Origin of the sequence: Burkholderia humptydooensis (genome assembly GCF_001513745.1) — a bacterium.
Lineage (GTDB): Bacteria > Pseudomonadota > Gammaproteobacteria > Burkholderiales > Burkholderiaceae > Burkholderia > Burkholderia humptydooensis.
Map to the genome: position 1 here is coordinate 56,402 of NZ_CP013382.1, position 230,686 is coordinate 287,087.

General features: G+C 66.9%; 176 protein-coding genes and 13 pseudogenes (2 of these 189 cut by a window edge). 90 read left to right on the forward strand and 99 right to left on the reverse strand.

Annotated features, from left to right (window positions below):
* Positions 1–407: the 3' end of an MFS transporter gene (locus AQ610_RS19760; protein ID WP_009914086.1), read on the forward strand. 949 nt of this gene lie to the left of the window's left edge; 407 of the gene's 1,356 nt are visible here — the last part of the coding sequence; its start codon lies off the left edge, out of view; its stop codon occupies positions 405–407.
* A 58-nt stretch (positions 408–465) separates the two neighbouring features.
* Here the strand turns inward: AQ610_RS19760 and AQ610_RS19765 are convergent, their stop codons facing one another.
* The 5 genes and pseudogenes from AQ610_RS19765 to AQ610_RS19790 all read right to left on the reverse strand — a co-directional run bounded on the left by AQ610_RS19765 (position 466) and on the right by AQ610_RS19790 (position 4,705).
* Entirely contained in the window at positions 466–714 is a 249-nt protein-coding gene (locus AQ610_RS19765) for a hypothetical protein (protein ID WP_006028410.1), read from the reverse strand.
* A gap of 100 nt (positions 715–814) precedes the next feature.
* On the reverse strand, positions 815–1,432 hold the full coding sequence (locus tag AQ610_RS19770) for a LysE family translocator (protein ID WP_006028411.1): 618 nt from the start codon (positions 1,430–1,432) through the stop codon (positions 815–817).
* Between the two features lie 188 nt (positions 1,433–1,620).
* Complete coding sequence (locus tag AQ610_RS19775) at positions 1,621–2,694, reverse strand: TIGR03118 family protein (protein ID WP_006028412.1); 1,074 nt, start codon at positions 2,692–2,694, stop codon at positions 1,621–1,623.
* A gap of 470 nt (positions 2,695–3,164) precedes the next feature.
* Positions 3,165–3,922: pseudogene (locus AQ610_RS34215) on the reverse strand (IS5 family transposase).
* A gap of 177 nt (positions 3,923–4,099) precedes the next feature.
* The gene (locus tag AQ610_RS19790; RefSeq protein ID WP_043283032.1) at positions 4,100–4,705 is read right to left on the reverse strand and encodes a TetR/AcrR family transcriptional regulator; all 606 of its coding nucleotides are present in this window, start codon (positions 4,703–4,705) and stop codon (positions 4,100–4,102) included.
* A 112-nt stretch (positions 4,706–4,817) separates the two neighbouring features.
* Between AQ610_RS19790 and AQ610_RS19795 the strand changes: the two genes are divergently transcribed.
* The 5 genes and pseudogenes from AQ610_RS19795 to AQ610_RS19810 form a co-directional block, all read left to right on the forward strand.
* Entirely contained in the window at positions 4,818–5,873 is a 1,056-nt protein-coding gene (locus AQ610_RS19795) for a sugar phosphate isomerase/epimerase family protein (RefSeq protein ID WP_009914090.1), read from the forward strand.
* A 31-nt stretch (positions 5,874–5,904) separates the two neighbouring features.
* The gene (locus AQ610_RS19800) at positions 5,905–6,789 is read left to right on the forward strand and encodes an alpha/beta fold hydrolase (protein WP_043282963.1); all 885 of its coding nucleotides are present in this window, start codon (positions 5,905–5,907) and stop codon (positions 6,787–6,789) included.
* Positions 6,713–7,501 carry an alpha/beta hydrolase fold domain-containing protein gene (locus AQ610_RS37495; RefSeq protein ID WP_009914092.1) on the forward strand — a complete coding sequence of 263 codons (789 nt, stop codon included), beginning with the start codon at positions 6,713–6,715 and terminating at the stop codon, positions 7,499–7,501. Before AQ610_RS19800 ends, AQ610_RS37495 begins: the two co-directional genes overlap by 77 nt.
* Positions 7,483–13,383 carry an excinuclease ABC subunit UvrA gene (uvrA, locus tag AQ610_RS19805; protein WP_006028418.1) on the forward strand — a complete coding sequence of 1,967 codons (5,901 nt, stop codon included), beginning with the start codon at positions 7,483–7,485 and terminating at the stop codon, positions 13,381–13,383. The genes AQ610_RS37495 and uvrA overlap by 19 nt, the downstream gene beginning before the upstream one ends.
* 11 nt (positions 13,384–13,394) lie before the next feature.
* Positions 13,395–13,916 (forward strand): annotated as a pseudogene (locus AQ610_RS19810) (porin); the annotation flags it as partial.
* A 43-nt stretch (positions 13,917–13,959) separates the two neighbouring features.
* On the opposite strand, the gene AQ610_RS19815 reads toward AQ610_RS19810, so the two are convergent.
* The 10 genes from AQ610_RS19815 to AQ610_RS19860 all read right to left on the reverse strand — a co-directional run bounded on the left by AQ610_RS19815 (position 13,960) and on the right by AQ610_RS19860 (position 25,444).
* Complete coding sequence (locus AQ610_RS19815) at positions 13,960–15,228, reverse strand: MFS transporter (RefSeq protein ID WP_006028419.1); 1,269 nt, start codon at positions 15,226–15,228, stop codon at positions 13,960–13,962.
* Positions 15,229–15,284: 56 nt separating this feature from the next.
* Complete coding sequence (locus AQ610_RS19820) at positions 15,285–16,151, reverse strand: alpha/beta fold hydrolase (RefSeq protein WP_006028420.1); 867 nt, start codon at positions 16,149–16,151, stop codon at positions 15,285–15,287.
* 225 nt (positions 16,152–16,376) lie between these two features.
* Positions 16,377–17,861 carry a catalase gene (locus AQ610_RS19825; protein ID WP_009914096.1) on the reverse strand — a complete coding sequence of 495 codons (1,485 nt, stop codon included), beginning with the start codon at positions 17,859–17,861 and terminating at the stop codon, positions 16,377–16,379.
* 94 nt (positions 17,862–17,955) lie between these two features.
* On the reverse strand, positions 17,956–19,350 hold the full coding sequence (locus tag AQ610_RS19830; RefSeq protein WP_006028422.1) for a pyridoxal phosphate-dependent decarboxylase family protein: 1,395 nt from the start codon (positions 19,348–19,350) through the stop codon (positions 17,956–17,958).
* A gap of 67 nt (positions 19,351–19,417) precedes the next feature.
* A complete protein-coding gene (locus AQ610_RS19835) occupies positions 19,418–20,317 on the reverse strand; it encodes an iron-containing redox enzyme family protein (RefSeq protein WP_006028423.1) in 900 nt (299 codons plus the stop codon).
* Positions 20,318–20,363: 46 nt separating this feature from the next.
* Positions 20,364–21,608: an ATP-grasp domain-containing protein gene (locus AQ610_RS19840; protein WP_006028424.1), complete on the reverse strand. Its 1,245-nt coding sequence runs from the start codon at positions 21,606–21,608 to the stop codon at positions 20,364–20,366.
* A gap of 14 nt (positions 21,609–21,622) precedes the next feature.
* On the reverse strand, positions 21,623–22,966 hold the full coding sequence (locus tag AQ610_RS19845) for an ATP-grasp domain-containing protein (RefSeq protein ID WP_009914098.1): 1,344 nt from the start codon (positions 22,964–22,966) through the stop codon (positions 21,623–21,625).
* A gap of 3 nt (positions 22,967–22,969) precedes the next feature.
* Positions 22,970–24,313: an ATP-grasp domain-containing protein gene (locus AQ610_RS19850; protein WP_043282964.1), complete on the reverse strand. Its 1,344-nt coding sequence runs from the start codon at positions 24,311–24,313 to the stop codon at positions 22,970–22,972.
* A gap of 17 nt (positions 24,314–24,330) precedes the next feature.
* Positions 24,331–25,083 (reverse strand): heme oxygenase-like domain-containing protein, encoded by a 753-nt coding sequence (locus AQ610_RS19855; protein ID WP_043282966.1) that lies wholly within the window; start codon positions 25,081–25,083, stop codon positions 24,331–24,333.
* A 61-nt stretch (positions 25,084–25,144) separates the two neighbouring features.
* Positions 25,145–25,444 carry a 2Fe-2S iron-sulfur cluster-binding protein gene (locus tag AQ610_RS19860; RefSeq protein ID WP_006028428.1) on the reverse strand — a complete coding sequence of 100 codons (300 nt, stop codon included), beginning with the start codon at positions 25,442–25,444 and terminating at the stop codon, positions 25,145–25,147.
* A gap of 508 nt (positions 25,445–25,952) precedes the next feature.
* Here AQ610_RS19860 and AQ610_RS19865 point away from each other — a divergent pair.
* Positions 25,953–26,411: a winged helix-turn-helix transcriptional regulator gene (locus AQ610_RS19865; RefSeq protein WP_009914101.1), complete on the forward strand. Its 459-nt coding sequence runs from the start codon at positions 25,953–25,955 to the stop codon at positions 26,409–26,411.
* A 134-nt stretch (positions 26,412–26,545) separates the two neighbouring features.
* Here AQ610_RS19865 and AQ610_RS19870 read toward each other — a convergent pair whose 3' ends face one another.
* The 3 genes from AQ610_RS19870 to AQ610_RS19880 all read right to left on the reverse strand — a co-directional run bounded on the left by AQ610_RS19870 (position 26,546) and on the right by AQ610_RS19880 (position 28,961).
* Entirely contained in the window at positions 26,546–27,286 is a 741-nt protein-coding gene (locus AQ610_RS19870; protein WP_043282967.1) for an SDR family NAD(P)-dependent oxidoreductase, read from the reverse strand.
* Between the two features lie 85 nt (positions 27,287–27,371).
* Positions 27,372–27,977 (reverse strand): glutathione S-transferase family protein, encoded by a 606-nt coding sequence (locus AQ610_RS19875; protein ID WP_009914102.1) that lies wholly within the window; start codon positions 27,975–27,977, stop codon positions 27,372–27,374.
* Between the two features lie 486 nt (positions 27,978–28,463).
* The gene (locus AQ610_RS19880) at positions 28,464–28,961 is read right to left on the reverse strand and encodes a winged helix-turn-helix transcriptional regulator (protein WP_006028432.1); all 498 of its coding nucleotides are present in this window, start codon (positions 28,959–28,961) and stop codon (positions 28,464–28,466) included.
* Between the two features lie 143 nt (positions 28,962–29,104).
* On the opposite strand from AQ610_RS19880, the gene AQ610_RS19885 reads away from it, so the two are divergent.
* Together AQ610_RS19885 and AQ610_RS19890 are read left to right on the forward strand one after the other, a co-directional pair.
* Positions 29,105–29,269 carry a hypothetical protein gene (locus AQ610_RS19885; protein ID WP_198405063.1) on the forward strand — a complete coding sequence of 55 codons (165 nt, stop codon included), beginning with the start codon at positions 29,105–29,107 and terminating at the stop codon, positions 29,267–29,269.
* Positions 29,270–29,367: 98 nt separating this feature from the next.
* A complete protein-coding gene (locus AQ610_RS19890; RefSeq protein ID WP_043283033.1) occupies positions 29,368–29,829 on the forward strand; it encodes an SRPBCC domain-containing protein in 462 nt (153 codons plus the stop codon).
* A 62-nt stretch (positions 29,830–29,891) separates the two neighbouring features.
* Here AQ610_RS19890 and AQ610_RS19895 read toward each other — a convergent pair whose 3' ends face one another.
* Entirely contained in the window at positions 29,892–30,413 is a 522-nt protein-coding gene (locus tag AQ610_RS19895) for a hypothetical protein (RefSeq protein ID WP_009914105.1), read from the reverse strand.
* 147 nt (positions 30,414–30,560) lie between these two features.
* On the opposite strand from AQ610_RS19895, the gene AQ610_RS19900 reads away from it, so the two are divergent.
* Complete coding sequence (locus tag AQ610_RS19900) at positions 30,561–32,495, forward strand: SMP-30/gluconolactonase/LRE family protein (RefSeq protein ID WP_043282969.1); 1,935 nt, start codon at positions 30,561–30,563, stop codon at positions 32,493–32,495.
* 243 nt (positions 32,496–32,738) lie between these two features.
* Positions 32,739–33,815 (forward strand): hypothetical protein, encoded by a 1,077-nt coding sequence (locus AQ610_RS19905; protein ID WP_006028436.1) that lies wholly within the window; start codon positions 32,739–32,741, stop codon positions 33,813–33,815.
* Here AQ610_RS19905 and AQ610_RS19910 read toward each other — a convergent pair.
* Positions 33,793–34,779: a ribose-phosphate diphosphokinase gene (locus tag AQ610_RS19910; RefSeq protein ID WP_006028437.1), complete on the reverse strand. Its 987-nt coding sequence runs from the start codon at positions 34,777–34,779 to the stop codon at positions 33,793–33,795. The two genes, AQ610_RS19905 and AQ610_RS19910, sit on opposite strands and share 23 nt — an antisense overlap.
* A gap of 90 nt (positions 34,780–34,869) precedes the next feature.
* A complete protein-coding gene (locus AQ610_RS19915) occupies positions 34,870–37,002 on the reverse strand; it encodes an NAD(+) synthase (RefSeq protein WP_009914109.1) in 2,133 nt (710 codons plus the stop codon).
* Positions 37,003–37,371: 369 nt separating this feature from the next.
* Here AQ610_RS19915 and AQ610_RS19920 point away from each other — a divergent pair, with 369 nt between their 5' ends.
* The 3 genes from AQ610_RS19920 (at position 37,372) to AQ610_RS19930 (ending at position 39,600) form a co-directional block, all read left to right on the forward strand.
* Positions 37,372–37,821, forward strand: a complete 450-nt coding sequence (locus tag AQ610_RS19920) for a CBS domain-containing protein (RefSeq protein WP_006028440.1) — start codon at positions 37,372–37,374, stop codon at positions 37,819–37,821.
* A gap of 124 nt (positions 37,822–37,945) precedes the next feature.
* A complete protein-coding gene (ald, locus tag AQ610_RS19925; protein WP_006028441.1) occupies positions 37,946–39,061 on the forward strand; it encodes an alanine dehydrogenase in 1,116 nt (371 codons plus the stop codon).
* Between the two features lie 191 nt (positions 39,062–39,252).
* Positions 39,253–39,600: a hypothetical protein gene (locus AQ610_RS19930; RefSeq protein WP_015602628.1), complete on the forward strand. Its 348-nt coding sequence runs from the start codon at positions 39,253–39,255 to the stop codon at positions 39,598–39,600.
* A 204-nt stretch (positions 39,601–39,804) separates the two neighbouring features.
* Here the strand turns inward: AQ610_RS19930 and AQ610_RS19935 are convergent, their stop codons facing one another.
* The 4 genes from AQ610_RS19935 to AQ610_RS19950 form a co-directional block, all read right to left on the reverse strand.
* Positions 39,805–40,344 carry an Hsp20/alpha crystallin family protein gene (locus AQ610_RS19935; RefSeq protein WP_006028443.1) on the reverse strand — a complete coding sequence of 180 codons (540 nt, stop codon included), beginning with the start codon at positions 40,342–40,344 and terminating at the stop codon, positions 39,805–39,807.
* Positions 40,345–40,630: 286 nt separating this feature from the next.
* Entirely contained in the window at positions 40,631–41,650 is a 1,020-nt protein-coding gene (locus AQ610_RS19940) for an IS110 family RNA-guided transposase (RefSeq protein WP_043283430.1), read from the reverse strand.
* Positions 41,651–41,912: 262 nt separating this feature from the next.
* Positions 41,913–44,294, reverse strand: coding sequence for a serine hydrolase (locus tag AQ610_RS19945; RefSeq protein ID WP_043282974.1), 2,382 nt, complete (start codon positions 44,292–44,294; stop codon positions 41,913–41,915).
* Positions 44,249–45,511: a putative glycoside hydrolase gene (locus tag AQ610_RS19950; protein WP_006028446.1), complete on the reverse strand. Its 1,263-nt coding sequence runs from the start codon at positions 45,509–45,511 to the stop codon at positions 44,249–44,251. Before AQ610_RS19950 ends, AQ610_RS19945 begins: the two co-directional genes overlap by 46 nt.
* A gap of 361 nt (positions 45,512–45,872) precedes the next feature.
* On the opposite strand from AQ610_RS19950, the gene AQ610_RS19955 reads away from it, so the two are divergent.
* Positions 45,873–48,068, forward strand: a complete 2,196-nt coding sequence (locus AQ610_RS19955) for a phosphocholine-specific phospholipase C (protein WP_006028447.1) — start codon at positions 45,873–45,875, stop codon at positions 48,066–48,068.
* A 327-nt stretch (positions 48,069–48,395) separates the two neighbouring features.
* On the opposite strand, the gene AQ610_RS19960 is transcribed toward AQ610_RS19955, so the two are convergent.
* Both AQ610_RS19960 and AQ610_RS19965 read right to left on the reverse strand, forming a co-directional pair.
* The gene (locus AQ610_RS19960) at positions 48,396–48,815 is read right to left on the reverse strand and encodes a secondary thiamine-phosphate synthase enzyme YjbQ (RefSeq protein ID WP_006028448.1); all 420 of its coding nucleotides are present in this window, start codon (positions 48,813–48,815) and stop codon (positions 48,396–48,398) included.
* 33 nt (positions 48,816–48,848) lie between these two features.
* Positions 48,849–49,175: a thioredoxin family protein gene (locus tag AQ610_RS19965; RefSeq protein ID WP_009917547.1), complete on the reverse strand. Its 327-nt coding sequence runs from the start codon at positions 49,173–49,175 to the stop codon at positions 48,849–48,851.
* A 389-nt stretch (positions 49,176–49,564) separates the two neighbouring features.
* Here AQ610_RS19965 and AQ610_RS37500 point away from each other — a divergent pair, with 389 nt between their 5' ends.
* On the forward strand, positions 49,565–50,257 hold the full coding sequence (locus AQ610_RS37500) for a hypothetical protein (RefSeq protein WP_006028450.1): 693 nt from the start codon (positions 49,565–49,567) through the stop codon (positions 50,255–50,257).
* Here AQ610_RS37500 and AQ610_RS37505 read toward each other — a convergent pair.
* The 3 genes and pseudogenes from AQ610_RS37505 to AQ610_RS19985 form a co-directional block, all read right to left on the reverse strand.
* Positions 50,244–50,648 (reverse strand): annotated as a pseudogene (locus AQ610_RS37505) (DUF2244 domain-containing protein); the annotation flags it as partial. The gene AQ610_RS37500 and the pseudogene AQ610_RS37505 sit on opposite strands and share 14 nt — an antisense overlap.
* 111 nt (positions 50,649–50,759) lie before the next feature.
* Positions 50,760–51,059, reverse strand: a pseudogene (locus tag AQ610_RS34225) (cbb3-type cytochrome c oxidase subunit I); the annotation flags it as partial.
* A gap of 192 nt (positions 51,060–51,251) precedes the next feature.
* Positions 51,252–53,645 carry a DNA polymerase II gene (locus AQ610_RS19985; RefSeq protein ID WP_006028452.1) on the reverse strand — a complete coding sequence of 798 codons (2,394 nt, stop codon included), beginning with the start codon at positions 53,643–53,645 and terminating at the stop codon, positions 51,252–51,254.
* A 261-nt stretch (positions 53,646–53,906) separates the two neighbouring features.
* Between AQ610_RS19985 and AQ610_RS19990 the strand changes: the two genes are divergently transcribed.
* The 4 genes from AQ610_RS19990 (at position 53,907) to AQ610_RS20005 (ending at position 59,348) form a co-directional block, all read left to right on the forward strand.
* Positions 53,907–55,232 carry an MFS transporter gene (locus tag AQ610_RS19990; protein ID WP_006028453.1) on the forward strand — a complete coding sequence of 442 codons (1,326 nt, stop codon included), beginning with the start codon at positions 53,907–53,909 and terminating at the stop codon, positions 55,230–55,232.
* Between the two features lie 81 nt (positions 55,233–55,313).
* On the forward strand, positions 55,314–56,480 hold the full coding sequence (locus tag AQ610_RS19995; protein WP_043282976.1) for a glycerate kinase family protein: 1,167 nt from the start codon (positions 55,314–55,316) through the stop codon (positions 56,478–56,480).
* 92 nt (positions 56,481–56,572) lie between these two features.
* A complete protein-coding gene (pyk, locus tag AQ610_RS20000; RefSeq protein ID WP_006028455.1) occupies positions 56,573–58,027 on the forward strand; it encodes a pyruvate kinase in 1,455 nt (484 codons plus the stop codon).
* 112 nt (positions 58,028–58,139) lie between these two features.
* Positions 58,140–59,348 carry a sugar diacid recognition domain-containing protein gene (locus AQ610_RS20005; protein WP_006028456.1) on the forward strand — a complete coding sequence of 403 codons (1,209 nt, stop codon included), beginning with the start codon at positions 58,140–58,142 and terminating at the stop codon, positions 59,346–59,348.
* Between the two features lie 541 nt (positions 59,349–59,889).
* On the opposite strand, the gene AQ610_RS37510 is transcribed toward AQ610_RS20005, so the two are convergent.
* Positions 59,890–60,162 (reverse strand): hypothetical protein, encoded by a 273-nt coding sequence (locus AQ610_RS37510; protein ID WP_156436732.1) that lies wholly within the window; start codon positions 60,160–60,162, stop codon positions 59,890–59,892.
* Positions 60,163–60,176: 14 nt separating this feature from the next.
* Between AQ610_RS37510 and AQ610_RS20015 the strand changes: the two genes are divergently transcribed.
* The 4 genes from AQ610_RS20015 (at position 60,177) to AQ610_RS20030 (ending at position 65,547) form a co-directional block, all read left to right on the forward strand.
* Entirely contained in the window at positions 60,177–62,984 is a 2,808-nt protein-coding gene (locus AQ610_RS20015) for a non-ribosomal peptide synthetase (protein WP_043282978.1), read from the forward strand.
* A gap of 39 nt (positions 62,985–63,023) precedes the next feature.
* On the forward strand, positions 63,024–64,001 hold the full coding sequence (locus AQ610_RS20020; RefSeq protein ID WP_015603421.1) for an NAD-dependent epimerase/dehydratase family protein: 978 nt from the start codon (positions 63,024–63,026) through the stop codon (positions 63,999–64,001).
* A 24-nt stretch (positions 64,002–64,025) separates the two neighbouring features.
* Positions 64,026–64,421 (forward strand): nuclear transport factor 2 family protein, encoded by a 396-nt coding sequence (locus tag AQ610_RS20025; protein ID WP_006028459.1) that lies wholly within the window; start codon positions 64,026–64,028, stop codon positions 64,419–64,421.
* Positions 64,422–64,521: 100 nt separating this feature from the next.
* Entirely contained in the window at positions 64,522–65,547 is a 1,026-nt protein-coding gene (locus AQ610_RS20030) for a methyltransferase (RefSeq protein WP_009914120.1), read from the forward strand.
* Positions 65,548–65,661: 114 nt separating this feature from the next.
* Here AQ610_RS20030 and AQ610_RS20035 read toward each other — a convergent pair whose 3' ends face one another.
* Entirely contained in the window at positions 65,662–67,050 is a 1,389-nt protein-coding gene (locus tag AQ610_RS20035) for a GGDEF domain-containing protein (RefSeq protein ID WP_006028461.1), read from the reverse strand.
* Positions 67,051–67,435: 385 nt separating this feature from the next.
* Between AQ610_RS20035 and AQ610_RS20040 the strand changes: the two genes are divergently transcribed.
* Positions 67,436–68,815, forward strand: a complete 1,380-nt coding sequence (locus tag AQ610_RS20040) for an FAD-containing oxidoreductase (RefSeq protein ID WP_006028462.1) — start codon at positions 67,436–67,438, stop codon at positions 68,813–68,815.
* A 100-nt stretch (positions 68,816–68,915) separates the two neighbouring features.
* Here AQ610_RS20040 and AQ610_RS20045 read toward each other — a convergent pair whose 3' ends face one another.
* From AQ610_RS20045 to AQ610_RS20105, 14 genes and pseudogenes are all read right to left on the reverse strand, one after another.
* The gene (locus AQ610_RS20045; RefSeq protein ID WP_009914122.1) at positions 68,916–69,863 is read right to left on the reverse strand and encodes an ABC transporter substrate-binding protein; all 948 of its coding nucleotides are present in this window, start codon (positions 69,861–69,863) and stop codon (positions 68,916–68,918) included.
* A gap of 76 nt (positions 69,864–69,939) precedes the next feature.
* The gene (locus AQ610_RS20050) at positions 69,940–70,974 is read right to left on the reverse strand and encodes an ABC transporter permease subunit (protein ID WP_015603444.1); all 1,035 of its coding nucleotides are present in this window, start codon (positions 70,972–70,974) and stop codon (positions 69,940–69,942) included.
* A gap of 42 nt (positions 70,975–71,016) precedes the next feature.
* Positions 71,017–72,570, reverse strand: a complete 1,554-nt coding sequence (locus AQ610_RS20055; RefSeq protein ID WP_009914123.1) for a sugar ABC transporter ATP-binding protein — start codon at positions 72,568–72,570, stop codon at positions 71,017–71,019.
* A complete protein-coding gene (locus AQ610_RS20060; protein ID WP_006028466.1) occupies positions 72,557–73,807 on the reverse strand; it encodes an ROK family protein in 1,251 nt (416 codons plus the stop codon). The genes AQ610_RS20055 and AQ610_RS20060 overlap by 14 nt, the downstream gene beginning before the upstream one ends.
* 403 nt (positions 73,808–74,210) lie before the next feature.
* On the reverse strand, positions 74,211–74,564 hold the full coding sequence (locus tag AQ610_RS20065; protein WP_043282980.1) for a hypothetical protein: 354 nt from the start codon (positions 74,562–74,564) through the stop codon (positions 74,211–74,213).
* Positions 74,564–77,209, reverse strand: a complete 2,646-nt coding sequence (locus AQ610_RS20070) for a glycoside hydrolase family 15 protein (RefSeq protein ID WP_009914130.1) — start codon at positions 77,207–77,209, stop codon at positions 74,564–74,566. Before AQ610_RS20070 ends, AQ610_RS20065 begins: the two co-directional genes overlap by 1 nt.
* A 266-nt stretch (positions 77,210–77,475) precedes the next feature.
* A complete protein-coding gene (locus AQ610_RS20075; protein WP_009914131.1) occupies positions 77,476–77,709 on the reverse strand; it encodes a DUF4148 domain-containing protein in 234 nt (77 codons plus the stop codon).
* Between the two features lie 166 nt (positions 77,710–77,875).
* Positions 77,876–79,024 carry a porin gene (locus AQ610_RS20080; RefSeq protein WP_006028470.1) on the reverse strand — a complete coding sequence of 383 codons (1,149 nt, stop codon included), beginning with the start codon at positions 79,022–79,024 and terminating at the stop codon, positions 77,876–77,878.
* Positions 79,025–79,161: 137 nt separating this feature from the next.
* Positions 79,162–80,484: an IS5-like element ISButh4 family transposase gene (locus AQ610_RS20085; RefSeq protein WP_006028471.1), complete on the reverse strand. Its 1,323-nt coding sequence runs from the start codon at positions 80,482–80,484 to the stop codon at positions 79,162–79,164.
* A 237-nt stretch (positions 80,485–80,721) separates the two neighbouring features.
* Positions 80,722–81,453 (reverse strand): annotated as a pseudogene (locus AQ610_RS20090) (MFS transporter); the annotation flags it as partial.
* 375 nt (positions 81,454–81,828) lie between these two features.
* Positions 81,829–82,116: a PAAR domain-containing protein gene (locus AQ610_RS34230; protein ID WP_080595167.1), complete on the reverse strand. Its 288-nt coding sequence runs from the start codon at positions 82,114–82,116 to the stop codon at positions 81,829–81,831.
* A gap of 11 nt (positions 82,117–82,127) precedes the next feature.
* A complete protein-coding gene (locus AQ610_RS20095; RefSeq protein ID WP_231749034.1) occupies positions 82,128–83,171 on the reverse strand; it encodes a T6SS immunity protein Tli4 family protein in 1,044 nt (347 codons plus the stop codon).
* Positions 83,165–85,117: a Tle4 family T6SS lipase effector gene (locus AQ610_RS20100; RefSeq protein ID WP_045554709.1), complete on the reverse strand. Its 1,953-nt coding sequence runs from the start codon at positions 85,115–85,117 to the stop codon at positions 83,165–83,167. Before AQ610_RS20100 ends, AQ610_RS20095 begins: the two co-directional genes overlap by 7 nt.
* Before the next feature lie 37 nt (positions 85,118–85,154).
* Complete coding sequence (locus AQ610_RS20105) at positions 85,155–87,935, reverse strand: type VI secretion system Vgr family protein (protein WP_043283418.1); 2,781 nt, start codon at positions 87,933–87,935, stop codon at positions 85,155–85,157.
* 301 nt (positions 87,936–88,236) lie between these two features.
* Here AQ610_RS20105 and AQ610_RS20110 point away from each other — a divergent pair, with 301 nt between their 5' ends.
* Entirely contained in the window at positions 88,237–89,124 is an 888-nt protein-coding gene (locus tag AQ610_RS20110) for a LysR substrate-binding domain-containing protein (RefSeq protein WP_043283394.1), read from the forward strand.
* Positions 89,125–89,229: 105 nt separating this feature from the next.
* Here AQ610_RS20110 and AQ610_RS20115 read toward each other — a convergent pair whose 3' ends face one another.
* Positions 89,230–90,066 (reverse strand): phosphate/phosphite/phosphonate ABC transporter substrate-binding protein, encoded by an 837-nt coding sequence (locus AQ610_RS20115; protein WP_043283391.1) that lies wholly within the window; start codon positions 90,064–90,066, stop codon positions 89,230–89,232.
* 241 nt (positions 90,067–90,307) lie between these two features.
* Between AQ610_RS20115 and AQ610_RS20120 the strand changes: the two genes are divergently transcribed.
* Positions 90,308–91,381: a fatty acid desaturase gene (locus tag AQ610_RS20120; RefSeq protein WP_009914133.1), complete on the forward strand. Its 1,074-nt coding sequence runs from the start codon at positions 90,308–90,310 to the stop codon at positions 91,379–91,381.
* Between the two features lie 221 nt (positions 91,382–91,602).
* Entirely contained in the window at positions 91,603–92,043 is a 441-nt protein-coding gene (locus AQ610_RS20125) for a hypothetical protein (protein WP_006029742.1), read from the forward strand.
* A gap of 59 nt (positions 92,044–92,102) precedes the next feature.
* Here the strand turns inward: AQ610_RS20125 and AQ610_RS20130 are convergent, their stop codons facing one another.
* The 4 genes from AQ610_RS20130 to AQ610_RS20145 form a co-directional block, all read right to left on the reverse strand.
* Positions 92,103–93,002 (reverse strand): glutamate/aspartate ABC transporter substrate-binding protein, encoded by a 900-nt coding sequence (locus tag AQ610_RS20130; protein ID WP_009914138.1) that lies wholly within the window; start codon positions 93,000–93,002, stop codon positions 92,103–92,105.
* A 63-nt stretch (positions 93,003–93,065) separates the two neighbouring features.
* The gene (locus AQ610_RS20135) at positions 93,066–94,313 is read right to left on the reverse strand and encodes a D-amino acid dehydrogenase (RefSeq protein ID WP_006029740.1); all 1,248 of its coding nucleotides are present in this window, start codon (positions 94,311–94,313) and stop codon (positions 93,066–93,068) included.
* A gap of 98 nt (positions 94,314–94,411) precedes the next feature.
* Positions 94,412–95,299, reverse strand: coding sequence for a LysR family transcriptional regulator (locus AQ610_RS20140; RefSeq protein ID WP_006029739.1), 888 nt, complete (start codon positions 95,297–95,299; stop codon positions 94,412–94,414).
* A 93-nt stretch (positions 95,300–95,392) separates the two neighbouring features.
* Positions 95,393–96,133: an SDR family oxidoreductase gene (locus AQ610_RS20145; RefSeq protein WP_043283392.1), complete on the reverse strand. Its 741-nt coding sequence runs from the start codon at positions 96,131–96,133 to the stop codon at positions 95,393–95,395.
* Between the two features lie 637 nt (positions 96,134–96,770).
* Here AQ610_RS20145 and AQ610_RS20150 point away from each other — a divergent pair.
* Entirely contained in the window at positions 96,771–98,687 is a 1,917-nt protein-coding gene (locus AQ610_RS20150) for an SMP-30/gluconolactonase/LRE family protein (RefSeq protein WP_006029736.1), read from the forward strand.
* A 391-nt stretch (positions 98,688–99,078) separates the two neighbouring features.
* Positions 99,079–99,357, forward strand: coding sequence for a hypothetical protein (locus AQ610_RS20155; RefSeq protein ID WP_006029735.1), 279 nt, complete (start codon positions 99,079–99,081; stop codon positions 99,355–99,357).
* Positions 99,358–99,466: 109 nt separating this feature from the next.
* Here AQ610_RS20155 and tssM read toward each other — a convergent pair.
* The 9 genes and pseudogenes from tssM to AQ610_RS34265 form a co-directional block, all read right to left on the reverse strand.
* Positions 99,467–103,532: pseudogene (tssM, locus tag AQ610_RS36250) on the reverse strand (type VI secretion system membrane subunit TssM).
* Between the two features lie 29 nt (positions 103,533–103,561).
* Entirely contained in the window at positions 103,562–104,872 is a 1,311-nt protein-coding gene (gene tssL, locus AQ610_RS20165; RefSeq protein ID WP_006029732.1) for a type VI secretion system protein TssL, long form, read from the reverse strand.
* A gap of 88 nt (positions 104,873–104,960) precedes the next feature.
* On the reverse strand, positions 104,961–106,307 hold the full coding sequence (gene tssK / locus AQ610_RS20170) for a type VI secretion system baseplate subunit TssK (protein WP_006029731.1): 1,347 nt from the start codon (positions 106,305–106,307) through the stop codon (positions 104,961–104,963).
* Between the two features lie 21 nt (positions 106,308–106,328).
* A complete protein-coding gene (gene tssJ, locus AQ610_RS20175) occupies positions 106,329–106,832 on the reverse strand; it encodes a type VI secretion system lipoprotein TssJ (protein WP_043283389.1) in 504 nt (167 codons plus the stop codon).
* Between the two features lie 95 nt (positions 106,833–106,927).
* Positions 106,928–107,413, reverse strand: a complete 486-nt coding sequence (locus tag AQ610_RS20180) for an Hcp family type VI secretion system effector (RefSeq protein ID WP_006029729.1) — start codon at positions 107,411–107,413, stop codon at positions 106,928–106,930.
* Between the two features lie 116 nt (positions 107,414–107,529).
* Positions 107,530–109,029, reverse strand: coding sequence for a type VI secretion system contractile sheath large subunit (tssC, locus tag AQ610_RS20185; RefSeq protein WP_006029728.1), 1,500 nt, complete (start codon positions 109,027–109,029; stop codon positions 107,530–107,532).
* Between the two features lie 33 nt (positions 109,030–109,062).
* Positions 109,063–109,644 carry a type VI secretion system contractile sheath small subunit gene (tssB, locus tag AQ610_RS20190; protein ID WP_006029727.1) on the reverse strand — a complete coding sequence of 194 codons (582 nt, stop codon included), beginning with the start codon at positions 109,642–109,644 and terminating at the stop codon, positions 109,063–109,065.
* 33 nt (positions 109,645–109,677) lie between these two features.
* Complete coding sequence (gene tssH / locus AQ610_RS20195; RefSeq protein WP_006029726.1) at positions 109,678–112,389, reverse strand: type VI secretion system ATPase TssH; 2,712 nt, start codon at positions 112,387–112,389, stop codon at positions 109,678–109,680.
* 171 nt (positions 112,390–112,560) lie between these two features.
* Positions 112,561–112,923: a hypothetical protein gene (locus tag AQ610_RS34265; RefSeq protein WP_231749036.1), complete on the reverse strand. Its 363-nt coding sequence runs from the start codon at positions 112,921–112,923 to the stop codon at positions 112,561–112,563.
* On the opposite strand from AQ610_RS34265, the gene AQ610_RS20200 reads away from it, so the two are divergent.
* From AQ610_RS20200 to AQ610_RS20265, 14 genes and pseudogenes are all read left to right on the forward strand, one after another.
* A complete protein-coding gene (locus tag AQ610_RS20200; protein ID WP_006029725.1) occupies positions 112,922–113,515 on the forward strand; it encodes a TagK domain-containing protein in 594 nt (197 codons plus the stop codon). The two genes, AQ610_RS34265 and AQ610_RS20200, sit on opposite strands and share 2 nt — an antisense overlap.
* 32 nt (positions 113,516–113,547) lie before the next feature.
* Positions 113,548–113,745, forward strand: a pseudogene (locus AQ610_RS38410) (type VI secretion system accessory protein TagJ); the annotation flags it as partial.
* Between the two features lie 103 nt (positions 113,746–113,848).
* Positions 113,849–114,430, forward strand: a complete 582-nt coding sequence (gene tssE, locus AQ610_RS20210) for a type VI secretion system baseplate subunit TssE (RefSeq protein ID WP_009914154.1) — start codon at positions 113,849–113,851, stop codon at positions 114,428–114,430.
* A gap of 29 nt (positions 114,431–114,459) precedes the next feature.
* Positions 114,460–116,349, forward strand: coding sequence for a type VI secretion system baseplate subunit TssF (gene tssF, locus AQ610_RS20215; protein WP_006029722.1), 1,890 nt, complete (start codon positions 114,460–114,462; stop codon positions 116,347–116,349).
* Positions 116,349–117,440 carry a type VI secretion system baseplate subunit TssG gene (tssG, locus tag AQ610_RS20220; protein WP_009914155.1) on the forward strand — a complete coding sequence of 364 codons (1,092 nt, stop codon included), beginning with the start codon at positions 116,349–116,351 and terminating at the stop codon, positions 117,438–117,440. Before tssF ends, tssG begins: the two co-directional genes overlap by 1 nt.
* Complete coding sequence (tssA, locus tag AQ610_RS20225; RefSeq protein ID WP_006029720.1) at positions 117,437–118,537, forward strand: type VI secretion system protein TssA; 1,101 nt, start codon at positions 117,437–117,439, stop codon at positions 118,535–118,537. Before tssG ends, tssA begins: the two co-directional genes overlap by 4 nt.
* Before the next feature lie 70 nt (positions 118,538–118,607).
* Entirely contained in the window at positions 118,608–120,896 is a 2,289-nt protein-coding gene (locus AQ610_RS20230; RefSeq protein WP_006029719.1) for a type VI secretion system Vgr family protein, read from the forward strand.
* A 31-nt stretch (positions 120,897–120,927) separates the two neighbouring features.
* Positions 120,928–123,405: a DUF2169 family type VI secretion system accessory protein gene (locus AQ610_RS20235; RefSeq protein ID WP_009914160.1), complete on the forward strand. Its 2,478-nt coding sequence runs from the start codon at positions 120,928–120,930 to the stop codon at positions 123,403–123,405.
* Entirely contained in the window at positions 123,402–124,484 is a 1,083-nt protein-coding gene (locus AQ610_RS20240) for a pentapeptide repeat-containing protein (RefSeq protein ID WP_006029718.1), read from the forward strand. The genes AQ610_RS20235 and AQ610_RS20240 overlap by 4 nt, the downstream gene beginning before the upstream one ends.
* A 71-nt stretch (positions 124,485–124,555) precedes the next feature.
* Positions 124,556–125,215 carry a DUF3540 domain-containing protein gene (locus AQ610_RS20245; protein WP_006029717.1) on the forward strand — a complete coding sequence of 220 codons (660 nt, stop codon included), beginning with the start codon at positions 124,556–124,558 and terminating at the stop codon, positions 125,213–125,215.
* Between the two features lie 13 nt (positions 125,216–125,228).
* Positions 125,229–125,609, forward strand: a complete 381-nt coding sequence (locus AQ610_RS20250) for a PAAR-like domain-containing protein (RefSeq protein WP_043283388.1) — start codon at positions 125,229–125,231, stop codon at positions 125,607–125,609.
* Between the two features lie 543 nt (positions 125,610–126,152).
* Positions 126,153–127,241 (forward strand): pyruvate dehydrogenase (acetyl-transferring) E1 component subunit alpha, encoded by a 1,089-nt coding sequence (gene pdhA, locus AQ610_RS20255; RefSeq protein WP_009914162.1) that lies wholly within the window; start codon positions 126,153–126,155, stop codon positions 127,239–127,241.
* Positions 127,234–128,214 carry an alpha-ketoacid dehydrogenase subunit beta gene (locus AQ610_RS20260; protein WP_009914163.1) on the forward strand — a complete coding sequence of 327 codons (981 nt, stop codon included), beginning with the start codon at positions 127,234–127,236 and terminating at the stop codon, positions 128,212–128,214. The genes pdhA and AQ610_RS20260 overlap by 8 nt, the downstream gene beginning before the upstream one ends.
* Before the next feature lie 4 nt (positions 128,215–128,218).
* Positions 128,219–129,337 (forward strand): dihydrolipoamide acetyltransferase family protein, encoded by a 1,119-nt coding sequence (locus AQ610_RS20265; RefSeq protein ID WP_006029713.1) that lies wholly within the window; start codon positions 128,219–128,221, stop codon positions 129,335–129,337.
* A 35-nt stretch (positions 129,338–129,372) separates the two neighbouring features.
* Here AQ610_RS20265 and AQ610_RS20270 read toward each other — a convergent pair whose 3' ends face one another.
* Positions 129,373–130,266, reverse strand: a complete 894-nt coding sequence (locus AQ610_RS20270; protein ID WP_015603287.1) for a LysR family transcriptional regulator — start codon at positions 130,264–130,266, stop codon at positions 129,373–129,375.
* Between the two features lie 91 nt (positions 130,267–130,357).
* On the opposite strand from AQ610_RS20270, the gene AQ610_RS20275 reads away from it, so the two are divergent.
* The gene (locus tag AQ610_RS20275) at positions 130,358–131,134 is read left to right on the forward strand and encodes an NAD(P)H-dependent oxidoreductase (RefSeq protein WP_006029711.1); all 777 of its coding nucleotides are present in this window, start codon (positions 130,358–130,360) and stop codon (positions 131,132–131,134) included.
* A gap of 97 nt (positions 131,135–131,231) precedes the next feature.
* On the opposite strand, the gene AQ610_RS20280 is transcribed toward AQ610_RS20275, so the two are convergent.
* From AQ610_RS20280 to AQ610_RS20290, 3 genes are all read right to left on the reverse strand, one after another.
* The gene (locus AQ610_RS20280) at positions 131,232–132,377 is read right to left on the reverse strand and encodes an alpha-hydroxy acid oxidase (protein ID WP_006029710.1); all 1,146 of its coding nucleotides are present in this window, start codon (positions 132,375–132,377) and stop codon (positions 131,232–131,234) included.
* A gap of 63 nt (positions 132,378–132,440) precedes the next feature.
* The gene (locus tag AQ610_RS20285; RefSeq protein WP_006029709.1) at positions 132,441–133,364 is read right to left on the reverse strand and encodes a LysR substrate-binding domain-containing protein; all 924 of its coding nucleotides are present in this window, start codon (positions 133,362–133,364) and stop codon (positions 132,441–132,443) included.
* A 246-nt stretch (positions 133,365–133,610) separates the two neighbouring features.
* On the reverse strand, positions 133,611–134,936 hold the full coding sequence (locus tag AQ610_RS20290; RefSeq protein ID WP_043283387.1) for an MFS transporter: 1,326 nt from the start codon (positions 134,934–134,936) through the stop codon (positions 133,611–133,613).
* A 309-nt stretch (positions 134,937–135,245) separates the two neighbouring features.
* Between AQ610_RS20290 and AQ610_RS20295 the strand changes: the two genes are divergently transcribed.
* Positions 135,246–135,668, forward strand: a complete 423-nt coding sequence (locus AQ610_RS20295; RefSeq protein ID WP_009916470.1) for a VOC family protein — start codon at positions 135,246–135,248, stop codon at positions 135,666–135,668.
* Between the two features lie 148 nt (positions 135,669–135,816).
* On the opposite strand, the pseudogene AQ610_RS20300 reads toward AQ610_RS20295, so the two are convergent.
* From AQ610_RS20300 to AQ610_RS20305, 3 genes and pseudogenes are all read right to left on the reverse strand, one after another.
* A pseudogene (locus tag AQ610_RS20300) lies at positions 135,817–136,573 on the reverse strand (IS110 family transposase).
* A 343-nt stretch (positions 136,574–136,916) separates the two neighbouring features.
* Positions 136,917–137,936 (reverse strand): AraC family transcriptional regulator, encoded by a 1,020-nt coding sequence (locus AQ610_RS31915; protein ID WP_009917451.1) that lies wholly within the window; start codon positions 137,934–137,936, stop codon positions 136,917–136,919.
* 18 nt (positions 137,937–137,954) lie between these two features.
* Positions 137,955–138,407, reverse strand: coding sequence for a GNAT family N-acetyltransferase (locus AQ610_RS20305; protein WP_009917450.1), 453 nt, complete (start codon positions 138,405–138,407; stop codon positions 137,955–137,957).
* A gap of 516 nt (positions 138,408–138,923) precedes the next feature.
* Between AQ610_RS20305 and AQ610_RS20310 the strand changes: the two genes are divergently transcribed.
* The 10 genes from AQ610_RS20310 (at position 138,924) to AQ610_RS31925 (ending at position 150,028) form a co-directional block, all read left to right on the forward strand.
* Complete coding sequence (locus AQ610_RS20310) at positions 138,924–139,823, forward strand: ABC transporter permease (protein ID WP_045554706.1); 900 nt, start codon at positions 138,924–138,926, stop codon at positions 139,821–139,823.
* Positions 139,810–140,661 (forward strand): ABC transporter permease, encoded by an 852-nt coding sequence (locus AQ610_RS20315; protein ID WP_043283386.1) that lies wholly within the window; start codon positions 139,810–139,812, stop codon positions 140,659–140,661. The genes AQ610_RS20310 and AQ610_RS20315 overlap by 14 nt, the downstream gene beginning before the upstream one ends.
* Entirely contained in the window at positions 140,658–141,689 is a 1,032-nt protein-coding gene (locus tag AQ610_RS20320) for an extracellular solute-binding protein (RefSeq protein ID WP_041861984.1), read from the forward strand. The genes AQ610_RS20315 and AQ610_RS20320 overlap by 4 nt, the downstream gene beginning before the upstream one ends.
* 663 nt (positions 141,690–142,352) lie before the next feature.
* Positions 142,353–142,658, forward strand: a complete 306-nt coding sequence (locus AQ610_RS31920; protein ID WP_009917446.1) for an H-NS histone family protein — start codon at positions 142,353–142,355, stop codon at positions 142,656–142,658.
* Between the two features lie 581 nt (positions 142,659–143,239).
* A complete protein-coding gene (locus AQ610_RS20325) occupies positions 143,240–145,228 on the forward strand; it encodes a sensor domain-containing diguanylate cyclase (RefSeq protein WP_231749038.1) in 1,989 nt (662 codons plus the stop codon).
* A complete protein-coding gene (locus AQ610_RS20330; RefSeq protein WP_009917443.1) occupies positions 145,218–146,237 on the forward strand; it encodes a helix-turn-helix transcriptional regulator in 1,020 nt (339 codons plus the stop codon). The genes AQ610_RS20325 and AQ610_RS20330 overlap by 11 nt, the downstream gene beginning before the upstream one ends.
* Positions 146,238–146,346: 109 nt before the next feature.
* Positions 146,347–147,405, forward strand: a complete 1,059-nt coding sequence (dctP, locus tag AQ610_RS34275; RefSeq protein ID WP_006029699.1) for a TRAP transporter substrate-binding protein DctP — start codon at positions 146,347–146,349, stop codon at positions 147,403–147,405.
* Complete coding sequence (locus AQ610_RS36255) at positions 147,402–147,638, forward strand: hypothetical protein (RefSeq protein ID WP_144411856.1); 237 nt, start codon at positions 147,402–147,404, stop codon at positions 147,636–147,638. The genes dctP and AQ610_RS36255 overlap by 4 nt, the downstream gene beginning before the upstream one ends.
* Positions 147,625–148,398, forward strand: coding sequence for a 5-oxoprolinase subunit PxpA (pxpA, locus tag AQ610_RS20335; protein WP_006029698.1), 774 nt, complete (start codon positions 147,625–147,627; stop codon positions 148,396–148,398). The genes AQ610_RS36255 and pxpA overlap by 14 nt, the downstream gene beginning before the upstream one ends.
* A 1,324-nt stretch (positions 148,399–149,722) precedes the next feature.
* On the forward strand, positions 149,723–150,028 hold the full coding sequence (locus tag AQ610_RS31925) for an H-NS histone family protein (protein WP_009917439.1): 306 nt from the start codon (positions 149,723–149,725) through the stop codon (positions 150,026–150,028).
* 96 nt (positions 150,029–150,124) lie between these two features.
* Here the strand turns inward: AQ610_RS31925 and AQ610_RS34280 are convergent.
* Positions 150,125–150,723: pseudogene (locus AQ610_RS34280) on the reverse strand (LysR family transcriptional regulator); the annotation flags it as partial.
* A 160-nt stretch (positions 150,724–150,883) separates the two neighbouring features.
* On the opposite strand from AQ610_RS34280, the gene AQ610_RS20345 reads away from it, so the two are divergent.
* Entirely contained in the window at positions 150,884–152,401 is a 1,518-nt protein-coding gene (locus tag AQ610_RS20345) for a M81 family metallopeptidase (RefSeq protein WP_009917437.1), read from the forward strand.
* Between the two features lie 6 nt (positions 152,402–152,407).
* Here the strand turns inward: AQ610_RS20345 and AQ610_RS38415 are convergent, their stop codons facing one another.
* A complete protein-coding gene (locus tag AQ610_RS38415; RefSeq protein ID WP_162486730.1) occupies positions 152,408–152,695 on the reverse strand; it encodes a hypothetical protein in 288 nt (95 codons plus the stop codon).
* Between the two features lie 261 nt (positions 152,696–152,956).
* On the opposite strand from AQ610_RS38415, the gene AQ610_RS20350 reads away from it, so the two are divergent.
* Together AQ610_RS20350 and AQ610_RS20355 are read left to right on the forward strand one after the other, a co-directional pair.
* A complete protein-coding gene (locus tag AQ610_RS20350) occupies positions 152,957–155,035 on the forward strand; it encodes a carbon starvation CstA family protein (RefSeq protein WP_009917436.1) in 2,079 nt (692 codons plus the stop codon).
* 11 nt (positions 155,036–155,046) lie between these two features.
* Positions 155,047–155,253, forward strand: coding sequence for a YbdD/YjiX family protein (locus AQ610_RS20355; RefSeq protein ID WP_006029694.1), 207 nt, complete (start codon positions 155,047–155,049; stop codon positions 155,251–155,253).
* A 96-nt stretch (positions 155,254–155,349) separates the two neighbouring features.
* Here the strand turns inward: AQ610_RS20355 and AQ610_RS20360 are convergent, their stop codons facing one another.
* The 6 genes from AQ610_RS20360 to ispH all read right to left on the reverse strand — a co-directional run bounded on the left by AQ610_RS20360 (position 155,350) and on the right by ispH (position 161,331).
* The gene (locus AQ610_RS20360; RefSeq protein ID WP_006029693.1) at positions 155,350–155,775 is read right to left on the reverse strand and encodes a transcriptional regulator; all 426 of its coding nucleotides are present in this window, start codon (positions 155,773–155,775) and stop codon (positions 155,350–155,352) included.
* Between the two features lie 176 nt (positions 155,776–155,951).
* Positions 155,952–157,349 carry an aspartate aminotransferase family protein gene (locus AQ610_RS20365; RefSeq protein WP_006029692.1) on the reverse strand — a complete coding sequence of 466 codons (1,398 nt, stop codon included), beginning with the start codon at positions 157,347–157,349 and terminating at the stop codon, positions 155,952–155,954.
* A 140-nt stretch (positions 157,350–157,489) separates the two neighbouring features.
* Positions 157,490–158,413, reverse strand: coding sequence for a LysR family transcriptional regulator (locus AQ610_RS20370; protein ID WP_006029691.1), 924 nt, complete (start codon positions 158,411–158,413; stop codon positions 157,490–157,492).
* 178 nt (positions 158,414–158,591) lie between these two features.
* A complete protein-coding gene (locus tag AQ610_RS20375; protein WP_009917434.1) occupies positions 158,592–158,945 on the reverse strand; it encodes a DOPA 4,5-dioxygenase family protein in 354 nt (117 codons plus the stop codon).
* A 271-nt stretch (positions 158,946–159,216) separates the two neighbouring features.
* Positions 159,217–160,377, reverse strand: coding sequence for an adenosyl-hopene transferase HpnH (hpnH, locus tag AQ610_RS20380; protein WP_009917432.1), 1,161 nt, complete (start codon positions 160,375–160,377; stop codon positions 159,217–159,219).
* A gap of 12 nt (positions 160,378–160,389) precedes the next feature.
* On the reverse strand, positions 160,390–161,331 hold the full coding sequence (gene ispH, locus AQ610_RS20385; protein ID WP_009917431.1) for a 4-hydroxy-3-methylbut-2-enyl diphosphate reductase: 942 nt from the start codon (positions 161,329–161,331) through the stop codon (positions 160,390–160,392).
* Between the two features lie 384 nt (positions 161,332–161,715).
* On the opposite strand from ispH, the gene AQ610_RS20390 reads away from it, so the two are divergent.
* Positions 161,716–162,906 (forward strand): glycosyltransferase, encoded by a 1,191-nt coding sequence (locus AQ610_RS20390; RefSeq protein ID WP_006029686.1) that lies wholly within the window; start codon positions 161,716–161,718, stop codon positions 162,904–162,906.
* Between the two features lie 177 nt (positions 162,907–163,083).
* Here AQ610_RS20390 and AQ610_RS20395 read toward each other — a convergent pair whose 3' ends face one another.
* Together AQ610_RS20395 and hpnA are read right to left on the reverse strand one after the other, a co-directional pair.
* Positions 163,084–164,379 carry a hypothetical protein gene (locus tag AQ610_RS20395; RefSeq protein WP_006029685.1) on the reverse strand — a complete coding sequence of 432 codons (1,296 nt, stop codon included), beginning with the start codon at positions 164,377–164,379 and terminating at the stop codon, positions 163,084–163,086.
* A gap of 171 nt (positions 164,380–164,550) precedes the next feature.
* Positions 164,551–165,558 carry a hopanoid-associated sugar epimerase gene (gene hpnA, locus AQ610_RS20400; protein WP_009916003.1) on the reverse strand — a complete coding sequence of 336 codons (1,008 nt, stop codon included), beginning with the start codon at positions 165,556–165,558 and terminating at the stop codon, positions 164,551–164,553.
* Positions 165,559–165,718: 160 nt separating this feature from the next.
* Here hpnA and AQ610_RS20405 point away from each other — a divergent pair, with 160 nt between their 5' ends.
* The 3 genes from AQ610_RS20405 to AQ610_RS20415 all read left to right on the forward strand — a co-directional run bounded on the left by AQ610_RS20405 (position 165,719) and on the right by AQ610_RS20415 (position 168,406).
* A complete protein-coding gene (locus tag AQ610_RS20405; RefSeq protein ID WP_006029683.1) occupies positions 165,719–166,015 on the forward strand; it encodes an acylphosphatase in 297 nt (98 codons plus the stop codon).
* Positions 166,012–166,905, forward strand: coding sequence for an EamA family transporter RarD (rarD, locus tag AQ610_RS20410; protein ID WP_006029682.1), 894 nt, complete (start codon positions 166,012–166,014; stop codon positions 166,903–166,905). The genes AQ610_RS20405 and rarD overlap by 4 nt, the downstream gene beginning before the upstream one ends.
* Before the next feature lie 385 nt (positions 166,906–167,290).
* The gene (locus AQ610_RS20415) at positions 167,291–168,406 is read left to right on the forward strand and encodes an OpgC domain-containing protein (RefSeq protein ID WP_009915998.1); all 1,116 of its coding nucleotides are present in this window, start codon (positions 167,291–167,293) and stop codon (positions 168,404–168,406) included.
* A gap of 67 nt (positions 168,407–168,473) precedes the next feature.
* Here the strand turns inward: AQ610_RS20415 and AQ610_RS20420 are convergent, their stop codons facing one another.
* From AQ610_RS20420 to AQ610_RS20430, 3 genes are all read right to left on the reverse strand, one after another.
* Positions 168,474–169,934, reverse strand: coding sequence for an MmgE/PrpD family protein (locus AQ610_RS20420; RefSeq protein ID WP_006029680.1), 1,461 nt, complete (start codon positions 169,932–169,934; stop codon positions 168,474–168,476).
* Positions 169,935–169,975: 41 nt separating this feature from the next.
* Complete coding sequence (locus AQ610_RS20425) at positions 169,976–171,055, reverse strand: porin (protein WP_006029679.1); 1,080 nt, start codon at positions 171,053–171,055, stop codon at positions 169,976–169,978.
* Positions 171,056–171,334: 279 nt separating this feature from the next.
* Entirely contained in the window at positions 171,335–172,240 is a 906-nt protein-coding gene (locus AQ610_RS20430) for an HpcH/HpaI aldolase/citrate lyase family protein (RefSeq protein ID WP_006029678.1), read from the reverse strand.
* Positions 172,241–172,461: 221 nt separating this feature from the next.
* Here AQ610_RS20430 and AQ610_RS20435 point away from each other — a divergent pair, with 221 nt between their 5' ends.
* The 4 genes from AQ610_RS20435 (at position 172,462) to AQ610_RS20450 (ending at position 177,172) form a co-directional block, all read left to right on the forward strand.
* On the forward strand, positions 172,462–173,211 hold the full coding sequence (locus AQ610_RS20435; RefSeq protein ID WP_006029677.1) for an IclR family transcriptional regulator: 750 nt from the start codon (positions 172,462–172,464) through the stop codon (positions 173,209–173,211).
* 73 nt (positions 173,212–173,284) lie between these two features.
* On the forward strand, positions 173,285–174,562 hold the full coding sequence (locus AQ610_RS20440) for a CaiB/BaiF CoA transferase family protein (RefSeq protein ID WP_006029676.1): 1,278 nt from the start codon (positions 173,285–173,287) through the stop codon (positions 174,560–174,562).
* A 63-nt stretch (positions 174,563–174,625) separates the two neighbouring features.
* Positions 174,626–175,633, forward strand: coding sequence for a cyclase family protein (locus AQ610_RS20445; RefSeq protein ID WP_045554704.1), 1,008 nt, complete (start codon positions 174,626–174,628; stop codon positions 175,631–175,633).
* 90 nt (positions 175,634–175,723) lie between these two features.
* Positions 175,724–177,172 carry an MFS transporter gene (locus AQ610_RS20450; RefSeq protein WP_006029852.1) on the forward strand — a complete coding sequence of 483 codons (1,449 nt, stop codon included), beginning with the start codon at positions 175,724–175,726 and terminating at the stop codon, positions 177,170–177,172.
* A 168-nt stretch (positions 177,173–177,340) separates the two neighbouring features.
* On the opposite strand, the gene AQ610_RS36265 is transcribed toward AQ610_RS20450, so the two are convergent.
* A complete protein-coding gene (locus AQ610_RS36265) occupies positions 177,341–177,673 on the reverse strand; it encodes a hypothetical protein (protein ID WP_162486725.1) in 333 nt (110 codons plus the stop codon).
* A 44-nt stretch (positions 177,674–177,717) separates the two neighbouring features.
* Between AQ610_RS36265 and AQ610_RS20455 the strand changes: the two genes are divergently transcribed.
* From AQ610_RS20455 to AQ610_RS20495, 9 genes and pseudogenes are all read left to right on the forward strand, one after another.
* Complete coding sequence (locus AQ610_RS20455; protein ID WP_006029850.1) at positions 177,718–179,166, forward strand: MFS transporter; 1,449 nt, start codon at positions 177,718–177,720, stop codon at positions 179,164–179,166.
* An 11-nt stretch (positions 179,167–179,177) separates the two neighbouring features.
* A complete protein-coding gene (locus tag AQ610_RS20460; RefSeq protein WP_009915991.1) occupies positions 179,178–179,765 on the forward strand; it encodes an isochorismatase family protein in 588 nt (195 codons plus the stop codon).
* A gap of 58 nt (positions 179,766–179,823) precedes the next feature.
* Entirely contained in the window at positions 179,824–180,987 is a 1,164-nt protein-coding gene (locus tag AQ610_RS20465) for a zinc-binding dehydrogenase (RefSeq protein WP_006029848.1), read from the forward strand.
* Positions 180,988–181,095: 108 nt separating this feature from the next.
* Positions 181,096–182,334, forward strand: coding sequence for a CaiB/BaiF CoA transferase family protein (locus AQ610_RS20470; RefSeq protein ID WP_045554772.1), 1,239 nt, complete (start codon positions 181,096–181,098; stop codon positions 182,332–182,334).
* Complete coding sequence (locus tag AQ610_RS20475; protein ID WP_006029846.1) at positions 182,331–183,203, forward strand: HpcH/HpaI aldolase/citrate lyase family protein; 873 nt, start codon at positions 182,331–182,333, stop codon at positions 183,201–183,203. The genes AQ610_RS20470 and AQ610_RS20475 overlap by 4 nt, the downstream gene beginning before the upstream one ends.
* Entirely contained in the window at positions 183,200–184,711 is a 1,512-nt protein-coding gene (locus AQ610_RS20480) for an MmgE/PrpD family protein (RefSeq protein ID WP_043283415.1), read from the forward strand. Before AQ610_RS20475 ends, AQ610_RS20480 begins: the two co-directional genes overlap by 4 nt.
* Positions 184,704–185,714 carry a cyclase family protein gene (locus AQ610_RS20485; protein WP_045554703.1) on the forward strand — a complete coding sequence of 337 codons (1,011 nt, stop codon included), beginning with the start codon at positions 184,704–184,706 and terminating at the stop codon, positions 185,712–185,714. The genes AQ610_RS20480 and AQ610_RS20485 overlap by 8 nt, the downstream gene beginning before the upstream one ends.
* A gap of 270 nt (positions 185,715–185,984) precedes the next feature.
* Entirely contained in the window at positions 185,985–186,926 is a 942-nt protein-coding gene (locus AQ610_RS20490; RefSeq protein WP_006029136.1) for a LysR family transcriptional regulator, read from the forward strand.
* Between the two features lie 2 nt (positions 186,927–186,928).
* Positions 186,929–187,780 (forward strand): annotated as a pseudogene (locus AQ610_RS20495) (phosphodiester glycosidase family protein); the annotation flags it as partial.
* A gap of 45 nt (positions 187,781–187,825) precedes the next feature.
* Here the strand turns inward: AQ610_RS20495 and AQ610_RS20500 are convergent.
* The 3 genes and pseudogenes from AQ610_RS20500 to AQ610_RS38180 form a co-directional block, all read right to left on the reverse strand.
* The gene (locus tag AQ610_RS20500; RefSeq protein ID WP_006029134.1) at positions 187,826–188,029 is read right to left on the reverse strand and encodes a hypothetical protein; all 204 of its coding nucleotides are present in this window, start codon (positions 188,027–188,029) and stop codon (positions 187,826–187,828) included.
* Positions 188,030–188,141: 112 nt separating this feature from the next.
* Complete coding sequence (locus AQ610_RS20505) at positions 188,142–189,644, reverse strand: peptide MFS transporter (RefSeq protein ID WP_043283214.1); 1,503 nt, start codon at positions 189,642–189,644, stop codon at positions 188,142–188,144.
* Positions 189,645–189,831: 187 nt separating this feature from the next.
* Positions 189,832–190,084 (reverse strand): annotated as a pseudogene (locus AQ610_RS38180) (hypothetical protein).
* On the opposite strand from AQ610_RS38180, the pseudogene AQ610_RS38185 reads away from it, so the two are divergent.
* The 8 genes and pseudogenes from AQ610_RS38185 (at position 190,052) to AQ610_RS20540 (ending at position 198,260) form a co-directional block, all read left to right on the forward strand.
* Positions 190,052–190,297: pseudogene (locus tag AQ610_RS38185) on the forward strand (hypothetical protein). The pseudogenes AQ610_RS38180 and AQ610_RS38185 overlap by 33 nt on opposite strands.
* Positions 190,281–190,862 carry a cupin domain-containing protein gene (locus AQ610_RS20510; RefSeq protein ID WP_015602757.1) on the forward strand — a complete coding sequence of 194 codons (582 nt, stop codon included), beginning with the start codon at positions 190,281–190,283 and terminating at the stop codon, positions 190,860–190,862. The pseudogene AQ610_RS38185 and the gene AQ610_RS20510 overlap by 17 nt, the downstream one beginning before the upstream one ends.
* Before the next feature lie 183 nt (positions 190,863–191,045).
* Positions 191,046–192,665, forward strand: coding sequence for a peptide ABC transporter substrate-binding protein (locus AQ610_RS20515; protein ID WP_006029131.1), 1,620 nt, complete (start codon positions 191,046–191,048; stop codon positions 192,663–192,665).
* 17 nt (positions 192,666–192,682) lie between these two features.
* Positions 192,683–193,621, forward strand: coding sequence for an ABC transporter permease subunit (locus tag AQ610_RS20520; protein ID WP_006029130.1), 939 nt, complete (start codon positions 192,683–192,685; stop codon positions 193,619–193,621).
* Between the two features lie 12 nt (positions 193,622–193,633).
* Positions 193,634–194,536 (forward strand): ABC transporter permease, encoded by a 903-nt coding sequence (locus AQ610_RS20525; RefSeq protein ID WP_006029129.1) that lies wholly within the window; start codon positions 193,634–193,636, stop codon positions 194,534–194,536.
* Position 194,537: 1 nt separating this feature from the next.
* Positions 194,538–195,527, forward strand: a complete 990-nt coding sequence (locus AQ610_RS20530) for an ABC transporter ATP-binding protein (RefSeq protein ID WP_006029128.1) — start codon at positions 194,538–194,540, stop codon at positions 195,525–195,527.
* A complete protein-coding gene (locus AQ610_RS20535) occupies positions 195,524–196,642 on the forward strand; it encodes an ABC transporter ATP-binding protein (protein WP_006029127.1) in 1,119 nt (372 codons plus the stop codon). The genes AQ610_RS20530 and AQ610_RS20535 overlap by 4 nt, the downstream gene beginning before the upstream one ends.
* A 157-nt stretch (positions 196,643–196,799) precedes the next feature.
* Positions 196,800–198,260 (forward strand): OprD family porin, encoded by a 1,461-nt coding sequence (locus AQ610_RS20540; protein WP_043283212.1) that lies wholly within the window; start codon positions 196,800–196,802, stop codon positions 198,258–198,260.
* Positions 198,261–198,380: 120 nt separating this feature from the next.
* Here the strand turns inward: AQ610_RS20540 and AQ610_RS20545 are convergent, their stop codons facing one another.
* The 4 genes and pseudogenes from AQ610_RS20545 to AQ610_RS20555 all read right to left on the reverse strand — a co-directional run bounded on the left by AQ610_RS20545 (position 198,381) and on the right by AQ610_RS20555 (position 201,472).
* Positions 198,381–199,373, reverse strand: a complete 993-nt coding sequence (locus AQ610_RS20545) for a DedA family protein/thiosulfate sulfurtransferase GlpE (RefSeq protein WP_006029125.1) — start codon at positions 199,371–199,373, stop codon at positions 198,381–198,383.
* A 154-nt stretch (positions 199,374–199,527) separates the two neighbouring features.
* Positions 199,528–199,800, reverse strand: a complete 273-nt coding sequence (locus AQ610_RS20550; protein WP_009915974.1) for a hypothetical protein — start codon at positions 199,798–199,800, stop codon at positions 199,528–199,530.
* Positions 199,770–200,001, reverse strand: a pseudogene (locus tag AQ610_RS38190) (hypothetical protein). Before AQ610_RS38190 ends, AQ610_RS20550 begins: the two are co-directional and overlap by 31 nt.
* Before the next feature lie 67 nt (positions 200,002–200,068).
* Positions 200,069–201,472, reverse strand: a complete 1,404-nt coding sequence (locus tag AQ610_RS20555) for a GntP family permease (RefSeq protein WP_009915973.1) — start codon at positions 201,470–201,472, stop codon at positions 200,069–200,071.
* A 286-nt stretch (positions 201,473–201,758) separates the two neighbouring features.
* Here AQ610_RS20555 and AQ610_RS20560 point away from each other — a divergent pair, with 286 nt between their 5' ends.
* From AQ610_RS20560 to AQ610_RS20570, 4 genes are all read left to right on the forward strand, one after another.
* Positions 201,759–203,312 carry a sigma-54 interaction domain-containing protein gene (locus AQ610_RS20560; RefSeq protein ID WP_006029122.1) on the forward strand — a complete coding sequence of 518 codons (1,554 nt, stop codon included), beginning with the start codon at positions 201,759–201,761 and terminating at the stop codon, positions 203,310–203,312.
* Positions 203,313–203,390: 78 nt separating this feature from the next.
* Positions 203,391–203,975: a BON domain-containing protein gene (locus tag AQ610_RS20565; protein WP_231749040.1), complete on the forward strand. Its 585-nt coding sequence runs from the start codon at positions 203,391–203,393 to the stop codon at positions 203,973–203,975.
* A gap of 55 nt (positions 203,976–204,030) precedes the next feature.
* On the forward strand, positions 204,031–204,330 hold the full coding sequence (locus AQ610_RS37520) for a hypothetical protein (protein ID WP_231749088.1): 300 nt from the start codon (positions 204,031–204,033) through the stop codon (positions 204,328–204,330).
* Positions 204,331–204,432: 102 nt separating this feature from the next.
* On the forward strand, positions 204,433–204,723 hold the full coding sequence (locus AQ610_RS20570; protein ID WP_006029119.1) for an H-NS histone family protein: 291 nt from the start codon (positions 204,433–204,435) through the stop codon (positions 204,721–204,723).
* Between the two features lie 347 nt (positions 204,724–205,070).
* Here the strand turns inward: AQ610_RS20570 and AQ610_RS36270 are convergent, their stop codons facing one another.
* Entirely contained in the window at positions 205,071–205,742 is a 672-nt protein-coding gene (locus AQ610_RS36270; protein ID WP_156436733.1) for a hypothetical protein, read from the reverse strand.
* Positions 205,743–205,995: 253 nt separating this feature from the next.
* Here AQ610_RS36270 and AQ610_RS20575 point away from each other — a divergent pair, with 253 nt between their 5' ends.
* A complete protein-coding gene (locus AQ610_RS20575) occupies positions 205,996–208,359 on the forward strand; it encodes a bifunctional acetate--CoA ligase family protein/GNAT family N-acetyltransferase (protein WP_006029118.1) in 2,364 nt (787 codons plus the stop codon).
* Between the two features lie 443 nt (positions 208,360–208,802).
* Here AQ610_RS20575 and AQ610_RS20580 read toward each other — a convergent pair whose 3' ends face one another.
* The 3 genes from AQ610_RS20580 to AQ610_RS20590 all read right to left on the reverse strand — a co-directional run bounded on the left by AQ610_RS20580 (position 208,803) and on the right by AQ610_RS20590 (position 211,783).
* Complete coding sequence (locus AQ610_RS20580) at positions 208,803–209,354, reverse strand: hypothetical protein (protein WP_041861977.1); 552 nt, start codon at positions 209,352–209,354, stop codon at positions 208,803–208,805.
* Positions 209,355–209,485: 131 nt separating this feature from the next.
* Entirely contained in the window at positions 209,486–210,889 is a 1,404-nt protein-coding gene (gene iaaH / locus AQ610_RS20585) for an indoleacetamide hydrolase (protein WP_006029116.1), read from the reverse strand.
* A 69-nt stretch (positions 210,890–210,958) separates the two neighbouring features.
* Complete coding sequence (locus AQ610_RS20590) at positions 210,959–211,783, reverse strand: IclR family transcriptional regulator (protein WP_006029115.1); 825 nt, start codon at positions 211,781–211,783, stop codon at positions 210,959–210,961.
* A gap of 557 nt (positions 211,784–212,340) precedes the next feature.
* Between AQ610_RS20590 and AQ610_RS20595 the strand changes: the two genes are divergently transcribed.
* Positions 212,341–213,189 (forward strand): ureidoglycolate lyase, encoded by an 849-nt coding sequence (locus AQ610_RS20595; protein ID WP_009915970.1) that lies wholly within the window; start codon positions 212,341–212,343, stop codon positions 213,187–213,189.
* A gap of 178 nt (positions 213,190–213,367) precedes the next feature.
* Here the strand turns inward: AQ610_RS20595 and AQ610_RS20600 are convergent, their stop codons facing one another.
* The 7 genes from AQ610_RS20600 to AQ610_RS20630 all read right to left on the reverse strand — a co-directional run.
* Positions 213,368–214,663, reverse strand: a complete 1,296-nt coding sequence (locus AQ610_RS20600) for an O-acetylhomoserine aminocarboxypropyltransferase/cysteine synthase family protein (RefSeq protein ID WP_006029113.1) — start codon at positions 214,661–214,663, stop codon at positions 213,368–213,370.
* 148 nt (positions 214,664–214,811) lie between these two features.
* On the reverse strand, positions 214,812–215,204 hold the full coding sequence (locus AQ610_RS20605; protein ID WP_006029112.1) for a VOC family protein: 393 nt from the start codon (positions 215,202–215,204) through the stop codon (positions 214,812–214,814).
* 150 nt (positions 215,205–215,354) lie between these two features.
* A complete protein-coding gene (locus AQ610_RS20610; RefSeq protein WP_006029111.1) occupies positions 215,355–218,318 on the reverse strand; it encodes a salicylate synthase in 2,964 nt (987 codons plus the stop codon).
* A gap of 15 nt (positions 218,319–218,333) precedes the next feature.
* Positions 218,334–219,101: a thioesterase II family protein gene (locus AQ610_RS20615; protein ID WP_006029110.1), complete on the reverse strand. Its 768-nt coding sequence runs from the start codon at positions 219,099–219,101 to the stop codon at positions 218,334–218,336.
* Positions 219,098–220,216, reverse strand: a complete 1,119-nt coding sequence (locus tag AQ610_RS20620; protein ID WP_006029109.1) for a thiazolinyl imide reductase — start codon at positions 220,214–220,216, stop codon at positions 219,098–219,100. Before AQ610_RS20620 ends, AQ610_RS20615 begins: the two co-directional genes overlap by 4 nt.
* Positions 220,213–229,947: a type I polyketide synthase gene (locus tag AQ610_RS20625; RefSeq protein WP_006029108.1), complete on the reverse strand. Its 9,735-nt coding sequence runs from the start codon at positions 229,945–229,947 to the stop codon at positions 220,213–220,215. Before AQ610_RS20625 ends, AQ610_RS20620 begins: the two co-directional genes overlap by 4 nt.
* Positions 229,940–230,686, reverse strand: partial view of an MFS transporter gene (locus AQ610_RS20630; protein WP_006029107.1) — the 3' portion only. 486 nt of this gene lie beyond the right edge of the window; only the last 747 of its 1,233 coding nucleotides appear in the window; the start codon falls outside the window, past its right edge; the stop codon is at positions 229,940–229,942. Before AQ610_RS20630 ends, AQ610_RS20625 begins: the two co-directional genes overlap by 8 nt.

The window sequence follows — 230,686 nt, forward strand, 5'->3', positions numbered from 1 at the left end:
TGGACCGCTTCGAGCCGCATCGAGTGATTGCGGTCACGTATGCGCTGACGGCGTTGTTCGTGTGGATGATCGGATTGCAGGCCGGGCACCTCGCGCTGCTCGCGGCTGTCGTGTTCGTCGCGGGCGTTTGCATGAATGGTGCGCAATCGTCGCTGCCGGCGCTTGCGGCGGCGTTCTATCCGACGAGCGGGCGCGCGACGGGCGTCGCGTGGATGCTCGGCGTCGGGCGCTTTGGCGGAATTCTGGGAGCGTTTTCGGGAGGCTTGCTGCTGCAGGCGCAACTCGGATTCGACACGATTTTTTCGATGCTCGCGGTGCCGGCGCTGATTGCGGCGGGTGCGCTGATGGTCAAGCGCGCGGCTGTGCTGCGCGACGGGGAGCCGAGCGCGCCAACGCGAGCGGCATGATTGGCATGATGGGGGCGAGCCATTGCGACGATCGACGGGGCGACGCGTTCGCGCCCCGTCATTCCTCGGCGTCGTGGACCTTCGCGAAGTGGCGCAGATACGCGCGCAATGCGGCTTCTCGGCCGCGGTGATCGGCAGGCGTCGACGCGCCCATCTCCTCCTCGTCGCCGAACAGCGCGGACGGTGCGCCGTAAGTGCCCACTTCGGCACGCTCGCGCAGCACGCGAATCAGATGTGCGCGATGGCGGTACTCGGCAACCCAATGCAGGCCTTCGATCCGATCGCCTGCTTTCAGCAGTGGCTTCATCTGCGTTCTCCCGGCCGGGACGGGTCCGCGATGCGGCGAACCGATGTCCGGAAGGAAAGCGTACGCTTTACCGGATCGGATCACAACGGGGCGAAGCGTTTCAGTGGCCGGCGACCTTCGCGAACAGCGGATAAAGCGACAGAACGAGCAACGCGGCCATCGTGATATTGAACGCGCGCAGCCATCGCGGATTGGACAGAAAACCGCGCAGCCCCTGACCGAACGCCGCCCAGACACTGATGCACGGCAGGCCGACGAAGACGAACACAAGCGCCATCCAGACGGCGTTGCGGCCGTAGTCGGCGGAGAGCTGGATCGTCGTTGCGGCGGTCAGCACCATCATCCACGCTTTCGGATTGACCCATTGGAATGCGATCGCTTCGACGAACGTCATCGGACGCGATTTGCCGTTGTGAGCGCGCACTTCGCCCGACGTGCCGATGCGCCACGCGAGATACAGCAGATAAACGACGCTTGCGGTTTCGAGCAGCGTGTAAAGAATCGGGATCCGCTTGAACGCTTCGCCGAGGCCGAAGCCGACCGACAGCATCAGGATCGCGACGCCCGAACTGATGCCGAACATGTGCGGCAGCGTGCGACGAAAGCCGAAGTTGACGCCGGACGCGAGCAGCATCGTGTTGTTCGGGCCGGGCGTGATCGAGGTGACGAGCGCGAACAGCATGCCGGCGGGCAGCGCGCTGACGGTGAAATAGTCCATGGTGATGCTCTCTTCGTCTGCGGAATCAATGCAAGGATGACGAAGCAAGTGTAGTGGACCGAATCGGTACAGTACCGATACAGTTTGTGGGATGGTTGCCGGTACGGGATAGGGCGGCGGCGGACGGTTTGGCGGGTTCTTGTCGAGCGTCGGTATTACGTCACACCATGCCGTCCCGGCGATTGCGATCACGGTTCCACGTCGATGCGGCCATAAAGGCCGTCGGCTTCGTCATTGGGTCCGGCGGCGAAGAACAGTGTATCGGTGGGTTGGCTGTTGAGCCCGTTGCCGAATGCGATGCCCCACAGCCCCGGCTCGACGATCGCACTGCCATCGGCGTGCTGCAGGGTCCCAAGTAACATTCCAGAAGCCGCCTCGAACGCGTGGATCATGCCGTCGCCGAAGTTGCCGACCAGAATGGCATTGCCGAAGCGACCAAAATTCGCAGGCGCCCGCGCCATGCCCCACGGCGCGTTCAGCGGCCCGCCGGTGGTGAAGCGCTGAATGAATTGGCCCGACGGGCTGAACACGTCGATCAAGCCGAAGCCTGCGCCAGCAACGTCATCATGCGCTGCCGCGTCCTGCTTCGCGTAAGCGACGAAAAGTTTCGAGCCGATCGCCTGGATTCCGAACGGCGCGAATCCTGCTGGCAACGAGGGGTCTTGAAACGCGCCGGCCGGCGTGACCTTCGTGAAGGTCCGATCGAATACGTCGATCCGGTTATTGTGGAAATCCGTCGCGTACAGGAAATTCGCCCCATTATTGCTGGCCATCGCCAGCCCCTTGTAGACGGCGGCGCCACGGCTGTCGAACACCGTGACCGCCGATGTCGGATTGACTGCGGGCGACCATGCGGCTATGGTCCCGCCCTCTCCCACGAAAATGAAGGCTGCGGGTCCCGACTTGGCGCCCTGGGTCACCATGAAGTCGGTCGTGCCATTGAACACAATGCCGGTCGGATCGGGGTCGCCGCTGGCGCCGGGGGGAATGGCCACAACGAGAGACTGCGGCACGCCGTTGCCATCATAGAGGGTCGCATGCTGCGAGCCGTTATCCGCAACCCATACAAAGCCCTTGGGATTGAAGGCAATGCCCCAAGGATTCTTCAGGTTGACATCCACGTGAGCAGCCGGAAGCGCACCGTCGGAGACCAGGGCGCTGACCTGGTATTGCCTGGCGTGTGTGGAACCGCCGCACGCCACGACGCTCGCCAGCACGATAGCCGCCAATGCAGCGCCGAGCGCCGCATGAACCTGTTTCATGATTGCGCTCCGAACGCGGAAGAGCCGTTAGTAAACGGACAGGCCATCGTGTTTATTCCGACCGCCCCAGATCGCTCACCGTGCGACGCGGGAATCGGAAGGCAGGGAATAGGCTCTCTTGCGCGCGGTATCGGGTATGGGTACTTTGGGTGCCAACTGCGGTTGCAGTGTGGCCGATCCAGGAATCGGCTTGCAGCAAAGCTCGGCAGCTTTGGCTGCTTTCAACGATCTTCAGATCGAAATGGTGCTGATCGGCACGAACTTACCGAGCATAACTATCAATTTAGGTCGCAGCCGCGACGGTTACGCACGCGCCCGTCGGCGGCGCCGGATCGCTTGTGACGGCTTGGCGAGTGAATGCCTGGGATAGGGGGAAAGCTTGGCAATCCTTGCTGATTCGTCCGTTTGCCGCATGGGCAGAAGACTTGTGACGTCAACCGGATGGATGGCCGAATTGAGCTAGGTCCTGTTCACATTCTCACCAGCGGCCCAAAGGCGCAGGCAAGCACCGCGAAGGCGAGATAGTTGCCGGTGAGCTTGTCGTAACGAGTGGAGACGCGACGAAAATGTTTGATTCGATTGAAGAAGCGTTCGACGATGTTCCGAGTTCGATACAGCGCGCGGCTGTACCGACGCTTGGTCTTTCGGTTCGAGCGCGGCGGGATAACGGCCTTCGCACGCGTAGCGCGGATGGTGTTCACGAAATCATCCGAGTCGTAGCCTTTGTCAGCAATCACGGCCCCCGTGCGCAGATGCTCGACCAATTCGTGCGCACACGAAATGTCCGAGACCTGTCCTTCAGTGACGATCATCCGCAGAGCTCGTCCGGCTTCGTCGACGGCCAGATGCAGCTTGGTCGTCAGTCCTCCACGCGAGCGGCCGAGTGCTTGCGGGCCGCTTTTTTTCGAGCGCCGGCCGAATGCTGGTGCGCACGCACGATGGTTGAGTCGATCAGCACACGTTTGATTTCCGTCTCGTCCGATACGGCGTGCGCCACGCGTTCCCACACGCCTTTGCGACGCCACCGGGAGAAGCGCATGTACACCGTATGCCATCGGCCGAACTCCTTCGGCAAATCGCGCCACGGGCAACCGGTTCGGCCGATCCAGAGTACCGCTTCGACAAACCAACGATTGTCGCTCGCCGTGCGCCCTGGATCGCCTTCCTTGCCCGGCAAGACGGATTCGATTCGTACCCATACCTCATCGCTCAATAACGTTCGAAGCATCTTGACCCGCTCGTGCAAAAGACAAGATGTAAACACATTTCATCGAATGTAAACAGACCCTAGAGCGCTGGCATTTCCGATATCGTTTGCCGACACGCGATGCCGATGCGACCCATGTGGGAACCGTTCATTGAATGTCCTGCCCGGCGTTTCATTGCGGCCGTTCGGCATGATAGGTCACGCCATGTCACGCAAAGCCATCGCGAGCGGCATCATGGCCGGACCGATGGACGCCAGCAGGCGCTCCTTCGATACCCCATCGCGGGACTGAACGGAGATGCCATGCAACTGGGTCGCATAGAAATCGGCCAACGCCTTGATGTCGGTTCCCGGCGCGAGCTGCCCTTGTTCGGTTGCGAGCCGCAGGCGCTCGGCGATCGATTGCGTGCGTGCACGCCGATGTGCCGCCAGCCATTCCACGACACCTTCGTTTTCGGCCGCGCAGTTGGTGGCGGCGGATACCACCATGCAGCCGTGGGGATGGCCGCGCTTGGTATAGGTGGCTATGGCGTCGCGCAGCATCCGTTCGATGGCCGCGCGGACATCGGTTTCCTCGCTGAGGGCGCGGTCGGCGAAACCGCCGTCGCCTTGCTCGTAGAGCGTCACGGCTTCGTGGAACAGCGCCTCCTTGCTGCCAAAGGCGGCATAGATGCGTGCTGACGCGATGCCCATGACTTCGACCAGGTCAGACATCGACGTGCCTTCATAGCCGCGTCGCCAGAACGCGAGCATGGCCCGTTTCAGGGCCATGTCGCGATCAAATTCTCTCGGTCGTCCCGCCATCGCCTCTCTCATCCGTCGATACATCGTTGCGTCGATTTTATCGCGCGTTGTGTTGACATGCGATGTTCCCTCATTCTATTCTTTGTCAATCAACAAACAATTGGAGCTTCGCATGCGTACCCTCAAGGGCCCCAGCCTTCATCTCGCGCAGTTCGCCGACGATGCCACCCCGTTCGACAGCTTGCCGAACATCGCGCAATGGGCCGCCGGCGTTGGCTTCAAGGCGTTGCAGATTCCCGCCTGGGACGGGCGTCTGTTCGACGTGGAGACCGCTGCGGACAGTCAGGATTATTGCGACGAAGTGAAGGGCTCCCTGGCCGAGCATGGCCTGGAGATCAGCGAGTTGACCACGCACATCTTCGGGCAACTGGTTGCGGTGCATCCGGCGTACGACGCGATGTGCGACAACTTCGCCCCCGAGGCCGTGCGCGGCAATCCGATCGCGCGCACGGCATGGGCCCTGGACCGACTCAAGCTGGCGGCACGGGCCTCACGCCGCCTGGGGCTGACCGACATGGGCACCTTCTCGGGCTCGTTTGCGTGGCCCTACCTGTTTCCCTTTCCCCAGCGGCCCGCGGGCCTGATCGAGACGGCCTTCGACGAGCTGGCGCGGCGCTGGCGGCCGATTCTCGATGTCTGCGATGAAAACGGCGTCAACCTCTGTTACGAGATCCACCCGAGCGAGGACCTGCATGACGGCATCACCTTCGAACGCTTCCATGCGCTGGTCGGCCAGCACGCGCGCTGCAAGATCCTGTTCGATCCCAGTCATTTCGTGTTGCAGCAGTTGGACTATCTGGCCTACATCGACATCTACCGCGAGCACATCCGCATGTTCCATGTGAAGGATGCCGAATTTCTTCCCTCGGGCCGGCAAGGCATCTACGGCGGCTACAGTTCATGGCTGGAGCGTGCCGGCCGTTTCCGCTCGCTCGGCGACGGTCAGGTCGACTTCAAGGCGATCTTCTCCAAGTTCGCGCAATACGACTACACGGGCTGGGCCACCCTGGAGTGGGAATGCTGTCTCAAGGACCAGGAGGACGGCGCGCGCGAAGGCGTCGCGTTCATCAATGACCACATCATCCGCGTGACGGAGCGCATCTTCGACGACTTCGCCGGCGCCGCGGTCAATCCACGACAAATCCACGCCATGCTCGGCATGGCGTGAGCCGCTTCCCGCATTGCTACGGAAAATCGATATGTCCGCTCAACTTCCGCCGCCATCGGCCAACTCCCAAGGCTTCACCCACCAATATGTGCGCATCGATGGTCAGCGCGTGCATTGTGTGATCGCCGGCGCCGGTACCCCTGTCCTGCTGATTCCAGGGTGGCCGCAGACCTGGTACGCGTGGCGCCATGTCATGCAGGCGCTCGCAGCGCATGGCTTCATGGCTGTTGCTGTCGATCCGCCAGGCACCGGCTATTCCGACCGGCCGCATGTCGGCTATGACACCGGACACACGGCCGCCACCTTGCATCGCGTGATGACGCTGCTCGGCTTCGACGTCTACCAGGTGGCGGGTCACGACGTCGGCATGTGGGTGGCCTATGCGTTGGCCAGCGATCGACCCGAGGCGGTGACGGCGCTCGCGCTCACCGAGGCGGTGATTCCCGGGCTGGCCCCCGCGCCGCCGATCTTCGTCCCGCCGGAAGAAAACATCTTCCTCTGGCATTTCATGTTCAATCAGCTCGCCGACTTGCCCGAGACGCTGATTGCCGGGCGTGAACGCGCCTATCTGGAGTTCATGTTCAACCGCTGGTCGTTCCGGCGCGATTGTGTGGCTGTCGATGTTTATGTCGACGCCTATGCGGCTCCGGGTGGTTTGCGCGGCGGTTTTTCCTATTACCGCGCCATTCCGGAGACGGTCCGCCAGAATCGGGAGCGTGCGAAGCGCAAGCTGACGATGCCGGTGCTCGCCATCGGCGCCGAACATGCCACCTGCGACGCGCCGCTGGTCACCATGCGCGATAACGCCGCGGATTTGCAGGGCGCGGTCGTACCCGATTGTGGTCACTTCATCATGGAAGAGGCGCCCGACGCCTTTATCGGGCATCTGTTGCCCTTCCTGGAACGGCGCCGCTGAACATGCGCCGATCGACGCCAACATTGCCACGCTGCTGGGGCTCGACCCTGCGCGCATCGACGTCGGCGGCGACAGCGCGGGAGGGAACCTCGCGGCGGCGGCCTGCCTGGTCGCCCGGGAGCAGGGCGGTCCGCCGATCGCGCATCAGTTGTTGCTGTACCCGCTGCTGGATGCGTCGATGAACACGGAGTCCTATCGGACTTATGGGCAAGGCTACTACCTCGCGCAGGAGGTCATGCGGTATTGCTTCGATATGTACCTGGCCGATCAGGCCGAGGGCGGCTCGCCTTGCGTGTCGCCGCTACGGGCGGCTTCGCGCGAGGGGTTGCCGCCAGTCACGTTGCCGGCGTGCGAATACGATCCGGTGCGCGACGAAGCGCCAAGCGTATGCGCAGCGATTGCGGCAAGCCGGCGTGCCGGTCGATCTCGCCGTGCTGCCCGGGATGGTCCATGCCTGCATTCATATGTGCGTCGTGCGCCCGTTGCCGCCAGGCGCCGCCCCAAGGCGGCCGCCCGTTCCGCACGGCATCGGTCTGAGATAGTCATGGAAAGCTGTATAAATATCCAGTATAGTACTCGTCGAAATCGAGCCGCACCGGTGCCCGCGCAGCAATGCGTGCGCCGGGCCTGCGAGCCTCCCGCAGCCTTTCGGCGCCGCGAACTCTGGCTAACTCATTCAGACGGGCAGACAAATTGTCATCCAGCAATCTGATCCGCATTCGCGGAGCACGTCAGCACAATCTCAAGCATATCGATCTCGATCTGCGCACCGGCGAAATGACGGTCGTCACCGGCCCGTCGGGCTCCGGCAAGTCGAGTCTCGTGTTCGACACCCTGTACGCGGAGGGCCAGCGGCGCTACGTCGAGACGTTCAGCGCGTATGCGCGGCAGTTTCTCGACCGGATGGACCGGCCGCAGGTGGACCGCGTCGAAGGCGTGCCGCCCGCGATCGCGATCGACCAGACCAATCCGGTCCGCAGTTCGCGCTCGACCGTCGGCACGATGACCGAGCTCAACGATCACCTGAAGCTCCTGTACGCGCGCGCGGCGGAACTGTTCGACCGCAAGACCGCGCGGCCGGTGCGGCACGACACGCCTGAGACGATCTATGCGGACCTCTTCGCGCGCACGGCGGATCACGATCCGCGGCTCGTGGTCACGTTCGCCGTCGAGTTGCCGGAAACCGCGAGCGACGAGGAAGTCGAGCAGTGGCTGTCGGCGAGCGGCTATACGCGGGTGCAGGCGCGGCGCGAAATCGCGTCGCCCACCGGGCCGCGCAAGGTGCTCGACGTGGTGGCCGACCGCTTCCGTCTGCGTCAGGTCGACAAGGCGCGCGCGATCGAGGCGATCGAAGCGTCGTTGAAGCGCGGCGGCGGGCGGGTGAGCGTCTACGTGCTCGCGCAGGTGCCGGAGAACGCGAACGACACGGCCGCACAGTCTCAGGTATGGCGATACTCCACCGGGCTCCATGACCCCGACAGCGATCTGCGCTACGCGGATCCGCAGGCGGCGCTGTTCTCCTTCAACTCGGCGTACGGCGCGTGCGAAACCTGCCGCGGCTTTGGCCGCGTGATCGGCGTCGATCTCGGCCTCGTGATTCCCGACGCGCGCAAGACGCTGCGCGGCGGCGCGATCAAGCCGATGCAGACGCCCGCCTGGAAGGAATGCCAGGACGACCTGATGCGCCATGCGGCGAAGGCGGGCATTCGGCGCGATACGCCGTGGGCCGAGCTGTCGGACGAAGAGCGGGACTGGGTCGTCAACGGCTCGCCGGACTGGAACGGCAAGTGGCAGAGCCAGTGGTACGGCGTGAAGCGCTTCTTCGGCTACCTCGAATCGAAAGCGTACAAGATGCATATCCGCGTGCTGCTGTCGAAATACCGCAGCTACACGCCTTGCGAGGTGTGCGGCGGCGCGCGCCTGAAGACGGAAGCGCTGCTGTGGCGGCTCGGCACGAAGGCGAACGCCGACGCGGTGCTCGCGAGCGCCGATCGCTTCATGCCGCGCGGCGTCGACTGGACCCGCGCGCAGCTCGAAGCGCTGCCGGGCCTGACGGTGCACGACCTGATGCTGCTGCCGATCGAGCGCATTCGCCGCTTCTTCGACGACATCAGCCTGCCGAGCGCGCTGCTCGACGATGCGCTGAAGCTGCTGCTCGCCGAGGTGCGCACGCGGCTGAAGTATCTGTGCGACGTGGGGCTCGGCTATCTGACGCTCGACCGGCAGAGCCGCACGCTGTCGGGCGGCGAGGTGCAGCGGATCAACCTGACGACGGCGCTCGGCACGTCGCTCACGAAGACGCTCTTCGTGCTCGACGAGCCGAGCATCGGGCTGCATCCGCGCGACCTGAACCGGATCGTCGAGGCGATGCAGCGCCTGCGCGACGCGGGCAATACGCTCGTCGTCGTCGAACACGATCCGTCGGTGATGCTCGCGGCCGACCGGCTGATCGACATGGGCCCCGGCCCGGGTGAGCGCGGCGGCACGATCGTCTACGACGGCACGCCCGGCGACATCCGCTCGGCCCAGACGCTGACGGGCGAGTATCTCGGCGGCCGCAAGCACGTCGCGCACGCGTCGCACTGGTCGCGCCGGCCCGTGGACGCGCACACGCCGCGCATCGTGCTCGAGGGCGCGAGCGAGCATAATCTGCGCGACGTGACGGTCGAGATTCCGTTGCGGCGGCTCGTTTGCGTGACCGGCGTGTCGGGTTCCGGCAAATCTACGCTGTTGCAGGACGTGCTCTATCCGGCGATGGCGCGGCACTTCGGCAAGGCCACCGAGTCGCCGGGCGCGTACCGCCGCCTCGCGGGCGCGGAGCAGGTGAGCGATGTCGTGTTCGTCGACCAGTCGCCGATCGGCAAGACCACGCGCTCGAATCCGGCGAGCTATGTCGGCGCGTTCGACGAGATCCGCAAGCTGTTCGCGAAGGCGCCGCTCGCGCTGCAACGCGGCTACGGCGCGGGCACGTTCAGCTTCAACTCGGGCGACGGCCGCTGCCCGACGTGCGGCGGCTCCGGCTTCGAGCACATCGAGATGCAGTTCCTGAGCGACGTCTACCTGCGCTGCCCGGACTGCGACGGCCGGCGCTACCGAGCCGAGATTCTCGAAGTTCGGATCGAGCGCGGCGGCCGCGCGCTCAGCGTTGCCGACGTGCTCGATCTGACCGTCAGCGAGGCCGCGGCGTGCTTCGCCGCCGACGCCGAGGTGTTGCGCGTGCTGCAGCCGATCGTCGACGTCGGGCTCGAATACGTGAAGCTCGGCCAGCCGGTGCCGACGCTGTCGGGTGGCGAAGCGCAGCGCCTGAAACTGGCGGGCTTTCTCGCCGAATCCGCGAAAACCGGCGGCGTGCGCCGGACCGACGCGAGACAGGCGCGCACCGCGCGTCTTTTCATGTTCGACGAGCCGACCACGGGGCTGCACTTCGACGACATCGCGAAGCTGATGCAGGCGTTCGGCAAGCTGCTCGCGGCAGGCCATTCGCTGATCGTGATCGAGCACAATCTCGACGTGATCCGCGCGGCCGACTGGCTGATCGACCTCGGCCCTGAAGGCGGCGACGGCGGCGGCCTCGTGCTGTGCGCGGGCACGCCCGACGAAGTGAAAGCCTGCGCCGGCTCGCATACCGGCGCGGCGCTGTTGCACTACGACCGCGCAATGGGCGCCGAAGCCGAGTCCGCCGACCAGGGCATACCGTTGCAGACTGCGCTGAACGCGGCGCGTGCGCGGCGCTCGGTCGAAGGCGAGGACGTCGTGCGGATCGTCAACGCGCGCGAGCACAACCTGAAGGCGCTCGACGTCGACATTCCGCACGGCAAGTTCAACGTGGTGACTGGCGTGTCCGGCTCCGGCAAGTCGACGCTCGCATTCGACATCCTCTTTCACGAAGGCCAGCGCCGCTACCTCGAATCGCTGAACGCGTACGCGCGCTCGATCGTGCAGCCGGCGGGGCGACCGGAAGTCGATGCGGTGTACGGCATTCCGCCGACGGTGGCGATCGAGCAGCGGCTGTCGCGCGGCGGCCGCAAGAGCACGGTCGCGACGACGTCCGAAGTGTGGCACTTCCTGCGGCTGCTGTACGTGAAGCTCGGCCTTCAGCATTGCATCCATGACGGCACGCCGGTGACGTCGCAAACCGTCGAATCGATCGCCGCGCAATTGCTGCGCGATCACCGCGGCGAGCACGTCGGGCTGCTCGCGCCGCTCGTCGTCAACCGCAAGGGCGTGTACACGGATCTCGCGAAGTGGGCGAAGGCGCGCGGCAACACGCATCTGCGCGTCGACGGCGAATTCGTGACGGTGGTCCCGTGGCCGAAGCTCGACCGCTTCCGCGAGCATACGATCGAGCTGCCGGTGGCCGACCTCGTCGTGTCGCCGGACAACGAGGCCGAGCTGAGACAGCGTCTGAACGAGGCGCTCGAGCTCGGCAAGGGCGTGATGCATCTGCTCGCGCCGCTCGACGGCCTGCATCACGCGATGGCCAACCGTCTTTCCACCGCTCGCGTCGGCGCGGTCAAGGTGCTGTCGGTGAAGCGCGCGTGCCCGGTGTGCGGCACGAGCTACCCGGAGCTGGACCCGCGGATGTTCTCGTACAACAGCAAGCATGGCTGGTGCACGGCCTGCGTGGGCACCGGCCTCGCGCTCACGCGCGAGCAGCGCGCGGCGTACGACGACACGGTGCTTGCCGAAGACGGCCGCGGCCGCGAGCAGACGCTGCCCTCCGACGAGCAGGAACCGGAGGGCGTCGGCGACGCGCCGTGCCCGGATTGCGGCGGCACGCGTCTGAATCCGTCCGCGCGCGGGGTGACCTTCGACGGCCATTCGATCGTCGACGTCGCGCAATGGACCGTATCGGATACGCGCCGCTGGATCGACGGCCTGCGGCTCGCGGGGCGGGACGCGCAGATCGCGCGCGACATCGTCGGCGAAATCGGCAGCCGCCTCGCGTTTCTCGAGGAAGTCGGGCTCGGCTACCTGAGCCTCGATCGCGCGGCGCCGAGCCTGTCGGGCGGCGAAGCGCAACGCATCCGGCTTGCGGCGCAACTGGGCAGCAACCTGCAGGGTGTCTGCTACGTGCTCGACGAGCCGACGATCGGCCTGCATCCGCGCGATAACCAGATCCTGCTGAACGCGCTGCGCAAGCTCGGCGACAAGGGCAATACGCTCGTCGTCGTCGAGCACGACGAAGACACGATTCGCCGCGCCGATCACATCATCGACATCGGCCCGGGCGCCGGCAAGCGCGGCGGCACGCTGGTCGCGCAGGGCGGGGTGGCGGATCTGTCCGCGCAGTCCGAGTCGGTGACGGGGCGCCTGCTCGCCCAACCGATGACGCATCCGCTGCAGACGCGCCGCGGCGTGAATCCGCCTGGCAAGAAGAACGGGCCGGCGGTGCCGCAGACCTGGCTGACGGTGCACGGCGCAAGGCTGCATAACCTGCGCGACGTCACGGTCGGCATTCCGCTCGCGCGGCTCGTCGCGGTGACGGGCGTGAGCGGCTCGGGCAAATCGACGCTCGCGCGCGATGTGCTGATGACCAACCTGCTCGACGCGGTGGGCCGCTCGGTGCTGTCGTCGCCCGCGACGCGGCGCGCGCGCAAGGCCGCGCAGCAGGAAGCGCCGCAGGCGGGGAATCGCCGCACGAGCGTGCTGGCGCGCAGCGCGCCACGGCCGTCGCTGAACGTCACGCATGCGTGGCAGGGCTGCGAATCGATCAGCGGCTGGGAGCATATCGACCGCGTGCTCGAAGTCGATCAGACGCCGATCGGCAAGACGCCGCGCTCATGCCCGGCGACCTACATCGGCGTGTGGGACACGATCCGCAAGCTGTTCGCGGACACGCTGGAGGCCCGTGCGCGCGGCTACACGGCGTCGCGTTTCTCGTTCAACACCGGCGAAGGGCGTTGCCCTGCGTGCGAAGGGCAAGGCGTGCGCACGATCGGCATGAGCTTCCTGCCCGACGTGAAGGTGCCGTGCGACGTGTGCCACGGGCAACGCTTCAACCCGGAGACGCTCGCGGTGACGTGGCGCGGCCGGAACATCGGCGACGTGCTGACGATGGAGATCGACGAAGCGGTGGAGTTCTTCGCGCCGATCTCGAACATCGCGCACCCGCTGCAACTGATGAAGGACGTCGGCCTCGGCTATCTGACGCTCGGCCAGCCGTCGCCGACCTTGTCCGGCGGCGAGGCGCAGCGCATCAAGCTCGTCACCGAGCTCAGCAAGGTGCGCGACGACATCACGCGGCGCGGCCAGAAAGCGCCGCACACGCTATACGTGCTCGACGAACCGACCGTGGGCCTGCACATGGCGGATGTCGCGAAGCTGATCCGCGTGCTGCACCGGCTCGTGGACGCGGGGCACAGTGTCGTCGTGATCGAGCACGACCTCGACGTGATCGCTGAAGCGGACTGGATCATCGACCTCGGCCCGGAGGGCGGCGCGGGCGGCGGCGCGATCGTGGCGGCCGCGCATCCGGAAGGGCTCGCGCAGGTGAGCGCGAGCCATACGGGGCGCGCGCTCGAACCGGTGCTGGCGCGAACGGGCGCGGACCGGGGCGAGCCTGTGCGAAGCGGTGAGGCGGGAGTCGGTTGAGCAAGGCGCTTCTGATCGGGATGACGGTCGGTCCGCAAACGCACAGCCGATGGGGCCTGCGCGGCAGCGAAGATCTGGGCGGCGGCCTGTCGGCGATCTTCCGCCTCGAGAACGGCTTCGAACTCGGCGACGGGAAACTGCACGTGCAGAACACGCTGTTCAGCCGCCAAGCGTATGTCGGCCTGTCGAGCAACCGGTATGGCTCGCTGACCTTCGGCAACCAATACGCGCCGCTGTACGACACCCTGGGCGACATCTTCGATCCGATGACCGTCGGCGACTACTGGCAGGATAGCTGGATGTACAACGGCATCGGCAACTTCCTGACCGTGCGGAACTCGGTGAAGTACACGTTCTCGTATAACGGCCTCGGCATCGACGCGATCTACGGCTTCGGCAATCACGCCGGCGCAATGGGGCTCGACAGCACGTATGGCGTGGCACTGACTTATGCGCAAGGGCCCGCGTCGGTCGACGCGGGCTTCCAGCAGACCTCGGTATCGTCGTTGAACGGCAGTGCGGTGAACGGCGCGAGTTCTAAGCGCCGGATTGGACGGCCGCGCCGGCCGTCGCGAATCATCCGGCTTCCGGCCGCGTTTCCGGCGTCAGATGCCGGGTCGCCGCCCAGAAGACGAGTGCCGCCGCGCTGATGAGCGCGCCCGCGGTGCACACGCCCAGCCATCCGTATCGCGCGTAGACGAGCGTCGAGCCGATGGAGCCGCTCGCGCAGCCGATCGAATAGCAGATCATGTAGCCGGCGGTCAGGCGGCTGCGCGCGTCCGGCCGAACCCGGTAGATCAGGCTCTGATTTGCGACGTGTACGGATTGCAGCGCGAAGTCGATCGTCACCACGCCGACGACGAGTGCCCACAGTGAACGGTCGAGCAGCGCAACGGGAAGCCACGAAACGAGCATCAGCAGCAGCGCGTAGCCCGTCGTGCGCTGCGCGAAACCTCGATCCGCCAGTCGACCCGCGCGGGCGGCGCCCAATGCGCCGACGGCGCCCGCCAGTCCGAACAGGCCGACTTGCGTATGCGACAGCGAAAACGGCGGCGCGCTGAGCGGCAGCACCATCGGCGTCCAGAGCACCGTGATCGCCGAGAACACGAGCAGCGCGATCGTCGCGCGCACGCGCAGCACGGGCTCTTCGACGAACAGCGTGAACACCGAGCCGATCAGGCGCGGGTAGGGCACGTGCGAGCGGGCCTCGTGCCGGTCCGGCAGCGCGCGGTACAGCAACGCGGCGATCGCGAGCGTCGCGGCGGCCGACACGAAATAGACGGACCGCCAGCCGAACAGGTCGGACAGCGTGCCCGACACCGTTCGCGCGAGCAGGATGCCGATGATGATGCCGCTCGTCACCACGCCGACGATTTGCCCTTGCTCGCTCGGGCGCGCGAGAAACGCGGCGTACGCGACGAGCACCTGCGTGACGACGGCGAGCAGGCCGACGGCGGCCATGCCGATCAACAGGATGGCGCTCGTCGGCGCCACGCCGACCGCGACCAGCGCGAGGACCGACAGCAGCGACTGTCCGACGATCAGCCGCCTTCGATTGAGCAGATCGCCGAGCGGCACGATGAGCAGCAGGCCGAAACCGTAGCCGATCTGCGTGACGGTGACGACGAGGCCGATGGTCGCGGGGCTGATGCCGAACTCGTGCGCCATCGTGTCGAGCAGCGGCTGAGAGTAATAGACGTTGGCGACCGCGAGGCCGCAGGCGAGTGCGAACAGCAGCGCGACGGCGCGGGAGAGCGTGGGCGCGTCGAAGGTCGTCTGGCTCGCGGCGTAGCCGGCGTCGAACTCGCCGGGGGAAGCGCGTAGGGTATCGGTGTCGGGGGGCATCGGTGGCTCCGTTCGAAAAAGGGGGCGTGCAAGCGCGATGCGCGCGCGCATCGGCTTCATGCGGATACGGCGTTTTCCGCAAACCGCTTGATGTGCGCGGCGATTTCCGCGGATTGATCTTCGAGCGCGAAGTGGCCGGTTTCCAGCAGATGGAAGTCGAGCTGCTTCAGATGCCGACGATACGGATGGGCGCCGCTTTCCGGGAACACCACGTCGTGCTTGCCCCATACGATGAGCGTCGGCGGCTGATGGGCCTCGAAGTACGCATGCCATTCCGGATAGCGATCGAGATTGGTCCGGTAGTCGTACAGCAGCGCGAGCATGATCTCCTTGTTGCCCGGCCGCGCGAGCAGCGCGCGCTGCAGCACCCAGTTGTCCGGATTCACGCGCTCGACGTCGGCGACGCCGTGGGTGTAGTTCCATTCGAGCGCCTCGTCGGAGATCGCCGCGTTGCGGATCTTGTCGAAGTTCTCGGGCGAAGGATCGTTCCAGAGCGCGCGCGCGGGCGCCCAGAAATCGTCGTGCAGCCCTTCCTCATACGCATTCGCGTTCTGAATGACGAGAAACGTGACTTTGTCCGGATGCCGGCTTGCGAGACGGAAGCCCACGGGGCCGCCGAAATCCTGCAGATACAGCCCGTAGCGCTCGATGCCGAGCTGAGCCGTGAATGCGTCGATCACGTCGGCGAGGCGGTCGAACGTGTACGTGAACGCCCCGACGGACGGCGCGTCGCTGTATCCGAAGCCAGGATAGTCCGGGGCGATCAGATGAAAGCGGTCCTTCAACTGTTCGATGAGATCGCGGTACATGAACGAAGAGGCGGGGAAACCGTGCAGGAGCAGAAGCGTCGGATTCTTTCTGTCGCCTGCTTCGCGGTAGAAGATCTTGATGCCGTCGACGATCTGGGTGCGGTAGTACGTCACGAACTTCTCCTATGAACGAATGGCATGCCGGAAGACACGCATGGTTTTAAATTGAAACTACGTGCTTTGTAGCATGTATGGTTTTTATGTGCAACCATAAGGGCATGAGGGAATCTCGGCGTCGAAGCCTCGGAGTTGTCGAAGGCGGCGTGAGAAAGAGGGGGCGGCGAGTGACGCGGCGCGCCGAGGCGCGAGGCCGCCGCGTTTACGCCGACATGGCGGCGCTCAGTCTTCGAGATGCGCGGCTTCGGCCTTCACGCGGGCCGCGTCGTCGCCGAGCGCCTGGGCGACAGACGTGCCGTAGGCCGGATCGGCTCGATAGAGAAAGCTCAGGATCGTATAGCGATTGCGCTCGTTCGTGACCTGGCGCAAGTCGCCTGACAGATTCCTGACGAGATGGGCCTTGTCCGTATCGGACAGCGATCGATAGAAGTCGCCCGCCTGCTGGAAGTCCTGTCGCTTGCGGATCGGTTCTTGCTGCGTCGTTCCCGTCAGCGGCAATTGGCTGTAGCGATACTGCGGATCGGCATGCACGTCGCTGAAGTGACTCGGCTCGTAATTGACTTCTCCGCTGCGCGCGCCGTAATCGCCGGCGCCGTTCTGGTTGTAATTGACGACCGGCGCGATCGGCCGGTTGACCGGAAACTGCGAATGATTCGCGCCGAGCCGATAGAGTTGCGTGTCCGAATACGCGAAGATGCGCCCTTGCAGCAGCCGGTCCTCCGACGGCTCGATGCCGGGCACGAGGTTCGCGGGCGACAGCGCGACCTGTTCCGTCGCCTCGAAGAAATTGTCGGGAACGCGGTCCAGCGTGAGTGTGCCGATCTTCTGTTCGGGCACGTCGGGCCAGATCTTCGTCGCGTCGAGCGGATCGAAATAGAAGCGGTTCAGCTCGCTGGGCTGCAGCACCTGGATGTACAGATCCCATTGGGGGAACTCGCCCGCGGCAATCGCCCGGTACAGATCGTTGGTCAGATTGTTGAAATCCTTGCCCTGGATGTCGGCCGCTTGATCGATGTCGAGCGTCGCGACGCCTTGCAGGCTCTTCCAGCGAAACTTGACGTAAGCATAGCGTCCCTGCGCATCGACGAACTTGTATGCGTGCACGCTGTAGCCGTCCATTTTCCGGTAGCTCGCCGGAATGCCGAGATCCGTGTACAGGCGGGTCAGGATGTGCGTCACCTCGGGAACGTGCGACAGGAAGTCGAATATGCGTTCGGGATCCTGAACGTTGCGAACGGGCGACGGCTTGAAGCTGTGAACGATGTCCGGAAACTTGATCGCGTCGCGAATGAAGAACACCGGCAGATTCAGCCCCACCAGATCCCAGTTCCCCTCGTCCGTGTAGAACTTGGTCGCGAAACCGCGAGGATCGCGCAGCGTTTCGGGCGAGCCGGCCGGATGGATCACCGTGGAGAAGCGCACGAACGCCGGCGTGCGCTTGCCGGGAGCAAACACGGCGGCGCGCGTCAGGTGCGAGATGTCGGCCGTCGCGACGAAATGGCCGTGGACGCCGGTGCCGCGCGCATGCACGACGCGCTCCGGAATCCGTTCGCGATTGAAGCGCTGCAGCTTCTGAACGAGCTGCACGTCCTGCAGCGTATCGGGTCCGGTCGGTCCGGCCGTCTGCGAGTTTCGGTTGTCGCCGACTGGCGCGGCATTGTCGCGGGTCAGCACGGTTTGCCCGGCGCTCAGGGGTTCATTCGACATGTTCGATTCCTTTTGTAAGACGTGTGTGGTGGGGGGTACGGTTGCCCGGCCGAACGGTCACGACGGCCGTTCGGCCGCTCGGGGCGGGAAATGGTCAGTGCAGCGCGTTCAGCGCGTCGCGTAACGACGAAGCGATGCGTTCGATGTCGTCGTCGACGGTGCGCCAGTTCGTGAAGGCGACGCGCAAGCCCCACGTGCCGTCGTAGACGGTGCTCGTGACGAACACATCGCCGAGATCCCGTATTGCGCGCACGTACGCGTTCACGCGCGCCTCGTCGGGCCGCTCGGCCAGCGTGAAGCACACGACGTTGACGCGCGTTGGCGCGAGGAGCCGCAGGCCCGGCGTCTGCGCGAGCCGTTCGCCGAGCGCCTGAGCGAGCCGGATGTTGCGCGCGACGATTTCCGCATGCCCCGCGCGCCCGTAAGCGGCGAGCGCGAACCATGTCGCCAGCGCGCGCAGCCGGCGCGAGTTCTCCGGCGTCAGATGGACGAAGTCGGGGTTGTCGGTCGGCACGCCGAGATAAGCCGAGCTGTTCTGGAATATGCGTACCTGCAGGTCGCGGCGCCGGGTGAACTGGACGGCCGCGTCGTACGGCACGTTGAGCCACTTGTGCAGATCGATGCAGATCGAATCGGCGGCATCGAGCCCGTCGACGAGCGCGGCATACTCAGGCACGAGCGCGACGAATGCGCCGAACGCGGCGTCGACGTGCAGCCAGAACGGATAACGCGCCTTCAGCGCGTGGATTGCGCGCAGGTCGTCGAAATCGACGGTGTTGACCGTGCCCGCGCTGGCGACGACGATCGCCGGCTCGCCGTTCAGCGCGGCGAGCGCGGCTTCGAGCGCGGCGACGTCGACCGATTCGCGCCCGGGTTGCGTCGCGATCTTCCGTACCGCGCGGCGCCCGATGCCGAGCACCGACAGCGCCTTGTAGATGCTCGAATGGGGCACGGCCGACAGCACGCGCACGTCGCCGAGCGCGGCGAGCCCTTGTTCGGAGACGTTGACGCGCTTGCGCTCGCCGAGCCATTCGCGGCCCAGTGCGAGGCCGACGAGATTCGACATCGTTGCGCCCGTCACGAAAACGCCTTGCTGCGCGTCGCTCAACCCGAAGAGCTCGCGCAACTGGCCGACAGTCTCGCGCTCCAGATCCGGCGCGGCGCTGTCGATGCCGGCGGTCGGATTCTGGTCGTAGACGCTCGTGAGCCAATCGCCCGCGAGCGACGCGGGCGTTGCTCCGCCCGTGACGAAGCCGAGATAGCGCGGCCCCGGGCTGCCCGAGAAGCCGGGCACCCAGCGTTTCGCGAACTCCGCGAGCGCGCCGTCGAGCCCGATGCCGTCGTCGCGCAGCGGCTGCGGATTGGCGGGGGGCGGCGCGAGCGCGGCGGGACGCGTGTCGAGCGCGGCGAGCGCCGACGTCGCGTGGCGCAGCGTGCGTTCGAGATGTGAATCGATGTCGGCGAGATCGGAGGCGAGAGTTGGATGCATGATGAAGTCGAAGGTTGGAATGGCGTCGTCGTTGGTGACGGGACGAACCGGTTGCGCGTCGGAACGCTCAGTGCAGGCGGCGATCCATCACGTCGCGTGCGCCCGCGTAATACTCCTGCTCGATCTGGAAGCGGACCAGGCAGCCTTCGCAGAGATCGCGAATGACGCGCGGGCTCTTGCGGGCGAGTGGCAGCAGCACCCGCGAGACCAACTGCTTGCCGTGGTTCGCGTCGACGGGCACGTGCAGATCGTGGTAGTAGCGAAACTCTTTCGGCACGTTGTGGCGGTGCATGCCTTTCAGCATCCGCGTGAAGCGGTACGGGACCGTTTGCTCGAGCAGCGTCAGCGCGCCGAGCAGGCGCCCGACGTGCTGGCGGCGCAGCGCATACATCAGCAGCAGATTGCCGTTCTTGAGCGCCGCGACGGGGATGTCCCGGTCGAGATCGAGCGCGCCGAGCTGCGCCTTGAAGAACGGCGCGGCGCGCGTGAACACGCGCGTGTGCATCTCGTCGAGATCGCCGAGACCCATCTCGTCCCAGTAGTTCTCGGCGAGCGCGAGTTTCATGTCGCCGTCCATGCCGAGCTGCGAGAGCGCGATGATGTCGTCGAAGCGGCCGTCCACCTGCGCTTCGAGGCTGACGAACAGCGATAGCTGCGGCAGCGACGCCTGTTCGGCGAGAAAATCGAAGAACGGCGCGACCGCCTTGCGATGCGCGTTGCGCAGCTCGACGTACCATTCCTCGAACTGCTCCGCGTCGGCCGGCACGTCGCCGAGTTCGATTCGGGATGCTTCATAGTTGCTCCATGCCGTTTCGAGCCCCAGGATGCGGGCGTAGTCTTCCGGCAGCGGAACCGTTTCGGGCGCGCTCGGCGGCGCGAGCTCCCTCAGATAGAACGAATTGAGCGCCTGCTGGCCGGCGAGCGTGTTGCAATCGAGCGTGTCAGGGATGATCTGTTGTGTGGTCACGATGAATTCCTGATGGTTGAGATGGAGGCGGGCCTTCGCGATCCGGCTACGCGGCGCGCGCCAGTTGCTCGGCGTTGCGGGCGGCGGCGAAGAGCGCGTCGATCCAGTCCCGCGTGCCCTGCCAGTCCGGTTTGGCGACGATGCCAGCGAGCGGTGCCTCATGGGCCGAGTACGTGATCCGGCGAGGCAGCGGCGTGCCGGGCGCGAGCTCCGCCCAGCGAACGAGCGAAGGATCGTCGCGAAACGCGTCGATTCCGGCGATGCCGCGATGCGTGTCGGCCTCGCGCTTGTGACCCGGGAAGACGAACCACCCGTGCCAGTGCGGATGGGTTTGCGTCGGCGGCAGCGGGCGCGACGGCCGGCCGTCCAGCATCACACGCAGCTCCTCCGACGGCAGGTGGACGCCCGTTGCATGCTCGAATGTCGCGACGACGTCCGCGCCGCCGACGCGATTGCCGACTTCGAGGAAGACCGTCTCCGCGCGATTTTCGATCGCCTCCAGATGGAAGCTGCCTTGGCGGATGCCGACGGCGGCGAGCGTGGCGCGCACCCACGCGGCCGCGTCGTCCGACACCGGGAAGTGGTATGAGCCGAGCGGCTCGCCCTGCGCGAAGCCGAGGCAGGTGCCGATGTAGCGGCTCGCGGTCAGCGTCAGCACGTCGCCGTTCGCGACGAGGCCGTCGAAGTGCACGATCGCGCCTTCGACGAATTCTTCGAGCTCGTAGGCGTCGATCGCCTGGACTTCGCCGTCGAGCCGCGCGACGCCCGAGCGGCGGTCCGCGATCGCCTGGGCGATATCGGCGGGCGAATCGAAGATGACGACGTCCTCGCTCGACGCGCCGCTGATCGGCTTGAGCACGGTGCGGCCGCGCCACGGCAACGCGGCGGGCGCGCGCAGGAGCTCGGCGACCGAAGCGAAGCGCGGCACGCGCAGGCCGGCGCGCCGTACCGCCTCCTTCATTTCGACCTTGTCTCGCACGAGCGTGACGTCGCCGACGGTCGCGCCCGGCACGCCGAGCCATTCGCGCAGGCGCGCCGCATCGAGCAGGTCGTATTCGGACATCGCGATGATCCGGTCGAAGCGACGGTCTTCGCGCTGCAGCCACGCGCGCGCTTCGTCGAACGTGCCGGCGTGGCCGGGGCGCTCCACGACTTCGTGGCGCAGGCCGGGCGGCAGCGTGTCGAGCAGCGCGCGCGTGCCGAAGTACGTGACGAAGTGGGCGTCATGATCGATGCCGCGCGCATATTCGATGCGCGGATAGGGCACGCGATGCAGGATGAGCAGATTCATGGTTCGGGCTCCGTTCAGGCCGCGAGAGCGGCGCCGCGCCGCGCTGCCGCTTCGCCGGCGCCGATCGGCGCCCGCGCGAGTTTCGCGAGCCACGCATCGCGCACGGCGGCGACGAGCGCGCGCATGTCGGCCGCATCGTCGTCGGTCGCGAAGCATGCCTGCGCGACGAAGTCCGCGTTGTCGCGCGGCACGGCCGGGATGGCGCGCGACCGTTCGGAAAGCCAATCGAACGCCAGCCGCCGCAGCGCTCCCGTGTTGGTTTTGCGCGCCGCGCTGTCGAGCGCCTGCTCGAACCATGCGATGCCGGTTTCGATGTCGGGCGGCGTGAAGACGCGGTCGGCCGGCGCGCCGAGCATCACGGTCGCCGCTTGCCGGCCGGACGTCGCCAGGCTCGGCTCGCGCGGCACGCCGAACGCGGCGTCGACCCAAAGCGCGTAGAAGTCGACGCCGTAGACTTCCGCGGCGATCGTCCATATCTTCATGCCGGCCGGGCGGCGGTTCGGTTCGACGACGGCGGCGAGCCGGCCGTCGTCGTCGAGCTTGATCTCGTTGTGGAACGGGCCGTCGCGTTGCCCGACCAGCACGTTCGCGAGCCGTCCGGTCCGCGTGAGCGTGCGGCGCTCGGCGGGCGTGAGCGCGGCGGGCAATATCTGCGCGATTTCGACCGGATAGCGGCCTTCGGCGCTGATCTTCTCCGTGATGAATTCCGTTGCGCCCACGCCGTCGAACGAGAATTCCCGGGCGAACGGAATCAGGGTCTCGCAAATCGCGCCGCGAGAAAGATAGGGCGCGACGGCCGCGAACGCGGCATCCAGATCGTCACCCGGCTTGACCACCACGACGCCGCGATTGTTGCCTTCGCACGACGGCTTGACGACGAAGCCCTCCGGATGCGATGCGGCGAATTCGCGCAGATCGGCGACGTCTTTCACATCGGCGCTGTCAGGAACGAACAGATGCTGGGCTTCGAGCAGTTCGCGCGCGCGGGCCTCGGCGACGCGATAGGCGCGCTTGCTGAACGCACTCGCGGCGAGCGGCGCGGAATCGACCGGCAGGCCGAGCCGCTCGAGCAGCGCGGCGCCGCTTTGCACCGCGTTGTCGGAGAACACCATGCCGGCCCGCAGCCGCGCGCGCCACGGCGCCAGGCGTTGCAGCGCGGTGTCGACGAAATCTTCGGCGAGCGGGTCGAGATCGAGCACGTAGTCACAGATCCGCGCGTCGCGTTCGGTCGGCTGCGCGCGGATCAGCAGCGTTTGCGCGCCGTGGCGCAGGCGTGCGTAAGCGGCGATGTGCTCGACGTCGGATATCCGCGAGAGGTTGTAATCGACGATCAGCAGCAACGACGATTGGGCATTCACGATTTATGCCTCCAATGCGATGGATGATGAGTGGTAGTGCACATCGATCGCGTTGGCCGACTCGGCAAGGAGCGTGGGCAGCTCGGCTTTCTGCGCATCCCGCGTCATGTGCCACAGCAGTTGGCCGAGAAACACTTCCCTTGACGCTTGCTCGACGACGTCGCCTGCCTTCAGCAGAATGTGCGTGAGCGCGGGCGGCCGGCTGAGCGGCCGGATTTCGATGCGGTCGATGTGGCCGGGTGCGGCGAAATACACCCGGAAAAACGTCGCGTTCGCCGTGGGGGGCGTGCCGTTCGCTGTATAGGCGAGGCGCGCGAGCGTGTCGCGGAACGATGGATGCGCGCGTTCCTTCGTCTGCGCGAGCAGCAGATCGAGCCATAGTTCGAGCAGGTTCGCCTCTTCGTTCAGCGCGCCGACGCTCGGTGAAATCAGGCTGCCGCCGATCCGCGGATTGATCTCGATGAGATCCCACCGGTCGCCGTCGAAGCGGGCTTCGACGTGAAAGCAACCCCAGTCGAGCGAGAAGTGGGCGAGCACGGCGCGCAGCCAGTCGATTCCCGCGGCGATGCCGGCCGCGGAAATCGAGACGGGCGGACTCGTGCAACTGTCTTCGAGTACGGTGCCGTTCGCCTCGGTCAACTGGCATTTCTCGTGGATCGCCACGACGAACGTTTCGCCGTTCACGGTCAGCGCCTCGAAGCTGAACTCGATGCCGGCGACGTAATCCTCGGCGATGAACGCGATGTCGTCGCCGAGCGCGGATGCATAGACCGTGTCGTCGCGCGCGCGCGTCGCGATGTCGGCGAGCGTCGACCACGTCGTATCGGCGGTCAGCCGGAACGCGCCGTAGGACGCGATGCCGCGTGCGGGCTTCACGAAGTACGCCCGTCCGTCGCGTTTCAGCACGTCGAGCGATTCGGGTGTCAGCAGGCGCGCGCCGCTGCGGGACAGTTCCGCCCGTTGCAGTGCGTTGCGCACGAAATGCTTGTCGCGCAGCGCAGCGATGCGTTTGGCCGGCACGTCGCTCACGTCGAGGCTCGCGTTCGCGAGCGCCATGAGAGCGCGATAGCCTTCCCACACGCTGACGCATGCGATGACGGCGGCATTCGATTCGCGCAGGGCGGCGATGGCATGCAGGACGTCGTTTTCCGCGAGCACGTGCGAATCGGCCGACAGCACCGCTTCCGCCTTGTCCCGCAACGCCTGCAGACGCGCGTCGCCGTGTTCCGGCAGGGGCTTGGAGCTCAGGACGTACGCTTGCAGTCCGCGTGCGTGGATTGCGGCGATCAGATCCTCCGCGAACGAGAAGCCGCAGTGGCTCAAGATCAGGACACCTGTGGATGCCATCGCCTGTCCTCCCGTCGTCAGGCGGCCGCTTTCAGCGGCGCCTGGATCTTGTCTTCGTAAAGCTCCTTGAAGTACAGCGCGAGCACGGACTGATGCTCACCCAAGTAGCGCTTGAACGCATCGATGTCGTCATCGCTGCGCAGCAGGTGGCGGATCGCCTGCCACACTTCGCCCGGATGGTCGTCGTTGATGTCGGTGTGCGAGTGCGCGACCTGGCCGGTAATGTTGGTTTCGCCGACGGATTCCTTCAGCGCCTTGATCTTGCGCGGCTCGAGCTTCACGTTCACGTATTCGACGAGGTACGAATAGGCGACCACGCCGAGCGGACCTTCGTGGTCGAGCAGGTACGAGAAGTAGCCCGTCAGCAGCTTCGTCGACAGATACGGCTCGGTCGCGAGAAACTGATCGCGGCTCACGCCCGCTCGCGCGAGATCCTGAATGAACAGCTCGTCGTGCAACATCTCTTCGCGCTCGTAGTTCGCCCAGATCTGCGCGGCTTCCGGGCTTTGCTTCGCGATTTCCGCCAGCGCCTTCGATTCGGACACGCGCAGCAAGCGGATTCTCCATGCGGTCTCGATCAAATGGCGCTTGTAGTATTCGGAATCGACCTTCTTGCCTTCCAGATGCGCGGCATACGGAACCGTTTCATACCAGTTCTCGATTTGCGTATCGATGAGCGCGTCGATTTGCTTGCGCAATTCGTCAGAATCATGGGAGCTCAAGAAAGGAACCCGATTTCCGAGTCCGGTATTTTTTACGCGGTTAACCATGATGATTTCCTTGTTTGGTTGAGGAAAATACGAGGTGAATTCGGTGCGGCGATTCGCGGTATCAGGTGTGAGGCGCTGCGACGCGAATCGCGACCGCTCCGTTGACGCGACATTGACACGCCAATCTGAATGCGTCGCCCGCATAGCCCAAGGTGTCGAGAAAGGCGCTTTCGCCCGTCGAGCGCTTGCCGAGCTGATCGCGCCCTTCCAGAACCTCTATGACGCACGCGCCGCATGCGCCCGCACGGCAGCCGAACGGGATCGACTCCTGCCCGTGCAGCTCGAACTCCAGCTCGGTCAGCGAGCTTCCGGACGGCAGTTGAACCTCGATGTTTTGCGGAAGAAGTTTGACGGTAGGCATGATCGAACTTTGACGCGATGTGAGGTCAGGTTAATTTGAATGCCTGAATTCAAAATATGAAGACAATGAAATTTCAGATTGATGAGGCTGGTGATCCGATCGAATAAAAATGGAGATCGAAATAAGGACTGAATCAGAAAATTCTTATTGGTTATGGTTGATTGCGTCTGTGAGACCGGATTATTTTTCTTAAAGTTGCAGATTGCAACTTATATTTTGAGAATAATTTATGAGCGAATATTGGTTGCCGGTTTGTTTGGGGGTTCTCGCACAAAGGCGCGTTTGCGCTGGGAATTGGGCGGGCTGATTCGCCCAATGAGGCGCCTCGTTCGGTTGCCCGGCGAGTCGACGTCACGCCGGCCAGTCGCGCGTATGGACAAGCGGATTTGGAAGCATTAATTTGATCGTGAAAGTCCGGGTAATGTGACGAATTCGGACCGGCCGATGCATCGGCGCGCATGCCGAGCACCTTCCGGGAAAGGCTCGATACCGAACAAGGGAGATTCCAATGATCAAGCGAAACTGCGTGGAAATTCAGGCGATTTGCCCCGTCGCGCGCGCGGTGGACGTGATAGGCGATCGCTGGTCGCTATTGATCGTTCGCGCGGTGCTCGAAGGCGTCCGGCGGTTCGGTGCATTGCAACGTCATCTCGGCATTGCAAGCAACATCCTGAATGACCGGTTGCGGACGTTGATGGCAAAAGGCGTGCTGGAGGCGAAGCAGGCGTCGGACGGGTCGGCTCATCTCGAGTACGCGCCGACGAAGCTCGGTGAAGGGCTGTTTCCGGTCATCGTCACGCTGCATCAGTGGGCGGAGACTTATTTGTATGCGGAAGGCGAGCGCTACGCGATGCTGATCGAACGAGGCAGCGAGCGGCCGATTCGCCGGCTGGAGTTGCTGCGGCACGATGGCGGCCCGCTGAGTGCGACGAACACGGTCGTCTATTTGCCCGCCGCCGGCGATTGAACGCGCGGTTGCGGCGATGCGGCTTCTTCCGGGCGTGATCGCGCAATGCAGCGGCGCGCGCCTCGCGAGCGGCCGTTCTCGTGGCAACGCGTGTGCGTTCCGTATGGAAACAGACCCTGGTCGAGGGCCCGCGTTCACCACTTCTCTGCGAACGGGCGAATCACGTGATCGAACGACCAGGTCGACGGGTGTTGATGCGCGATGTGAAAGACCTCGTCGGCAATCGCGTCGGGGTGCGCGAAGTACTCGTCGCGCGCGAATGGCCAGCCTTTCGGCGGTTCGACCCACGCCGGCCGCGTGCGGCCGTCTTCACCGAGCCAGGGCGCGTCGATCGCCGCGTCGATGATCACATAACCGACATGCACGCGTTGCGGGCCGAGTTCGCGCGCGAGCGCTTCGGCGAGAATCCGCTGCGCGGCCTTGGTGGGCGCGAACAGCGCATAGTTCGGCTTGCCGCGCAGCGAAGCCGTGTTGCCCGTCACGATGATCGCGCCGCCTCCCGCTTCGATCATGCCCGGCGCGCACGCGCGGGCAAGATGCAGCAGCGCCGTCGTGTTCACGCGAAAGTTGCGCTCGAGCCGTGCGGGGTCCGCTTCGAGGAACGTCGCGAACGTTTCGGACACGGCGTTATGAACGACGACCGACGGCCGGCCGAACTCGTTGCGCACGGCTTCGACTGTCGTTGCAAGTGCGTCGAGATCGCCGACGTCGCAGACGAATGCGCGACTGCCTTCGATCGTGCGCTCGAAGTCGAGCAGGCGTTCGCGGTTGCGCGCGAGCATCGCGACCCGGTAGCCGTCGCGGGCGAACCGGCGGGCGATCGACGAGCCGGTCGCGCTGCCCACTCCGGTGATCAAGCAGATTCGGTCAGTCATGGTGTGGTGTCCTGTCGAAATGCGGCGATATGGCGGCGATCGCTTTTGCGCGGCGTCGACGTTTTTTCATTTCGATCGTGGCGTTCTACGGGCGAGTGCGGGCGAATGCGGGATGGTCCGCGACGGATGCGGCGACGGCGGAGAGCGCACGCGCATGCGAGCCCAAATCGAGATCCGGATGGGTTGCCTGCGCATAGTCGTACGCGACAACGGCGGTGATCGTCGCCAGATTCAGCGCGGTCGAGCGGATCGGGCCGCCCGAACGAACGACTTCGTCGAGCGCGGTGAAGCCGTTGAGCGTTTGCGTGCGATAGCGGTCGATCAGATCGGCCTGCGTACCGTTGTCCGCCCGGTGCTCTTCCGCGTAGCGCGCGGTGGTTTTCTCGTAAATCGTCGTCGCGATTGCCGCGAGTTGAAGCATCGCTTGACGCGGCGCGCCGAAGCGCGGGGCGAGTGCGCGCTCGGGGCCGACTCGCTCGTCGAGAAAGTCGAGAATCGCGCCGCTGTCGATCAGGCGGGTGCCGTCGTCGAGTTCGAGCACCGGCACTTTGCCGACCGGATTCAGCAAGTCGGCTCGCGCGGCCTCGGTATAGCCGTTCAACGGATCGTGCTCGAAACCGATGTCGAGAACGTTGAGCGCAACGCCGACACGACGTGCGAACGGCGAGAAGTAGGTGCCGATCAATTTCATGGCGATGATATTGAGGAATGCATCGATTTGACGAAGGCAAGACGCGAACGCCCGGCCGCATCGGCTCGGATTGCCTGATTCAGGTGCGCAGCCTTGCTTGTGGCGGCGGCGAGCCCGGTCGGCTGTGCGTCGCGCCGTAGGCGCATGTCGTTCCACGTTGCGATTGCATCGTATGTTCCTTTTTCCCGAACCGATGAGGCCGACAATGCCGCTTTATAGCATTCGTGGTTTCATATTGCAACCTACTGGGCGATTGACCGCGAGCCGCCCAAAAAAGAGCGCATGGAGGATTCGTGTGCGAGCGCGCGGCGCGGTGTTTTCGTGCGGCAGGGCAGCCGCGCTCGGCGTTCGGCCGAATGCGGCCCGCTGAGGCGGGCGACGGGAGCGGGATGAAGCGACGCCAATTTGCCGGCGTTGCGAGATCGTGAGCGCCGCTTCGGCGGAGCGGGCGCAGGCGGTTACGGCCGCCAAGTCGCGAGTTTCGGCTTAACGGGAACCCGTCGTTTTCGACTTGGTTGCCGCGCGAGTTGCCGCGCGAGGTTTGACGACACGCACGACGGTGTCCTCAGGCTGCAACAGGTTGCCGTCCTGAGCGTACACTTCGACGCGCTTGACCGGCCGGCCCGTTTGCCGATCGACGAGGCGCACGCGCGCGGCACTTCCGGGGAAGCAATAGTCTTCACCCCATTGCCTCAGCGCGACGAGCAAGGGAAACAGCGCGCGCCCCTTTTCGGTCAGCTCGTATTCATGATGGACGCTGCCGTCCGACGCCGGCACGGTGATGAAGATGCCGTGCTCGACGAGGCTGCGCAGCCGGGCCGCGAGGATGTTCTTCGCGAGCCCGAGGCTTTCCTGAAACTCGCCGAACCGCCGCAGGCCGTCGAATGCGTCGCGCACGATCAGTAACGACCAGTTGTCGCCGATCGCGTCGAGCGGACGCGCGACGCCGCAGCCGCTTTCCTTGTGACTAGTTCGCTTGCCCATTTGATTCCCAAAAAGCAGACGGCCGCGCACGTCGAGTCCGTGATGGCGCGGGATCGGTCGTTGCGCCCCCGGTGATGGGCGGACGCAGGATTGTTGCAAAATCGCATTGGCATTCCAGCATGCCATGGTTGCATTATAAAACGATGCCGGCATGGATCTGCCGTTTCCGGGGCCGGCCTTTGCCGGCGCTCGTGGATGTGGCAGTCATCGAGTTGGACCAGGCGCCGGACGGATATGCGGAATTCGATGCTGGCGTGCCGAAGAAATTCGTGATCGATCCGCACGGGAGCCTGGCGGCAGCCGCATGACCGGATCGGTCCGATCGTGTTGCCGAGCGCGGACGGGGCGGCTCATGATCGAATCCGATCCGGCCGTACAGGCCGGCGCAAAAGGATGGAGCAGAACCATGACCCGTTTGACAGGCCGCCGCGACACGGCGGCAAGGCTGATCAAGGCGTCGCGCCAAACGATCTATGATGCGTTCGTGAGGCGCGACGCCGTGTCGGCATGGTTGCCGCCGCAGGGCGCGACCGCGCAGGTCCAGGCTTTCGAGCCGTGGACGGGCGGGCGATTTCAGATGACGCTTGCCTTCGCTACGGCTTCCGGCAAATCGACCGCGAATACTGACGTCGTGGCGGGTCGATTTGTCGACCTCGTGCCGCAGGAACGTATCGTTCAGGCTTTCGAGTTCGCCGCCGCCGATCCGGCCTTTGCCGCAACGATGACGATGACATGGAATCTGAGGGCGGCGGAAGGCGGCACGATCGTTACCGTGACGGCCGAGAACGTTCCGCCCGGCATCGATCGAGCGGATCATGAAACCGGCATGAACTCATCGCTGGCCAATCTCGCGGCGTATGTCGAATGAACGCGGGCGCAGCCGTGCATTCGTCGCCCTGACAGCACGGACGCTCGATCGGATTGCGGCGCTTACTGTTCGCACCGCACGTCGCGCTTCAGCACCGAGATGATCGCCGGATACGTGCCGTGATCGAGGTCGATGCGCGCGACGACGTCCAGCATCGTGTCGTCGCCATCGTCGTATACGCTGACGCGCTCGCGGCGCAGATACGCGAGGCCGGCGCAGCCGGATGCGCGGCCGTCTTCGGACACGCGGCAGTCGAGCGGATGGTCCGCGAGATAGCGGTAGCGATCGCGCTCGCGCGCGGCGAGATATTCGCGCAGGTTCGGCGCGGCGCCGCCGACGCCCGTGACGATCGCGATTGCACATGCCGGGGCGGCCGCGGGCGTGTCGTCGACTGTCTGCGCATGCGCGGCCGCGCAGATGGCCGCGGCCAGCGCGGTGAGGATCGAGATTCGAAGGAAGGGCATGGTGCGGGACGCTGTCGTCGGAACGAATGTCGGATTGTAGTGCGATTCCGGATGAGGGCGCGCCGCGCCGATGCCGGTGCCAATGCCGCCCCCCGGCAGCAACGCGTTCGTCGCGCGCACGTTGACGGTACGCCGGACGCAATACAGACTGCAGGCTGCGCCAGCGATACCGAGGAAGATTTCATCAATCACCGATCACGGATGTCGAGAAATCCGGCTGGCCGACCATTCACGTGAATGATCGCCACATTCAGGAGGGCATCAGTCATGGTCGAAACAAGACGAATGCATGCTGCGCTCGTCGCGGCAGCGATCGCCGCGATTGCACCGGCCTGCCACGCGCAAAACACCACCGACTGGCTGGCGAACACCTACGGCACCCTCGCGGCCCACGTGGGCAACACCGCGCGTTCGATGTGGGTCGCGCCCGAAGGCGTCATCTACACGTCCTCGATGTGGGACGAATACGAGGGCGGCGTCGCGATCTATCAGAACGGCAAGAGCCTCGGCTCGATCGGCTCGCACGCCGAGTTTCAGGGCGGCGCGATCACGGGCAACGCGACGTCGATCTTCGTCGCGCTTCAGTACGACAAGTCGCATGGAAGCGGCGCGGTCGGGCGCTACAACCGCGCCACCCGGGCTCGCGATCTTTTCATTCAGGTCAGCGCGTCGAACAACCAGCCTCGGGTCGACGTCGTCACCGGGCTCGCCACCGCGGGCTCGCTCCTCTATGCGAGCGACTTCTACGGCAATCGCGTCCGGATCTTCACGACGGGCGGCGTCTGGCAGCGGGACATCGGCGTCTCGGGCCCGGGCGCGCTCGCCGTGGATCGCGCAGGCAACGTCTGGGTCGCACGCAAGAGTGCGGGCGCGATCGTCGAGTTCAGTCCGGCCGGCGCGTTGCTGAACACCATCCGGATGCCCGTCGGATCGCAGCCGTCCGCGCTCGATTTCGATGCGTCGTCGGGGCAACTGATGGTCGGGGACGAGGGCCCGGACATGAACATCAAGCGCTACGACGTCTCGGGCACGCCGGCGCTCGCCGGCACGTTCGGCATTCGGGGCGGCTATCTCGACGCCACGACGGGCATCAAGGGCCAGGTGGGCGCGAAGCGCTTCACCCGCGTCGCCGGCATCGGCAAGGACACCGCCGGCAATCTCTATGTGCTCAACAACCCGTGGGGCGGCAGTTGGGACCTCGGCCGCAACGGCGGCACCGACATTCATGCGTACGACAGCGCCGGCAACCTGCAGTGGACGCTTCAGTCCCTCAACTTCGAGGGCGTCGCCGCGCCGGACCCGGCCACGGACGGCGCGCTGTTCTATGGCGGCACCAACATCCATGCCGGCAGCGCCGGCGGCGCCTTCGTCGCGAACACCGTCGATCCGTTCTCCTACCCGTCGGACCCGCGCATCGACATGAACGATACGCAGCGCGACGAGCATTTCGGGCAACTCGTCGCCGTTGGCGCGAACCGGATTCTCGTGGCGTCTGGCCAGAATCCGCCGATCTTCTACTTTTTCCATTTCGACAACGCGAATGGCTACGTCGCCATTCCGGACGCATCGATTCCCGGCCCCGCGTTCAATACGACCCAGCGGGTCACGGGCGGATTCTGCATCGACAGCAAGGGCGGCGTGTGGGCAGGGCTGGACAAGACCGGCTCGATCTACCATTACCCGCTGACCGGTTTCGACGCGAGTGGCAAGCCGGCATGGGGAGCCGGCATTCCGGTCCGCATTCCCGCGAGCGTCCAGCCGCTGACGCGCATCGTCTACCTCGCGGACAGCGACACCATGATTCTCGCGCAGGGCATCGCGGGGAGCGCGGACTGGACGTCGATCGGCACGCGGATCGAGGTGTATCACGGCTGGCGCGCGGGCAACACCACCACGCCCGATCCGGTGATCAATCTCGCCAGCGCGGGCGCCAAGTCGATCGATGCGGCCGGCGATCACCTGTTCGTCGGCTACTGGTTCAGCAGCGGCGGGCCGGCGAGGCCGGACATCGACGCCTTCAACCTCGCCACGGGCAAGCTCGACGCCACGCTGGTCAACACCAGCACCGCCACCGTCGACGCCAGCAGCGCCGTCGATTCGATGTACGGCGTCAGGGCATACCTCCGATCGACGGGCGAATACGTGGTCACGAAGAACAACGTCAAGGGCAACAGCATCACCGTTTATCGCTGGAAGCCCTGATCGTGCGTTGCGTCCGCGAAAGCGGCGGCCGAGCGCCGCGGCAACGCGCCCGCGCTTGATCTCGCGCAACATTGCCGCCGCGCCGAAATCTATGCTGGCCGTGTCGATGGCGGCGCATCGGCATCGAAACGTCGCACGGCGAGCCGGTGCGCGGCCGTCGGGGACGCGTGCGCCTCGCCGCGCCACCCACGCTCAATGCGCGATCTGAGCGGTGCGAATCGCGTACTCGGATCAGAGGCTTGCATGATCGATGCGGATCGTGGGCGGTCGCCCGTCGCCTCGCTGATGGAGAAAGTCGCCCGGCTGCGGGAGCCCGCTACCTGGCCGGACGGCGCGCATGCGGTGACGGCGATCGAAACGCACATGTCCTGGGTATTCCTCACCGATCGCCATGCGTGGAAACTCAAAAAGCCGGTGCGGGCGTCGCAGCTCGATTTTCGCTCGCTCGCCGCGCGCGCGCGTTTCTGCCACGAGGAAGTCCGATTGAATCGCCGGCTTGCGGCGGACGTCTATCTCGATGCGGTGCCGCTCACGATCGATTCGGACGGCCGCTTGAGGCCGAATGGCGCGGGCGAGATCGTCGACTGGCTCGTCGAGATGAAGCGCTTGCCTGCTGAACGGATGCTCGACCGGGCGCTGCTGCACGGGACCGCGACGCGGGCAGACGCGCGTCGCGTCGCGGAGCGATTGAGCGCGTTCTACCGCTCGCTTGCCCCCGCGCGAGGCGGCGCCGATCTGTACCGCGACGGCTTGCGCCGAACGATCGACTGCAACGAACGTGCGTTGCGCCGGCCGATGTTCGAGCAGCCTGTCGAGGTCGTTCGGGCGGTTTGCGTATTGCAGCGTGCGCTGCTGGACGCCGAGGCCGCCCGCTTCGACGCGCGCGTCCGGCAGGGGCGCATCGTGGAAGGGCATGGCGATCTGCGGCCCGAGCACGTCTGCATCGACGCGCAGATCGCGATCATCGATTGCCTGGAATTCTCCAGGCGGCTGCGCACGCAGGACATGGCCGACGAGATCGGCTTTCTCGCACTCGAATGCGAGCGACTCGGCGCGCCCGACTTCGCGCGCGCGCTATTGGACGAATATCGCGCGGCGAGCGGCGACGCCGTCGACGACGCGCTCGTGCATTTCTATCAGAGCTGCCGCGCGATGACGCGCGCGCGACTGGCCGCCTGGCATCTGCGCGAGAAGGCGTTCCGGGCGACCCCGGTCTGGCGCGATCGCGCGCGCGCATACGTCGCGCTCGCGCAGCGGCACGCCGGTTGCTGTGAGCGCCTGTGGACGGCGGCGAGCATCAGCGCCGCAGCAGGTCCGTGAGCGAGCCGCCGCGATGGATGCGCGCGATCGCCTCCGCGAACAGCGGGGCGCTGTCGAGCACGGTGAGCTTGTCTCTGAGCACGCCGGGCGGCACGCGCCACGGCGGCACCGAGTCGGTGACGGCAAGCGCGGTGAGCGCGTCGCCGCCGAGCAGTTCGGCGGCGCGGTCGAAGAACATCCCGTGCGTCGCGACCGCATAGACAGACTGCGCGCCCAATGCCCGGCAGTCGGCGGCGGTGTGGGCGAGCGTCGTGCCGGAGCCGATCAGATCGTCGACGATGACCGCGCAGCGGCCCGCGACGTCGCCGACGAGCGGCTTGGCGGTCACGACGCCGCTGCTGCGCAGCTTGCCCGCGAAGGCCGCGTCGACGGGGCGGCCGAGCCGCGTGGCGAGCCTCGCCCGAAAATCTTCCGCGCGGCGCACGCCGCCGGCATCCGGTGACACGACCACGATGGGCAGCTCGCCCGCCTGCCCGGCGAACCAGTCGACCAGCAGCCCGTTGGCTTCGAGGTGTTCGGTCGGGCAGCGAAACGCATTCTGGTACGCGGCGACGTTGTGCACGTCGATCGTGACGATGCGATCGACGCCGACGGCTTCGAGCATGGCCGCCACGTAGCGCGTGGAGACCGGATCGCGCGGCTGCGATCGTCGGTCCTTGCGGGAGTAGCACAGGTACGGCACGACCGCGCAGACGCGCGCGGCGGAGGCGTCCTTGAGCGCGCCGATGAACAGGAGCAGCCGGCACAGCTTGTCGTTGACGGAGCTTCCCGCTTCTCCGTACAGCGACTGCACGACATAGACGTCGTGTCCGCGCACGCTGACGAGCGGGCGCGTCTTGTGTTCGCCGTCCTCGAACGCGCGCTCTTCGTGCGCCGTGAGCGTGACGCCGAGATGGGCCGCGAGCCGCTCGCCGAACGAGCGGCTCGTCGCGAAGGCAAAGAGGCTGAAGGGGCTGTATGGCATGGTGGGAGATCCTCGATTCAGGAGCCGCCGCCGCGGCGGCGACGGGCAAGACACGCCGGCGCGGTCATGGCGGAGGCGGCGGCGTCCGCTTCAGCGCGACGCGGGGGCGGAGCGGTCGTCATCGATGGTCTCCGGCACCGTCGCGAGGTCGGCGAGCCAGGCGCGCGCACTCGCGTCGCTCGGCGCGCGGTAGTCGCCGCGCGGCGACAGCGAACCGCCGGAGCCGACCTTCGGGCCGTTCGGCAGGCAACTGCGCTTGAACTGCATGTCCTCGAAGAAGCGCGTGACGAAGATTTCGAGCCAGTGCTTGATCTCGCCGATCGAATAGGCATGCCGCTGGCCGTCCGGCACGTCGGGCCAGCGGCCGTGCGTTGCGTCATGCCATGCATGCCAGGCGAGATACGCGACTTTCGACGGCCGATAGCCCAGCCGCAGCAGGTAATAGAGATTGAAGTCCTGCAACTCGAACGGACCGACGGCGGTTTCCGATTGCTGCGCCGGTTCGGCATGGGCGTCGCCCGGAATCAGTTCGGGGCTGATCGCCGTCGCGAGCACGTCGTGCAGCACCGGGCTTGCTGCGCCCGCGAACGGGCCCTGCTCGGCCGCCCAGCGCACGAGGTAGCGAACGAGCGTTTTCGGAATGCTCGCGTTGACGGCGTAATGGGACATCTGGTCGCCGACGCCATACGTGCACCAGCCGAGCGCGAGCTCGCTCAGATCGCCCGTGCCGACGACGAGCGCCCCATGCCGGTTCGCGAGGCGGAACAGGTAATCGGTGCGCATGCCGGCCTGCACGTTTTCGAAGGTCACGTCGTAGCACGCCTCGCCGCGCGAGAACGGGTGGTCGAGATCGCGGAGCATTCGCGTGCAGGCGGGCCGGATGTCGATGCCGATGTGCCGGCAGCCGAGCGCGGCGATCAGGCGGGCGGCCTGCCCCGCCGTGCGCGCGCTCGTCGCGAAGCCCGGCAGCGTGCACGCAAGCACGTGATCCCGCGGCAGACGAAGCGCATCCGCCGCGCGCACGCACGTGAGCAGCGCAAGAGTCGAATCGAGCCCGCCCGATACGCCGATCACCAGACGCTCGACGCCGGCCGCCTTCATCCGCGTCACGAGCCCCTGCACCTGAATCGCGCTGATTTCCTCGCAGCGTTCGTGGCGCAGGGCCGGATCGGACGGGACATAGGGAAATCGCTCGCATACCCTCGCGAGCGGCAACACGCCATCGGAATCGACGGCGACGTCGATCGGAATCGTCCGGAATGCCGCGCACGCGCTCTGGTGCCGCAGCGCGGCGTGCGCGAAGCTCGTCTGCCGCATCCGTTCGCTGGCGAGACGCTCGACGTCGACATCGGCGAACAGGAGCTGCGGCGTCGGCGCGAAGCGGCGCGCCTGCGCAAGCAGCACGCCGTTCTCGAACAGCATGCCGTGGCCGTCCCATGCGAGATCGGTCGTCGATTCGCCCGCGCCCGCGCAACTGTATGCGTACGCGGCCAGGCAACGGGCCGACTGGTTGCCGACGAGGGCGCGCCGGTATTGCGCCTTCGCGATGGTGGCGTTCGAGGCGGACAGGTTGAACAGCACCGTTGCGCCGGCGAGGGCGGCATACGACGACGGCGGAATCGGCACCCACAAATCCTCGCAGATCTCGACATGGAACGTCAGCAGCGGCTGCGCGCGGGCCTGGAACAGCAGGCGGCTTCCGCATGGAATCCCGGCTTGCATCGGCAGATCGACGGTTTCCTGCGCGAGCGCGTCCCCCGACGCGAATTGCCGCGCCTCGTAGAACTCGCGGTAGTTCGCGAGATAGGTCTTCGGCACGATTCCGCAGATTCGCCCCCGATGGACGACCGCCGCGCAGTTGTAGAGCGTGGCGCCGATTCGCAGCGGCACGCCGACGATGGCGACCGCCGCGAGATCGTTCGACGCGGCGACCACGTCGTCCAGCGCCGCAAGGCCGGCGTCGAGCAGCGCCTGCTGCTGGAAGAGGTCGTCGCAGGTATAGGCGGACAGGCCGAGTTCCGGACAGACGACGACCAGTGCGCGTTCGCGCGCCGCGTCGCGCATCGCGTCGATCGTGCGCGCCGCATTGAAGGCCGGGTCCGCGACGCGCACGGGCGGTATGGCGATGGCGATCCGGACGAAGCCGTGCCGGTACGGATTGAGGAAGCGTTGCGCGGGTGCGTCGCCGGTCGCCGGGCGGCGAGGGCGGGCGGGGGTCGTCATTGCTTGCTCCGGATGGCGCGCCGCGGGCCGACACATGCGTCGGGGCGGAACGCTCGCCGAGTGGGCTGCGCGCGGCCAGGCGGGCGAGCCGCGGCGCGCCCGACGTGCCGCACAGCGCCTGACGTTTCGAATCTAGGAACAAAGCCGCGAGGATGATTTGACGGACATCAAGTCCGCGCGGAAGCGCCGACGCGGGCCAAGGCAGCGGCATTCGGCTCGCAGCGCGTCGCGTCGATTGCGCCCGCGTTCGCCGCGCGCGATGCGTTGACGTACGTCAATCCCCGCCGAGTGGCGGCTCCTAACCTGATCGCACGATACGTCGCGCGACGCGCTTCGCCGTGCGCGGCCATTGGCACAGGAGAGACAACCATGCATATCGGAAGAATCAGCACCCAGCCCGTCGAATTCTGCACGGTCGATTGCAGCGCGCTCGAATTGGCAGAGCGCATGCGCCACGTCCATGTCGGTGATATCGTCGTGATCGAATACCGCGATGGCGACGCCGTGCCGATCGGCCTTGTCACCGACCGGGATCTCGTCATCGAAGTGATGGCGCGCGGCGAAGATCCGGGCCATGTGACTGCCGGCCAGATCATGTCGCGGGGTCTGATCGTCGTATCGGAGACCGACGAAATTGCCGTCGCACTCGAGGAGATGCGTCGTTCAGGCATTCGCAGGCTGCCGGTCGTCGACGACGCAGGCCGGCTGACCGGAATCGTCACGCTCGACGACATCGTCGAGTATCTTGCGGCGCTGTTCGGCGGAATTGCGGAAGTCAGCAAGCTGCAGCAGGTCGAGGAGCAACGCTTCCGCGCGTAGCCGATCACGTGCGTCACGCTTCGGACGCCGGCAGGGGGAGGGAGCAAGCGCATCGCGGCCGCCCGGTTGGGTGGAGCGGCGAGCATGCGAGTAGACTCTGCACCAAAACCCGAGGAGACAAATCATGCTGATTGGCGTGCCGAAGGAGATCAAGGTCTACGAATATCGCGTCGGCCTGACGCCGGCGGGTGCGCGCGAACTTGCACTGCACGGCCATCAGGTGCTGGTGCAGCGCAGCGCGGGCGCGGCGATCGGCCTGCGGGACGAGGATTACGCGGCGGCCGGCGCGACGCTCGCCGACGACCCGGCCGACGTGTACGCGCGCGCCGACATGATCATCAAGGTCAAGGAGCCGCAGCCGGCCGAATGCGCGATGCTGCGGCGCGGGCAGATCCTGTTCACGTACCTGCATCTCGCGCCCGATCCCGAGCAGGCGGCGGCGCTCGTCAAGTCGCGCGCGGTCTGCATCGCCTACGAAACCGTCACCGCTCCCGGCGGCGGCCTGCCGCTGCTCGCGCCGATGAGCGAGGTGGCCGGCCGCATGTCGATTCAGGTCGCCGCAGCGCATCTCGAAAGTCCCGGTGGCGGAATGGGCCTCCTGATGGCGGGCGTGCCCGGCGTGCCGGCCGCGCACGTCGTCGTGCTCGGCGCGGGCGTCGTCGGCACCTGCGCGCTGCAGATGGCGGTCGGCCTCGGCGCGCGCGTGACCGTGCTCGACACCAGCGTCGATCGCCTGCGCCAGCTCGACCTGATCTTCGGCAACCGGATCGCGACGCTCCATTCGAACGCGCATGCGATCGACGACGCGGTGCGCAACGCGGACGTGGTGATCGGCGCGGTGCTCGTACCGGGCGCGTCCGCGCCGCGGCTCGTCACGCGCGAGATGGTGTCGAAGATGCGCGCCGGCGCGGTCGTCGTCGACGTCGCGATCGATCAGGGCGGCTGCTTCGAGACGTCGCATCCTACGACGCACGCGCAGCCGACCTACGTCGTCGACGGCGTGGTTCACTACTGCGTCGCGAACATGCCAGGCGCGGTCGCGCGCACGTCGACGTTCGCGCTCGGCAATGCGACGATCCGCCATGCGATCGCGCTCGCGAACAAGGGCTGGAAGCGCGCGCTCGCCGACGATCCGTATCTGCGCTCGGGGCTGAACGTCTGCGACGGCCGAGTCACGCACGAAGCGGTCGCGCGCGCGCTCGGTCTCGCCTACATGCACGCGGACGAGATGCTGGACTGAATCGTTGCGCAGCAGCCTGAACGAACGCGGATCGGCCGGCGAGCCGCGCGGCAAACCTGCCCGATGCGCGCCGCGCATGCCCGGCCGTGACGGCGGATTGACGCACATCAATCGCCGGCGTGTTCGAATGCATACGCTGAAATCGTGAGCGGCATCGGCGCGATGCGCGCATGCACGGATCGGAGGCTATTGTGCGGACCGGACATCACTTCTTTCCCGAACTCCGGCATGCAACGGTGCCGACTTACTTCGTCTCCTATCTGTTCCCGCTGCTTCTCGCGGGCTACGAAGCGTACCGCGTCGGATACTGGGTCAGCCGGCACGGCTGGCATTTCAACGAACTGTCCCAGGCGGGCTACGAATTCACGCTGATGCTGATCGTGTTCGCGCTGCAAGTCGTGCTCGACGGGCTGTTCTTCATCACCGCGTGGGTCGGCCGGCATCCGGACGTCGAGCACCGGCTCTCGAACCTGACGTTCGGCATCATCTGCTCGGCGCTCGTGCTCGCATTCGACGTCGTGCTGCAGGTTGTGTTCTGAGCCGCCGCCGCCCGGCCGCAGGCGCTGCGCGCTGCGCGGCGTCGCGGGCCGCCCGCGGCGAAGCATTTCGCATCGACCGGGAGTCACGGTCTGCATCCCAAAATATCGTCGAGCGACCTCGAACGATGCCGGGGTCGCCGACGCGCGCCAATGTTCACGGCCGCGCCGCGGCGCGTGCGGTGGCCGCCGGGCAGCGGCGGAGCGTCAGCCGGCCTTGATCTCGATCTTTTTCTCGGCCCTGGACGCTTCGGGCGTCTTCGGCAGCGTGACCTTCAGCACGCCCTTGTCGAACGACGCGTCGATCCTGTCGCGGTCGACGCCGTCCGGCACTCGGAAGTACCGCTCGAAAGCGCCGAAGCGACGCTCGTGAACGTAATAGCCCTTGCGCTTTTCTTCTTTCTCTTCGTGTTTTTCGCCGTGAATCGACAGGCCGCCGTTCGAGAGCTTGACCTCGATATCCTTCTCGCTCAGCCCCGGTAATTCCGCGGTGATTTCGTAGGACGTGTCGGTTTCGACGAAGTCGACGGCGGGCTCGGCCGCCCACTCTCGTTCGCGGCGCCAGAACGGCTCGATGTCGAAGATCGCCCGTCGCATCGACGACACGCGCACGCCGTGATCGAAATCGTCGAGCAGGCGATCGATCTCGCGCCGCAGCGTCTCGATCGGGTGCCAGAACGGCGCGGTCAACGAACGCTCCGTGCTTTCCCGCGGCTTCTTGACCGGCAGCTTGGTGGTTTCGCTCATGTCGCACCTATATGAACGCGTCCCGTTTGCAACAGTTCTCGTGTGTTCCGACAGACAGGATGGGCTGCAGCTCTATATTCGGCCTTGATGCAGTCGATATTGCCGCTGCGGGCCCCTATGAAATCCGCTGGCCCGCGCCTCACTCTCCTAACGAGCTCAAAGCTCTTGGTGACATTCAGGCTTGGCGGGCCCAGGTCCTACCTGGCTCGTCATCACACTCGATTGCTGCGCAACCTTTCGACGTTCACCCTGTGTAAATGTTGATCTTCTACCTCGCAGGAACCGATTAGACTGGTTTCACGCTGATGTAGTCCTTTCGATACGCTCGCTCATGAGCGAGTACCGCCCAGATCGTTCGCGCCGTCTTGTTGGCCAGTGCGACGATCACGACATTCGTCGGCCGTCGCTTCTTGATCTGCTCAACCCACGGCCCAGGCTCCTTCGCGTGCGTCAGTACGCTTCGTGCGCCGTGAATCAGCAACGTCCGCAGATACGTGTCGCCTCTCTTGCTGATTCCATGCAGATTCACCTTGCCGCCAGAACCTGTCTGCTTGGGCACCAAACCCGCCCACGCCGCAAATTCCCGCCCCGATCTGAACGCTTTCGGATCGCCCATCATGGCCACTGCAGCGGTCGCCGTCAGCAACCCCACGCCAGGAATCTCGCTGATCGCCTGCACCGCCCGGTCTTCCTTCTTCCATTCGCGCATCCGACGCTCGATCTCGGCAACCTGCTCGTCCAGTCTCGCCAACCCGCTCCACTGCTCGCGCAGCGTTTCGATCAGTGCCGCTGGCAGACGCTCCGCGATCCGGCTAAGCGCCGCCGGTATCTCCTTGTCCAGTGCCGCCCGGCCCTTGCTCATCACTTCGCCGTATTCCGTCAGCAATCCACGCAGCCCGTTGATCTGCATCGTGCGGAACTTCACCAACTGCTCGCGCATCCGATGCAGCGCCAACATCGCCTGCTGCATTTCCGTCTTCACCGCTATCGGCTTGCCCGGCTGCTGCACTGCCAGCCATATCGCTCTCGCGTCTGCCGCATCGTTCTTGTTACGGATGTTGAACGCCTTCACGAACTCCGCCGGCATCAGCCTGACCTCATGACCCATCTGCTTTAGCGCTCGGGCCCAGTGGTGCGCACCGCCACACGCCTCCATCCCAATTACGCACCGATCACGATTCACGAAGTGCTCCAGGAACTTCGCTCGCTTGATCGCCTTGTTCACAATCTCGCCGCTTGCCTGATCAACGTAATGCACCTGGAATACGTTCTTGGCGATATCGACGCCCACTGCCATACTGTTCATCGTGGATCCTCCGGTTGCCGGGAAATGCGTGCATTTTCCACCTGGGCACATCGATGCCGTTGGCCCGTGAGGATCCACCCCTCTCTTGCTCTCACGTGCGCGGATGGGACGCGTTCATTTCATTCTCCTTCTCGTCAATGGAGCGTTCATTCTCGGCCGGCACCGGTTGCGATTCTTGACGAAGGTCAACGCTCAAAATGGGGCGGCGAATCGGCTCCGCACGCACGCGCCGCTGCGCGGCCCTCCGCCGTGAACGCGCGCGTCAATACAGCAGATACGCGGCCCGCTCATGCGCGAACGCCGCGTTCTGCGCGTCGACGACCTGCTCGATCTCGTCGAGCGGACGCCCGTCGGCCAACATGTCGGCCACCTTGCGCGAGCCGACCGACGCACGGATCGCATCGATCCGGAACCGGTCCGGATAGCGCCGATGCAGTGCGAGCGCGAGCGCAAGCCCCACGCTGCCGGGCCGCACCGTTCCCGGCAGCCGCTCGATCCGCACGCCTTCGCAGAGCGCGCCGCGGTACGGCCCTTCCGTCGGCACGAACCGGGCCGGCGCGAACGTCGCGTTCAAATGCATCGCGCCGAGGTCGTCCGCGAGCGCGCGGCCATCGATCCACGGCGCGCCGACCACGCGGAACGGCGTCGCGGTGCCCCGTCCGACGCTGATGTCCGCGCCTTCGACGATGCCGACGTCCGGATACAGAGACAGCGCGGCGGCATCGCGCAGATTCGGCGACGGCGGCACCCAGCCGAGCCCGGTATCGCCGTAGCGCATCGTGCGCCGGTAATTTTCCATCGGCACCACGACGAGATCGGCACCGATGCGAAGCCGATCGTCGAACAGCTTCGCGAGCTCGCCGATCGTCATCCCTGGCGCGAGCGGCAACGGGTAATAGTTCGTGAACGATCCGGTGTCGGCGTCCGACACCGGCCCCCCGGCGACGTCGGCGCCAAGCGGGTCCGGCCGGTCGAGCACGACCACGGGAACGTGCGTGGCCGCCGCCGCCTCGAGCACGTAACCCAGCGTCGCGAGATACGTGAAGAAGCGCACGCCGGCGTCCTGGATGTCGAACACGAGCACGTCGACGTTCGACATCGTCGCGGGCGCGATTCGTCGCCGGTTGCCATACAGGCTGTGGACGACGACGTGCGTATCCGCGTCGGTCGCATCGCCGAACGGCGAGTCGACGTCGGTCCCGAGTCCGTGCTCGGGCGCGAAGATCGCGACGAGCCGGGCGCCGGGCGCGTGCGCGAGCAGATCGATCGTGCGCCGGCCGAGCCGGTCGAATCCGCTGCGGTTCGTCACGAGTCCGATTCGCTTGCCGGCCACGGCTGCAAAGCCGTTCGACTCGAGCACGTCGATGCCGGCCAGCACGGGCCCGGCCGAGGCCGGCGCTCGCGCCGCCCGCGCGAGCGCCGCCGCCATCGCGGGCGCTTCCTCGGCGATCCGTTCGGCGGATACGGGTGGCGAGCGGCTCGCGACGATGCCGAGCACCTGTTCGCGCAGCGGTGCCGCGTTGCCGCGTTCGTCCGGATAGAGGCGGCTCGTCAGGACGATCACGAAGCGATGCGTGACGAGATCGATCCAGAGACCGGTGCCCGTATAGCCGAGGTGCCGCAGCAGACCGACCGGCGGCAGCCGATAGCGATTCGCGGCGAGCGGCGGCTGCAGTTCCCAGCCGGCCGTGCGCGCATCGCCTTCGGCGTCGAGCGTGGCCGGCGTCTCGAGCGCGGCCACGCTCGCGCGGCTCAGCACGCGCGCCGCGCCGATCGCGCCGCCGTTCAGCAGCATCCGTGCGAAGCGTGCGAGATCGTCGGCGCTGGCGAACAGGCCGGCATTGCCGGCGACGCCCGTCATTGCCGCGGCGATCGGGTCGTGCACGCGGCCCCTGAGCAGGCGGCCGTCGCGAACGGCGGTCGGCGCGACGCGCGAGATCGCCGCGGCGCGGGGCCGGAACGTCGCGGTCGCCATGCGAAGCGGCGCGAAGACATGCTTCGCGCACCATGCATCGAGCGGCCGACCGGTCACGCGCTCGACGATCTCGCCAAGCGCCACGTAGTTGACGTCGCTGTAGATCACGCGCGTTCCCGGCGGCGCCACGGGCGACATTCGCGCGACATCGGCGAGCACCGCCGCCCGGCTGCGCAGCGCCCGCGTCGACGTCACGCCGGCGGGCAAGCCGGACGTGTGCGCGAGCAACTGCCGGACCGTCACGCCGGCCTTGCCCTGCGCGGCGAAAGCGGGCCAGTAGCGTGCGGCCGGCGCATCCAGCGCGAGCCGGCCTTGCTCCGCAAGCTGCATGACCGCCGTGGCGGTCGCGACGACTTTCGTGAGCGAGGCGAGATCGAACACGGTGTCGGCCGTCATCGCTTCGGCGGCCGGCCCCGTCATGCGCCAGCCGCGAGCCACGCGCTCGCGCACGCCGCCGGCGTCGCCCGTCACGACGACCGCGCCCGTAATGTGGCCGTCGGCGATCTCCGCGTCGATCGCGGCGCCGATCGCGACGGCCGCCGATTGCGGCGCGGGGTGGCGGCCCGCGTCGGCATGCGCGCCCGGCGGCGCCGACACCGGCGACGCCAGCATCAGCGCGCCGCTCAATGCGGCAACGCAGCGGAATCGTAGCGATTGTGCGGATTCCATACCATCCATCCGTCCGTGCCCGCCGCTTCGGCGGCGTCGATTTGCACGCGAATCTCGTCGGCGCCGAATGTGCGGCGATCGAACGCGTAGTCGCGAAAAGCCTGTAGCCACGGCCGGAAGCGCACGCCGGCAAGCCCGGTGCGGCGCATGGCTTTCGCCAGCGAGCGGCGGACGATCTCGCCGGGCCGCTCGGTCGGCTTCCCGACGCCCGGCACGCCCAACGCGAAGCCGGACGGATACAGCATCGGCGAAATGTAGTCGACCGTGCGCCCGAGCGTCTCGAGCCGCTGGCCGATGCGCGTATCGTTTGAATTCCAGCAGACATAGCCGAAGATGTCGACCGACAGATAGACGTTGTACGGCCGCAGTCGCGCCCGCGCACCCATCAGAAAGCCGGTGATCGCCGCGACGCGGTTCGATTCGGTGTTGGGCTCGCCGAACCGCAGGCCGTTCGCGTCCGGGAAGCGCAAGTAGTCGAACTGGATTTCGTCGAAGCCCATGCGGGCCGCTTCTTCCGCGAGATCGTAGTGGTGCTCCCAGGCTCCGCGCACGGTCGGATCGATCCAGCGCTGGCGCTCCCGATCGCGCCAGACCGCGCCGGCGGCATCGCGCACCGCCCAATCCGGGTGCGCGGCCGCGAGCGGATCGTCCTTGAACACGACGATCCGTGCGATCAGATAAAGGCCGCGCGCGTGCAGCGCGCGCACCAGCGCAGATAGATCGATCGCGCGCGGCGCGGCGTCGCGCCGAACGGCTGCCGCGCCGATCGATTCGCGCGCCGCGCTGCGATACGGCGTCGCTCCGTCATCTCCTTTCACGTCGATCACGAGCGCATTGATCGCGGTCTTGCCGGGCAGCGCGAGGACGGCGTCGCGCAGCGCCCGGTTCGCAACGCCGAACGCGGACAGATAAACCGCCTTGGGACGCAGCGGCATCATGCGCACGATGCGCGCCGCGTCCCCGTCGCGCAATGTGGCTTCCGCGCGCGCGTAGCCGGGCGCCGTCACGCTCATCGTCGTGGCGGCTCCGCCGGCCGCGGCCGGCACGGCGAGCTTGCCGTCCGCCGCGGTGATTCGGGCCGTGCCCGATGCGTAGGCGGTCGCGCCCGCAAGCGGGCGACCGCTCGCGGCATCGACGACGGTAATCGCGACCGTCGCCGCGTGGCCCGGCAGCCAGACCAGCAGGCACAGGATCGCAATGGCGGCGCGGCTAGCCATGACCGCCTCCCGCGGCGCGCGACGCGCCGCGCGGATCAAGAGGAAAGACTCTCATGGGAGCCTCGCCAGACGTTTTTCAGCCAGTTTCATTGTTGGTCGTTCTGGCGCACTGAGGCAGATCAATCATCCGGTCGGCAGGGTTTTCCGCGACGGCGCGCGCGACGGCCCGAATTCCGATACCCGCCATCGTCATCTCCGCATCACGCTGACGTCACGCTCGAACCTTACAGTCCGCTTGGGAATTCCCATGCCGAGGAGGGGCTCGATGTCCGGCGTCACCGGCGCGCGTCGCACGCGCGTCCGGCTCGCGCGTGCATCGCCGGTTCATCGCTCGGTCAATTCAGAACAAGGACTCCGGAACATGAACTCTCGCCGCAGATTTCTGCAAGGCGCCGCATCCACCGGCATCGCGGCCGCCACGCTGGCCGCGTTCCCGCCCAGCATTCGCCGCGCGCTCGCCATTCCCGCCAACAACCGGACCGGCACCATTCGGGATGTCGAGCACATCGTCATCCTGATGCAGGAAAATCGCTCGTTCGACAACTACTTCGGCACGCTGCGCGGCGTGCGCGGCTTCGGCGACCGCTTCGGCATTCCGCTGCCCAACGCGCCGACGGTCTGGCAGCAGCGCAACGCGGCGGGCGCGCCGGTATTGCCGTACCACCTGGACGGCAGCAAGGGCAATGCGCAGCGCGTGAGCGGCACGCCGCACTCGTGGGACGACGGCCAGAATGCGTGGGACGGCGGGCGCATGTACCAGTGGCCGCGCTACAAGAACACGGCATCGATGGGTTACTTCCGGGAGAGCGAGCTGCCGTTCCAGTTCGCGCTCGCGAATGCGTTCACGATCTGCGACGCCTACCACTGCTCGATGCACGCGGGCACCAACTCCAACCGCCTGTTCATGTGGACCGGCACCAACGGCCCGACCGGCGCGGGCGTGGCCTCGGTGGTGAACGAATGGGACGACATCGGTCCTTCCACGCTCGGCTACGAGTGGAAGACCTATCCCGAGCGCCTGCAGGAAGCCGGCGTGAGCTGGAAGGTCTACCAGAACATGCCCGACAACTTCACCGACAACTCGCTCGCCGGCTTCAAGCAATACCGGCGCGCGAACGAGGCGTCGGGCAAGCCGGTGAGCAACAGCGACAAGGTGGTTTCGCCCGCGTATGATCCGGCGAGCGACGACGTGCGCAACCCGCTGTACAAGGGCATCGCCAACACGATGCCCGACGGCGGTTTTCTCGGCGCTTTCAAGGAAGACGTCCGCAACGGCAAGCTGCCGCAGGTGTCGTGGGTGGTGGCGCCGGCCGCGTATTCCGAGCACCCCGGCCCGTCGAGCCCGGTGCAGGGCGCGTGGTACATCCAGGAGACGCTCGATGCGCTCACCGCGATGCCCGACGTCTGGAGCAAGACCGTGCTGCTCGTGAACTTCGACGAGAACGACGGCTACTTCGACCACGTGCCTTCGCCGTCGGCGCCTTCGCTGAACCCGGACGGCACGCCGGCCGGCAAGACCACGCTGTCCGACGCCGACATCGCGTTCGAGCGCTTCACCCACCCGAAGCCGCCGGGCACCAAGAGCCAGCCGCAGCCCGACGCTCGCGTGTATGGCCCCGGCGTGCGCGTGCCGATGTACGTGATCTCGCCGTGGAGCCGCGGCGGCTGGGTCAACTCGCAGGTATTCGACCACACGTCGACCCTGCGCTTCATCGAGGCGCGCTTCGGCGTGCGCGAGCCCAACATCTCCGCGTTCCGCCGAGCGGTATGCGGCGATCTGACGAGCGCCTTCAACTTCGTGCAACCGAACGACGAGCCGCTGCCCACGCTCGCCGGCCGCAAGACCCAGGCCCAGGCCGATGCGCTGCGCGCCGCGCAGCAGCAGATGCCGCAGATCGTGCCGCCCGCGAACGGCCAGTTGCCGCGCCAGGCGGCGGGCACGCGGCCTTCGCGCGCATTGCCGTACGAGCTGCACGTCAATGCCGTCGCCGGGACGCTCGACGGCACGCTGCGCCTCGTATTCGCCAACACGGGTCAGGCCGCGGCCGTGTTCCACGTCTACGACAAGCTGAATCTGGGCCGCCTGCCGCGCCGCTACACGGTCGAGGCCGGCAGGCAGCTCGACGACGTGTGGGCCGCCATGACCGACAACGCCGGCAAGTACGACCTGTGGGTGCTCGGGCCCAACGGCTTTCACCGCCACTTCACCGGCGACCTGAACCGCTTGCGCGCGGGCGGCGCTCCCGCGCCCGAAGTGCGGGTGGAGTACGACAGGAAGCACGGCAACGTGCAATTGCTGTTGCGCAACGAAGGGGCGCGCGAGTGTGTGTTTACCGTGCGCGCGAAGGCGTACCGCAACGATGGCCCGTGGACCTTCAAGGTCAAGGGCGGCGCCGGGCGCAAGCACCACTGGAAGCTGGACGACAGCGGCAACTGGTACGACTTCGTCGTGACCTGCGACGCCGACGCCGGCTACGCGCGCCGCTTTGCCGGCCGGGTGGAAACCGGCGAGCATTCCGTCAGCGATCCGGCGATGGGAATGGGCGACCGGTTCTGAGTGGACACCGCGGCGGCTCGGGCAGACGCGCTGTCTGTCGATTGCGTCTGCCCGGCGCGCCGGGGGAGTGCGCGTCCGTCGATTCGCGGACGAGACGCCGATTCGGTATGGATCGACGGCGCATCGTTCACCGCCCCGGGCGATCGCCAGTCCGGCGTCGGCCAACACGTGCCGCATCGCGCGGGGGCGACGGTCAATGCGCCATTGCGATATCGCGACGCGACGTCCCGATCCGCGTTCGCCCCGTGCCGTATCCGGCCGCGCATTGTCAGCGCTCGCGGCATGACAACCGCGTGCGACACCGTGCGCAACGGACACGCCGCACGTTCACTCGCCGATCAGATGCAGCACCACATCACGCCGATGCGGCGCGCGCCGATGCTCGAACAGATAGATGCCCTGCCACGCGCCGAGCACCATGCGCCCATGCTCGACGGGAATCGATAGCTGCACCTGCGTGAGCGCCGTGCGCAGATGCGCCGGCATGTCGTCGGCGCCTTCGGTGTCGTGCTCGTAGCGCGTATCGTCCTCGGGCGCGAGGGCCGCGAAATATCGCTCGAGGTCGCGCTGCACCGATGGGTCCGCGTTCTCCTGGATCAGCAGCGAAGCGGACGTGTGCCGGCAGAACACGGTGAGCAGGCCCGTGCTGATCGACTGCAATTCGACGAACGCGCGCACTTGCGGCGTGAACTCGACGAGACCGCATCCGCGCGCCTCGACGGTGATGTGTTGAATCGACTGTTGCATGGCGATGGGCGTAGAGGGTTCATACCAGCGGGTTCATACCAGCGCGGCGAAGCCGATGGATTCGATCTGCTCGGCATCGGTCGGGCGGACGACGCGCGCCACTTCGGCGCCGTCGCGCAGGAACACCAGCGTCGGCCAGAGCTTGATCCCGAACGAGCGGCCGAGCGGCCGGCCGGGGCCGTCTTCGATTTTCAGGTGTCGAACCTCGGCGTGCGCGGAAAACGCGTCGCGAATTGCGGGCTGGGCGCCCGCGCAGATGCCGCACCAGTTGGCGCCGAATTCGATGACGGTCGCGCCGGCGAGCGCATCGACTTCCGCGCGCGTGGGCGCGTCGGCGGCATAGGCTTGTGGAGGGGTCATCATGGCTCCGTGGGCTTGGCAAAGGCATGGTTGCGTCGTGTCGTGGCCGTCGTCGAGGCCAGCGGTTTTACTGTAGTCGAAAAAGGGCGCGATTACACGGGGCGTTGCCCGGCTCGCCGCCGCGACGCGTGACGTATCCGTCGATCTTGCAAGAAGCGAACCCGGACCGGGCGATGGGACGGGCGTTTCTTCAACGTCGGCAAGCGGCGGGCCGGGAATCTTGTCGACGGAATGCAAATCCGTCGCGTTGGCGCGAGAGCAAACTACGATCACGACTTGGGGGCGGTGCGGCGAGCGTTTTCTCGATGCGGAGCCTAGAATGGGCTGTAGCGTCTGCACCTTGGTGCGAAACCAGCCGATTTTTCCTCCTGCTAGCGACCGAAGCGGACATGAATATTCACAACGCACACTTCATTCGCCCGGCGCTGGGCGCACTTTGCATCGCTTCGCTGGCGTCGCTTCATGGGTGCGGCGGCGAGGCATGCTTCGGTTTCGACGGTTGCTTCAACGATGGCGGCGTGCAGACCGTCACGCTGTCCGGCACCGCCGCCACCGGCCGGGCGCTCGCCAGCGCGACGGTCAACGTCGACTGCGCACAGGGCTCGGCCGCGACGCTGTCCGACGGCGGCGGCCACTATGGCGTCACGTTCGACGCCACACTCCCCTGTGTCATCACCGTGACCTCCGGCGGCGCGAGCCTGCATTCGCTGGCATACGCCGGCGGCACGTTCAATACGACGCCCGAGACCGAGCTGATGCTCGTCTACCTCGCTGCGCAGCTTGGCACGAGCGCGGCCCGCTTGGTCGGCGATCTGCCGAACAATTCGCGCTTCCAGCAGACGCTGGAGAATCAGACCGATGTGCTGGCCGCGCAAACGGCCGTCGTCGCGAACCTCCAGCAGCGCTATGCGGTCACGTTCGCGACGCCGGCGTTTTTGACGACGCCGTTTTTTGTCGGACAGCCGGGTGTCGACGGCGACCTCGGCGCGCTCGCGAACGCGGGCGCGATCGACGCCAACGGCATGCCCGATGCCGCCGCCGTGTCGCTGCTGCAACAGGCGGGCGCCGCGCATCCGCTGTGAGCGCCCGATTCGCCTCCGTGGCGACATACCGCCGTTGCGCCAGCGTGACATGCCGCCCGATGGACGCCGCATCGCCGCCATGCCGTATCCGTATCCCGGGATTGCGTCCGCTCTCGAACGCCACCGTCGCCCAGCGCGGATTCCAGTCGTATCGCCGGAGCTTCGCGCCGTCGCATCGAGTCACTTCGAGGCGCCGCCCGGTCAGCACGACGCAGTCGTAATCGACGGCGCGCCGCGCATACATCAAGAAGCACCCGCCGATGGCGACGGCTTCGCCGATCGCGAACGGCGTCGCGATCGCCGGCGTGAGCGCGGCCAGCAGGCCCATCGACAGCAACGACTGGCGCGGCGACAACGCGCAATTTCGCCGCAGCATCCACACCTGGCGATTCGCGTTCGCACGCGCATACCGCCGCGTCTTGCCCATGTACGTCGTCGGCAGCGCGACCCGGAACAGGAAGTACGCCTGCATCAGTCCGAACGCGAATGCGCCGATCGTCGCGATCTGATCCATGATCGACGACGCGCCGGCGATGTGAATCGCGAAGATCGACAGAGGTCCATGCCTGGGCCCATCTGCGTCGAGAGCGGCGCGTACATCGTCCAGCCGGCGGCCGGCGCGCCGCCCGGCACGAAGAACGAGCCGATCAGCAGCGCGCTCGACACCGGCAGCAGCCAGAAGCTGGAGTTGTTCATCCGCGCGAATCATCAGCGCCATCACGCCGCCGATCATCAGATTGATGACCGAGAACAGCAGATACAGCGTGCCGATGTCCTTGTGATTCGTCGCGAACAGCCAGCGGCATCAGCCGGTCGGTATGGGATGCGCGACGGCGTCGAGGTCCGCCGCGCCGGTCGTCGTTTCGCTCATCGTGTGCTTGCCTCGTTCTCGTGATTCCGGAGCGCGGATTCGCGCGCCGCGCGCATCGCCGGCATCCGCTGCGCGCGATGCGGGCGCGGCCCGATGTGCGATCCGTATGTAAATAGACAGACCCTAGAACAACTGCCCCTGCCCGGAGATCACCGACTCGAAATCGTCGCGCACGAACGGAAGAATCGCGTCGGCGACGGGCTGAAGCTGCCGGCTCACGTAGAACGCGTAATCGATCGGCATGCGAAGCGTCTCGAGCGGCTCGGGGCCGGCCGTCGTCATCACGTAGCTGATCCATCCGCCGCGCTGGTACTGGAGCGGGCGCCCCTGTTCGCGGTTGAACGCGTCGGCGACGCGCGCGGCGCGCACGTGCGGCGGCACGTTGCGCTCGTAATCGCGAAGCGGCCGGCGCAGCCGCTTGCGGTAGACGAGCTGCCCGTCGAATTCGCCGGCGAGCGTGCGGCGCACGTATTCACGGATGAAAGCGCGATACGGCTCGCGCTTGAAGACGAGCCGGTACAGCTCCCGCTGGAACTGCTGCGCGAGCGGCGTCCAGTCGGTCCGCACGGTTTCGAGGCCCTTGAACACGACGTCCTCGCCGCCATCCGCCGCGATGACGAGGCCCGCGTAGCGTTTCTTGCTGCCTTCCTCCGCGCCGCGCACGGTCGGCATCAGGAAGCGATGGTAGTGCCGCTCGTACTGGAGCTCAAGCGCGCTGTCGAGCCCGAAGCGCTCCGCCAGGTGCGCGCGCCACCAGCCGTTGACGTGCCCGACGAGCGCGCGGCCGATGCGGTCCGCTTCGTCGCCGGCGTGCGCGCGCTTGAGCCAGACGAACGTCGAATCGGTGTCGCCGTAGATCACGTCGTAGCCTTGCGCCTCGATCAGCTCGCGCGTCTTGTGCATGATCTCGTGGCCGCGCATCGTGATCGACGACGCGAGCCGCGGATCGAAGAACCGGCATCCGGACGAGCCGAGCACGCCGTAGAACGCGTTCATGATGATCTTCAGCGCCTGCGACAGCGGCTGATTGCGCTGGCGCTTCGCGAGCTCGCGGCCTTCCCAGACGCGGCGCACGATGTCCGGCAGGCAATGGCGGCTGCGCGAGAAGCGCGCGCCGAGAAAGCCGGGCACCGATTCGGCGTCTTCGGGATGGGCGGCGCCTTCGATGAGCCCGACGGGATCGATCAGGAAGCTGCGGATGATCGACGGATACAGGCTCTTGTAATCGAGCACGAGCACCGAATCGTAGAGGCCGGGCCGCGAATCCATCACGAAGCCGCCGGGACTCGTGTCGCCGGTCACGTCGCCGAGGTTCGGCGCGACGTAGCCGAGCCGGTGCATCCTCGGCATGTACAGATGCGTGAACGCGGCGACCGAGCCGCCGATGCGGTCGGCCGGCAGCCCGGTGACGGCCGCGCGCTCGAGCATGAACGGCAGCAGGTCCGCCTTCTCGAAAATGCGTGTGACGAGCTCGCAGTCCTTCAGGTTGTAGCGCGCGAGCGCGGGCTTGTCGCAATCGAAACGGCGCTGGATTTCGTCCATGCGCTGGTACGGATTGTCGATCGCCTTGCCTTCGCCGAGCAGCGCCTGCGCGACGTATTCGAGGCTGAACGACGGAAAGGTCCACGTCGCGGATTTCAGCGCGTCGATGCCGTCGATCACGAGCCGCCCGGCCGCCGCCGCGAAGAAATGGTCGGGCTGCTGGCCGTGCGCGCGCCAGTCGAGCACGCCGCCGCCGCGGCCGAGCCGCAACGGCACGCGGTACTGCACGGCGTGCGCCTGCAGTACGCGCAAGTCGAACTGCACGAGGTTCCAGCCGATGATCGCGTCCGGATCGTGCCGCGCGAGCCAGTCGTTCAGCCGCTCGATCAGCGCCGGCCGGCTGTCGCAGTAGTCGAGCCGGAAATCGACGTCGCGCGCGTCGCCGTTCGCCGGCCCGAGCATGAAGACCTGCCGCTCGCCGCATCCCTCGAGCGCGATCGAATAGAGCTCGCCCTGCGCGCTCGTCTCGATGTCGAGCGACACGCAGCGCAGCGCCGGACGATAGTCGCCGCCGGGTTTCAGTTCGCCGTCGCGCAGCGCGCCATTGTCATCGCCATTGCCGTCGCCGTCGGGCGCGCCGCGAAACCGGACGGGCGCGGTGATGAAGCGCTCCATCATGTAGCGCTCCGGCGGCAGGACGTCAGCTTCGTAGACGTCGACGCCCGACTGGCTCAGGCGCTTCTTCAGCGCGGCGAGGCGGCGGTATCGGCGGCAATAGAGTCCGACGACCGGGCGTCGGCGGAAATCGCGCAGCGCAAGCGGGCGCAGCACGGCGTCCGGGGCGCCCTGAACGCCCTGAAGCGCGCGCTCGGCCTGCTCCTGCTGCTCGGCGGGGATGAACGCGACCGATTCCTGCGCGCGCAGGCGGACCCGGCGCGCACCGCGCGCGGTCGCCAGCCAGAACTCGACCTCGGTGCCCTGCGCCGTGTCCCGCCAGTGGCGGGTGAGAATGAAGCCCTCTTCGAATTCCGTCAAAACGGGTTCTCTATCTGCTCTATCTGTCGACATGCCGCTGCGGGATTGTAGCGCCGGGGGGCGCACGTGCGGCGTGCGGCCGCCGATTCGGTCGGCGAGCGCGGTCGCCGTGGTTCAGCCGCTCGGGAACGTTCGCCGGATTGGGCGTTTGCCTAATATATAACGTCAGGCATGCTTCGCAGTCATGCATTCGCCCGATGAATCCCTGGGGCGACGTGCCTACCATACGCATCACACGATACAAACGATTCGGAGACACGCATGAACCCTCTCTCGTCCGTTGCGGCACGGCCCGCATCGGAACCGCTGAACGACGGCTATCGCAAGGTCACGTTGCGGCTGATCCCGTTGATCTTCGTCTGCTACCTGTTCAACTACCTCGACCGCGTGAACGTCGGCTTCGCGAAGCTGCAGATGCTGGGCGACCTGAACATGAGCGAGACCGTCTACGGTCTCGGCGCGGGCATCTTCTTCGTCGGCTACGTGCTCGCGGGCGTGCCGAGCAATCTGGTGTTGCGGCGCGTCGGCGCGCGCGCGTGGATCGCGATCATCATGATCGTGTGGGGCGCGCTGTCGTCGGCGCTGCTGCTCGTGAAGACGCCGGCGTCGTTCTATACGCTGCGCTTCTTCACCGGCATCGCGGAAGCCGGGTTCTTCCCGGGCATGGTGCTGTATCTGACGCAATGGTTCAGCGCCGAGCACCGCGGCCGCGCGATCGCGCTCTTCATGTCGGCGATCCCGATCTCCGGCGTGATCGGCGGCCCGCTGTCGGGCTGGATGCTCGATCGCTTCTCGGCGGGCCAAGGCGGGCTCGCCGGCTGGCAGTGGCTGTTCCTGTTGCAGGGCGCGCCGACGATCGTGCTCGGCGCCGCGGTGTTCGTGTTTCTCGAGGACCGGATCGACGACGCGCGCTGGCTGTCGGGCGACGAGAAGGCCGCGCTCACCCGCGCGATCGCGACGACGGCCGCCGACGCCGCCCTCGCATCGTCCGGCCGGCCGCACACGTTGCGCGACATCCTGCTGAACGCCTCCGTGTGGAAATTCGGCGTCGTCTATTTCAGCATCCAGATGGGCGTGTACGCGATCAACTTCTGGCTGCCGTCGATCATCCGCTCGCTCGGCGTCGGCGGTAGCGGCGCGATCGGCTGGCTGAGCGCGATCCCGTACCTGTTCGCGTGCGTCGCGATGATCGCCGTCGGCAAATCGGCCGATGCGCGGCAGGAGCGCCGCTGGCATCTGAGCGTGCCGATGGCGGTCGGCGTCGCGGGGCTGCTGATGGCCGCGCAATCGGGCAACGCGATCGTGCCCGCGATGATCGGCCTCGTGCTCGCGACGGCCGGCGCGCTCACCGCGCTCGCGATGTTCTGGCCGCTGCCGACGCTCGTGCTGACGGGTACGGCCGCGGCGGGCGGCGTCGCGCTGATCAACTCGCTCGGGCAGGTTGCCGGCTTCGTGAGCCCCTACATCGTCGGCTGGATCAAGGACGCGACGCAGCGCACCGATCTCGCGCTCTACATCCTGTCGAGCACGATGGTCGTCGGCATCGTGCTCGTGATGCGCACGCACGCGCGGCGCGCCGGCCGCTGACGCGGGCCACGTCGCGCGTTTCGTCTTTGCATGCTGAGCGCGCGAGCCGCGCGCGTCACCCGTCACCGAAGAGGTTCGCTGATGAAGATCGTGATTGCTCCCGATTCGTTCAAGGAAAGCCTGACCGCGGTCGAAACGGCGCGGCAGATCGAGGCCGGATTCCGCGAGGTGTTCGCCGACGCCGATTACCGGTGCCTGCCGATCGCCGACGGCGGCGAAGGCACGGTCGACGCGCTCGTCGCGGCCGCGGGCGGCGAGCGCCGCAGCGCGAGCGTCGCCGATCCGCTCGGCCGGCCGACGCACGCCGCGTTCGGGGTCCTGCCCGACGGCACCGCCGTGATCGAGATGGCCGAGGCGAGCGGCCTGCATCTCGTGTCGCCCGAATCGCGCGATCCGCGCGTCACGTCGAGCCGGGGCACGGGCGAGCTGATCCGCGCGGCGCTCGACGCGGGCGCGCGGCGCTTCATCGTCGGCCTCGGCGGCAGCGCGACGAACGACGGCGGCGCGGGCATGCTGCAGGCGCTCGGCGCGCACCTCGCGGACGCCGGCGGCCGGCCGCTCGGCCCGGGCGGCGCATCGCTCGCGCGGCTCGCGCGCATCGACGCGGCGGGCCTCGACGGCCGGCTTGCCGATTGCACGTTCGAAGTCGCGTGCGACGTCGACAATCCGCTCGTCGGGCCGAACGGCGCGTCCGCGGTGTTCGGCCCGCAGAAGGGCGCGACGCCGGAAATGGTCGCGGATCTCGACCGGCATCTCGCGCATTTCGCGGCAATCGTCGCGCGCGACGTGGGCCCGGACGTCGCGCGGCTGCCGGGCGGCGGCGCGGCGGGCGGCCTCGGCGCGGCGATGTCCGCGTTCCTGAACGCGACGCTGCGCCCGGGCGTCGAGATCGTCACCGACGCGCTGCGGCTGCGCGACGCGATTCGCGGCGCGAGCCTCGTCGTGACGGGCGAAGGCTGCATCGACGGCCAGACGCTGCGCGGCAAGGCTCCCATCGGCGTTGCGCGGATCGCGGCCGAATGCGGGGTGCCCGTCGTCGCGATCGGCGGCGCGGTGACGAATCAGGCCGACGCGCTGTACGCGCACGGCTTCGACGCGGTCTTCGCGTCCGTCCGGCGCGCGTGTACGATCGACGAGGCGCTGCGCGACGCGGCAACGAACGTGCGCTTCGCGGCGCGCAACGTCGCGGCGGCGATTCGCATCGGCCGGGAGCTCGGCTGTCACGCGTCGCCGCCGCGCGTCGCGTAGCGCACTCGCCACGCATTCATCCCGGGCCGCCCGGAAGCGGGCGGCACGATCCACCCGAACCATCCGACTCATTTCCTGCACTGGAACCGGACATGCGAAACGAAAGCCACACCGGCCGCGAGCGCCGCCGTTCGACGAAGATCGTCGCGACGCTCGGCCCGTCGAGCTCGACGGAAACCACGATCGAAGCGCTCGCGCGCGCGGGCGCCGACGTGTTCCGCCTGAACTTCAGCCACGGCGCGCACGCCGATCACGCGGCGCGCCACGCGGCCGTGCGCGCGGTCGAGGCGCGCATCGGGCACCCGATCGGCATCCTGCTCGATCTGCAGGGCCCGAAGCTGCGGGTCGGGCAGTTCGCGGGCGGACGTGCGCAGATCGCGAAGGGCCAGCCGTTCGTGTTCGACCTGGACCCCGCGCCCGGCGACGCGCGGCGCGTGTCGCTGCCGCATCCGGAGATCTTCGCCGCCGCGCGCCCCGGCCATCTGCTGCTCGTCGACGACGGCAAGCTGCGGTTTCGCGTCGACGCGGTGTCGGCGGCGCGCATCGAGACGACCGCGCTGCTCGACGGGATCGTGTCCGACCGCAAGGGCGTGAGCGTGCCCGACGCGCCGCTCGCGATTCCGGCGCTGTCCGGGAAGGATCGCGACGATCTGGAATTCGGGCTGTCGCTCGGCGTCGACTGGGTCGCGCTGTCGTTCGTGCAGACCGCGCAGGACGTGCGCGACGCGCGCGCGCTGATCGGCGCGCGCGCGGCGATCGTCGCGAAGATCGAGAAGCCGCAGGCGGTGGCGAACATCGTCGACATCGTCGACGCCGCCGATGCGGTGATGGTCGCGCGCGGCGATCTCGGCGTGGAGATGTCGCTCGAGGACGTGCCGAGCGTGCAGAAGCAGATCATTAGGCTCGCGCGCGCGGCGGGCAAGCCGGTGATCGTCGCGACGCAGATGCTCGAATCGATGACGCTCGCGCCCACGCCGACGCGCGCGGAGGCGTCCGACGTCGCCGCGGCCGTCTACGACGGCGCCGACGCGGTGATGCTGTCCGCGGAATCGGCGTCGGGCCAGTATCCGGTCGAGGCGGTCGACTTCATGCGCAAGATCATCGCGACGACCGAGGCGGACCCGATCCAGCCACAACTGATGAAGGCGATCGTCACCGCGCACGCGCCGAACGCGACCGACGCGATCGGCGCGGCGATCGAAGTGGTTTCGGATACGCTGCGGCTCGGCGTCGCGGTCACGTACACGGCGTCGGGCGCCACGGCGATACGCCTGTCGCGCCTGCGGCCGCGCACGGCGATCCTGAGCCTCACGCCGCGCGCGGACATCGCGCGGCGGCTCACGCTCGCATGGGGCGTGCGCTCGCGCGTGGCGGTCGAGGCGGCCGGCATCGAGAACATCGTCGAGATCGCGATCGAAGCCGCGCACGCGGAAGGATTCGCCACCGACGAACGCCCGATCGTCGTCGCCGCAGGCGTGCCGTTCGGCCATCCCGGCTCGACGAACCTGATGCGCATCGTCTGGCCGACCGAAATGACGCGACAATAGGCGTCGGGCCGCACGATGGCCCGCGGCCTGCTTCGCCGCCTGCCTTGCAGCCTGCTTTACGGCCTGCTCGACGGCCCGCTCGCCGCCGTTCCTGCCATTCGACCCGACCGCCATGATGATCGATGCCCGTCTCGCGACTGAAATCGTCGCACGCACTGTCGAAGTGATGCCGTTCGACGTGAACGTGATGGACGCGCACGGCCTGATCCTCGCGAGCAGCGACGCGGCGCGCGTCGGCGAGATCCACGCGGGCGCGCAGCTCGCGCTCGCCCGGGCGCGCGCGGTCGAGATCGACGACGCGATGGCCGCGAACCTGAGCGGCGCGCGGCCCGGCATCAACCTGCCGCTGAGCGTGCGCGGCAAGGTGTGCGGCGTGATCGGCGTCACCGGCGAGCCGGACGCGGTGCGCGGCTTCGGCGAGCTGCTGCGCGTCACAGCGGAATTGATCCTCGAGCGCGAGCAGTTGACCGTCGAATTGCGCCGCAACGCGCGCCATCGGGAAGAGTTCGTGCTTCAGCTTCTGAGGCGCACGGCCGCGGCCGCCGAGCTGGAAGCGTGGGCCGACCGGCTCGGCATCGACGTGCGGCTCGCGCATGCGGCGATCGTGTGCCGCCTGAGCGGCGTCGACGCGGACCCGGAAGCGGGCGTCGGCCAGATCGAGGCGATGCGGTCGCAACTGGCTGACGAGTGGCCGCAGTTGCTGAGCGCGCAGACGTCGTATCGGGAGCTCGTGATGTTCGATGCGATCGACGCGCGCGCGGTGCGCGACAGCGTGCTCGCGACGCACGCCGGCAAGCGGCTCGCCGCGCTGGAGGGCACGTTGCGCAAGGTCGCGACGCAGCCGTTCTCGCTCGCGCTCGGCATCGCGCTCGACGGCATCGACGGCTTCGAGCGCTCGTATCAGTGCGCGCTCGCGACGCTTCGCGTCGGCGCGGCGCGCACGCCGCAAAAGGCTGCCTATTCATACTACGACTTCGTGCTGCCCGTTCTGCTGTCGGCGCTGTCGCAAGGCTGGCAGGCACGGCAGTTGCGGCTGCCGCTCACGCGCCTGCTCGCGCGCGAGCGGCGCTCCGGCGCGCTGCTCGACACGCTGAAGGCCTGGTACGCGAACGACGGCCACCCGAGCGCGACGGCGCAAGCGCTCGGCATTCACCGCAACACGCTCGACTACCGGCTGCAGCAGATCCGCGACGCGACGGGTCTCGATCTCGGCGCGATCGACGATCGGCTCTGGCTCTATATCGCGCTGCAGACGATGGCGGGCAGCCGCGACGGCGGCGAGGACGACGCCGACGCTGACGGCCGACGTTCGGCGAGCTGATCGCCGCCCCGCCCGATCGATTTTGGAAATGTACGTAAGAAATACGGATATCCAGTTCGAAATGCCAGGCTCGATAAATGTCGATAATATGTCGTTCGATCGGGATATAAGTCGCCAAATAAAATCGCATGATTTCGATGACGTGAATGGCGGGGTGAATTGATTTGCCCGGAATTATATTTAATAAAAATGCCGCGCTTTTGTACGAATACATTCTTGCGAATCGCGTTTAAACTTCACGCGTTTTGTCGTAGACTGCGTTTCGTTTCAATCATCCCGACTGGTACAGGGATATCGCCGCCGCAACTCGCGGCGTTTCATTGAAACGCCGACCGTTTCCCGTTTCGCTTCAATGCTTGTCGCTCGAACCGGTACCGGCGGGCCGCTGGCGCCGGAACGCCGTTGATCGGCCGATTTCCGTGCGGCGTCCCGTCGGTCGCCGGGGCCAAGTCGTTTGCATGCGGCCGATGAATCGCATCGATCATTGGCGCACGGAAAACAATCGAATCATTCGGCGTTTTTCATCCATGCAGCCGGCGGATTATTTCGAAATCCCGTTCATCGCCGTGTGCGATTCGGGATGAAATCGGGCATTTCGGATCGCATCGGCGCCCGTTGTCGGGATTCGATCGAACAATTCCGCTATTTGCCGGGCAAGCGGCCGGTTCGTCTCACGCAGTCGAGTGTCAATCGGCTGCCGGTCCGTCTTTGCGAGGATCGGCGGCCAGTCAGGTAGGGATTCACCCGCAATCGTCAATCGACGCGTCCGCGCGGACGCGCCCGGACGTTCGTTCACCACTTGCACCACCAGCATGGAGTACCTGCACCATGACGACATCCACTCTCGATTTGCCGCGCGTTTCCGAACACGAATCGCGCGCCACTTCGCCGCACAACATCGTCGACCTGCTGTTGCGGGCCGCACGGCTGCATCCGCATACGGGCGTGCGTTTCATCGCCGCGCAATCCGAGGAAAAGGGCGCTTTCGTCACGTATCCCGAACTGCTCGACGAGGCGCGCCGCATCCTGGGCGGCCTGCGCTCGCGCGGCTACCGGTCCGGCATGAAGGTCGCGCTGCTGCTCGAGCACGCGAACGATTTCATCCCGGCGTTCTGGGCGTGCGCGCTCGGCGGATTCGTGCCGTGTCCGCTCGTGCCGATCCGCAACGATCCCGAGCGTTGGGCAAAGCATCTCGCGCACGTCGACACGCTGCTCGACCATCCGCTGCTCGTCACCACCGAAGCGCTGAAGAGCGATCTGCCGGGCGGCGCGTTCGCCGTCAACCTGAACGCGCTGCGCGCCGGCGCGCCCGACGAATCGGTTCATGCCGCGCAACCGTCGGACCCGGCCGTCTTCGTGCTCACGTCGGGCTCCACCGGCAATTCGAAGGCGGTCGTGCTCACGCACGGCAACCTGCTCGCGTCGATGGCGGGCAAGAACGACCGGCAGCAACTCGCCGGCGCGGACGTCACGCTCAACTGGATCTCGTTCGATCATGTCGCCGCGCTGCTCGAAGCCCACCTGCTGCCGCTCTGCGTGGGCGCCGTGCAGCTCCATGTCGAATCCGCGGCGATCCTGACCGATCCGCTGCGCTTCCTGCGGCTCATCAGCCGCTATCGCGTCACGATGACCTTCTCGCCGAACTTCCTGTTCGGGCAACTGAACGCCGCGCTCGAAGCGATGGGCGACGAGGCGCTCGCGGCGTGGCGCCGCTCGGTGGATCTCTCGTCGCTGCGGCACGCCGTGTCGGGCGGCGAGGCGATCGTCGTCGCGACCGGGCAGCGCTTCCTCGATCTTCTCGCGCCGTGCGGCCTCGCGCGCGACGCGCTGTGGCCCGCGTTCGGGATGACCGAGACGTGCGCGGGCTCCGTGTATTCGCGCGAATTTCCGCACGGCGACGCGGGCCGCGAGTTCGCGTCGCTCGGCCTGCCGGTGGCCGGGCTGCAGATGCGCATCGCGGACGACCGCAACAACGTGCTGCCGGACGGCGAAGCGGGCGAGTTCCAGGTGCGCGGCCCGATGATCTTCCAGTGCTATTACAACAACGCCGAGGCGACGCGCGCGGCGTTCACGAGCGACGGCTGGTTTCGCACGGGCGATCTCGGGCGCATCGAGCGCGGCCGGCTGTGGCTCGTCGGCCGCAGCAAGGACAGCATCATCGTCAACGGCGTCAACTACTTCAGCCACGAGCTGGAGACGACGCTCGAAGCGCTCGACGGCGTCAAGCGCTCGTTCGTCGCGGCGTTCCCGACGCGCAGCGCCGGCGACGAATCCGAGCAGCTCGTCGTGACGTTCACGCCGTCGTTCCCGCTCGACGACGAGGACGCGCTGTATCGCGTCATCATCGCGATCCGCAACAGCACGATCCTGCTGTGGGGCTTCCGGCCCGCGTTGATCCTGCCGTTGCCGGAAGACGAGTTTCCGAAGACGAGCCTCGGCAAGACCCAGCGCACGATCATGCGCAAGCGGCTCGAAGCGGGCGGCTACGACGGCTGCAAGGCATTGGTCGCCGATCTCGCGAACCGGCAGATGGGCGGCTACGCCGCGCCCGAGGGCGACACCGAGGCCGCGGTCGCCGCGATCTTCGCGGAGATGTTCCAGGTCGCGCCCGACGCGATCAGCGCGACCGCGAGCTTCTTCGATCTCGGCGGCACGTCGCTCGACATCCTGAAGCTCAAGCGCCACGTCGAGCAGCGGCTCGGCGTCGTCGACCTGCCGATCGTGACGATTCTCCAGAATCCGACCGTGCGCGCGCTGGCCGCGCGCCTCGCGTCGGGCGAGCGCGTGACGGCGGGCGATTACGACCCCGTCGTGCCGCTGCAGCTCACGGGCGGCAAGACGCCGCTCTTCTGCGTGCACCCCGGCGTCGGCGAGGTGCTCGTGTTCGTCAATCTCGCGAAGTATTTCGTCAACGAGCGCCCGTTCTACGCGCTGCGCGCGCGCGGCTTCAACGAAGGGGAGACGTATTTCTCCAGCTTCGACGAGATGGTGAACACGTATGTCGACGCGATCCGCAAGCGGCAGCCGCACGGACCTTACGCGGTGGCCGGCTATTCGTACGGCGGCGCGGTCGCGTTCGAGATCGCGAAGGTGCTCGAATCGCAGGGCGAGCGCGTGGATTTCGTCGGCAGCTTCAATCTGCCGCCGCACATCAAGTACCGGATGGACGAGCTCGACGAGGTGGAAGGCGCGGTCAACCTCGCGTTCTTCCTGTCGCTGATCGACAAGCAGCAGTCGCTGACGCTGCCGCCGCAGTTGCGCGCCGCGATGCCGGAGCAGGACCCGCTCGCGTACCTGATCGACCACGCGCCGCCCGGGCGGCTCGCCGAGCTCGATCTCGATCTGCCGAAATTCCGCGCATGGGCGGGGCTCGCGCAATCGCTGCTGACGCTCGGGCGTTCGTACGTGCCGTCGGGCAGCGTGCAGGCGATGTCGATTTTCTACGCGATCCCGCTGCGCGGCACGAAGGACGACTGGCTGAACAACGAACTGCGCCGGTGGGACGAGTTCACGCGCGCGCCGAATCGCTACATCGACGTGGCGGGCGAGCACTACACGCTGATGGGGCCCGCGCACGTCGCGACGTTCCAGGCGGTGCTGCGGGCCGAGCTCGATCGCGCGCTCGGCGGCAAATGACCGATGTCCGGCATCACGATGAACAAGGAGAAGAGGCTCATGGCAGTGTCTGTCAACGAAGCGCGCGGTGACGCGAAACGGCGGCACGCGAAGCGCAAGGTTCTGATCACGGGCGCGACCGGCCAGGTGGCGCGGCCCGTCGCCGAAGCGCTGGCGGCGCGGGACGAGGTGTGGGCGATCGGCCGGTTCGGCGATGCGAGCGTGGAGGACGCGTTGCGCGCGAAGGGCGTGAACACGTGGCGGTGGGACATGGAGCGCGACACGCTCGACGGCCTGCCCGACGACTTCACGCACGTGCTGCACGCGGCGGTGAGGCGCGGCGAGGACGGCGATTTCGACAAGGCGATCGAGATCAACACGGTCGCCACCGGGCGCCTGATGACGCATTGCCGCCACGCGGAATCGTTCATCTATGTATCGAGCGGCAGCCTGTACGCGCGGCAGGCGCTCGATCATCCGTATGCGGAGACGGACCCACTGAACGGCGTCGCGCACTGGCTGCCCGCCTATCCGATCGTGAAGATCTCGTGCGAGGGCGTCGTGCGCGCGTTCTCGGCCACGCTCGGCCTGCCGACCGTGATCGCACGCCTGAACGTCGCGTACGGCCCATACGGCCACGGCGGCGTGCCGGTGCTGCTGTACCGGCAACTGCTCGCCGGCAAGCCGGTGCCGGTGCCGCGCGAAGGCCAGAACTGGGCGTCGCTGATCCACACCGACGATCTCGTCCGCCAGGTGCCGCTGCTGTGGGAGGCGGCGAGCTCGCCCGCGCTCGTGCTGAACTGGGGCGGCGACGAGGCCGTCGGCATTCAGGATTGCCTGCAATACGTGGCGGACATCACGGGCGTCGATGCGCGTTTCGAGCGCAGCGACGTGACGCGCGAAACCTATGCGTTCGACAACACGAAGCGGCGCGCGCTGATCGGCGATTGCACGGTGCACTGGAAGGAAGGCGTGCGCCGGACCATCGAAGCTCACTTCCCCGGCGCGGTGAAGACGCTGCCGGCCGAGCAGCGCTGACGCGCGAGACAGGAGCTATTTGCAATGTCGATCAACATGCAGACCGTGCGCGAGTCATACGAGGCCTTCCACCGTCGCGACCTGCCCGGCGTGCTCGCGGCGCTCGCGCCGGACGTGCGCTGGACCCATCCGGACGGCATGAGCCCATACGGGCTCGGCGGAACGAAGCGCGGCCACGACGAAGTGATCGCGTTCATCAGGCACGTGCCGACGCACATCGCCGAGATGCGGATCGAGCCTGAGGAGTTCATCGAGTCCGGCGAGCGGATCGTCGTGCTCGGCTCGCGCCGCGTCACCGCGGCCAACGGGCGCAGCGCGACGCTGAGGTTCGTGCACGTGTGGCGGTTCGAGAACGGCCGGGCGGTCACGTTCGAGGATCACTTCGACACGGCCGAGATGATCAAGCTGATCGCGGCCTGACCGTACCGGCTCGCGCGGCGCGGGCCGCCGCCGACATGCCGCATTCATACGCGCTCTTGCGCATTCGCATTTCGATCGATCACTTGAAAGGAGAAAACTCATGACGGAAGTGCAGGCGGGACAGCCGCCGCATATCGCGATACTGCAGATGGTCACCGGCAAGTGGCACGCGCAGGCGCTCTATGTCGCCGCCGAGCTCGGCATTGCCGACCTGCTGGCGGAGCGGGAACGCACGGCGGACGAACTGGCCGCCGCGACGGACACCCATCCCGAGGCGCTTTATCGCATGCTGCGCGCGCTCGGCAGTCTCGGCGTGTTCGTCGAGGAAGAGGGCCGGCGGTTTCGCAACAGCCCGCTCGGCGACGCGCTGCGGCGCGACGCGCCGGGCTCGATGCGCGGCTTCGTGCGGCTCGCGGGGATGGACGCGGGATGGCGGGCATGGGGGCAACTGATGTACAGCGTCAAGACCGGACGCAGCGCGTTCGAGCATGTCGTGGGCGGGCCGGGCTTCGCGTACATCGATGCGCATCCGGAGATCGCGACGATCGTCAACGACGCGATGACGAGCATCAGCGAGCTGGAATCGCCGGCGGTGGCGCGCGCCTATGATTTTTCGCAAGCGCGCACGATCGTCGACGTGGGCGGCGGCCACGGCTTTCTGCTCGCGACGCTGCTGCACGCGAACCCGAATGCGAACGGCGTGCTCTTCGAGCTGCCGCACGCGTGCGAAGGCGCGCGGCAGCTTTTCGCGAAACACGGGCTGACCGGGCGGGTGAAGGTCGTCGCGGGCGACGCGAGCAAATCGATCGACGCGCACGGCGACGTTTTCGTGATGAAGCACGTGATCTGCGACTGGGACGACGAGCAGGCGACGCGGATCATGGCGAACTGCGCGGAGGCGATGCGCCCGGGCGGCAAGCTCCTGCTCGTCGAAGCGGTGCTCACGCCGCCGGGCGAGCCGCATTTCGCGAAGCTGCACGATCTCGAAATGCTGATCATGAGTTCCGGCGGGCACGGGCGCACGGCCGAAGGGTACGGGCGGCTCTATGCGGCGGCCGGGCTGTCGATGACGGCCGTTCATCCGACGCAAGGCGCGCTGAGCGTGATCGAGGGCGTCAAGCCGTGACGGCGTGACCGCGATTCGGTGGCGAAGCCGCCCGCGCGGCTTCGCCGAATGCGTCGCGGCCGGCGCACGGCGGTTTTGCGTCGTAAGGTAGGGGGGCGGCCCGCGTCCCGAGCCTCAGTCGCGCATCGCCGCATTCTGCATGTCGAGATGAGGCGCCGCGCTGACGTTGCGCCCCAGCATCTTCGCGCGATACAGCCCCGCGTCGGCGGCCGCGACCAGCGCGCCGGGCGTTTCGAACGGATTGCCGCTGCTCGCCGCGTAGCCGGCGCTCACCGTCACGTAGCCGGGCGTCGTATCGGCCGCGATGCGCAGCCGCTCGACGGACTGCCGCGCCTGTTCGGCGATCGCCGCCGCGCCGCGTTCGTCCGTCCCGGGCAGCACGACGGCGAATTCCTCGCCGCCGTAGCGCGCGACGAAATCGGTCGCGCGGCTCGCCACGCTGGACAGCGCGGCCGCGACGGCGGCGAGGCACGTGTCCCCTTGCAGGTGGCCGAACGTGTCGTTGTACTGCTTGAAATGATCGACGTCGACCATCACGAGTGCGATCGGCAAGTGGTGCCGGCGCGCGTAGTGAAAGGCGTGTTCGAACTGCTCGTTGAAATAGCGGCGGTTGTACACCATCGTCAGCGCGTCGTGCGAGGCGGTTCGCACGAGCGACGTATGCGCGTCGAAGAGCCGCCGGTACAGCATCGTCACTTCCCAGACGAGCACGCATACGAGGATGCCCGGCGTGAACATGCTGAACAGACGCGCGACGTACCAGCCGGCGCTGAAGCGCGTCGTGCTCAGCAGATTCAGGCTGGTATCGGCGAAAGAGGCGAGCAGGACGACAATGAGCCAGACGTCGAGCATCGTCCTCATTCGGCCGACGAGCAGCGCGGCCGCGAACGCGCCGAGATTGATCGTCGAGACGACGATCGCAGCCGGATTGGCGGCGAGCAACGCGTTGTCGAGCGACGGGTCGAACGGCTCGGGCAGATCGACGGACAGTGCGACGAACCCGAGCACGATGCCGGTTGCGACCGGCACGCCCGCCAATGCCGCCAGCCAGAGGCCGACGTGACGGGTGTCGTCGAGCCGCTTCGCGAGCCGGTATCGCGTCAGCATCGCGAGCACGACGAACAGCGGGAAGCCGCCGTGCCAGAACATCCATATCCATGCCGCGCTGTAACGCCGGGCGCCGATCAGGCCGGTCGGCGCAAAAACGCCCGGAAACGCGAGCAGTTGCAGCGCGACCGTGGTCGCGATGAACGCATACGCGCCGGCCAGCGTGCCGAGAACCGGGCGACGCATGACGGTGAACTGCGCGCCGAGCAGGAAGGCCGCGATGATCGACATGCTGAACACGGTCAACGCGCACATCGGCAGGAACGGCTCGATCGTCGGCAGCCTCAGATTCGCGTTCGGCGCGGTGGCGACGAGCGCGCCCAGCGTCAGCAGCGCGAATGCTCCGGCCCCAAGCGTCTGCAGACGAGACGGGCGCTGAATGAGAAAACCATCCATTGGACCTCCCGAACGCGAAAGCCGACGCCGCCCTCCGGTGGGCGGCGAATCGTAGCGTGGAAAGCGGACCCGTGACGCGTCCCGTGCGAATGGATCGCGTATCGATACGCGCCCCTTCGCGACGTTGATTCACTTTAGTTCATTCCGGGATGCGCCGTCATGCGCGCGGAGCCGGCGCGACGGCGGCGGGGCGCGAAACGAATTGTTCCGATGGTTGCGTCCGTTCGCGCCAGCACGTTCGCGGCGACAGGGGCGCGTAATGTTGTCAATTCGTTCCGTGCCGGCCGCGCGTACCATACCCATTGCCGTTCCGGAATGCGTAGCCGAAGGCACGCGGATTGCCGGCCAAATGCATTTTCACGCCGCCGCAACGAAGGAGAGCGCCATGACTCGACGTTTCGATGCGATCATCATCGGCACCGGTCAATCCGGTCCCCCGCTCGCGGCCCGGCTGTCCGCCGCGGGCATGAAAGTGGCCGTCGTCGAGCGCGCGCGCTTCGGCGGCACCTGCGTGAACACGGGCTGCATTCCGACGAAGACGTTGATCGCGAGCGCCTACGCCGCGCATCTCGCGCGGCGGGCCGGCGAATACGGCGTGACGCTCGGCGGGCCGGTCACGGTCGACATGAAGAAGGTGAAGGCGCGCAAGGATCAGGTTGCCGGGCGCTCGAACCACGGCGTCGAGCAGTGGGTCCGCGGCCTCGAGAACGGCACGGTCTACCACGGGCACGCGCGCTTCGAGAGCGCGCGCACGGTGCGCGTCGGCGACGCGTTGCTCGAAGCCGGGCGGATCTTCATCGACGTCGGCGGCCGCGCGCTGATTCCGCCGATCCCGGGCCTCGATCAGGTGCCGTACCTGACCAACTCGACGATGATGGACGTCGATTTCCTGCCCGGGCATCTGATCATTCTCGGCGGCAGCTACGTGGGGCTCGAGTTCGGCCAGATGTACCGGCGCTTCGGCTCGCGCGTGACGATCGTCGAGAAAGGCCCGCGGCTGATCGGGCGCGAGGACGAGGACGTGTCGCGGGCGGTGCGCGAGATTCTGGAAGGCGAGGGCGTCGACGTTCGGCTCGACGCCGATTGCCTGAGCGTGCGGCGCGACGGCGGCGGGTTGACCGTCGGCCTCGATTGCGCGGCCGGCGCGCGTGAGGTGACGGGCTCGCACCTGCTGCTCGCCGTCGGGCGCGTGCCGAATACCGACGATCTCGGGCTGGAGAAGGCGGGCGTCGAAACCGATGCGCGCGGCTATATCCGGGTGGACGAGCAGTTGCGCACGAACGTGGCGGGCATCTGGGCAATGGGCGACTGCAACGGCCGCGGCGCGTTCACGCATACGTCGTACAACGATTACGAGATCGTCGCGGCGAACCTGCTCGACAACGATCCGCGCAAGGTCTCGGACCGCATTCCGGCCTACGCGATGTTCATCGATCCGCCGCTCGCGCGCATCGGGCTCACGCAGGCCGAGGCCGCGCGCTCGGGGCGCAGGCTGCTGGTCGGCACGCGCCCGATGACGCGCGTCGGGCGCGCGGTGGAGAAAGGCGAGAGCCTGGGCTTCATGAAGGTGATCGTCGATGCGGACAGCCGCGCGATTCTCGGCGCGTCGATCCTCGGCGTGACGGGCGACGAAGTCGTGCATTCGCTGCTCGACGTGATGTACGCGAAGGCGCCGTACACGACGATCAGCCGCGCGATGCACATTCATCCGACCGTGTCGGAGCTGGTGCCGACGCTGCTTCAGGATTTGCATCCGCCCGCATAGGGCGGCGGCGAACGCGCGCGCCCGTAATCGCAGCGTCGGCGCGCCGTTCAGGCATGCGCGGTCGGCGCGCGCGTCGCCCCGCGCGAGCGGCCGCCGCGCGTCAATGCGAGCTCCAGCCCTTGTAGCTCTTCACGTTGTCGCGCGTGACGAGCGTCGGCTCGAGCAGGATCATCGCGTTCCCAGGCTTGTGCCCGTTCATGATTTCGTAGCCGACCGACACAGCCTTCTTCGCCATCGCGAACGGGTCCTGGCTCGACGATGCCTGCACCTGCGTATCGCTCTTCAGCGCGATCTCGATGTCGGGCGCGCCGTCGACCGACGTGATCACGATGCCGGTGCGATGCAACTGCTTCGCGGCGAGGTCGCTGCCGATCGCCTGCGGATCGTTGATCGCGAAGAGCCCGTCGACCTTCGGGAAGCGCGTCAGGTAGCCCTGCATCGCGTTCATCCCGCCTTCGCGCGAGCCCTTGCCGTCCTGGTCGCCCGACAGCAGCTTGAGGCCCGGATTCTTCGCGAGCACCGCCTTGCAGCCGTTCACGCGATCGAGGACGGCCGACACCTGCGGGCCGTTCTCGATGATCACGTTGCCCTTGCCGTTGAGCTTCTTCGCGAGGTAGTCGCACGCAAGCTCGCCCGCCTTCACGTTGTTCGTCTGCACGGTGGCGTCCGCGCCGGAAGCCGCGACGTCGACCGCGATCACCGCGATGCCCGCCGCCTGCGCCTTGCGCACGGCGGGCTCGATCGCCTTCGGATCGGCGGCGTTCAGCAGGATCATGTCGACGTGAGCCGAGATGAAGTTGTCGATCTGCGTGAACTGCTTGTTCAGGTCGTAATCGGCGGAAACCGCGGTGACTTTCGCGTTCGGATTGATTTCCTTCGCCTGCGCTTGCGCGCCTTTCACGACGGTCACGAAGTACGGATTGCCGAGCGAGCCGACGGTGATGCCGATCGACTTGAGCGGCTTGTCGGCCGCATGCGCCGCGCATGCGGCGAACGTGAGCGCGCACGCGGCGGCGGTCTGAACGAGCTTGTGCTTGATCTCCAACATGTCGTTGTCTCCGTATGGTCCGGGATGGAGGGCGCGCGCGAGGACCTGCGCGCGCGCCGCATGGCGGCTGATGATGTCAGGTGCGGGCCGATTCGTGCTGGCGGTAGCGGTCGAGCGCGACCGCGCCGATGATCACGAGCCCCTTGATGATGTATTGCCAGATGTCGGACACGCCGAGCAGCACGAGCCCGTTCGACAGCACCGCGATGATCAGCGCGCCGATCAGCGTGCCGACGATCGAGCCGACGCCGCCGACGAAGCTTGTGCCGCCGAGAATCACCGCGGCGATCGCGTCGAGCTCGTACGACTGGCCGAGCTGCAGTCCGTTCGCCGCATACAGCCGCGCGGCGGACATCAGCGCGCCGAGGCCGGCGAGCAGGCCCGACGTTGCGTAGACGAACAGCTCGATGCCGCGCACGTTGATGCCGGACAGCCGTGCGGCCTCCGGGTTGCCGCCGACCGAATAGATCCGCATGCCGAGCACCGTGCGGCGCAGGATGAACCACGAGAGCGCGACGACGGCGAGCGCGATCACGACGAGCCACGGCACGCCGAGGATCGAGCCGTTGCCGATGAACGCGAATGGCAGTTGCGGGTTGAAGATCGTGGTGTCGTTGCCCATCAGGCGCGCGATGCCGCGCACGGCGGTCAGCGCGCCGAGCGTGACGATGAAGGGCGGCAGGCGCAGGAACGAGATCAGCCCGCCGTTGACGACGCCGAACACGAGCCCGACCGCGAGCGCGGCCGGGATGCCGAGCCAGCCCCAGCCGGGAATGTTCGACGCGAGCAGCGACGCGACCGCGGCGGCCGCGAGCACCGAGCCCACCGACAGATCGATGCCGCCCGTCAGGATCACGAACGTCATGCCGGCGGCGAGCACGATGTTGATCGACGCCTGCTGCGTGACGATCGACAGGTTCTGCAGCGTGAAGAAACCGTCGGTCATGAAGCCGAAGCCGACGCACAAAAGCACGAGAACGGGCAGCATGCCGGCCGTGCGCATCAGCGCCTGCATCCGTGCGCGGCGGTCGGCGGCGCGCGGTGTCGCGCGGTGTTGCGCCGCGCCCGGCGGCGCGGAAGCGATCTCGCTTTGCTTCATCTGTTGGTTCATGGCGATAACCCGAAGGTGAAATGACAGGACGGCGGCGGCCGCTCAGTGCGCGGCCGCGGCCTCGGCGCGGGAGCCGGTGGCGAGCGCGATGATCGCTTCCTGCGTGATCGGCTCGCCCGTGTGTCCGCCGAGCTCGCCGGCGATCCGGCCTTCGCGCATCACGAGCACGCGGTCGGCCACGCCGATGATCTCCGGCAGCTCGCTCGAGATCACGATCACGCCGACGCCGGCGCGCGCGAGATCGTTGATGATCCGGTAGATCTCGGATTTCGCGCCGATGTCGACGCCGCGCGTCGGCTCGTCGAGGATCAGCACGCGTGGCTTCGTCTCGAGCAGGCGCGACAGCAGCACCTTCTGCTGGTTGCCGCCCGACAGCGCGCCGACGTGAACGTTTGCGTGCGGCACGCGAATCGACAGCGCGGCGATCGCGTCGCGCGCGCGCTGCGCGCCGCGTGCGAGATCGAGCGCGCCGAGCCGCGCGTCGCGCCCGCACACGGAGATGTTGATGTTGTCGCGCACGCTCATGTCGAGGAACAGGCCCTGGCGCTTGCGGTCCTCGGTCAGATACACGAGCCCGGCGTCGATCGCGTCGCGCGGCGAATGCGCATCGAACGCCTTGCCGCCGAGCGTCACTTCGCCGCGCACGCGCGGCTCGGCGCCGAAGATGAGCCGCGCGAGCTCGGTGCGGCCCGCGCCGACGAGGCCCGCGATGCCGAGCACTTCGCCCGCGTGCAGATCGAGGCTGCAGCCGCGCACGCGGCGGCCGTCCGCGACGTCGCGCACCGACAGCAGCAGGTTGCCCGGATCGTACGGCGCGTGCGCTTTCTTGTAGAAGCCCGAAATATCGCGGCCGACCATCATGCCGACGAGCCGCTCGGCCGACAGCGAATCGCGATCGAGCGTGCCGACGTACGCGCCGTCGCGCAGCACCGACACGCGGTCGGACAGCTCATAGATCTCCGCCATCCGATGGCTGATGTAGATGATCGCGAGCCCCTCGGCGCGCAACTGCCGGATCAGCCGGAACAGGTTCTCGGTCTCGCGCGACGAAAGCGGCGTCGTCGGCTCGTCCATCACGAGGATGCGCGCCTTCGTGTGGACGGCGCGCGCGATCTCGACGAGCTGCTGCTCGGCGATCGACAGCGTGCCGACGAGCGTGTTCGGCCCGAAATCCGCGCCGAGCCGCTCGAGCACGTCCTGACAGCCGCGCGCCATCGCGGCGCGGTCGATCGTGCTCCAGCGGCCGTTGCCGCGGCGCAGCTCGCGGCCGACGTAGATGTTCTCCGCGACGGTCAGGTTCGGCGCGAGGCACAGCTCCTGATAGATCACCGCGATGCCGGCGTCGCGCGCGGCGAGCGGGCCGTCGATCGCGACGGGCGCGCCGTCGATCCGGATCTCGCCGCCGGGATCGGCCTGATACGCGCCCGACAGGATCTTGATGAGCGTCGACTTGCCGGCGCCGTTCTCGCCCATCAGCGAATGGATTTCGCCCGGATGGGCGGTGAGGCTCACGCCGGCGAGCGCGCGCACGGCCGGGAACGTCTTGCTGATGCCGCGCATTTCGAGCAGCGGCCGTGACGGATCAGAACGCGGCATATCTGACCTCCTGAGAATCCACGCCGGCGCCGCGGAGAATGCCGGCGCGCGGCGAGAAGTTGAAGAACATCGGCAGCGTCGCGGCGCCGATCGCGCCGGCGTCCGGGCCGAACGAGCCGCGCACGAGCACGGGCGTGCCGCGCGCTTCGGGCGCGAGCGCCGCGAGCGCGGCGTGCAGGCGCGCGATCAGCGTGTCGATGAGGCCCGCGTCGGTGTCGGCGTCGAGCACGACGACGGGCGAATCGAGCACGGCGAGCGTCGCGCGCAGCGCGGGCGCGAGCGCGTCGACGCAATCGTCGATCCATTCGCCGACGGCCTTCGCGCCGCGCGCGACGCACGCTTCGAGATCCGCGCGGGTCTCGACTGTTTCGCCGCAGTGGCGCAGATGCCGGACGAGCCCGTTCAGCGATGCGCGCGTGATCAGGATGTCCCATGCGCCGCGCGGCTTCGGCGCCGAAGGCAGGCGGCTCGGCGGCACCGGCATCATCGCGAAGTCGCCCGCGTTGCCGGTGACGCCGCGCAGGCAGTCGCCGTCCACCGCGATGCCGCCGCCGATCGCGGGCCCGAGGAACAGGTAGACGAAATCGTCGCGCTGCCGGCCGCAGCCGTAGAACAGCTCGGCGATCGCGGCGGCGTTGCCGTCGTTTTCGCTGAAGACGGGCAGCTCGATCGCGCGATCGAGCTCGCGCGCGAAATCGACTTCGGCCCATGTGCCGAACGCGTCGGCGGGCAGGTCGATCTCGCGCAGCCAACTGCCGAGGTTGTACGGCTGCGCGACGCCGACGCCCGTGAGCCGCGCGCGCTCGTGCGCGGGAAGCAGCCGCTGCATCGCGGCGACGTCTTCCCGGACGATGTCGAGCACGACGGCGGGCGGCGGCAGCAGCGTGTCGTGCGAGCGGCGGCCGATCACGTCGCCGGCGAAGTTGACGAGCGCCGTCTCGATGCGCATCCGGTCGAGCCGCACGCCGATGCCGAACGCGCCGCGCGGGTCGAGCCGGATCAGCGAAGCGGGCTGGCCGCGCTGGCCCTCGGCGCGGCGGCCGGCGAATTCGATGAGCTTCGCTTCGGCGAGCGACGCGATGATGCTGCCGACCGCGGTGCCCGTCAGATTGGCGAGCCGCGCGAGATCGGCCTTCGACGCACTGCCCGCGCGCCTGAGCGTCTTCAGCAGAAGGCGCTCGTTGTAGCGGCGCACGTTGGCCGAGTTGCTGCCCTGGCCGATGTGCGGACTCCTCATGATGTCTCCTCCTCCAGTCGGCATGGGGCGCCGGAGGTTAAATAAATCAAGTTGATTTATTTAACTGCGCGACGCGCGATGTGTCTGCCTAGGGGATTCCCGAGGAACGACGGCTTGATGTAAGGAAATGGCGGCGGGCGAATGACAAATAGCTTTCAGTGGTGCATGCGTTGCCGAAGATGTTCGCGCTGTATGCGGCCGTCGAGCGATCCGGCGGCGCTTGGCTTGCGCGAACGGGCGTCATGCCGGCGGTGCGCCGGCTGCTTCGTCATCCGAAACGGAAGAGCGCGGAGGGCATCGAGCGGAGTCGTGGCCGAGCACGGGAAGCCACGATCCTTGTTCGTGTGCCGAAGGGCGTGTGCGGCACGCGTGAGAACGGGAGCGAGCGCGTTGCCTCCGGCATTCACGGCGAAGCCGACGGCGGCGGCCGCAGCGGCTGCGCGCCGGCGATGTCGGGGCCGCCGCGCTGCGCTTCGACAGGCGGGGGCTTCGCCGCCGGTTCCGGATTCCAGCTCGTTCCGCCCGGCTTGACCTTCATGGGCGGCAGCGCCTTGACGAGCGGCCGGCTCGGCGGCGCGGGCGTGGGCGGTGCCGTCCGCGCGCGATCGGCCGCGGGCGCGGCGGGCGCAGGCACGGGCGCCGGCGTTGCGGCGGGCGGCGGATGCCGGTTCGACAGCAGTCCTGCGCGCCAGCCCGCCGCCGCCACGCCCAGCAGCGCGCCCGAAACGAGCACGATCCGGCGCGTGCGCGACGTCATCACCAGTTCACCTGATCGTTCAGCGTCAACGTGCCGCTCGCGGGCGTCTGAAGCGCTCGGTTGCCCGACCAGGTTTCCCACGTCACGCTGCCGTCCGCGTTTTTCCGATAGTACTTGTACTGGATCGCCTGACCGGCCGGCATGTTGACGGTGTTGCTCCACACCGGGTAACGGGCCGGGTCGACCGGAATGCCGAGATCGGTGTTCCAGTTGCCGAGCGCGGCGACGTTGCCCGTCACGTACATCTGCTGGCCGAGCTGCGTGCTCGCGTTCACGTTGACCGCCACCGACACCTGCCCGCTCTGCAGCGGCGCGACGCAGTTGCTGTAGCGCGCGCAGACCACCGACGGCACGTCGGCGATGCGCCCCGCCTGGATCGACGCGAGCAGGCTGATGTACTCGCCCATCGCCCAGTTGAGCGGCGCCATCGATTTGGTCGGCTGCCCCGGCGCGTAGCCGGCGGGCGTCGTCACTGCCCAGCCGTCGGGCAGCGTCGTCGAATTCGACCATACCTGCTCCGGCACGAAGCCCTCGGGCGTCGTCAGTTGCTTGAGCGTCGAGAAGTACGCGCTGCCCGCGTTGCCGCTGCCCTGGCGCGCGATCTCCACCATCCCGCGCTCGGCGGTGAAGATCGGCCACAGTCGGCCGGCGCCGGTGCCGTCGAAGTCGCTGCCGTCGTTGTGCTCGCCGTAGCCGTCGAAGTTGTAGCGGAACCACGCGTTCGGCGACAGCGCCGGCGCGTTCGCGATGCTCAGCGTCTGGCCGAGCACGCTGTCGTAGACCGAGATCGTGTTGACGATCGTCGGATCGGTCGCGCGCTTGACGCCCATCCGGACGAGCTCGAAGAAGCCGCCGTCGACGACGCGCCGCGCATCGTGGTTGCCGCCGCCGTTCTTCACGGTCAGCGTCTGCGGCGTGTCCGGGCCTGCGGTGGGCGCGAAGCTCGCGCGATCGGTGCCGGCGCCCGCGCGGCCCGCCGGATTGATCCGGATGTAGTAGCTGCCGTTGCCGAACGTGCCGCTCGACGTGTACGTCCACGCCGCGACGTTCTCCTGCCAGTAGTCGGCCGCGGCGAGGTAGCGCGCGGCGCTCGCCGTGTCGCCGTTTTGCGCGGCGATGTCGGCTGCCGTGACGAGGCCCGCGATCTCGGCGGCGATCGTCGACGGCGAATAGCCGGCGTTCTCTTCCCAGCGCTCCTGGTACGTCCAAGGGCCGGTGTTGACGATGTAGTCGGCGGTGAGCTTGATCTTCGGCCACAACGGATTGAACACGCTCGGGCCGAGGCGCCACGCGAGGATGATCGGCATCGCCTGCTCGTCCATCTGCGTGCCTTGCCAGTACGGCCAGCCGTTCACCCACGCGTTCTGCGGGAAGCGCCCGATGCGGCTGTAGCCCTGCGCGCAGCCGGATGCGTTGTATTCGGCGGTGCCGCAGTCCGTCGTTTGCTGCAGCGTGTTGAACAGATAGTTGACGACGCTCGTCGCGCTCGACGTGTCGCCGGCCGTCGTCAGCGCGTTCGCGAACTTGAACAGGTCGCGCGGCCATACGAGGTGATAGCCGCCCGCGTTCGAATCGCCCTGCGTTTCGCCCCACGGCGTGCCGATGCCGGCGATCATCGCGCCGTTGCTCTTGTCCTGCATCGTCTTGAGCGTCATCGCGGCCAGATAGTAGCCGTCGTCCGCCGCGCCGTTCTGCGACGACAGGCCCGCCGCGTAGGTGTGCCACGCGGTGTCGTACTGCTGCTGCTCGCCGGCGAGATCGCTGCCGAGCACCGTGTTCGCGTCGCCGAGCGCCTGATCCTGCGTGCCGCCGAAGCCGAGCACGACGTCGAACGACACGCTCGTCGCGCCCGGATCGCCGAGATCGATCCAGCCCATCTGCGCGACGTTGCCGTTGGTCGCGGACGAGAACGTCCAGTCCATCGTCTTGTCGGCGGTGCCGCCGAGCAGGTCGGTCCAGCCGTCGCTCTGCCCGACGAAGCCGTTCGACGTCATGCCGGCGCCGTTGACCACTTTCCACGGGCGGCTCGCGACGAGCGCCGAATAGCGGCTGTTGTGATTCGCGACGAGCGCGGTGCCGCCGCTGCCGGACACCGTTTGCGCTGTGTTGTTGCCGCCGGCGTTGTCGAGGTACGGCTTCGACAGCATGTAGAGATTGAAGTCGCCGACATTGTGGCCGTTGAGCGCGGTGAACGTGACGCGCTGCACGATCGCGTTGTAGTTCGGATCGGCGAAGACGATCTTGCGGATTTGCCAGTTATGCGAACTGTTGCTGGTCGTCACCTGCCAGCTCATCGTGCGCGCGTCCGTTTGCGCGGCCGAGTAGGCCTGCAGCTTTTCTTCGTCGACGAAGGTCTTGCCGGCATCGCCGACGAGGAACTGCAGGTCGACGGACTCCGGCGTGTCGAGAACCGGATAGTAGACCTCGGACAGAATGCCGCGATAGCCGGTGAAGTAGACCCGCGACGCGCCGCCGACCGCCGTGCCGAGGAACGACTTGGCCGAGGGGCCGCGCACGGGCGTCGCGCCGGGCGAGCCAAATGCTTCGGCAGCCGAAGCATTCGCCGGCGGGAGCGCCGCGCCCGCGAGCGCGGCCAGACTGCCAACCAGCATCGCCTGTTTGAATCCGAAGTGCTTTGCCGACATTTTTTCGTCTCCGTTATGAGTGTGTTCGTTATCGTTCTTGTAGCAAAACAACACCCGCTGTATCTCACGCGAAGTCGAAAGAGTCAATATTTTCAATGTTTTGTAGTCGACTATGTATTGATACTACATCCGCGAGAGCAGGTGCGAGGCGGATCGGCGGGAGCGGGCGATGTGTCACGCATCGCGCCGTCTTGCGCGATGCGGATGTCTCGCGGATGTTGTCGGGAAGGATGCCGAACGAATCGCCGTGTGAACGCGAGCGACCCTCAACGCTGAAGCGTCGGTGGCGCGCTCGTTACGCGGGGCGCGCAGGCAATGTGCGCGCCGAGGTCAATGATGCGCGTAGGTCGCGCGGTCGATGACCGCCGGCGCGCCGAGCGCGCCCGATCCTGCCGCACTTGCTCGCGCGTCAGCGGTTGCCCGGCGGCCTGCCCGTGAGCCGCGACGCTTGCGCCGAACAGCACGCTCGCAATGGCCAAACGAATCGTCGTCTTGTTCATCTTTTTCTCCGGGTATCGATCGTCCGACGAAAAATCCCGATGTCGGATATGCACTTTTTTCGCAGGCGCAAGATGGCGGCATCGAGTGCACGACGCCGCATGACGCCACACGACGCCGCATGAAACTGCGCGAAGGGGCGACGCCACACGTTCGCGGCCACGCCCGTCAGAACTGATGCAGCAGCGCGAGCCGCACGGCGTACTGGTTCGGCCCCGACGCGATGTCGGCCGCGCCCGGGATGTACGCATAGTCGAAATCGGTGCCCGTGTGCGCGTTCATCGCGTGCTGGTAGACGCCTTCGACGAACACCGACGAGCGCTTCGACAGATCGTAGTTGAGCTTCATGCTGAGCTGATGCCACTTCGGATCGAACGCGCCGACCGTCGAATCGACGCGCGCCTGCGCATACGTGTACGCAGCGCCGACGTAGAACGCGGGCGTCACATGATAGAGGCCGTTGATCTCGAAGTTGTCGAACTTCCACGATTTCCAGCGCCCGCCCGCGGGTTGCGTCGTGCCGGTGAAATACGCGTTCGCGGTCGGATCGTAGACGTCGACGTGCGAATATGCGAAGCCGATCAGCGCCTTCGAGAATTCGTAGGTCGCGCCGATGCCGATGTTCTGCTGCGACGACGCGTCGAACGTGTTGTCGCCCGTGACGGCGCCCGCCGAATCCGCACTGCGCGCGTTGTTCATCTTCACGTACGACGCGCCGACTGTCAGGCCGCCGTGCTGGTATTGCAGCGCCGCGCTGTAGAGGCGATTGTTCGCGAAGCCGCCCGCCTGATTGCTGAACGCGTACATGCCTTCGGCGGTGAAGCCGTACCACGTCGGCGAGACGTACTTGACCGCGTTGTTCACGCGGAACGAGTAATCGGTGTTGTCGTTGTCGTACGGGTGCGCGAACAGGTAGCCCGTCCAGTTGCCGTTCGCGGTGAGCGGCGAGAACATGTCGACGCTCGGATCGTATTGGCGGCCGAACGTCAGCGTGCCGTGGCGCTCGGACGCGATGCCGACGAACGCCTGCCGGCCGAATTCGCGATTGCCCTGGCCCAGCCTGCCGTTGTTGACGTCGAAGCCGTTCTCGAACTGGAAGATCGCCTTGTATCCGCCGCCCAGATCCTCGGTGCCCTTCAGCCCCCAGCGGCTGCCGTAGTCGTAGCCGCTTTGCAATTGCACCGTGCCGTGGCCGCGCGCGTTGCTCGTGTAGTTGATGCCGTCCTCGATCTTGCCGTACAGCATCACGCTGCTCTGTGCGTGCGCGGCCGCGGCCAGCACGACGGCCGGCGCGACGATCCCCCAGCGCTTGTTCATGTCGATCTCCCGAATCTTCCCATTGCCGATCAGATGCGCGCGCTGGAGGCCCGGGTTGCGCCCGGCGTCTGCGGCGACGCGACGGGCGCAGTGTAATTAGTCGGCCCTGAACAATTCGTTTTGTCGCCCCCATGAAGCTATGCCGCCGACGGCGCAGCGGTTTTGGCGTTGAGCAAAGCGACGAGAATCAGGGCGTAAAAAAGCCGCAGCTTGCACAGGATCATCCGCAGATTGTGGCCGGCGCCGCACAGTACCGCATGAATTGCATCGCCCAACGAGCCCTTGAGCCAATTCCGATCGAGCTTGCCATCGGCCTTCATGTGTCCGATGGCCGGCTCGATCGCGCTGCGACGCCGGATCATTGCTCGCAGGCCGCGCGTGATGCCGCGTCGCAAGCCGGGATGATAGATCTTCACGCCGTCGACGGCGACACCCTTGTAGCCGCGGTCGACGACGGCAATCTCCGCTTGTACGTCGCTCAGGATCGCCGCTTGCTCCAACGCTTCGGCCAGCGTGTGCCCGTCGTACGGATTGCCCGGCATCGAACGAGCTCCGACGACCAAACCTTCCTTGTGCGTCGTCGTGATCGACACCTTTACGCCGAATTCGTACGGCTTGCGCGCTTTGCCTTTCGCCAGGCACTCGACTTCCGGCGCATGTAGCGCATACAGCTTGTTTTTGTCCTTCTGCTTCTGCGTGAGAATCCGCTTCGTGCGGCCAATTAGCTCTTCCAGCGCCGCCCGACCTTGCTGAGCGACGCCGTCCAGTTGGCGCTCGACGTCGCGCATCACGCGCCCCACTCGCGAACGCAAAGTGCGCAGCGCTTTCTTCATCCGCTTGTACTGCTTGGCATGCGCGTAGCGCCCGATCTGGCCCGCCAGACGCGGCGCTTCACGGTTGTAGTTCTGTCGCAGCTTCAGTCCCTGCTCGGCAGCAGCCTTCACCAGATGTTCCCGGCAACGCTCGAGCAGGCGCGAATCGGTGGGATGTGCAATCGCTTTTTCCATCACCGTCGTATCGACGATCACCCGCTTCAGGCTCGAAGTCTTGATGACGTTTGCGCGTTTGGCCGCTTCGATCGTCTCGGCCAGCAGCTCTTCGACGCCGGCCTCGCCAAGCCGCTTGCGCCAGCGCGTCAGGCTCGACGGATCAATCGGCGGCTTCGTCTGCAAGTACGTCTCGCCGGTGAACACCTGCCAATACGGGTTCTCAAGCCATTGCCAGACCACGTCCTCGTCCGACAAGTCGAAGGCATGTTGCAAATACAGCAGCCCTGCGATCAAACGCGGCGACGTTGCCGGGCGGCCGCGATGAGACATGAAGCTCGCACTCATCGCCGCGTTCAACCGTTCCCAGTCGATCAGATCGGCAAGGCGAACCAATGGATGCTTCAAGTTGATCTGCTCACGCAGCGGTTGGCGGAAGAAATCTCCTTCTGGCACCGGCGTCTTCGGACCCATCCACACCTCGTCAGGATTTGCAGGATTCGCGCATCAATATGCCTGCTTCCTGCAAATCCAACAACACCGTTTCGTCATCACAGCCTTACTGCGCATGCCTCGCAGGATTGTTCAGATCCGACTAATTAGCCGTATTTGTTGCGTGAGTCGCCTGTGATGGAAGAGTGCGTTCCGGATTGGCCGATGTTTGCCGATGGGGGAAACGGTTACGATGGACGCGCGCGAAGGCTCGCGACGTCAGTCGAGCGGCTTGCCCGCCTTGTCGTTCATCGAGCCCAGCGCGATCAGCGTCAGCGCGCCGCAGCCGATCGCGTACCACGCGGGCGCGTTCGCGTTGCCCGTTGCGGCGATCAGCCATGTGACGAAGAATTGCGCGAACCCGCCGAAGATCGCGACGCCGACGCTGTAGACGAGCGCGCCGCCCGTCGCGCGCACCGCACGCGGGAACAGTTCGCCGAGCATCGCGCCCGTCGCGCCGATGTTGATCGCATGCACGGTCGCGAGCGCCGCGATGATCGACAGCAGCGAGGCCGCGCCGGGCCAGTGGTTCAGCGCGATGAACGCCGGATAGATCGCGAGCATCAGTGCGATGCGCGTCCACCAGACGATCCGGTTGCGACCGTAGCGATCCGACAGATGGCCGCCGATCGGCGTGACGACCGCGAGGATCGCGCCGGCGAGGCAACCTGCCGACATCGATAGCCAGCCCGGCAGATGCAGCACCTGTACGCCGTAGATCGCCATGTAGAACACGATGATGTAGTGAATCGACGTGCCGCCGATCGTGATGCCGAGGCCGGCGAACACGGCCCGGCCGTGATGGCGCAGCACGTCGGCGAGCGGCAGCGGCGCAGCGTCCCCTTGCGATGTGGACGCGGCCGCCGGCGCTTCGTCGATCGTGCGCCGCAGCCAATAGCCGAGCGGCACGAACAGCGTGCCGATGATGAACGGCACGCGCCAGCCCGTACTGATCTTTGTGTTATCGGGAAAAATATCGAAAAATCAGGTGCTTATGGGGTGTTCGGCGTAGCACTGCTCGTCACGCGCAAAAAAGTAACCAACATGTAACCAAATCCGAAGCAATGCGCAAGCCAAAGGCTCATGACGACATGCACCTCAAGCCATCGGTACGAGCCCACGTTGCCTCGTGTCGCCTCTCCTAACGCCTTCGCCCGAAGACTGCGCACATCGAAAGTCGCAGGCCATCGCACCTAATTTTGCCGATGCGGCGCGTTACATAACTCCATTCAATATTCCGCGCGAAGCACATCCCGACACGCTCACTGTTAACATCAGAAGTGCAATCCCACTCACCATGTATCGGATCATCTTGTTTTCCATCATTCAGACCTCGATATACGATGTCGACTGAGACGCCACCAGTTTCGGTGGCGGCGAACACAAGCAGATACAAAGATCGTCGCTTAATGCCGCCTGTCGCCCATCCGGCCCCGTGCTCGAAATTCGGGGACCATCACACGCAATCTTGCCGATTGTTTTACACGCCGGGCACAGCACAGGATCGTGCTCATATGCTTGTTCGCGGCCATTCAGCAGATCGCCGCCATCGCCGCCTTGCACGATGCCGCCGACTGTCGTCAGGTCGCCTTTCACAATGTCATGTCGCCGCATATCGTTCTCGCTCAGACCGCGCCGGGACGCAACCGCAAGCTATTCAGCAGCGTGTCCCATGTTTGCAGTGCGCCAGCCTCGTCCACGGGCGACGTCGCCTGATCCGGCGGCAGGTCGGGGGAGGGAGCACCAAGCAACAATTGGATTGCCGTATGCGGCTTCGCGAGCGTGCTCGGGTCGCCCGGAGCCAGCAGGTAGAAACGATACGACGTAATCGGGCCGTCCTTTAGTTCGAATAACACTTCTTCGCTGTCCATTCCGCCCACCGTGCGTTTGCCTTGACGCAGAATACGATAGCTCCCACTGCCTGCGACTCGATCCATCTGCGCACGCAGGTCGGGCAATGTCTTGGTTAGTGGCTTCCCTTGATCCTGACTGATGGACTCCCGCATCTGGATCACCAACAGCGCCGGACGTCCCGGCATCAACGCAATGGACTGGCTCAATTCTTCCGGGTACGTAGACGAACCTGTCACGATTCCACCGTCGAAACAGAAACCCGATTCTGTCGGCACTGTCCAATTGTCGCGTGCCTTAATGCGGCGATAAGTATCACCATAGATTTCTTCCGCTCGGTCTAAGGCGGTGGCGCCAATCATTCCTTTCGTGCCAAAAATTTTCTCGTTGGAAAAAATATATCCCTCTGTTTCGAAGGGGAGCCTTGCGGTTTTTGCTACTGAATCCTCGAATATGAAAATCCGAGAATTCTTCACCGGAGAAAAAACTTTCTCTAGCCAAGAAAGCCCTGTCTTCTCCTTCAAATCAACAGGGTTCACGCGTTGCTTTACACGCAATTCTCTTTCACGTGCCTCCACTTTGGCTGTATAAGCACTTAATTGGACGTTATATTTTGTCTCTAATTTTTCACCCCGATACTCATATCGTTGATTGGAAATTTCACTCGTCGCGGGGCGATCGAACACAAAGCGGCCGACACACCACGGACGCGGCTTGGACAACAAAGGATTGGTCATCGTCGGTTCCCCGGAGTAGGTTATCGAGCTGGCGCACACGCCCACCACCACAATCAGAATTCGTGAAATACGAGTCAGCATGACGGCTCCGGCGCTTCTTGCGCAATTTGTACAATGCTATAGAGCAACGCCCATCGGGTCCACGGATGGTTGTAGCTGAACTGATGTTCGTAGCCGCCTTGATCGAACACCATCTGTACACCCGGAGCCGCACCGCCACTTGCACTGCTTGCGGGGGCTTCCGCCGACCATACGGGCACCGTGCCGTCACCCGGAACGATGCCGTTTTTACTCGGGTCCGGCGTGTCGCTACCGGGCGGCAACTTCGCCACTTTCTGTACTTCGAATTCGACGGTCAACTTGCGTGACTCCAGATAGATGCGCAGGTTCCCCTTGCCCGAATCAGAATTGGGATCGACATGCAAGAAGGTTGCTGAACGCAATTCTTCTTCCGTCACATCGGCCGGCAAATTTCCCGTCCATATTACTGTGCCCCATCCTAATAGATCTTCAAGTTTCTCGCCCGGCTCTATAGTTGGTTTGCCTTTTTCGTCACTCGTTGCAGATTGCCATTTGGGCTTAAATCCCCCATCGCTGTACGTAACATATGTTTTTTCATGGTACGTATCTCTGATTTTGCTTTGCTTTGTTACAACGCCCTTCATTAAAAATTGAAATTGTTGAAGGACCGTTACGCCGTTATTTAGGTCTTTAAGTTTTTTTTCAACAATCCCGGCCGGGTCGAGTAGCGACGGATCGGGAACCAGTCCATACCACTTCGGGTTGATGTAAATGTCGTTATATGCATCACCACCTTTCGGCAACTGCATTACCGGTTGGCCATTGATCCGCGCAAATATCCACCACGGCTCACCCTTGTGATAGTCCGGCATCGGTAATAGCTCCAGCGGCCCCGGTGCGTTCGCTGCAACCGCCGTGAACTCCGCCGCGTTGTTCCCGACCAGGCTGCCGTTGATGAAGCCCTTCAACGCGCCCTCGTTACCGGCTCCGGTCCTGAACCGCTTCGCCGCAACCGGGGCGCCGGTTGCGGGCTGCACGCTATGAAACACCCCATACATCAGGTTCCCCGCGCCGTGCATCGCAATCGCCATCCGTGCGACCAGTCCACCCATCGAATGCGTCAGAATGATCGCCTTGTCGGTATGGTTCTCTGCGATGATTTCCTTGATGCCCATCAGGCGCGTTATCTTCTTGGTCTTCGGGTCTTTGTAATCCGAGCCGTTTATTACATCGAGTCCGGATTTTTCGTTCGATTGCAGCCAGTTATAGCCAATCGCATAGACCCGATATCGAAACTTCGCGAAGTGATTGAATGCAGTCGATTTCTCGTCAATCGCTTGACCCTTGCCCTGCGTCCCCGCGTCGGTCGCCCCATAGTCGGCAGGTTCGGTTCCAAGCAGCGGCTTGAGCGCCCACTTCTCACCCGTTGAATCGGGCGTCACCCACACCCCATGCGGCTTACCCATAAACTTAGGGCGATTGAGTTGTTCTTCCAGCCAAGCCAAAACCGGGTGATAGCTGGTCCGGTGTATCGACCCCCACCCCCGGCGGCGTGCTTCCGCCTCGTCCACGTACTGCTCCGGGCTATCGTTCTCGCCATGTTTGCCGACATTGATCGGCCCATGTGGCGTCACCGCCGCCTTGGTCGGATCGAACTGCGTTTCGCGCGTGGACGCGCCCTTGAACCACAATCCAAGCAGCGCGGGAAGTCCGCCCAGGTTCCCCAGCATCCCGTCCGTGTTTGGTGCGAAGAACATCTCGTCGCCGGTATCGGTGTTCGTCAAGAGCGAGCCCATGACGCCCGGCAGAAAGATCACCGGAATGATGGGCCGCACGTCGCACAACAATTCCTTGCTGCGCGTGTCGCTCGCTGGCGTCAACGTAAAGTGGCCGTACGACGATCCATCCGGGGCAGTGCGCCCCATCACCTGCACGACCTCTTGCTCGGCCGCATCGCCATCGGACGGCGCAACGCCGCCCGGATTGTCAGTCGGGTTATCGCTCATCGTGGATTGCTCTAATCATCTTATTTGAATTGGGATGTCATGCCGACGTGTCGCCCGTGCTCGGAGTAGGGCGCAAAGCGTGGAGTTTCAGCGACTCGACATCCTCGTTCTTCTGCTCGGCAATGTGTCCCAATTCGTTCGTCATGCCTTTGATGCGCGTGCCGTCGCCGCGCACAATCTCGTACGGATGGTTTTTCATTACTTCGCCCGTGATTTGATTTCGCAGTACGTACGGGTCATTGAATTTCGCCTGCGGCAAGCTGTTCAGGTGCTGCGCGACGGAACTCGGCCCCTGACGGCTGAAGGATGCAGACTTGACCGTGCGCGGGCCTTGCGTGCCATCCTCGATGCCGCCAGCCGTCCACCGGGTGTACGAACCACCGGCCTTGATCCAGATTTCATCGGCATCGAGCACGATGCGCTTGGCCTTCATCGTCACGTCTTTGCCCGCGTTGATGCTCACGTTGTCGGTGTTGGCCGACATTTTGATGGGGCCTTTCGCCGTGACAAAGAACGCGCCAAGTTTCTGCGCGAAGAAACTGACCTTTTCCGCTGCCGCCACGATCATCGCTTTGCCCGTCGCAACATGGGTATTGCCGTTGCTGACGATATTCGCCTCGCCCTCGGCAACGATATGGGCCGATCGATCCGCTACGAGCGCAAGGTCTTTCGGCGTCGATACCAGAATGTTGGGCTGCGCAAATCCGTTCGCGCTGCCCGTGCCGCCGCCCGCCGTCACGCCGCCTGACGTTGAGCCTGATACCGCGTGCTGAATCTCCTTCGATAACCCCTTGAGCGCGTCCTGGCCCGCTTGCAGGGTTTCCGCCTGCGCGGTCGTGCTTGCGCTCGATAGGGACTCGACCAACATGCCCGCCTGCTGCAACTGGGTTCGCGCCTCGTCCACGCTCATCTGCTCGTCGTCGTAGCCCTTCGGATGCGTACTGATCGACAAGCCCTTGCTCGCGCGAACCGAACCGAACTCGTCGGCGTGCAGGGCGAAACCCGAACCCAGATATCGGCCGCGCGTGTTGCCGTCCTGCTGAATCAGATAGCCCTGCATCAGGGCGGCATAGCTCTTGCCCGTGTAGCTGATGATCCGCGTGCCGCTTTGATGCGTGGCATCGTCGTGGACAAATGCGTTGTATGCGCCCGTGCCGCCAAACCCTTGCGACTGGAATCCCGACAGCAGCACATTCGAATGCCATTGCGAAGGGGTCGTGCCGCCGTTGACGCGCCCCAAAATGAATGGCTTGTCGCAATCGTTTCCCCAATAAGCGACGAGTACCCATTCTCCGGCTCTGGGCACATGAACCGAACCATAGCGGTTACCCGTGTCGGCCTGCATGGTCGACAGCAGCGGCGACGATCCGAACGCATCGTCTGGATTCTTCCGGTCCCACGCGAAATGCACGCGGACCTGATTGCGTTCATTCGTCCACGCCTCCATCCCTTTCTGTGTGACGACGATGGCGTGCTCAATCGTCATCTGCGGCTTCCGATGCACAAGCGGGCTACGATATTCGACGCTCGCCTCCTGTGCCTCGACTTCCATCACGAAGAATCCCGCCGTTCCATCCACGACGTGCCCCGGTGTCGAAAAGCGCGTCCCGTGTGCCGCCTGCTGCTCGGCCAGCGTCGCACGCAGACTGCGCGGATATTCGGTCACCTGCTGACCAATCGGTACGTTGTTTTCGATAAACCAGCGCGCCTCGATCACGAGGAATTCCCGCTTCGCCGGGTCACTGTCCGCATGGCGCGGGTGGTTGTTCAAGGTGAACCGCAATCCCGCATCGAGCCACCGTAGACCAGCGACGCCGAAATACCGGCGCGCGCGTGATTCCCAGACTTGCACGTGGCGATGCGCACGCGTCTCGCCGCTGTCCATGTCGGCATAACCGTAGGCCGTCGGCTCGTAGATCGTCATCGGCGCGCGCGGAATGCCATGTGTGTACCGGTGTCGTCCATCGTCTTCGACATAGGTCGTCGATTGCAGCGCACTGCTCGCCTCAAAATGTGAGGTTGGCCGTTTGTAATCGAACGAGCGGGACATGAATTGCAGGCTCTGCATCGTCTGCATGATCGCCCATTGCGTGAACCCGTCGGCCTCGTGATCGGTGTTGCCTCGATAGTATTCAGCGGGTTTCGCTGCCGGCAATGTCGACACGCGATCCAGAACGATAAGGGTCGTTTTTGGCGATTCGCCGTCGCGTGTTGGCTCATGCACCCAATAGAAGTACCAACCTTCCTCTTCGAGAAGGCGGTGGACGAAATGCAGGTCGGACTCGCTTTGCCGACACCACGAGCGCACAACCGGCTCGTTCGTCAGATCGAAGCGGAACCGCCCCCGAAGCTGCGGATACCGATTGAGTATTTCTGAAATGATTTCGCGCGCATCTTTTTCGAGCCATCCTTCGTCGTTGCGGGAATGGCTCAGGAAAATCAGGGCGGAGGAAAATTCGAGCTGGTACGTTGACAGACCGCCGTCCCCGCCCAGATAGCCGACCTGATGCACAAAGCCGTGCACCGGACGATAAACCGGATCGGCATACAGCACAGTCCGCTGCTGAATCCAAAGGGTAACGGGCTGGTGCATCAACGAAAGCAACGCGGTGTCGTCGTTCAGCGACGCCACATCGACCGTCCAGTGGTAGTCGCCGCCGATGCCGGACGATCCGCGCGCCCGCAATGGCGTCAATGCGTTTTTGCCGAGCGGGGTGTCCAGCATCAACAGCCGGTCACGCTGAAGCATTCCCCGGTGGACGGCCTCATAGAGGTCGCGGTATTTCAGTTCCCCGAGCTTGGGTGGTCTGAGTACCATTTTTCGTTATCCTTTCTCTCAGGTTCGACCGTCAAGAAAGTGACACGAGGACGGTCAGCCATGACGACCAAGGGTTGCTCGCGCGATTGTAGCTTACGTCAGACGAAACCAAGGATTGGCGTCAGAATCATTTGACAATCGCTGATGCCCGCTCATGTCCCAAATAACCGGATTGCATGCGCGCGGAATGATCGTCGTGAACGCCGTGGAGAACCCCTCGCAATATCAATGACGAGCCGGTCTCGTCGTATTGCCGCCGTATTTCGCCATCCAGTATCGGGAGGCGGTCAGGCGCAATCTATTGTCGAGTTCCTTCAAATCGAGCGGGCCTTGTTCGCTCAATAGCTCGACGACCGACATGAACGTGTCGCCCGCCGCATTGACGAAGGCCGTGAAGGAGCTCGAGCTCGCGCTCGGCGTGTCGCTTGTCGTGCGCACCGCGCGCGGCGTGCAGCTCACCGGCTTCGGCCAGCAGCTCCAGGTGCGCGCGAGCCTGATCGTTGCCGAGATGCAGCGCGCGCGTGACGATATCGAGCAGGCGCAGGGCGCGACGACGGGCGCCGTCGCCGCCGCGATCACGCCGGCCGCCGCGGTGACGATCCTGCCGGACGCATTTCGTGCGTTTCGCCGGCGGTTTCCGCGCGCGCGCGTGAGCATCGTCGAAGGATTTCCCGGCGTCGCGTTGCCGAAGCTGCATGACGGGTCACTCGATTTCGCCGTGTCGGTGGTGGTGCCGGAGCTGCTTGCCGCGGAGTTCGATCACTCGGCGCTGTATGCGAGCCGGCACGTGATCGTCGCGCGCAAGGGTCATCCGCTCGCATCTGCGACGTCGCTCGCCGATCTCGTCGATGCCGACTGGCTGATGAATCCGTCGCCCGAAAGCTCGACGCAGTTGATGTTCAACTGTTTCGCCGAGCACGGCCTGCCGGCGCCGGCGCGCGTCGTCGAGTGCCCGAGCTACGCGATCGCGCACTGCCTCATTCAGGGCTCCGATCTGATTGCGTCGATGCCCGAGCAACTGCTCGGCGTCGAATGGTCGCGCGATCACATCGCCGTGCTGCCGATACGCGAGGCGCTGCCGGCCGTGTCCGTGCAGGTGGTGACGCGCCGCGACAGCCCGCTCACGCCGGCTGCGGCGATGCTCGTCGATTGCATGCGCGACGCGGCGCGCCGGCATGGGTTGCGTTGACGCGCAGCGGCTGTGCGTCACGCGGCCACGGCGCGGGCGATCACGGTCATGTTCACCGTGTTGATCGGCAGCGCGCGCCGGGCATTGCACGTCGCACGTTACATGTCACGCAAGCACCGGATAACCGAGCGCGGCCGCCTCGCGTTCGAATCGTTCGATCTGCGCATAGGCATCGGGCGCGAGTCGCGCAAAGCCGCGCAGCCGCAGCACGCGCGCGCGTTCGGCATCGATCGCGGCAGCCGCATCGAGCGCATCGCGCAGCGCGGCGGCGTGTTCGTCGGCAAGCGCGCGCGATGCGACGAACGGCAGGCCCGGCGCGGCCGCCGTCGCGCCGATGGTCCGCACGCGCCGCAGCAATCCGGGCAGCGCATCGCGCACGTAGGCGAGCGTGACGCAATCGATCGCGGCGAGATCCGCGCCGTCCGCGTCGAGCGCGCGCAGTGCATCCAGATGCGAGCCGGTACGCACGACCGCCGAGAAGAAGCGCCCGCCGTGCGCATGCGGCGCGACCGCATGACGTAACGCGTTCATTCCGCTGTGCGAATCGTCGCCGTTGCAGGCGGCGCGCAGGCCGCGGCACGCGGCGAGCGTCGTCGCGCCACGCGCGTGCGCATCGGCCGACACGACGAGCATGCTTCGATAGCGCGGCCCGTCGCAGCCGGGCGCGTCGAAGACGGGCGTCGCGATCAGATGGACCGCATCGCCGACGCCGAGCATCCGGTACGGATAGCCGCACGTTTGTGACAGCAGCAGATCGTCGCGGCGCCACAGCGGCAGCAACTCGCCGAAAGGCGCGCCCGACGGCTCGCCGAGCAGCGCGACGCCGGCCGGGCCGCCCGCGCGCGCGAACGCGCGCAGCGTGTCGCGCAGCAGCGATTGCCACAGCGCGGCGTGCCGCGGCGTCACGTTGTACATCGGCAATCCGGCGAGCCATCGAGTCATGCGGCCATTCTACGGATTTCCGGACATCACGCGCGCGGCTCGCCCGCCGCTTGCCGGGCGCCGCAAACGCATCGCCGCCCCGGTCGCGTCCGGCGGAACCGATTCGCCGCGCCGCCTTTTGCGATTTCGCCACATCGAACGCTCGCCGCGACGCATAAGCAAATGCGAATCCATTGGTTGGTCCGGCCGCAGCGACTGGTTACGGTGCACGCTTGGGCTGTGCGTGCCGCGGGAGACGTCGTTGTCGTCCGCGCGCTTGTCGACGTTCGGCCGCCGTCACCACCGGAACATGGCCGAATATTTCGATGTAGATCATGCGCGCGAGATCGAGGCGCTCGGCGATCGCTTCGCCGCGCGCACCGAGTGGCCGACCTGGCTGCTGATCTTCGTGATCTACGGCGGCTGGCTTGGCGTGCTGCTGGGCGTGCGCGCCGGGCAACTGCCGCTCGCGGCCGCGACGCCGCTGCTGATCGCGCTGTGCGCGTGGCACATGTCGTTGCAGCACGAGCTGCTGCACGGCCATCCGACGCGTTCCGCGTGCGTGAACAAGCTGCTCGGCTATCCTCCGCTCGCGGTCTGGTATCCGTACACGCTGTATCGCGACATGCATCTCGAACATCATCGCGACGAAGATCTGACCGCGCCGGGCATCGATCCCGAAAGCAATTACGTGCCGCTCGCGCAATGGGCGCGGCTGCCGCGCTGGCGGCGCGCGCTGTGGCGCGCGCGCAAGAGCTTCGTCGGGCGGCTCGTCGTCGGGCCGCCGGCGAGCGTCGCCGCGATGGGCGCGGACGCGCTGCGCGCGTGGTGCCGCGGCGACTGGCGCCATGCGCCGATGTGGGCCGCACATGTCGCGTCGGTTGCCGCATTGCTCGCGTGGCTGCAATGGTCGATCGGCGTGCCGTGGTGGTATTACCTGCTCGCGATCACGTGGCCCGCGCAGTCGCTCGCGATGATTCGTTCGTTGTACGAGCATCGCGCGGCCGAGCATCCGAAGGCGCGCATCGCGATCAACGAGGCGGGCCTCGCAATGCGCTTGCTGTACCTGAACAACAACTATCACCTCGTGCATCACGATCTGCCGAAGCTGCCGTGGTATCACCTGCCGCGCGCATATCGGATGCGGCGCGGCGCTTACGCGCGGAAATGCGGCGGCTTCGTGATTCGCGGCGGCTATTGGGAACTGCTGAAACGCCATGCGTGGCGCGAGACCGATTCGCCCGTGCATCCGTTCGCCGGGGGCGGCGCAGCCGGGCACGCGTCGCAGCGGGCGCGCGTCGCGGTGATCGACGACTGCGTTCAGACCGGCGGTTGACGAGCGTTCGAACGAACGCGCGGGTCGGGTTGGCGCGGAAGCGGAAGCGGACGCGAAAGGCGACGGCGCCCGCCCGTCACCGCGCCCACGCCGCCGCAACGCGGCCCGATCACTTTGTTACATCTCTTACCAGCTTCGTGCCGAAAGGCAACAGATGCCTTTCGTCGCCCCGGTATACTCGGCGCTGCTTCAAATCCAAAACGAAACAAGACCTGTCAACTATGTCGAAGAAACTCATCCAGATCATGGCTGTCGCGGCGCTGGCCGCTGCGGTGTCGCTGCCGGCCGTCGCCGGCGACATGAACAACGCGCTCGGCGGCGCGCTCGGCGGCGTGGCCGGCGCGGCGGTCGGCGGCGCCGTGGGCGGCAGCACGGGGGCTGTGATCGGCGGGGCGGTCGGCGGCGGCGCGGGCGGCGCGGTCACGTCGAATCGCCGCGAGCGCACGGGCGCGATCATCGGCGGCGCGCTCGGCGGCGGCGCGGGCACCGCGGCCGGCAACGCGATGGGCGGCCGCAGCGGCGGCCTGATCGGCGCGGCCGTCGGCGGCGGCGCGGGCGCTGCGCTCGGCGGCAACATCTCGCGCTCGAACTCTTACAACGACGACTACGATCGCGGCTATCGCGGCGGCAAGCATCACGGCAAGCATCATCACCGCCACTGATCGGCGAGGCGGGCCCGATCGAGGTCATCCCGCGTTCGCGGGCACGATCGCCCGCCCGCTCAATCGAGCGCCTTGTCGTTCGGATTCGCGAACAACTTCCTCATGTCCGCCGACAACGGATAGTCGAGATTGACGCCCTTCGGCGGAATCGGCCGGTTGAACCACTTCACGTACAGCGCCTCGGCCTCGCCCGAGCGCTGCATCCGCGCGATCACGCGATCCGCGAGCTGCTTGAAGCCGGGGTCGTCCTTGCGCAGCATGCAGCCATACGCTTCGGATACCGGAGAATTTCCCGTGATCGCGTAGTCGCCCGGATTCGCCTCCTTCGCCTTCGCGCCGTACAGCAGCGGCTCGTCCATGAAGAACGCCACCGCGCGGCCGTTCTTGACGTTCAGGAACGCATCGGCGTGATCCTTCGCGCTGATGATCTGCATCGACATGCCTTTCTCGGCGTTCCATTGCCTCAGCAGCCGTTCCTCGGTCGTGCCGGCCGTCGTCGCGACGGTCTTGCCGGCAAGATCGGGGAAGTCCTTCACGCCGGACGATTTCTTCACGATCAGGCGCATCCCGTATTGAAAGATGCTGTTCGAGAACGACACCTGGTTCGCGCGTTCCTTCGTGTGCGTGGTCGAGCCGCACTCCAGATCGACGGTGCCGTTCTGCACGAGCGGAATGCGGTTCTGCGACGTGATCGGAATCTCGCGGACCGTCAGGTTCGGCCGGTTCAGCTCCTTCTTGATTTCATCGACGATCTTCAGCGCGATCTCCTGCGAGTAGCCGATCGTCTGTTGCTGCTGATCGTAGTACGAGAACGGAACGGACGATTCGCGCACGCCGAGCGTGACGACGCCCGTATCGCGAACTTTCTTCAGCGTCGGGCTGGCGTCGTCCGCGTGCGCGGCGGCGGCGAGCGCGCAGCCGATGGCGATCGAGAGCAACGGGCGAAGGGGTTTCATCATCGAGGTCTCCTGACGGTACGGATAGTGGGGGGCAAATCGGGTCGTGCAACGCGCGCATCGGGCTCAACGATGCAGCGCATACGCGCGGGTGTCCAGTGCGGGCTTGCGGCCCGCGATCAGGTCGGCCAGCACGCGCGCGCTGCCGCAGGCGAGCGTGAAGCCGAGCGCGCCGTGGCCGGTGTTGAGCCACAGATTCCGCAACGGCGTCGCGCCGATCAAAGGCTTGCCGTCGGGCGTCGCGGGGCGATGCCCGCACCACGTTTCGCCGTGCGCATAGTCGCCCGCGTGCGGAAAGATCTCCTGCGCCTGCCGCGCGAGCAACGCGAGCCGGCGCGCGGCGCCGGACGAACGAAGGCCGGCGATCTCGACCATGCCCGCGATCCGCAAGCGCGCGCCGAGCGGCGCATAGACGATCTTGCGATGCAGGTCCGTCACGCTCACGCGCGGCATCGCATCGTGCCGCCCGGGCAGCGTCAGGCTGTAGCCCGTCAGTGGATAGATCGGCAGCCGCATGCCGAGCCGGCGCAGCATCGGCGCGCTGCCGTTGCCCGCGGACAGGACGAACGCGTCGGCGCCGATGTCGCCGCGTGCGGTGCGCGCCGCGACGATCGTCGCGCCTTCGGTGCGCAGCGCGTCGACCGGCGTTTCGTAGTGGATCGTGACGTGGAGCCGCTCGCGCAGCACGCGGGCGAGGCCGACGCCGAACCGGCGGCAGTCGCCGACTTCTTCGGACGGCGTATGAATGCCGCCCGCGAGCAGGCCGGCCGAGGGCGCGAGCGCGGGCTCCAGCGCCACGCACGCGGCCGCGTCGAGCGCGTGCTGCCGCGCGCCGGCCGCGATCAGATGGTCCATCGCGCGGCGCGCGCGGTCGAATTCCTGCCGGTTGCGGTAGACGACGAGCTTGCCGTTGCGCGCATAGTCGAAGTCGAGCGCTTCCTGCTCGATGAGCGCGTGCAGCGCCGCGCGGCTGAGCGCGCCGAGCTCGAGCATTTCGGCGGCGGTTTGCCGCGCGCGGGCGGTGCGGCATGCGGCGAGAAACGCGGCGCACCACAGCCATTGATCGGCATCGAGCCGCGGCACGAAGCGCAGCGCCGAATCGGGCTTCGCGAGCCACGCGGGCAGCTTGCCCAGCACCGCGGGATCGGCGAGCGGCGCGACATAGCTGTAGCTCAACTGCCCGCCGTTCGCGAAACTGGCGTCGAGCACGGCGTCCGGGCGCGCTTCCAGCACCGTCACGTCGTGGCCTTCGCGCGCGAGATAGTAGGCGGTCGTCAGGCCGACGACGCCCGCGCCCAATACGCAGATCCGCATGAATGCCGGCCGTCCTTGAAGGGTTGTCGATGCGGTTCAGTCTTGCCGGCCGAAATGGTTTGGGCAAGTGAGCAGATGTGCGGCCCCATAACCCTGGGTTAAGGGTGTCGGCGCGCGCCGAACGGCGCCCGCAGCGCGTCGATGAACGTCGCGCCCGCGTGCGAGTCGAGGCCGCCGTCGCGCCACAGCGCGAACACGCCGACCGACAGCGCCGGCTCGATCGGCCGGATCGCGACCGGCTCGCCGGGCGCGCGCGCCGTCAGCTCGTCGAGCAGCACGCGGCCGACGCCGCGCGCGGCGAGCGCCCGCGCGACGTACCACGTATGCGCCTCGACCATCGTCACGCGATCTTCGCCGAACGCTTCGAGCGCGTTGCCGATCGCGTCGCCGAGCGGGTCTTCGGTGCCGATGCCGATCGATTCGCCTTCCATGAATTCGTGCAGCGACAGCGGTGCGTCCTGCGCGTCGTCGTCGGGCGGGCCGACGCTGACGACGGCCGTGCGGCCGAGCTCGGTCGACGTGATGCCGGGCCGCGTCGGCGGATCGATTGCGACGGCGACGTCGAGATCGCGCGTGAGCAACGCGTTCAGCAGCGCGTCGGTGTGCAAGGTCTGGATCTTCAGCGCGACGCGCGGGTAATCGCCGCGGAACGCCTTCACGGCCTGCGGGATCAGGCTCAGGCCGAGACTCGGCAGGCAGCCGACGCGCAGATGGCCCTCGGGCTGCAGCGCCAGATTGCGCGCGAGCGTGCGGATGCGGTCGAGGCTCGACTGGAGTTTCTGCGTCTCGCCGAACAGCAGCTCGGCTTCGCGCGTCGGCAGCAGGCGGCCGTGCGCGCGGTTGAAGAGACGGATGCCGAGGTTCTGCTCGGCGTGCGCGAGCACCTTGCTGACGGCGGGCTGCGATACGCACAGCAACTGCGCGGCTTTCGACAGCGAGCCGGTGCGCATGATCGCATGGAAGACTTCGATGTGGCGCAGGCGCATGACGGGGGCGAGGCGGATCTTCGTGCGTTGGACACTACCGCGTGTCGCGGCCGTTCGCAATCCTGTTCGGCACGGAAGGCGGCCGCTCCGGCGTCACCCCAGGTTGCGGATGTCGGCGGTCGGCGTCGTGCCGAAATCGTCGCTCAGCACATAGTCGATCAATTGGCGCGCGGCGTCGTCAGGCGTTGTCAGCGCGCCGCTCGACTTCAGTTGCTCGAACCGCTCGCGCGACGGAAACCGGTCGCCGCTCGTCGCGCGGATCGTCGCCTGCATGCCGGTGTCCACGACGCCCGGCGCGACGCTGCAGATCCGCAGCGCGCGATTCGCGTCCAGCGCGACCGCCCGCGCATGATGATCGAGCGCGGCCTTGGTCGCGCAGTAGACGCTCCAGCCCGCATACGCGTTGCGCGCCGCGCCGCTCGAGACGTGGGCGATGCGGCGCTCGGCCGTTTCCGGCGCGATCTTCGCGATCGCGCTCGCGAGCATCAGCGGCGTCGCGACGTTCAGGCCGACCGCGCGCGCGATCGCCGCCGCGTCCTGCGTGTCGAGCGGGCCGATCGGCTCGACGGTTCCCGCGTTGTTGAACAGCAGCACGCGGCTCGCGCCGGAGACGAATTCGCCGAGCGCATCGCCGCCGAGCCAGGCCTGAACGCGCGCCGGGTCCGACAGATCCAGCTCGGCCTCGACGAGCCTGCCGCGCGCCTGCGCGCCGAGCGATGGATGGCGGCTGCGCGACAGACCGAGCACCGCGATGTCCCGCTGCAGCAGTTGCGCGGCGAGCGCGGCGCCGAGCCCGCGCGTGTGGCCGGTGACGATCGCGCGAACGGCGGGCAGTGGAGAAGGGGAAGTGGCCATGTCGATGCGAAAAATGAAGGGAACGGGGTGCGCGATGCGGCATGCGTCGGTGACGGATTCGAGCGGCGTTTGTCCGCCCGCGGGCCGGCGCGCGGCGCGACGATCGGACAAGCCGGTATCGTAACGTCGGCGCCGGCTTGGCGCAAACGTCCCGTTCACGCAATCCGTTTTTTTGCGAGGTCGCCCGTCTGCGATTAAAGCCCGGGCAATTTCTGACGAATTTCTTCATGACACGATTGCATGCTAGCCTTGACTCCGAATCGTCGATGACATGCCGAATGCGAAGTGAAAACGATTCGGCGAATCCGCCGGCCCGGCGATGCAAACCGTCGAATGGCGGCGCGCTTTCGCCGGATTTTTCGAAGCCGTCTTCGAAACTCATGCCCGATGGAGCCGATCACGCAGGCATTCGCACAGCAATTCAGCCGGGAATTGAATGCCGAATGCGTCGGCAGCCGGCCTGACGAGTGAATGGCGTCGGCGCGAAACAAACGCAGCGCGGCGGCAGTGGCGGGCGACCAATCAACGAGGGCTGCGACGATTCGTTCGTCGTACTCACCTATGTCATACCCGGCGACTTATAGTTTCGACGGGGCAGATCGGGAGAGCATGATTCATGGTCAAGAAACGAATTCGTGCCGTGTTCGCCGCCGCGTTCGTCGGGCTGGCCGCGCACGCAGCGCACGCGCAATACACGACGGACTGGATCGCGAACACCTATGGCACCATCGCATCGCACGTCGGCAACAACGCGCGGTCGATGTGGGTCTCGCCCGAAGGCGTGATCTATACGGCGTCCTTCTGGGACGAAAACGCGGGCGGCGTCGCGATCTACCAGAACGGCAAGACCCTCGGCTCGATCGGCACGCACGCGGAGTTTCAGGGCGGGGCGATCACCGGCAACGCAACGTCGGTCTTCGCGGCGATGCAGTACAGCACCCCGCAGGGCAGCGGCACGGTGGGGCGCTACAACCGGGCGACGCTGCAGCGCGACCTCACGATTCCGGTCAGCGTGTGGAACGCGGTCAGCCGGGCCGACGTGATCACCGGCCTCGCGACCGCGGGCACGCTGCTCTATGCGAGCGACTACTTCGGCAATCGCGTGCGCGTATTCACGACCGACGGCGTCTGGCAACGCGACATCGGCATCACGAACCCCGGCGCGCTCGCGCTCGACGATGCCGGAAACCTGTGGGTCGCGCAAAAGAATGCGGCGAAGATCGTCGAATTCGGCCCGGCCGGCGCGCTGCTGAACACGATCCAGATGCCGACGGCGTCGCGGCCGGCTTCGCTGTATTACGACGCGTCGAAGCGGCAGTTGATGGTCGGCGATCAGGGGCCCGACATGAACATCAAGCTCTACGCGATCGCGGGCGCGCCGACGCAGGTCGGCACGTTCGGCGTGCAGGGCGGCTACCTCGACACGACGACGGGCATCAGGGGCCAGGTCGGCGACAGGCGCTTCACGCGCGTGGTCGGCATCGGCAAGGATTCGGCCGGCACGCTGTACGTGCTCAACAATCCGTGGGGCGGCGGCTGGGATCTCGGCCGCAACGGCGCGACCGACATTCACGCATACGGCGCGCTCGGCAATTCGCTGTGGAAGCTGCAGGCGCTGAACTTCGAGGCAATCGCGGCGCCTGATCCGACGACAGACGGCACGCTGTTCTACAGCGGAATGAACATTTACTCGGGCACGGCGGGCGGCACCTTCATCGCGAACACGGTCGATCCGTTCACGTATCCGTCCGACCCGCGTCTCGACATGAACGACTATCAGCGCGGCCAGCATTTCGGCCAGCTCGTCAGCGTCGGCGGCAACAAGATACTTGTCGCGTCGGGGCAGAACCCAGGCAACTTCAACTTCTATCACTTCAACGCGGCGAGCGGCTACATCGCGATTCCCGACGCGTCGCTGCCGGGCAAGGGGTTCAATACGTCGCTGCAGGTGACGGCGGGTTTCTCGATCGACAACAAGGGCGACGTGTGGGCGGGCCTCAACGGGACGAACGCGATCTCGCACTACCCGCTGACGGGCTTCGATGCGAACGGCAAGCCGTCGTGGGGCGCGCCCGTGTCGATCCCGACGCCGGCGAGCGTCCAGCCGACCACGCGCATTCTCTACCTGTCGGACAGCGATACGATGATCCTCGCGCAGGGCATCGCGGGGAGCTGGGACTGGACCGCGATGAACGGTCGGATCGAGGTGTATCACGGCTGGAACGCGGGCAACGTCGCGCAGCCGAATCCGGTCATCACGCTCGCGAGCCCCAATCCGAAGTCGATCGCGGCGGCCGGCAACTATCTGTTCGTCGGCTACGTGCACACGGTGCCGAATATCGACGTATTCGATCTCAACACCGGCCAGCTCGTCACCACGCTGACCAACTCGAACACCGGCATGATGGACGTCGGCAACGACGTCGATTCGATGTACGGCCTCAGGGCGTATCTGCGATCGACCGGCGAATACGTGGTCACGAAGGACAACTACAACGGATCGAGCGTCGTCGTCTATCGCTGGCGGCCGTGACGGCGTCCGCGCGCATCGCCGCGCGGACATTTGAAATAAGAACGCCGTGTTGCACGCTGTTTCGCATCGTTTAGTAAATATGATAAAAACATTACGGCACCCTTCATTTCATTGACGAAGAAACCAATCGCCATGAAAACGCGCAGGTGATTCAAATTTCTTATCCCCACCTCGGTTCGAAATTCCGGGCGGCGCTCGCCCTGTCGCGGGCGAAGCGCCGATGCGCCGCGCGTGACGTCAGTGGAACGCTTTTGATCATGGGCCGATCTATTAATCGAACATCGTGACGCCGGATCGCTGCGTCGCTAAAGGCGCGGCGATCCGTGCCGATAACCCGTTCCACACGACATGACTCGAAGAAACGAGGGACCGCATACGCAACGAATACACGATGAATCGGCTTCGGCAAGAACTGCTCGATCACTTCGAAAAGCGATTCGAGAAAACCTTGAAGCGCGCGCGCGAAACGTGTTCTTACGTCGACGTCATGCCGTCGATCGCCGAGGAGCCGAAAGGCACGCTGATCGCCACCGTCACGCTCGTCACGGTCGGAAAGGATCAGCCGGACGACGCCGAGCCGTCGCGATCCAGCGCGCTCTACGAGTATGTGCAGCGCAGCCGTTCGGGCGGCTACGAGGGCTGGCGCTGCTATCGCGACTGGCTCGACTGAAGCGGCCGCGGCGCTTGCCGCGCGAGTCGCTTCGCCGCGCGCCGTCGATGCCGCTTACGCCTGCGCCTCACGCCGAGGCGACACTTGCTGGGCACGACGTTCGCAACGTTCACAGCGCGCGCGAGCGAACCGCCTGTGTCGCCCGTTGCGCCTGTTGCCCACGATGCGCGGCGTCCGCGGCGGGCGGCGCGGGCGGGCTCGCCGGCGGCAGTCCGGGCGGCGCGCCGGTGTCCGCGAGATTGAACATCGGCATCGCGCCCGGGCACCGGAACGTCGTCAGCACGTCGCTCGTCAGCGGATTCGCGACGCTGCCGGCGCTCGCGATGTCGAGCACCGCCTTGCGGCCGTCGAAGTCGAGCGTGACGCGCGTGCGGCCGGGCGTCGCCGTTTCGGCCACGCGCCCCTTCTGCAACAGGCGCAGCAGCGCCCACGGGCCGTCCGTCGACACCGTCGACGTGTCGGGCCGAATCCGCGGGCTCGCGGTGAGCTCCGCGTGAACGCCGCCGCGCGGCCCCGGCCAGCTCACCGCGAACGGCGCGACGGGGCCGTGCTGATAGAGCGTCGTCTGTCCGTCGATGTCGATCGCGAGGCCCGTGATCGTCGGGTCCAGCTCGGGAATCCGGATGTCGGCCTTCCACGCCATCTGCTTCTGGCCGGGCGCGCCGAAAAACACTTCGCGGATCGCCTTCGCGTGCTGGAACGGTTCGAGATCGGGGCCCTGCACCGGCTCGGTCGCGCCGGGCAGCGTCTTGTAGCGCCACGGCCGCGTCGACGTGTCGACGAACGGCGCGAGCGTCTTCGCGAAGAAGTCGTCGATCACGCCGCCCTGCGCGAACACGCGCGTGAAATCCTCGATGCCGACGTCGCGCCTGCTGTCGGCCGCGAACGGATAGTTGCCCTCGATCGCGAGGCGGCAAACGTCGCCCACCGTCGCCTGCAACTGTCGCGACAGCAACTGGCTGATGCCGCGGTTCACTTCGCGCGAGCCCTGCGCGGCGAGCTCGGTCAGCACCGCGCGAAACGGCGCGGGCATCGTCTGCGCCGCCATCTTCAGCTTCGCCGCGGTGTCGTTCGCGGGCGGCATGCTGTTGTTCGTCAGCGCGTCGTCCGCGACGGTCAGCGCCGTGTAATAGTCGTTCAGCAGGTTCGCGACCGCATCGAGCCCGCTCTTGCCCGCCGGCGCGGCCGGCGGCGGCGGGCCCGTCTGCGTGTCCGCACGGCCCGTCACCATTTCGCGCAGGCCCGCGAAGCGGTTGTCGACGAGCTCGCGCTCGACGCGTTCCTCCGCGCGCACGCCGAGCACCTTGTCCGCTTTCTGGCTCAACTGGTCGGACGCCTTTTGCAGGAACGAGCGGTCGGCGCTCGCGACGGGCTGCGCGAGCGTCGTCTCGCGAACCGCCGCGCGCGCGAGCCGATCGAGCGGCGAATCCGGCGCCGCGAAGCTGCGCAGCACCACGAGGTCGAACGCGAGACTCGTGCCGCCGATCGTCCGGATGTCGCCGAGAAACGCGTCCCATTGCTGCGCGTATTCCATCAGGTATTGCCGGCGGATCGCTTCGGTCAGCGGATCGCCGGCGAGCGCGATCGCGTTTGCGATCTCAGCCGTTTTTTTTTTGAGCGCCGCCGAGATAGGCGCGGCCCATCACCCATGCGTCGTCTTCGCGCGCGGCCTGCACGAATTCGGCGAGACGCTTGTCGAACACGCGCCGGTAGCCGTCGAACGTGAAGAGGCCGGGCACGCCGCGCGCGAGCGGCGCGCCGCTCGCGCGCGTGAACACGGTGCCGGCCTGCGGGCCGACGGCCCGGATCAGCGTGAACTCGTCGGGCGCTTCTTTCTCCATCGCCGCCTTCGCGCGCTCGTAGAGCCGCTCGGTCGCGTTGCTGCCGTCCAGAAACGCGCGCGCCTGCCGGATCAGCGCGTCGTTGCGGATCAGCGGGGATTGCACGACGCGCTCGCCGGAGAACAACTGCCCGATGTGCGCGATCATCGACGCGCGGCCGCCGAAGACCGCGGCGCTGTCGGTCCGCGCCCAGTCGTCGAGAACCCACGCCTCGACCTGCGCGGCGTCGAAGCGGGCCTTGTCGTACAGCATCAGGTAGACGCGCAGCGCGTCATACGCGGCCTTCGGATCGCGATCGGCGATCGCCTGCGACAGCACCGCCTCGATGCGTCTCACGATCTGCGGCAGCAGCAGGTTGTCCTCGAGCGCGCTGTACGTGCGCTGGCTTTCGGCGACGATGCCGGGCGGCGTGTACAAGCCGAACCGCCAGCCGCCGTCCGGCGCGGACAGGTCGAGCCCCGGGTACGCGGGCAGAGCGCGCGCTTGCGTCAGCACGTCGGGCACGGCCTCGGGCTTCGGCGTCCTGTACAACTGGCCGACCTGGGACGCGAGCGCCGTCGTCTTGCGCGCGACCGCGTCGAGATAATCGCCGTTGTTGCCCATGCTGACGCGCAGGCCGATCGCGGCCCACGCGAACAGCAGCAGCGCGAGCGCGTGACCGGCGAGGCCGAGCGTGCGCGAGCGGTACTCCCACCGGAGATTCGGCTGGACGAGACGCGCGTCCGGAATGACGATCTTCGTCAGCAGATCGTGCAGGAAGAAGCTCTGGCCGGTTTCCTGCTGCGCCGCGCGCGCGGCCGCGGCCGGCGCGCGGCCCGTCGCGGCGGCGAGGCGCTGCGCGACGGTGCGCGTTTCGGCGACGATTTCGCCGCCCGTCTGCGCGGCGCTCGTGAAGTACACGCCGCGCAGCGTCGCGTGGTGCTGCGTGTCGTCGTAGCGGGAATCGACGAAGACGCGATCGATCAGTTCGCCGAGCGGGCGCGTCAGAACGAGAAATTCCTCCGCCAGCGCGGCGAGCCGGCGGCGTCTTTGCGTGTCGTGCTCTTCCTGCAGGCGCGTGTTGACGCCCGCCGCGAGCCGCGCGGCCAGCTCGCCCAGCTCGTCGGCGCAGCGCGCATGGATGCCTTCGCCGGCGATGGTCTCCTTGCCGTACGGCAGCGTGAAGCCCCACGTCTGCGCGCGGCCCTCGGTGGTCAGCGAGCTGAAGTACTCGGCGAATCCCCGCAGCCGGTCCATCTTCGTGACGAGCAGATAGACGGGGAAGCGCACGCCCAGCTCCGCGCGCAGTTCGGCGAGCCGCGCGCGCAGCGCGGCGGCTTCGGCATGGCGCGCGTTTTCGTCGGCGCTCGTCAGCGCGGCGACGTCGACGGCGAGCAGCGCGCCGTTGATCGGCTCGCGGGGGCGGTGCTTGCGCAGCATCCGAAGAAAGCCGAGCCATTCGGCCTGATCGACGGTCTGCCGCCATTGCGCTTGCCGTTCGTCGACGAACGCGAGGTTCGGCGCCGTCGCCGGGGCCGCCGACGCGGCCGCCGCCGTCGCCATCGCGGCGGCGGCCGATTGCGGCACGGCCTGCGTCGACGTGCCGTGACGCGTGTAATGCCCGGCCGTGTCGATCAGCACCGCATCGTTGGTCAGCCACCAGTCGACGGAGCCGCCGTGATCCGGCAGCCCGGCCGCCGCCCGCTGCATCTGCGCCGCGACCGGAAACGACAGCCCGGCGTTGACGAGCGCGCTCGTCTTGCCCGACGCCTGCGAGCCGAGCGTGACGTACCACGGCAGTTCGTACAGATAGCGCTTGCCGCGCAACAGGCGGCCGAGCCCGCGCGCGCCGGTGCGCATGCCCTTCAGGCGCGCGATCGCGCCGGCGATCGCCGCGTTGACCGCGATCAGCCGGCCGGCCGCGGGCGATTCGTGCTGCTTGCTGCCGAACTCGAGCAGGTTCTTCAGAAAGTCCGGGTCCGTGCGCATCTTGCGCAGCAGCCGGAACGCGAGGTGCAGCGCGAACGCCGCGAGCACGACCGCGATCGCGATCGCCCGGACCGATTCCGGCGCGAACGGCGTCGCGCGGCCGAACGCGAGCAGCGGCGACGCATGCCAGATCAGCACGCAGAGCAGCGCGACGAACACCACGCCCGTCGGCCAGCCCGCGAGCCACAGCAGCACGCCCGCCAGCAGCAGCGCGATCGCGAGGACGCGCATGCCCGCGCCCGCGAGCGGCGTGAGCCCGCCGAACGCGACGAACGGGCCGGCGAACCAGATGACGAGCGCGACGACGAGCAGCGCGACGAACGCGAGGAACGGTCGCGACACCAGAAAGGACAGGAACTTGTTCATGTCGGGGTTCCGAGTGAGCGGGCCGCGGATTAGCGCGCGACCGTGATTTCGACGCGGCGGTTCAGCGCGCGGCCCTGCGGGGTCCGGTTGTCGCCGATCGGGTTCGCGTCGCCCTTGCCGAGCGCCTCGAGGCGGCTCGCGGGCACGCCCGCGCTCTGGAGCATCTGCATGACCTGCGTCGCGCGCTCTTCGGACAGCGCCTCGTTCGACGCGAATTGACGGCTCTTGATCGGTTGGTTGTCGGTGTAGCCGAGCACGATCACCTTGCCCGGCACTTTCGCGATCTCGGCCGCGATCTTCTTGACGAGCGGCCCCATCGTCGCGTTCACGCCGGCCGCGCCCGGCGGAAACATCGCGTCGCCGCGGAACGTCACCGAGCTGTGGCGCGCGTCCTCGTCGACGCTGACCGTGCCCGCCGCGATCTCGTCGGCGAGCAGCGCCTTCAGGCGCAGCTCGGCCGGCGCGGCGGGCGGCGTCATCCGCGCGATCGCGGCGATCCGCTGCTGCACGTCGGCGCTGCGCATCGACAGCGCGTACTTGAAGTAGCCGAACAGGCCGAATGCGATCAGCGACAGCACGACGGCGGTGATCCACGCGGGGAAATCGCGCAACGGCGCGCTCGTGCTCCGGGGGCCCGGCTGCCAGTGCGGCGACAGCGCGACCGACACCGGCCCGCGTTGCGAGGCGATCTCGTTGTAGAGCCGCTGGCGCACGGTCTCGTGCTTGCGCTGGCCGTCGGCTTCGTAACGGTAGCGGCCCTCGAAGCCGAGGCTCAGGATGCGATAGATGACTTCGAGCAGATCGACGTGCTCGTGCGGCGAATTCATCAGCCGGCCGATCAGCAGGTAGACCTTGTCGCCGCCCTGGCGATCCTCGTGGAACGACGTCGCGAGCCCCTCGCTGATCCACGTGCCGAGATTGCCGCCCGCCGATTTCGCCCACGACGTCTGCATCGCCGCCTCGTCGAGCGCGGTGCACAGGCAGTAGCGCGCGCCGAGCATGTGGTCGCGCCGGATGTTCGCCTGCTCGCAGAGCCGCTGGAACAGGCGCACTTCCTGTTCGAGCAGCAGGCGCAGTTGCGGGATGTCGTCGCGATCGAGCCGGTCGGGCATGTCGGCGAGCGCCCGCAGCAGCGGGCGCGCCGCTTCGAGCAGCGGATTGCGGGCGAGCCTGATCGCGGCGAGGCGGGCGGCGGGCGGCTCGCCGGCCGGCAGCGGCGGCGGATCGCGCCGCGCGAACGTGGCCGCGGCGGGATCGGACGGCTGCGGACCCGGCTGCGGACCCGGCTGCGGACCCGGTTGCGGACCCGGTTGCGGACCCGATACGCCCGGATGATGCACGGCTTCTGAGGTCACTGGTATGCCCCACTCTGGTTGGATTCGTCATGGCGGCCGGCGCGCACGGCCCGGCCGCTCCCCGCAGTCGCCGCTATCCGCGAATGCCCCACAGCTCCAGCTTCAGCGACGGAAATTCGCCGGCGATGTGCAACGCGAGCCCGCCGTGCCGCGCCACTTCGTCCCACAGCGGTCCGCTTCGCGCGAGCTCGTAGTAGACGTAGCCGGCGTTGAACGGAATCTGCCGGGGCGGCACCGGCAGCGCCTGCAGCGCGATGCCCGACAGATGGCTGCGCACGAGGTCCGGCAGCCGCTCGGACGGCCCCGCCTTCGCCTGCGCGGCGAACTGCTGCTGCAACAGATCGGGCGGCATCTGCGCGTGCACCGCGAGCACGACCGCGGTGAAGCCCTGCATGTCGACCGGATCGACGACCGCATTGAGCATCCCGTGCCCCTGATCGGCGAGCGCGATGCTCTGCGCGCTGCGCACGAGCACGGCGTTGAGCAGCCGGTGCGCATCGTCGACGACGGGCTTCAGGCACAGGTGCGGCGCGACGTGCTGATACGGCGGATGCGTATCGAGCGGCCGGCGTGTGTCGGTGCGCACGTAGGTCGACAGCTCGCCCGCCATGCCGATGAGGAGCGCGTACAGATCGGCGGGCGACGTCGTCGGCACGCGCTGCAGGTGTTGCAGCAGCGGCTCGTAGCGATTGAGCGTCTGCAGCAGCAGGTAGTCGGACACTTCGGCCGTCGTGCCCGCCCGGCCGTCCGCGCCCGTCAGGCGCTCGGCGAGCGCGTTCGCGCGCAGGCGCGTGAGATCGTGGATCTTCGCGAGCCAGCTCGCGAGCGTGTCGCTCGCGCCGTAGCCGACCACGGGCGGAATCAGCGTGTCGTCGAGCTCGATGCTCGCGTCCGCGCGGATCGTCTTCACGCGCGTGAGCGCGAGCCCGATCCACGCATCCGTCAGTTCCTTTTCCGGAATCAGCCGCAGGCGCAGGTTCGACAACTGGACGGTCTTCGGCCCTTGCCCGATCGAGTTCGTGTCGCGCAGATCGGTTTCGAACACGGCGTAGCGCGCGAGCGACTCGGCCGCGTGGCCGAATGCGGTCTCCTCGCCGTTCGGCACGCGGATCGGCACCGCGAGATGGATCACCTGGTCCAGGTGCTCGGGCCGGATCGTGAGCGGCGCGGGCGGCGGCGTGCTGCCCGGCGCGTCGAACGGCGTGCCGTCGGCGAACACGCCGCTCGCCGATTTCACGATGATCTTGCCGAGCGCCGGCGCCTCGCTGTCGAGGCTGAAGTGGCTGAAGCCGAAGAAGAACGGCGACAGCGGCGCCGCGCGCTGGTGCGCGTAGTGCTCGAGGTAGCGCTCCTGCTGCTGGAACAACTGCGGGCGCATGAAGAGCCCCTCGCTCCAGACGACCTTGTTATGCCAGCTCATGGTTTCGTTCCGCCGTGCATGTCATTTTCCCGTTTCGGTGATCCTGATCGCGTGCGTGTCGAGGTCGATGGTCAGCCTCAGCTTCGGCGACGAGAGGCGATACCACGCGGCATCCCGCGCGGCCGGCAGCGGATAGACCGCGCGCCACACCGAATTCGGCAGGTCGCGGTACGCGGCGACGACGCCGAGCGCGCCCGCCGCCGGATCGGCGTTGCGCCGGATCGTCCGGCGCTCGCCCGGGCGCAACTGGAAGCGCTCGCGCGCGAGCAGATCGTCGGCGAGCACGGTCTTGTCCTTGTCCTGCAGCGTGAAGAAATCGGCGGCGTTGAACGCGCCGTCGGTCTTCAGCTCGTAGACGCTCACGACGATCGGGGCCGGCCGGCTCCGGTCGTCCGGATTGACTGTGAGCGCGGCGTTCACGGCGAGGTCGAGCCGCACCGGCTCCTTCGGCCTGGCCGCGCCGCTCGCGCACGCGGCACACGCGAGCGCGAACGCGAGGGCGGTAGCGATGGTGGTCGGACGCATTCGAGGCACGCGTTTGCTGTGAGAGGGGAATCGGTCGCGGGCGGCGCGGGCCCGGCGGGCGTCGACAACCGCCGCCGGGCCCGCGCCGCCGCCGCTCAGGCTTCCTTGTTGCCCTTGATGTCGAAGCTCGTCGTGACGGCGCCGCCGCTGCCGCCCTGCGCGTTCTGCACGACGTACTCCTGCTTCACCTTCGCGAACGACAGCGACACCGTCTCGCGGCTGCGCTCGGTATCGTCGCGGCTGCCCGACGGCCTCACGCGCGTGACGATCACGTCGCTCATCGTGAGCTTCAGGTATTCGAGCGGATTGCCGCCCGCCTTGCGCATCACGAGCACCGCCTGGTCGACGTGCTTGCCGGTCAGCGCGTACTTCATCAGGTTGGGGCTCGCGCGGTCGATCGCATGCTCGAACGCGAGATCCTTGACGCTCGCCTTGCCGGCGCCGCCGCCGCTGCCCGTGTGCATCGTCGATTCCTGCTGGATTTCCCAGTTCCAGTTCAGGACTTCGATCTCGTCCTTGTGACTGTCGTCGAGGGATTCGCCGTTGATGCCGTCGATCTTCAGAAAAATGTCCTGCGCCATTTCATTGCTCTCTTACGTGGATTGCGTGGATGACAAAAACAGCCGGCCCCGCGCGGCGCGCCGCGCGCGACGAAGGCGCGATGCCGGCCAGCCGAGGACGCCCGCCCGGCGATGCGTCAGGCGGCTTCCTTGATCGACGGCAGCTTCGCGACGAGCCGCAGCGACACGGTCAGGCCCTCGAGCTGGAAGTGCGGGCGCAGGAAGAATTTCGCCTGGTAGTAGCCGGGGTTGCCCTGCGCTTGCTCGACCACCACCTCGGCGGCGGCGAGCGGCCGGCGCGCCTTCGTGTCCTGCGACGAGTTCGCCGGGTCCGCGTCGACGTAGTTCATGATCCATTCGTTCAGCCAGCGCTGCATGTCCTCGCGCTCCTTGAACGCGCCCACCTTGTCGCGCACGATGCACTTCAGGTAGTGCGCGAAGCGCGAGCATGCGAACAGATACGGCAGGCGCGCCGACAGGTTCGCGTTCGCGGTGGCGTCGGAATCGTCGTATTCGGCCGGCTTGTGCAGCGACTGCGCGCCGATGAACGTCGCGTGATCCGTGTTCTTGCGATGCACGAGCGGGATGAAGCCGTTTTTCGACAGCTCCGCCTCGCGCCGGTCGGAGATCGCGATCTCGGTCGGGCACTTGATGTCGACGCCGCCGTCGTCGGTCGGGAACGTGTGGCACGGCAGGTTCTCGACCGTGCCGCCCGATTCGACGCCGCGGATCAGCGAGCACCAGCCATAGAGTCGGAACGACCGGTTGATGTTCACGCCCATCGCGTATGCGGCGTTCGTCCATGCGTAGCGGCGATGGTCGGCGCCGTTCGTGTCTTCCTCGAAGTCGAACTCGTCGACGGGATTCGTCAGCACGCCGTACGGCAGGCGCGCGAGGAAGCGCGGCATCGCGAGGCCGATGTAGCGCGCGTCGTCCATGTTGCGCAGCGAGTTCCACGACGCGTATTCGAGGTTCTGCGTGAAGATCTTCGTCAGGTCGCGCGGGTTCGCGAGCTCCTGCCACGATTCCATCTGCAGCACCGAAGGCGACGCGCCCGAGATGAACGGCGTGTGCGCGGACGCGGCCACCTTCGAGATCGAGCCGAGGAGATCGACGTCGGGCGGCGTGTGGTCGAAGTAGTAATCGGCGACGAGGCAGCCGTACGGCTCGCCGCCGAGCTGCCCGTACTCCTCTTCGTAGATCTGCTTGAAGAGCGGGCTCTGGTCCCACGACTGCCCCTTGTAGCGCCGCATCGTGCGGCGCAGCTCTTCCTTCGAGATGTCCATGAAGCGGATCTTCAGGCGCTCGTCGGTCTCGGTGTTCGACACCAGGTGATGCAGCCCGCGCCACGCCGATTCGAGCTTCTGGAAATCCTCGTGATGGAGGATCAGGTTGATCTGTTCGGACAGCTTGTGATCGATCTGCGCGATGATCGCGGCGATGCTCTTGTATGCGTCGTCGCTGATCGTCGCCGATTGCGCGAGCGCCTGCTCGGCGAGCGTGCGCACCGCGTATTCGACCGCTTCGCGCGCCTGCTCGGTCTTCGGCTTGAACTCCTGCGCGAGCAGTTGCGCGAAATCCGAATCCGCTTGCGGCTGGGCGTCGGCGACGGCCGTCTGGGCTTGCTGTTTTTTCATGGTTCGTTCCCCGGTATGGTGTGGGGCGGCCGGTCAGGCCGCGTCGCTGTCGCGGCCCGCCGCGTCCTTCGCGTCGTGCGCGTCGTGCGTGTCCTGTGCGTCGGAGCCACCAGCGAGCTGCGGCTTCGGCGCGGCCGCGAGCGACTGGAGCAGCGCCGGGTCCTGCAGCAACCGGTTGACGAGCGTCTCGGCGCCCGACTTGCCGTCCATGTAGGTCTGCAGGTTCGCGAGCTGCGTGCGCGCCTCGAGCAACTGGCGCAACGGCCCGACCATCCGCGCGATCGCGGCGGGAGAGAAGTCCTCGATACTTTCGAACGTCATGTCGACCATCAGTTGCCCGTCGCCCGACAGCGTGTTGTCGACCGCGACTGCGACGCGCGGCTTGATCGCCTTCATCCGCTCGTCGAAGTTGTCGATGTCGATGTCGAGGAAGCGCCGATCGGCGACGGCGGGCAGCGGCGCGACCGGCTTGCCCGACAGGTCGGCGAGCACGCCCATCACGAACGGCAGTTCGACCTTCTTTTCCGAGCCGTAGACTTCGACGTCGTACTCGATCTGCACGCGGGGCGCGCGATTGCGCGCGATGAATTTTTGAGAGCTGCTGGATGCGGACATGCGAGACTCCATGAGAGAGAGGAAACGGCAGGGCTAGCCGGCCTGCACGACGGTAAGCGGCGCGTCCGGCGCCGCCGCGCGGTTCGCGTCGCCGGGCCGGAAGACGAGCGCCTGCGGCGCCGGCGCGGCCGGATCGGCCACGCCGATGTCGATGCGCGCGAGCGCCGCTTTCGACGAAAACGCGTCGAGCCACAGCGCGGACAGGCGCGGCAGCACGTGCTGCTCGATGAATCCGATCAGCAGCCGCGCGCCGGTTTCCTGCACGAGGCAGCGCCCGACGACGTAGTCGACGACGGCGTCGTCGTATGCGAGCGCGATCCGGTGCTGGCCGGCCATGCGCGCGACGACGCGATTCAGATGCAGGCGCACGATGCGCGCGAGCGCGCGCGGTTCGAGCGGCCGGTACGGAACGACGCTCACGCGCCCGAGGAACGCGGCCGGAAAGACCTTCAGCAGTTCGGGCGCGAGCGCGTCGCGCAGCGCGGCGGCGTCGGGCGCGAGCGATGCGTCGGCGCACAGGCTCGCGGTCAGCTCCGCGCCGACGTTGCTCGTGAGCAGGATCGTCGTGTTGCGGAAATCGATGTAGCGGCCGTCGCCGTCTTCCATGTAGCCCTTGTCGAAGACCTGGAAGAAGAGCTCGTGCACGTCGCGATGCGCCTTCTCGATCTCGTCGAGCAGCACGACGCTGTACGGCCGCCGCCGCACGGCCTCGGTCAGCACGCCGCCCTCGCCGTAGCCGACATAGCCGGGCGGCGCGCCTTTCAGGCCGGACACGGTATGGGCTTCCTGATACTCGCTCATGTTGATCGTGATCAGGTTCTGCTCGCCGCCGTACAGCGCCTCGGCGAGCGCGAGCGCCGTCTCGGTCTTGCCGACGCCCGACGGGCCCGCGAGCAGGAACACGCCGAGCGGCTTCTTCGGATCGGCGAGGCCGGCGCGCGCGGTCTGCACGCGCTCGCCGATCTGGCGCAGCGCGTCGGGCTGGCCGATCACGCGCGCTTCGAGCGTCGCGGGCAGCGCGCGCACGGCGGCGATTTCGTCTGTCACCATGCGGCCGACCGGAATGCCGGTCCAGTCGGCGACGATCTCCGCGACGATCGCCTCGTTGACTTCCGGGAACACGAGCGGCGCGTCGCCCTGGGACGTTGCGAGCGCGCGTTCGAGCTCGCGCAGCGCGGGGGCGGACGCGGCGCGCGTTTCGCCGTCGCCGGCGAGCGCGGCCTCGCGCGCGGCGAGCAGCGCGCGCGCCGCGTCGGCTTGCGCTTTCCAGCGCGCGTCGACGGCCGCTTCTTCGGCCACGAGCGCCTCGATGCGCTCGCGCGCGGCCGCGAGCGACTGCCCGGCGTCGAGGCCGATGCGCGCTTCCTGTACGAGCAGATCGTGCTCGGCGCGCGCGGCGAGCAAGCGCTGGCGCACGTGCTGCAGTTCACGGGGCGCCGCATGCTGTGACAGCGCGACGCGCGCGCACGCGGTATCGAGGAGGCTGATCGCCTTGTCCGGCAGATGGCGCGACGGAATGTAGCGATGCGACAGCGCGACGGCGGCGCGGATCGCTTCGTCGCGAACCGTCACGCGGTGGTGCTGCGAGAACGTCCGCGCGACGCCGCGCACCATGTGGACCGCGGCCGGCTCCTCCGGCTCCGGCACCTGCAACACCTGGAAGCGGCGGGTCAACGCGGGGTCCTTTTCGATGTGCCGCTTGTACTCGGCCCACGTCGTCGCGCCGATCGTGCGGATCGCGCCGCGCGCGAGCGCGGGCTTGAGCAGGTTCGCCGCATCGCCCGTGCCGGCTTGTCCGCCCGCGCCGATCAGCGTGTGAATCTCGTCGACGAACAGGATGACGGGCGCGCCGGATTTCGCGGCGGCCTCGAGCACGCCTTTCAGCCGCGATTCGAATTCGCCTTTCATGCTCGCGCCGGCCAGCAGCGCGCCGACGTCGACGCTCATCAGGCGCACGTCGGCGAGCTTCGGCGGCACGTCGCCGCTCGCGATCGCGAGCGCGAGGCCCTCGACGACCGCCGTCTTGCCCACGCCCGCCTCGCCCGTGAGCAGCGGATTGTTCTGTCGGCGCCGCAACAGCACGTCGATCATCGTGCGGATTTCAAGCTCCCGCCCGACGACGGGATCGATGTCGCCGCCGCGCGCACGCGCGGTCAGATCCGCGCAGTACTGCTCGAGCGGCGAGCCCTTCGACTCGGCGCGCGCCGCACCGGACGCGTCGCCCGGCGACGCGGGCGAGAAACCGCTGTTGTCGTACGGCGCGTCCGCCGCTTCCGGGGAGCCGTCCGTCCACGCGGGCAGCACGTCGTCGAGCTCGTCCTGAGGAATCCTCGCGAACGTCGGCGAAATGGAGAGCAGCACGCGCCGCAGTTCCGGCGTATCGACGAGCGCGGCGACGAGCCACGCGCCGCGGATGCGCCGGTCGCCGAAGCGCAGCGTCGCGAGCACCCACGCGCGCTCGATCGCGGTCTCGACGTGATGGGAGAAATCGCTGATCGAGCTTGCCCCGGCCGGCAGCGCGGCGAGCGCGCGCGCGATGTCGCGATCGAGCGTGTTGCGGTCGATGCCGGCATGCCTCACGATCCGGTGGAGGTCAGAGTCGGCCTGCAGCAGCAGTTGCTGCAGCCAGTGAACCAGCTCGACATACGGATTGCCGCGCAGCTTGCAGAAAACCGTAGCCGATTCGATTGCCCTGAAGAGCGTGCCCCCGAGTTTTCCGAACAGCGCCTGACGCGAGATCGCCATGTACAGATCCTTTTTTGTCTGCGTCGCCGTTTTCCTGATAAACGACGAGCATCAATCAATTTATCCAGCGCGGCAATCGGCGAAATTCGATCCGTTCAATTGCGCCTGTTTGGTCTTATTGAATTGACTTTGGTCGATTGAATTATTTTGAGGCGGTAGGGCTTCGGTCAACTACCATAAATGGTAAGGCGATCTCTCGTCTAAAAATAGAAAGACAAACTGTTCTATCCGGCGAATCGTCAAACTGTTAAAAATTGCAAAGACCGTATTGGCGGTGATGGACAGCCGGATTTCTCCAGGTGCACACTGTTTTCGCGCATTCGCCGTGCACCGCGAGACGTCCAATGAAAACAGCGTCGGGCCCGTAAATAAACCGGCCCGCAAGCCGGTGGGGCTGAATAATGCGCGCGAATATCCGATATTTGGATTTATGAGATAAGACGGGGTGCGTTGAATCTTCTTTAATGAGATAGTGGGTCCGGGAATATTCCGGGGGTGGGCTTGATAATCATTTTGGCTAATCGGATTCGTCATGCGTACTTTTAAATTGTTTCGCCTCGGCCGGCCGGAAGCCGGCCGGCATGACGCCACGGATGACGGCGAAGCGGTTTTCGGCCTGATCGGCGCCGCGATCGCCACCGAAGCGCTTGGTGCGCGGCAGGACGATACGGCCGCCGGCGTGCCGACTCCGGGCGGTCCGGCCCAGGCCCGGGACCTGTTGCACGCGCTGTACGAACAGTATTGCCGCGTGCTCGACGATCCGCGGGCGTCGCTCGCGAGCGACGACGCGGCCCGCATCGCGATCGAGCGCACGCGCGAGGCGCAGCCGCCGGGCGATCCGCACCGGCCGGTCGAAGGCGCGGATTCGATCGATGCGCTGCTGACCCAGGCGCACGTGCTGGACGACGTCTTCGGCCCACTCGGGCCGGGCGAGACGCCCGATCCGGCGGACGCGGAGCCGGTTCCGGAGGTGCTGCGGCTCTTCGCGCCGGCCGAATATCACGTCGCGTCGGCGCGCAGGCCGGCCGGCTTGCCGCCCGCGCTCGCGCGGCGCGAGCATCAGACGCTCGCGATCGACAGCCCGTTGCCGGCGCCCGTCGCGGCTCCGGAGCACGACGCACGATGACGACGCCGATCTCTCCCGATGCGTCCGGCGCACGCGCGACAGGCCGGCTGCAGGACAGGCCGCTCGTCGTGTGGCGCGCGCCGCATGCGTCGTTCGACTGGATCGCCGACAGCGATTCGCGATTCGGGCCGGTCCGCGAAGTCGTGACCGCCGGGCATTATCGTTGGCTGCCGCTTTCGGACCTGGCGGGATGGCGGCTCGCGCGCCCCGGCACGCTGCTCGATCTGGTCGAGCTGGACGCGTGCGCATTCGGCGAGCGCGCACGCGCGGGCGAGGCAATGGGCGGAGCGACAGGCGGCGCGGCGCATCGCGCGCGCGGCGGGGAGGATTCCGATGGACGAGCATGACAAGCGCCCGGCCGCGCCACGCGGCGGCCACGATGCGCCTGTGCGCGGCGAAGGCGTCGCGGCGCCGCGCCGCGCGAACACGCATCTGCTGCCGACGTTGATCGACCGCCTGCGCGACGACGCGCCGCAACGCCAGACCGAAGCGCCCGGCGAATACGCGGTCACGCGCATGCAGATGCGCGGCATCGTCCAGCGGGATCTCGCGTTCCTGCTCAATACGACGAGCATCGACGAGCGCATCGACCGCGAGCGCTACCCGGCCGCCGCCGCGTCGACCGTCAACTTCGGCATGCCGCCGCTTGCCGGCGCGTTCCTCGCGTCGTGCAAATGGGCCGAGATCGAACGGATCGTCCGCCGCGTGATTCTCGATTTCGAGCCGCGGCTGATCGCCGGGACGCTCGTCGTCGCGCCGTCGAAGGGCGTCGACGCGGGCGAGCGCTCGAACGTGCTGTCGTTCGAGGTGCGCGGCATGATTCGTATGGACCCCTATCCGGTCGAATTCATGGTGCAGAGCGCGCTCGATCTCGAAACGAGCCAGGTCAACGTCACCGGCATGCGCGCGAGCTGACGCGCGGGCCGGAAAAACGGGGGGACACGGTGGAACCGCAACTGCTCGACTACTACAACCAGGAACTGATCTACATGCGCGAGCTCGCCGCCGAGTTCGCGCACGCGCACCCGAAGATCGCGCGGCGCCTCGGGATGCAGGCGGGCGAAGTGGCCGATCCGTACGTCGAGCGGCTGATCGAATCGTTCTGCTTCATGGCCGCGCGCATGCAGATCAAGCTCGACGCGGAATTCCCGCGCTTCACGGGCCGCCTGCTCGAAGTGCTGTACCCGAACTACGTCGCGCCGACGCCGTCGATGGCGGTCGCGCGCCTGTACCCGAGCCGCACCGAGGGCAATCTCGCGAAGGGCTTTCGCGTCGCGCGCGGCACCGCGTTCACGGCGCGCGTGCCGGCCGGCGAGAAGACCGCGTGCCAGTTCCGCAGCGGCCAGGACGTGACGCTCTATCCGCTCGAGATCGCCGACGCGCGGCTGACGGGCATTCCGCCTGACATCCCGGCGCTCGACCTCTACGTGCCGGCCAACGTGCAGGTGCGCGGCGCGCTGCGCCTGCGGCTGCGCACGACCGGCAACGTGCGCATCGCCGATCTGAAGGGCCTCGACCGGCTGCCGCTGTATCTCGCGGGCGACCCGCAAGTCGCGTCGCACCTGTTCGAGCTGCTGCACGTGGCCGGCGTCGCGACGCTCACGGCCGCGCCCGGCGAGTTCGCCGCGCCGGGCCGGCCGCTTGCGGCCGTCACCGTCGGCGCGCTCGCTCACGAAGGGCTCGGCGTCGACGAGGGGCTGCTGCCGCTCACGTGGTCGAAGTTTCATGGGCACAACCTGCTGCACGAATACTTCGCGTGCCCGGAGCGCTTCCATTTCGTCGCGCTGACGGGGCTCGAAGAAGGGCTGCGGCGCATCGCCGGCCAGGAGGCCGAGATCGTCGTGCTGCTCGACCAGTCGCCCGAGCGGCTTGCGGACGTCGTCGACGCGTCGCGCTTCGCGCTGTTCTGCACGCCGGTGATCAACCTGTTTGCGCGCCACACGGACCGGATCGAATTGTCGACGGGACAGACCGAGTTCCATCTGGTGCCGGCCCGCCTCGCGCCGCTCGACTACGAAGTGTTTTCCGTCGAGGCGATGTACGGGCAGGTCGCCGCGACGTCCGCCGAACTCGAATTCCGGCCGCTGTACCAGACGCTGAACGACGACGAGAGCAACTATGGACGCTATTTCTCGACGCGGCGCGAGCGCCGGCTCGTGTCGGATTCCGCGCGCCGCTACGGCACGCGCACGCCGTATGTCGGCACGGAGATGTTCGTGTCGCTCGTCGACCAGAACGAGGCGCCCTACAGCGAGGACATCCGCTACCTGTCGGTCGACGCGCTGTTGACGAACCGCGACTTGCCGAGCCTCGTGCCGCGCGACGGCGTGCGCGATCTGACGGTGGTCGAATCCGCGCCGATCGACAGCGTCGGCCTGATCCGCGCGCCGTCCGCGCCGAGAGCGCCGTATGCGGAGCGCGAGATCGCGTGGCGGCTGATTCGCCAGTTGAACTTCAACTACCTTCCGCTCGACGAGCTCGACCATCGCGCGGGCGGGCAGGGCTTGCGCGGCCTGCTGCGGCTGTTCCTCGCGGGCGACGAGGCCGACAACCGGCGGCAGGTCGAAAGCCTCGTCGGCGTGAAGACGCGGCCCGTCACGCGCAAGCTGCCCGGCGCGGGCCCGCTCGTGTTCGGGCGCGGCGTCGAATGCGCGCTGACCGTCGACGAGACGGGATTCTCCGGCGTGAGCCCGTATCTGTTCGGGCTCGTGCTCGAGCATTATCTGGCGCGGCACGTGTCGATCAACGTCTTCACGCAGACCGAGCTGAACTCGATCCAGCGCGGGCGCGTCGCGCGCTGGCCGGTGCGCATGGGCGCGCGGGGAGGCGCGTGATGGCGCACGACAGGACGGAGAATGTCGTCCGCGACGCGGCGCTGTCGCCGCGGATGCTCGAACGGCTTCGCGCCGAGCCGTGGCGCTACGGCTTCCTGACGCTGCTGCGATGCATCGGCGCGGACGCGCGCATCGATCCGATCGGCAAGGCGCGGCGCCCGCAGGCGGAGCCGTTTCGTCTCGGCCAGCAGCCGAGCCTCGCGTTCGCGCCGCGCGAGATCGCGAGCGTCGGCGACGCGAACGGGCGCCTCAAGGTGCGGCTCTTCGGGCTCGGGATGCTGGGGCCGAACGGGCCGCTGCCGATCCACGTGACCGAGATCGCGCGCGACCGCGAGGAGAGCCGGCGCGATCCGACGCTCGGCAATTTTCTCGACATCTTCCATCACCGCTATCTGACGCTGCTGTATCGCGCGTGGGCGTCGGCGCAGGCGGCGGCCGGCCTCGATCGTCCGGATGACGAACGGTTTTCGTTCTACGTCGCGAGCCTCACCGGCCAGGACGTCGACGAGATCGGCGCGCGGCCGCTGCCCGCGCATGCGCGGCTCGCCGCATCGCCGCACCTGGTGCGCGAGGCGCGCAACGCGGACGGCCTGCGGATGACGCTCGAGCGTTACTTCGGCGTGCCGGTGACGCTCGAGGAAAACGTATTTCACTGGATTGCCGTCGATCCGCTCGAGCACAGCCATCTCGGCAAGCCGGGCGATGCGTCGACGATGGCCGAAGGCGCGATGCTCGGCGAGCTGGTGCCGGACCGGCAACACAAGTTCCGGCTCGTGTTCGGGCCGCTCGACATCGACGCCTACCTGCGCTTCACGCCGCAGGGCGAGGATTTGCCGCGCCTCGTCGAATGGGTGCGGGCGTTCGTCGGCTACGAGTTCGAATGGGAGCTCGAACTGCGGATCAAGCCGAACGGCGCGCCGCCCGCCGTGATGGGCGGCCCGCATCAGCTCGGCTGGTCCGGCTGGCTCGGCCGCTCGCCGTCCGGCGAGCCAGTGACGGGCATGCGCTTCGAGCCCGAGCAGTATGCGGACCGGTTCGCGCGCGGCGCGGCCCGGCCCGCCCGATCGCGCGGCATGCGAGGTGAACGATGACCAGCAGCAGAAAACCGGCCGGCAAGGCGGCCGCCGCGCGCACGCCGAAGCCCGACGACTGGATGGCGCCCGTCGATCCGGCGGCGCCGTGCGGCGCGGACCTTGAATACGATCCCGAGTTCGTCGTGCTGTCGGCGAAGGCCGCGCCTCGCGCCGAGGCGCAGTACGGGGATTTCGTCGGTTCGCCGGAGCCGGTGAACTGGAGCGACGTCGAGCGCGATTGCCGGCGGCTGATGATGCGCAGCAAGGACATGCGCCTCGCGGTGCTGTTCGCCCGGAGCCGGACCCGGCTGGCCGGCGCGGCGGGGCTCGCGGAAGGCGTCGGATTGCTCGCCGCGTGGCTCGGCGCGTTTCCCGATGCGATTCACCCGCAACCCGACGTCGATGCGGATCGCGACGCGGCGCTGGAGATCCGGCGCAATGCGCTGCAGGCGCTCACCGATGCCGACGGGCTGATGGCGGACGTGCGCGAGATCGCGCTGACCCGGTCGACCGCGACGCGCCTGCAGGTGCGCGACGTGGAGCGCGCGTTCGCGCAACCGCGGCCCGGCGATGCGCTCGCGCCGGAATCGGTCGTGCGTCAGCTCGACGATCTGCACGCGCAGCAGCCGGCGGTCCTGGCGGGCTTCGCCGATGCGCTCGCGGGGCTGGCCGCGATCGATGCGTGGAGCGGCGAACATCTCGGCGATTACGCACCCGACCTGTCGGCGCTCGAAGCGCTGCTTCGCCAGATCGCGGGCGCGAGCGCCGATCGCACGGCCGCCGCGCCGATCGCGCCGGCCGAGGCCGACGTGTCGCCGGCGAACGAAGCGGCGGCCATGCACGCGGACGAACCGCCGGCGGCGCAGCGCGAACGCGCGGCGGCGGAGCCGACCGCGGCGCCTGTCGCGCGCGCCGCCGCCGCGACGCCGGCAGATCGTTACGCCGCGCGCGAGCTGATCCGGCAGGCGCGCCAGTGGTTCGAGCAGCACGAGCCGAGCAGCCCGATTCCGATACTGCTCAGGCGTGCGGAGCATTTCGTCGGCAAGCGCTATGCGGACGTGGTACAGGCGATCCCCGCCGAGCTGCTCGCGCTATGGAGCGCGGACGAAGCGTGAGCGCAGCCGGTGCGCGAAGCGCGCGGCCGGAACGATTCATCGGTTCATACCGTTTGTGGAGAGATCAGCCATGCCGAATTTTTCCGCCGCCCGTACCGTGTCGGTGAGCGGCCCCGCCGTGCCGATGTCGCCCGCCGGCGAACCCGCGCTCGAACTGAGCGCGATCCGCGGCAACGAGACGCTGTCGGAGATCTATTCGTACACGCTCGATTGCCTGACGCCGCCGGACCCGATGCTCACCGGCGAGCGGGCCGCGAATCTCGATCTGAAGGCGATGATCGGCAAGGCGCTGACCGTGACCGTCCGGCTCGAAGGCATGGGCTCGTTCGTGCCCGGCATGCCGGGCATGGCGGGCGCGGCCAACATCGGCCAGGGCAGGCGCGAGATCAGCGGCATCGTGACGGGCGCGCGCTTCGAGGGCCAGTTGAACCGGCAGTGCCGCTACCGGCTCACGATGCGGCCGTGGATCTATCTGGCCGACCAGCGATCGGACTACCGGATCTTCCAGAACCGGAGCGTTGACGAGATCGTCGACGAAGTGCTGAACGCGTATTCGTACTCGTACGACAAGCGCCTGAGCGGCCGGTATCCGAAGCTCGGCTACCAGGTGCAATACGGCGAGACCGATTTCGCGTTCATCCAGCGGCTGATGCAGGAGCACGGCATCTACTGGTTCTTCGAGCATTCGAACAAGGTGCACCGGATGGTGCTTGTCGATCATCTGGGCGCGCACAAGCCGGTGGAGAGCGTTGCGTACCGCACGCTGCGCTATTACCCGCCCGGACACAAGATCGACGCCGAATACATCGACACGTTCGGCACCGAGGAGCGCATCCAGCCGGGCCGCTGGACGACGGACGATTTCGATTTCGAGAAGCCGAACGCGGACCTCGGCGTCGAGAACGCGCTGCCGCGGGACACCGCGCATAACGAGCTTGAACGTTACGAGTGGCCCGGCGACTACACGGACCGCGAGCACGGCGAGCACTTCGCGCGCGTGCGGATGGAGGAAGTGCGCGCACGGGGCGAGCGCGCGTCGGGCGGCGGCAATGTGCGCGACATCGTGTGCGGCACGACGTTCGCGCTCGAAGGCTGTCCGCACGCGAGCGCGAACCGCGAGTATCTGGTGCTCGGCGCGACGTTCACGGCGACGGAGACGGGCGGCGCGTCGGGCCCCGGCGAATACCGGATCAATACGTCGTTCGTCGCGCAGCCGGCGACCACCGCGTTCCGGCCGGCGCGCACGGTGCGCAAGCCGCGCACGCGCGGGCCGCAGACGGCGATCGTGACCGGCCCGCGCGGGCAGGACATCTGGACGGACCAGTACGGCCGCGTGAAGCTGAAGTTCCATTGGGACCGCTCGCCCGTCGACGACCAGAATTCGTCGTGCTGGGTGCGCGTTTCGTATGCGTGGTCGGGCAACAACTACGGCGGCGTCAACGTTCCGCGCGTGGGCTCGGAAGTGATCGTCGATTTCGAGCACGGCGATCCGGATCGGCCGCTCGTGACGGGGCAGGTGTATAACGCGCTGCACATGCCGCCGTGGCGGTTGCCGGAGAACGCGACGCAAAGCGGCTTCATGACGCGCTCGCCGGCCGGCAGCGGCGAGAACGCGAACATGCTGCGCTTCGAGGACAAGGCGGGCGCGGAGCAGGTCAAGCTGCACGCGGAGCGCAATTACGATGTGTCGGTCGAGCGGGACGCGACGACCACCGTCGGACGCAAGCATCTGACGCTCGTCGGCGTGGACCTGATGCCGGTGATGTCGACGCGATCGCCGCTGGATCGGTTGATCGATCTGCTGCGCACGGGCGGCGCGGCGAGCCCGGCTTCGACGGGGCGGCAGGCGGCCGCCCGCGAGCACCCGTTGCCGCAACAGCGGCAGCCTTATCAGCAATTGAAGCGGCAGCGCCAGATGCAGCGCGCGGGCGGGTTTCAGGCGCTCGCGGCGAACGTGGCGATGGCGTTGCAGCAGATCGTCGCGGTGCTCACGGACCCGTTCACGACCGCATCGGTGAGCACCGTGCAGGGGGCTTCGACGTCGGTCGTGTTCGGCGATGCGAAAGGCGTGCACGTTGGAGACACCGTCACGGTCACGAGCGGGAATGCGCATTCGGAGGTCAACGGAACGGCGTCGTCGAAAGACGTGAACAGCGTCTCGCTGAAAGGCACGGCGACCAGTCTCACGGGAATCAGCACTTCTGAAACCGGTGCGAGCATCAACACGACGGGGCTCTATGTCGCAACGAACGGCGCGAGCGTGACGACGACCGGATTCAGCGCAGCCGAAACGGTCGTGCAGATCGCCAACAAGACGCAGGAATGCGAATTCATCAAGGGCATCAAGATCTCGATGTGAACGCGCACGCGCGCGAACGCCACCGCACCCCATGAAAATCGTCAAACCACTTGCAATCAGCCCGCTGACCCGCGTTTACCGGATGCACGGCCAAGAGCATCTCGGCGTCGCCGCGCTGATGGTCGCGACGCTCGGCGACGAGCCGAAACTGCTGGCCGAAGCGGAGCTCTGGCGTCTGGCCGGCGACGAGCTGCGCGGCTACACGCTCGACATGGCGTTGCCGAAGGCGTGCCCGGAATTTCTCGTGTCCGGATACGCGTATGGAAGGTATGCGAACGATTCGGACGCCGGCGCGTGCGAAGTGGGGATTCGCATCGCCGGCGTCGAGAAGCGGCTGCGCGTATCTGGCGACAGGCAATGGGCCGGCGCGCGCATCACCGCGCCGCAGCCTTTCGAGCGGCTGCCGATCGATTGGGATCGCGCCTACGGCGGCGCGGATTGCGCGGACAACCCGCGAGGCCGCGGCGCGCACGCGCGGGAGGGCGCGCCGCGCGATCTGCCGAACATCGAATACGCGCACAGCCCGATGCGCTTCCCGGACGAGCGACCCACGCCCGCCGGCTTTTGTCCGATCGAAGCGACGTGGCCCGAGCGCGCGGCCCTGTACGGCGAGCTCGATCAGCAATGGCGGGAAGAGGATTGCCCGGGTTTCCCGCGCACGCTCGATCCGCGCTACTTCAACATCGCGCCGAGCGATCAGCAACTGCCCGGGCGAGTGGAATTCCCGGACGGCGCGACCTATGCGCTGACGCACCTGCACCCGGAGCGCGCGCGGCTCGCCGGCAGCCTGCCCGCGCTGCGGGCGAGATCGTTCGTGGTCCGCAACGGCAGCGACATGCCCGAGGAAATTCCGATGCGATTGACGACCGCCTGGTTCGTTCCGCATCGCGAGCGCGTGCTGCTGATCTATCACGGCGTCACGGTCGTCCGCGCGTTCGATGCGAGCGACGTGCAAACGGTGCTGTTCGGCGCGGATGCGAGCGGGCACGCGAGGCCGCTCGATTGGTATCGGCAGGTGATCGAGTGGCGCACGCGGCACGACAAGGCGGCGCTGTACGCGCTGCGCGATCAGGATCTGTTGCCCGAGCACGCTCTGCCGCCCGATGTTCCGGCGATGGCCGATGCGATGCCGCAGAGCGTGAGGCAACGGCAGCTTCGGGAGCGGCTGAGCGTCTTTCCGGACGCCCCGCAAGCGCAGACGCCGAGCCCCGGCCGACTGGCCGAGTTCGTCGAGCGTCAGGAGGCGCTTGCCGACGAGAAGCGCGCCGCGCTGGAGGCCATGCGGCACGAACTGGCGACCAGCGAGGTGTTTTCGGCCGGGCGGCGGCGCGGTCCGCCGGCCCGCACGGCGCCCGTCGAAGAGGATGGCGCGCGGCATGCGGGCGCTTCGTCCGATCCGCCCGGCATCCGGCAAATCCAGCGCGATGCGGACGAACGTCTTCGCGAGCTGTATCGGCGGTCCGCGCAACATCAGGACGCGCCGGCCCGGCTGAACGGCGCGGCCGCGCAATCGCGCCGCGAATTCGTCGCGGCCGCCGCCGCCGCGGGGCGATCGCTGGAAGGCGTCGATCTGACGGGCGCGGATCTCTCCGGAATGGACTTGCGCGGCGCGCGGCTGGCCGGCGCGATGCTCGAAAACGCCGATCTGAGCGGCGCCGATCTGACGGGCGCGGTGCTGTCGCGCGCGGTGCTCGTGCGCGCCAACCTGGCACGGACGAAGCTCGTCGACGCGGACCTGACGGCGGCCAATCTTTCGCTCGCGGGCTGCGAGCAGACGGACTTCTCCGGCGCCGATTCGAGCGACGGCATTTTCGAGCGCGTGCACTTGCGAGACTGCCGCTTCAACGGCGGCTTGCTGGCGAACACGCGCTTCGACGCGTGCCGCTTCGATGCCGTCGATTTCGGTCACGCCGTGCTGCGCGATCTGATCTTCATCGAGCAATCGTTCGACAGCGTGAGCTTCTCGGATGCGACGATCCGGAAGATGCTGCTGATGAACTGCCCGCTTGCCGACGTGCGGTTCTCGTCGGCGAGCATCGACGGATTCGGGATCGTCGGCGCACAGGCGAGCGGCCAGCTTCGCTTCGATCGCGCGAGCATGAGCAAGGCGTGTTTCGTCGCGCACTGCGACATCGGGCGTGCCGATTTCTCGTTCGCGACGCTGACGGAAGTCAATTTTCGCGAAGCGCGGCTCGGTGAAGCGAGCTTTCGCGGCGCGCGCATCGGCAGTTGCGATTTCACCGACGCGTGCCTGCGCGCAGCCGATTTCCGCGGCGCGAAAGCGCAGGGCAGTCATTTCGTGCGCGCCGATTTCACGCGAGCCGATCTTCGGGACACCGATCTGATCGCCGCCTATCTGCGCGGCGCGACGCTGGACGGCGCGGATCTGCGGCGGGCCAACCTGTTTCGCGCGAACCTCTCGCAGATCCTGGCCGATGCCGAGACGCGCTGGGAAGACGCCTACCTCGGCCGGGCGGTGCGGTTTCCGCTCGCGCAGGTGCGCACATGAGCACGCGCGCGGCGCAGTTGCTCGACGAGATTCGTCGCGGCCACGCGATCCGCGACGTCGCGATCGAGTCGGCCCGCCTCGACGGGCACGACTGGTCGGGCGGCGTATTCGAGCGCGTCCGGTTCATCGGCGTCTCGATGCAGCGCGTGCGGCTCGGCGAAGCCGTTTTCAGCGAATGCCTGTTTCGCGATGTCGACATGCGGCATGCGGACTTGTCGCGATGCACGTTCGACAAGTGCCGGCTCGAACGCGTCGATCTTTCGGAAAGCGAACTTCACGAGTGCATGATGCATTCGACTCACGCGGCCGGCGCGAACTTTTCCGGTGCGCGCGCGAGCGGTTTCCATTGCGTGAAGAGCGACATCGGCGAGTGCCGGTTCGATGGCGCGCGGATCGAATCCTCGGTGTTCAGCGACACGCGGCTCGCGCGCGCCGACTTCACGCGGGCGGTCGTGCGCAAGGCGGTCTTCTATCAGCTCGATCTGACGTCGGCTGTTCTCGCCGATGCGACGTTCGACGACGCCGTTTTTGCCGAAGCGAATTTGGCCGGCCAGCGTTTGCGCGGCCAACGGATGCATCGCTGCCAGTTCGTCGGCGCGGATCTTCGCGATGTCGATTTCACCGGCGCGAGCCTTGCCTGCTGCAATTTTCAGCGCGCCAGGCTGGCGGGGGCGCGACTGGACGACGCCGATGCGCCGGATACCGTTTTCTTCGAGGCCGACGCCGCCGGCGCGATGTGCCGCCGCGCTGCGCTGCGCGGCAGCATCTGGGTTCAGGCCGATGCGCGGCGCGCCGATTTCACCGGCTCGGCGCTGGACGGGGCGGTGTTTCAGCGCGCGACGTGCACGGGCGCGCGCTTTTCGCGGACGAACCTCGAGGGAGTGGATTTTTCGTACGCGGATCTGACCGAGGCCGTGTTCGACGAAGCCGGCTTCGCGCGGACGGCGTTTCATGGCGCGACGGCGCCCGACATCGCATGGCGCGATCATCCGGGCGCCGTCGCGTGCGATCCGGAATTGTCGGCGGCGCAGGCGTGGTCGCGGCAAAGGGATGAGCAAGGGCGGCGTGAGGACCGTTGAGCGCGGTGCGGACGTGGCGCCGGGCGCATCGGCGCGTTGTTATTCAGTCATTCGAAATAGAAGGAAAGAGGATGAGCACAATCGAAGCGGAAGCGGATATCCACGGCCAGTCGTCCGCGCGGGACAAGGCGGGCACCGTGGTCGGCGCGCTGCCGGATGGCGTGTATGTGGTCGCATGCGGCGGCGTGAAGATGCGTTGCCGGCGCGCGTTTAGCTGTCTTGTCGAGCCGCGGATCGGCGATCGCGTCGTCGTGTCCGGCGCGGACAGCCGATGCGTCTACGTGACGGCGATTCTGGAGCGGCCGAATGCGCACGGCGTGCATCTGCGCGTCGACGGCGACCTCGTGCTGGATGCCACGCGGGACGTATGCCTGAAGAGCGGCGATGCGCTTCGCGTCGCGAGCCGCGAGCAAGTGTCGATCGAGACGCAACGGCTGACGATGTCGGCGCAACAGGCGTCGCTGTCTTCCGACGAGACGACGCTGACGAGCGCGGCGCTCGACGGCCGGCTCGGCAAGGTCCGTCTGATCGGCCGGCTGCTGGAGACGGTAATGGATCACGTCGCGCAATCGTGCCGAAGCAGTTTTCGCTCGGTGGAAACCGTCGAGCATCTTCGCGCGTCGCATATCGATCACGCCGCGACCGAAAGCATGCGTCTGCATGCGAAGCACACGCTGCTCACGGCAGAGAAGCTGTCGAAGATCGACGCCGCGCAGATCCATCTGGGTTAGGAGGAAGACGTTCATGGTGATGGTGAATTCGAGTGCAGGAGGCATGAACATGGCGACGAGCGTCAACCTGACGCCGCCGGGCGTGCCCGTCCCCTATCCGAACCGCGCGTCGCGCGCGAACGCGATTCCGAACGTCAGCCATATCTTCGTGGGCGGCGGGCCGGTTCACAACGTCGCGACGATCATTCCGTCGTCGAGCGGCGACAGCGGCGGATCGATGGGCGGCGTCGCGTCGCAAACCGTGTCCGGAAACTCGCGCAACCCGCAGGGCGCGCCGAAAACGCTGGTTGCCGGCATGCCGGTCACACGGATGACCGATCCGACGCAGCAGAACAACGACAATACGACCGGCTCGGGCAGCTCGCCGAGCCAGACGATCGTGCTGAATCTGTGATGCGCGCGGGCAGCGTTTGCGCGAAAGCGCGGAAAGCGCCATCTTCGGCGTGCGGCGATCGTGAATCCGCCGGAAAAAAGCGCGGCGCGGCGGATTTTCCGCGCCGATCTGACCAAAATTAACAGACGTTTCGCGCGGAATCGTCTAACTTTTAAGTCGGAAAGGCCATTCGACGTCCTGCCTTTTCCGATCTCAAGAAAATGCAGCAATCGGCCCATGTTGTGTTGCTGATCGACCTGCCGCACCGCATCATGAATGTCGCGGCGCGGCGGGTCAATTTTTCCGGTTGACTGCTTCGCCGGTCACTTCATCCGATTCGGCGCGAGCGCGCGCCTGCCGATCCCGCCGCCGACCCGCGTGCAAACCCCTGCCTTTGCCGCCGATCCCATTGCCTAAAATCCAGTTACGCACAAGACGATGCCGATCGCATTGACGCGAACGCATCCGGCGGCGCGGAAAAGCAACGAGCGAGCCGGCCAGCCGGTGGACATGGCGCGGCGTTCGATCGATGGTTCGGCATCCAGAAAAACAGGGAGACCCGCGATGACCACGGTCGCCAGCTTCGATATCGATTACACGCAATACCTCGGCCCGGACGGCGAGCCGGTCCAGCCGCTGCCCGCGTTCGCGCAGGACGCGGCCGCGCTGCTGCCGCTCTACCGCGCGATGGTGCTCACGCGCGCGTTCGACACGAAAGCGGTCGCGCTGCAGCGCACCGGCAAGATCGGCACGTTCGCGTCGTCGATCGGGCAAGAGGCGATCGGCGTGGGCGTCGCGAGTGCGATGCGCGCCGACGACGTGCTGTTTCCGTCGTATCGCGATCACGCCGCGCAATTCCTGCGCGGCGTGACGATGACGGAAAGCCTGCTGTATTGGGGCGGCGACGAGCGCGGCAGCGATTTCACGGCCGCGCGGCTGGATTTTCCGAATTGCGTGCCGATCGCCACGCAGGTGTGCCATGCGGCGGGCGCCGCTTATGCGTTCGCGCTGCGCGGCGAAGCGCGCGTCGCCGTGGCCGTGCTCGGCGACGGCGGCACGTCGAAGGGCGATTTCTACGAAGCGATGAACCTCGCGGGCGCGTGGCGCGTGCCGCTCGTCATCGTTGTCAACAACAACCAGTGGGCGATCTCGATGCCGCGCGCGCGGCAGACCGCCGCGCGCACGCTCGCGCAAAAGGCGATCGCCGCCGGCATCGAAGGGCGGCAGATCGACGGCAACGATATCGTCGCCGTGCGGCAGGCCGTTGGCGAAGCGATCGAAAACGCGCGGCGCGGCGGCGGCCCGGCGCTCGTCGAGGCGCTCAGCTATCGGCTCGGCGATCACACGACGGCGGACGACGCGACGCGCTATCGCGATGCCGACGCGCTCGGCAAGCAATGGGCGTTCGAGCCGCTGCTGCGGCTGCGCAAGCATCTGATGCGTCGCAACGTATGGGACGACGCGCAGGACGAAGCGTTCGGCAAGGCGTGCTACGCGCAGGTCGAGGAAGCGGTGCGCGCCTATCTCGCGGTGCCGCAGCCGGCCGCGTCGGCGATGTTCGATCATCTGTACGCGAGCCTGCCGCACGCGATGCAGGAACAGTTGGCGACGGCGCTCGCGTTTGCGCCGGCCGCGGAGAATCATCATGGCTGACCTGAATCTGGTCGAAGCCGTGAATCTGGCGCTCGCGTACGAGCTCGCGCACGATCCGTCCGTCGTGCTGCTCGGCGAGGACATCGGCGTGAACGGCGGCGTGTTTCGCGCGACCGTCGATTTGCAGGCGCGCTTCGGCGCGCAGCGCGTGATCGACACGCCGCTCGCGGAAACGGCGATCGCGGGCGCCGCGATCGGCATGGCGGCGATGGGGCTCAAGCCCGTCGCCGAGATCCAGTTCACAGGCTTCGTCTATCCGGCGATCGATCATGTGCTCAATCATGCGTCGCGGCTGCGCCATCGCACGCGCGGCCGGTTGTCGTGCCCGCTCGTGATCCGCGCGCCGTGCGGCGCCGGCATTCACGCGCCCGAGCATCATTCGGAGAGCCCCGAGGCGATGTTCGCGCACATCCCGGGCCTGCGCGTCGTGATTCCGTCGACGCCCGCGCGCGCCTACGGGCTGCTGCTCGCGGCGATACGCGATCCGGACCCGGTGATGTTCTTCGAGCCGTCGCGGCTGTATCGGCTGTTCAGGCAGCCCGTCGAGGACAACGGCGAAGCGCTGCCGCTCGATACGTGCTTCACGCTGCGCGACGGCGCCGACGTCACGCTCGTCAGTTGGGGCGCCGCGCTGCAGGACGCGCAGGCGGCCGCCGATCAGATCGCGCAGGAGGGCGTGATGGCCGAAGTGATCGACGTCGCGACGCTCAAGCCGCTCGACGCCGACACGATCGTCGCATCGGTATCGAAGACGGGGCGCTGCGTGATCGTTCACGAGGCGCCGCGCACCGCGGGCTTCGGCGCTGAGATCGCCGCGCTCGTCGCCGAGCGTTGTCTCTATTCGCTGCTCGCGCCCGTGCAGCGCGTGACGGGCTACGACGTCGTCGTGCCCCTCTTCAGGCTCGAAAGCCAGTACGTGCCGAGCGTCGCGCGGATCGTCGATGCGGTCAGGAAAACGCTGGAGGCAGCGTAACGACATGAAGATCTTCAAATTGCCCGATCTCGGCGAAGGCCTGCAGGAAGCGGAGATCGTCGAATGGCACGTCAAGGCGGGCGACACGATCGACGCGGACCGGCCGCTCGTGTCCGTCGAAACCGCGAAGGCGATCGTCGAGATTCCGTCGCCGCAATCCGGCCGCGTCGCGAAGCTGTTCGGGCAGCCGGGCGACATCGTTCATCTCGGCGCGCCGCTCGCCGCGTTCGAAGGCGACGCCGACGAGGCGGATGCGGGGACGGTCGTCGGCCACATGACGGTTGGCGAGCACGTCGTGCAGGAGCCGCCCACGGCGCTCGGCGCGGGAGCCGGCGGGCGCGGCGCGGGCGCGGTCAAGGCGATCCCGGCGGTGCGCGCGCTCGCGCGCAAGCTCGACGTCGATCTGGCGATGGTGACGCCGTCCGGCGCGGACGGCGTGATCACCGCGGCGGACGTGCAGCGCGTCGCGAAGGTGCTGGCCGAGCTCGGGCCGCCCGAGGTGCTGCGCGGCGTGCGGCGCGCGATGGCGCAGAACATGGCGCGCGCGCAGAGCGAGGTGGCCGCGGCGACCGTGATCGACGACGCCGACATCCACGCGTGGCCCGCGGGCACGGACGTGACGATGCGCCTCATCCGCGCGCTCGTCGCCGGCTGCCGCGCGGAGCCGGGGCTCAACGCATGGTTCGACGGGCAGGCGGGGCGCCGGCACGTCGTCGCGAAGATCGACGTGGGCATCGCGGTCGATCTGCCGGACGGCCTCTTCGTGCCGGTGCTGCGCGACGTCGCGCATCGCGACGCCGCCGACCTGCGCCACGGGCTCGACCGGATGCGCGCCGACATCCGCGCGCGCAGGATTCCGCCCGACGAGCTGCGCGGCAACACGATCACGCTGTCGAACTTCGGGATGATCGCCGGCAAGTACGCGGCGCCCGTCGTCGTGCCGCCGACCGTCGCGATTCTCGGCGCGGGGCGCGTGCACGACGCGGTCGTCGCGGTGGCCGGCGCGCCGGCCGTGCATCGCATGCTGCCGCTCAGCCTCACGTTCGATCATCGCGTCGTCACGGGCGGAGAGGCCGCGCGCTTTCTCGCGGCGGCGATCGCGGATCTGCAACTCGCGCAATAGCGGCGGCGAGCGCGTGCGCGCGAAACCGAAGCGCGTCACACCGAAGCCGCGACATGCTCGCGCAGCCACTGATGCGCGGGATCGCGATGCGAGCGTTCGTGCCAGAGCATCGCCATCTGGAAGCCGGGCACGTCGATCGGCGGCTCGACGACTTGTAGCGCGCGGCTGTCGCGAACGAGCCGCGACGGCATCATCGCGACGAGATCGCTGTTCGCGACGGCCGACATCATGAACAGAAAGTGCGGCACGGACAGCACGACGCGCCGCGCGAGGCCGACCTTCGCGAGCGCATGATCGGTGATCCCCTGAAAGCCGCCGCCGTCCGGCGACACGATCACGTGATCGAGCCTGCAGAACTGCGCGAGCGTCGGCCGCCGCTTCAGCCGCGGATGGCCGGCGCGCCCGACGAGCACGTATCGCTCGGTGAAGAGCGCGCGGTGGCGCAGATTGCCGGGCGCGCATTCGGTGATGTGGAACGCGAGGTCGATGTCGCCTTGCTCGGCCTGCTTCGCGATGCGCGACGGCACCGTCTCGACGACGGCGAGCCGCGTGCCGGGCGCGGCCGCGCGCAAGCCGGCCAACGCGGGCAGCACGACCGTCGATTCGCTGTAGTCGGACGCGGCGACGCGCCACGTGTGAACGGCCGCGGCGGGATCGAACGGCGCGCCCGGCGACACCGCGCGCCCGAGCGCTTCGAGCGCGCGGCGCAGCGGCTCGCGCAATTCGTCGGCGCGCGCGGTGGGCCGCATGCCGCGCGGCCCGGGCAGCAGCAACGGATCGCCGAAGATGTCTCTCAGCTTCGCGAGATGGATGCTGACCGACGGCTGCGACAGGTTCAGCCGCTCGGCCGCGCGCGTCACGTTGTGCTCCGACAGCAGCGCGTCGAGCGTGATCAGCAGGTTGAGATCCAGCCGCTTGAGATTGTTCATCGCAATACCTGGAATATCAGAAATCAATTTCCAATATACCTGAGCGGCCACTATCCTGCGGTCACTGCTCCAGACAATCGCGAGTGCCGACATGAACGTCTTGCTGGTCTATGCCCATCCCGAACCGAAATCGCTGAACGGATCGCTCAGGAACTTCGCGGTCAAGCGCCTCAAGGACGCCGGACACACGGTTCAGGTGTCCGATCTGTACGCGATGCAGTGGAAGGCCGCGCTCGACGCCGACGACAACACCGGGCGCCAGCCCGATGCGCGCTTCGACCCGTCGCTCGACTCGAAGCATGCGTTCGAGAACGGCACGCAGGCGGCCGACATCGCGCGCGAGCAGGACAAGCTGCGCTGGGCCGATGCGCTCGTCCTGCAGTTTCCGCTGTGGTGGTTCTCGATGCCGGCGATCCTGAAGGGCTGGGTCGAGCGCGTGTACGCGTTCGGCTTCGCCTACGGCGTCGGCGAGCACTCGGACACGCACTGGGGCGATCGGTACGGCGAGGGCTCGATGAAGGGCAAGCGCGCGATGCTGATCGTGACGACGGGCGGCTGGGAATCGCATTACGGGCCGCGCGGGATCAACGGGCCGATCGGCGACGTGCTGTACCCGATCCATCACGGCATCCTGTATTACCCCGGCTTCGACGTGCTGCCGCCGTTCCTCGTGCATCGGACGAGCCGCATCGACGAAGCGCGCTTCGCGGCGATCTGCGATTCGCTCGGGCAGCGCCTCGACGATCTATGGAAGACCGCGCCGATATCGTTTCGTCCGCAGAATGCCGGCGATTACGAGATTCCGCAGCTCACGCTGCGGGACGACGTCGCGCCGGATCGGTCGGGGTTTGCCGCGCATATCGCGTAATGCGCGGCGCGCGGCGGCGATGCCGCAACGCCGTCGCGCACAGCGGGCGTGCGGCGCTGCCTGAAACGTGCGAGCGTCCGCGCGGAAGCGGATCGAATCAGAGCCGCCGCGCGAGCATGCCGGCATTCGCGGATCGAATGTCGGTGCAGCCGCACAGCGCCATCGTCGTATCGAGCTCGCGCGCGATGAGCTCGAGGCTGCGCAGCGCGCCTTCCTCGCCGAGCGCGGCGACGCCGTAGAGGAACGCGCGGCCGATCATCGTGCCGCGCGCGCCGAGCGCGACCGCCTTCAGCACGTCCTGGCCCGTTCGCACGCCGCCGTCGAGCCACACTTCGACGCGCTTGCCGGCCGCCTCGACGATGGCCGGCAGCGCCTCGACCGACGACATCGCGCCGTCCAGTTGACGGCCGCCGTGGTTCGACACGACGATCGCGTCCGCGCCCGCATCGGCCGCGCGGATCGCATCGTCCGGATCGAGCACGCCCTTGACGATCAGCTTGCCGCTCCACCGCTGCCGGACCCATTCGACGTCGCGCCAGCCGATCGCCGGATCGAACTGCTCGCGGGTCCACGAATCGAGCGACGACATGTCGGTCACGCCCTTCACGTGCCCGACGATGTTGCCGAAATGGCGGCGGCGCGTGCGTGCCATGCCGATGCACCAGCGCGGCTTGCGCATCATGTCGAGCAGGTTTGGCAGCGTGATGCGCGGCGGCGTCGAGAGGCCGTTCTTCACGTCCTTGTGCCGCTGGCCGGCCACCTGCAAATCCATCGTCAGCACGAGCGCGGGGCAGCCCGCCGCGCTCGCGCGCCCGATCAGCCGCTCGATGAACGCGCGGTCGCGCATCATGTAGAGCTGGAACCAGAACGGGCCGCTCGCGTGCGCCACGATGTCCTCGATCGAGCAGATGCTCATCGTCGACAGCGTGAACGGCACGCCGAAGCGCCGCGCGGCGCGCGCGGCGAGGATCTCGCCGTCGGCGCGCATCATGCCGACGAGGCCCGTCGGCGCGAGCGCGACCGGCATCGCGACGTCCTGTCCCGCCATCGTCGTGCGCAGGTTGCGATCCGAGATGTCGACGCCGACCCGCTGGCGCAGCTTGATCTTCTGGAAGTCCGCTTCGTTCGCGCGATACGTCGATTCCGTGTAGGAGCCCGTATCGACATAGTCGTAGAACATCCGCGGGATGCGTTTTTTCGCGAGAACGCGAAGATCTTCGATGCAGGTGATCGGGACGGACATGGGCGACTCCGGAAGGTGGCGACGATGCTACCGCCGTGGCTGGCCGCGCGCCCGGAAATATCTTCAGGCGCGGCGCGAAAGAAATTCCGCGCCGTCGTGCACCGCGCGCTCGCAGACGCCGGCGAGCCACGCGGCGAACGCGTCGGCGGCGGCGCGCGACGCGTGCGGCATCAGGTAATACGGCGCCGCCGGCCGCACGATATGCGGAAACAGCGGCACGAGCGCGCCCGTCGCGAGCCAGTGGCGCGCGAGCGCGGGGCTGCCGAGCGCGACGCCCTGGCCGCTGACCGCCGCTTCGAGCAGCAGCCCGAGATCCATCAGTTTCGGTCCGTTCGCGGGCTCCGGCCAGTCGAGGCCGGCGACGCGGAACCACGACGTCCACGGTTCGAGCGGCGTGCACAAGAGCGGCAGCGCCGCGAGGTCCGCGAGCTCGCGCAACGGCGCGAAGCGTTCGACGAGCGACGGCGCGGCGAGCGGCGTCAGCGCATCGACCATCAGCACCGTCGCGCCCGACACGATCGGGCCGCCGCCGCGAATCCACAGATCGGCGCCTGTCGGCGGCGCGTCGGGAAAGGGGCTCGCGAGCATGACCTCGAGCTCCACGCCGGGATGGGCGAGCGTGAACGCGTCGAGGCGCGGAACCATGATCTGCCGCGCGAACGTCGGCGGCGCGCAGATCCGCAGCCGTTCCGTCCTGCCGGCGTCGCGCCGGTGCAACGGCACCGCGGCGAGCAGATGCAGCGGCGCGTGCACCTGATGCAGGTATTCGTTGCCGGCCGCGGTCAGCGCCAGCGCCTTGCCGCTGCGCACGAGCAACTGCACGCCGAGCAACTGTTCGAGTGCGGCGACGCGTTTCGCGACCGCGCTCCCCGTCACGCACAGCTCTTCGGCCGCGCGCTCGAACGTGCCGTGGCGCGCGGCGGCGACGAAGGCGAGCAGGCCGTCGAGGGACGGGAGGCGAAGGTCGCGGAGATCGGAGGGGTTCATCCGGCGATTCTAATCGACCGATTTCCTTGTGGCAGCGCGCGATGCGGCGATGAGCGGCGCGATCGCGCGATCCCGTGATCTCGTGATCTCGAAGGAGCCGGATATCGGCGGTCCCGCATTTCATCAGACGAATATTCGCCGGACATGAAGCCGAGCCGTCGCCCGCGGATCGCGGCCCATGCCGCTTCGGTCCGGTCCGGTCCAATCCGGCTCGGCGCGTTGGCGAGTTTCGCGCGGCGCGCGGGCTCACGAATTCGCCGCCCATGCGTGCGGCCCGGCCATGTCCGGATTCCGGCGATACCGCCCGAGCCCGACGATGCCGACGAGCGACACGAACGACAGCAGTGAGAAGAACAGCGCGAGCGGCAGCCATTCGCCCCGATAGCGCTGCGCGATCATCGTGCCGACGAGCGGCGTGGTGCCGCCCGCGACGAGCGCGCATAGCTGGTAGGCGATCGAGATGCCCGAATAGCGGATGCGCGTCGGGAACGCGGACGTCATGAAGCCGGCAATCACCGCGTAGACGGCGGACAGCGTGACGACCGCGAACGCGATGCCCGCGACGATCGCGGCCGGATCGTGCGTGCGCACGAGGACGAACATCGGATACGGCGTCAGCATCGACAGCAGCGCCGCGCAGGTCAGGAAACGCGTTTCGCCGAAGCGTTGCGCGAGCAGCGCCGAGACGGGCTGCGACAGTAGCTGGATGATCGTGACGACGAACAGGCAATCGAGGATGAACGATTTCGACATCCCGAGATACGTCGTTACGTAGGAGATCATGAACGTGTTCGTGAAGAAGAAGCCGGCGGAGCCGATCGTCGTCGCGGCCGCGGCGAGCACGATCGGATACCACGCGGTGCGCAGCGCCTCGGCGACCGGAAACCGGGCGACCGCGTGGCTGTCGCGCACGCGCTCGAACTCCGGCGACTCGTTGACGCCGAGCCGGACTGCGACGCCGATCAGCAACAGCACGAAGCTTGCGAGAAACGGCAGGCGCCAGCCCCATGCGATGAAGCTGTCGTGATCGAGCGACGTGACGCAGCGGAATGCGAGCAGCGACAGGATCAGCCCGGCCGGGCTGCCCATCTGCGGAAACGATGCGAAGAACGTCCTGCGCGCGGCGCTCGCGTGCTCGCTCGCCATCAGCACGGCGCCGCCCCATTCGCCGCCGACGGCGATGCCCTGGAGGATGCGCAGCAGCACGAGCAGGAGGGGCGCCCAGACGCCGAGTGTCGCGTGGCCGGGCAACAGGCCGATGCCGGTCGTCGCGATGCCCATCAGGAACATCGTCAGGACGAGCATTTTCTTGCGGCCGATCCGGTCGCCGAGATGGCCGAACACGGCGCCGCTCAGCGGGCGCGCGACAAAGCCGACGAAGAATGTCGCGAACGATGCCATCGTGCTGACGGAATGGTCGCTGCTCGGGAAGAATACGTCGCCGAGCACGAGCGCGGCGGCGGTGGCGTACGTGTAGTAGTCGTAGAACTCGACGGTGGTGCCGATGAAGGCGGCTGTCGCGGCGCGCACGGGTTGGGGAGTGCGGGGAATGCGGGGCGTCGGGGTTGGCATGGGCGGGTCCTTTGGGTTCGGATGCTGCGTGATGCCGGGGCTTCGGGATTGCCGGGACGGGCGGGCGGCGGGCGTGTGAAGCGGTTTGTCGTGTTGCTTTCGCCATGTCCGTCGCCGAATTGCTTTCGTTCAATTCCGTTTTCTAATTCGAAGCATGGGTGAGGCTTGTGTACTGCTTGCACGTCGATAATCGATCGCGCAGGACGGTACGAGGCGCAGCGGCACGTCCACAGTCGTCATGGTATTCGAGCGGAAGCCTTGCGTTGCACGTATTTCGCGAATCGATGCGTTCGCTACATCGAACCGGTCATGACGATGCTTAGCCGAAGGGATGGCCCGACCGGATTCAATTATCGAACGGGGCAAACGACGCTTGCCTTTGCGACGCATGGCCTCGGCCGCGCGAATCTGCCCGACGGTGATGTTGCTGCCGATGTCTCGGCTATGCCGTTGGGTGTCGAGATCGTGCTGATTGCTGATTCCGTGCCCGAGGCGTACTTGCGAGCGTTGAGTGCCGGGGTGGTGTCGATCAAGGAGCCCGTGCTCAAGCCGCGGGGGCAGACGGTCGCATATGTTCGATGTCCGGATGGGACGCTCGTGGAATTGTGTTCCGAGATGGGGGCTGAGAACGCGCATGGCTTCCAGGCGAAGCACGATGGATTTCATCCGCGAGCAAATCGCGACAGCCGGTCGTGTGTCGTCAAAGAGAATGTTCGGAGAATACGGCATTGACATCGATGACAAGAAGACAAGGCTGACGAGGCCGCCGGGCAGATGGCGGCCGCTGGTTCAAAATCTCGAAGCGGCCTTTGAACCGGATCGCGAACTGAGCCTTGGCGGCCTGCCGGCTTGTCGGCGGGGGGTGCTCCTATGTGTTTCGTCAAGCGGTAGGTGCTGACTTGGGTTGGTAAATGGTGCCGTCGCGCAGCATGGCGAACAGGACGTCACAGCGTCGCCGTGCCAGCGCGATGAGCGCTTGGTTGTGGCGCTTGCCCTGCTGGACCTTGCGCGTGTAATAGGCTCGCGAGACGGGGCCTCGCAAGGCCGCGAAGGCGGATAGGAACAAGGCGCGCTTGAGCACCTTGTTGCCGCGTCTGGATGGATGTTCGCCTCGGATAGACGAGCCTGAGCGCCGGGTGGATCTGGGTGAGCAGGCCGCGAATGCGGTTGCTGGTTTGAGGGACCTGGGCGGCGAGATCATCGTCGAAGCCGCATAGCATGGTGAGCTCGGCGAGCTGCTCGTCGGCCAATCGAAGCGAGCGCAGCGTGTGCGGCATCGAGCGAGCGGCTTCAGCAATGATCGCGGCATCGCGAGCATCGGTCTTGGCTTCGCCGGCATGCAGGTCGGCGATGCGGCGCATGGCCAGTCCCGGCAGATAGGCGACGAGTACACCTTTAGCGCGGGCAACGGCTACAGGAAGCGCACCGATGGTGGACGGTTGGTCGACGACGAATAGAAGCCGGCCGTGCGTCTTGAGTTCGGCGATCAGGGCGCGCAGCTTGGCCTCGTCGTTGGGCAACGCCTTGTTGTACAGGCGCTTGCCGTGCCGATCGAGTGCAACGGCGTGATGCTGGCCTTTGCCGACATCGACGCCGACGAAGACATCGACGGCATCACGTTGTTGTGTGTCTTGCATCGCAGTTTGTGCAGAGTGAACGGATTGGCCCGCAACAACGGTGGCAAGTCTCGGCATCCACGTTACGGACGGCGTCGGGATATCCCGGCCAAACCCCTATCAGCGATCACCAGCCACCCACCAGACCCGGTGACACACCCCGTGGATCATGACCGCGACTGGGGGCGGGAATCATGCCGGGCCTGGCTGACCAAAGCCCCAATTGAGGAACGCTTTGTCGATTACGGACTGAAAGTTACCGGACCGGTTTCGGAGCAAGCTCGTCAAGAATATGCTCGCCGCTGTGGCAGTGTACGATGCCGCGGTAAGATGATTGCCTTTAGCATATCGCAGCGAATCAGGATCAGTCGACAGTAAGCTTCGACCAACGCTTCATCGCTCGACTAAATGCAGAGGCATTTTTGTATCCGAGGCGGCTAGCTATCTCTTTGGCCGTATAACGTTTTTCAGATAGGTATTTAGATGCGATATCCTGGCGAACGAGGTCTTGCAAAGCACTAAACGATGTCCCCATATCTTTAAGCCTGCGCTGCAAACTGCGCAATGACATACCAAGCTGCTCGGCGAACTCGACAATATCCTGACAGGTCGGATTTTCATACATCAGGCAGAGCAATTGTCCCACGAGGTCGGTCGGCATCCAATGCGCCAATTCAAATTCCCGTTTCGCACAGGCTTTCTTCGCAATCTCATATTCAATGGGGTGAGCGAGGGGTAATTTTGTATTTAAAATTGAAGCGTCAAATTCTAGAAAATTCTCATCTGAATCGAATATTGCATGGCATGGAAAATATTCAGAATAACTATCCGCATGAGAAGGTCTTGAGAAAATAAGGCCGATACGCGTGAAATTGGGAGATTTTCCTATCAAATCAATCATTTGACGACGAACCGCAGTGAAGCACATATCAGTGTTTACAACAAGCAGGTCAGATCGGTAGGTGTAGCCGCCTACTATAATTCGAGCGGTGTCGCCGTCGACGGATAGCCTCATCCGAAAATAACTAATGCCTAGTAACGGATGCTCAAATGCCAGGCGCATCGCGTCACCCAATGTAGGGCTTACAAGCATTGCATGGGCTCGAAGCCCGTAAGCCGTCACCGGTATTTCATTGCCGATATGAAGTCCGATCGCGGAATTTCCTGTTGCCTTCAGAGCATTTGCAAATAGGACCATCTCTTGCGCATGCGTTACCATTGCGTTTGGGCGCTCGATGTCCGAAGGCGCAATTCCGGTGCCAACTAGCAGGGTTTCTTTAGATAGTCCTATACGCTTCATCACCTCAAGCGTAATAAAAATAGTATGAAGCGGCGCAGGGCGCTGCGCCGCAGTGCGATTGACCACCATGGCTGCTGGCTTCATCCAACATCCTCGGATAGCTTATTCTTTCAGCGATTTCGAAAAGACGACCTGGCAGCCGTACTCGTCCAACTCACCGCGCTTCCATCCGAGATGCTGGTAGAAGCCGTCGGCTCGGGAGCCTGGATCGGTGACCAAGGTGACCTGCTCCACTCCTTTATCTTTCAACCATTTCATCGCGCGTTCGAGCAGCTCGCGCCCCACACCCATGTCGTGAAAGGTCGGTTTGACGAACAGAGCAGAAATGAATGGTGTATCGGTAATGACGGGCAAACATATCCCAGCCGCTTCGCCACCACACTCACAGATCCAACCTCCGCCTTGCCGAATCTTCTCGATCAGTAGGCTGCGGTTCAGCAAATGGATCTGGTGCGGATGGATCCTATTCTCGTTTACCGAGAAGCGTACATCATAAAATGCACCGATGTCACCTTCTCTCATGGGACGGTATTCTAAACGCTCGGCCTTGATCATATTCGTTGTCGTCTCTCTATTTTGTATGGTGAAACGCGCTGATGTCTGCTCATCGAGCGCGTGCCAGCGGCCCGATTGTTACACATATCGGAGCCTGGCCCCGATTCTCGTCGAATTGAGCTTCATATCTGCACTCCGGATGCAAACAATAGTGCTCTCTGAGTCGGGGAGCGCACGACGTGCATGATAATGGTGTGGCTTACCGCCCCAATACGAACCACGCTATCAGCGCACAACTTTTCATTGTAAGTGCATTACGATGATAATAATTATATATATCGCCGTTTTGGTACTCATATTTTTCAATCAATAATCGGCACTTGAGCGTTGCAACAATCGAAACAACTAAGTAAATTGGCACCGGGGGTTGAGTGACGGTAACAATTTTGGCGCGTGGAGGTAACAGATTGGCGCAATGGGTTCTCGTCCGCTCTATAGAATATGGCGACCAATTTGTCAGACCCTCGTCCCTGCGAGCTAACCGATTTGAGGTAATTGGTGGTTTTTAGAGTCTTCATGCTAGATTTGTTTAAATCGTGGCGAGTGATTTTCGAGCCACCAGTGCTCGTCATGACGTTGGGCGTCGTTCTCCCGCTGATCGTGCTAGCCGTTGTATCGATCAATGCGCCCCTGGAGTTTGGTGGGGTGGCGTGGGGAGAGTTCACACTCCGAGCGTACGAACGGGTGGTGTTCGATCGCGATTGGGATGGGGCGCTCGTGCTCCAGCAAGGTCATATCAGCATCTTCGTTCGTTCCATGATGATGGCGGTATACGCGACCGTCGGGTGCTTGCTCGTAGGATTTCCCACTGCGTTGTTCATCGCAACACGCACGCCGAAGTGGAGAGCCACGCTGCTGGTGCTGGTGACAATCCCGTTCTGGACTTGCGTTGTCGTGCAGATGGCTGGATGGATTATCGTCATGGCGGACAACGGATTGGTGGCGCAAGCTTTGAGCTATTTGGGCCTGCTGCGCGGTCCGCTCGGCCTTTTGTACACCGATCTCGCGACGCTAATCGGTCTCGTCTATGCATTCACTCCGTTCATGGTTCTGCCAATCTTCGCCGCGCTTGACGAGTTTGACTGGCGATTGGTCGAGGCGGCGTATGACCTCGGCGCTCACAGAGTGGCCGCCCTATTGCAAGTGATTGTGCCCGTCTGCCGGCCGGGCATCATGGCAGGTGTTGGGCTTGTTTTTGTCCCGGCGCTCGGGGCTTACGCGATTCCAGGGTTGCTCGGCGGCAATCATGCGTTCATGGTCGGCAACCTGATCGACTTTCAGTTCGCTGGCGGGCGCGATTGGCCCCTGGGAGCGGCGATGTCGTTCGCACTACTCGCCGCCGTTCTCCTGGCCATGCTCGCGCTGCGCCTCAAGTCCATCCTCCAACATCGGGAACTCGGACATGAATTCGCCTGAGTTACGTCGGTTTCCGCTGACGGCAGGGATCGCGATTGCTGTGTTGATGTTCCTCTATCTGCCGTTGTTGGTCGTCGGGTGGATGAGTTTCAACGATGGGCCTTCCGCTCTCGTGTGGAAAGGGTGGAGCACGTGGGGTTACGTCGAGGCTTGGTCGGACCCGACACTGATTCGGGCGGTACGGAATTCGCTGGTTCTTGCTCTCGGATCCATGGTCCTTTCGACCGGGCTGGCTACGAGCGCAGCCGTCGCGGCGTGGTCACGCGCTGAGCGCCGAGCAATCGATCTGCGTGCGCTGGTGATCGCGCTGCCGCTGGCGATTCCGGAGGTGGTGCTCGCTATCGCAACGATGATGCTGTTTTCGATGTTTGCGCTCGATGTCGGTTTCGTTGCGGTCCTATTCGCACACGTGGTGTTTTGCATCCCGCTTGCGTATCTGCCAATCAACGCACGGTTGAAGACAATCGACCGCACGTTGCTCGAGGCTGCTGCCGATCTTTCGGCGCCGCCATGGGCTGCATTCCGACAAATTACGTTGCCTTTGGCTTTGCCCGGCATTGTCGCTGGCGGGCTGCTCGCATTCGTCGCGTCAATGAACGACTACGTCACTAGCTACTTTCTGGCGGGCGCCGGGATGACCACGTTGCCGATGTACATCTTCAGTTCGCTGAAGATCGGAATTACGCCGAAGGTCAGTGCCGTCTCGGTCGCGGTCGTTGCGCTGTCGGCTACTCAGTTGCTGACGGTCTGGGCTCTTGGCGCGCGTCGCGCGAGTAGATCCATGGGCGCTCGCGTTGAAACGTATCACCCGGACATTCAAACAATGAGAGCCGTATGAAAAAAATTATTGGGGCAATGCTACTTGCTGTTGTTGGGACCGCGACGGGCGCTGAGCTTCATGTCGGAAGCTGGCCTGTCATCATGCCTGTCTCGCTGCTCAAGAAGTTTCAGGCAGAAACCGGCATCGAGACGACGCTCGACACCTACGCGAGTGATGCGGCGCTGACGCAAAAGTTACAGGCTGGGGGAGGGGGCTACGATGTCGTGATCGCCGGCGATTACTACGTCCCCGTGCTCGTGAAGTCCGGCCTGCTGCTCAAGCTCGACAAGAGCAAGCTGCCGAACATGGCGAACATCAAGCCGGAATACCGACATCCGGCCTTCGATCCCGAGCGCGACTACGCCATTCCATTTACGGTCGTGCTGACGGGCTTCGCTTACGACAGCGCTCGCGTTCCAGGCGGACGACTCGATGATAGTTGGAAGTCCTTCTTCGAACCGCCAGAAGCATTGCGCGGCCAGATTGGCGATTTGGACGTCGAAGAGGAACTGTACATGGCCGCGAGCTGGTACCTGGGCCAAGATGAATGCACCGAGAATCCAGCAGATGCAAAACGGGTGCTCGACGTTCTGCAAAAGCAAAAGCCATTCGTGAAAACGTATAGCAATGATGGCACGGTCGATCGTCTCGCATCGCGGCAAATCACCGTTCAGCAGGTCTGGAACGGGGCGGCAGTGCGTGCGCAGGACCGCCTACCATCGATCAAGTTCGTCTATCCGAAGGAAGGCGTGAGGCTGTTCATGGATAGTCTGCTCATTCCGACAAAGGCTCGCAATGTCGATTCAGCCTACAAGTTCCTCAATTGGATGATGCGGCCGGAAAACATCGCGCTGGTGACGAATGCGGTCCGGTACAGCAACGAGATCATTGGCTCCGACCGCTATGTTGATGCAGCGCTGTTGAGCAACCCAGCGGCCAAGACGCCGGAGCAGTACAAAGTACGGCTCAAGCCGTACAAGATGTGTTCGCCCGCTGCGATTCAGTTGCGCAACAAGGTCTGGTTGAAGTTGAAGGGAAATCGCTGACTCGCTGCGGGACCCAACGAGTTCAAAATCGGCGAGCAGCCGAAGGAAGGAAAACATTAGGGTTATGAAGGCACGCTCTGTTGTCTAGGAGGGCCGTCGATCCTAGGGTATTGAAACGAAGCGGCTGTGGGCGATGCTGCGAACATCGCCCACAGCCTGACCTAGGTGTACACATTGAGAGACCACCATGGCTGACCGCATTTTACGGCAACTTTGGCACACCTGTCCGTTCGCGACGGCGGCGATCGTTATCGCAGCGACGCAGCGAAGATCACGTGCCTCGAGTCCGGCGTGCGCGCGCCATTGCGCGATCACGTTATCCTCGTTAGAAAGTGCGATATCCGACGACCGTTCGATGCGCAGACGTCATGCGTCTGCCGCGCTTCCGCCTTCGCCAAAGATCGAATCCGGTTATCTCGCGACATCGATTTCACCGTGTTCCCGCGCGCGGCGTAGGCGATATCTGACAGCTTAGGTCGAATCGGCCACCGCCTTCTGCCCTCCGATTTGCCTCGGAGCAGGTGGTTTCGCGATCGTCGATATCGACGATCACCTTTTTATTCCTCCCAGTGTTGGGCGGCGCAACCCGCCAGCACACCCATTCGGCAGTCACGTAGCCCAATTAGTGCGTGCGCCGAAACGCCAGTACATTGGAGAGTCATTGTGGCAACCTATGGGGAACTGAAGGCACAACTCCGCGCCCTCAACAAAGAAGCCGAAGCTGCAAGGCAGCGCGAATTATCGGAGGTTCTGTCGGATATTCGTGAAGCGATCCTGAGATATGAAATCCGGCCGGAGCAGATTTTTTCGACGTGGACGAGGCTGCGCTTGCCCGATAAGCGACGTGGCCCGCTTCCACCGAAATATCGAAACCCGATGACGGGGGAAACGTGGAGCGGTCGGGGGCGAACACCAAAATGGATGTCTGGCCTGCCGCGCGATGAATTCCTTGTCGATCGGCCTGCGTAATCAGCAATCCAGCGCCCCGGCCGTACCCGAACTCGCGCGCCGCTTGTAAAGCCAAATGAGAATTCGATTCAGTAGGACTCGCTGTTTCTCATGGCTACCTGCTCGAATCGGCCAGTACGTCGGGCATCACGTAAAGTTGTAAAAAATGCTGCGACGCTTGCCAGGCCGTCATTATGCATGGCAGCATGTCACACAAATTGTGCTATGCAATAGCGGTAAAAGATGCGTGCGGGTCGTGATTTAGAGACGGCGACACGACGGGCAAACGTTCATCTCGAAAAATACACAAAATGAACCGAGGGCAAGTTCCGGGCACTGGTGCGCCAGATGCATTCGCGCGCCGGTACATTTCGACACGACACAGAATCCTAACCGTCGGGGCGCTCCTATGCGTCCTCACTAGCGTTTCGATTCTCCTAGCCGCTGCCAACGAGTGGCGGAATACCTATGCGTCGGCCTATCGAACCGCACAAGTAATCGCAAAGTCATATGCTGTCCACTTGGCTAAGGTTTTCGCGACTACAGATGCGTTAACTGGGGTCATTCGTTACGAATACGATCGATCGCCCGAGACGTTCCACTTGCGTTCCCTGATTGATGGTTCTGCATTGACCTTTGATTCGGCGGCGCAGATTACGATTGTTGGCGCCGATGGCTTGGTCCTGCAGACGTGGCCACACAAAATAAATAATTCTATTTATTTGAATGACAGGCCGCATTTTATATTTCACAAAAACAATTCCGCGACCGGATTCTTCATTGGTGCGCCCGTAAAAGGGCGCGTTTCCGGCTATGTGACGATCCAATTTACTCGGCGGCTGGTAGGCCGCGCTGGCAAGTTTGCGGGCGTGGTCGTGACATCCGAACGTCCAGAGTTTTTATCAGCCGGTTTTCTAAGCAGGGCAAGCGTTGGTGAGCATGGCGCGCTTCTGGCATTTCTTAACGATGGCGTACTGCTATCTCGCGCCGAGCTGAATGTCCAAGCAACGGCGACAGGGCCGGGCCTGAATGCATACTTGGAAGCCTCGGGCACGTCGAGCGGGGAACTGGTGGATCCCATCGACCGTTCAACACGGATCTTTGCGCGTGCGCCCGTCGACGGCTATCCCGTTGTTGCGGCTGTCGCGCTGTCAAAGGCTGAAGCGATGGCGCCATTTCGCGCACACCTTTACGTGTATGTTGTGTTCGCGCTCGTCGTGCTAGGCATCCTCTTGGGCGCAACGGTGCTGGCGCTGCGCCATGCAAGAAAGCTCATCCTTGCGGAAGAGGAAATGCGAAAGCTGGCATCGACCGATCCACTTACCGATCTGGAAAATCGGCGAAGTCTGCGTGCCGCGATCGACACACATTGCTCTCGCGTTCCCGTCGCTGCGAATTCGCTAGCATTGTTGACGCTCGACTTACGCGAGTTCGGCCGCGTCAATGATCTGCTGGGGCAGGACGCAGGCGATGCCCTTTTGAGGTTGGTGGCCGATCGGCTTCGAGGTATCGCCGCGACTGACGTTCGTGTAGCTCGAGTGGGCGGAGACGAGTTCAGTTTGCTTGTCGACGATAAGGATGCTTTGGCGAGGGCGCTTGGCGTCGCTCGAATAGTCGTTGAAGCGTTTGAGAGAGCATTTGGCTTGCGAGGCCACGCCTACCTGATGAAGGTCGCCATCGGCATTGCTACCCTCGAACGGTCCGTGGCCGCGGGCTCGGAATTGTGGCGCAACGCAAATCGAGCAATGTCGGATGCGAAACGTGCGGCGGCCTCGTCCGGAGAAAGCGAAGTCCGGATCTACAGCGAAGCGATGGCGCATCAGTTGGACCGTGACGACGATGATTTCCGTGCGCTACTCCTGGCGATGGAACGGCGTGAGATCAGGCTCCATTATGAACCAATCGTCGATATATCCACTGGCCGGTTGAGCGCCTGGTGTGGCTCACTGGTATGGGAGCGCGCGTCAGACGACGTGCGCACCATGAGCGAACTGCATGGCCTGGCCAATCGCACTGACCTGTCGTTCCGCCTCGGGACATATCAGCTAGCCGAAGCGTACTCCCGACAGGATAGTGCGTGTGCTCCTATTTATTCGGCCATCCCTGCGGCTGTAGCGTTGCAAGGCGATTTAGATAATTTTATCGAACACCTTGAGGAGACGAGAGGGATTAGGCGAAGGAACATCCGTCTCGGTATTCTCAATGCTGGTGAGCTCATAGGTCACCAACGAACTGTAGAGTCGCTTCGCCGGCTTCACTCCCAGGGAGCGGAGATCTTCGCGGCCGGGATCACCGGCGACGATTGGTCGATCTCAATCGTCCGTTTGTTGCCCCTTACTGGTGTCGAAATCGGTTCACGGTTTCTGAGCGCCGCATCTCAGGACAAAGTTGCCGAGTCGATGCTGCTCGGTATTATGACGACCTGCTCCGAACTTTCATTGCGGATCCAAGTCTCGGGACTTGATAGCCAGCAGCAGTGCGACTTCCTCCGTAGCTTCTCTAATGTATTGGCCTACGGCAAGTTATATCCGGCGGCGGTATTCAACGATTTCGCCGACAACCCCATGGAGTCACGAGGTCATGATTCGTGAACTCCAGAGGATCTTTGTTGATACTGGCGAGCGGATCGAGAACTACACGAAGTTGTTTGTTCGGGACGGTTCTATCGAGCTCAAACTCGTCGATTGTGGCAGTAGCGGCGTTCTCCTGCATCGCATCCACACTCGGCTAGACGGCAGTATCACGGTACAGATGATCGATGCAACAGATGCCGTTCGCTTAACCGAGTTCCTCGAGAACGATCCGTATAACGAAGTCCTGGCACCGCGCTATCGCACCATTGTCCAGGCTGTAGAGACGCGGGCCAACGCAAGCCATGGCGTGCGGCCTTTCGTCAGCATAGCCGACTGTTGCACTGAACTTGACGTTCTCGCGTTGATGCGTTCGGTATGTATCGAGCACGGCGGCGACTATGCAATTTTCCATTGGCTGTCTTCGGCTGATACGTGCGGCCTCCATGGAGCCATCTACGACACGCACGTGATGTTGGCCGCATGTCCGCCAAGTTGGTTGCTTGCCTATGAGCGGCGCGTTGAAACGGATCCGGTGTTGGTGTATGCGCGCAACAACGTGATGCCAACTTGCGGCTTCGAATCCTTCGGTAGTTCCAATGGCGCATGGTTCGCGCGTGAAGCAGTCCTATATGGGCTGAGAAGCAACGTCTTTCTGCCAGCGACTCGCAGTTCCGAGCGCGGCAAGCTCCATGGTCTGCTACACGTCAGCTCCAGCAAGTCTGCACCATACGGAGAGACGGAGATCTGGCGCCATCAGCGCGAGCTTCGGGGACTGGCAGAGGAACTCCTTGATTGGCCGACGATCCGCTACAAGCGCGCTGCTGCTGCGCAATTTCAGTTGAGCGATGCAGAGAAGATCATTCTCCAGTGGATCCGACGAGGCGGTGACGCGACACACGCCGCGGCTGATCTCGCCCTTACGCAACGGCAAATCTACCGTCACTATAAGTCGATAAAGGTGAAGATGGGGCGTGACGACATCCGTGCGTGCGCACGTATGGCCGCAGAGGCTGGCCTCGTTGATTGACATTAATCGAATTTCCATAATGAAAAACAGTAATATGTCCGTTACCACATGGAGCGCGTTAGGCTAGATCCCGTGACGTTGCGGTCGCACGTAACGCGGAGTGGCCGGTATGCTGATAGGGAAAACAAACAAACTGACGAGGGCAATGGGTTTTGGGCTGCTGCTGTGGGTAGCGGTTGCCCATGCACGTTCATACGCTAACGAACTAATCGCGTTGTCGTCCGAGTGGGTGATCGCAACGGCATATCCTGCTGATACTGTATCGGGCCGCGCCGCTGAAGATTTCGCCAGTTTGTTGAATCAAGCGAATAATGTTGCCGCTGTAGCGCTTCCTCGCTTCAACGAGAAGACAGTGTCGTCGCGATCTCCGGATTCAACAGACTTACCCTTTCGAGTCGAATTTTCCGGTGATTGGGCAACTCGCGAAACAATCCTGGCGCTGTCAACTTCACCATATACGGTAAAGTCGGTCGAGGAGGCGTGTGCCATTTCGCGCATCGCACGACCGGCGTACCGCGCGGCGCTGTCTCATTATGGGTTTGTGCTGCTCGCGGTAATCCCTTGGCCACCAACTGGGATTTGGTCAAGAAGCGAGATTAGTTCGCCAAAAGACTTTGTCGGCATGCGTGTTCGGACCTATGACGAGTCATCAAAACTGGTCCTCGAGGCGCTAGGCGCACATGTGGTATCGCTACCGATCCAGGAGGCGCTTGCACAAATCAAGACCGGAGGCGTCGACGCAGTGATGTCCTCAGGTGATGGGGCGGCAGGGCGTGCATACGCATCAGACCTGCCGAACTTCACGGCATTACGTTACGCATATCCCGTGTCCTTTCTGGTGGCGAGCAGACATTTTCTCGACGGTTTGTCGGCCAGTCAACGCTCGGTGATTTTTGCTGCTGGGTGGGAAACAGAACGACGCGCGTGGGCGAGGCTCCCTGATCGAGTGCGGCGTAACTACGAGATGATGGCAACTCTCGGCGTCGCTGTTCACGACCCCGCCCCGGCATCGCTCCTCGATGCTGTTGTCCGAACAGCAACAGGCGGCTTCAGAAAGGCTGTTACTAAGGACTCGGAGGCAATCAGCATATTGGAGCGTTTTCGAGCGTGCTCTGCGTCAGGTTGCGGCACGTGCACATTGGATGTCCAAACGGAGGCTTCTCGGTGAAACTGGCTAAGCACTTTATTGCCGTAGCCGCACTGACGGCGATCTATTCCTTTGCACTTGCAGTCGCGCAGCGGAACGCTGACGATCTTGTTGATGCGCACAAAACGATAGCCTTCCGCGTCGGCGACAAGGCGTGCGAAGTCAAGAATATTTTCGTGGGTGATGCCCTGGTGCGTGTTGAACAGCACTGCGAAGCTCTCAGCGAAGGAGGTTCATCGGATGCACACGATTGACCTAAATGTTGATCTTGGGGAAGGCTGCGGCAATGACATTGCATTGCTCGAGTACGCAACGTCGATCAACGTGGCCTGTGGCTGGCACGCCGGCGATGCCGTAACGATGCGGGAGGTCATCGCGTCGGCGCTTCGGGGCGGTATAGCGGTAGGGGCTCATCCCAGTTACCCAGATCGGGAAAACTTCGGCAGAAGGTCAATGAACCTGCCGCCGGAAGAGATATATGCGGGCGTGCAGTACCAGGTCGGGGCGGTGAGCGGGATCACGCGCGCGCTTCGCGGTCGCCTTACTCACGTGAAACCGCACGGCGCGTTGTACAACGACGCTGAACGTAAGCGGGCCGTCGCTGTTGCGATCGTCGAAGCCGTGCGCGACTTCGATTCTTCGCTGGCGCTGTTCGGTTTGGCTGGTGGCCAACTCGTGAGTGTGGCCCGTGAGTATGGCCTTACCGCATACGACGAGGTATTTGCCGACAGGGGGTATGCGTCCGACGGAAAGCTCCTTCCTCGAGCGGCGTCGGGCGCCATGATCGAAGACGCTGCCGAAGCAGCTCGCCGTGCGGCAGAGATGGTGTCGAAGGGCGGGGTGAAGAGCAATGATGGCGTTTGGATTGAGTTCCCGATTCAAACCATCTGTTTGCATGGCGATGGGCCGAACGCGCTAACGTTCGCTCGGCACATCAAGCATGCTTTGGTGGAGGCGAGCCGCGACGGTCGGTCCCAGTTGCGACGCATAGTTATCGAAGAACGCGCTCAATAGGTACTTTCTGAAATCAAGATGTTCGTTTTGATTCCCTGACGGTCGTTTTGATGCGTCATTAGCGTAAATTCGCATCGATTCCCCCCCTTTCCACCGTTGGCATGTGGAAAATACGGCCCATGCTAACGGCTGAGGGATCTATGTTCTTCACTTTTTTAGGGAATCGGCTGTTGCTTTGACTGGTGCTGACAACTACCTGTTCGATTTGCTCAAGGACGACCGGGGAAGTGGGTTATCCGGATGACGATCCTCGATGGCACGCAAAAACCGCATCAAGCGATGAGCGGTTGACGCTGGTGTTGGAGCACCAGCATCAACCTGACCATTACGCAGCAACTGTGAGGAAAACCGGAATGGCTACATCCATTGTAGCGCATTGGTCTCGTCGTGCGACCAAGGTAAACGCGCAGGCGTTCTGCCCCGCGGGGACTTTGCCCGCAGCTATCTCGACATTCCCTCCCTTCTTTGCCAGTGCGTTGTTATCGGCCCTCGGATGCTGGCGTTTCGCTTCGGTTCAACTGATGTTGGTCGGAGCGCTTTTTATTCCCCTTCGATGCGGCTTCTGCGCGGCACGTTACGGTTCGCCGTCGGATCGGCATCGACGCAAAGAGATATCCAGCGTTTCTTGGCGTCGTGCAGTTTGTAACGTGATGGCCTTCTGGCGCGAGCCCCGCTCTTGCGTCCCGCTTGCCTTGTTCTGCCTCGGGTGGGTGGCGTTGCTGTGCGCAGTTGTAATTTGCTACGTGCAGCGTTATTTACAACTTACAGCGGTTTGAAGAGAAGCGGCGGCGGGTAATGCTGCGAACATCGCCCGCCGCCTAACTTAGGTGCACACATTGAGAGACTACCATGGCTGACCGTATTTTACGGGAACGTTGGCACACCTGTCCGTTCGCGGTCGCGACGGTTGTTTTAGTTGCGGCGCGATCAAGTTTGCGTGCCTCGAATTCGACGTACACGCGCCAGCGCGCGATTGCGAAATTTCCACCGGAACATGAGAAAACCGAGGACCTCCGTTCGATGCGCAGACGCCGTTCAACGCCCGGCTTCGACCATCGTCCAGTGGAGAATTCGGCTATCCCATTACACGAGATTCGCTGCACTTCCGGACGGGGCTCAGGCGACATCTGACCACTTGGCGTGTATCGGCCACCGCCTGCTGCCCTCCGATCTGCCTCGGAGCAGGCGGTTTGCGATCGTCGATATCGACGATCGCCTTTTTATTCCTCCCAGTGTTGGACGGCGCAACCAACCAATACACCCGTTCGGCTGTCGCGCGCCGATCGGTGCCTGTGCGGGTACGCCAGTAAATTGGAGAGTCATTGTGACGACCTATGAAGAACTGAAGGCTCAGCTTGACGCACTCAATAGGGAAGCCGAAGCAGCGAAGCAGCGTGAAATATCAAAGGTTCTGTTGGATATTCGTGAAGCGGTCCTGAGATATGAAATCCGGCCGGAGCAAATTTTTCCGACTTGGACGAGGCTGCGTTCGCCTGACAAGCGGCGTGGGCCGCTCCCGCCGAAGTACCGAAACCCGATGACGGGGGAAACGTGGAGTGGCCGAGGGCGGGTGCCGAAATGGATGGTCAATAAACCACGTGAGGAATTTCGATTGGATCGAGATTCGTGAGCTTGGTCGTTTTTCCGCGCAACGCAAGCGAGCGGCGATCGACGGTCTTTGCCCAATCAAGCGCCGGATGAAACCTTCACCGCTTGCCGTGCCGCCCCTTCCTTTTCCATCGTTGCCGCCCGCCGCTGAAAACACCGCCAACCACATCTTGACCCACCCGACCAACTCCACCGGCGCCAGCGCCAACGGCCGCCCCGACTTCGCGATCAGCCGCGCGTGCGCCCCCTCGAATATCGGGTGCACGATCGGCACCGTCGTCGACTCGCCGGCCGCAATCTGCAGATAGGCGGCGGATTCACCGATCAGCGTGATGAAGGTCTTCGCCGCGACGATGCGCTCGAGCGCCGTCAGCAAATTCGTCGTCATCGTCGGCCGGATCTCGATGTTCTCGGCCAATTCCAGCATCTCCACCACGTGGCCGATGCCAAACGTAGCGGCATCAGCGCGAGCGGGTGATCGCGGCGCAACAGCAGCACGACCGGCTGCGGCGAACTCGCACGATACGCGAGCAGTGGATGCGGCGGCGGATTGTACGCCAGCCTGATGTGCGCGCGGCGCCGAGCTCTTCCTCGAGCAGCCGGATCTGACGCGTGATGACGGGTGGTGACGTGTTGATGTGGTCGGGCGCTGCGGATGGTGACGTGCGTCAGGGCTTCGTGGAAATACCGAAGGCGCTGAGGGTTGATTTCTCGCATCGAGGAACTCCCGGCTTGGCTCGCTGTTGTTCAAGGGGTAACGCTATGTGAACTTGGTTGCTCTTGCTTGCAGCGCAGCGCGCTGCCAACATGCATTCGACACCGCGTGCCGTCCGATCGACGCCAGCCCGAGATGCCGTCCGCCATACAGGAAAGCGACATGAACATTCTGATTGCAGGCTTTCAGCACGAGACCAACACGTTCGCGCCGACGCGCGCGTCGTATCAGAGCTTCGTTCGCGGCGAAGGTTTTCCGCCGCTCACGCGCGGCGCCAGCGTGCTGTCGCTGCGCGACGTCAACGTGCCGATCGGCGGCTTCATCAAGGCCGCGCAGGCGAACGGGCATGCGCTGCTGCCGGTCGTCTGGGCGGGCGCGTGTCCGTCCGCGCATGTAATGAGCGACGCGTTCGAGCGGATCGGCGGCGAGATCGTCGACGCGGCCGAAGCAGGCGGCTTCGACGCGATCTATCTCGACTTGCACGGCGCGATGGTCACCGAGCAGTTCGACGACGGCGAAGGCGAACTGCTCGCGCGCATGCGGCGGATCGTCGGTGGCCGGATGCCGATCGTCGTGTCGGTCGATCTGCACGCGAACGTCACCGCGCGGATGGCCGCGCATGCGAGCGCGCTCGTCGCCTACCGCACCTATCCGCACGTCGACATGGCGGAAACCGGCGAGCGCGCCGCGCAAGTGCTCGAGCGGCTCGTGTCCGCGGGCCGGCCGTTGCATTGCGCGATGCGCCGGTTGCCGTTCCTGATTCCGATCAACGCCATGTGCACGCGTGCAGAGCCGGCGAGCGGCGCGTATCGGCTGCTCGCGCAGCTCGAACGGGACGGCGTCGTATCGATGTCGTTCGCGCCGGGCTTTCCGGCGGCCGATTTTCCGGAGTGCGGGCCGGCCGTGTGGGCGCACGCGTTCGATGTCGACGTCGCCGAGCGCGCGGCCGATGCGCTGTTCGCGAAACTCGTCGGCGAAGAGGCGCGCTGGAGCGTGCCGTTCCTCACGCCCGACGCCGCGGCCGCCGAGGCGATTCGCCTGAGCCGCACGTCGACGAAGCCCGTCGTCATCGCCGACACGCAGGACAATCCCGGCGCAGGCGGCGACGCCGATACGATGGGCATGGTGCGCGCGCTGCTTCGCAACGGCGCGGACGATGCGGCGGTGGGCGTGATCTGGGACCCAGACGCCGCGGCCGCCGCGCACCGGGCGGGCGTCGGCGCGCGCATCGGCCTGCGTCTGGGCGGCCGCTCGCGCGTGCGGGGCGATACGCCGCTCGAGGCCGAATTCGAAGTCGAGCACCTGTCCGACGGACGCTTTCGATTCGACGGCCCGATGTTCAACGGCGCGCGCGGCGATCTCGGCCCGGTCGCGCGCCTGCGGATCGACGGCGTCCGGATCGCGGTGAGCACGAACAAGATGCAGACGCTCGAGCGCAATCAGTTTCGCGTCGCGGGCATCGAGCCCGAGCGGACGAAGATCGTCGTGAGCAAGAGCTCGGTGCATTTTCGTGCGGACTTCGAAGCGATCGCCGGCGCGATCCTCATCGCGAAATCGCCGGGGCCGATGGCCGCCGATCCCGCGGATCTCGCGTGGGCGCGCCTCGATCCCGACATCCGCGTTCGGCCGAACGGACCGACCTTCGGGTCGATTCGCGCGGCGATGCGTCAGCCCCGTTAGTCCGTTTCAATTCCCATTCGATGGCAAGCCGCCGGCGTGACCGACGTCCGCCGGCCGGTCCGGCTCGTGGCTGCTTTTTGCAGATGCGATGCGGCCATGCGTCGGCTCGCGAATCGATCGTCGACCGGGGCGAGGCGCCGCATCCGGCCCGTCATCGACGGCGCAGCGTTTTCTGACAATCCTGAAGGAGGGCTCATCATGTCGCATCTCATCAATGCCCGGCGCCACCGGCTGATCGGCACCACGCTGGCGGGCATCGGCCTGATGGATCTCGGTCTGGGCGGATTCGCTCACACTCGGTCCGGGTCCGCGCCGCGCCCGTGGTTTTCTTTCTCGCCGTTCGGTTCTATATTCCGAGGGATCGAACGGCGCTCACCCCTCGCAAACCCCTACGCAATGCCACGTAGCCGCTGTACGTAGTTATGCGCTTGTTGGGTTTGCGTCAAAGGCGAACAATAAGGCCCCATCGCTACGTCCCGACGGAGCGTGACGCTTGCCGTCGTTGCGCGCGGCCGCCCGCCGCGCATATTTCCAAAAAAATAGACAGGAGACGCCATGAATCGGGCTTCCGGTTATTTGATCTGGATCGCCGTCGCGCTGCTCGGCGCATTCGCGTTCGGCACGATCGCGCTCGCGCACGGCGAGCGGGTCAGCGCGCTATGGATCGTGATCGCCGCCGTTTGCGTGTATTTGATTGCATACCGCTTCTACAGCCGCTTCATCGCGAGCAAGGTCGTGCAGCTCGACGGCCTGCGGATGACGCCCGCCGTCAAGTACAACGACGGTCTCGATTACGTACCGACCAACAAGTACGTGCTGTTCGGCCATCACTTCGCCGCGATCGCTGGCGCGGGGCCGCTCGTCGGCCCGGTGCTCGCCGCGCAGATGGGCTACACGCCCGGGATGCTGTGGATTCTCGCGGGCGTCGTGTTCGCGGGCGCGGTGCAGGACTTCATCGTGCTGTTCATCTCGACGCGCCGCGACGGCCGCTCGCTCGGCGATCTCGTCAAGATGGAGCTCGGTACGGTGCCCGGCGTGATCGCGCTGTTCGGCGCGTTCCTGATCATGGTGATCATTCTCGCGGTGCTCGCGCTGATCGTCGTGAAGGCGCTGACGAACTCGCCGTGGGGCACGTTCACCGTTGCCGCGACGATTCCGATCGCGCTCCTGATGGGCGTCTACACGCGCTACATCCGGCCAGGCCGGATCGGCGAAGTGTCGATCATCGGCTTCGTGCTGCTGATGGTGTCGATCGCGTACGGCCAGCACGTGCACGATTCGCCGACGCTCGCCGCGTGGTTCACGTTCAGCGGCACGCAGCTCACGTGGATCCTGATCGGCTACGGCTTCGTCGCGTCGGTGCTGCCGGTGTGGCTGCTGCTCGCGCCGCGCGACTACCTGTCGACGTTCCTGAAGATCGGCACGATCGTCGGGCTCGCGATCGGCATCCTGATCGTCGCGCCGGAGCTGAAGATGCCGGCGCTCACGAAGTTCATCGACGGCACGGGCCCGGTCTGGTCGGGCAACCTGTTTCCGTTCCTGTTCATCACGATCGCGTGCGGCGCGGTGTCGGGCTTCCATTCGCTGATCTCGTCGGGCACGACGCCGAAGCTGCTCGACAACGAGACCAACGCGCGCTTCATCGGCTACGGCGCGATGCTGATGGAATCGTTCGTCGCGATCATGGCGCTCGTCGCCGCGTGCGTGATCGAGCCGGGCGTCTATTTCGCGATGAACGCGCCGGCCGCCGTGCTCGGCACGACGCCGGAAGCGGTCGCGAACACCGTCACGCAATGGGGCTTCATGCTGACGCCCGACATGCTCACGCAGACGGCCAAGGCGGTCGGCGAGACGACGATCATCGCGCGCGCCGGCGGCGCGCCGACGCTCGCGGTCGGCATGGCGCAGATCCTGCACCAGGTGATTGGCGGCGAGGCGATGATGGCGTTCTGGTATCACTTCGCGATCCTGTTCGAAGCGCTGTTCATCCTGACGGCCGTCGACGCGGGCACGCGCGCGGGCCGCTTCATGCTGCAGGATTTGCTCGGCACGTTCCACCCCGCGCTCAAGCGCACCGAATCGCTGCCGGCGAACCTGATCGCGACCGCGCTGTGTGTCGCCGCATGGGGCTACTTCCTGTATCAGGGCGTGGTCGATCCGCTCGGCGGCATCAACACGCTGTGGCCGCTGTTCGGCATCTCGAACCAGATGCTCGCCGCGATCGCGCTGGTGCTCGGCACCGTCGTGCTGTTCAAGATGAAGCGCGAGCGTTATGCATGGGTGACGATCGTGCCGACTGCGTGGCTGCTGATCTGCACGCTGACGGCCGGCTGGCAGAAGGTGTTCGATGCGAATCCGAAGGTCAGCTTCCTCGCGCACGCGGCGAAGCTGCAGGCGGCGGCCGCCGACGGCAAGGTGCTCGCGCCCGCGAAGTCGCTCGCGCAGATGCAGCGGATCATCTTCAACGACTACGTGGACGCGGCGCTGTCGGCGCTGTTCATTCTGGTCGTCGCGAGCATTGCGGTGTACGGCGTGATCGCGGTCGCGCGCGCGCGCCGCGCCGCGCAGCCGACGTCGCGCGAGACGCCGTACGAGGCGATGCCGGCCGCGCAGGCGCTCGGCAGCGGACGCTAGAGGAGGCCGCGATGTTCTCCGATCTCGGCGGCGAATTGCGCACCGCGGGCCGGTATCTGGGGCAGGCGTTGCGGCTGATGGTCGGCCTGCCCGACTACGACGGCTATGTCGCGCACATGCGCGCGACGCATCCCGATCGTCCGGTGATGACGTACGAGGAGTTCTTCCGCGAGCGGCAGAACGCGCGATACGGCTCGGGAGCGGGAAAGTGCTGCTGATTGCGTAGTTCGCGGGCGGCGGCGCTTTCGTGATTGTCGTAACAGGAAAAAGCGTCACGGTGCGAGCCGTGACGCTTTTTTCATGCCCGCCGCGGCTCAGCGCCGCTTCGACGGATCGCCGTAGAAATGCTCGATCAATTCCTGCATCAGATAACGATGATGCGGCGAAAGCGCCTCGATTTTCGACGCCAGCTCGATCGTCTCCTGCGTCGGCGCATATTGCTCGTCGCGTCGCAGCGGCGCTTGCGTTTTGCCGCCGGGCGCGCCGGGCGGCGGGCCGTAATGGAGCCAGTGCAGATCGACGCGCAGCCAGTCGGCGAGCGTGCGCAGCTTGTCGGGCGTCGGGACCGTGCGGCCCGTCAGCCATTTATGCGCGGTCTGCGGTGAAATCGGATGTTCGCCGCGATGCCGCAGATTGAAGTGCAGCGCGAGAGCGGTCGCACCGGCGATTTTCTCCGGACTGCGCTGCAGGGCGAATTTCAGGCGTTCTGCGAACGCCGTTTTTTCTTCGAGCGTCGGCATGGCCACATTGTGCGGCGGCACATTGCCAACGCGGACAACCATTCAGGCGACTATTATCTTATTAAAGATAAATTTGGCTTGGCAATGAAAGGTTGAGTGGGGCGATTTTGGGGCGCTTTATTTATTGTTTGAGCTGGCGTTTGATTTCGCATTGCCTCGCACGGAATATCCGGTTGTCAGGTTTTAATTAACTCGGGCGAGATAATTGGCCCGGTGTCGAGCATCTCGCCGATGCATGCATCGAACGCGGCCACCAGCCGATCGACGTCTTCCGCGGTCGTTTCCGGGCACACGAGCATCATGTTGTGAAACGGCGTGATCAGCACGCCGCGGTTCAGCAGATACAGATGCACGATGTGCTCGAGCTCGCCGTCGAGCTGCATGCCGGCGATCGTGCCGTTGCGCGGCGGCGTCGGTGCGAACTGGAATTCGGTGCGCGCGCCGATCCGCGTCACGCACCACGGCAGCCCGCGCCGCGCGATCGCCTGCTCGAGCCCGGCCGCGAGCCGCGCCGCGAGATCGAACATGTGCGCATACGCGGCGGCCGTCATCACGTCGGCGAGCGTCGCGCGGATCGCGCGCATCGCGAGCATGTTCGCGGTCAGCGTCGTGCCGATGCCGGAATGGCCGGGCGGCGCGCTCGCCTTCGCGTGCTGCGCGCGCTCGGCGAACGACGCGCTGAAGCCGTACACCGCGCACGGCACGCCGCCGCCGATCGGCTTGCCGACGACGAGCAGATCCGCGTCGAGCCCGTGCGCGCTCGCGTAGCCGCCGGGGCCGCTGCTGATCGTATGGGTTTCGTCGATCGCGAGCAGCGTGCCGTGACGGCGCGTCAGCGCGCGCGCTTCGCGCCAGAAGTCGGGATCGGGCAGCACCATGCCGATGTTCGTCAGCGCCGGCTCGGCGAGCACGCATGCGACGTCACCGTCCTTCAGCGCGGCTTCGAGCGCGGCGAGATCGTTGAATTCGACGACGCGCGTGTACGCGAGCAGATCGTGCGCCTGGCCGAGCAGGCTGTCGCGCTGCACCGGCCGGCCGTCGACGAGATCGACGAACACGTCGTCGACGGTGCCGTGGTAGCAGCCGTTGAACACGACGATGTGCTTGCGGCCCGTCGCCGCGCGCGCCCAGCGCAGCACGAAGCGGTTCGCGTCGCTTGCGCTCAGCGCGAACTGCCAGTACGGCAGCCCGAAGCGGCGCGCGAGTTCGGCGCCGACCCACGCGGCGTCCGCGCTCGGCAGCATCGTCGTGTAGCCGCGCGTCGCCTGCTCGGCGAGCGCGCGCGCGACGGGCTCGGGTGCATGGCCGAACATCGCGCCCGTGTCGCCGAGACAGAAATCGACGTAGCGATGGCCGTCGACGTCGGTGAAATGCGCGCCGCGCGCGTGATCGACGTACAGCGAGAACGGCGTCGACCAGTCGCGCATCCAGTGCAGCGGCACGCCGAACAGCAGATGCTGCGCCGCTTCGGCCGAGAGCGCGCGCGATTTCGGCATCGCCCGTTCGAACGCGTCGCGTTCGCGTGCGGCGAGCGCGCGGGCGCGCGCCAGGTTGACTCCGTGGCGAATCTCCAAGTCTGGCTCCTTGTGCGGGATGAAGCGGGATCGCGGAACGTCGACGAAAGCTTCGCATATTCGTTCGAGTTGGTCGATCCGAACGAGGGCATCGGGCGTGGGGGCATTGGTGAGCGTGGGGCGTACGCGTCACGCGCGCGTCATGCGTGCGCGAGCTGCAATGCGGTCGTGCCCGTGCACAATCCGCGCACGACGCGGCGTAGCCATTGATGCGCGGGATCGCTCTGGAAGCGCGGATGCCACGCCTGCGTGATCAGCACCGTTTCGAGCGACACCGGCAGCTCGAACGTGCGCACGCCGAGCCCCGCTTGCACCGCGCCGAGCGCGAGATGCTCGGGCAGCGGCAGCAGCAGGTCCGACTCCTGCAGCGCGAACACGGCCGCATACGGCGTCGGCAGGACCAGCAGCACGTGCCGTTCGAGGCTGCGCTCGGCGAGCGCGGTGTCGATCGGCCCGGACGACTTGCCGCGCCGCGACACGCCGATATGCGGCCAGTGCGCAAAGCGTTCGGGCGTGATGTCGTCGTCGAAGATCGGATGATCGTTGCGCGCGAGCCCGACGAACTTCGTCGTGAAGAGCGGCTGCACGCGGATCTCCGGACCGAGGCGGCGCGATGCGCTGATGAACAGGTCGATGCGGCCGCTGCGCAGCGCGTCGTCGTCGACGTCGTCCTCCTCGGGCATGAAGCGCACCATCGCGCGCGGCATCCCGCGCGCCATCTCCTCGAGCAGCCGGCTGCTGTGCATGCCGACGAAGATGTCGTTCGCGCGCACGCTGAACTGCTTGTCGAGCGTGCGCAGATCGACCTCGGCGCTCGGCGCGAGCAGTTGCGACGCGCGCTCGACCGTCTCGCGCACGACGCCGCGCAGCTTGAGCGCGCGCGGCGTCGGCACCATCTTGCGGCCGGCCTGGACGAAGATCGGATCGCCGACCGTCTCGCGAATGCGCGCGAGCGTGCGGCTCATCGCGGGCGGGCTGAGGTTCATGCGGCGCGCGGCGCCAACGACGCTGCCTTCTTCGAGCAGCGCGTCGAGCGCAATCAGCAGATTCAGATCGGGTGCCATCGACTTCTCCGTGTCATGACGTGCATGCGGCGCAATGGTAGTGCGAGCGTCCGCCGTCCAGTGTCAACCCAGACGCACTCGATGATTGCGCGGCGCGCAACGCTGGATGTACGCATCGGCGGTTTCGCTTGCCGATTCCGGCATGCGACGGCGCGCGCCGTGTCGGCTCTTCCGCGTTTTAAGACTTCAGCGCATCGAGATTCAACGCATGCGAGCGGCCGATCCAGACCGCGGCGTCGCGATGATCGTGCAGTTCGTCTCCCGTGTTCGGATGCAGGAACACGTCGAGCTCGCCGTGATGCAGCGTGAGCCACGGCACGACTTCGGCGAATTGCGCCGGCCCGAACGCGATCTGATACGACCACGCCGGATGCGGGCCGACGAGGCGCTCGTGGAAGCGGCCGAGCTGCACGGCCGCGCCGAAGCGGCGTTCGACGGTTTCGCGAAGGGCCCACGCCGCGTCGCGGCTCGATGCGTCGAAATAGACGTGGGCATGCCAGCCGGTGATGGCGGCGACGTCGGATGATGTCATGGCGGTTCCCGGAATGTCGGCGGCGGCGTCGCGGCATCCGGCGCGGCGCGCAGCGTTATCGGCGGCGGCGCATCGTCTCGGCGCCGGCTCAGCGGGCATCGTAACCCGGCGCGGGAAAGCGTGCCGGGCGGCTCGCCGTTGCCCGATCGCCGTCGCGTGTCGCTCCACGCGAGCCATGCGCCCGAACAAAAACAAAAGGCGCCCCGAACATCGTCCGGGGCGCCTTGGCCGACGACGGAGAACGCGAGCGCGTTCCGTGTCGCGGCGATCGTCAGGCCGTCGCGGCCGGCTTCGGCGACTTCTGCAGCTTGCCCTTGCCCGCGCGCTGGATTTCTTCGAGCTTGATCTCGACGTGGCGCGAGAACACGTACTCGGCCGGACGCTGGTTGTCGATCGGAATGTCCGGCGCGAACGCGCCTTCGGTCCGGATGCCGCTCATCGACACCTTCAGCGCCTTCAGCGGATGCGCGATCGTATCCATCACGGCGGTGGCCTCGAAGCCGCAGTGGACCATGCAGTCCGCGCACTTCTCGTAATTGCCGACGCCGTACTTGTCCCAGTCGGTCGATTCCATCAGCTCCTTGAAGGTCTTCACGTAGCCTTCGCCGACCAGGTAGCACGGCTTCTGCCAGCCGAACACCGTGCGCGCCGGGTTGCCCCACGGCGTGCACTTGTACGTCTGGTTGCCGGCCAGGAAATCGAGGAACAGCGACGACTGGCTGAACGACCAGCGCTTGCCGCCTTCGCCGCGCTTGAACACCTCGCGGAACAGGTTCTTCGTCTTGTCGCGGTTCAGGAAGTGCTGCTGGTCCGGCGCGCGCTCGTACGCATAGCCCGGCGACACGGTGATGCCGTCCACGCCGATCGGCCCGAGCGTATCGAAGAATTTCGCGACGCGCTCGGGGATCGCGTCGTTGAACAGCGTGCAGTTGATGTTCACGCGGAAGCCGCGGCGCTTCGCTTCCTTGATCGCCGCGACCGCCTTGTCGTACACGCCTTCCTGCGACACGGAGTGGTCGTGCGCGTCCTTGTCGCCGTCGAGGTGGACCGACCAGACGAAGTACGGGCTCGGCTCGTAGTCGTCCATCTTCTTTTCCATCAGCAGCGCGTTCGTGCACAGATAGACGAACTTCTTGCGCTTCATGATGCCCTTGACGATGTCCGGCATTTCCTTGTGCAGGAGCGGCTCGCCGCCCGCGATCGACACGACGGGCGCGCCGCATTCGTCGACGGCCTGCAGGCATTCGTCGACGGACAGGCGCTGGTTCAGGATCGGGTCCGGATAATCGATCTTGCCGCAGCCGTTGCAGGCGAGGTTGCAGCGGAAGAGGGGCTCGAGCATCAGCGCGAGCGGATAGCGCTTGTTGCCGGACAGGTGCTGGCGCACGATGTATGCGCCGACGCGCACTTGTTGGAGCAGCGGAATAGACAAGAGACGTCCTCCTTAAACTTCGCGGGCGACAGCTTGCATGAGCTTCGCCGGCAGCTTGAATTCGACTTTTTCCTCGCGTCCCGACATCGTCGCGACCTCGACCGGGCCGAGCGCGCGCAGCGCGGCGATCACATCCTCGACCATTTCCTCGGGCGCCGACGCGCCGGCCGTGAGGCCCACCGCGCGCGCGCTCGCGAACCATTCAGCGCGGATTTCCGAGCCGTCCGCGACGAGATAGCTCGGCACGCCGCTTTCGGTGCCGATTTCGCGCAGCCGGTTCGAGTTCGAGCTGTTCGTCGCGCCGACGACGAGCAGCACGTCGACCTGTTCGCTCAGCTCGCGCACCGCCGCCTGGCGGTTCTGCGTCGCGTAGCAGATGTCGCGCGTGTCCGGGCCGACGATGTCGGTGAACCGGCGGTGCAGCGCCTCGATGATGCCGCGCGTGTCGTCCACCGACAGCGTCGTCTGCGTGACGTACGCGACGGGCGTGTCGGCCGGCAGCGTCAGCGTGTCGACCTCGGCCTCGCTCTGCACGAGGATCACCTCGGCCGGAATCTGGCCGATCGTGCCTTCGACTTCCGGATGGCCGGCGTGGCCGATCAGGATCAGCCGGCGGTCGGCCGCGACGTACTGGCGCCCCTGCACGTGCACCTTCGTGACGAGCGGGCAGGTCGCGTCGAGGACGTCGAGGCCGCGGGCCTCGGCATCCTTCTCGACGGTCTGGGCGACGCCGTGCGCGCTGAAGATGGCCACGGCGCCGTGCGGCACTTCGTCGAGTTCCTCAACGAATCGCGCCCCTTTATTTCTCAGGTTTTCAACGACGTGCCGATTATGGACGATCTCGTGACGTACATAGACCGGCGCGCCATGCTGTTGCAGCGCGCGCTCGACGATCTCGATCGCGCGGACAACCCCCGCACAAAAGCCGCGAGGCTGGGCAAGGATGACTCGCATATTTGGGCGAACTCCGACGACTGACGCGGGGTGCGAGCGGCCGGCAGACCGGGCCGATCGCCCCAACTTGGATGTTATGAATGCAGGAACGGGCCCGGCACCCCGAAGTAGTCGCGCATTTTAACCCTATCGGCCTTTGCGTGCTTTACCGTTCCTGACGTTGTGGCAATTGGAGCAACCCCGGAGGTCCGGCGCCTGCGCGCGTCAAACCCAGTAAACTAGGCGGTTTTCACCGAACCTTTCGGCTCGCTGACGCCGGAATGCATTGAAGAAGGGGCTGATTCGCATGGAAGTCGATCGTAACGAAACGGGCGCGGCGGCGCGCGCGGCCGCCCGTCCGGACGGCGCGCCGGGCCGCCGTGGCGTGCGGGCGGAGGGCCGCGCATGACGCTCATCGTCGTGTTTCTGCTGTCGTGCCTGTCGCTCGCGATCTGGCTGGTGCTGCTGTTCGGGCGCGGCGGCTTCTGGCGCGCGCGCCCCGCGCGGCGGCTGCCGCCCGACGCGCGTGGCGCGGCCGCCGCTGCCGGCTGGCCGGCCGTCGCAGCCGTCGTGCCCGCCCGCAACGAGGCCGACGTGATCGGCGAGGCCGTCCAGTCGCTGGTTGGCCAGGCGTACGAAGGCGCGTTCCACCTGATCGTCGTCGACGACCACAGCACCGACGGCACCGCCGCGGCCGCGCGCGCGGCCGCGGCGGCCGTCGGCCGCGCCGACCGGCTGACCGTGCTCGCCGCGCAGCCGCTGCCCGCCGGCTGGTCGGGCAAGGTGTGGGCGCAGTCGCAGGGGATCGCCGCGGTGCGCTCGCTCGGGCTGCCCGCTGACTACCTGCTGCTGACGGACGCCGACATCGGCCATCCGGAGGACGCGGTCGCGCAGCTCGTCGCGCGCGCGCAGGCCGAGCGGCGCGACCTCGTATCGCTGATGGTGCGGCTGCGCTGCGATTCGTTCTGGGAAAAGGCGCTGATTCCGGCGTTCGTGTTCTTCTTCGCGAAGCTCTACCCGTTCTCGTGGGTCAACGATCCGCGCAACCGGACGGCGGGCGCGGCGGGCGGCTGCATGCTCGTGCGCCGCGACGCGCTCGAGGAGGCGGGCGGCATCGAATCGATCCGCGGCGCGCTGATCGACGATTGCAGCCTCGCCGCGCAGATCAAGCACCGAGGCGCCGGCCGTCACCCGATCCGGCTGGATCTTGCCGATCGCAGCGTGTCCTTGCGGCCGTACGATAGCTGGCGCGACATCTGGAACATGATCGCGCGCACCGCGTTCACGCAGCTCCGGTATTCGCCGGTGCTGCTGCTCGGCACGCTCGTCGGGATGACGATCATCTATCTGGTGCCGCCCGCGGCGGCGCTCGCGTACGGCGCGCGCGCGTGGCCGGCGTGGCTTGCGTGGGCGTCGATGTGCACCGCGTATGCGCCGATGCTCGGCTACTACCGCCGCTCGCCGTGGTGGGCGCCGGCGCTGCCGCTCGTCGCGCTGTTCTACGTCGGTGCGACGGTCGCGTCGGCCGTGCGCTACTGGCGCGGCAAGGGCGGACAGTGGAAGGCGCGCGTGCAGGCGCCGGTGCAGGATCGTTGAGCGTCGGCCGGCTGGCGGAGCGGGCGAGCGCTGGCGCTCGCGGGACAACAGGGCGGCCGGCGACGGAGGGCGGGCGGCGCACCCGTCGATTTCCCTGCCGGGCACTTCCCTTTCGAATCGGCGGCGCGGTGCCGTCGCCGGCCACGAGGGCCGCGTCGGACACTGCGCGCCGCCGCGTCACTTCTGCGTGAGCAGCATGTACAACTGGATCACGACATCCGGCGAGAACGTGAACGGTACCCAGCCGTAGCCGCTGTGCCGCGCGACCAGCAGGCGGTCGCCGTTCGCCTGCTTCTGGACCGCCATCAGCGGATTGCGCGTCGTTACGAAGCGCCAGCCGTTCGGCAGTCCGCTCGGCTGCTCGATCGTCATCGATGCGCGCACGTGCGCCAGTTCCTCGATCAACTGGCTGAGCTGCGGCGGCGGCAGCGACACCGAATGCTCGCCGAGCGCGAGCGTGATCTCGTCCTGCGACGGCCGTGCGACGTGCAGCGAAAGCGTGCCGTTCGCGGTTTGTGTCGCCGCAATCGGCGCGGCGGGCTCGGCCATCGTCCGGTTTCGCTCGGATTGCGACGCGAGCGATTCCGCCGTCGCCTTGTAGCTCGCCGCGCGCGCGGCGGCGGTCTCGGCGGCCGAGCGTTCGGTCGTGGCCTGATTGAGCAGCGACTCGGCCGCCTCCTTGTCGGCCGCTGCCCGAGCCGCGGCCTGCTCGGCGGCGGCGCGATCGGCCGCGGCTCGCGCGGCGAGCGCTTCGGCCGCAGCCTTGTCGTTGGCCGCTTGGCTTGCTGCGGCGTCCGCCGCGCTGCGCGCCGTCGCCGCCTGTTCGGCCGCGCGCGTCTCGGCGGCCGCGCGGTCCGCTGCGGCCTGCGCGGCGAGCAATTCCGCAGCCGCGCGGTCGGCTGCCGCCTGGGCAGCGGCCTGCTCGGCGGCGGCGCGATCGGCCGCGGCTCGCGCGGCGAGCGCTTCGGCCGCGGCCTTGTCGTCGGCCGCTTGCGCTGCTGCGGCATCCGCCGCGCCGCGCTCCGCCGCCTCGCGATCGGTTGCGGCCCGAGCGGCCAGCGCGTCGGCGGCCGATTTGTCCGCCGCCGCTTGCGCCGCGGCCCGTTCCGCCGCGGCGCGATCCGCCGCCGCCTGCATCGCAAGCGCTTCGGCCGCGGTCTTGTCGGTGACCGCTTGCGCGGCGGCCGCCTCGGCCGCCGCCTGGACGGCGACGGCCTGCCTGGCGAGCGCGTCGGCGGCTTCCTTGTCGGCGGCCGCCTGAGCGGCGAGGGCTTCGAGCGTCGCTTGCTCGACGGACATTTCGGCGGCTTGCGCATGCTTCGCGGCGGCTTCTTCGACGGCAGTCTGCGCGGCGGCCTTGTCTGCGATGGCGGTTGCGGCGGCTTCCTGGGCGGCGCTCGCGACTTCGCGCACCGTGTGGATGAGTTGATCGAAGCGGCTGTCGAGCGTATCGATCTGATCGTTCAGGTTCATGCGTGCATTCTCTACGTAAGACCCGCGATTTTACCCGCAGGCCTCACGCAGGTTCGAACGTCGCATGTAACAAAATGCTTGCGATGCGGCGCGCGACGATCGGCGAAGCATCGGCACGCGCGGCCGGGCCGGTTCGGTGCGGCCCGTCCGCGCGCGCCCGGCGTCTGGTTCTCAGCGCAGGTATCCCGCCTGCCGGAACCAGTCGAGCGCGTCGCGAATGCCTTCGCGGTACGGCCGCGCGCGATAGCCGAGCTCGCGCTCGGCCTTCGCCGACGTGAAATACATCTTGTTCTTCGACATCCTGAGCCCGTCGACCGTCACGAACGGCTCGCGCTTCGTCAGCTTCGCCACCGCCTCCGCGCCGAGCGCGATCGGATACAGCGGCCAGCGCGGCAGCGCGATCGTCGGCGGCTTGCGGCCCGTCAATTGCGCGATGTCCGCGAGCATCGTCTGCAGCGGCAGGTTCTCGCCGCCGAGGATGTAGCGCTCGCCGATCCGCCCGCGCTCGAGCGCGAGCAGGTGGCCAAGCGCGACGTCGTCGACGTGCACGAGGTTCAGCCCCGTGTCGACGAACGCCGGAATCTTGCCGAGCGCGGCTTCGACGATGATCCGGCCGGTCGGCGTCGGCTTCACGTCGCGCGGGCCGATCGGCGTCGACGGATTGACGATCACCGCGGGCAGCCTGTCGTCGGCGATCATCCGCTCGACCGCGCGCTCGGCGAGCACCTTGCTGCGCTTGTACACGCCGATCGCCTGCTCGGCCGTGAGCGGCGACGATTCGTCGGCCGAGGCGCCCGACGGCGTCACCTTCAGCGTCGCGACGCTGCTCGTGTAGACGATCCGCTCGACGCCCTCGGCGAGCGCCGCGCGCATCGTGGCGACCGCGCCTTCGAGATTCGCGCGCTCGATCTCGAGCGGATCGGGCGCCCACAGCCGGTAGTCGGCGGCGACGTGCAGCAGGTAGCGCACGCCGCGCAGCGCGGCGCGCATCGACGCCTCGTCGCGCATGTCGCCCGTCGCGATCTCGGCGTCGAGATCCGCGACGTTCGTGCGCGGGCTGGTCTGCCGCACGAGCACGCGCACCCGGTAGCCTTGCCGCCGCGCGGCGCGCGCGACGGCGGAGCCGACAAAACCGGATGCGCCGGTCACCAGAACGAGATCGCGTTGTGTGTCAGTCATGGTCCTCATGGCCGCGCGGCCGTGCGGCGCGGCGTGTTGTACGTCGTGCGAGATTGTACGTGGTCGCCCCGGATGCGCGGCGCGCGGTTTCGTCGAGCATCGTTCGCGCCGCGCGACTACAATGCCGGGCTTGGATCGACTGGACGACACGGGGGATGCGATGAGCGGCGACGATCTGGACGAGCGGATCGAAACCTATTACGTGCGGGTGCGCGGCGTGGTGCAGGGCGTGGGCTTTCGGCACGCGACCGTGCGCGAGGCGCATGCGCTGAAGCTGCGCGGCTGGGTCGCGAATCTCGACGACGGCTCGGTCGAGGCGATGCTGCAGGGCCCCGCGCCGCAGATCGACCGGATGCTCGCGTGGCTGCGTCACGGCCCGAGCGCCGCGCACGTGACCGAAGTGACGTTCGAGGAGCGCCAGACCGACAAGCGCTTCGAGCGCTTCCAGCAGCATTGAGCGCTGCGGCCGATTATCCGCAGGCGGGGCGCGGGATCGCGCTGTCGGTCGCGGCGTCGGCGCTGTTCGCACTGTTGTCCGCGTACGCGAAGCTGCTCGCGCCGCTGACGGGCCTCGACATCTTCGCATGGCGGATCGTGTGGACCGCGCCCGGCGCGATCGCGGTCGTCGTGCTGCGCGGCCGCTGGCCCGCGTTGCGCGAGCTGCTCGCGCACGCGCTCGCGAACCGGCGGTTCGCGCTGTCGCTCGCCGCGAGCGCGGGGCTGCTCGGCCTGCAGCTCTGGCTGTTCCTGTGGGCGCCGCTGCACGGCCGGATGCTCGAGGTGTCGCTCGGCTACTTTCTGCTGCCGCTGACGATGGTGCTCGTCGGGCGCTTCCATTACCACGAACGCTTGAGCGGGCTGCAATGGCTTGCGCTCGCGTGCGCGGCGGCGGGCGTCGCGCACGAGATCTGGGCGACGCGCGCGTTCGCGTGGCCGACGCTCGTCGTCGCGCTCGGCTATCCGCCTTACTTCGTGCTGCGACGCCGCGTGAACGCGGATTCGCTCGCGCTGTTCTCGGTCGAGATGCTCGTGCTGCTGCCCATGGCGGCCGCGACGCTCGCGACGGGCGGCACGAGCGTCGCCGGCCGGCCGCTGTTGTGGACGATGCTGCTGCCGGGCCTCGGCGCGATCAGCACGCTCGCGCTCGCGAGCCATCTGAAGGCGAGCCGCATGCTGCCGATGGCGCTCTTCGGGATTCTCGGCTACGTCGAGCCGGTGCTGCTCGTCGCGGTCGCCGTGCTCGTGCTCGGCGAGGCGCTGTCGTGGCAGCAGCTCGCGACGTATGCGCCGATCTGGGCGGCCGTCGCGCTGACCGCGTGGCACGGCTTCCTGATCGCGCGGAGGTAGGCGGGCGCGGTCGGTTGTCGACCGATTCTCCCCGCGTGAATTGCCTCCGGCCGCGACAGGCACGCCGCATGCCCGCGCATATCGGTGGCCCGCGACGCGCGCTGTAATCCGCCTAAAGATTTCGTTGCATTTTGTTACTTAGGGCATACCCTGAGCGGCGATTAGAATTTTTAAGACGATTTCCTTCGCTTCCTCTTTCGCCCACGGGCCCGCCCATGAACGGTCATGTCTTCACGTCGCAGGGGCGCTGCTCCTTCACGTCGGCGCATTGCCGCGCATTCCGCCGGCATTCGCGTTCCGTCGCGGCCAAACGGTTCGCGATCCTGATTTCCCTGTTTCCCGTCGGGTGCCCGGCGCTCGCCGCACGCATCGGCCCGGCTGCGCGATGAGCGGTTCCGCGATGTCATCGCCCGCGCCGGCCGGCCGCTCGATCGAGGTCGATTTCTTTCGTGGCCTGGTGTTGCTGACGATCGTCGTCGATCACATCGGCGCGAGCGTGCTGTCGCGCGTGACGCTGCACGCGTTCGCGCTGTGCGACGCGGCCGAGGTGTTCGTGTTCCTCGGCGGCTTCGCGACCGCGAGCGCGTTTCTCGCCGTCAGCGCGCGTCACGGCGCGGGCGCGGCGCGGCGGCGCTTCGTGCGCCGCGCGGCGCAGATCTACCGCGCGTTTCTCGCGACGTCGACGCTGATGCTTGTCGTATCGGCCGTGCTCGATCACTACGGCATCGACGCGCCGAACATGGCGCTCGACGACATCAGCGTGCTGCTCGCGTCGCCGCTCACCGGGCTCGTCGAACTGCTGACGTTCAAGCGGCAGCCGTATCTCGCGGCGGTGCTGCCGATGTACGTGCTGTTCGCGCTCGCGACGCCCGCGATCGTGCCGCTCGCGCGCGCCAGGCCGTGGTGGCTGCTGTTCGGCAGCGTGCTGCTGTGGAGTTGCGCGCCGTGGCTCGCGGCGCAACTCATCGACACCGATTCGTTTCGCTGGAGCTTCAATCCGTTTGCGTGGCAACTGATGTTCGTGCTCGGTGCGCTCATGCGCTGCTGGCCGCTGCACCGCGACGTCGCGACGCGGCCGGGCGGCGCGGCGATCACCGCCGTCGCGCTCGCGATCGTGCTCGCATGCGCGTACTACAAGCTGTTCTCCGGGCTGCCGCTGCCGGAGGGCGAGCTCAAGCGCCATCTCGCATGGCCGCGCGTGATGAATTTCGTCGCGTTCGCATGGCTGATGGCCGAACTTGTTCGGTACGGCTGGATTGCGAGGATCGCGCGAGCGGCGCAGCCCGTCGTCGCGGTCGGACAGCGCGGGATGCTGTGCTTCGTCGTCGGCGCGGCGATCTCGCTGACGCTCGATTCGGTGCTGCACGGCATGCACGGCAGCGCGCGCATGCCGCAGCTCGGCGTCGGCCTTGCCGCTGACGCCTGCGCGCTCGCGCTGATGCTGACCGTCGCGCGCTCCGGTCTGCTGTTCCAGCGCTGGCGCAGGAGCGTCGCCGCGTGAAGCGGGCGAACGTGACGCGCCAGAGGGCCGCTCCGCGCGCGTTCGTCGCCCGCCTCGCGCGCGTCGCTCATCCCGCGGCGAAGAGCGGCGGCAGCGTCGCGACGTCCTGCAGTTCGTCGAGCCGCCACAGCCGGTCGAGCGCCGTGCGCATTCGCTGCGCGCTCAGGCGCGCGCCGCCGTTCTTCACGAATTTCGCTTCGAAATCCTCACGACGCATCGGCCGTGTCGGCGAGCCCGGCAGATCGTCGATCTGCTGCGCATAGACCGCGCCGTCGCGGCAATGCGCGGTCACGCGATTCGCCGCGCGCGCTGGGTAGCCCGCCGTCAGCGCCGGATCTTCCTCGACGCGGATCTTCGCGATCAGCGCGCGCAGCGCCGGATCGCGCAGCGCGGCGTCCGAGAAGCTCGTGGTCCGGATATCGCCGTCGAGCATCGCGCGCGCGACGACGTACGGCAGACTGTGGTCGGCGGTTTCGCGCGTCGACGGCTTCCATTTCTCCGGCTCGCTGCCGGCCGTCACGTAGCCGACGCGTGTCGTGTGCACGTCGATGCGGCGAATCCGGCTCAGGTCGCCCGCTTGCGACGCGACGTCGATCGCGGCCGGAATCGCGGTCTGCGTAAAGCCTTGCGCCGGGTAGTACTTGACGAAGCAGCGCGCGATCCTGAACGGTTCGCCGCGTCCGCCGAAACGGCTCGTGTCGAGCTCGAACGGCCCCGACACCTGCCGGAAGAAACCCGCCTCGCCCTCGAAGATCGGCGACGGCCCGGTGAGCCCCGCGCGCGCGAGCAGCGTCGAGAACACCGCGTTGCGCGCGGCGTCCGCGTCGGCAAGCGCTTTCCAGTTCGACAGTTCCTGCACGCGCGTCTGGTTCAGCGCGAGATGGCTGTTGAGCGACAGGTTCACGGCCTGCGTGAGCGAGTCGACCGGCATGCGCATCAGCTTGCCCGCCGCGAGCGCGGCGGCGGGCAGCGAGTAGCACGTGTGGTCCCAGCCGCGCGGGCTGATCTCGGCCGCGTCCATCAGCCGGCACGCGATCTCGTACGCGAGCGCGATCGACAGGATCAGGTCGCGGCCGCTCGCGTGCTGCGCCTCGGCCACCGCGACGCACGCGGCGATGTTGTCGCTCGGATGGCCGATTTCGCGGCCCGCGTATGCGTCGTTGAAGTCGAAATAGCGCAGCGCGGTGCCCGTCGCGAACGTCGCGAGATCGGGGCTCGTTCGCTCGGCAGTCCCGATGATCGTCGACGGTCCGCCGCCGATGCTGCGCGCCGCGTCGCGCGCGATGCGCACGGGCGGCTCGTCGAGCGCGGCGAGCGTGCAGCCGAGCGCGTCGATCAGATGCGACTTGACGGTGTCGATCGTCGCCGAGTCGAGATCCTCGTAGCGCAATCCCGCCGCGTATTCGGCGAGCTGCCGCGCGAGCGTGGGCGCCGGCGCTGCGTTCGGTTGTGCGCGCGCGCGAAGCGGTGCGAGCGTCGCGGCGAGCGGCAGGCCGGCTGCGGCGGCGAGGAAATGGCGTCGATTCATGGTGGCGGGGCTCCTGTGGTGAAGGGATCGAGGCGCGCGGCTCAGAACAGCTTGCGCACGCCGACGGCGACGCCCGCGCTGCCGGAGCGGCCGCCGGCAAGCGAGTAGTGGAGGAAGCCGTAGTTGTAATCGTCGAAGTCGAGCGCCGCGTGGCGCGCGTAGCCGGCCGCCGCGTACAGCGTCGTCGTTTTCGATGCGAAGTAGTTGAGCTGCAGCGTCGCCTGTTGCGGCGTGCCCGATGCATGCTGCGCCGTCGGCGTGCGCGCCGGGTTTTGCGCGCGCACGCGCTCCGCGTACAGCGCGCCGATCAGTTGAACGACCGGCGTGATCGCCTGACGCACGCCGATCCACCAGAACGTGTAGCGCGTGACGACCGACGGCGTCGCGACGCCGCCTTGCCCATGCGCGACGCCCGCGATCAGTTGCGTCGCCTCGAAGGTCAGCATCGCGGCGGCCGCGTAGCGGCGGAAATGCGCGAAGCTGCCGGCTTGCGGCGTGTGCACGTCGTCGTACGCGAACGCGAACGACAGCGCGCCGCCCGTGTAATCGAAGCCCGCGCCGTGCGCGGCGCTCGCCTGGAATGCGCCCGGCTCGTTGCTGAACGCGTAGTGCGCCTCGAACGTCATCGGGCCGACCGTCGCGAGATATTTGACGACGTTGTTCTCGCGGAAGTTGATGCCGATGATCGCACCATCCGGTTCGTACAGCGTCGAATACGCGCCCGTCGGCGAGTAGTGCTCCATGATGTCGAACAGCGTCGTGTACTGGCGGCCGAAGCGCAGCGTGCCCCAGCGCGGATGCTCGAGTGCGACCCACGCGGAACGGTCGAAGCCGCCCGCGCCCGTGCCGGTGCCGTTGTTCAGGTTGATGCCGCTCTCGAGCCGGAACGCGGCGCGCCAGCCGCCGCCGAGCGCCTCGGCGCCCTTGATGCCCCAGCGCGAGCCGCTCTTGCCGCCCGAGCCCATCCGCGCGAGCGCGGCGGGCTCGCCTTTCGCACTCGCCTGGTTCGTCGCGTACTCGATGTACGCGTCGGCGACGCCGTAAAGCGTCAAGCTCGTTTGCGCGCATGCGCCGGCCGAGACGAGGCCCAGTCCGCACAGCGCGGACAGTCGTTTATCCATCGTTGTCTCCACCTATGTTTCCGCTTTTTCTTTCTTTGGGATCGTTCTTCGTCGTGCTTGCTGCTGTCGCTGCTACTTCGGCTTGCGACCGGTGCCTTCGCCGTGGTCATGGCCGCCGCAGCCGCCTGCATCGTCGCGGTCGAGGCGGCGATTGCCGGTGGCCGGCAGGTCGGCATCGAACACGGTCTGTCATGCGCGCGGCGATGCGACGCCGCCCGGTCATCGCTCCGGACCGGGCGTGTGCGTTGGCCGCGGGCGCGTATCGGATGGCGGCGCGCGTCACGCTGCCGCGCTTCGTCGCGGGCGGCGCGCGATCGCGTCGGCGTGCGCGAGCACGTTGCGCGCGTGCGCGACGCCCGGCGCGTCGACCATCCGGTTGCCGACGCGCAGCGCGCCGCGGCCGTTCGCGCGCGCGTCGTCGTAAGCGGCGACGACCTCGCGCGCGGCGCGGACCGCGGCGTCGGACGGGCGAAACGCGCGATTGAGCACGTCGACTTGCGCAGGATGGATGCAGGTCGCGCCGGCGTAGCCGAGGTCCGCCGATTCGCGCGCGAGCCGCTCGAACATGTCGAGGTCGCGAATTTCGTCGAGCCCGCCAACGAGCCCGAGCGGCTGAATGCCCGCCGCGCGCGCGGCGATCACGAGCAGTTGCTTCGGCACGCGCAGCACATCCGCGCGCGCCTCGGCGCCGCAGTGCAGCGCGAAATCGCCGCCGCCGAGCATCATCGCGGCGATGCGCGGCGACGCGCGCGCGATCCGCTCCATCGCCTGGAATGCGCCGGGGGTTTCGATGATCGCGACGATCCGCGTGTGGCCCGCGGCGATGCCGTGCTCGGCTTCGAGCGTGTCGAGCAGTTCGTCGATCGCCTCGACATGCGACGCGCCGCGCACCTTCGGCAGCACGACGCCGTGCACGCCCGCCGCCAGCGCCGCGCGCAGGTCCGCGACGAGCGGTTCGAGCGGTCCGTTCACGCGCACGAGCACCTCGCGCCCGGCGGCGGCGAGGCCGCCCACCGTATCGGCGAGACCGTCGCGCGCGGGCGTCTTCCATTCGGGCGGCACGCTGTCTTCGAGATCGAGGATCAATGCATCGGCGTCGCAGTCGGCCGCCTTCGCGACGAAGCGCGGCACGTGCGCGGGAACGTAGAGCAGCGAGCGCCAGACCGGCTCGTTCGATGTTTTCATGTCTGTTCTAAAAAATGAAAGTCACTTTCATTTTTGTCGATTGTGGCGTAACGTCAAGTCTGTCGTTAACCCTGATAATCATGAGTATCGGGTAAACATCGACGTGTTTCTGAGACCTGACCCGTTGTTTTTCAGACGTTAGTTTGTATAATGAAAGTGACTTTCAAAAATTTGATTGCGGCCGACCCGATGCCCGGAAAGGCCGTGACGACGAGGCAGACATGACGAATCAGACGGATGGCGGCGTGGCCGCGGTCAATCGGGCGCTCGCGGCGCTCGTCGCGTTCGGCGAAGCGCCGGGCGGCCTGACGCTCGCTCAGGTCAGCGAAGCGTCGGGCGTCAACATGAGCACGCTGCTGCGGATGTTCGAGTCGCTCGAACGGTTTCGCTTCATCAAGCGGCTCAACGACGGCCGCTACGTGCTCGGGCCCGCGGTGTTCCAGCTCGGGATGATGTATCGCGAGTCGTTCCAGTTGCGCGAGCACGTCGTGCCCGTGCTCGACGCGCTCGGCGCGGAGACGGGCGAAACGACCGCGTTCTACGTGCGCGAGGGCGACCAGCGCGTGTGCCTGTTCCGCATCCATCCGCGGCGCGCGGTGCGGACCTATCTGCGCGAGGGCGATCGCTATCCGCTCGACGTGGGCGCAGCGGGGCGCGTGCTGCTCGCGTTTTCCGGCGCGCGCGGCGGCGGCTTCGAGAAGACGGCCGCGCAGGGCTATGCGGTGTCGCTCGGCGAGCGCGATCCGGACAGCGCGGCGATCGCGTGCCCGGTGTTCGGCGTCGGTCGCTCGCTGATCGGCGCGCTGTCGCTCGGCGTGCCGCGCTTTCGCTTCAACAAGAAGGTGCAGGCCGATTATCTGCCGCGCGTGCAGGCCGCCGCGAACGCGCTCACGCATGCGCTCGGCGGCGATCTGCCGTCGGCGGCGGGCGTCGCGCAGGTCGTCGATCTGTTCGGTGCGGCGCACGAATGACATGAGAACGGCGGCGGCCGGCATGCGGCCGGGCGTCGGCCGGTGACGGACCGGATTCGAATCGGGGGCAACGATGGATGTTCGACAAACGCAGGTCGAGGAATGCGCGTCGCCGCGCCGCCGCGCGGACACGGGGCCGATTCACGCGAAGCGCTTCGACGCCGACGCGCGCGGCCCGCTTGCGGGCGTGCGCGTCGTCGATCTGTCGAGGCTGATGGCGGGCAACATGCTGAGCCTGCAGCTCGCGGATTTCGGCGCCGACGTCGTGAAGGTGGAGAACGAGCGCGGCGACACGCTGCGCGCGGTCGGCGCGGGCGGCGTCAGCACGAACTGGAAAGTGTACGGGCGCAACAAGCGCAGCGTGTGCGTCGATCTGCGCTCGGCCGATGGCATCGACATCGTGAAGCGGCTCGTGCGCGATGCCGACGTGTTCGTCGAGAGCTTCAAGCCGGGCGTTCTCGAGCAGATGGGGCTCGGGCCGGACGTGCTGCTGGCGCTGCGTCCGTCGCTCGTGATCGCGCGCATTTCCGGATGGGGGCAGACGGGCCCGTACCGGCACAAGCCGGGCTTCGGCACGCTGGCCGAAGGATACGCGGGCTTCGCGTCGATCAACGGCTTCGCGGATCGCGAGCCGGTGCTGCCACCGATGTTCCTCGGCGACATGACGGCCGGGCTGTCTGGCGCGATCGCGGTGCTGGTCGCGCTGCACGCGTGCCGCGACGGCGCGCGGGGGCAGGTGATCGACGTGTCGCTGTTCGAGCCGCTGTTCTCGATTCTCGGGCCGGCCGCCGCGAACTACGTGCTGACGGGGCGCGTGAAGGAGCGCACCGGCAGCCGCTCGTCGAACACCGCGCCGCGCAACGCGTACCGCACGCGCGACGACAAGTGGCTGTGCCTGTCGAGCTCGACGCAAGGCATGGCGGAGCGGCTGTTTCGCGCGATCGGCCGCGCGGACCTGATCGATGATCCGCGCTACGCGACGAACGTGCAGCGCGTGCAGCACGCGGGCGAGCTCGACGCGATCGTCGGCGCGTTCGTCGCTGCGCGCGATCTCGCCGACAACCTCGCGTTTTTCGAGAAGGCCGGCGTGACGGTCGGGCCGATCCTCGACATCGCGCAGATCGTTCAGGATCGCTACGTGATCGAGCGCGAGGCGATCGTCGAGTTGCCCGACGACGACGTCGGCAGCTTGCCGATGCACGGTGTCGTGCCGCGCCTGTCCGGCACGCCGGGCGGTTTCAGGCGGGCCGCGCCGAAGCTCGGCGAGCACAACCGCGAGATTCTGTTGCCGTTGCTCGGCGCGCACGAGTACGCGCGGCTGGCCCGGAACGGCGTGATTCGGCCGGAATGAGGCCGCTTGCCGCGCATCGTGCCGCGTACCGGCGCGATGCGGCACGATCAAGGAGACGCATCGATGGAACGAAGATGGAAACGGCGCCCGGCTGGGTCGAACTGGGGTGAATTTGGAGATGAGGACCAGAAGGGGCGGCTGAACTGGCTGACGGAGGGGAAGGTGCTGGAGGGGCTGTTGGAGGTGAAGGTGGGGAAGGTGTTCTCGCTGAGCCTGCCGCTGGACGTGCCGCGGGGTGGAGGGCTGAACGCGCGGCGGCAGCCGCCGCGGGTGATGGCGGCGCAACTGGGGGGGCGTCCGTACTTTGGGTATAGGGCGGACGAATCGGCGCGCAACGCGACGGACGTGGTGTGCGACGACGCGTTCTGCGTGCACTCGCAGTACTCGACGCAGTGGGATGCGCTGTCGCACGTGGGCGGGGTGTTCGACGCGGACGATGATGGGCATGCGGAGGTGGTGTTCTACAACGGCTACCGGTTGGGGGAGCACGTGGTGGTGCCGAAGGAAGGGGACAGCGAGGGCGGCGCGCATGCGCTGGGGATCGAGGTGATGGCGCAGACGGGGGTACAGGGACGCGGAGTGCTGATCGATCTGCGGCACCACTACGGAGACGGGCGGCGCAAGGTGGGCTACGACGCGCTGATGCGGGTGTTGGAGGCGGACCGTGTGGAGGTGGAGCGCGGGGACATGGTGTGCGTGCACACGGGGTTCGCGGAGAGGTTGCTGGGGGAGGAGGCGGGAGCGTTGACGAGGTGTTGCGTGCTGGACGGAGAGGACGGGCGGCTGCTGAAGTGGGTGGACGAGAGCGGGCTGTCGGTGCTGGCGGCGGACAATCACGCGGTGGAAGAGCGGCCCGGGGTGTTGAAGTCGCGGGAGGTCCCCGGCGCGCTGATGCCGTTGCATGAGCTGTGCCTGTTCAAGCTGGGGATTCACCTGGGCGAGCTGTGGAGGCTGACGCCGCTGGCGGAGTGGTTGCGTACGGCAGGGCGCAGCCGGTTTCTGCTGACGGCGCCGCCGCTGCACATTCGCGGGCTGGTCGGCTCTCCTGTCAATCCGGTCGCGACCGTCTGAATTCGCGGCATCGGCCTGAATCGTCAGTATTCCCATTCGATTTCGAATAACCCGGCGCGCTCGGCGACGCCGGATCATGGAGGAGACGCCATGTCGGACGTTCAAGCTGCGTCGCTCGCGGCGCGCATCGATCGCCTGCCCGCAACCGCGACGATCTGGAAGCTCGTCTGGGTGCTGAGCATCGGCGGCTTCTTCGAGGTGTACGACCTGTTCCAGATGACTTACCTGCCCGCCGGCATGATACGGGACGGCATTTTTCATGCGGGCGCGCGCGGCGCGTTCGGCATATCGGATCAGGGCGCGCTCGGCGCGGTGACGTTCGCCGGCCTGTTCGTCGGCGAGATGTTCGTGTCGCGGCTCGCCGACCGCTTCGGCCGCCGCGCGCTCTTCACGGGCTCGCTGCTGCTCTACACGGCCGCGAGCGTCGCGATGTGCGTGCAGTCGACCGCGCTCGGCGTGCTCGTATGCCGCTTCGTCGCGAGTTGCGGGGTCGGCGCGGAGCTGATCACGATCGGCGCGTTCCTGTCGGAGCTCGTGCCGAAAGCCGTGCGCGGCCGCGCGTTCGCCGTGTGCTTCGCGATCGGCTATCTCGCGATGCCGGTGCTCGCGTTCGTGTCGTGGCTATGGGTGCCGCACGCGCCGCTCGGCATCTCCGGCTGGCGCTGGGTCGTGCTGCTCGGCGGCAGCGGCGCGGCCGTCGTCTGGTGGCTGCAGTCGCGCTTGCCCGAGTCGCCGCGCTGGCTCGCGGAGCGCGGCCGCGCTGCGCAGGCCGATGCGATCCTGAGCCGGCTCGAAGCGTCCGTCGAGCGCGAGGCCGGCCGGCCGCTGTCGCCCGTCGACGTGCCGCGCCACGCGATTGCATCGTCGCGCCGCGCATCGATGTGGGACGCCGACAATCGCGGCCGCACGGCGATGCTGATCGTGTTCAACGCATTCCTGAGCATCGGCTTCTTCGGCTTCAGCCAATGGCTGCCGACGCTGCTCGCCGCGCAGGGCGCGTCGGTGACGAAGAGCCTCTGGTATGCGTTCGTGATCGCATTCGCGTATCCGGTCTCGCCGTTCGCCGCCGCCGTGCTTGCGGACCGGATCGAGCGCAAATGGCTGATCGTCGCGAGCGCGTTCGGCGTCGCGCTGTTCGGCACGGGTTTTGCGATGTCCGCGCATCCCGCCGCGGTAATCGCGTTCGGCGTGCTCGTCACGCTGTGCAACACGGTGCTTGCGAGCAATGCGACCGCATACCAGTCCGAGGTGTTCCCGACCGGGATCCGCAGCCGCGCGCTCGGCTTCGTCCATTCGATCGGGCGGCTCACCGGCATCGCGAGCAGCTTTCTCGTCGCGCTGCTGATCGAGCATGCCGGCGTGTCGTCGGTGTTCGTGCTGATCGGCGCGAGCATGGCGATCGTGATGCTGTCGATCGGCGCGTTCGGGCCGCGGACGAACAACCGCTCGCTCGAGGACATCGTCGGCCACGCGGACGGGCGCGCGGCGAGCGGCGAGCGCCGCGCGGCGTCGGGCGACGCGCGGCAGACGATCGGTTGATGCGCCGGCCCGGCTGGCGAATGGCTCCGTCGCACCTCGATGTGCAACACATCGGTGTGCGACACGGCACAACACAACACGGCACGGCGACGACGCCTCGCGAAGCGGGGCCGCGGTCCGTTCGTTGCGCGGCATCGCACCGGTTTCCTTCGGTGGGTTCGTCGATCGTCATGCACGAAAACGATGCATGAGCAGTGCGCGCAAACGCGAGACACAGCGATCGATAGATGAAGCGTTCGCGTAATGCCTGCGCACGCCTGTTTCGTTTTTGGCATGCGTTTCGGGATCGGAACGCCCCCTCATCACGCGCGTCCATGCCGCGCGTTCGTTGCCTGCATGCACTGCTGCAGCGCGCCAGCGCAGCCCGGAAAGCCTGTTCCGGAAACGCACTAAACCGCGCGCGGCGCTGGTCCGGCGCGGGGCGCGCATTCCCCGCATGAATGTGTGCATCGCAACAATCCATTTCAAATGGTGCGTGCGAATCGCTATCGTGAACGCCACGTTCAACTCCGATTGCGTCCGAAGCGGCGCCACGCGAAGCCACCATGAAGCTGGACCGAAGCGATACCCTGACCGATGCGCACGGCGGCGCGCCTGGCAAGAGCGGACTCTCGCTGCCGCGCACGCTCGTGCTGCCGATCGTGCTCGGCACGCTGCTCAACGCGCTGAATTCGTCGATGATCGCGGTCGCGCTCGTCGACATCCGGCGCGCGTTTTCCGGCGGCGGCGATGTCGACGTCATGTGGCTCGTGTCAGGGCTCTATCTCGCGACCGCGGTCGGGCAGCCGATGATGGGCCGGCTTGCGGACAGCTTCGGCGCGAAGCGGATCTTCCTCGCCGGGCTCGCGATCGTGCTGGCCGCCGCCGCGCTGGCGCCGTGGGCGCCGTCGCTTGGCTGGCTCGTCGCGGCGCGCGTGATGCTCGGGATCGGCACGTCGGCTGCGTACCCGGCCGGCATCGCGATGATCCGCGCGTGGTCGCAGCGCCATGCGCAGGGCGCGACGCCGACGAGCAGCCTCGGCGCGATCTCGATCGCCGCGCAGGTGGCCGTCGCATTCGGCCCGCCGCTCGGCGGCCTGCTCGTGCAGTACGCCGGCTGGCGCGGCGTGTTCTGGGTCAACGTGCCGCTCGTCGTCGTCGCGTTCGTGCTCGGCATGACGTGGCTGCCGGCCGACGCTCCGCGCGCGGGGCAACGCCGTGCGACGCTGCGCGAGCAGGACTGGCTCGGCGCCGCGCTGTTCGTTGCGACGCTCGCGAGCCTGCTGTCGTTCCTGCAAACCGCGTTCGATGCGCCCGACCGGCTGCTGCTCGGCGCATGCATTGCGTTCGGCGCGCTGCTCGTCGGCCACGAGCGCCGCGTCGCCGAGCCGCTCGTCGACGTCCGGATGCTCGCCGGCAATCGCCCGCTCGTCGCGACGTATCTGCGCTGCATCGGCACGTACATGGTGTTTTACGCGATCTTCTATTCGCTGCCGATGTGGCTGCAGGACGTCAAGGGCCTTGCCGCGCGCGACGCCGGCCTCGTGATGCTGCCGATCTCGGCGTTCGGCACGATCACGACGCTCGTCGCGACGCGGCTCACGCATCGCCGCGGATCGCGCCCGGTGCTGGTGTTCGGCTCCGCGATGCTGTGCGTCGGCTGCGGCGTGATGGCGCTGATGTCGGCCGACATGCCGGTATGGGCGATCGTCCCGCTGTCGATCGTGTTCGGGATTCCGAACGGATTCAACAATCTCGGCAACCAGGCGACGCTCTACCGGAGCGCGCCGGGCGAGCGGATCGGTGCGGCGGCGGGACTCTACCGGACCTCGCAGTACGTCGGCGGCGGCTTGTCGTTCGCGCTCGTGGGCATCGCGTTCGGCCATGCGGCGAGCGATCGCGGGCTGCACGCGCTCGCGCTCGCGCTGCTCGCCGTCAGCGCGCTGCTGCTGTTCAACGCGGCGTCGAGCCCGCACATCGACGCGGCCTCTCAACCCATTCCCCAACAGAAGTGAGACCGATTGACATGTCCATTCCTACGCTCAATCCGACCGTTGCCCTCGTGGCGATCGACCTGCAGAACGGCATCGTTTCGCTGCCCGTGGTGCCCCAATCGGGCGGCGACGTGGTTGCGAAGACGGCCGAGCTTGCGAGCGCGTTCCGTGCGCGCAAGCTGCCGGTGATCTTCGTGCACACGAGCTATCAGCCGGACGGCGCCGTCGCGCTGAAGGTGAAGACCGGCGTGCCGCCTTCGCCGCCGAACCTCGATCCCGAATGGAGTGCGTTCGCGCCGGCGCTCGGCGTGCAGCCGCTCGACGTCGTCGTCACGAAGCATCAGTGGGGCGCGTTCACGGGCACCGATCTCGACGTGCAGCTACGCCGCCGCGGGATCACCGACATCGTGCTGACCGGCATCGCGACGAACATCGGCGTCGAGTCGACCGCACGCCAGGCTTACGAAAACAACTACAACGTCGTCATCGTCAGCGACGCGGTCAGCACCTGGTCGACCGACGCGCAGACCTTCGCGCTCACGCAGATCTTCCCGAAGCTCGGGCAAGTCGCGACGGCGTCCGACGTCGAGGCGGCACTGGAGACGCAGCAGGCGCGCTGAAGCGGCCAGCCCGCGCAACGCGCATTCCCCAACGTTTGCCATCCATCGAGGACTAGTGATGATCACGACTGAAGCATGGGTGCTGTATGCCGGCCCCGAACAGACGAAGAAGCACGCGCCGGTGCCCGGCGAGCTGCGCCGGGAGACGTTCCAGTTCGCCGGTCTTGAGGATGACGAAGCGCTCGTCGAGCCGCTGTACGGCTCGTGGGAGGCGAATCTCGACCACGCGCTGTCGCGCAATCCGGTCGACATCTGCCGCCAGCGCGGCGAAGAGAAGATCGTGCTCGGCAACGGCGCGCTCGTGCGCGTCGTCGATCGCGGTCGCGGCGCGAAGCGCCCGGAGATCGGCGAGATCTGCATGGTGATGCCGTTCGGCAAGCGCGATCAAAACGGCTTCGCGGAGCTCGTCTACGCATACGACGCGCCGGGGACGATCGGCGTGATGGCGCGCCGCACGAAGATCCGCGCGGACAATCTCGTGCCCGTGCCGAAGGACAGCCGCCATTCGCTGCTGCAATGGGCGACCTACGGCCGCTACTTCACCGCGTGGGACAACTGGAAGATCGCGTCGAAGTGCTGGCGCGCGCAACTGCCGGACGTCGATCCTGCCGACTATCTGGTGTTCGGCTGGGGCGGCGGCACGACGCTCGCGGAGCTGCAACTGGCGAAGCGCGAGGGCTTTCGCGTCGCGATGACGGCGAGCGGCGACAAGCGCCTTGCCGACATCGAGAAGCTCGGCATCACGCCTGTCGACCGGCGCGGTTTCCCGCATCTCGCGTACGACGAGGAGCGCTACCGCGGCGATCCGGACTATCAGGCGAACTACCGCGCGTCGGAGAGCGCGTTCGCCGAGATCATCGGCGAGCTGAGCGGCGGACGCGGCGTCGCGATCTTCCTCGACAATCTGGGCGGCGCGCTCTATCGCGCGACGATGCGCGTGATCGGCCGCACCGGGATCGTCGCGACGGTCGGCTGGAAGACCGGCATGCGGCTCTGGAACCTGCGCGCGACCGAGTGCATCAATCGCCGGCTGCACATTCACACGCACGCGTGGCGATACGACGACAGCGAGGCGATTCGCGACTTCCAGGAATCGACGGACTGGGTCGGGCCGGAGCCGACCGAGATCTACGATTTCGACGACGTGCCGGCGCTCGCCTCCGACTACGTCAACGGGAAGATCAAGACGTATTTCCCGCTGTATCGGGTCAATCCCGTCTGACGGGACGGCGCCGTCCGGGGCGAAGCGCGCCGGACGACGATTAGTCATCCAAATGAACGGGCCGGATCGCGCGACGCGCTCCGGCCGACGAGCCGATTGGAGAACACGATGACGAACGTGGACATCGATGAGCGGCAAGCCGAGACGCGAACGCGCGCGCACGATGCGCCGCCGCTCGACGGCATCCGCGTGATCGACGCGGCGACGCTGTTCGCCGGCCCGCTCGCGGCGACGATGCTCGCCGATTACGGCGCCGACGTGATCAAGGTCGAGCATCCGACGGGCGACCCCGCCCGCAAGTACGGCGCGCGGCGCGACGACGTGCCGCTCTGGTGGAAGGTGATCGCGCGCAACAAGCGCTCGGTGACGCTCAATCTCGGCCATGCCGACGGTCAGCGGCTGTTTCGCGAGCTCGCGGCGACGGCGGACGTCATCATCGAGAACTTCCGGCCCGGCACGCTCGAGCGCTGGGGGCTCGGCTACGACGTGCTGTCGGCGGTCAATCCGCGCCTCGTGCTCGTGCGCGTGACGGGCTTCGGGCAGTTCGGCCCGTATGCGAGCCGGCCGGGCTTCGGCACGCTCGCCGAGGCGATGAGCGGGCTCGCGTCGGTCACGGGCGAGGCGGGCGGCGCGCCGCTGTTGCCGTCGTTTCCGCTCGCCGACACGATCGCGGGCCTGAACGCCGCGTTCGCGACGCTCACGGCGCTCAAGGCGCGCGAGCGCACCGGGCGCGGCCAGGTCGTCGATCTCGCGATCATCGAGACGATGCTCGCCGCGCTCGGCGCGCAGATCGCGAGCTACGACCAGACGGGCGTCGTGCCGCCGCGCACCGGCAACCGCTCGTCGAACAATTCGCCGCGCGGCGTGTACCGGAGTTCGGACGGCAAGTGGGTTGCGCTGTCGACGTCCGCGCAGAGCATCGCGGAACGCGTGATGCGGCTCGTCGGACGCGCGGATCTCGTCGACGAGCCGTGGTTCGCGACGGGCGCGGGGCGCGCGCGCCACGCGGACGAGCTCGATGCGGCGGTGGGCGGCTGGATCGCGCAACGCACGCGCGATGAGGCGATCGCGGAGTTCGAGCGCGCCGAGGCCGCGATCGCGCCGATCTACGACGTGACCGACGTGCTGCGCGATCCGCAGTACGCGGCGCTCGGCTCGATCGTGACGGTGCGCGACGAGGAGCTCGGCGCGTTCCGCACGCACAACGTGCCGTTCAGGCTGTCCGACACGCCGGGCGCGATCCGCTGGGGCGGGCCGCGGCGCGGCGCGCACAACGACGAAGTGTTCGGCGCGCTCGGCATCGATGCCGGCGAACTCGCCGATTTGACCCAACGAGGCGCACTATGACGAGAAGCGCGAATCACCGCAGTTACCTGTACGTGCCGGCGCACAAGGCGGCTGTCGTCGACAAGGCCTATGCGAGCGACGCCGATGCGATCGTCCTCGACCTCGAGGACGCGGTGCCGGCCACCCACAAGGCCACCGCGCGCGAGGCCGCGGCGAAGATTCTCGCGGCGGGGCCGGCGAAGCCGACCTACGTGCGGGTCAATCCGTATTCGAGCCCGTGGTGCCGCGACGACGTCGCGGCGATCGCGCTGCCCGCGCTGTCCGCGCTGCGCCTGCCGAAGTGCGACGAGCCGCGGGAGATCCGCGAAGTGGCCGCGTGGCTCGACGCACTCGGCAGCGCGGCCGGCATCCAGATCCTGATCGAATCCGCGTACGGCGTCGAAACCGCATATCAGCTCGCGACCGCTTCGCCGCGGCTCGAGCGGATCGGGCTCGGCGAGAGCGATCTGCGCGCGGATCTGCAGATCGGCGTCGACAACTTCACGCTCGAAGTGTGCCGCGCGCGTTGCGTCGTCGCGGCGCGTGCGGCGGGGCTCGCCGGGCCGATCCAGACCGTCTATCACACGCTGACCGATCTCGACGGGCTGCGCGAATCGACGCTGCGCGCGAAGTCGATGGGCTTTGTCGGCCGCTTCGCGATCCATCCGTCGCAGGTGCCGGTGATCAACGAGGTGTTCACGCCGTCCGCCGACGAGATCGAGGCGGCCGAGCGGATTCTCGACGCGGTCGACGCGGCCGCCGGCGCGTCGTCCGCGTCGTCGGTGTTCGTGCTGCCCGACGGGCGCGTCGTCGCGCCGCCGCTGATCGCGAATGCGCGCGTCACGCTCGCGCTCGCGGGCAACCTGCGTTCGAACGGAGCCCTGTCATGAACGAAGCCGATCTGACCATCACACGGGTGGCTGCGCGCCGCGCCGCGCCCGTCGCCACGCCGCCCGCCGACGGCATCGTCGGCGCGCTCGGCCGCTTCGCGGCCGCGGTTCGCATCGACGGGCTCGACCGGCAACTGCGCGAAGAGGCCGCCGCGCGCGTGCTCGACCTGCTCGGCAACAGCCTGATCGCGCATCGCGAGTCCGTCGCGCAGGCGGTGCTGCGCGTCGCGCGCGGCTGGGCGGCACGCGGCCCGGCGGGCGTCGTCGGCGCGCGGGACAGGCTGCCTGCGGCGGGCGCCGCGCTCGTCAACGGCACGCTCGCGCACGCGATGGACTTCGACGATTCGCACATGCTGTCGGTGCTGCATCCGAGCGCGTCGGTGATTCCCGCGGCGCTCGCCGTCGCCGAGGCGACGACCGCTTCGGGCGCGGCGCTCCTCGACGCGATCACGGTCGGCACCGAGATCTGCATCCGGCTCGGCGTCGCCGCGTACAACGAGCGGCTCGGCAATTCGGTGTTCTTCGATCGCGGCCAGCACGCGACCTCGATCTGCGGCACGCTCGGCGCCGCGGCGGCCGCGGCGATGCTGTACGGGCTCGATGCGGTGGGGATCGCGTCGGCGCTCGGCATCGCCGCGAGCATGGGCGCCGGCTTGCTCGAAGCGAACCGCACGGGCGGCTCGGTCAAGCGCGTTCACTGCGGCTGGGCCGCGCACGCGGGCGTGAGCGCGGCGGAATTCGCGGCGGCGGGCGTCACCGCGCCGCCGACCGCGCTCGAAGGCCGGTTCGGCTTCTTCCATGCGTGGTGCGGCGATCTCGCCGATCCGAACGAAGTGTTGAGCCATCTCGGCGACGAATGGGAGACGAGCCAGATCATCTTCAAGCCGTATCCGTGCAACCACTTCACGCACCCGGGCATCGACGCCGCGCTGCAACTGAAGGCCGGGGGCTTGCACGCGGACGAGGTGGCGTCGATCGAGCTGAGCGTCGCGGGCCCGACGCTGCGCACGATCGGCGAGCCCGCCGAAATCAAGATGCGACCGCCGAACGGCTATGCGGCCGCGTTCTCGGGGCCGTACACGGTCGCGGCCGCACTGCTCGGCGGCGGCGGGCTCGGCGTCTGGTTCGACGACTTCGACGATGCGCACGTGCACGATCCCGCGCGGCGCGCGCTCGCCGCGAAGGTGCGCTGCGTCGCCGATCCGTGGTGCGATGCGCGCTTTCCGGCGGGGCTGCCGGCGGTGATGCGCGTGACGACCGTGAACGGGCATGCGCTCGAGGCGCGCATCGAATCGAGCAAGGGCACCAATGCGCGGCCGCTGACCGAGCAGGAGCTGACGGCGAAGTTCATGCTGGCCGCGGGCGCGACGCTCGGCATGCCGTTGGCGCTCGCGCTGCGCGATGCGGTGTCGGCGCTCGTCGACGGCGGGTCGCTCGCGCCGCTCGTGGAATTGACGACCGGCTCGGCCGGCGCGTCGTCGACCGATACGGGAGGCTCGCTTGACTGAACGAAGATGGAAACGGCGCCCGGCTGGGTCGAACTGGGGTGAATTTGGAGATGAGGACCAGAAGGGGCGGCTGAACTGGCTGACGGAGGGGAAGGTGCTGGAGGGGCTGTTGGAGGTGAAGGTGGGGAAGGTGTTTTCGCTGAGCCTGCCGCTGGACGTGCCGCGGGGTGGAGGGCTGAACGCGCGGCGGCAGCCGCCGCGGGTGATGGCGGCGCAACTGGGGGGGCGTCCGTACTTTGGGTATAGGGCGGACGAATCGGCGCGCAACGCGACGGACGTGGTGTGCGACGACGCGTTCTGCGTGCACTCGCAGTACTCGACGCAGTGGGATGCGCTGTCGCACGTGGGCGGGGTGTTCGACGCGGACGATGATGGGCATGCGGAGGTGGTGTTCTACAACGGCTACCGGTTGGGGGAGCACGTGGTGGTGCCGAAGGAAGGGGACAGCGAGGGCGGCGCGCATGCGCTGGGGATCGAGGTGATGGCGCAGACGGGGGTACAGGGACGCGGAGTGCTGATCGATCTGCGGCACCACTACGGAGACGGGCGGCGCAAGGTGGGCTACGACGCGCTGATGCGGGTGCTGGAGGCGGACCGTGTGGAGGTGGAGCGCGGGGACATGGTGTGCGTGCACACGGGGTTCGCGGAGAGGTTGCTGGGGGAGGAGGCGGGAGCGTTGACGGGGTGTTGCGTGCTGGACGGAGAGGACGGGCGGCTGCTGAAGTGGGTGGACGAGAGCGGGCTGTCGGTGCTGGCGGCGGACAATCACGCGGTGGAAGAGCGGCCCGGGGTGTTGAAGTCGCGGGAGGTCCCCGGCGCGCTGATGCCGTTGCATGAGCTGTGCCTGTTCAAGCTGGGGATTCACCTGGGCGAGCTGTGGAGGCTGACGCCGCTGGCGGAGTGGTTGCGTATGGAAGGGCGCAGCCGGTTTCTGCTGACGGCGCCGCCGCTGCACATTCGCGGGCTGGTCGGCTCTCCTGTCAATCCGGTCGCGACCGTCTGAATCGCGACGACCCGAGAGAGAACACGCGGCGGCTTCGGCCGCCGCGTGTTTTTTCGCGCGCCGCCGCTTGCGAATCCGGGATGTTTACAAAAATGACGATCCTTTCCGGCCTGTAACGGAAACCGTGCTCTTATTCTAATTGAGGCAAGGTATTTAAATAATTGGGCTATTCTTTTTCGTCGAATTACTAAATTCAATTTTTATTTGTATTTCGAAAATTCCGAAGGCTGATCATTTGGCGGCCAATTTCGGAAAAGGAATGGCGCAATCATGAATCTACGCTCGATCGACCTGAATCTGCTCGTCATACTGGATGCGCTGCTCGCGGAGCGGCAGGTGACCCGCGCCGGACAAAGGGTCGGCTTGACGCAGCCGGCCGTCAGCAACGCGCTCGGGCGGCTGCGCTACGTGTTCAAGGACGAGATCCTGGTGCGCACGCCGCTCGGCATGGAGCTGACGCCCCGGGCGAAAGCGCTCGCTTGCCCGATTCGTCAGATCTTGCAACAGATCGAAGAATTATTTGTTCCGGAAAATCAATTCGATTCATTTACGTCAGATCGCCGTTTTACGCTTCGAATGTCGGACCTGACCGAATTGCTGCTGTTGCCGCCGCTGCTGCGCAATATTCGGGGGACGGCTCCGCACATCCGGATGAACGTGATGCACCTGAATGCGGACAAGACCATCGAGGCGCTCGATTCCGGCCGGCTCGACATGGCGGTCTGCGCGGGGCTCGATCATCCGGGCTCGATTTCGTCGCACGTGCTGTTTCAGGACCGGCTCGTCTGCGTGCTGAGCCGCCGCCATCCGGATGCGAACAGGCCGCTCACGCTCGAGCGCTTCGCGGCGCTCGACTTTCTCAACGTATCGATCAATCCCGTCGACAGCAGCCTGATCGATACCATGCTCGCGGAGATGCGCTTCACGCGCCGCATCGCGTTCAACGTGCCGCACTGGCTCGTCGTGCCGAGCATGCTCGACGCGCTGCCGCTCGCCGTCATCATGTCCGAGCGGCACGCGCTGAGCCTCGGCGACTCGCGCCTCGCGATTCGCGAACTGCCGCTCGATCTCGAGCCGGTGACGTGGTCGCTGTACTGGCACCGGCGCTACGACAACAGCGTCGCGCACAACTGGCTGCGCAACTGCATCACGGATGTCGTCGACGCGATCCAGCAGCGCGGCGTGCTCGAAGAGGCGAGCGCGGTGGGTTGAGCGGCGCGGCGCTGTCGCCGCGCTCGCCTGTCGGCGCGACGGTGGCCGACGGGCGGCTCGTCGCGGCGGCGATCGGCAAGCGCCCCGGCCTGCTGCTCGCGCGCGACGGTCGTGCGCAATCTCGCGACGACGATCACGCTGACCGACGCGCAAGGCAGCGCGATCGCGGTCCAGACGCTGAACCGGCCGATCCTCGGCACGGTCGTCAATTGCGGCGTGCCGGCGCGCACGCCGACGAGCGCGCCGGCGCTGGACACGGTGTGCACGAACCATGACGACCTCGTGATGTATGACTCGCTGTACCTGCGCGGCGGCGCGTCGAACACACTCGTCGACGCGGGCTACCAGGGCGCGAGATACGAGCTCGCGGTCGGTGCGAACGGCGCCGTCGTCGCCGGCCACGCGACGCTCGGCGCGGCGCCGCCGCCGAACGGCTACGTGCCGCAGGGGCTCGGCGCGAGCGCCGCGTGGCTGCAGGCGCACGCGACGCCGGGCACGCGCCTCGCGGTATCGCGCCGACGGTGGGCGGCGTCGACGCGGGCGAAGGCGGCACAGCGAACGGCAACTGGTACAACGGCTGGTACGTCGCGCGCAACGGGCGCACCGCGGTCGGCGTCGCGGCCGGCGGCACGATCCTGCTCGTCGAGATCGACGGCCGGCTGCCCGCGCTGAGCGTCGGCACGAGCATTCCGGAAACGGCGGCGGTGATGGCGTGGCTCGGCGCGATGTCGGCCGTCAATCTCGACGGCGGCGGATCGAGCAACATGGTGATCGGCGGGAAGGCGGTCGGACATCCGTCCGATGCGACGGGCGAGCGGGGCGCCGGCGACACGCTGATGCTGTTGCCGGGCTGACGAAGAAGCCGCGCGCGCATGGCCTGCGCGCACGGTGTGGCGCCATCAATGGCGCAGGTCGGTCCTCGCGCGCTTCGCGCTCGACGCGTCGTCCTGCGTTGCCTCGTCCGCGTCGCGGGGATCGTCGTCGCGCTCCGTCAGGAGCGCGTCGACGTCGGCCGCCGCAGCCGCCGCGCGCAGCGCCGCGCACCGCTGCGCGCGGCGGATGTCCGACAGCATCCGCCAAAGCCTCGTCGTCTTGCTTTTCATCGCACTCTCCCTGCCGATGTCGCCCGTGCCGGCGAATTGGTTTCAGTGTAGGACGCTTGCGGGCGAACCGTAGGGAGAATGTGGCGCGCAAGTTACATGTCGAGGGATTTCACTAGTGCGCGGCGGCGGCCTGCGCTCCGCGACGCTGCGCTTCGCAGCGGTGATGCTCGCGCGAGAGCCTGTTCATCAGCGGCAGCATCAGCAGGCCGATCGCCATGCCGGCCGCCGCGAGCCAGCCGAGGCCCGTGAACAGCTTGATGTAAAGCGGCAGCGACGCGGTTGCGGGCAGATCGTTCGACGGCATCTGCGCGAAGTTCGCGACGACGCTGCCGAGATATTGAGATACGCCCGTCGCGACGAAGTACGCGCCCATCATGAAGCCGCCCATCCGCGCCGGCACGTAGCGCGCGATCATCGCGAGGCCGAGGCCGCTCACGAGCAGCTCGCCGAGCGAGTAGAAGCCGTAGCCCGCGACCATGAACCACGACGACACGCGGCCGTCGACCGCGAAGTGCCCGCTGATCGCGAACGCGAGGTAGCCGAGCGCGACGACGCCGAAGCCGAGCGCGTATTTGCCGGCGACGGGCAGATCGCGGCCGCGCTTGCCGAGGCCGTCGTAGATCGCGACGAGCACGGGGCTCAGCAGCATGATCCAGATCGGGTTGAGCGCCTGGAACTGCGCGGGGCTCCACGTGAAGAGCGTCGTGCCGAACAGCATGAAGCGCGGATCGACGTTGCGCAGCGCGAACAGCGTGAGCGATGTCTGCATCTGCACGTAGAAGATGAAGAACAGAATCACCTGCGCGATCAGGAGCAGCGCGGCGATGAGGCCCGAGCGCTCGGAGCGGTTCGATTTCGCGATCATGTACGCGAAGATCGCGAGGATCGCGAACGCGGCAACCCACACGCTCGCGACCGCGAGCCGCTTGTGCCCGAGCACGTACATCGTCACGAGGCCGAGCGCGACGCCGCCCGCCGCGACCGCCGCGAGGCGGCGCCAGTGAACGGGTTGCGCATCGGGCTGCGAGCCGATGTGCGCGAGCGTGCGATGCATCAGCACGAAGTTGAGGATGCCGAGCGCCATCCCCGCGCAGCAGACGGCGAACGCGGCATGCCAGCCCCAGTGATCCTTGATCCACGGCGTGGCGAGCATCGACGCGGTGGAGCCGATGTTGACCGCCATGTAGTAGATCGTGAACGCGCTGTCGATGCGCGCGTCGTCGCCTTCGTAGATGCGGCGCACGAGATTCGCGGCATTCGACTTGAAGAGCCCGTTGCCGACGACGATCACGCCGAGCGATGCGTACATGAACGCGAGATGATCGTTCGGAATCGCAAGCATCAGGTAGCCTGCGCACAGCACGACGGCGCCGATGACCATCGAGCGGCGCGCGCCGAGCACCTTGTCGCCGATCCAGCCGCCGATCGACGGCGACGCGTAGACGAGCGCGGTGAACGCGCCCCAGGTGAGGTTCGCCTGGCCGTCGGTGAAGCCGAGCTTGTCGACCATGAACAGGACGAGCAGGGCCGCCATCCCGTAGTAGCCGAAGCGCTCCCACATTTCGATCATGAAGACCGTCGTGAACGAGCGGGTCTGGGAGACGTGAGTATTCATTGTGCACCTCTGGATTGAACAGACGAAACGCCGCGCGCGACGGCGCGACGGATAGCGGGCGAGACGCCGGCCGCGGCGTGGCGGCGTGCGGGGCCCGGCGGATCGGCGCCTGCCCGTGGATTGCGCGGTGGAGGTGGCGAGGTGGCGAAGCATGCGCGTGCGGCGCGCTGGAAAGTGCAAGTGGTTGTCATGTCGTCAAGCGGGCAAGCGCCCGGGTCGGGGCGCAAGGCGAGGCGCGGCGCGCGGCGGATGGGCCGTGCGACGTCGCCGGTGAAAAACGGGCTGGCCGCGAGATCGTCGCGGCCAGCGAGGCGGCCGCGATTCGCGCGGCGTGTCTGTTCTTCGTCACTCAGGGTAATCCCCGAAAAAGAGGGCTGTCTTCTTTGCTGCTCATGGCCGTGGGCTGATTGAAAGCCGGTTGCCGTGATCTGTCGCAACACGCGCAAACCCGCGTGCAGCTTGCCTGTGAAGGCGGCGAGTCTGGCAAGATAGCGTGCCGTCCCGATCTTGCCGCCGCCGTTCGCTGTGTCCGCGTCAGGGCGGCGGCGTAGTTCGGGACGACGAAGAGTAAGTCATATCTATCAAACTTCGTTATTTTCCATCAAACATTTTTTGACGATCAGATTTCGGCCTGCTATGGTTCCTTCCACTGAAAACACGCGGCCAGCCAATGCGGGTGTGGCGCTCGGGAGCAAGATTCGGGCGTTGCGGCAGAGGCTGAAGCGCACGCTTGACGAAACAGCGACCGCCGCGGGTATTTCCAAGCCGTTTTTGTCGCAGGTCGAACGCGGGCTCGCGTCGCCGTCCATCACGTCGCTGGCCGGCATCGCGCACGCGCTGGGCGTTACGGTGCAGTACTTCGTCGAGACGCCGAGCGAAGAGCGTTCGGTCTGCCGCGGCGAACAGTTGCGCTTTTTCAGCTTCGCCGACTCGGCGAACCTGTTCGCGCGGCTGACGAACGTGCCGGAGGGGCGTCAGCTCGAGGCGATTCTCGTGCGGATGCCGCCGGGACAGAAGCGCTCCGAGGTCACGACGCATGCAGGCGAGGAATTCCTGTACGTGATCGAGGGCGAGGTGTCGTTGACGCTGGAAGGCAAGTCGTTCGCGCTGCATGCCGGCGACAGCGCGCACTACCAGTCGACGGTCCCGCATAGCTGGGTCAACACCGCGAAGATCGAATCGGTGGTGGTCTGGGTGGGAACGCCGAGATTGTTCTAGGGCGGGGCATTCCTTCATGTGCTGGATGGGGTGCCTGCCGAAAGGAACGTAAGGATGACTAACATGAAATACAGGCACCAGGGGCCCCCCGTTTCTCCGCAGCCCTAAGCGTTCTTCGCGCCGCGCACGGCTTCGTGCCGCGCGTGCCATTCCGCTACCCGCTACTGCTATCAATCGCACACGATGAAACACACGCATGCCTTCGCGGCCGTGCTGGCCGCGCTCGCCCTGACGACCGCGCAATCCGCCTCGGCCGTCACCGTTCCCTCGAATGTCGCTCTTGCCGATCAGCAGGACCTGACGCGGCAGGTGCCCGCCGAGGTCGAATCGCTCGATCCCGCGCACATCGAATCGTGGACCGGCAACACGATCGGCCTCGATCTGTTCGAGGGGCTCGCGCGCATCGACGCGAGCGGGGCGGTGGTGCCGGGCGTCGCGCAAGCGTGGGAGCACAAGGCGCCGGATACGTGGATCTTCAAGCTGCGCCGCGACGCGAAGTGGAGCAACGGGCAGCCCGTGACGGCCGCGGATTTCGTGTATTCGTGGCAGCGTCTGGCCGATCCGAAGACGGGCTCGAAATACACGATCCTCGTCGAGTTCGTGAAGAACGCGTCGGCGATCATCGCGGGCAAGCAGCCGCCGGGCAATCTCGGCATTCGCGCGGTCGATCCGTACACGATCGAGGTGACGACCGAGGTGCCGGTGTCGTACTTCCCCGAGCTCACCGCGATGGCGCCGCTCGCGCCCGTCAACAAGGACACGGTCGCGAAGTTCGGCGATGCGTGGACGCGCCCGAAGAACATCGTGAGCAACGGCCCGTACACGCTCGTCGACTGGCAGCCGAACAACCGGATCGTGATGGCGAAGAGCGACAAGTACTGGAACGCGCGCAACGTCGTGGTCCGCAAGGTGACGTACCTGCCGATCGAGAACGACGAGACCGCGCTGCGGATGTACCAGGCGGGCCAGATCGACTATACGTATTCGATTCCCGCGGGCGGCTTCGGCCAGGTCAGCAAGCAGTTCGGCAAGGAGCTGCGGCCGGGGCTGCAGCTCGCGACGTATTACTACTACCTGAAGAACAGCGATCCGGCGCTGAAGGAAAAGCGCGTGCGCGAAGCGCTCGCGATGGTGCTCGACCGCGAGATTCTCACGTCGAAGATCACGCAGGCGGGCGAAGTGCCGATGTACGGGCTGATGCCGAAGGGCGTGAAGGGCGTGCAGCGGCCGTTCACGCCGGACTGGGCGTCGTGGCCGATGGCCAGGCGCGTCGATTACGCGAAGAACCTGCTGAAGCAGGCGGGCTATAGCGACGCGAATCCGCTCACGTTCACGCTGACCTACAACACGAACGATCTGCACAAGAAGGTCGCGCTGTTCGCGGCGTCCGAATGGCGCACGAAGCTCGGCGTGACGGCGAAGCTCGAGAACGTCGAGTTCAAGGTGCTGATGAAGCAGCGCCACGACGGCAAGGTGCAGGTCGCGCGCGACGGCTGGTTCGCCGACTACAACGACGCGATGACGTTCTTCGACCTGATCCGCTGCGGCAGTTCGCAGAACACGGTCGGCTACTGCAACCCGAAGGTCGATGCGATCGTCGCCGAGGCGAACCAGAAGCTCGACGACGGCGCGCGCGCGGCATTGCTCACGCAGGCGCACGATCTCGCGATGAACGACTATCCGATGGTGCCGCTCTTCCAGTATTCGGCGGACCGCCTCGTGAAGTCGTACGTCGGCGGCTACACGCTGACGAACTACATCGACATGCGCGCCTCGCAGGACATGTACCTGACCAAGCACTGACTGGAGCGGAGCCGATCATGCTGGCCTACGCATTGCGACGCACGCTGTGGGCGGTGCCGACGATCCTCGCCGTCGTCACCGTCTGTTACCTGCTGCTGCATTTCACGCCCGGCGGGCCGTTCGACAGCGAGAAGCAGCTCTCCGCCGCGACGCTCGCGAACCTGAACGCGAAGTACCACCTCGACGAGCCGCTGTGGAAGCAGTACCTGCTGTATCTCGGCTCGCTGCTGCAAGGCGATCTCGGCCCTTCGTTCCGTTATACGGACTGGTCCGTCAACGATCTGGTGCGCAAGGCGTTTCCGGTGAGCCTCGGCGTCGGCGGCGTGTCGATTCCGCTGTCGATCGCGCTCGGCGTGCTGCTCGGCACGATCGCCGCGGTGCGGCGCGACAGTTTCGTCGATCGCTTCGTGATGCTGATCGGCAACTTCGGCAACGTGATTCCGCCGTTCGTGCTCGGCCCGGTGCTCGTGCTGATCTTCGCGATCGCGCTGAAGACGTCCGAGGGCGCCGGCTGGCTGCCCGCCGGCGGCTGGGGCGACGGCGGCTGGCGCTACCGCGTGCTGCCCGTCACGCTGCTCACGCTGATCAACGTATCGCTGCTCGCGCGCGTGATGCGCGGCTCGATGATCGAGACGCTGTCGAGCAACTACATCCGCACCGCGCGCGCGAAGGGGCTGCCTGGTCACACGATCGTGCTGCGCCACGCGCTCAAGCCCGCGCTGATGCCTGTCGTGTCGCTGTTCGGCACGGTCTGCATCTCGTCCATCACCGCGGCCGTCGTGACGGAATCGGTGTTCGCGCTGCCGGGCCTGGGCCAGCTCGTCGTCAACGGCGCGATCAATCGCGACTACACGCTCGTGCTCGGCCTCGTCGTGCTGACGACCGTCTGCGCGGTGCTGTTCAACCTGCTGGTCGACCTCGCGTACGCGTGGCTCGATCCGCGCATCCGCTATTGAGAGGGCGACGCGATGACGCCTGTTACCTCTTCGATCGAGCTGCCGGAGCCGGCCGCCGCGCCGCCGCGCTCGCGCACGCCGCTCGAGCTCGCCGCGCGCCGCTTCGTGCGCAACCGCGCGGCGCTCGCGAGCCTCGCGGTGCTCGTGCTGATCGCGCTCGCGTGCTTCGCCGGCCCGCTGCTGTTGCCCAACGATCCGGCCGCGAGCGACTGGTCGTCGATCAGTCTCGCGCCGACCACCGCGAACGCGCATTGGTTCGGCACCGACGAGCTCGGCCGCGATCTGCTCGTGCGCACGCTGATCGGCGGGCGCGTGTCGCTCGAGGTCGGCCTGCTCGGTACGTTCGTGTCGGGCCTCTTCGGCGTCGCGTGGGGCGCGGTCGCGGGCTTTGCCGGCGGCCGTGTCGACGCGGCGATGATGCGGGTCGTCGACATGATGTATGCGATTCCGTATCTGCTGATCGCGATCCTGATGATGACGCTGTTCGGCCGCTCGTTCATCCTCGTCGTGCTGACGATCAGCGCGTTCTCGTGGCTCGACATGGCGCGCGTCGTGCGCGGCCAGACGCTTTCGCTGCGCACGCGCGAGTTCGTCGACGCGGCGCGCGCGATCGGCGTCGCGCCGGCCGCGATCGTGCGGCGCCACATCGTGCCGAATCTGCTCGGCGTCGTGGTGGTCTACGCGACCGTCAGCGTGCCGGCGATCGTGCTGACCGAATCGGTGCTGTCGTTTCTCGGGCTCGGCGTGCAGGAGCCGATGACGAGCTGGGGCGTGCTGATCCAGGACGGCGCGCAGAAGCTCGAGGCGATGCCGTGGCTGCTGCTCGCGCCCGCCGTGATGCTGTGCGTGACGCTCTATTGCGTGAACTTCGTCGGCGATGGCTTGCGCGACGCACTCGATCCGAAGGACCGCTGAGATGGCGCTGCTCGAAGTCAAGAATCTCGGCGTGCGCTTCACGCGCAGGGAAGGCGAGCCGATCGACGCGGTGTCGGGCGTGTCGTTCTCGCTCGAAGCGGGCAGAACGCTCGGCATCGTCGGCGAATCGGGCTCCGGCAAGAGCCAGACGGTGATGGCGCTGCTCGGCCTGCTCGCGGGAAACGGGGCGACGTCCGGCGAGGCGCTGTTCGACGGCGAGAACCTGCTGCGGATGAGCATGCGGCAGTTGAACGAGGTGCGCGGCAACCGGATCGGGATGATCTTCCAGGACCCGATGACGTCGCTCAATCCGTTCCTGACGATCGAGCGGCAGATGACCGAGAGCCTGCAGCTCCATCGGAAGATGTCGCGCAAGGACGCGGTCAAGCGTGCGATCGAGGCGCTCGAATCGGTCAGGATTCCTGACGCCGCGCGCCGGGTCCGGATGTATCCGCACGAGTTCTCGGGCGGCATGCGGCAGCGCGTGATGATCGCGATGGCGCTGCTGCTCGAGCCGGAGGTCCTGATCGCCGACGAGCCGACGACCGCGCTCGACGTCACCGTGCAGGCGCAGATCATCGAGCTGCTGCGCGAGTTGAACCGCGAGCGCGGCACGTCGATCGTGCTGATCACGCACGACATGGGCGTCGTCGCGGGGCTCGCCGACGACGTGATGGTGATGTACGCGGGCCGCACGGTCGAATACGCGAGCGCCGACGCGATCTTCTCCGCGCCGTCGCACCCGTACACGATCGGCCTGCTGAACGCGCTGCCGCGCCTCGACGCGCCCGACGACGTGCCGCTCGTCGCGATTCCCGGCAATCCGCCGCTGCCCGGCCAGGGGCTGCTCGGCTGCGCGTTCGCGAAGCGCTGTTCTCACGCATCGGATCGATGCGGCGCCGAGCGCCCCGATCTGATTCCCTATTCGGACGCGGGCGCTGTGCGCGCGTGTCATCGGCCCATTGCGGAAATCACGGGAGGGCTGCGATGAGCGCCGCGACCGATCTCATTTCTTCCACTTCGTCATTCGTATCGGCATCGCCGGGCGCGCCGGGCGCAGGCGTTGCCTCCGGCGTCGAGGCGCGAAGCGTCGATGCGTCATCGCGCACCGATGCGCTGCTGTCGGTGCACGATCTCAAGGTGCATTTCCGCGTGCCGCTCGGCGGCTATCCGTGGTCGCCGAAGGGCACGCTGCGCGCGGTAGACGGCGTGTCGTTCGACGTGAAGCGCGGCGAGACCGTCGGGCTCGTCGGCGAATCGGGCTGCGGCAAGTCGACGCTCGCGCGCGCGCTGATCGGCCTCGCGCCGGTGACGGCGGGCACCGTGCAGTGGCGCGGCGCGCCGATCGTGAGCGGCGTGCGCCGCGACGCGCGCAAGATTCGCCGCGAAATGCAGATGATCTTTCAGGATCCGCTCGCGTCGCTCGATCCGCGCATGACGATCGAGCAGGTCGTCGCCGAGCCGCTCGTCACGCATCAGCCGGGCATCGGCCGCGACGAAGTGCGCCGCCGCGTGTTGACGATGCTCGAGCGCGTCGGCTTGAACGCCCACCACCTGCTTCGTTATCCGCACGAATTTTCCGGCGGGCAATGCCAGCGCGTAGGCATCGCGCGCGCGTTGATCGGCGAGCCGCATCTCGTGATCTGCGACGAGCCCGTGTCCGCGCTCGACGTGTCGATTCAGGCGCAGATCGTCAATCTGCTGCGCGATCTGCAGCGCGAGCTTTCGCTGTCCTACCTGTTCGTCGCGCACGATCTCGCCGTCGTCAAGGCGATCAGCCAGCGCGTGCTCGTGATGTATCTCGGCCGCGTGATGGAGTTCGGCACGCGCCGCGACGTGTACGGCACGCCGCAGCATCCGTACACGCGCGCGCTGCTCGCCGCCGCGCCGACGCCGGAGCCCGCGCGCGAGCGCGCGCGGCGCCCGTTGTTGCTCGCAAGCGAGATGCCTTCGCCGCTCGATCCGCCGTCGGGCTGCGCGTTTCGCACGCGCTGCCCGGACGCGATCGATGCGTGCGCGCGCGAGGTGCCGCAGCCCGAAGTGCGTGGGGCGACGGCCGCGCGCGTCGCGTGCATCCGGGCGGGCACGGGCGGCGCGCCGGGCTGAGCAGGACCGACAAAGACACAACAAGCCAACAGGGGTGTGGACGGCGCGAAAGATCTTCGCGCCGTGGGAAGGCGCGTCGTCACGGCGGCGCGTCGGGGTATCGCCGGCCGCGATGCGCGGCCGGCGAGTGGGTAGTCAACATAAAAAGAGAAGCGCAATGACACAACATCGATCGATGAAGAGGGTCGCGCGGGCAGTCGTGCTCGCGTGGGGACTGCCGATGCTCACCGGCGTGTCGATTTCGGGTGCCGCGCGCGCGGACGATGCGGCGCCTGCCGCGCCGGCTCAGGCGCCATCCGCCGCGACGCTCGTGCAGCAGGCGACGACGCCGAACGCCATCATCAACGCCGACGCCACGCAGGCGGTCATGCCGCCGGAGCCGGTGTCGAGCCAGGCGAAATCGAACGGCTTCATTGCCGACAGCCATTTCGACGTGCTGTTGCGCAACTACGCGGACGTGCTCGATTCGAAGGGCGGACCGCATCGCCATGCCTGGATTCAGGGCGTGATGGCGAACTTCGAGTCCGGCTACACGGGCGGGCTGATCGGCTTCGGCGTGGATGCGTCGATCTATGCGGCGCTGAAGCTCGATGGCGGCGCGGGCGGCGGCAACATGGTGCACATCGCGAAGGGCGGCGGCGGCTCGAACCAGCTCGCGTGGGCGTTTCCCGGCATCTATGACGTAAAGGCGCGCATCTCGAACACGGTGATCAAGTACGGTCTGCAGGCGGTCGACAATCCGTTCATGGAGCAGCACGACAACCGCGCGCTGCCGCCGACGTTCCTCGGCGCGACGATCGTCAGCAACGAATTCAAGAACGTGATGCTCGAAGCGGGCAGCTTCACGAAGACCAACGCGCGCGGTCATACGACGCTGACGAACCTGACGACGCAATACGGCGGCACGCGCGTCGATCGCTTCACGTACGTTGGCGGCACGTGGGATTATTCGTCGACGGGCTCGGCGTCGTTCTACGCGGGCCAGGCCGACGACGTCTGGCGCCAGTACTACGGTTCGGTCAAGCAGAGCTACGGTTCGCCGCAGGCGATCAAGTGGACGGGCTTCGGCAACTTCTATTCGACGCGCGATACGGGCGACGCGCGCCAGGGCAAGATCGACAACAACGCATACAGCCTGTCGCTCGCCGCGCAGCACGGCCCGCACGAACTGCTGCTCGGCTATCAGCAGGTGCTCGGCGACCAGTTCTTCGATTACCTGAATGAAACGAACGGCATCTTCCTCGTCGATTCGATGGACGTCGACTACAACGCGCCGCACGAAAAATCGCTGCAACTGCGCTACACGTTCTACGGCAAGGAGGCGGGGCTGCCCGGCTTCAAGGCGATGGTGTGGGGCGTGACGGGCTGGGGCGCGGACGGCTCCGCGAGCGCGGCGCTCGATCCGACGCGCTCGAGCATCTACTGGAAGGACGGCGCGCCGGTGCAGGGCCGTCACCACGAGTTCGGCTTCATTCCGTCGTACACGATCCAGAGCGGCAAGCTCAAGGATACGAAGATCACGTTCATCGCGATGTGGCACGTCGGCTCGGCGCACTACTCGGACAGCACCAATCAGGAATACCGGCTGGTCGTGAACGTCCCCGTGAAGGTGTTCTGAGGATGCCGAAGCGAATCGGGCGGCGGCGAGGATTCGGCTGCCGCCGTCCGGCGTCGGTGTTGCTGCGTGCGCGCGGCGTTCGCGTTCGCGCGCGGGCGCGCCGCCGTTCGATCGGACGAATCAGGCGGTCTTCGGCGCCGACGCGAGCGCTGGCGCTTCGCCCACCGGCTGCGGATCGAGCTCGGCCAATCGCCGGCCCGCGTCGCGCCATGCGTCGAGGCCGCCGCGCAGCGCGAGCGCATCGGCGAAGCCCGCCTGCTTGAGGCGCTGCGCCATCAGCGCCGCCGACACCTCGTTCGGGCACGAGCAATAGATCACGAATTTCTGCGTGGCCGGATAGCGCGCGACGATGTCGCGCAGATCGCGTTCGTCGGCGAATTGCGCGCCGGGGATCGCGTACGGATCGAGCTTGCGGTGCTCGGGCGAGCGCGCATCGAAGACGACGGGCGCGGGATCGGTTCGCAGCAGCCGGTCGAGCTCGTCGACGTCGATTCGCGCGTTCGCGAGCTGGCGAATCAGCGCGCGCCGGCGCATCCAGCGCACGGCCGTATAGAGCGCGAGCAGCGCGACGATCACGACGAGCACCGCGCGGCCGAGCTGGTTCGCGCCCGTGAACAGCCAGTCGATCTGTTTCGCGAACGCGAATCCGATCGCAACGCCGCAGCCCGCCCACAGCAGCGCGCCGAGCCCGTCGTAGCCGACGAACGTTCGATAGCGCGTGCCGAGCGCGCCCGCCATCGGCACCGAGATCAGCGACAGCCCCGGAATGAAGCGCGCGACCGTGAGCACGCGCACGCCCCAGCGGCCGAAGAAGCGCTCGGTCTTCTTCACGCAGCTATCGCGCGACAGCGAAAGCTTGCATAAGGTTTTCAGCGCGCGGCCGCCGAAATGCCGGCCGGCGACGTACCACACGGTGTCGCCGATCAGCGCCGCGAGCACCGCGAGCGCGAGCACGGGCGCGAGCTGCGCGCCGAGCGCATCCGGATGCAGCGTCGCCATCGCGCCGAACAGCACGAGCGTCGGCATCGCCGGCACAGGCAGGCCGATCGCGGCGGCGAGCACGTTGACGAACACGATGAGCGGCCCGAAGCGGGCGACGAGATCATGAAGCATGACGAAACAATGGACGGTCGCCGCGAAAAGCGCGCGGCATGGAGCGCGTGGATGTGCCGATTATCGGCTATTTTCGGAAAGGGGATCACGCCGCGGATGGACGCGCGGCGAGGACGGTGAGGGCGCGAGCGGGCGCGGCCTCACCGTGGCGGGATCAGTGCGTCGTGGTGCGGGCGAGCGGGATGGTGCCGTGCGTTTCGCCGGGCAGTTCCGCGCCGTGCGAACGAATCGCGGCGATCAACTCGGCGGGGGTGATTTCGTAGCGTACTTCCCGATGGATGCCGGGCTTGCGTTCGTCGACTTCGATGAGCAGTACGCTTTTACCGTCTTCGGTGGCCGCAAGACGCAGCGAGCGAAGCTCGCGGCCGTCGGCCGGATCGAATTCGGTCAGCAGGGTCATGGCCCCGGAAGAACCGGTCGTGCGCATTGAACGTGTCCTCGTGTCGTGAAGTAGGAAATGTTGCTTTGCGGACTGCTTCAATGCAGTTTAACCGAACCGGACGGCAGCAATGAGAATTTCGCGAGGCGTTCGAGCGGCGCGGGCGGGCGGCCTGCCGAAGCGTCGCCGCGCGTTGCGCGGCAGCCGTTCGGCGTTCGCGCAAACCCGCATGTTGTGGCGGCGCGTCACGGCGAAAAGTATGAGTGAAGATGCGATCGGCCCGCCGCGAGACGGGCGTGTCGTGCCCGCCGCCGGATCAGACGAGTCCCGTCAGATAATAGACGGCGATCACGAAGAACACGGCGAGCGTCTTGATGACGGTCACGGCGAAGATGTCCCGGTACGATTCGCGGTGCGTGAGACCCGTCACCGCGAGCAGCGTGATCACCGCGCCGTTGTGCGGCAGCGTGTCCATGCCGCCGCTTGCCATCGCGACGACCCGGTGCAGCACGTCCATCGGAATCTGCGCGGCCTGCGCGCCCTTGATGAAGAGATCGGACATCGCCGCGAGCGCGATGCTCATTCCGCCCGACGCGGAGCCCGTGATCCCTGCGAGCGAGCTGACCGACACCGCCGCGTTGACGAGCGGATTCGGAATGTTCTTCAGCGCGTCGCCCACGACGATGAAGCCCGGCAGCGCGGCGATCACGCCGCCGAAGCCGTATTCGGACGCGGTGTTCATCGCGGCGAGCAGCGCGCCGCCGACGGCGGCCTTGGTGCCGGTCGCAAAACGCTCGTGCACGCGCTTGAACGCGGTGATGACGACGAGCAGGATGCCGAGCAGCAGCGCCGCCTCGACCGACCAGATCGCGACGACCGTCTTGATCGGCGTCGTGACCGGCGTGTGGACGCCCGGCAGCACGTCGGGCGGCACCGTGTAGGACGCGCCGCCGTACCACACTGGAATCAGTTTCGTCAGCGCGAAGTTCGCGACGCCGACGAGCACGAGCGGCGACACCGCGAGGAGCGGATTCGGCAGCGACTTCGTCTCGACGCGCTCCGGCTCGTTGACGAGCGACGTGCCGTAGCCTTCGCCGCGCGCGAGCGCCGAGCGGCGACGCCATTCGAGATACGACAGGCCGACGACGATGATGAAGACCGACCCGATCGTGCCGAGCGCGGGCGCGGCCCACGCGGTGGTCTTGAAGAACGTCGTCGGGATGATGTTCTGGATCTGCGGCGTGCCCGGCAGCGAATCCATCGTGAACGAGAACGCGCCGAGCGCGATCGCGCCCGGCATCAGGCGCTTCGGAATGTTGCTCTGACGATAGAGCTCGGCCGCGAACGGATAGACGGCGAACACGACGACGAACAGCGACACGCCGCCATAGGTGAGCAGCGCGCACACCGCGACGATCACTGCATTCGCGCGCGATCGGCCGATGTAGCGGATCGCGGCGGCCACGATCGCCTCGGAGAAGCCGGACAGCTCGATCACCTTGCCGAACACGGCGCCGAGCAGGAAAACCGGGAAGTAGAGCTTCACGAAGCCGACCATCTTTTCCATGAAGATGCCGGAGAAGACGGGGGCGACGGCGGCGGGGTCGGTCAGCAGCACCGCGCCGAGCGCGGCGACGGGCGCGAACAGGATCACGCTGTAGCCGCGGTAGGCGGCGAACATCAGGAACGCCAGCGCGGCGAGGACGATCACGAATGACAAGAGAGTCTCCTAAATCTTGGTTGTTGTGCGCTCGGGCGCGCCGGGGGACGGCGCGACGCTGCGGCACGCGTTGCCGCAGGATTCGTGCCATCCGCAGTGCGGCCGGGCGCGGCCGGCCACGTGAAAGGCAGCGCGCGGCGATGGGCGCGCCGGCTGCGTCCGATTCTACAGAAAACGTCTCTTTGTGTAGACGAAAGCCGCGCGCGATGCTCGCCGATTCGGGATCGGGCCTTTTATGACGGGCATTTGCCGGATGTCTCGCACATGAGATAATCCGTCTCGCCTTGTGGACAAGAAAGAAAAAGTGGAGACGAATGCACAGATTTCGGGCGGCTGGGTCCGGCTGCCCGCCGATTACGGCGACGTGCTGCGGCGCGCGGCGGAGTCCCTGTTCAAGACCTTCGAGCATTCGAGCGTCGGCACGCTGATCGTCGACAAGGATGCGCGCGTCGTCTGGATCAACCAGCGCTATGCGGCGCGCTTCGGGTTCGCCGATCCGCAGCAGGCGATCGGCCGCGATTGCGAAGCCGTGATTCCGCACAGCCTGATGCGCGAGGTGGTCGCGACCGGCCGCCCGATCCTGCTCGACATCATGGAGACGGGCCGCGAGCCGCTCGTCGTCACGCGCCTGCCGCTGACGGATGACGCGGGCGAAACCGTCGGCGCGATCGGCTTCGCGCTGTTCGACGAACTGAAGACGCTGACGCCGCTCTTTTCCCGCTACATTCAGGTTCAGCAGGAGCTGATCGCGACGCAGCGCTCGCTTGCGCAGGCGCGGCGGGCGAAATACACGTTCGCGAGCTTCGTCGGCACGAGCGCGGTGAGCCTCGAGACGAAGCGGCAGGGGCGGCGCGCCGCGCAGGTCGATTCGCCCGTGCTGCTGCTCGGCGAGACGGGCACCGGCAAGGAATTGCTCGCGCATGCGATCCATGCGGCGTCCGCGCGTGCGCTGAAGCCGCTCGTGACCGTCAACGTCGCGGCGATTCCCGATGCGCTGCTCGAAACCGAGTTCTTCGGCGCGGCACCGGGCGCGTACACGGGCGCGGATCGCAAGGGGCGCGTGGGCAAGTTCGAGCTGGCCGACGGCGGCACGCTCTTTCTCGACGAAATCGGCGACATGCCGCTGCCGCTGCAGGGCAAGCTGCTGCGCGTGCTGCAGGACAAGGAGTTCGAGCCCGTCGGCTCTAACCGGATCGTGCGCGCGAACGTGCGGATCATCGCGGCGACATCGGCCGAACTGCCGGCGCTCGTCGCCGAAGGACGCTTTCGCGCGGATCTCTATTACCGGCTGAACGTGCTGACGATCCATGCGCCGCCGCTGCGCGAGCGCGCATCGGACATCGAGGCGCTCGTCTATACGATGCTCGAGGAACTCGCCGCGCAGCACGGACTTGCCGAGCACTGCGAACTGACCGACGACGCGCTGCGCCTGCTGTGCGCGTATCCGTGGCCCGGCAACGTGCGCGAACTGCGCAACACGCTCGAGCGGGCGCTGATGCTGTCCGATCGCGCGTTGATCGATGCACGCGCGCTTGCGCCGTTCATCGGCCCGGCGCGCGGCGCGGGGGCGGGTGCCGGCGTTGGGACGGGGGCGGGCGGTGCAGTTGGTGCGGGTAGTGCGGGTGGTGCCGGCTTGGTCGCGGTCGCGGCGCCGACGGCCGTGCCTGACTCGCGCGCGACGGCTTCGTCCTATGCGGACGCGTTCGCCGCATGGGAGCGCCAGTTCCTGAGCGACGCGCTCGCCGCATCCAACGGCAAGGTGACGGAAGCGGCCGCGCGCATCGGCATCGGGCGCGCGACGTTCTACAAGAAGCTCGCGTCGCTCGGCATCGATACGTAACGGGCAACGCGCGGGACGCATTCGCAGCGAACGTATCGATGCTCGCGCATGAGCGGGCGCATTCGCAGGAGGCTCGCGATGAAGCGCATCGGGTCCGCCGTATCGTGCGTGGCGTTCGCCGTCGCCGCGCATGCGTTTGCGCAGGATGCGACGTCGGTTGTGTCGCCGGTATTGCCCGTATTGCCTATATTGCCCGCGTCGCCTGTGTCGTCTGCATCGCCCGCCTTGATCGAGCGACGCAATTGGTACGACGATCCTTTTTTTGCATTGTCGAATTCGATTGCCGAATGTCCGATGCCGCTTGGTCCGTTGATGACGCGCGCGCAAATGGAGGATGACGCGCATTACCGCGTCGAGCGAGGAACGACTTGCTGGCTCGCGCATCGCTGCAGCAAACCGAATTCCTATTTATATGACAAGCCGATTGCCGAAGAGCTGAAAAAGCGATTTGCCGACAGCGGTCAGGCATTGGCCGGCACGAGCATCTGGATCACGATTCAGCGCCGCTTCGTTTATGCCGAAGGATGCGCGAGCGCATCCTTCGATCGCGACGCGCTGCGGCGACGGCTCGAGGCGCTGCCGGACGTCGAGCAAGTATTCATTCGGCTTACCGACAATCCGCACGGGCGTGCGCCCTACAAGACACTCGTTGCGCCCGATTGACCCTTTGCGGCGTGCGTTGGCATATACTCGCGTCGTCCAAGAAGAAAGCGGAGCGATAGGCAGATTTATGAAACAGACGGGTGCGCCAGCGCCGGGGCAATGCGGCGCGTTCTTGCGGACGGGATTTTTGATTGCTTTAATAGCGGGGCTTTCTGGCTGCGGGGGAAGCGCACCGCTGTTTACGTCGGACGGACGCGCGACCACGATGGTCCAGTGTCCGGAAGGCGGTGCTTGGGACACCTGCATTCAGAATGCGCGCGGCATTTGCGGCGGCGATTTCGATACGATCAGGCAATCGGTCGATAACGGCGTGCGAAACCTTCTCTTTGCATGCAAGGCTGGAAATGGCTTCTGAGCACCGCTTGCGGGATATGAAAGCAATGCGAAAAATGTTCGATTGATCCTGAATTGATTCATATACTTCCATCTATAAATAACGAGACGGAGCTTCATCCATATGGCGACCTATAGGCAACTGACCGCACAGCTCGAAAAACTTCAGCAGAAAATCGACAAGGAACGCGAAAAAGCGATCGCGGACGCCATTGCCGACATCAAGGCGAAGATCGAGGAATACGACATCACGCCGGAAGAGCTGGGGTTCAGAAGCATCAAGGCGGCGGCGAAGCCGAAGCGCGTGCTGCCGCCGAAGTACCTCAATCCGAAAACGGGCGAGACCTGGAGCGGCCGCGGCCGCGCGCCGGCGTGGCTCGGCAAGAACCGCAACCGCTTCCTGATCAAGGACTGATCCCGAAAAGCCTCACCTTTGGCGCCTTGAACGACGGTGCGAGCGGCAAGTCTGCCATTCGCGCCGTTTTGTTTTCGGCCACAGGATTGTTTGCTCCACGGTGTTTCACGGCGCCCGTGAGATTTCGCGACGCAGAGGGTTACGTGTCGATTCGGCGATGAAACCCATGTGTTTAGCCGGATATTGCGTGATTTGATTGTCGATTCGAACTTGTCGAATCGATAAAGATGTTTCACGCCGCCTCGTACATCCGGGATGCCGTTTGCGGTTTTGTCGGTTTCGCTTTGCGATTTCGCCGCGGCTCAATATCCAATCCCGAACATCCTCACCTTGGCTCCCGGAAACGCTCACCTTTGACGGTGCGAAGCGAGTGTCATACCGGCGCTTTCGGCATGCCGTTTCGCATTCGATCCGGGCGACGGCGCGCGTTTCAACCGCAGCACGGGAGAAGCGGCGACATGCCGATAAGGCGAGACAACGCCATTCGTCTGTTCTGATTCGCCAATCGGCAGGCGGAAATGGACAACGCATTTGGACGGCGGGAGGCCGCGTAGGCGACATTTCCGGGATGGCCTTCTCATTCGAGCGGCAATCGAAACGAGCCGCACGGCAGCCGGCACGAATGAAAAACGACCGTTGTCCGCCGGAAAAGCGTTTCCCGGCCACTTGCAATGCCGGCTCGCGCATTTTGCATTCGTCGTAAAGCGCGGCTGTAGGCGGATCGCAAGCGGCGCGTCGTCGCGCGGCCGCGATCGCAGGTTCGCTCGACGCGCGCGACAGGCGGCTCCGTTGTCTTCGTATTTGACCGCGACCGCGCGGTGGAATTGAACGTTGAATTCGATCCCAATCGAATGGCGGGCCGCGCCGTTCGATTGATTGCGCGGCGATTGTCCGCTATTCGGCAATGCATCAAATTTGTCGGCCCGGCGTTGCCGACGTTTGATCCGGATGGATCGAATTTTCGAGGCGGTCGTTTCAAAACGGATGAATCGGGCTTTGAATGTTGCGCAGCGAGACATTCCGATCCGCGGGACTTGATAGCGACGCGCGAGCCGTTTCCGGAAGCGGGTGCCGCAACCGGCCTCGGGAAGCGCCTTGCTCGGTGGCGGCGAAGTGTTTGCGTCGATGATGCCGATGCTTGCGCGACTCGGCGATTCGGCCGAACGGCATATAGGCGGCGCTCGACGCTTCGCCTATCCTATGGGCACTCGGGCTCGGTCCGGCAGGGCCGCGCTTCGATCGCCGTCGCTCAATCCTTTCAGCGGAGTCGCCGTGACCGTTCGCAATCTCGATGCGTTGTTCCATCCGACATCCGTTGCCGTCGTCGGCGCTTCGCCGCGCCCGGGCAGCGTCGGCGCGATGGTTTGGGCGTGCGTGCTCGACGGCCGGTTCGGCGGGGCGATCTGGCCCGTCAACCCGAAGTACGGCGAACTGAACGGCCACAAGGTTTACCCATATGTCGACCAGTTGCCGAGCGCGCCGTCGGTCGCACTCGTGTGCACGCCGCCCGCGACGTGGCCCGGCATCGTGCGCAAGCTGGGCGGCCTGGGCGTTCGTGCGGCGATCATCGTCGGCGAAGCCCGTTCGAGCGCCGATCAGGTCGCGCTCGAACGGGCGCTCGCCGCGGCGAAGCCGTATCTGCTACGCCTCGTCGGGCCGGGCAGCCTGGGCGTCGTGTCGCCCGCGCTGAACGCGCATTTCGGCGCGCCGGCATGCATCGTCAAGGCGGGCGGCGTCGCGTGGGTGTCGCAATCGAATGCGCTGACGAACGCGGTGCTCGGATGGGCGCATGCGCGCGGGCTCGGCTTTTCTCATGCGGTCGCGCTCGGCGGCGAAGCGGACGTCGACGCGGCCGATGTGCTCGACTACCTCGCGAGCGATGCCGCGACGCGTGCGATCCTGCTCGAGCTCGACACGGTGAAGTCTGCGCGCAAGTTCATGTCGGCCGCGCGCGCGGCGGCGCGCAACAAGCCGGTGCTTGCGTTGCGCGCAGGGCGCGGCGATTCGGGCGATCTGCTCTATACGGCCGCGTTTCAGCGCGCGGGGATGGTGCGCGTCGACGCGCTCGACGATCTCCTCGACGAGATCGAGACGCTCGGCGTCGGTCGGACAGCCGCGGCGAGCGGCGCGGCGACGCTCGTGACGAGCGACAGGGGTGTCGCGAAGCTGGCCGTCGATGCGCTCGCGGCGGCGGGAGAGACGCTTGCGCAATGGCCGCAGGCGGCCGTCGACGAGGTCGGTGGCGCGCTGCCCGCGGGAATCGTCGCCGGCAATCCGTTGCTGCTCGGCGACGACGCGCGTCCCGAATATTTCGGCGCGGCGCTGAAGGCGCTCGCGCAGCATCCGCCGACAGGCGCCGTGTTCGTGGTTCATGCGACGTCGCATAGCGCGCCTGTCGGCGACGTTGCGCGCGTGCTGATCGAATCGCGCAAGTTCGCGCGTCGCGGCATGCTCGCGTGCTTCTTCGGCGGCGTCGATGCCGCGACGCGCGACGCATTGCACGAGCACGGCATCCCCGTATATACGACGCCGCAGCGTCTCGCGCGCGCGCATGCGCGCCTCGTCGATTATCAACTGGGCCGAGAACTGTTGATGCAGACGCCGGAGGGCACGCCGCCGCAACCGCCGGCGTCGATCTCGGCTGCGCAGCACGCGGCGCGCGCAGCGCTCGCACAGGGGCGCGACGCGTTCGAAGGCGAGGCGGCGCTCGAATGGCTGGCCGGCTTCGGCATCGAGCGCGCAACCGATGCGGACGTCGACGTCGGCGATACGATCGTCGACATCACGGTCGGGATGTACGACGACCAGAACTTCGGGCCGGTATTCCGCTATTCGGTGCCGCCGGCGGACGGCGTTTCCGCGCCGTTCGTCGTCTACGGGCTGCCGCCTTTCAATACCGTGCTCGCGCGCGCGGTCGTCGCGCGGTCGCCGTATGCGCGCCGCGCGCCGCCCGAGCCGCTGCTGCACGCACTGACCGCGCTTTCGCAGGCAGTGTGCGAGGTGCGCGAAATCGTCGAGATGTCGCTCGTGCTGCGCGTGCGTCCCGCGCGCGTCGTCGCGTTCGGGCCGCACATCGGGCTCGCGACGGGGCGCAGCCGGCTCGCGATCGTTCCATATCCGCGCTATCTCGAGCAGAAGCTCGACTGGCGTGGAGAGCGCATCACGGTGCGTCCGATTCGCCCCGAGGACGAGGCCGCGCATCGCGAGTTGCTGAGCGCGATGACACCGGACGATTTACGGATGCGTTTCTTCGGGGCGATACGCAACTTCGACCATTCGCAGATCGCGCGGATGACGCAAATCGATTACGACCGAGAGATGGCGCTGATCGCGACGCTCGACGATGCCGACGGCCGCGCGCATACGCTCGGCGCGGTGCGGGCAGTGACCGATCCGGACAACGAAGCGACGGAGTTCGCGATCGCGGTGCGGCCTGATCAAAAGGGCAAGGGGCTTGGGCGAATGCTGATGACGCGCATCATCGAATACGCGCGCTCGCGCGGAACCGCGTGGATGGTCGGCGAGGCGCTGCGTGAGAATGCGGCGATGATCTCGCTCGCGAAAGACAGTGGTTTCATGGTGTCGTCGACCGAGGAACCGGGGGTGGTCGCGTTCAGGTTGAAGTTGCAGCCATGAGACGCCGCCGCGGCATCGGGCGTCGGACGCGTGTGATCGGCGCAAGGGGCTGGCAGTCGCCGTGGTGCGGGGGCGATGGGGCGGGCAATTCGAAATCCGATGCGCGGTGTGTCGCCGGCGCTTCGGAGATTGCGGAAAGCGTTGAAGGCGTCAACATCGCTGACTGCTGGCAACGGTTTTGACATCCTGACGATCATCGCCGCCATCGGTGCCATCACCGCCGATTCCGGACGGTGAGGTTTTACGGGAAACGAATTCGGGCGAAGGTGAGCGTCTTCGGGAGGCGGCCGGGCGGAACGAAACGCAGCGCGCGTGGCTTGTCGCCGATCGCATCGGGGTGTCGACGCATCGGTTGGCACCTGCAAACATGTGCCAGCCGACCCGCCGACCTGACAATACACCGCCTCACCGCCCGCGAACCCGAATCCGCCTCGCGAACCGAATCACGCAGCGAGCTTCACCGCAGCCTCGTCCACATGCTTGCGCGAGATCGCGAGCTCGTCGAGCAGCGTGTCCGCGTAGACCGCGCCCGTCTCGCGTTCGAGACGCGCCACCGTCAGCGCGCAGCGCGCGGTGTCCTTCGGCATCGCAATGAAGCGCTTGATCGATTCGCCCGCCTTGAACGCGTCGAAGAGCGGCAGCCGCACTTCGTCCGGCAGCGTCTTCGTCCATTGGTACGGCTTGCCGTTGAACGTCAGGGAAGGCGGCAGCGAGCGCTCCTTCTTGCCCGCCGCGATCAGGCCGTACGTGCGCGCGGCTTCGCCGATCTGCTCGGGAGAGAAGAGCTCGTCGGGCGTGATGTCGAATTGCGCGATGTACGCTTCGATCGCCCGCATCGCGGATGCGCGATCGTCGCGCTTCTTCTGCGCGCGCGCGACGATGTCGCGCAACTCGTCGGCCTCTTCAGGCGTGATCGTGAAGCTTGCCTGCTTCTGCTGAAGTTCGGAGAAACGTTGGAATTCGAGATCGGTCAGAAGTTTGGCCATGACATCCATGAGGCGCCCGCCATCGGCGAAGACGGCAGGCGGTGTTTTGAAGGGGGCGCTATTTTAGCGTAGCGCCGCGCGCGCAGCCGATTCGGCACACAGCACGCGCCGGACAAGTGCCGGGCGAGCGCCCGCGCGCGTCACGGCGCATGCGCGAGCAGTTGCTCGACCTCGCGCGCGATCGCGAGCAGGCGTCGGTCGTTGCCCGCCGGCCCTTCGAGCATCAAGCCCACGGGCACGCCGGTGTGTTTCGACACGCCCGCCGGAATCGATACCGACGGCACGCCGCCGAGCGTCGCCGGCCCGGTCTGACGGATCACGCGCGCGAACAGCGCGTAGGCGGCGTCGGAAGGAAGATCGTGCCCGCTGTCGGCGACGAGCGGCGCTTCGCATTGAACGGTCGGCAGAGCGATGCAATCGACGCCTGTTCGATGGAACGCCTGGTCGTACCAGCGCACGCTGCTTTGCAGCACGTCCATCGCGGCCGCATACACATCGCTCGACGGCGGCGCGTCGATCAGCATGCGGAAAATGTGCCGTACATCGTCGCTGCCGAGCCGGGCGACGAACTCCGCGAACGGCAGAGCGAGCCGCTCGGCGCTGAAGCGCTGCCAGTACGCGAGCGCCTCGAACCCGCCGATCGGGAAGCCGCAAGCTTCGTCCGCTTCGTGCAGCGCGCGGGCGGCGAGCGGGATCAGCCGCGCGCCCGCGTCCGTCAGCGCGGCGAGCGCGCGCTCGGTCAGCTCCGCGACGGCCAGATCGAGTCCATCGAAGTAGGGCGCATCCGGCACGCCGATCCGCAATCCGGCGAGCGCGACCGGCGCGGGCTCGGTGGCATCGCCCGTCAGCACGGCGTCGAGCAGCAGCAGATCGTCGATGCAGTGCGCGATGGGGCCGACTGTATCGCGCGTCGGCGATAGCGCGAGCACGCCTTCCGTCGAGTAGCGGCGCGGCGTCGGCCGCAGGCCGGCGACGCCGCAGAATGCGGCCGGGATCCGCACCGAGCCGCCCGTGTCGGTGCCGAGACCGAACGGAATGCCCGCCGCAACCGCGCATGCCGTGCCGCCGCTCGAGCCGCCCGCGATTCGCGCCGGGTCGTGCGGATTGCGGACCGCGCCGAAGTGGCCGTTCGCGCTCGTGATGCCGAACGCGAGCTCGTGCATGTTCGCCTTGCCTAGCGGCACGGCGCCCGCGTCGAGCAACTGCTGGACGGCCGTCGCATTGCGCGTCGCGCTGAAGCCGAGCAGCGCGGGGCTCGCCGCGTGCGTCGGCATGTCGGCTGTGAAGAGGTTGTCCTTGATGACGAACGGCACGCCCGCGAGCGGCAGCCTGCGGCCGCCCGCGATCTGCGCGTCGATGCGGGCGGCGGCCTGGCGCGCGATCTCCGGCGTGACGTGCGTCATTGCCGCGAGCGGCTCGGCGAGCGCGAGGCGTTCGAGCGCCGCCTCGGCGTGCTCGAGCGCGCGCGCTCGTCCGCCGTTCACGGCATTCGCGACTGCCCGCACGCTCGCGGGCCGGACGCAGGTTTTTCGATGCGACGTCATTGGTCTGTCTCCTTGTGCAGCACGCCGCGACGTGCGGCGCGCGTCATCGTTTCGGTCGGATCGGGAACGTTACGCGGCCGCCTCCTTCAGCATCGAAAGATGTCTGGCCGTCGCGCGCAGTTGCGCGTCGACGTCGTCGACGCGCGGCGCGACGTGCGCGTCGATCCGGCGGACGTACGGGCACGTGAGTGCGGCGATCGCGTGGCCGGACGGCCCGAGAACCGGATACGCGATGTCGGTGACGCCGAATGCCTGGCGGCTTTCCCGCCTGAGCCAGCCGGTCGTGCGGATCTCGCGCAGCAGCGCGTCGAGCTCGTGCATGTCGAGCGCGATTTCGCCCTCCACCTTCGTATGCTCGGCGAGCATCTGCGTGCGTTGCTCGGGCGTCTGGAACGCGAGCAACACGGGGCCCGACGCGGTGTCGACGAGCCCGACGCGCGAACCGAGCCGCACCGAGATGCCCCACGGGCCCGGCCCGTCGACCTGTGCGATCACGAGCAGGTTGCCCCGGTCGTACACGCACAGGTGGCACGATTGCTCGGCCGCGTCGGCGAAGCGCTGCATCGGCGGCAGCGCCTCGGCGATCAGCCGCTTGAGCGGCGGATGGCGGTGGGCGAGCGAGTAGAGCTTCAGGCTCAGCGTGTAGCGGTCGCCGCCCGGCGAGCGGATCACGTATTGGCGCGCGACGAGCCGCTCCAGCATCCGGTAGATCTCGCTCGCATTGCGGCCGAGCTCTTTCGTGATCTCGGTGCGCGTGAGGCCTTCCTTCTGCTCGGCGAGGAGCTCAAGGATATCGAGCCCCTTGTCGAGCGCGGGCGCGCGATAGCGCCCGACTTCTTCGCAATCCTGCGGTTCTTGCGCGGCGCCGGCGGGCAGGTCTTTCCTGGGTTTCATCGGTGGATCGATTGTCTGGGACACGATGCGTCGAACGCCCGGGGCGGCGCGTGTTTCGCGGCTGCGCCGAGTGCACCGATGGATCGTTGGTTCGTATGTAAATTAAGTCACTGCTCCAATAGCAATGATAATCAACGAATGTGAAATCAATACCAATTTTGTTGACAATTGTTGAATAGAAGGCGGTCGACTGCGTATCGATGCGGTCAAAGTATGCGTCGGAGCGGTCGGGAAAAAACGGCGTGATCGAGCAGGCCGGTGCGCTCGCGTGGCTGGAAGCGGGCGTTTGTCACGGACGTCGTTGCGCGGACGCGCGCGGTGACGCGCGGGAGGCATGCGCTGATGGACCTCGGCGAGTCCCGGCGCGGCGGCGGCAAGTGCCGGCGAACCCGCGCGTCGCCAGCGTCTGCTCCAATAGTCGTTATCCGCGACGCAGCGTCTCATCGCGCGCGGCGGATGGTACAAATTGCGCAACGGGCCCGCGCCCGGCGCCGTCGCGCCGGCTCGATCGAGTGCGGCGGAGGCTCGTCTGTCCTGAACTGAAGAGGTCGCCTGTCATGAAACTGCTTCGTTACGGCCCCGTGGGCCACGAAAAGCCCGGGTTGCTCGACGCGGCCGGCCGCATCCGCGATCTGTCGTCGCTGATCGACGACGTCGCGGGCGACGCGCTGTCGGACGCGAGCCTCGCGCGGCTCGCTGCCGTCGATCCCGCGTCGCTGCCGCTCGTCGCGGGCGAGCCGCGGACCGGCGCGTGCGTCGGCCGGATCGGCAAGTTCGTCTGCATCGGCCTGAACTACGCGGACCACGCGGCGGAGGCGGGTCTCGCGGTGCCGACCGAGCCCGTCGTGTTCGGCAAGTGGACGAGCGCGGTGAGCGGCCCGCACGACGGCATCGAGATTCCGCGCGGATCGGTGAAGACCGACTGGGAAGTCGAGCTGGGCGTCGTGATCGGCCGCGCGTGCAAGAACGTCGACGAGGCCGACGCGCTGTCGCACGTCGCCGGCTATTGCGTCGTCAACGACGTGTCCGAGCGCGAATGGCAGATCGAACGCGGCGGCCAGTGGGACAAGGGCAAGGGCTTCGACACGTTCGGGCCGATCGGCCCGTGGCTCGTCACGCGCGACGAAATCGCCGATCCGCAGGCGCTCGACCTGTGGCTCGACGTGGACGGCCGGCGCTATCAGAACGGCAATACGCGCACGATGGTGTTCACCGTCGCGCAGTTGATCGCGTATCTGTCGCGTTGCATGAGCCTGCAGCCCGGCGACGTGATTTCGACCGGCACGCCGCCCGGCGTCGGGATGGGCGTGAAGCCGTCGCCCGTCTATCTGAAGCCGGGGCAGACGGTGCGCTGCGGGGTGGCGGGCCTGGGCGAGCAGCGGCAGACGACGCGCGCGGCGGCGTGACGTGGCGGCGCGGCCGGCGTGCGGCAGCCGATGTGCCGGCAGCGGTTCGCGTTGCACGGCCTCGTTCGCTGCTTCGCGTGGCGGACGGCGTGTGTGCGACGAGGCGTCGATCGTCGCTGTTGCGCGCGTTGTGTCGCGCGTCTTGATCGAACGCGCGGGCGTTCGATCAAGATGTCGTTCACGCCTTCGCCAGCGCCTGATCGAGATCGGCGAGCAGATCGTCGATGTGCTCGATGCCGATCGACAGCCGCACCGTCTCTTCCTTCACGCCCGCCTTCGCGAGCTCTTCCGGCGATAGCTGACGATGCGTCGTCGAAGCGGGATGCGTCGCGAGCGACTTCGCGTCGCCGATGTTGACGAGCCGCGTGAAGAGCTTCAGCGCATCCTGGAACGCGGCGCCGCCCGCGCGCCCGCCCTTCACGCCGAACGTGAGGATGCCCGGCGCGCGGCCCGACAGATAGCGGTCGACGAGCGCGTGATCCGGATGATTCGGCAAGCCGGAATAATCGACCCATTCGACCTTCTCGTGCCCCGCGAGATGCTGCGCGATCCTCAGCGCGTTCTCGCTGATGCGGTCGATGCGCAGCGCGAGCGTCTCGATGCCTTGCAGGATCTGGAACGCGTTGAACGGCGAGAGCGCCGCGCCGGTGTTGCGCAGCGGGACGACGCGCGCGCGGCCGATATACGCGGCGTCGCCGAACGCTTCGGTGTAGACGACGCCGTGATAGCTGACGTCCGGCTCGTTCAGCCGCCTGAAGCGGTCGGCGTGCTTCGCCCACGGGAACTTGCCCGAATCGACGATCGCGCCGCCCAGGCTCGTGCCGTGCCCGCCGAGATACTTCGTCAGCGAATGGACGACGATGTCCGCGCCGTGCTCGAACGGACGCAGCAGGTAAGGCGTCGGCACCGTGTTGTCGACGATGAGCGGCAGGCCGTGGCGATGCGCGACGTCGGCGAGCGCGGCGATGTCGGTGATGTTGCCGAGCGGATTGCCGACCGATTCCGCGAAGATCGCCTTCGTGCGCGAATCGATCAGCGCTTCGAACGCGGCGGGATCGCGCGGATTGGCGAAGCGTGTCGAGATCCCGTATTGCGGCAGCGTATGCGCGAAGAGGTTGTAGGTGCCGCCGTACAGCGTGCTCGACGACACGATGTTGTCGCCCGCCTCGGCGATCGTCAGGATCGAATAGGTGACCCCCGCCTGGCCCGATGCGAGCGCCAGCGCGCCGACGCCGCCTTCGAGCGCCGCGACGCGCTGTTCGAGCACGTCGTTGGTCGGATTCATGATCCGCGAATAGATGTTGCCCTGGACTTTCAGATCGAACAGGTCCGCGCCGTGCTGCGTGTCGTCGAACGCGAACGCGACTGTCTGATAGATCGGCACCGCGGCGGCGCGCGTCGTCGGGTCGGGGCGATAGCCGCCGTGCACGGCGAGGGTTTCGAGGCGCCAGTCGGCGGATGCGGGTTCGGTCATGATGGGTCTCCGATCGGTCTGCTTGTGTCAAGGTGTCGGCCGATTATAGGAGTCGCGGTCGCGCGCTTTTAGCTTGTTTGGTGACAAGCTTATTCGCGGACAAGACAAGTGCCGGGGCGGTGCGCGCAGGCGTGCGGACGATGGGCGGTTAGCCGTCGGCGTCCGCCATGAAATTCAATTCGACGCCGTTTCCCGCCGGGTCGTCGAAGAACAATTGATGCTGACGCGTCAACGGCACGTCGGCGCTCGTGTATCGGATGCCGAATTGCTTCAGACGGGCAATCGTTCCCGGCAGATCGCTGCAGGAGAACGCGACATGGTCGAACGTGTTCGTGACATTTGGCGCACGCGATTCGCCCGGCCCGGCTTCCGACAGATGCAGCACCGCTCGCGCGCCGGCATACAGCCAATAGCCGTGGCTCCGGAACGGCGGGCGATCGCCGGGCCGCAAGCCGACCGCGTTCACGTAGAAATCGCGCAGCGTGTCGAGGAGCGGACGAGGCGCGCGGAGGTTGTAGTGATCGAGGCCGGTGACGGGCATGGCGGGCGGTCGGGGGAGGGAACCGGAGCGGCCATTCTAGCGCGTGTCGAGGGGCGATGTGATGGGGCGCGTCGAATGGCCGGCGCGGCGCGGCTTCATGGACGCTTCCGCCACGCCATGCTACGCCGCCCCGCCCCGCGGCTTCCGCGCCTAGTCGCCCGCCCGCCCCTGCAAATGACGCGCGACCGAAGCGAGCTTTTCGCAAGTCTCCGTCCATTCGCGATCGGGCGTCGACAGCGGAACGAGCCCCGCACCGGCTTGCAGCCAGCAGCGTTCGCCGTCCCGATACACGGAGCGCAGCACGAGCGCGGCATCCATCGCGCCTTCGCTGTCGACGACGAATACGCAGCCGCTGTACAAGCCGCGCAAGCGCTGCTCGTGGCGTCGAATGCTGTCGAGCGCCTCGCGTTTCGGAATGCCCGAAGCGGTGACGGCGGGAAACAGCTTTTCGAACGCATGCCATGCGTGCCGGCCCGCCGCGAGCCGCCCGCGCACGCGCGATGCTAGATGCTGGACGGTGCCGCGCCGATAGACGTTCATGAATTCGCTGACGCCGAGCGTATCGGCGTCGCAGATCGACGACATTTCGTCCATCGCCAGTTGCACCGACACCGCGTGTTCGGCGATTTCCTTCGCATCCCGCAGCAGTTCGCGCCGCAAACGCGCGTCTTCGGCGTCGTCGCCCGTCAATGCGCGCGTGCCGGCGAGCGGTTGCGTGCTGACGAAGCCGTCGGCGCTCACTTCGACCACCGTTTCGGGGCTGAAGCCGTATGCTTCGAAATCGCCGTCGCGGAGCAGGAACGAACGCGCCGGCGTGTTCGTCCGCCGGCCCGCGACGTAGCTCGACACCGTGTCGAGCGACGCAGGAACCTCGACCGCGCGCGACAGGATCACTTTCTGGTACGCGTCGGCCTGCATTTCGCGCACCGCGGACGCGACCTGCTCCTTGTACGCGCGCGCGTCGCGTTCGCCGTCGATTGTTTCGAGACGCGCGCCGGGCTCGGTCTGCTGCGCGGCGTCCTGCGCGTCGACCAATTCGGCGAGCGTCGCGAGCGCGCCGGGGTCCAGGCTGCGGATCAGCGCGCGGCCGCTCGATACGCGAATCTCGCTTTGCGGAATCGCGAGCCGCAGCAACGGCTCGTCGCCGCGCGCGCCGTCGATGCCGTACGTCAGATGAGAAAACTCGAAATGGGCGCGCCCGTATGCGCGCCAAGCGTCGATCCGCACGTCCGCGAGCGCGTGTGCGATCGCGTCGCACGGCTGCGCGTCGCGCCAGCTTGCGCCGTCGCTGCGGCGCACCGTTCCGTCCGGCTCGACGATCACGCTCAGCGCCGAATCGATGCCGATGCTCCATTCGCCGCCGCGCTCGTAGAGCGTGCAGTGCCGGCTCGGCAATGCGCGCATGATGCGCGACGCCAGATCGAGCGGTTCGCTTCGCACGCTCAGGTGGCGTTCGACGTAGCGTCGCGCCGGGGCGGCGTCACGCGCCTTGGCGATCGCGATCAAGCGTTGCTTGTCGATCTTGCCGACCGACGTCAACGGCCAATGCGCGGCGATTTCGATCTGATCCGGCAGCTTGAATTCGCTGAGCCCGCGTGCGCGCAGCGCCTGCTTGAGCGTCGCCGCATCGAGCGCGTCGCGTTGCGGCCGCACGAATGCGCAGATGCGTTCGCCGAGCAGCGCGTCGGGAACCGCGACGACGGCCGAGTCCTGCACGTCCGGCAACGCGTCGATCAGCAGCTCGATTTCCGCGGCGGAGATCTTTTCGCCGCCGCGATTGATCTGCTCTTTGATGCGCCCTTCGACGATCAGATTGCCGGCCGCGTCGCGGCGCACGAGATCGCCCGTGCGGTAGTAGCCGTCGCCCGTGAAGCTGCGCGCGTTGTGCTCCGGCGCGCGGTAGTAGCCTCGGATCGTGTACGGCCCGCGAGTCAGCAGCTCGCCGACGTCGCCGGCGGCGACGTCGCGGCCGTGCGCATCGACGATGCGGACTTCGTCGCGCGGCGACAGCGGCCGCCCCTGCGTATGCGCGATCGTGTCGGGCGGATCGTCGAGCCGCGTGTAGCACAGCAGTCCTTCAGCCATCCCGAATACCTGCTGCAGACGGCAGCCGAGCACGTCGGGCAGGCGGCGCGCGAGCGCCGGGTCCAGCCGCGCGCCGCCGACCTGGACGAGCCGCAGGCTCGACAGATCGCTGCGTTCCCATTCGCGCGCTTGCGCCCAGAGCTGCGCGAGCGGCGGCACGAGCGCGACGTGCGTGACCCGCTCGCGTGCGATCAGCGGCATCGCTTCGTCGCAGCTCGCCGTGTCGGACAACACGACCGCGCCGCCGCTCGCGAGCGTGCCGAGTATGCCGGGGCATGCGAGCGTGAAGTTGTGCGCGGCGGGCAGCACCGCCAGATAGACGCTCGTATCGTCGAGCCCGCAGAGTGCGGCCGACGCGCTGAAGTTGTACGCGTAGTCCGCGTGCGTGCGCGGAATCAGCTTCGGCGTGCCGGTCGTGCCGCCCGACAGGAGCAGCAGCGCGACGTCGTTCGGCGCGGGCGGCGTCAGTGCGCGCGGCGGCGCGTCGAGCGACGCGAGCGGCACGACGCGCTCGTCGGCATCGTCGTCATTGTCGCGACGGCCGGGCTCGCCGTCGACGACGATCCAGCGCAGCGACGGATGCGCGTCGAGCATGTCGGCGGCGAGCGATCGGGCGTCGAAGCCGGCCGTTCCGTCCGCGATGAAATAAGCGCTGGGCTCGGCGATGCGGCAGAGCGCGTCGATGTCGTGCGAGCGTTGGGTCGGCATCGCGAGTACGGGTACCACGCCGAGACGGAACAGCGCGAAGCAGACGGTGACGAACGCGATGCCGTTCGGCAACTGCACCATCGCCCGGTCGCCGGGGCGCAGGCCCAGCTCGTGCAGTGCGGCCGCGAGCCGATCGACCCGGTGATCGAGCGCGACGAACGGCACGCGTTCGCCGCCGGCGACGAGCGCGGTGCGCGTCGCGTGGTCGGCCGCCCAGCGGCGCAGATGTTCGCCGAGCGGCAGCGCGGCGGACGAGATGTCGGGTTCGGCGGCCACGGCGTCGGCCGTTTCGTTCGGATTCGGATGAAGAAGAGTTTCCATGAGCTTCTCTGAGGGTCACACACACGCGGAGGTCGACTCGAGCCGGCGCAGGATCTGTTGCAGAAAGGCGCGCGGTCTGCGGGTCACGTAGAAGTGGTCGCCGGGCATCGCGATCGGTTCGTCCGCGCGACGCAGCCAGTCGCGCCACGCGGCGACTTCTTCGCGCGACGCTTCGGTGTCGCGGCTGCCGTGGACGAGCAGCGTCGGCGTGTCGATGCGGCGCTGGTCGGCGCGCGGCATGCGGCGATAGGCCTCGGTGATCCGGAAGTCGGCGCGCAGCATCGGCAGGAAGATCGCGAGCAGCGACGGATCTGACAGCAGCGTTGCGTCGCTGCCGCCGATCTCGACGAGCTGATCGACGAACGCGCGGTCGTCGAGATGGCTGAGCAGGCGCCGCCCTTGCAGGTGCGGCGCGTGGCAGCCGGACAGCACGAGCGCGAACGGCGGCGCGCCGCGCCGCTCGAGACGCTCGCAGGTCTCGAACGCCACTTGCGCGCCCATGCTGTGCCCGGCGAGGATCAGCTTGCCGGGCGACGCCTTCGCATCGACCAGCTCGTCGGCGAGCTGATCGGCGAGCCGGCCGATGTCGTCCGCGCCCGGCTCGCGCATCCGGTGGTCGCGGCCCGGATAGATCGCGAGCGAGACGTCGATGCCGAAGTCGTCGACGTTGCGCCAATCGCGGAATGCGCTGCTGCTGCCGCCCGCGAACGGGCACATGACGAGCCGCCACGCAGCCGGCTCCGGCGACATGATCCACGGGCGCAGCATCCGCCGCTCGTTCATGCCGCCACCTGTTCGTCGGGCGCGGCGTCGACGAGCATGCGCGGGTCGATCGCCGGCGGCGGCGCGACGCGGCGCTCGCGCGCGGGGCCCGCGCATTGCAATGTCTTTTGCCAGACGCGGGCGAGCGCGAGCTGATAGGCGGGATCGAACGCGGCGGGCGCCGCCGCGCCGTCGAGATGCCGGCGCAGCGCGTGCAGCACGTGCGCGACGCCCGCGGGGCCGTCGACTTCGAGCGCGTCGCGCCAGCTTGCCGGCGCGGGATGCAGCGGCAGGGCGGGCGGCCGGTCGAAATGCGCGCTTTCGGCGCCCGTCGTCCGGTACGCGCTGCGATTGCCGTCGCGATGCTGCGGGTCGTATAGCGCGGCGGTCCAGACGACCGGGCCGTAGCTCGCGTCGAGCGACAGATAGCCGGAAGGCCAGCCGAGCGTGAGCTGATGCATCGCGAGGCTGTGCAGATCGGGATCGTCGGGATCGAGATAGGTTTGCAGACGCAGCGTCGCGCGGCAGCCGGGCAGGCCGATTCGCAGCGCGTGGAACGCGGGATCGTCGTCGTCCGCGGCGTCGACCGTCGCGTCGACGGCGCCGCTCGCCTGCAGCAGCAGATCGAGCGATGAGTAGAGCAACTGTCGGCTCGTCGCGAGATGCGCGAAGTGCGCGTGCTCGCCGCCGAGCGCGCGCCGCACGCGCCGAGCGCGATCGATCCAGCAGCGGCCGGCCGGCGTGTGCGCATAGAAGCTGTTGACCCAACAGGCGCGCTCGCGTTGCGCGGCGAGCTGCTGCAGGCGAGCGACGTCGTCCGGATGCAGCGGATGCTCCTGCACGACGTGCGCGCCGCGTTCGAGGAATGCCTGCGCGAGCGACGTGCCGGCGCCGCCGACGACCGTCGAGCGGACGACCACGCATGCGATGTCGATGTCGCCGGGCACGTCGTCGATCGACGTGTAGAGCGGAATGCCGAACGCGTGAGCCAGTTGCCGCGCGCGCGGGCTGCCGTTCGCGAGAAGTCCCGCGAGCTCGAGCCCCGGCTGCGGCGCGAGGAACGCATTCAGATAGATTTCGCCGAATTTTGCGCCGGCGACGAGCACGCGCCTGTTGCGCGCGTTGAGAGGTTTCATGCGACTTTCTCCTGCGGGCGGCGAGGGTTGTCGCGCCACTGCCGGAACAGGGCGGCGACGTTCTGTGCTCGTGCGTCGTCCATCACGAGCGTCCAGTGGTCTGCGTCGAGCGTGTGGCGCTCCGCGTGCATGTCCCAGCCTTGCCAGTCGAGTTCGGCCGGTCGCCAGCGGGGCGGGCGGTGCGCGGCGGCGATCCACAGGCAGCGGATCGGCAGCGGGGCGGGCGCGTGGTGGCGCGCGAGCAGGCCGAGCAGGTCGCCGACGCGCGTCAGCCAGCGCTGCGCATCGGCGGCGCTCGTGCGCTCCGGCAGCAGCCCGGCCGTTTGCGCGGCGCGCACGAAGCACGCGGTCTGTTCGTCGGCGTCGAGCTGTTCGAGGTCGTCGGGCAGCGGCACGACGGCGTGTCCTTGTGCGAGCAGACGCAGCAGCGACGCGCGATCGTCGTGATCGAAATCGGCGCGGCAGACGGGATCGAGCAGCGCGAGTTCGACCGTTTCGCCGCGCTCGTGCAGCAAGCGCGCGGCCTCGGCGGCGACGGACGCGCCATAGGACCACCCGATCAACGTATACGGCCCGTGCGGCTGCGACGCGCGGATGGCTTGCACGTAGCGATCGGCGAGCGCGCCGAGATCGTCGGGCAGCGTCGCGTCCGTCGCGCGCAAGCCGTGAACGCGGCAGTCCAGATGCCGCGCGAGCGGCATGTACGCGGCGAGCTCGCCGTCGGACGCGTGGAACATGAACACGCGCGCCGGATCGCGCCCTTCGGCGAGCGCCACCAGGCAGCCGCCCGCATCGGCTGCCACGGCCGCTTCGGACGCGGGCGGCGCGTTCAGCGTCGCGCAGAACGCGCCGAGCGTCGGTTCGGCGAAGAGCGCCTGCAGACTCGCGCCGCGCATGCCGTCGCGATTGAGCTGCGCGATCATTCGCGTCGCGATCAGGCTGTCGCCGCCGGATTGGAAGAAATCGCTGTCGCGATGGATAGGGCACTTCAGCAGCGCCTGCCACACCGCGCCGACGCTGCGTTCGAGCGCGGCTTGCGCTTGCGGCTCGCGCGGCGGCGCGACAGGCGCGACAGGCGCGGTCGACGTGTTCGACGCGCGAGCCGCGCGGCTCGGCGCACCTTCGTTCGCTTCGTCGCGTCGCGCCGCGTGGCGGTCCGCATGTCGATCGATGCGTTCGCATTGCCGGATGCGCACCGGCGGCAGCGCGTCGCCGCAGCGCGCGCGCAGGCCGCGTTCGAGCGCCCCGAGATCGAGCCGGCCGACGTGCGTCGCGCGTGCGAGCACCAGGTGCTGACGCAGCGGGCTGCATTCCTGCTCCGGCCATGCGAGTTCGACCGAAAAGCCCGCCTGCCCGAGCGCGTCGCGCCACGTCGGCAGATCGAGCATCGGCTTGTCGTCGGCCGTGCGGAAATCGTCGTAGCCGTTCAGGCCTTCGATGAAGCCGATGCTCGCCATCTGCAACGCGCTGTCGCGCTCGGTCGCCTCGATCATCAACAGGCGGCCGCCCGGTCTCAGCAGTTGCCCGAGGCAGCGCAGCGACCGCACGACGTCGCTCGCGTCGTGCAGCACGTTGACCGCGACGACGATGTCGTAGCCTGCTTCCGGATGCGCATCGAAATCGACCGGCGCGTTGATGTCGAAGCGCGCGTAGTCGAGCTGCGCGTGGCCGGCGAAGCGCTCGCGGGCGGCGTCGAGGAACAGCGTCGACACGTCGGTGAAGCGGTAGCTGTGCAGCCGGCCGTCGAGCGCCGGCACGAGGTGGCGCGTCGTCGCGGCGGTGCCGGCGCCGACTTCGAGCACGCGCAGCCCGCCCGAACGCTCGCCGAGCGCGCGCGCGATCTGCGCGGCGCCGCGATTCAGGCAGTCGATCGCCGGATTGTCGCTGTACAGCGCGCGGGTGATCGCATCGTCGTCGTCGAACAGCAGCGCGAGCGGCGCTTGCGTGCCGTCGAACAGCGCATCGTGACGCGCGATGCACGTATCCAGATAGGCGCCGAGCGTGCGGCTCCAGCCGGCTTGCGGTAGCGCCTCGGCCGGGTCGGGAACCGTATCGAGCGCCCGTTCGCCGACGAACGCGTCGCCTTCGCGGCGCAGCCAGCCGCGCTCGGCCAGCGCGAGCAGCCATTGCCGCGCGAGCCGGCGATACTGCGGCCGCGCGCGCAGGCGCGACTGCACTTCGTCGAGATCGTGGCGTTGCCCGGCCTGCGCGAACAGGCCGTGGCGATGCAGCGTCCGGGCGATGCCGCGCAGCGCGCGCGCCTCGAGCCAGTGCCAAGTCGCATCGATTTCCGCGAGCTGCGACGCGTCGAGCATCGGCAGCGCAGACGTCAGGGTCAGCGGCGCGCCGATCTCGGGCGGCGGCGCGACCTGCGCGCCGGCGGCCGACACGACGATGTCGAGCGTGCGACCGTCTTCGGCGAGCGTCGCGTCGGCGTCGGATACGCCGTCCTGCGCGCGCAGCAGGTCTTCGATGTCGCGCAGATCCATGCCCGCATCGCCGGCATGCAGCGGCCAGCGGCGGCGCGCGAAATCCACCCATGCGCCGTCGTCGCGCAGTTTCGCGAGCCCAGGCTGCGTCATCCGTTCCGGTTGCGCGGCGATTCCGCGCAGCAGGCATCGATAATCGTCGAACATCGCCTGCGCGGCGCCGTGCGCGAGCACGTCGTCCATGCAGTACCAACTGAACACGAGATCGCCGTCGACTTCCATCACCTGATGATCGAGCCAGACCTGCGGCGTCTGAGTGAACACATGGACCGGCTCGCCGAACAGGCTCGTCATCGCCTGATCGATGCTCAGGCCGTCGAGCGACATCCCCAGCATGCTCGTGAACACGACCGGCATCAGCGGCCGGCGAGGGTCATGCGCGCGGCCGCGCGACAGCTCGCGCATCAGCTCGACGCCGTTGACCTGGCTGTGCGCGAGGCGCTGCCAGAGCCGCTCCTGCGTGCGCTCGATCGTGTCGCGCAGCGTCGGCGCGCCGTTCAGCGCGAAGTCGATCAGCAGCACCGACGTGAAATCGCCGATCAGTTGGGAGACCTGCGGATGATCGGGACGCCGGTTGAAGAACGTCAGGTTCAGCGTGAAATCCGGATGCCGGCTCCAGCGTTCGAGCGTGTGCGCGAAGAGCGCGAGCAGCGCGGCCGACGGCGTCGCGCCCCAGCGCTGCCATTCGCGTTTGAGCTTGTCCCAGTCCGCGCGTTCGAGGCGCGCCTGATATGTGGTGAAGCGGGGCCGCGCGCGGTCGGCGCGTTCGGGTTCGAGAGGCAGCAGGGGCGCGGGCGGCAACTGAGGGAGCGTGCGTTGCCAGTAGCGCCACGATGCCTGCCAGTCGGGCGCGTCGCGGCGCGCCTGATCGGCGAGCACGTAGTCGCGGAACGTGATCTGCAGCGGTTCGAGCGCCGCGCCGCGATAGGCGCGCGCGAGGTCGTCCATCATCACCTTGAAGCTCTGCACGTCGAACAGCAGCAGGTCGAGGTTCATGTGGAGCCGGTAGCGCGCATCGTCGAGCTCGGTCACGACGAGCTCGAACAGTGGCCAGCGGTCGGCGGGCAGCACGCGGTACGACAGTTCGTCGCGGGTGTGTTCGAGCGCGCGCGCCTGATCGTCGGCGGCGAGGCGCTTCAGGTCGCGCCGCTGCGGCCGGTAGACGGGCACGTCGCGCAGGATGCGCTGGCGGCCGTCCGAATCGACGATCATCCGCAGCATGTCGTGACGCGCGACGAGCGCGTTCCAGGCGGCCTCGAAGCGTGCGAGGTCGAACGTGTCGCGCCGCATGTCCCATTCGAACAGCACGTGACACGCGACGCCGCCGTACGCGATCAGATCGGTGCGGCCGAGCCAGTACGCATGCTGGATCGGCGTCAACGGGAACGGCTCGAAGCGGTTCGCGGGATCGTGGATGAGCGCGCCGGCGTCCGAAGCGGGCGCGCTGGCGTCGGCGGGCGCGGATTCGACGATCAGCCGGCCGATTCCGGCGACCGTCATGTCGCGATACGCGCGCTCGGCGTCGAGCTTGACGCCGAGCTGCGATTCGACCGCGCTCCGCAATTCGAGGAACAGCAGCGAATCGAGGCCGAGCTTCAGCAGATCGCGTTTCGGCGTGAGTTGAGCGAGATCGTCGAGCTTCAGTTGCGCGGCGATGCGCGCCGTCAACCATTGGCGGACGGCATCGGCATCGCGCGGATCGGGGCGCGCGGCGGCGGGCGCCGCCGAAGCGGCGCGGGAGGCCGCCGTCGGCGAGCGCGCGAGCCGCGCGGATGGCGTATCGGCGCCGGCGTCGAACAGCGCGCGGCGGCCGGCGTCGAGCCGCTCGCGCAGCACGCGCATCGCGAGCCGGTATGGCGCGCCGCGCATCACGGCCTGTTCCAGATGCCACAGGCCTTCCGCGCTCGACAGCACGCCCATCCCGCTCTCCGCGAGCTTGTGTTGCAATGCGGGCTCGGCCGCGCGTCCGGCTTCGCCCCATGCGCCCCACGCGATGGAGATCACCGCCGGCGTTTCGCCGCTTGCGCGCGCTTCGGCGAGCCCGTCGAGATAGGCGCTCGCGAACGCGTGCGCGCCTTGTCCCGGCGCGCCGAGCGCGGCGGCCGCCGACGAATAGAAAAGCAGATAGCGCGCGTCGTGCGCGCCGAGCCAGTCGCGCAGCACGCGCGCCGCGTCGGCCTTCACCGCGAGCACGGGCGCGATGCGTTCGGCGTCGAGCGTGGCGAGCGGCGCATCGTCGAGGATGCCGGCCGCATGGATCGCGCCCGCGACGCCGCCATCCGCGTGCAGCGCGTGCAGCGCCGCCGTCAACTGCGCGGGTTCGGCGATGTCGCAGCGCACCCAGCGCAATTTGCATGCATGGAGCGCTTCGACTTCATGCTGGAACGCAGACCAGTCGTCATGCGCGCGAGGCGCGACGAGCGCGATGCGGCGTGCGCCGTGGCGCGCGAGCCAGCGCACGCTCAGCCGGCCGAGGCCGCCGAACGCGCCGGTGACGACGTGCCAGCGTTCGCCGGCGAGCGCGCCGGCGGGCAGCGCGGGCGCGACGTAGGGTTCCGCCGCGAGCGATGGTGCATGCGCGCGGCCATCGCGGACCGCGAGCCAGCGAGCGCCGCTGCCGAGCGCATCGAGCGCCGGCAGCAGATCGCGCCACGCGGCGGCCGGATGCAGGTCGATCGCGGCGAGCATGCGGTCCGGCCGTTCGGCGGCCGCGACGCGCAGCAGCCCCCACGCGGCGCGATGCGCGGGGTCGACGAGATCGTCGGCGTGGACCTTCCATGCGCCGCGGGTCACGACGACGAGCGGCGCGCGGCTTGCTTCGGACAGCGCGTCGAGCAATGCCGGCGCGATCGCCTGTAGCGGCTTCTCATCCGGATCGAGGATGAACAATCGGCGATCCGCGTGCGGCGCGATCGGCATGCCCGCGTCGCGCAGCGCATCGGCGAACGGCGCCGACGCGGCGTGCAATGCGATGCCGTTCGCATCTGGCGACGCATCGGACACGGGCCGCCACTGCCAGCCGTAATGCGTATCGCGCGCAGGCAGCGGCGCGGGCAGGCCGTCTTCGGGGGAGTCGGCGTCGAGCGGCCGCCATGCGCCGGATTCGTCGCGCGCGTCGAGCGCGATCCGCGCCGCGCCGAACGGACTGGCGCACCAGCGCAGGCGCACGAGCGTCAGCCACGCCGGCGCGCGCTCGGGCGCGCGAATCGTCGGAGCCGCCTGGCCGCCGCCGTGGCGGCCCGCCAGTTCCGCGCCGCTCCGCGCGAGCCGTTGCTGCCATGCCTCGCGCCGGCCCGCGCAATCGGACCAGTCGGCGAGATACACGCCGTCGTCGGTGAGCGGCTGACCGAGCAGCGGATCGGCGTCGTCGGCGAGCCACGGCGCGACGCCCGCCGAGCGGCCCGGCGCGGTCGCGAGCACGATGTGCTCGCTGATGCCCGACGTCGGCGCGCCGTCGTCCGGCAGCCAGTCGATGCGCTCGAAGCCCGCCGCGACGCATTGTTCCTTCCAGCGCGCGGTCGACAGGAACAGCTCGCCGCCGCGCGCGTCCTCGTCGTGCAGCGGCAGCACGAGCGGGCCGAATACGAAATCGAAGAGGCGCATCGGCCGCGTGATCTCGCGCATCAGCAGACGGCCGCCCGGCTTCAGCAGCGGCGCGAGGTTCGCGAGCGCGCGGCCGACGTGCTGCGTCGCATGGATCACGTTGGCCGCGACGATCAGGTCGTATGCGCCCGCTTCGAAGCCTTGCGCATGCGCGTCTTTTTGCAGATCGAACACGCGATAGTCGACGCCTTCGTGAGCGGCGAATTTCTGCTCGGCGCGCCGCGTGAAAATCGGCGAGATGTCGGTGAAGTCGTAGCGGACGTTCGGCTCGCCGTCGAGTTCCGGCAGCAGCCACGCGGTCGTGCCGCCGGTGCCGCCGCCGACTTCGAGAATCCGGAATGGGCGGTGCCGGCGACGGTTCGTCTGCCGCTCGCGGACGAGCCCCGCGACGACGCCCGCTGCGATCTGGTTGAAATAGCGCCCGAAGCTGAATTCCTGATACAGCACTTCGACGCCGCTCGACGCGCTGTCCGGGAAGATCACCGCGACCGGCTCGATGTCGCCGCTCATCATCGCGTGCAGGCTGTCTCCCGCGCGCGCGACGGTATCGGCGATCACGTCGAAGCCTTCGCAGCAGTCGCGCAGGATCTGCAGCAGCGCGTCGCGTTCCGCGTGGGGCGCCGCGAGCGCGGGCGCGTAGCGGTCGTTGTCGCGGCGGTAGTAGCCGTCTTCGACGCACGCATTCAGGAGCCGCACGAGCAACTGGCGATGGCGCGGCAGCAGACGGCCCGCGCGCAGGATGTCGAGCGCGGTCGCGCCCTCGTCGAAGCGCTCGCCGATGCAGCGGCGCACGAGCCGATCGACGTAGATCGCATGCAACTGCGTGACACAGTCGTAGAGCCGTTGCAGGCGCGGCAGATCGAGCGATGCGGCGGCTGCGGCCGCGACCCGCCGGCCTTCGGCGAGCGCCGGGTCGACATCGCCGCCGTGCGCCGCGGGCGGTGTGACGGCTGCCGGCTGCGCATCGCGCCAATAGCGTTCGGCATCGAACGGATAGCGCGGCGCGTGCAGCTTGCGGCCGGACGAAGGCAGCACGTTCGCCCACGGCAGCGCGACGCCCGCCGCATAGAGTTCGAGCGTCGCTTGCCGCGTTTGCGCGAGCGCGGGCTGTTGTCGGCGCGCGCTCGCGATCCAGCGCGCGCGTTGAGGCGACTCGCGCAGGCCGATCCCCGTCAGTTGCGCATCGGGCCCGAGTTCGAGAAACACGCCCGCGCCCTGTGCGATCGCGTGACGGACCGCGTCGGCGTAACGGACCGGTTCGCGCATGTGCCGGCGCCAATAGCCGTGCGCGTTGAGCCCATCGGCGTCGATCGGCCCGCCGAGCAGCGTCGACACGAGCTGCACGCGGCCGGGCGCCGCATGCAGTTGCGCAGCCGCGCGTTCGAACGTGTCGAGCACCGGATCGAGCAGCGCCGAATGCGCGGCGCCCGGGACCGTGAGCCGCGCGTGGCGGATGTCTTTCGCGGCGAGCGCGGCGGCGAGCGCGTCGACTGCATCGCGACGGCCGGAGAACACGAGATGACGCTCGCCGTTATGCGCGGCGACGTCGACGCCGGCTTGCCTGGCGAGCGGCAGCAATTCGTCGGCGCACGCGAATGCGGCGAGCATCGCGCCCTCCGCGCAGCGCTGCATCAGCGCGCCGCGCAGCCGGACGAGCGGCATCGCCTGCTCGATCTCGTAGTGTCCGGCGACGACCGCGGCCGCGTATTCGCCGACCGAATGACCGATCACGATCTGCGGCTCGAGACCGAGTGCGCGCCAGTGCGCGGCCATCGCGAGCTCGAATGCGACGATCGCGGGTTGCGCGTAGTCCATCCGTTCGAGCAGATCGCCGCGCTCGCCGGACATCGCGTCGCGCAGCGGGACGTCGAGCTCGCCGTCGCAGGCCGCGAAGCAGCGGTCGAGACACGCGGCGAACGCGGGCGATTGCCGATAGAGCGCCTGTCCCATGCCGGGCCAGTGCGAGCCCTGGCCCGTGAAAAGCCAGACCATTTGCCCGGCTTCGCCGCTGCCGCGATGGACGAGCGCATCGTCTTCGCCCAGCGCGAACGCGTCGAGCGCCGCGACGGTTTCTTCGCAGAACGGCACCGCGAGCCGGTGCGGCAGGTCGAGCTGCCGTCCGCGCAGCGCGGTATGGAGCAAGTCGCGCGCGCCCGCATGCCGCAGCGCGTCCGCGTAGCCGCGCGCGAGGCGTTGCAGCGCGGGCTCGCTCGCCGCGCTCAGCAGCAGCGCCGCGCCGGCGTCCGGCTGCGCATGGTCGTCGCCGCCGACCGCCGCGCGCAACGCGTCCGGCAGCGACGCGACGACCACATGGCAGTTCGTGCCGCCGATGCCGAACGACGACACGCCCGCGACGCGCGATGCGTCGTCCCAGGGCTGCGCTTCGGTGGGCACGTAAAACGGGCTGTTGTCGAGGCCGAGCGCCGGATTCGGCTTACGGAAGTGCAGGCTCGGCGGAATCGCGCGCCGCTCGACGGCGAGCACGGCTTTCAGGAGGCTCGCGATGCCGGCCGCCGTATCGAGATGCCCGATGTTGCTCTTGACCGAGCCGAGCGCGCAGCGCGGCCCTTCGCCCGCCCGATGAAAGACGCCGCGCAGCGCTTCGAGCTCGACCGGATCGCCGAGCGGCGTGCCGGTGCCGTGCGCCTCGACGAGGCCGATCTGCGTGCTGTCGACGCCCGCGAGCATCAGCGCGTCGCGGATCGCGTCGCGCTGTCCGGCCGCCGACGGCGCGGTGTAGCCGACCTTGCGGTCGCCGTCGTTGTTGATCGCGCTGCCGAGCAGCACCGCGACGACGGGGTCGCCGTCGCGCAGCGCGTCGCCGAGCCGACGCAGCACGACCGCGCCGACGCCGTTGCCGGCGAACGTGCCTTGCGCGTCGGCGTCGAACGGCCGGCAGCGGCCGTCCGGCGAGAAGATCATGCCCGGCTGATGCAGATAGCCCGCGTGCTGCGGAAACGATACGGCCACGCCGCCCGCGACGGCCATGTCGCATTCGCCGGCGCGCAGGCTTTCGCAAGCCAGGTGCGCGGCGACGAGCGAGCTCGAGCACGCGGTCTGCACGGCGAGCGCCGGTCCGCGCAGGTTCAGCTTGTACGCGACGCGCGTCGCGACATAGTCCTTGTCGTTGCCCATCAGCGACTGCAGGCCCTTGACCTGCGCGACTTCGGCGATCCGCAGCGGCTCCCTGCCCGGATACGTGCTGATGCGCGCGGACCCGAACACGCCGGTGCGGTGCGGGACGTCGCGCGGCGCGTAGCCCGCGTGCTCGAGCGCGTGCCAGACGATCTGCAGGAAGAGGCGCTGCTGCGGGTCGATCGATTCGGCTTCCTGACGGGAATAGCCGAACAGCGCGGCATCGAACGCGTCGGCGTCGCGCACGACGGCGCCGACGTTGACGAAGTTCGGCGCGTCGATCGTCGCGGCGTCGAGGCCCGCGTCGAGCAACGCCTGCCGCGTGAAGCGGCGGCTGCATTCGGCGCCGGCGAGCAGGTTGCGCCAGAACGCGTCGCTGTCGTCCGCTTCCGGAAAGCGGCACGCGTGGCCGATCACGGCGATCGGCTCGCCGTTCGGGTAATGCGTCGCGAGCAGCGCGTCGAGATCCGCGGCCGGGCGAGCGGACGAGGTGGCTTTATCCATGACTGGTTTCGAGAGAAGGTTCGTTGGCGGCGGGCGAAGGCGCGGGTGCGGCCGGCTGCGCGAGCCGGCCGCACAGCCGGATCGCGGGCCACAGGCTCGCGACGGCGAGCGCGGCGAGCAACGCGAGCACCGGGCGATAGCCGACGGCGTGGCTGACGCGCAGGACGGCCATCGACATCAGCATGGCGACGGCCATGTCGGTCGACTGGAACAGCGCGTAGTCGGATGCCGGCTGGTGAGGGCGGGTAAGTCCCATCAGCACGTTGTAGAGCGTGACGAAGCCGATCGCCGCCGCGACGTTGACGAAGCCGAATGCGAGCGTCCATTCGCGTATGCCGAAGCGGGGATAGCCGATGGCGAGCACGCCCGCGAGCAGCGGGAACGACAGCATGACGGGCAGCACGCACCGCCACGCGCCGAAACGGCGCATGGCCCAGCCGCCGAGCGCGATGCCGGCGCCGCTCGCGACCGTGCTGTAGATCGTGACGACTTCGCCGAGCGCGCTCAGGCCGAGCCCCGCATCGACGAGCAGCACGGTCTGCAGCGCCATCAGCCCGCGCATCGCGACGAGGTAGATCGCGGTCAGCGCGAGCGCGGGCCCGATCCCGCGCAGATTGCGCCAGTGCAGGCGCGGGCGCGCCGAGCCGACGGGCGCGGCCAGCATCGGCTGGCGGATCAGCAGCGACGGAATCAGCAGCAGCAGCGACAGCGCGGCGATGCCCGCGAAGCCGCAGCGCCA

Coding starts and splice junctions, on each gene's coding strand:
- AQ610_RS19765 (WP_006028410.1), bottom strand. CDS start 714: ATGAAGCCACTGCTGAAAGCAGGCGATCGGATCGAAGGCCTGCATTGG.
- AQ610_RS19770 (WP_006028411.1), bottom strand. CDS start 1,432: ATGGACTATTTCACCGTCAGCGCGCTGCCCGCCGGCATGCTGTTCGCG.
- AQ610_RS19775 (WP_006028412.1), bottom strand. CDS start 2,694: ATGAAACAGGTTCATGCGGCGCTCGGCGCTGCATTGGCGGCTATCGTG.
- AQ610_RS19790 (WP_043283032.1), bottom strand. CDS start 4,705: ATGGCGGGACGACCGAGAGAATTTGATCGCGACATGGCCCTGAAACGG.
- AQ610_RS19795 (WP_009914090.1), top strand. CDS start 4,818: ATGCGTACCCTCAAGGGCCCCAGCCTTCATCTCGCGCAGTTCGCCGAC.
- AQ610_RS19800 (WP_043282963.1), top strand. CDS start 5,905: ATGTCCGCTCAACTTCCGCCGCCATCGGCCAACTCCCAAGGCTTCACC.
- AQ610_RS19815 (WP_006028419.1), bottom strand. CDS start 15,228: ATGCCCCCCGACACCGATACCCTACGCGCTTCCCCCGGCGAGTTCGAC.
- AQ610_RS19825 (WP_009914096.1), bottom strand. CDS start 17,861: ATGTCGAATGAACCCCTGAGCGCCGGGCAAACCGTGCTGACCCGCGAC.
- AQ610_RS19830 (WP_006028422.1), bottom strand. CDS start 19,350: ATGCATCCAACTCTCGCCTCCGATCTCGCCGACATCGATTCACATCTC.
- AQ610_RS19840 (WP_006028424.1), bottom strand. CDS start 21,608: ATGAATCTGCTCATCCTGCATCGCGTGCCCTATCCGCGCATCGAATAT.
- AQ610_RS19850 (WP_043282964.1), bottom strand. CDS start 24,313: ATGGCATCCACAGGTGTCCTGATCTTGAGCCACTGCGGCTTCTCGTTC.
- AQ610_RS19855 (WP_043282966.1), bottom strand. CDS start 25,083: ATGGTTAACCGCGTAAAAAATACCGGACTCGGAAATCGGGTTCCTTTC.
- AQ610_RS19860 (WP_006028428.1), bottom strand. CDS start 25,444: ATGCCTACCGTCAAACTTCTTCCGCAAAACATCGAGGTTCAACTGCCG.
- AQ610_RS19865 (WP_009914101.1), top strand. CDS start 25,953: ATGATCAAGCGAAACTGCGTGGAAATTCAGGCGATTTGCCCCGTCGCG.
- AQ610_RS19870 (WP_043282967.1), bottom strand. CDS start 27,286: ATGACTGACCGAATCTGCTTGATCACCGGAGTGGGCAGCGCGACCGGC.
- AQ610_RS19875 (WP_009914102.1), bottom strand. CDS start 27,977: ATGAAATTGATCGGCACCTACTTCTCGCCGTTCGCACGTCGTGTCGGC.
- AQ610_RS19880 (WP_006028432.1), bottom strand. CDS start 28,961: ATGGGCAAGCGAACTAGTCACAAGGAAAGCGGCTGCGGCGTCGCGCGT.
- AQ610_RS19885 (WP_198405063.1), top strand. CDS start 29,105: ATGCCGGCATGGATCTGCCGTTTCCGGGGCCGGCCTTTGCCGGCGCTC.
- AQ610_RS19890 (WP_043283033.1), top strand. CDS start 29,368: ATGACCCGTTTGACAGGCCGCCGCGACACGGCGGCAAGGCTGATCAAG.
- AQ610_RS19900 (WP_043282969.1), top strand. CDS start 30,561: ATGGTCGAAACAAGACGAATGCATGCTGCGCTCGTCGCGGCAGCGATC.
- AQ610_RS19905 (WP_006028436.1), top strand. CDS start 32,739: ATGATCGATGCGGATCGTGGGCGGTCGCCCGTCGCCTCGCTGATGGAG.
- AQ610_RS19910 (WP_006028437.1), bottom strand. CDS start 34,779: ATGCCATACAGCCCCTTCAGCCTCTTTGCCTTCGCGACGAGCCGCTCG.
- AQ610_RS19915 (WP_009914109.1), bottom strand. CDS start 37,002: ATGACGACCCCCGCCCGCCCTCGCCGCCCGGCGACCGGCGACGCACCC.
- AQ610_RS19920 (WP_006028440.1), top strand. CDS start 37,372: ATGCATATCGGAAGAATCAGCACCCAGCCCGTCGAATTCTGCACGGTC.
- ald (WP_006028441.1), top strand. CDS start 37,946: ATGCTGATTGGCGTGCCGAAGGAGATCAAGGTCTACGAATATCGCGTC.
- AQ610_RS19935 (WP_006028443.1), bottom strand. CDS start 40,344: ATGAGCGAAACCACCAAGCTGCCGGTCAAGAAGCCGCGGGAAAGCACG.
- AQ610_RS19940 (WP_043283430.1), bottom strand. CDS start 41,650: ATGAACAGTATGGCAGTGGGCGTCGATATCGCCAAGAACGTATTCCAG.
- AQ610_RS19945 (WP_043282974.1), bottom strand. CDS start 44,294: ATGGAATCCGCACAATCGCTACGATTCCGCTGCGTTGCCGCATTGAGC.
- AQ610_RS19950 (WP_006028446.1), bottom strand. CDS start 45,511: ATGGCTAGCCGCGCCGCCATTGCGATCCTGTGCCTGCTGGTCTGGCTG.
- AQ610_RS19955 (WP_006028447.1), top strand. CDS start 45,873: ATGAACTCTCGCCGCAGATTTCTGCAAGGCGCCGCATCCACCGGCATC.
- AQ610_RS19960 (WP_006028448.1), bottom strand. CDS start 48,815: ATGCAACAGTCGATTCAACACATCACCGTCGAGGCGCGCGGATGCGGT.
- AQ610_RS19965 (WP_009917547.1), bottom strand. CDS start 49,175: ATGACCCCTCCACAAGCCTATGCCGCCGACGCGCCCACGCGCGCGGAA.
- AQ610_RS37500 (WP_006028450.1), top strand. CDS start 49,565: ATGAATATTCACAACGCACACTTCATTCGCCCGGCGCTGGGCGCACTT.
- AQ610_RS19990 (WP_006028453.1), top strand. CDS start 53,907: ATGAACCCTCTCTCGTCCGTTGCGGCACGGCCCGCATCGGAACCGCTG.
- AQ610_RS19995 (WP_043282976.1), top strand. CDS start 55,314: ATGAAGATCGTGATTGCTCCCGATTCGTTCAAGGAAAGCCTGACCGCG.
- pyk (WP_006028455.1), top strand. CDS start 56,573: ATGCGAAACGAAAGCCACACCGGCCGCGAGCGCCGCCGTTCGACGAAG.
- AQ610_RS20005 (WP_006028456.1), top strand. CDS start 58,140: ATGATGATCGATGCCCGTCTCGCGACTGAAATCGTCGCACGCACTGTC.
- AQ610_RS37510 (WP_156436732.1), bottom strand. CDS start 60,162: ATGCTGGTGGTGCAAGTGGTGAACGAACGTCCGGGCGCGTCCGCGCGG.
- AQ610_RS20015 (WP_043282978.1), top strand. CDS start 60,177: ATGACGACATCCACTCTCGATTTGCCGCGCGTTTCCGAACACGAATCG.
- AQ610_RS20020 (WP_015603421.1), top strand. CDS start 63,024: ATGGCAGTGTCTGTCAACGAAGCGCGCGGTGACGCGAAACGGCGGCAC.
- AQ610_RS20025 (WP_006028459.1), top strand. CDS start 64,026: ATGTCGATCAACATGCAGACCGTGCGCGAGTCATACGAGGCCTTCCAC.
- AQ610_RS20030 (WP_009914120.1), top strand. CDS start 64,522: ATGACGGAAGTGCAGGCGGGACAGCCGCCGCATATCGCGATACTGCAG.
- AQ610_RS20035 (WP_006028461.1), bottom strand. CDS start 67,050: ATGGATGGTTTTCTCATTCAGCGCCCGTCTCGTCTGCAGACGCTTGGG.
- AQ610_RS20040 (WP_006028462.1), top strand. CDS start 67,436: ATGACTCGACGTTTCGATGCGATCATCATCGGCACCGGTCAATCCGGT.
- AQ610_RS20045 (WP_009914122.1), bottom strand. CDS start 69,863: ATGTTGGAGATCAAGCACAAGCTCGTTCAGACCGCCGCCGCGTGCGCG.
- AQ610_RS20050 (WP_015603444.1), bottom strand. CDS start 70,974: ATGAACCAACAGATGAAGCAAAGCGAGATCGCTTCCGCGCCGCCGGGC.
- AQ610_RS20055 (WP_009914123.1), bottom strand. CDS start 72,570: ATGCCGCGTTCTGATCCGTCACGGCCGCTGCTCGAAATGCGCGGCATC.
- AQ610_RS20060 (WP_006028466.1), bottom strand. CDS start 73,807: ATGAGGAGTCCGCACATCGGCCAGGGCAGCAACTCGGCCAACGTGCGC.
- AQ610_RS20065 (WP_043282980.1), bottom strand. CDS start 74,564: ATGACGTCGCGCACGCGCCGGATCGTGCTCGTTTCGGGCGCGCTGCTG.
- AQ610_RS20070 (WP_009914130.1), bottom strand. CDS start 77,209: ATGTCGGCAAAGCACTTCGGATTCAAACAGGCGATGCTGGTTGGCAGT.
- AQ610_RS20075 (WP_009914131.1), bottom strand. CDS start 77,709: ATGAACAAGACGACGATTCGTTTGGCCATTGCGAGCGTGCTGTTCGGC.
- AQ610_RS20080 (WP_006028470.1), bottom strand. CDS start 79,024: ATGAACAAGCGCTGGGGGATCGTCGCGCCGGCCGTCGTGCTGGCCGCG.
- AQ610_RS20085 (WP_006028471.1), bottom strand. CDS start 80,484: ATGGGTCCGAAGACGCCGGTGCCAGAAGGAGATTTCTTCCGCCAACCG.
- AQ610_RS34230 (WP_080595167.1), bottom strand. CDS start 82,116: ATGCGGCGACATGACATTGTGAAAGGCGACCTGACGACAGTCGGCGGC.
- AQ610_RS20095 (WP_231749034.1), bottom strand. CDS start 83,171: ATGCTGACTCGTATTTCACGAATTCTGATTGTGGTGGTGGGCGTGTGC.
- AQ610_RS20100 (WP_045554709.1), bottom strand. CDS start 85,117: ATGAGCGATAACCCGACTGACAATCCGGGCGGCGTTGCGCCGTCCGAT.
- AQ610_RS20105 (WP_043283418.1), bottom strand. CDS start 87,935: ATGGTACTCAGACCACCCAAGCTCGGGGAACTGAAATACCGCGACCTC.
- AQ610_RS20115 (WP_043283391.1), bottom strand. CDS start 90,066: ATGACTCGATGGCTCGCCGGATTGCCGATGTACAACGTGACGCCGCGG.
- AQ610_RS20125 (WP_006029742.1), top strand. CDS start 91,603: ATGTCGAAGAAACTCATCCAGATCATGGCTGTCGCGGCGCTGGCCGCT.
- AQ610_RS20130 (WP_009914138.1), bottom strand. CDS start 93,002: ATGATGAAACCCCTTCGCCCGTTGCTCTCGATCGCCATCGGCTGCGCG.
- AQ610_RS20135 (WP_006029740.1), bottom strand. CDS start 94,313: ATGCGGATCTGCGTATTGGGCGCGGGCGTCGTCGGCCTGACGACCGCC.
- AQ610_RS20140 (WP_006029739.1), bottom strand. CDS start 95,299: ATGCGCCTGCGCCACATCGAAGTCTTCCATGCGATCATGCGCACCGGC.
- AQ610_RS20150 (WP_006029736.1), top strand. CDS start 96,771: ATGGTCAAGAAACGAATTCGTGCCGTGTTCGCCGCCGCGTTCGTCGGG.
- AQ610_RS20155 (WP_006029735.1), top strand. CDS start 99,079: ATGAATCGGCTTCGGCAAGAACTGCTCGATCACTTCGAAAAGCGATTC.
- tssK (WP_006029731.1), bottom strand. CDS start 106,307: ATGAGCTGGCATAACAAGGTCGTCTGGAGCGAGGGGCTCTTCATGCGC.
- tssJ (WP_043283389.1), bottom strand. CDS start 106,832: ATGCGTCCGACCACCATCGCTACCGCCCTCGCGTTCGCGCTCGCGTGT.
- AQ610_RS20180 (WP_006029729.1), bottom strand. CDS start 107,413: ATGGCGCAGGACATTTTTCTGAAGATCGACGGCATCAACGGCGAATCC.
- tssC (WP_006029728.1), bottom strand. CDS start 109,029: ATGAAAAAACAGCAAGCCCAGACGGCCGTCGCCGACGCCCAGCCGCAA.
- tssB (WP_006029727.1), bottom strand. CDS start 109,644: ATGTCCGCATCCAGCAGCTCTCAAAAATTCATCGCGCGCAATCGCGCG.
- tssH (WP_006029726.1), bottom strand. CDS start 112,389: ATGGCGATCTCGCGTCAGGCGCTGTTCGGAAAACTCGGGGGCACGCTC.
- AQ610_RS20200 (WP_006029725.1), top strand. CDS start 112,922: ATGCGTACTTTTAAATTGTTTCGCCTCGGCCGGCCGGAAGCCGGCCGG.
- AQ610_RS34265 (WP_231749036.1), bottom strand. CDS start 112,923: ATGACGAATCCGATTAGCCAAAATGATTATCAAGCCCACCCCCGGAAT.
- tssE (WP_009914154.1), top strand. CDS start 113,849: ATGGACGAGCATGACAAGCGCCCGGCCGCGCCACGCGGCGGCCACGAT.
- tssG (WP_009914155.1), top strand. CDS start 116,349: ATGGCGCACGACAGGACGGAGAATGTCGTCCGCGACGCGGCGCTGTCG.
- tssA (WP_006029720.1), top strand. CDS start 117,437: ATGACCAGCAGCAGAAAACCGGCCGGCAAGGCGGCCGCCGCGCGCACG.
- AQ610_RS20230 (WP_006029719.1), top strand. CDS start 118,608: ATGCCGAATTTTTCCGCCGCCCGTACCGTGTCGGTGAGCGGCCCCGCC.
- AQ610_RS20235 (WP_009914160.1), top strand. CDS start 120,928: ATGAAAATCGTCAAACCACTTGCAATCAGCCCGCTGACCCGCGTTTAC.
- AQ610_RS20240 (WP_006029718.1), top strand. CDS start 123,402: ATGAGCACGCGCGCGGCGCAGTTGCTCGACGAGATTCGTCGCGGCCAC.
- AQ610_RS20245 (WP_006029717.1), top strand. CDS start 124,556: ATGAGCACAATCGAAGCGGAAGCGGATATCCACGGCCAGTCGTCCGCG.
- AQ610_RS20250 (WP_043283388.1), top strand. CDS start 125,229: ATGGTGATGGTGAATTCGAGTGCAGGAGGCATGAACATGGCGACGAGC.
- pdhA (WP_009914162.1), top strand. CDS start 126,153: ATGACCACGGTCGCCAGCTTCGATATCGATTACACGCAATACCTCGGC.
- AQ610_RS20260 (WP_009914163.1), top strand. CDS start 127,234: ATGGCTGACCTGAATCTGGTCGAAGCCGTGAATCTGGCGCTCGCGTAC.
- AQ610_RS20265 (WP_006029713.1), top strand. CDS start 128,219: ATGAAGATCTTCAAATTGCCCGATCTCGGCGAAGGCCTGCAGGAAGCG.
- AQ610_RS20270 (WP_015603287.1), bottom strand. CDS start 130,266: ATGAACAATCTCAAGCGGCTGGATCTCAACCTGCTGATCACGCTCGAC.
- AQ610_RS20275 (WP_006029711.1), top strand. CDS start 130,358: ATGAACGTCTTGCTGGTCTATGCCCATCCCGAACCGAAATCGCTGAAC.
- AQ610_RS20280 (WP_006029710.1), bottom strand. CDS start 132,377: ATGTCCGTCCCGATCACCTGCATCGAAGATCTTCGCGTTCTCGCGAAA.
- AQ610_RS20285 (WP_006029709.1), bottom strand. CDS start 133,364: ATGAACCCCTCCGATCTCCGCGACCTTCGCCTCCCGTCCCTCGACGGC.
- AQ610_RS20290 (WP_043283387.1), bottom strand. CDS start 134,936: ATGCCAACCCCGACGCCCCGCATTCCCCGCACTCCCCAACCCGTGCGC.
- AQ610_RS20295 (WP_009916470.1), top strand. CDS start 135,246: ATGACGATGCTTAGCCGAAGGGATGGCCCGACCGGATTCAATTATCGA.
- AQ610_RS31915 (WP_009917451.1), bottom strand. CDS start 137,936: ATGAAGCCAGCAGCCATGGTGGTCAATCGCACTGCGGCGCAGCGCCCT.
- AQ610_RS20305 (WP_009917450.1), bottom strand. CDS start 138,407: ATGATCAAGGCCGAGCGTTTAGAATACCGTCCCATGAGAGAAGGTGAC.
- AQ610_RS20310 (WP_045554706.1), top strand. CDS start 138,924: ATGCTAGATTTGTTTAAATCGTGGCGAGTGATTTTCGAGCCACCAGTG.
- AQ610_RS20315 (WP_043283386.1), top strand. CDS start 139,810: ATGAATTCGCCTGAGTTACGTCGGTTTCCGCTGACGGCAGGGATCGCG.
- AQ610_RS20320 (WP_041861984.1), top strand. CDS start 140,658: ATGAAAAAAATTATTGGGGCAATGCTACTTGCTGTTGTTGGGACCGCG.
- AQ610_RS20330 (WP_009917443.1), top strand. CDS start 145,218: ATGATTCGTGAACTCCAGAGGATCTTTGTTGATACTGGCGAGCGGATC.
- dctP (WP_006029699.1), top strand. CDS start 146,347: ATGCTGATAGGGAAAACAAACAAACTGACGAGGGCAATGGGTTTTGGG.
- pxpA (WP_006029698.1), top strand. CDS start 147,625: ATGCACACGATTGACCTAAATGTTGATCTTGGGGAAGGCTGCGGCAAT.
- AQ610_RS20345 (WP_009917437.1), top strand. CDS start 150,884: ATGAACATTCTGATTGCAGGCTTTCAGCACGAGACCAACACGTTCGCG.
- AQ610_RS20350 (WP_009917436.1), top strand. CDS start 152,957: ATGAATCGGGCTTCCGGTTATTTGATCTGGATCGCCGTCGCGCTGCTC.
- AQ610_RS20355 (WP_006029694.1), top strand. CDS start 155,047: ATGTTCTCCGATCTCGGCGGCGAATTGCGCACCGCGGGCCGGTATCTG.
- AQ610_RS20360 (WP_006029693.1), bottom strand. CDS start 155,775: ATGCCGACGCTCGAAGAAAAAACGGCGTTCGCAGAACGCCTGAAATTC.
- AQ610_RS20370 (WP_006029691.1), bottom strand. CDS start 158,413: ATGGCACCCGATCTGAATCTGCTGATTGCGCTCGACGCGCTGCTCGAA.
- AQ610_RS20375 (WP_009917434.1), bottom strand. CDS start 158,945: ATGACATCATCCGACGTCGCCGCCATCACCGGCTGGCATGCCCACGTC.
- ispH (WP_009917431.1), bottom strand. CDS start 161,331: ATGCGAGTCATCCTTGCCCAGCCTCGCGGCTTTTGTGCGGGGGTTGTC.
- AQ610_RS20390 (WP_006029686.1), top strand. CDS start 161,716: ATGACGCTCATCGTCGTGTTTCTGCTGTCGTGCCTGTCGCTCGCGATC.
- AQ610_RS20395 (WP_006029685.1), bottom strand. CDS start 164,379: ATGAACCTGAACGATCAGATCGATACGCTCGACAGCCGCTTCGATCAA.
- hpnA (WP_009916003.1), bottom strand. CDS start 165,558: ATGACTGACACACAACGCGATCTCGTTCTGGTGACCGGCGCATCCGGT.
- AQ610_RS20405 (WP_006029683.1), top strand. CDS start 165,719: ATGAGCGGCGACGATCTGGACGAGCGGATCGAAACCTATTACGTGCGG.
- AQ610_RS20415 (WP_009915998.1), top strand. CDS start 167,291: ATGAGCGGTTCCGCGATGTCATCGCCCGCGCCGGCCGGCCGCTCGATC.
- AQ610_RS20420 (WP_006029680.1), bottom strand. CDS start 169,934: ATGAATCGACGCCATTTCCTCGCCGCCGCAGCCGGCCTGCCGCTCGCC.
- AQ610_RS20425 (WP_006029679.1), bottom strand. CDS start 171,055: ATGGATAAACGACTGTCCGCGCTGTGCGGACTGGGCCTCGTCTCGGCC.
- AQ610_RS20430 (WP_006029678.1), bottom strand. CDS start 172,240: ATGAAAACATCGAACGAGCCGGTCTGGCGCTCGCTGCTCTACGTTCCC.
- AQ610_RS20435 (WP_006029677.1), top strand. CDS start 172,462: ATGACGAATCAGACGGATGGCGGCGTGGCCGCGGTCAATCGGGCGCTC.
- AQ610_RS20440 (WP_006029676.1), top strand. CDS start 173,285: ATGGATGTTCGACAAACGCAGGTCGAGGAATGCGCGTCGCCGCGCCGC.
- AQ610_RS20445 (WP_045554704.1), top strand. CDS start 174,626: ATGGAACGAAGATGGAAACGGCGCCCGGCTGGGTCGAACTGGGGTGAA.
- AQ610_RS20450 (WP_006029852.1), top strand. CDS start 175,724: ATGTCGGACGTTCAAGCTGCGTCGCTCGCGGCGCGCATCGATCGCCTG.
- AQ610_RS20455 (WP_006029850.1), top strand. CDS start 177,718: ATGAAGCTGGACCGAAGCGATACCCTGACCGATGCGCACGGCGGCGCG.
- AQ610_RS20460 (WP_009915991.1), top strand. CDS start 179,178: ATGTCCATTCCTACGCTCAATCCGACCGTTGCCCTCGTGGCGATCGAC.
- AQ610_RS20465 (WP_006029848.1), top strand. CDS start 179,824: ATGATCACGACTGAAGCATGGGTGCTGTATGCCGGCCCCGAACAGACG.
- AQ610_RS20470 (WP_045554772.1), top strand. CDS start 181,096: ATGACGAACGTGGACATCGATGAGCGGCAAGCCGAGACGCGAACGCGC.
- AQ610_RS20475 (WP_006029846.1), top strand. CDS start 182,331: ATGACGAGAAGCGCGAATCACCGCAGTTACCTGTACGTGCCGGCGCAC.
- AQ610_RS20480 (WP_043283415.1), top strand. CDS start 183,200: ATGAACGAAGCCGATCTGACCATCACACGGGTGGCTGCGCGCCGCGCC.
- AQ610_RS20490 (WP_006029136.1), top strand. CDS start 185,985: ATGAATCTACGCTCGATCGACCTGAATCTGCTCGTCATACTGGATGCG.
- AQ610_RS20500 (WP_006029134.1), bottom strand. CDS start 188,029: ATGAAAAGCAAGACGACGAGGCTTTGGCGGATGCTGTCGGACATCCGC.
- AQ610_RS20505 (WP_043283214.1), bottom strand. CDS start 189,644: ATGAATACTCACGTCTCCCAGACCCGCTCGTTCACGACGGTCTTCATG.
- AQ610_RS20510 (WP_015602757.1), top strand. CDS start 190,281: ATGGTTCCTTCCACTGAAAACACGCGGCCAGCCAATGCGGGTGTGGCG.
- AQ610_RS20515 (WP_006029131.1), top strand. CDS start 191,046: ATGAAACACACGCATGCCTTCGCGGCCGTGCTGGCCGCGCTCGCCCTG.
- AQ610_RS20520 (WP_006029130.1), top strand. CDS start 192,683: ATGCTGGCCTACGCATTGCGACGCACGCTGTGGGCGGTGCCGACGATC.
- AQ610_RS20525 (WP_006029129.1), top strand. CDS start 193,634: ATGACGCCTGTTACCTCTTCGATCGAGCTGCCGGAGCCGGCCGCCGCG.
- AQ610_RS20530 (WP_006029128.1), top strand. CDS start 194,538: ATGGCGCTGCTCGAAGTCAAGAATCTCGGCGTGCGCTTCACGCGCAGG.
- AQ610_RS20535 (WP_006029127.1), top strand. CDS start 195,524: ATGAGCGCCGCGACCGATCTCATTTCTTCCACTTCGTCATTCGTATCG.
- AQ610_RS20540 (WP_043283212.1), top strand. CDS start 196,800: ATGACACAACATCGATCGATGAAGAGGGTCGCGCGGGCAGTCGTGCTC.
- AQ610_RS20545 (WP_006029125.1), bottom strand. CDS start 199,373: ATGCTTCATGATCTCGTCGCCCGCTTCGGGCCGCTCATCGTGTTCGTC.
- AQ610_RS20550 (WP_009915974.1), bottom strand. CDS start 199,800: ATGCGCACGACCGGTTCTTCCGGGGCCATGACCCTGCTGACCGAATTC.
- AQ610_RS20565 (WP_231749040.1), top strand. CDS start 203,391: ATGAAGCGCATCGGGTCCGCCGTATCGTGCGTGGCGTTCGCCGTCGCC.
- AQ610_RS20570 (WP_006029119.1), top strand. CDS start 204,433: ATGGCGACCTATAGGCAACTGACCGCACAGCTCGAAAAACTTCAGCAG.
- AQ610_RS36270 (WP_156436733.1), bottom strand. CDS start 205,742: ATGTCTCGCTGCGCAACATTCAAAGCCCGATTCATCCGTTTTGAAACG.
- AQ610_RS20580 (WP_041861977.1), bottom strand. CDS start 209,354: ATGGATGTCATGGCCAAACTTCTGACCGATCTCGAATTCCAACGTTTC.
- iaaH (WP_006029116.1), bottom strand. CDS start 210,889: ATGACGTCGCATCGAAAAACCTGCGTCCGGCCCGCGAGCGTGCGGGCA.
- AQ610_RS20590 (WP_006029115.1), bottom strand. CDS start 211,783: ATGAAACCCAGGAAAGACCTGCCCGCCGGCGCCGCGCAAGAACCGCAG.
- AQ610_RS20595 (WP_009915970.1), top strand. CDS start 212,341: ATGAAACTGCTTCGTTACGGCCCCGTGGGCCACGAAAAGCCCGGGTTG.
- AQ610_RS20600 (WP_006029113.1), bottom strand. CDS start 214,663: ATGACCGAACCCGCATCCGCCGACTGGCGCCTCGAAACCCTCGCCGTG.
- AQ610_RS20605 (WP_006029112.1), bottom strand. CDS start 215,204: ATGCCCGTCACCGGCCTCGATCACTACAACCTCCGCGCGCCTCGTCCG.
- AQ610_RS20610 (WP_006029111.1), bottom strand. CDS start 218,318: ATGGAAACTCTTCTTCATCCGAATCCGAACGAAACGGCCGACGCCGTG.
- AQ610_RS20615 (WP_006029110.1), bottom strand. CDS start 219,101: ATGAACGAGCGGCGGATGCTGCGCCCGTGGATCATGTCGCCGGAGCCG.
- AQ610_RS20620 (WP_006029109.1), bottom strand. CDS start 220,216: ATGAAACCTCTCAACGCGCGCAACAGGCGCGTGCTCGTCGCCGGCGCA.
- AQ610_RS20625 (WP_006029108.1), bottom strand. CDS start 229,947: ATGGATAAAGCCACCTCGTCCGCTCGCCCGGCCGCGGATCTCGACGCG.